The organism is Flectobacillus major DSM 103 (assembly GCF_000427405.1).
GTDB lineage: Bacteria > Bacteroidota > Bacteroidia > Cytophagales > Spirosomataceae > Flectobacillus > Flectobacillus major.
Map to the genome: position 1 here is coordinate 1,393,087 of NZ_KE386491.1, position 230,686 is coordinate 1,623,772.

163 protein-coding genes (1 of these 163 cut by a window edge) are annotated in these 230,686 nt (G+C 38.1%); 91 read left to right on the forward strand and 72 right to left on the reverse strand.

All coding sequences use genetic code 11. From position 1 onward, the window contains the following. The 3 genes from FLEMA_RS67875 to purL form a co-directional block, all read right to left on the reverse strand. Positions 1-298, reverse strand: the beginning of a protein-coding gene (locus FLEMA_RS67875) for a sialate O-acetylesterase (RefSeq protein ID WP_026994953.1). 1,373 nt of this gene lie to the left of the window's left edge; only the first 298 of its 1,671 coding nucleotides appear in the window; it begins with the start codon at positions 296-298; its stop codon lies off the left edge, out of view. 140 nt (positions 299-438) lie between these two features. Then, complete coding sequence (locus tag FLEMA_RS0107655) at positions 439-1,320, reverse strand: bifunctional 5,10-methylenetetrahydrofolate dehydrogenase/5,10-methenyltetrahydrofolate cyclohydrolase (protein ID WP_026994954.1); 882 nt, start codon at positions 1,318-1,320, stop codon at positions 439-441. A 284-nt stretch (positions 1,321-1,604) separates the two neighbouring features. Then, positions 1,605-5,306, reverse strand: a complete 3,702-nt coding sequence (gene purL / locus FLEMA_RS0107660) for a phosphoribosylformylglycinamidine synthase (protein WP_026994955.1) — start codon at positions 5,304-5,306, stop codon at positions 1,605-1,607. Between the two features lie 301 nt (positions 5,307-5,607). Here purL and FLEMA_RS0107665 point away from each other — a divergent pair, with 301 nt between their 5' ends. The 9 genes from FLEMA_RS0107665 (at position 5,608) to FLEMA_RS0107705 (ending at position 15,438) form a co-directional block, all read left to right on the forward strand. Continuing rightward, on the forward strand, positions 5,608-7,020 hold the full coding sequence (locus FLEMA_RS0107665) for a sulfatase family protein (RefSeq protein ID WP_026994956.1): 1,413 nt from the start codon (positions 5,608-5,610) through the stop codon (positions 7,018-7,020). Between the two features lie 307 nt (positions 7,021-7,327). Further along, entirely contained in the window at positions 7,328-8,986 is a 1,659-nt protein-coding gene (locus tag FLEMA_RS0107670; protein WP_026994957.1) for a UxaA family hydrolase, read from the forward strand. Between the two features lie 76 nt (positions 8,987-9,062). Continuing rightward, complete coding sequence (gene bla, locus FLEMA_RS0107675; protein WP_044171073.1) at positions 9,063-9,821, forward strand: subclass B1 metallo-beta-lactamase; 759 nt, start codon at positions 9,063-9,065, stop codon at positions 9,819-9,821. A 71-nt stretch (positions 9,822-9,892) separates the two neighbouring features. Then, complete coding sequence (locus FLEMA_RS0107680) at positions 9,893-10,657, forward strand: SDR family NAD(P)-dependent oxidoreductase (protein WP_026994959.1); 765 nt, start codon at positions 9,893-9,895, stop codon at positions 10,655-10,657. 106 nt (positions 10,658-10,763) lie between these two features. Beyond that, positions 10,764-11,432: an SGNH/GDSL hydrolase family protein gene (locus tag FLEMA_RS0107685; protein WP_026994960.1), complete on the forward strand. Its 669-nt coding sequence runs from the start codon at positions 10,764-10,766 to the stop codon at positions 11,430-11,432. A 148-nt stretch (positions 11,433-11,580) separates the two neighbouring features. After that, positions 11,581-12,438 carry a fumarylacetoacetate hydrolase family protein gene (locus FLEMA_RS0107690; protein ID WP_026994961.1) on the forward strand — a complete coding sequence of 286 codons (858 nt, stop codon included), beginning with the start codon at positions 11,581-11,583 and terminating at the stop codon, positions 12,436-12,438. 185 nt (positions 12,439-12,623) lie between these two features. Further along, positions 12,624-13,454, forward strand: a complete 831-nt coding sequence (locus tag FLEMA_RS0107695) for an amidohydrolase family protein (RefSeq protein ID WP_026994962.1) — start codon at positions 12,624-12,626, stop codon at positions 13,452-13,454. A gap of 13 nt (positions 13,455-13,467) precedes the next feature. Continuing rightward, a complete protein-coding gene (locus tag FLEMA_RS0107700) occupies positions 13,468-14,250 on the forward strand; it encodes an L-fucose dehydrogenase (protein ID WP_026994963.1) in 783 nt (260 codons plus the stop codon). 285 nt (positions 14,251-14,535) lie between these two features. Continuing rightward, positions 14,536-15,438 (forward strand): histone deacetylase family protein, encoded by a 903-nt coding sequence (locus FLEMA_RS0107705; protein WP_026994964.1) that lies wholly within the window; start codon positions 14,536-14,538, stop codon positions 15,436-15,438. A 72-nt stretch (positions 15,439-15,510) separates the two neighbouring features. Here the strand turns inward: FLEMA_RS0107705 and FLEMA_RS0107710 are convergent, their stop codons facing one another. From FLEMA_RS0107710 to FLEMA_RS0107765, 11 genes are all read right to left on the reverse strand, one after another. Then, positions 15,511-17,376: a patatin-like phospholipase family protein gene (locus FLEMA_RS0107710; protein ID WP_026994965.1), complete on the reverse strand. Its 1,866-nt coding sequence runs from the start codon at positions 17,374-17,376 to the stop codon at positions 15,511-15,513. A gap of 100 nt (positions 17,377-17,476) precedes the next feature. After that, complete coding sequence (locus tag FLEMA_RS0107715; RefSeq protein ID WP_026994966.1) at positions 17,477-18,055, reverse strand: HD domain-containing protein; 579 nt, start codon at positions 18,053-18,055, stop codon at positions 17,477-17,479. Positions 18,056-18,199: 144 nt separating this feature from the next. Beyond that, on the reverse strand, positions 18,200-19,645 hold the full coding sequence (locus FLEMA_RS67880) for an adenylate/guanylate cyclase domain-containing protein (RefSeq protein WP_044171076.1): 1,446 nt from the start codon (positions 19,643-19,645) through the stop codon (positions 18,200-18,202). A gap of 347 nt (positions 19,646-19,992) precedes the next feature. After that, positions 19,993-20,397: a hypothetical protein gene (locus FLEMA_RS67885; protein ID WP_174395948.1), complete on the reverse strand. Its 405-nt coding sequence runs from the start codon at positions 20,395-20,397 to the stop codon at positions 19,993-19,995. A gap of 196 nt (positions 20,398-20,593) precedes the next feature. Then, positions 20,594-22,777, reverse strand: coding sequence for a TonB-dependent receptor (locus FLEMA_RS0107730; RefSeq protein ID WP_026994967.1), 2,184 nt, complete (start codon positions 22,775-22,777; stop codon positions 20,594-20,596). Between the two features lie 63 nt (positions 22,778-22,840). Next, a complete protein-coding gene (locus FLEMA_RS0107735; RefSeq protein WP_026994968.1) occupies positions 22,841-24,094 on the reverse strand; it encodes a sensor histidine kinase in 1,254 nt (417 codons plus the stop codon). Then, positions 24,091-24,765 (reverse strand): response regulator transcription factor, encoded by a 675-nt coding sequence (locus FLEMA_RS0107740; protein WP_026994969.1) that lies wholly within the window; start codon positions 24,763-24,765, stop codon positions 24,091-24,093. Before FLEMA_RS0107740 ends, FLEMA_RS0107735 begins: the two co-directional genes overlap by 4 nt. Before the next feature lie 375 nt (positions 24,766-25,140). Beyond that, a complete protein-coding gene (locus tag FLEMA_RS0107745) occupies positions 25,141-26,358 on the reverse strand; it encodes an alpha/beta hydrolase family protein (protein WP_026994970.1) in 1,218 nt (405 codons plus the stop codon). 129 nt (positions 26,359-26,487) lie between these two features. Then, on the reverse strand, positions 26,488-27,255 hold the full coding sequence (locus FLEMA_RS0107750) for an SDR family NAD(P)-dependent oxidoreductase (protein WP_026994971.1): 768 nt from the start codon (positions 27,253-27,255) through the stop codon (positions 26,488-26,490). Between the two features lie 252 nt (positions 27,256-27,507). Continuing rightward, entirely contained in the window at positions 27,508-29,484 is a 1,977-nt protein-coding gene (locus tag FLEMA_RS0107760) for a S9 family peptidase (protein WP_026994972.1), read from the reverse strand. Between the two features lie 265 nt (positions 29,485-29,749). Next, the gene (locus FLEMA_RS0107765; RefSeq protein WP_026994973.1) at positions 29,750-30,514 is read right to left on the reverse strand and encodes an SDR family oxidoreductase; all 765 of its coding nucleotides are present in this window, start codon (positions 30,512-30,514) and stop codon (positions 29,750-29,752) included. Positions 30,515-31,305: 791 nt separating this feature from the next. On the opposite strand from FLEMA_RS0107765, the gene FLEMA_RS0107770 reads away from it, so the two are divergent. Continuing rightward, positions 31,306-32,127: a transglutaminase domain-containing protein gene (locus FLEMA_RS0107770; protein WP_044171077.1), complete on the forward strand. Its 822-nt coding sequence runs from the start codon at positions 31,306-31,308 to the stop codon at positions 32,125-32,127. Positions 32,128-32,184: 57 nt separating this feature from the next. On the opposite strand, the gene FLEMA_RS0107775 is transcribed toward FLEMA_RS0107770, so the two are convergent. Next, positions 32,185-33,594: a glycoside hydrolase family 125 protein gene (locus FLEMA_RS0107775; protein WP_026994975.1), complete on the reverse strand. Its 1,410-nt coding sequence runs from the start codon at positions 33,592-33,594 to the stop codon at positions 32,185-32,187. 261 nt (positions 33,595-33,855) lie between these two features. Between FLEMA_RS0107775 and FLEMA_RS0107780 the strand changes: the two genes are divergently transcribed. Continuing rightward, positions 33,856-34,050: a hypothetical protein gene (locus FLEMA_RS0107780; protein ID WP_026994976.1), complete on the forward strand. Its 195-nt coding sequence runs from the start codon at positions 33,856-33,858 to the stop codon at positions 34,048-34,050. 38 nt (positions 34,051-34,088) lie between these two features. On the opposite strand, the gene FLEMA_RS0107785 is transcribed toward FLEMA_RS0107780, so the two are convergent. The 3 genes from FLEMA_RS0107785 to FLEMA_RS0107795 all read right to left on the reverse strand — a co-directional run bounded on the left by FLEMA_RS0107785 (position 34,089) and on the right by FLEMA_RS0107795 (position 37,088). Further along, positions 34,089-35,804, reverse strand: a complete 1,716-nt coding sequence (locus FLEMA_RS0107785) for an IlvD/Edd family dehydratase (RefSeq protein ID WP_026994977.1) — start codon at positions 35,802-35,804, stop codon at positions 34,089-34,091. Between the two features lie 82 nt (positions 35,805-35,886). Beyond that, complete coding sequence (locus FLEMA_RS0107790; protein ID WP_052354017.1) at positions 35,887-36,414, reverse strand: GNAT family N-acetyltransferase; 528 nt, start codon at positions 36,412-36,414, stop codon at positions 35,887-35,889. Between the two features lie 11 nt (positions 36,415-36,425). Continuing rightward, entirely contained in the window at positions 36,426-37,088 is a 663-nt protein-coding gene (locus tag FLEMA_RS0107795) for a hypothetical protein (protein ID WP_044171081.1), read from the reverse strand. Positions 37,089-37,467: 379 nt separating this feature from the next. Here FLEMA_RS0107795 and FLEMA_RS67890 point away from each other — a divergent pair, with 379 nt between their 5' ends. Both FLEMA_RS67890 and FLEMA_RS0107805 read left to right on the forward strand, forming a co-directional pair. Then, positions 37,468-39,090, forward strand: a complete 1,623-nt coding sequence (locus FLEMA_RS67890) for a sensor histidine kinase (protein WP_044171083.1) — start codon at positions 37,468-37,470, stop codon at positions 39,088-39,090. 159 nt (positions 39,091-39,249) lie between these two features. Then, a complete protein-coding gene (locus tag FLEMA_RS0107805; protein ID WP_026994980.1) occupies positions 39,250-40,311 on the forward strand; it encodes a response regulator in 1,062 nt (353 codons plus the stop codon). A 74-nt stretch (positions 40,312-40,385) separates the two neighbouring features. Here the strand turns inward: FLEMA_RS0107805 and FLEMA_RS0107810 are convergent, their stop codons facing one another. The 3 genes from FLEMA_RS0107810 to FLEMA_RS67895 form a co-directional block, all read right to left on the reverse strand. Then, the gene (locus FLEMA_RS0107810; RefSeq protein WP_026994981.1) at positions 40,386-41,213 is read right to left on the reverse strand and encodes a universal stress protein; all 828 of its coding nucleotides are present in this window, start codon (positions 41,211-41,213) and stop codon (positions 40,386-40,388) included. Positions 41,214-41,729: 516 nt separating this feature from the next. Then, positions 41,730-42,095 carry a cyclic nucleotide-binding domain-containing protein gene (locus tag FLEMA_RS0107815; RefSeq protein ID WP_026994982.1) on the reverse strand — a complete coding sequence of 122 codons (366 nt, stop codon included), beginning with the start codon at positions 42,093-42,095 and terminating at the stop codon, positions 41,730-41,732. Positions 42,096-42,281: 186 nt separating this feature from the next. Beyond that, entirely contained in the window at positions 42,282-42,983 is a 702-nt protein-coding gene (locus FLEMA_RS67895) for a Crp/Fnr family transcriptional regulator (protein WP_044171085.1), read from the reverse strand. Between the two features lie 154 nt (positions 42,984-43,137). Here FLEMA_RS67895 and FLEMA_RS0107825 point away from each other — a divergent pair, with 154 nt between their 5' ends. The 9 genes from FLEMA_RS0107825 (at position 43,138) to ccoG (ending at position 53,582) form a co-directional block, all read left to right on the forward strand. After that, a complete protein-coding gene (locus FLEMA_RS0107825) occupies positions 43,138-45,528 on the forward strand; it encodes a heavy metal translocating P-type ATPase (RefSeq protein WP_044171087.1) in 2,391 nt (796 codons plus the stop codon). A gap of 65 nt (positions 45,529-45,593) precedes the next feature. Continuing rightward, positions 45,594-46,340, forward strand: a complete 747-nt coding sequence (locus tag FLEMA_RS0107830) for an acyl-CoA desaturase (protein ID WP_026994984.1) — start codon at positions 45,594-45,596, stop codon at positions 46,338-46,340. 283 nt (positions 46,341-46,623) lie between these two features. Further along, positions 46,624-47,439: a phytanoyl-CoA dioxygenase family protein gene (locus FLEMA_RS0107835; protein ID WP_374755630.1), complete on the forward strand. Its 816-nt coding sequence runs from the start codon at positions 46,624-46,626 to the stop codon at positions 47,437-47,439. 75 nt (positions 47,440-47,514) lie between these two features. Beyond that, positions 47,515-47,985: a group III truncated hemoglobin gene (locus FLEMA_RS0107840; protein WP_052354018.1), complete on the forward strand. Its 471-nt coding sequence runs from the start codon at positions 47,515-47,517 to the stop codon at positions 47,983-47,985. Between the two features lie 228 nt (positions 47,986-48,213). After that, positions 48,214-48,375, forward strand: coding sequence for a cbb3-type cytochrome oxidase assembly protein CcoS (gene ccoS, locus FLEMA_RS76535; protein WP_081681277.1), 162 nt, complete (start codon positions 48,214-48,216; stop codon positions 48,373-48,375). Positions 48,376-48,504: 129 nt separating this feature from the next. Beyond that, positions 48,505-50,646, forward strand: a complete 2,142-nt coding sequence (gene ccoN, locus FLEMA_RS0107855) for a cytochrome-c oxidase, cbb3-type subunit I (protein WP_026994987.1) — start codon at positions 48,505-48,507, stop codon at positions 50,644-50,646. 107 nt (positions 50,647-50,753) lie between these two features. Beyond that, a complete protein-coding gene (locus tag FLEMA_RS0107860; RefSeq protein WP_026994988.1) occupies positions 50,754-50,945 on the forward strand; it encodes a hypothetical protein in 192 nt (63 codons plus the stop codon). 28 nt (positions 50,946-50,973) lie between these two features. Then, on the forward strand, positions 50,974-51,846 hold the full coding sequence (locus FLEMA_RS0107865) for a cbb3-type cytochrome c oxidase N-terminal domain-containing protein (RefSeq protein WP_229359384.1): 873 nt from the start codon (positions 50,974-50,976) through the stop codon (positions 51,844-51,846). A 287-nt stretch (positions 51,847-52,133) separates the two neighbouring features. Continuing rightward, the gene (gene ccoG, locus FLEMA_RS0107870; protein ID WP_026994990.1) at positions 52,134-53,582 is read left to right on the forward strand and encodes a cytochrome c oxidase accessory protein CcoG; all 1,449 of its coding nucleotides are present in this window, start codon (positions 52,134-52,136) and stop codon (positions 53,580-53,582) included. A 235-nt stretch (positions 53,583-53,817) separates the two neighbouring features. Here ccoG and rpe read toward each other — a convergent pair whose 3' ends face one another. Further along, complete coding sequence (rpe, locus tag FLEMA_RS0107875) at positions 53,818-54,477, reverse strand: ribulose-phosphate 3-epimerase (protein ID WP_026994991.1); 660 nt, start codon at positions 54,475-54,477, stop codon at positions 53,818-53,820. 262 nt (positions 54,478-54,739) lie between these two features. Here rpe and ligA point away from each other — a divergent pair, with 262 nt between their 5' ends. The 4 genes from ligA (at position 54,740) to FLEMA_RS67900 (ending at position 58,590) form a co-directional block, all read left to right on the forward strand. Beyond that, entirely contained in the window at positions 54,740-56,743 is a 2,004-nt protein-coding gene (gene ligA, locus FLEMA_RS0107880) for an NAD-dependent DNA ligase LigA (RefSeq protein ID WP_026994992.1), read from the forward strand. Positions 56,744-56,846: 103 nt separating this feature from the next. After that, on the forward strand, positions 56,847-57,731 hold the full coding sequence (gene dapA, locus FLEMA_RS0107885; RefSeq protein ID WP_026994993.1) for a 4-hydroxy-tetrahydrodipicolinate synthase: 885 nt from the start codon (positions 56,847-56,849) through the stop codon (positions 57,729-57,731). Positions 57,732-57,818: 87 nt separating this feature from the next. Next, a complete protein-coding gene (locus tag FLEMA_RS0107890; protein ID WP_026994994.1) occupies positions 57,819-58,121 on the forward strand; it encodes a Dabb family protein in 303 nt (100 codons plus the stop codon). Beyond that, complete coding sequence (locus FLEMA_RS67900) at positions 58,102-58,590, forward strand: hypothetical protein (protein WP_144080057.1); 489 nt, start codon at positions 58,102-58,104, stop codon at positions 58,588-58,590. The genes FLEMA_RS0107890 and FLEMA_RS67900 overlap by 20 nt, the downstream gene beginning before the upstream one ends. A 106-nt stretch (positions 58,591-58,696) precedes the next feature. Here FLEMA_RS67900 and FLEMA_RS0107900 read toward each other — a convergent pair whose 3' ends face one another. After that, positions 58,697-60,703 (reverse strand): NUMOD1 domain-containing DNA-binding protein, encoded by a 2,007-nt coding sequence (locus tag FLEMA_RS0107900; RefSeq protein ID WP_026994995.1) that lies wholly within the window; start codon positions 60,701-60,703, stop codon positions 58,697-58,699. 619 nt (positions 60,704-61,322) lie between these two features. Next, positions 61,323-62,219 (reverse strand): hypothetical protein, encoded by an 897-nt coding sequence (locus FLEMA_RS76010; protein WP_026994996.1) that lies wholly within the window; start codon positions 62,217-62,219, stop codon positions 61,323-61,325. A 491-nt stretch (positions 62,220-62,710) separates the two neighbouring features. Here FLEMA_RS76010 and FLEMA_RS0107910 point away from each other — a divergent pair, with 491 nt between their 5' ends. The 13 genes from FLEMA_RS0107910 (at position 62,711) to FLEMA_RS0107970 (ending at position 76,940) form a co-directional block, all read left to right on the forward strand. Next, complete coding sequence (locus tag FLEMA_RS0107910; protein ID WP_229359387.1) at positions 62,711-63,634, forward strand: alpha/beta fold hydrolase; 924 nt, start codon at positions 62,711-62,713, stop codon at positions 63,632-63,634. A gap of 616 nt (positions 63,635-64,250) precedes the next feature. Further along, a complete protein-coding gene (locus FLEMA_RS0107915) occupies positions 64,251-64,940 on the forward strand; it encodes a hydrolase (RefSeq protein WP_026994998.1) in 690 nt (229 codons plus the stop codon). Positions 64,941-65,024: 84 nt separating this feature from the next. Continuing rightward, entirely contained in the window at positions 65,025-66,800 is a 1,776-nt protein-coding gene (locus tag FLEMA_RS0107920) for an amidohydrolase (RefSeq protein ID WP_026994999.1), read from the forward strand. Positions 66,801-66,802: 2 nt separating this feature from the next. Continuing rightward, positions 66,803-68,176, forward strand: coding sequence for an alginate export family protein (locus FLEMA_RS0107925; RefSeq protein ID WP_026995000.1), 1,374 nt, complete (start codon positions 66,803-66,805; stop codon positions 68,174-68,176). Positions 68,177-68,216: 40 nt separating this feature from the next. Further along, entirely contained in the window at positions 68,217-68,576 is a 360-nt protein-coding gene (locus FLEMA_RS0107930; protein WP_026995001.1) for a hypothetical protein, read from the forward strand. Positions 68,577-68,649: 73 nt separating this feature from the next. Further along, positions 68,650-69,585 carry a ring-cleaving dioxygenase gene (locus FLEMA_RS0107935; RefSeq protein WP_026995002.1) on the forward strand — a complete coding sequence of 312 codons (936 nt, stop codon included), beginning with the start codon at positions 68,650-68,652 and terminating at the stop codon, positions 69,583-69,585. A 36-nt stretch (positions 69,586-69,621) separates the two neighbouring features. Then, a complete protein-coding gene (locus tag FLEMA_RS0107940; RefSeq protein WP_026995003.1) occupies positions 69,622-70,077 on the forward strand; it encodes a DoxX family protein in 456 nt (151 codons plus the stop codon). Beyond that, positions 70,070-70,513, forward strand: coding sequence for a DMT family transporter (locus tag FLEMA_RS0107945; RefSeq protein ID WP_026995004.1), 444 nt, complete (start codon positions 70,070-70,072; stop codon positions 70,511-70,513). Before FLEMA_RS0107940 ends, FLEMA_RS0107945 begins: the two co-directional genes overlap by 8 nt. A gap of 201 nt (positions 70,514-70,714) precedes the next feature. Further along, a complete protein-coding gene (locus tag FLEMA_RS0107950) occupies positions 70,715-71,536 on the forward strand; it encodes an alpha/beta fold hydrolase (RefSeq protein WP_026995005.1) in 822 nt (273 codons plus the stop codon). Positions 71,537-71,647: 111 nt separating this feature from the next. Next, positions 71,648-72,127 (forward strand): Dps family protein, encoded by a 480-nt coding sequence (locus tag FLEMA_RS0107955; RefSeq protein WP_044171094.1) that lies wholly within the window; start codon positions 71,648-71,650, stop codon positions 72,125-72,127. Between the two features lie 5 nt (positions 72,128-72,132). Further along, positions 72,133-72,822 (forward strand): YoaK family protein, encoded by a 690-nt coding sequence (locus tag FLEMA_RS0107960; RefSeq protein ID WP_026995007.1) that lies wholly within the window; start codon positions 72,133-72,135, stop codon positions 72,820-72,822. 5 nt (positions 72,823-72,827) lie between these two features. Next, entirely contained in the window at positions 72,828-75,113 is a 2,286-nt protein-coding gene (locus FLEMA_RS76015; protein WP_052354020.1) for a histidine kinase dimerization/phosphoacceptor domain -containing protein, read from the forward strand. Between the two features lie 450 nt (positions 75,114-75,563). Next, on the forward strand, positions 75,564-76,940 hold the full coding sequence (locus FLEMA_RS0107970; protein WP_026995008.1) for a sigma-54-dependent transcriptional regulator: 1,377 nt from the start codon (positions 75,564-75,566) through the stop codon (positions 76,938-76,940). Between the two features lie 67 nt (positions 76,941-77,007). On the opposite strand, the gene FLEMA_RS0107975 is transcribed toward FLEMA_RS0107970, so the two are convergent. Then, positions 77,008-78,561: a sigma 54-interacting transcriptional regulator gene (locus FLEMA_RS0107975; protein WP_044171098.1), complete on the reverse strand. Its 1,554-nt coding sequence runs from the start codon at positions 78,559-78,561 to the stop codon at positions 77,008-77,010. A gap of 178 nt (positions 78,562-78,739) precedes the next feature. Further along, complete coding sequence (locus tag FLEMA_RS0107980) at positions 78,740-79,675, reverse strand: AraC family transcriptional regulator (RefSeq protein ID WP_044171100.1); 936 nt, start codon at positions 79,673-79,675, stop codon at positions 78,740-78,742. Between the two features lie 178 nt (positions 79,676-79,853). On the opposite strand from FLEMA_RS0107980, the gene FLEMA_RS0107985 reads away from it, so the two are divergent. Continuing rightward, the gene (locus FLEMA_RS0107985; RefSeq protein ID WP_026995011.1) at positions 79,854-81,374 is read left to right on the forward strand and encodes an aldehyde dehydrogenase family protein; all 1,521 of its coding nucleotides are present in this window, start codon (positions 79,854-79,856) and stop codon (positions 81,372-81,374) included. A 166-nt stretch (positions 81,375-81,540) separates the two neighbouring features. After that, the gene (locus tag FLEMA_RS0107990; protein ID WP_026995012.1) at positions 81,541-81,927 is read left to right on the forward strand and encodes a DUF779 domain-containing protein; all 387 of its coding nucleotides are present in this window, start codon (positions 81,541-81,543) and stop codon (positions 81,925-81,927) included. 154 nt (positions 81,928-82,081) lie between these two features. Here the strand turns inward: FLEMA_RS0107990 and FLEMA_RS0107995 are convergent, their stop codons facing one another. The 17 genes from FLEMA_RS0107995 to FLEMA_RS0108075 all read right to left on the reverse strand — a co-directional run bounded on the left by FLEMA_RS0107995 (position 82,082) and on the right by FLEMA_RS0108075 (position 111,952). Then, complete coding sequence (locus FLEMA_RS0107995) at positions 82,082-83,095, reverse strand: zinc-binding alcohol dehydrogenase family protein (RefSeq protein ID WP_026995013.1); 1,014 nt, start codon at positions 83,093-83,095, stop codon at positions 82,082-82,084. A gap of 382 nt (positions 83,096-83,477) precedes the next feature. After that, positions 83,478-86,444 carry a TonB-dependent receptor domain-containing protein gene (locus tag FLEMA_RS0108000; RefSeq protein ID WP_026995014.1) on the reverse strand — a complete coding sequence of 989 codons (2,967 nt, stop codon included), beginning with the start codon at positions 86,442-86,444 and terminating at the stop codon, positions 83,478-83,480. Positions 86,445-86,793: 349 nt separating this feature from the next. Beyond that, complete coding sequence (locus FLEMA_RS0108005; RefSeq protein ID WP_026995015.1) at positions 86,794-88,437, reverse strand: M1 family metallopeptidase; 1,644 nt, start codon at positions 88,435-88,437, stop codon at positions 86,794-86,796. A gap of 252 nt (positions 88,438-88,689) precedes the next feature. After that, a complete protein-coding gene (locus FLEMA_RS76020) occupies positions 88,690-90,036 on the reverse strand; it encodes an OmpA family protein (RefSeq protein ID WP_052354022.1) in 1,347 nt (448 codons plus the stop codon). 107 nt (positions 90,037-90,143) lie between these two features. Beyond that, complete coding sequence (locus FLEMA_RS0108015) at positions 90,144-93,008, reverse strand: tetratricopeptide repeat protein (protein WP_026995016.1); 2,865 nt, start codon at positions 93,006-93,008, stop codon at positions 90,144-90,146. 50 nt (positions 93,009-93,058) lie between these two features. Continuing rightward, a complete protein-coding gene (locus FLEMA_RS76025; protein WP_026995017.1) occupies positions 93,059-94,165 on the reverse strand; it encodes a hypothetical protein in 1,107 nt (368 codons plus the stop codon). A 91-nt stretch (positions 94,166-94,256) separates the two neighbouring features. Then, complete coding sequence (locus FLEMA_RS0108025) at positions 94,257-94,901, reverse strand: hypothetical protein (RefSeq protein ID WP_026995018.1); 645 nt, start codon at positions 94,899-94,901, stop codon at positions 94,257-94,259. An 11-nt stretch (positions 94,902-94,912) separates the two neighbouring features. Next, on the reverse strand, positions 94,913-96,424 hold the full coding sequence (locus FLEMA_RS0108030; protein ID WP_026995019.1) for an Hsp70 family protein: 1,512 nt from the start codon (positions 96,422-96,424) through the stop codon (positions 94,913-94,915). Then, positions 96,421-98,136: a hypothetical protein gene (locus FLEMA_RS0108035; protein ID WP_026995020.1), complete on the reverse strand. Its 1,716-nt coding sequence runs from the start codon at positions 98,134-98,136 to the stop codon at positions 96,421-96,423. The genes FLEMA_RS0108030 and FLEMA_RS0108035 overlap by 4 nt, the downstream gene beginning before the upstream one ends. Next, complete coding sequence (locus tag FLEMA_RS0108040; RefSeq protein ID WP_026995021.1) at positions 98,133-98,828, reverse strand: FHA domain-containing protein; 696 nt, start codon at positions 98,826-98,828, stop codon at positions 98,133-98,135. The genes FLEMA_RS0108035 and FLEMA_RS0108040 overlap by 4 nt, the downstream gene beginning before the upstream one ends. Before the next feature lie 118 nt (positions 98,829-98,946). After that, on the reverse strand, positions 98,947-101,223 hold the full coding sequence (locus FLEMA_RS0108045) for a hypothetical protein (protein ID WP_026995022.1): 2,277 nt from the start codon (positions 101,221-101,223) through the stop codon (positions 98,947-98,949). Positions 101,224-101,252: 29 nt separating this feature from the next. Next, positions 101,253-103,523 (reverse strand): hypothetical protein, encoded by a 2,271-nt coding sequence (locus tag FLEMA_RS76760; protein ID WP_026995023.1) that lies wholly within the window; start codon positions 103,521-103,523, stop codon positions 101,253-101,255. A 131-nt stretch (positions 103,524-103,654) separates the two neighbouring features. Beyond that, positions 103,655-105,520: an SEL1-like repeat-containing protein kinase family protein gene (locus tag FLEMA_RS0108055; protein ID WP_026995024.1), complete on the reverse strand. Its 1,866-nt coding sequence runs from the start codon at positions 105,518-105,520 to the stop codon at positions 103,655-103,657. Positions 105,521-105,550: 30 nt separating this feature from the next. Beyond that, the gene (locus FLEMA_RS0108060; protein WP_026995025.1) at positions 105,551-106,459 is read right to left on the reverse strand and encodes a PP2C family protein-serine/threonine phosphatase; all 909 of its coding nucleotides are present in this window, start codon (positions 106,457-106,459) and stop codon (positions 105,551-105,553) included. Between the two features lie 554 nt (positions 106,460-107,013). Beyond that, a complete protein-coding gene (locus tag FLEMA_RS0108065) occupies positions 107,014-107,751 on the reverse strand; it encodes a LytR/AlgR family response regulator transcription factor (protein ID WP_026995026.1) in 738 nt (245 codons plus the stop codon). After that, entirely contained in the window at positions 107,748-110,771 is a 3,024-nt protein-coding gene (locus FLEMA_RS0108070) for a sensor histidine kinase (protein ID WP_159102665.1), read from the reverse strand. The genes FLEMA_RS0108065 and FLEMA_RS0108070 overlap by 4 nt, the downstream gene beginning before the upstream one ends. A gap of 242 nt (positions 110,772-111,013) precedes the next feature. Further along, a complete protein-coding gene (locus tag FLEMA_RS0108075; RefSeq protein ID WP_026995028.1) occupies positions 111,014-111,952 on the reverse strand; it encodes a hydrogen peroxide-inducible genes activator in 939 nt (312 codons plus the stop codon). 196 nt (positions 111,953-112,148) lie between these two features. On the opposite strand from FLEMA_RS0108075, the gene FLEMA_RS0108080 reads away from it, so the two are divergent. Then, positions 112,149-112,703, forward strand: coding sequence for a peroxiredoxin (locus FLEMA_RS0108080; RefSeq protein ID WP_026995029.1), 555 nt, complete (start codon positions 112,149-112,151; stop codon positions 112,701-112,703). 99 nt (positions 112,704-112,802) lie between these two features. Next, positions 112,803-113,387: a carboxymuconolactone decarboxylase family protein gene (locus FLEMA_RS0108085; protein ID WP_026995030.1), complete on the forward strand. Its 585-nt coding sequence runs from the start codon at positions 112,803-112,805 to the stop codon at positions 113,385-113,387. Between the two features lie 147 nt (positions 113,388-113,534). Here FLEMA_RS0108085 and FLEMA_RS0108090 read toward each other — a convergent pair whose 3' ends face one another. From FLEMA_RS0108090 to FLEMA_RS0108130, 8 genes are all read right to left on the reverse strand, one after another. Continuing rightward, the gene (locus FLEMA_RS0108090; protein ID WP_044171104.1) at positions 113,535-114,566 is read right to left on the reverse strand and encodes a hypothetical protein; all 1,032 of its coding nucleotides are present in this window, start codon (positions 114,564-114,566) and stop codon (positions 113,535-113,537) included. Beyond that, positions 114,566-115,972 (reverse strand): MBOAT family O-acyltransferase, encoded by a 1,407-nt coding sequence (locus tag FLEMA_RS0108095; RefSeq protein ID WP_026995032.1) that lies wholly within the window; start codon positions 115,970-115,972, stop codon positions 114,566-114,568. Before FLEMA_RS0108095 ends, FLEMA_RS0108090 begins: the two co-directional genes overlap by 1 nt. Positions 115,973-116,023: 51 nt before the next feature. Further along, positions 116,024-118,678 (reverse strand): hypothetical protein, encoded by a 2,655-nt coding sequence (locus FLEMA_RS0108100; protein ID WP_026995033.1) that lies wholly within the window; start codon positions 118,676-118,678, stop codon positions 116,024-116,026. A gap of 141 nt (positions 118,679-118,819) precedes the next feature. Then, positions 118,820-120,211: a protoporphyrinogen/coproporphyrinogen oxidase gene (locus FLEMA_RS0108105; protein ID WP_026995034.1), complete on the reverse strand. Its 1,392-nt coding sequence runs from the start codon at positions 120,209-120,211 to the stop codon at positions 118,820-118,822. A gap of 90 nt (positions 120,212-120,301) precedes the next feature. Continuing rightward, positions 120,302-121,042 carry a glycosyltransferase family 2 protein gene (locus FLEMA_RS0108110; RefSeq protein WP_026995035.1) on the reverse strand — a complete coding sequence of 247 codons (741 nt, stop codon included), beginning with the start codon at positions 121,040-121,042 and terminating at the stop codon, positions 120,302-120,304. Positions 121,043-121,218: 176 nt separating this feature from the next. Next, entirely contained in the window at positions 121,219-122,337 is a 1,119-nt protein-coding gene (locus FLEMA_RS0108120; RefSeq protein WP_026995037.1) for an acyltransferase family protein, read from the reverse strand. Positions 122,338-122,803: 466 nt separating this feature from the next. Continuing rightward, a complete protein-coding gene (locus tag FLEMA_RS67945) occupies positions 122,804-124,804 on the reverse strand; it encodes an OmpA family protein (protein ID WP_044171106.1) in 2,001 nt (666 codons plus the stop codon). A gap of 386 nt (positions 124,805-125,190) precedes the next feature. Beyond that, on the reverse strand, positions 125,191-127,209 hold the full coding sequence (locus FLEMA_RS0108130) for an OmpA family protein (protein ID WP_026995038.1): 2,019 nt from the start codon (positions 127,207-127,209) through the stop codon (positions 125,191-125,193). 609 nt (positions 127,210-127,818) lie between these two features. On the opposite strand from FLEMA_RS0108130, the gene FLEMA_RS0108135 reads away from it, so the two are divergent. The 6 genes from FLEMA_RS0108135 to FLEMA_RS0108160 all read left to right on the forward strand — a co-directional run bounded on the left by FLEMA_RS0108135 (position 127,819) and on the right by FLEMA_RS0108160 (position 137,179). Further along, complete coding sequence (locus FLEMA_RS0108135) at positions 127,819-131,004, forward strand: SusC/RagA family TonB-linked outer membrane protein (RefSeq protein ID WP_052354023.1); 3,186 nt, start codon at positions 127,819-127,821, stop codon at positions 131,002-131,004. Positions 131,005-131,039: 35 nt separating this feature from the next. Further along, positions 131,040-132,677, forward strand: a complete 1,638-nt coding sequence (locus tag FLEMA_RS0108140; RefSeq protein WP_026995040.1) for a RagB/SusD family nutrient uptake outer membrane protein — start codon at positions 131,040-131,042, stop codon at positions 132,675-132,677. Positions 132,678-132,790: 113 nt separating this feature from the next. Continuing rightward, positions 132,791-133,945, forward strand: coding sequence for a hypothetical protein (locus tag FLEMA_RS67950; RefSeq protein ID WP_144080058.1), 1,155 nt, complete (start codon positions 132,791-132,793; stop codon positions 133,943-133,945). A 450-nt stretch (positions 133,946-134,395) separates the two neighbouring features. Further along, positions 134,396-134,845, forward strand: coding sequence for a FixH family protein (locus FLEMA_RS0108150; RefSeq protein WP_026995041.1), 450 nt, complete (start codon positions 134,396-134,398; stop codon positions 134,843-134,845). A gap of 21 nt (positions 134,846-134,866) precedes the next feature. After that, complete coding sequence (locus FLEMA_RS67955; RefSeq protein WP_044171108.1) at positions 134,867-135,589, forward strand: sulfite exporter TauE/SafE family protein; 723 nt, start codon at positions 134,867-134,869, stop codon at positions 135,587-135,589. Positions 135,590-135,703: 114 nt separating this feature from the next. After that, positions 135,704-137,179 carry a hypothetical protein gene (locus FLEMA_RS0108160; protein WP_044171109.1) on the forward strand — a complete coding sequence of 492 codons (1,476 nt, stop codon included), beginning with the start codon at positions 135,704-135,706 and terminating at the stop codon, positions 137,177-137,179. 114 nt (positions 137,180-137,293) lie between these two features. On the opposite strand, the gene FLEMA_RS0108165 is transcribed toward FLEMA_RS0108160, so the two are convergent. Together FLEMA_RS0108165 and FLEMA_RS0108175 are read right to left on the reverse strand one after the other, a co-directional pair. After that, complete coding sequence (locus FLEMA_RS0108165; protein WP_026995043.1) at positions 137,294-138,433, reverse strand: MalY/PatB family protein; 1,140 nt, start codon at positions 138,431-138,433, stop codon at positions 137,294-137,296. A 267-nt stretch (positions 138,434-138,700) separates the two neighbouring features. Continuing rightward, positions 138,701-139,936 (reverse strand): MFS transporter, encoded by a 1,236-nt coding sequence (locus FLEMA_RS0108175; protein WP_026995044.1) that lies wholly within the window; start codon positions 139,934-139,936, stop codon positions 138,701-138,703. Between the two features lie 216 nt (positions 139,937-140,152). Here FLEMA_RS0108175 and FLEMA_RS0108180 point away from each other — a divergent pair, with 216 nt between their 5' ends. Together FLEMA_RS0108180 and FLEMA_RS0108185 are read left to right on the forward strand one after the other, a co-directional pair. Further along, positions 140,153-141,766, forward strand: a complete 1,614-nt coding sequence (locus FLEMA_RS0108180; RefSeq protein WP_052354025.1) for a S8 family peptidase — start codon at positions 140,153-140,155, stop codon at positions 141,764-141,766. 277 nt (positions 141,767-142,043) lie between these two features. Continuing rightward, a complete protein-coding gene (locus FLEMA_RS0108185; protein ID WP_026995046.1) occupies positions 142,044-143,084 on the forward strand; it encodes a helix-turn-helix domain-containing protein in 1,041 nt (346 codons plus the stop codon). A 126-nt stretch (positions 143,085-143,210) separates the two neighbouring features. On the opposite strand, the gene mog is transcribed toward FLEMA_RS0108185, so the two are convergent. Next, complete coding sequence (gene mog, locus FLEMA_RS0108190) at positions 143,211-143,741, reverse strand: molybdopterin adenylyltransferase (RefSeq protein WP_026995047.1); 531 nt, start codon at positions 143,739-143,741, stop codon at positions 143,211-143,213. Between the two features lie 487 nt (positions 143,742-144,228). Further along, positions 144,229-144,810 carry a TetR/AcrR family transcriptional regulator gene (locus FLEMA_RS0108200; RefSeq protein WP_026995048.1) on the reverse strand — a complete coding sequence of 194 codons (582 nt, stop codon included), beginning with the start codon at positions 144,808-144,810 and terminating at the stop codon, positions 144,229-144,231. Positions 144,811-145,161: 351 nt separating this feature from the next. Here FLEMA_RS0108200 and FLEMA_RS0108205 point away from each other — a divergent pair, with 351 nt between their 5' ends. From FLEMA_RS0108205 to FLEMA_RS0108245, 9 genes are all read left to right on the forward strand, one after another. Next, positions 145,162-145,581 (forward strand): carboxypeptidase-like regulatory domain-containing protein, encoded by a 420-nt coding sequence (locus tag FLEMA_RS0108205; RefSeq protein ID WP_026995049.1) that lies wholly within the window; start codon positions 145,162-145,164, stop codon positions 145,579-145,581. A 63-nt stretch (positions 145,582-145,644) separates the two neighbouring features. Further along, complete coding sequence (locus FLEMA_RS0108210; RefSeq protein WP_026995050.1) at positions 145,645-146,871, forward strand: MFS transporter; 1,227 nt, start codon at positions 145,645-145,647, stop codon at positions 146,869-146,871. 44 nt (positions 146,872-146,915) lie between these two features. Further along, the gene (locus FLEMA_RS67960; RefSeq protein ID WP_044171112.1) at positions 146,916-148,319 is read left to right on the forward strand and encodes an aldehyde dehydrogenase family protein; all 1,404 of its coding nucleotides are present in this window, start codon (positions 146,916-146,918) and stop codon (positions 148,317-148,319) included. A gap of 56 nt (positions 148,320-148,375) precedes the next feature. Then, positions 148,376-149,053, forward strand: coding sequence for a response regulator transcription factor (locus FLEMA_RS0108220; RefSeq protein ID WP_026995051.1), 678 nt, complete (start codon positions 148,376-148,378; stop codon positions 149,051-149,053). Beyond that, positions 149,050-150,417, forward strand: coding sequence for a sensor histidine kinase (locus FLEMA_RS0108225; RefSeq protein WP_026995052.1), 1,368 nt, complete (start codon positions 149,050-149,052; stop codon positions 150,415-150,417). The genes FLEMA_RS0108220 and FLEMA_RS0108225 overlap by 4 nt, the downstream gene beginning before the upstream one ends. A gap of 197 nt (positions 150,418-150,614) precedes the next feature. After that, positions 150,615-150,881 (forward strand): hypothetical protein, encoded by a 267-nt coding sequence (locus FLEMA_RS0108230; protein ID WP_026995053.1) that lies wholly within the window; start codon positions 150,615-150,617, stop codon positions 150,879-150,881. A gap of 54 nt (positions 150,882-150,935) precedes the next feature. Then, positions 150,936-152,216 (forward strand): sodium:proton antiporter NhaD, encoded by a 1,281-nt coding sequence (gene nhaD, locus FLEMA_RS0108235; RefSeq protein ID WP_026995054.1) that lies wholly within the window; start codon positions 150,936-150,938, stop codon positions 152,214-152,216. A 460-nt stretch (positions 152,217-152,676) separates the two neighbouring features. Then, entirely contained in the window at positions 152,677-153,105 is a 429-nt protein-coding gene (locus FLEMA_RS0108240; RefSeq protein WP_044171116.1) for a hypothetical protein, read from the forward strand. A gap of 241 nt (positions 153,106-153,346) precedes the next feature. After that, positions 153,347-154,291 carry a universal stress protein gene (locus FLEMA_RS0108245; RefSeq protein ID WP_026995056.1) on the forward strand — a complete coding sequence of 315 codons (945 nt, stop codon included), beginning with the start codon at positions 153,347-153,349 and terminating at the stop codon, positions 154,289-154,291. 58 nt (positions 154,292-154,349) lie between these two features. Here the strand turns inward: FLEMA_RS0108245 and FLEMA_RS67965 are convergent, their stop codons facing one another. From FLEMA_RS67965 to FLEMA_RS0108260, 3 genes are all read right to left on the reverse strand, one after another. Next, positions 154,350-155,132 (reverse strand): N-acetylmuramoyl-L-alanine amidase-like domain-containing protein, encoded by a 783-nt coding sequence (locus FLEMA_RS67965; RefSeq protein WP_144080059.1) that lies wholly within the window; start codon positions 155,130-155,132, stop codon positions 154,350-154,352. A 128-nt stretch (positions 155,133-155,260) separates the two neighbouring features. Then, positions 155,261-156,592 carry an MFS transporter gene (locus tag FLEMA_RS0108255; protein ID WP_026995057.1) on the reverse strand — a complete coding sequence of 444 codons (1,332 nt, stop codon included), beginning with the start codon at positions 156,590-156,592 and terminating at the stop codon, positions 155,261-155,263. A 116-nt stretch (positions 156,593-156,708) separates the two neighbouring features. Beyond that, positions 156,709-158,622, reverse strand: a complete 1,914-nt coding sequence (locus tag FLEMA_RS0108260) for an alpha-amylase family glycosyl hydrolase (protein WP_229359390.1) — start codon at positions 158,620-158,622, stop codon at positions 156,709-156,711. A gap of 240 nt (positions 158,623-158,862) precedes the next feature. On the opposite strand from FLEMA_RS0108260, the gene FLEMA_RS0108265 reads away from it, so the two are divergent. From FLEMA_RS0108265 to FLEMA_RS0108275, 3 genes are all read left to right on the forward strand, one after another. Then, positions 158,863-160,767 carry a glycoside hydrolase family 13 protein gene (locus FLEMA_RS0108265; RefSeq protein ID WP_026995059.1) on the forward strand — a complete coding sequence of 635 codons (1,905 nt, stop codon included), beginning with the start codon at positions 158,863-158,865 and terminating at the stop codon, positions 160,765-160,767. A gap of 105 nt (positions 160,768-160,872) precedes the next feature. Next, positions 160,873-161,520 (forward strand): beta-phosphoglucomutase, encoded by a 648-nt coding sequence (gene pgmB, locus FLEMA_RS0108270; RefSeq protein WP_026995060.1) that lies wholly within the window; start codon positions 160,873-160,875, stop codon positions 161,518-161,520. A 215-nt stretch (positions 161,521-161,735) separates the two neighbouring features. Beyond that, entirely contained in the window at positions 161,736-164,063 is a 2,328-nt protein-coding gene (locus FLEMA_RS0108275; RefSeq protein ID WP_026995061.1) for a glycoside hydrolase family 65 protein, read from the forward strand. 138 nt (positions 164,064-164,201) lie between these two features. On the opposite strand, the gene FLEMA_RS0108280 is transcribed toward FLEMA_RS0108275, so the two are convergent. Beyond that, on the reverse strand, positions 164,202-164,843 hold the full coding sequence (locus FLEMA_RS0108280) for a response regulator (RefSeq protein ID WP_026995062.1): 642 nt from the start codon (positions 164,841-164,843) through the stop codon (positions 164,202-164,204). Between the two features lie 76 nt (positions 164,844-164,919). Continuing rightward, a complete protein-coding gene (locus tag FLEMA_RS0108285; protein WP_081681280.1) occupies positions 164,920-167,880 on the reverse strand; it encodes a ligand-binding sensor domain-containing protein in 2,961 nt (986 codons plus the stop codon). 202 nt (positions 167,881-168,082) lie between these two features. Between FLEMA_RS0108285 and FLEMA_RS0108290 the strand changes: the two genes are divergently transcribed. Continuing rightward, complete coding sequence (locus tag FLEMA_RS0108290) at positions 168,083-168,913, forward strand: sulfite exporter TauE/SafE family protein (RefSeq protein WP_218918521.1); 831 nt, start codon at positions 168,083-168,085, stop codon at positions 168,911-168,913. A gap of 66 nt (positions 168,914-168,979) precedes the next feature. Here FLEMA_RS0108290 and FLEMA_RS0108295 read toward each other — a convergent pair whose 3' ends face one another. The 5 genes from FLEMA_RS0108295 to FLEMA_RS0108315 all read right to left on the reverse strand — a co-directional run bounded on the left by FLEMA_RS0108295 (position 168,980) and on the right by FLEMA_RS0108315 (position 172,180). Beyond that, positions 168,980-170,140 carry an MFS transporter gene (locus tag FLEMA_RS0108295; RefSeq protein ID WP_026995065.1) on the reverse strand — a complete coding sequence of 387 codons (1,161 nt, stop codon included), beginning with the start codon at positions 170,138-170,140 and terminating at the stop codon, positions 168,980-168,982. 32 nt (positions 170,141-170,172) lie between these two features. Beyond that, the gene (locus FLEMA_RS0108300) at positions 170,173-170,838 is read right to left on the reverse strand and encodes a cyclase family protein (protein WP_026995066.1); all 666 of its coding nucleotides are present in this window, start codon (positions 170,836-170,838) and stop codon (positions 170,173-170,175) included. 40 nt (positions 170,839-170,878) lie between these two features. Continuing rightward, positions 170,879-171,133, reverse strand: a complete 255-nt coding sequence (locus tag FLEMA_RS0108305) for a CBU_0592 family membrane protein (protein ID WP_026995067.1) — start codon at positions 171,131-171,133, stop codon at positions 170,879-170,881. A gap of 67 nt (positions 171,134-171,200) precedes the next feature. Continuing rightward, positions 171,201-171,941, reverse strand: a complete 741-nt coding sequence (locus FLEMA_RS0108310; RefSeq protein WP_026995068.1) for a hypothetical protein — start codon at positions 171,939-171,941, stop codon at positions 171,201-171,203. Positions 171,942-171,955: 14 nt separating this feature from the next. Next, positions 171,956-172,180, reverse strand: coding sequence for a hypothetical protein (locus tag FLEMA_RS0108315; RefSeq protein ID WP_218918522.1), 225 nt, complete (start codon positions 172,178-172,180; stop codon positions 171,956-171,958). 555 nt (positions 172,181-172,735) lie between these two features. Between FLEMA_RS0108315 and FLEMA_RS0108320 the strand changes: the two genes are divergently transcribed. The 5 genes from FLEMA_RS0108320 (at position 172,736) to FLEMA_RS0108345 (ending at position 185,684) form a co-directional block, all read left to right on the forward strand. Beyond that, positions 172,736-175,645 (forward strand): DEAD/DEAH box helicase, encoded by a 2,910-nt coding sequence (locus tag FLEMA_RS0108320; RefSeq protein WP_159102666.1) that lies wholly within the window; start codon positions 172,736-172,738, stop codon positions 175,643-175,645. 199 nt (positions 175,646-175,844) lie between these two features. Continuing rightward, positions 175,845-179,423, forward strand: coding sequence for a PAS domain-containing hybrid sensor histidine kinase/response regulator (locus FLEMA_RS67970; RefSeq protein ID WP_052354027.1), 3,579 nt, complete (start codon positions 175,845-175,847; stop codon positions 179,421-179,423). Between the two features lie 304 nt (positions 179,424-179,727). Next, positions 179,728-182,280 (forward strand): family 20 glycosylhydrolase, encoded by a 2,553-nt coding sequence (locus tag FLEMA_RS0108330; protein ID WP_026995071.1) that lies wholly within the window; start codon positions 179,728-179,730, stop codon positions 182,278-182,280. Between the two features lie 926 nt (positions 182,281-183,206). Then, positions 183,207-185,408 carry a heavy metal translocating P-type ATPase gene (locus FLEMA_RS0108340; RefSeq protein WP_229359392.1) on the forward strand — a complete coding sequence of 734 codons (2,202 nt, stop codon included), beginning with the start codon at positions 183,207-183,209 and terminating at the stop codon, positions 185,406-185,408. Positions 185,409-185,474: 66 nt separating this feature from the next. Beyond that, positions 185,475-185,684, forward strand: coding sequence for a heavy-metal-associated domain-containing protein (locus FLEMA_RS0108345; RefSeq protein WP_026995074.1), 210 nt, complete (start codon positions 185,475-185,477; stop codon positions 185,682-185,684). Between the two features lie 10 nt (positions 185,685-185,694). Here the strand turns inward: FLEMA_RS0108345 and FLEMA_RS0108350 are convergent, their stop codons facing one another. Then, positions 185,695-186,285: a helix-turn-helix domain-containing protein gene (locus FLEMA_RS0108350; RefSeq protein WP_026995075.1), complete on the reverse strand. Its 591-nt coding sequence runs from the start codon at positions 186,283-186,285 to the stop codon at positions 185,695-185,697. A 320-nt stretch (positions 186,286-186,605) separates the two neighbouring features. Between FLEMA_RS0108350 and FLEMA_RS0108355 the strand changes: the two genes are divergently transcribed. The 5 genes from FLEMA_RS0108355 to FLEMA_RS0108375 all read left to right on the forward strand — a co-directional run bounded on the left by FLEMA_RS0108355 (position 186,606) and on the right by FLEMA_RS0108375 (position 193,833). Beyond that, positions 186,606-187,247: a hypothetical protein gene (locus FLEMA_RS0108355; RefSeq protein ID WP_144080060.1), complete on the forward strand. Its 642-nt coding sequence runs from the start codon at positions 186,606-186,608 to the stop codon at positions 187,245-187,247. A gap of 31 nt (positions 187,248-187,278) precedes the next feature. Next, entirely contained in the window at positions 187,279-187,917 is a 639-nt protein-coding gene (locus FLEMA_RS0108360) for a class I SAM-dependent methyltransferase (protein WP_026995077.1), read from the forward strand. A 347-nt stretch (positions 187,918-188,264) separates the two neighbouring features. After that, entirely contained in the window at positions 188,265-189,323 is a 1,059-nt protein-coding gene (locus tag FLEMA_RS0108365; RefSeq protein WP_026995078.1) for an efflux RND transporter periplasmic adaptor subunit, read from the forward strand. Positions 189,324-189,378: 55 nt separating this feature from the next. After that, entirely contained in the window at positions 189,379-192,474 is a 3,096-nt protein-coding gene (locus FLEMA_RS0108370) for an efflux RND transporter permease subunit (RefSeq protein ID WP_026995079.1), read from the forward strand. 90 nt (positions 192,475-192,564) lie between these two features. After that, positions 192,565-193,833 (forward strand): TolC family protein, encoded by a 1,269-nt coding sequence (locus FLEMA_RS0108375; protein ID WP_052354028.1) that lies wholly within the window; start codon positions 192,565-192,567, stop codon positions 193,831-193,833. A 278-nt stretch (positions 193,834-194,111) separates the two neighbouring features. Here FLEMA_RS0108375 and FLEMA_RS67975 read toward each other — a convergent pair whose 3' ends face one another. The 3 genes from FLEMA_RS67975 to FLEMA_RS0108390 all read right to left on the reverse strand — a co-directional run bounded on the left by FLEMA_RS67975 (position 194,112) and on the right by FLEMA_RS0108390 (position 197,095). After that, a complete protein-coding gene (locus tag FLEMA_RS67975; protein ID WP_081681414.1) occupies positions 194,112-195,641 on the reverse strand; it encodes a serine hydrolase domain-containing protein in 1,530 nt (509 codons plus the stop codon). Positions 195,642-195,893: 252 nt separating this feature from the next. After that, positions 195,894-196,355 carry a c-type cytochrome gene (locus FLEMA_RS0108385; RefSeq protein WP_026995081.1) on the reverse strand — a complete coding sequence of 154 codons (462 nt, stop codon included), beginning with the start codon at positions 196,353-196,355 and terminating at the stop codon, positions 195,894-195,896. A 305-nt stretch (positions 196,356-196,660) separates the two neighbouring features. Further along, entirely contained in the window at positions 196,661-197,095 is a 435-nt protein-coding gene (locus FLEMA_RS0108390; protein WP_159102667.1) for a MarR family winged helix-turn-helix transcriptional regulator, read from the reverse strand. Positions 197,096-198,006: 911 nt separating this feature from the next. Here FLEMA_RS0108390 and FLEMA_RS0108395 point away from each other — a divergent pair. The 17 genes from FLEMA_RS0108395 (at position 198,007) to FLEMA_RS0108485 (ending at position 226,023) form a co-directional block, all read left to right on the forward strand. Then, the gene (locus tag FLEMA_RS0108395; protein WP_026995083.1) at positions 198,007-199,044 is read left to right on the forward strand and encodes an HlyD family secretion protein; all 1,038 of its coding nucleotides are present in this window, start codon (positions 198,007-198,009) and stop codon (positions 199,042-199,044) included. 267 nt (positions 199,045-199,311) lie between these two features. Then, positions 199,312-200,895: a DHA2 family efflux MFS transporter permease subunit gene (locus tag FLEMA_RS0108400; protein ID WP_026995084.1), complete on the forward strand. Its 1,584-nt coding sequence runs from the start codon at positions 199,312-199,314 to the stop codon at positions 200,893-200,895. Between the two features lie 54 nt (positions 200,896-200,949). After that, positions 200,950-202,275 carry a TolC family protein gene (locus FLEMA_RS0108405; protein ID WP_159102668.1) on the forward strand — a complete coding sequence of 442 codons (1,326 nt, stop codon included), beginning with the start codon at positions 200,950-200,952 and terminating at the stop codon, positions 202,273-202,275. A gap of 102 nt (positions 202,276-202,377) precedes the next feature. Further along, positions 202,378-203,484 carry a BamA/TamA family outer membrane protein gene (locus FLEMA_RS67980; protein ID WP_052354030.1) on the forward strand — a complete coding sequence of 369 codons (1,107 nt, stop codon included), beginning with the start codon at positions 202,378-202,380 and terminating at the stop codon, positions 203,482-203,484. 389 nt (positions 203,485-203,873) lie between these two features. Continuing rightward, positions 203,874-211,133, forward strand: coding sequence for an RHS repeat domain-containing protein (locus FLEMA_RS0108420; RefSeq protein ID WP_159102669.1), 7,260 nt, complete (start codon positions 203,874-203,876; stop codon positions 211,131-211,133). Positions 211,134-211,139: 6 nt separating this feature from the next. Further along, entirely contained in the window at positions 211,140-211,520 is a 381-nt protein-coding gene (locus FLEMA_RS0108425) for a hypothetical protein (protein ID WP_026995087.1), read from the forward strand. A gap of 320 nt (positions 211,521-211,840) precedes the next feature. Then, complete coding sequence (locus FLEMA_RS0108430) at positions 211,841-212,236, forward strand: hypothetical protein (RefSeq protein WP_026995088.1); 396 nt, start codon at positions 211,841-211,843, stop codon at positions 212,234-212,236. Between the two features lie 84 nt (positions 212,237-212,320). Further along, the gene (locus FLEMA_RS0108435; RefSeq protein ID WP_026995089.1) at positions 212,321-212,524 is read left to right on the forward strand and encodes a hypothetical protein; all 204 of its coding nucleotides are present in this window, start codon (positions 212,321-212,323) and stop codon (positions 212,522-212,524) included. 60 nt (positions 212,525-212,584) lie between these two features. Beyond that, entirely contained in the window at positions 212,585-213,136 is a 552-nt protein-coding gene (locus FLEMA_RS76035; RefSeq protein WP_052354031.1) for a type VI secretion system amidase effector protein Tae4, read from the forward strand. A gap of 742 nt (positions 213,137-213,878) precedes the next feature. Continuing rightward, positions 213,879-214,067: a hypothetical protein gene (locus FLEMA_RS0108450; RefSeq protein ID WP_026995091.1), complete on the forward strand. Its 189-nt coding sequence runs from the start codon at positions 213,879-213,881 to the stop codon at positions 214,065-214,067. A gap of 287 nt (positions 214,068-214,354) precedes the next feature. After that, positions 214,355-216,898 carry a T9SS type A sorting domain-containing protein gene (locus FLEMA_RS0108455; RefSeq protein ID WP_026995092.1) on the forward strand — a complete coding sequence of 848 codons (2,544 nt, stop codon included), beginning with the start codon at positions 214,355-214,357 and terminating at the stop codon, positions 216,896-216,898. A gap of 42 nt (positions 216,899-216,940) precedes the next feature. Further along, positions 216,941-218,230 (forward strand): Xaa-Pro dipeptidase, encoded by a 1,290-nt coding sequence (locus FLEMA_RS0108460; RefSeq protein ID WP_026995093.1) that lies wholly within the window; start codon positions 216,941-216,943, stop codon positions 218,228-218,230. A 321-nt stretch (positions 218,231-218,551) separates the two neighbouring features. After that, positions 218,552-220,192, forward strand: a complete 1,641-nt coding sequence (locus FLEMA_RS0108465; protein ID WP_026995094.1) for a sodium/sugar symporter — start codon at positions 218,552-218,554, stop codon at positions 220,190-220,192. An 892-nt stretch (positions 220,193-221,084) separates the two neighbouring features. Next, positions 221,085-221,888: a helix-turn-helix domain-containing protein gene (locus FLEMA_RS0108470; RefSeq protein ID WP_159102670.1), complete on the forward strand. Its 804-nt coding sequence runs from the start codon at positions 221,085-221,087 to the stop codon at positions 221,886-221,888. 25 nt (positions 221,889-221,913) lie between these two features. Beyond that, positions 221,914-223,017, forward strand: coding sequence for a DUF2891 domain-containing protein (locus FLEMA_RS0108475; protein ID WP_026995096.1), 1,104 nt, complete (start codon positions 221,914-221,916; stop codon positions 223,015-223,017). A 365-nt stretch (positions 223,018-223,382) separates the two neighbouring features. Beyond that, positions 223,383-224,531, forward strand: a complete 1,149-nt coding sequence (locus FLEMA_RS0108480) for a plastocyanin/azurin family copper-binding protein (RefSeq protein ID WP_081681281.1) — start codon at positions 223,383-223,385, stop codon at positions 224,529-224,531. Between the two features lie 10 nt (positions 224,532-224,541). After that, positions 224,542-226,023 (forward strand): DUF7133 domain-containing protein, encoded by a 1,482-nt coding sequence (locus FLEMA_RS0108485; RefSeq protein WP_026995098.1) that lies wholly within the window; start codon positions 224,542-224,544, stop codon positions 226,021-226,023. A gap of 219 nt (positions 226,024-226,242) precedes the next feature. Here FLEMA_RS0108485 and FLEMA_RS0108490 read toward each other — a convergent pair whose 3' ends face one another. The 3 genes from FLEMA_RS0108490 to FLEMA_RS0108500 form a co-directional block, all read right to left on the reverse strand. Beyond that, on the reverse strand, positions 226,243-228,663 hold the full coding sequence (locus FLEMA_RS0108490; RefSeq protein ID WP_026995099.1) for an alpha-L-rhamnosidase-related protein: 2,421 nt from the start codon (positions 228,661-228,663) through the stop codon (positions 226,243-226,245). A 249-nt stretch (positions 228,664-228,912) separates the two neighbouring features. After that, positions 228,913-229,368: a pantetheine-phosphate adenylyltransferase gene (gene coaD / locus FLEMA_RS0108495; protein WP_026995100.1), complete on the reverse strand. Its 456-nt coding sequence runs from the start codon at positions 229,366-229,368 to the stop codon at positions 228,913-228,915. 253 nt (positions 229,369-229,621) lie between these two features. Further along, a complete protein-coding gene (locus FLEMA_RS0108500; RefSeq protein WP_081681282.1) occupies positions 229,622-230,518 on the reverse strand; it encodes a DUF3822 family protein in 897 nt (298 codons plus the stop codon). Between the last annotated feature and the right edge of the window lie 168 nt (positions 230,519-230,686).

Genomic DNA, 230,686 nt, shown 5'->3' on the forward strand with positions numbered 1-230,686 from the left:
CTCCACTAAGCATTATCGAGCCTTGAAAAATTCCATTTTGAGGATTCTCTTGCAAAACTTGCCAATCGGTAGACGTTCCCTGTCTGGGTGACATATTTCTGGCGATAGCTCTTGCTTCAATTTTATCTGCAATAAGGCTATAATTACCAGCAATAGGTACCGAGGCTGTATTGTTTATATTTCTTTGGAAAATGTATCTACTTTGTGGGTATGTTATCTCTATTTGGGCTTTGAGCTTGAGGGGTAGTAACATAACCAAAATAGCTAAATAGCCAATATTGGGTAGTGATAATTTCATGTAAATTTCTTAGGCAAAGGTTGAAAAACTAAAGATAGGGGTAATTTTTTAAAATAGGGTATTGATGTCAACTATTTGATTAATAGAATAATATGTCAAGACTTTGGAGTGGGTAAAGTCCTGACATATTATGGATGATACTATTGATAAATAGCGTTTTTGGCAGAAAGAAGTGTGTTTTTCATTAAAGAAACAATGGTCATTGGGCCAACCCCTTTAGGTACTGGCGTAATAAATGAACATTTTGAGGCAACTTCATCAAATTTAACATCACCTTTCAAGGCAAAACCAGACTTTTTCGAGCTATCTTCAACACGTGTTAAGCCTACGTCGATAACCACAGCACCCTCTTTTACATATTCGGCTGTAATAAATTCAGGACGACCTAACGCTGCAATCAGAATATCGGCAGAAGCACATACTTCAGCTAGATTTTTGGTTTTTGAATGTGTCAGTGTTACTGTACAGTTACCGATTTTGTGGTTTCTTTGCATCAAAATAGACATTGGTAAGCCTACAATTTGGCTACGGCCTACTACCACACAATGCTTGCCAGAGGTTTCGATATTGTAACGTTCCAGTAGGTCCAATACACCTTGTGGGGTTGCCGAAATATAGGCAGGCAAACCTTTGGCCATACGCCCAATATTGATAGGGTGGAAGCCATCAACATCTTTTTTAGGGTCGATAGTTTCCATAACTTTATCGGGATTGATATGGTCGGGAAGGGGAAGCTGAACAATCAAACCGTCCATATCATCATTTTGATTGATTTTCTGAACTTCTGCTAATAGCTCTGCTTCTGTGATTGTTGGTTCAAAGCGTAATAAAGTTGACTTGAAGCCCAATTCTTCACAAGACTTCACTTTGTTGGCTACGTAGGTTTCGGAAGCACCATTATTTCCCACTAGAATAGCCACCAAGTGTGGTGTTTTACCACCTGCTGCTTTGATAGCCTCTACTTCTGCTCCAATTTCTTTTTTAATTTCGTCTGCTACGGCTTTACCGTCAATGATTTGCATTTGGACTATTGGTTTAAAATGTCGAGTGTCATTTATGAAGTCTCAAAATTACGGAATAATTTAGATTAGAACAACCTTGTTGACCGATAGCACCCAAGGATTGGTATGGGTAAAGGTGATAAAATGGCTCTGGATGTTCTGCCGTTGTTGGCGAGTACTTCTTCTTTCCTGTAAACATGAGTCATCCTTAATTTTGGAACTAGGATTATTCTCTAAGCTGTATAGGAAAAAAGCGGCCGAAAATTGTTTTTCGGCCGCTTTTTGATATTAATCTACTAGATAACTTATTTTTGAGCGTTAATCCATTTTCTGGCATTAACAAATGCCTCTAACCATGGCGACACTTCATCTTTTTGGGCTTTTTCTGGATAATGAGCCCAGTTCCAAGGGAACGTAGAGCGTTCGATATGTGGCATCATTACTAAGTGTCGTCCTGTGGTATCGCACATCATAGCAGTATTATAATCCGAGCCATTTGGATTGGCAGGATAGCCAGCATAACCATATTTGGCTACAATATTGTATTGCTCTTCGGCGTATGGCAAATGGAATTTTCCTTCACCATGCGATACCCAAACACCCAAGGTAGCACCTTCCAAAGTTGAAAGCATTACCGAGTTGTTTTTCTGGATTTTTACAGAAGTAAAAATACTTTCGTGTTTGTGCGAAATATTGTGGTGCATTTTGCCATGTACTTCGTGTTCTGGATTGATTAATTCAAGCTCCATCAACAACTGGCAACCGTTACAAATACCTACCGAAAGGGTATCTTCACGTTTGAAGAAATTTTTGAGGGCTGTATTGGCTTTTTCGTTGTACAAAAATGCTCCAGCCCAACCTTTGGCAGAACCCAGTACGTCTGAGTTAGAGAAACCACCCACAGCACCAATAAATTGAATATCTTCGAGGGTTTCACGGCCAGCAATCAAATCGGTCATGTGAACGTCTTTTACATCAAAGCCTGCCAAATACATAGCATTGGCCATTTCACGCTCAGAGTTACTTCCTTTTTCACGGATAATAGCGGCCTTAGGTCTTGGCTGAGAAGCGTCGATTACTGGCTTTTTACCATCAAAATGACTTGGGAATACATACTTCAAGGGTTGGCTTTGGAAGTTATTATAACGTTCGGCAGCCATTCCATTTTTCGCTTGTTTAGTATCTAAAAGGAATGATGTTTTGTACCAAGTGTCTCTTAATAGGGTAATATTGAAAGTAAATATATCGTCATGGTTTTTGATACTAATAACATTCTCTTCAACTACTTTACCGATGTTGAAAATCTCGATATTATTAGCAGCAAATACAGCTTCTACGTCTGTGTTGGCTTGGAATACAACCGCAATATTTTCGTTGAAAAGAGTTTTCACGGTATCTTCTTCACCCAATGAAGTTAGGTCGTATTCAGCCCCTAAGTTGACATCAGCAAAACACATTTCTAATAAAGTCGTCACCAAACCACCACTTCCTACGTCGTGGCCTGCTTTAATTTTACCTGCTTTGATAAGGTCTTGTAATATATTGAATGCTGTTTTGAAATAGGCCGCATTGGTAATACTTGGTACTTCTTTACCTACTTTATTAAGGATTTGAGCAAAAGAGCTACCTCCCAATTTAAACGTATCTTGTGATAAGTTGAGGTAATAGATATTTCCTCCTTGGCGTTTCAAAACAGGCTCAACTACTTGTGTAATGTCTGAGCAATGGCCTCCTGCCGAAATAATCACCGTACCAGGGGCAATCACTTCGTCGTTTGGATATTTCTGCTTCATCGAAAGCGAATCTTTTCCTGTTGGGATATTGATGCCTAATTCGATAGCAAAATCAGAACAACCTTTTACCGCTTCGTACAAACGAGCATCTTCTCCTTCATTTTTACAAGCCCACATCCAGTTGGCCGAGAGGGAAACCGATTTCAAACCATCTTTCAAGGGGGCAAATACAATATTGGACAAAGCCTCGCCGATTGCATTGCGTGAACCTGCCACGGGGTCAATCAAGGCCGAAACAGGCGAATGGCCTACCGTTGTAGCAATACCTTCTTTTCCTTTAAAGTCGAGAGCCATTACACCAACGTTGTTTAATGGCAATTGTAATGGACCTGCACATTGTTGCTTAGCTACACGTCCACCCACACAACGGTCAACCTTGTTGGTCAACCAGTCTTTACAAGCAACCGCCTCTAATTGAAGTACTTGGCTAAGATAATCAGGGATGGCCTCGCTAGAATAGCTCAACTCGGAATAATTACGAGTTACGGTTTTGTCCTCCATAATCATTTTTGGAGAGCTACCAAACATATCTTCAATGGCAAAATCCATTGGTTTTAACCCTGTCGATTTTGATTCGAATGTAAAACGATGGCTACCCGTAATATCACCTACAGCGTACATTGGCGAGCGTTCACGTTCGGCAATACGTTGAAGTGTGGCCAAGTCTTTTTCGCCAATCACTAAGCCCATACGTTCTTGCGATTCATTTCCGATAATTTCTTTGGCCGAAAGGGTTGGGTCGCCAACAGGTAATTTATCTAAATCAATCAAACCACCTGTTTCTTCAACCAACTCAGACAGACAGTTGAGGTGTCCACCCGCACCGTGGTCATGAATCGACACAATAGGGTTGTGGTCGCTTTCTACCAAGCCACGAATAGCATTGGCAGCACGTTTTTGCATTTCGGGGTTTGAGCGTTGAATAGCATTGAGCTCGATACCTGAGCCAAAAGCACCTGTGTCGGCCGATGAAACGGCTGCACCACCCATCCCAATACGGTAGTTTTCGCCTCCAAGAATAACAACTTTGTCGCCAACATGAGGTTTTTGTTTGATAGCCTGGCTTTCTTTGCCATAGCCAATACCACCTGCCAACATAATTACTTTGTCAAAGCCTAATTTACGAGCCTCTTCTTCGTGCTCAAATGTTAAGACAGACCCTGTAATTAATGGTTGCCCAAACTTATTACCAAAATCAGAAGCTCCGTTTGAGGCTTTAATCAAAATATCCATTGGGGTTTGATACAACCAATCACGCTCGTTCATGGCATTTTCCCAAGGACGATTTTCTTCTAAACGTGAATACGAAGTCATATAAACGGCTGTTCCTGCCAATGGCAACGAACCTTGTCCACCCGCCAAACGGTCACGGATTTCGCCACCCGACCCAGTCGCTGCTCCGTTGAATGGCTCAACAGTTGTAGGGAAATTATGCGTTTCAGCTTTTACTGAAATAACAGAATCAAATTCTTTTTCGGCATAAAAATCGGGCTTGTCGGCACTAAGAGGGGCAAATTGTGTAACTTTGGGGCCTTTGATAAAGGCTACGTTATCTTTATAAGCAGAAACAATATCGTTTGGATTTGTCTCAGAAGTTTTCTTGATAAGTTTGAAAAGAGAAGTTTCTTTGGCTTCACCGTCGATAACAAATGTTCCGTTGAAAATTTTATGACGACAGTGTTCTGAGTTTACCTGAGAGAAACCAAATACTTCGGAGTCGGTTAATTTTCTGCCTAATTTTTCAGCAAGATTATTCAAATAATCTACTTCTTCGCTACTTAGGGCCAAACCTTCTTTTTTGTTGTAAGCGGCAATATCATCAATTTCCAAAATCGGTTCAGGCTGTACATTGATGGTATAAATGTTCTGATGAAGCTCTGTGTATTTTTGAGAAAGCATCGGGTCAAAATCTGTAAAATCTGCCGATACCGCTGTAAATTCTTCAATTCTAATAATCCCTGATATACCCATATTCTGCGTAATTTCTACGGCATTGGTACTCCAAGGCGTAATCATAGCAGCACGTGGACCAACAAAAAAGGCTTTTAATGATGATTCACTGTTATTGGTGAGAGTAAATGGATGTTCGCTTTGACTGTTAAATAACCAATACAATTTTTTGATGTCGTCACTTGAGAGGATATTTTGCGTTTGGACTGCAAAAACAGTGTTGGATTGGTCGGCAATCCGATGGCTTCCGAAGAAATGAATCATTTTTCTGCTTATTTGAATTATTGGATTGAAAACACAAAATTAAACCAATTAACTGAAGAAAGCGAGATATTTATGTTTGGATTTGGGTAGATGTCTTTTCTTAGGAATACGATTCATCCTAGCCATAAACCGATACATAAGCTTTTGTAATACTAAAAATCAGGTAAATACCGCCTAAAAGTAATTCCCAATTTTTGGGGAGATAGCCTATAAACAGGTTTTAAAACTTTTTGAATATTCCTTATCTTACTACTTTATTTTTGTTTTGATAAAGCCAAACATTATGATAATACAACAAAATATGAAGCGGTTAATGTGTTTTTTAGTAGGAATATCAACCTTATTTTCTTTTCAGACAAGTAAGCCCCATACAACTCGACCCAATATTATTGTGGTGTATTTTGACGACATGGGATATGGCGACCTCGGTAGAACAGGGGCTATGGGGTATACAACGCCTCACCTCGATCAAATGGCCAAAGATGGGCTATTCTTTTCTCATTTTTATTCTCCACAAGCCGTTTGTACTGCTTCGAGGGCTGGTTTACTTACGGGGTGTTATCCCAATCGCCTTGGATTTAGTGGGGCCTTTGATCATACCGCCAAAATGGGTTTGAATCCTGAAGAGGAAACAATTGCTGAAGTTCTCAAAAAACAAGGCTATGCCACTGCGGCTTATGGCAAATGGCACTTGGGGCATTTGCCTCAATTTTTACCTACCAAAAATGGCTTTGACGAATATTATGGTATCCCGTATTCGCACGATATGTGGCCTAATCACCCTGTTACCAAAAACTATTATCCAGCTTTGCCACTTTTTGAAAACGAAAAGGTTATTGCTACTAATCCCGACCCAAGCCAGTTTACGACGCAGTTTACTGAAAAAACAATCAATTTTATTCAAAAAAATAAAGACAAACCCTTTTTTGTATACTTGGCTCATCCAATGCCTCATGTACCGCTTTTTGTTTCAGATAAGTTTAAAGGTAAGTCACAACAAGGACTATTTGGCGATGTTTTGATGGAATTAGACTGGAGTATCGGACAAATTCGCCAAACCTTAGCCAATTTGAAACTTGACGATAATACCCTCGTTATTGTGACATCCGACAATGGCCCTTGGTTCAACTACGGAAATCATGCTGGAAGTACGGGAGGGTTTCGAGAAGGAAAAGGTACAACATGGGAAGGTGGGCAGCGTGTACCGTGCCTGATGACATGGAAAGGCGTGATTCCTGAAGGAGTAGTTTGTAACAATATTTCATCGGCACTTGATATATTACCTACTTTGGCCGAAGTTACGGGGGCTGAGCTTCCCAAACGCAAAATTGATGGCGTAAGTTTGTGGAAATTGCTCAATGGTGATTTTAAGGATAACCCAAGAGATACATTTCTGTACTATTATCGCCGCAACAACCTAGAGGCCGTTCGGCATGGTAAATGGAAATTGGTATTTCCGCATCCTGGGCGTACGTACGAAGGTTTTACTCCAGGCAAAGACGGCCAACCAGGAGGTGTAAATGAAAATTTTAATGTTCAAGGAGGTTTATACGACCTCAGCCGTGACCCCGGCGAACGATATAATGTACAATTTGATTTTCCTGAAGTAACTAAATTGCTGATGAAAATTGCAGAAGATGCTCGTGAGGATTTGGGCGATGAACTAACGGGTAAACAAGGCAAAAACCGAAGAGCAATAGGTAAAGCAGAGTAAACAAAAGAAAAGGTAAGGCTGTTTTTTGCCAAAAATAGTACTCAGAATCAGGCTTTTATGTAAGATAATAAAAATTTTAGGATAGTTTTTGCCTGTAGTTTAATTGGCTCAATGAATTTTACTATTACAAAAATTTGAACAGTTGCTATTGACAGGCCTTAAATCAAGAAAAATAGTATATTCCCGTTGTACAATAGTATTATCGGCGAGGTTTGGAGATAGTACCATAAAAAACTCAATCGTACTAAGAGTATAATTATTGAAAAGCTTACTTCTTTTAGAAAACAATAAAAGTAAATTGAATTCTGTGAAAAGAACATTTCTGCAAATTAACCCTACCGATAATGTATTGGTAGCTCTTACCGACTTAAAAAAGGGAGATAGTGTCGAGTTTAATGGTAAAACTATCGTTTTACAAGATGATATAGCGGCAAAGCATAAGTTTTTGATAGAACCACTCAAGCAAGGCGATGAAGTAACGATGTATGGGGTGTTGGTAGGAAAAGCTCAAATGGATATTCCAGAGGGGGGGCTTATTCATACTTTCAACCTCAAGCACGCTTCCGAACCTTTTCAAGGAAAGCTCAAGGATTATGCTTGGACAGCCCCAGATGTTAGCAAATGGCAAAACCGTACTTTTATGGGCTATCATCGTAGCGATGGCCAAGTGGGTACACAAAACTACTGGTTGGTTATTCCATTGGTTTTTTGCGAAAATCGCAATATCAATATCATGAAGCAGGCTTTTTTGAAAGAATTAGGCTATGCCCAGCCCGATATGTACCAAGACCAAGTTCATTCGCTACTTGATGCTTTTCAAAAGGGAGCTTCTGTCGATGACTTAAAAAATTTCCAATTTGGTCAGAAAAAATCTGATTATACACAAAATCGGATTTTCAAAAATGTAGATGGTATCAAGTTTTTGACCCATGAAAGTGGTTGTGGCGAAAACAAAGATGATTCAGAAAATCTTTGTCGCTTATTGGCGGGCTATTGTATCAATCCCAATGTAGCAGGTATTACGGTATTGAGTTTGGGCTGTCAGCATTCACAAGTAAGTATTTTGAAAGATGCAATTACTCAATTCTCGCCTAATTTTGACAAACCCCTGTATATCTTTGAGCAACAACAAGATTCAGGCTCGGGCGAATCAAAAATGTTGTCGGAGGCTATTCGCCAAACATTTTTAGGATTACTCGAAATCAATCAGATAGAACGTCAGCCTGCTCCACTTAGTCAATTAAAAGTAGGGGTAAAATGTGGTGGCTCTGATGGCTTTTCGGGTATTTCGGCCAACCCTGCGATTGGCCATACCGCCGACCTTGTGGTAGCTTTGGGCGGTCAGGTAATGATTGCCGAATTTCCAGAACTTTGTGGGGTAGAACAAGAGTTACAAAACCGCTCGGTAACTGCCGAAGTAGCCAATAATTTTGGCTATTTAATGAACGAATACGCCCGCCGTGCCGAAGCCGTAGGAGCTGGCTTTGATATGAACCCTTCGCCAGGCAACATCAAAGACGGCTTGATTACCGATGCTATCAAATCGGCAGGAGCAGCCAAAAAAGCAGGGACATCGCCAGTAGTCGATGCTTTGGGTTATGGACAATACGCTACCAAGCAGGGCTTAAATTTGGTTTGTACGCCTGGCAACGACGTTTTGGCTACAACGGGTATGGCTGGTGCAGGTGCTACTATTCAGCTATTTACTACGGGCTTAGGTACACCAACAGGAAACCCTATTTGCCCAATGGTAAAATTGGCAACTAATACAATACTGGCTAAAAAATTACCCGAAATTATAGATATTGACTGCGGACCTATTATTGAGGGCGAAAAATCAGTAGAAGAGATGGGCGAGGAGGTTTTAGAATATATTATTGGGCTGGCTTCGGGCGAATACCAAACCAAAGCAATGGAGCTAGGACAAGATGATTTTATGTTCTGGCGTAGAGGTGTAAGCTTGTAGTGTTAAGGTTTACTCCATAGTCATTTTCCTATTGATAAGCACATTGATTCGCAAAAAGTTAAACTAGAAAAATAAAATGGGAAGTATTACAAAAACACTACTAATCATTGTATGCTCAATCATAAGCTTTGTGGGTATTTCTCAAAAAAGAAATAATTTCAAGGCCAAAGAGGTTTATAAATCAAAGGATTTGATTGTAACCCAGATTGCCCCTAATTCATTTGAACATGTATCTTTTTTACAAACCAATGATTTTGGGTATGTTCCTTGCAATGGCCTTATCGTGAGAAATAGCAATGAGGTAATTGTTTTTGATACGCCAACCAACAACAAAAGTGCAGAAGAGTTGATTAAATGGATACAGGAAACGTTGCACTGCAAAATTGATGCCATTATTCCAACGCATTTTCATGACGATTGTTTGGGAGGATTAAAGGCATTTGATGAAAGTAATATTCCTTCTTATGCTTATGTCAAGACCATTGAGCTAGCCAAAGCAAACAACTATGCTGTTCCTCAAAATAGCTTTAGCGACTCACTGGTTTTAAGAGTAGGTAAAGAATATATTGTTGCTAAGTTTTTTGGAGAAGGGTATACAAAAGATAATGTAGTAGGTTATTTCCCAAGCGAAAAGGTCATGTTTGGTGGTTGTTTAATCAAAGAATTGGATGCCAGCAAAGGCTATTTGGGCGATGCCAATCTTGCTGAATGGTCAAATACAGTAGAAAAAGTTAAACAATCGTACCCCCAAGTAAAGCTTATTATTCCGGGGCATGGAGCATACGGCAACCAAAAACTACTTGATTATACCATTAAGTTATTCAAGGTTCAGTAAAAGGAATTCTGTTATAAAGCGGTTTTTATCAATCATTCAATCAAGTTTATTATTTAGTAAACCATAAAAATATGTTTAGTCTTCAAGGAAAATCGGTAGTAATTACTGGTGGAGGGAGTGGTATAGGACGAGCAATCTCGGTATTGTTTGCTCAACAAGGGGCTTCTGTCAATATTATAGAGTTGAATGCCGACGCTGGAGCCGAAACTGTGGCCGAAATAATACAAGCAGGCGGGCAAGCTCAGGTATTTGCTTGTGATGTGTCTAATCAAGAGCAAGTAGCCTCTATTTTTCAAAGCATCGGACAAGTCCATATTTTGGTTAATAATGCTGGGATAGCTCACGTAGGGAATCTCGAAAAATGCAGTAGTACCGATTTTGAACGTGTTTTCAATGTCAATGTAAAAGGGGTTTATAATTGTTTGTTTGCGGCTATTCCACTCATGAAAAACAACGGTGGAGGGGTAATTCTTAATATGGCATCTATTGCCGCCTCGGTGGGTATTCCCGACAGATTTGCTTACTCTATGTCCAAAGGAGCAGTATTAACAATGACGCTGTCGATTGCCAAAGATTATATCAAAGACAATATCCGTTGTAATTGTATTTCGCCAGCACGAGTACATACGCCGTTTGTCGATGGTTTTATAGCCAAAAATTATCCTGGTCAAGAAGCCGAAATGTTTGAAAAATTATCAGCTACTCAGCCTATCGGGCGTATGGCCAAGCCTAGCGAAGTAGCTTCATTAGCTTTGTATTTGTGTTCGGACGAAGCTGGATTTATTACAGGAACAGATTATCCTATCGATGGTGGTTTTATTCGGTTAAATAACTAAATAATAGCATAAATTGGCGAATTAGCTTTCTTTTAAATGATTAATAGAATACTAAATTGACTAATTTTTGTAATAACAAAAGCAATATCAAACTCAAACAAACACTATGAAAAAGACCATATTTTCTTTATTTATGATTTTAATGACCATGTCATTTGTACAAGACAAACCTAAAAGAGTCATTTTCTTTGGCGATTCTATCACTCAGGCGGGTGTACAGCCCAATGGTTATATTACCAAAATAGGGGAGTTGTTAGAAAAAAACAACCAAAAAGCTGACTACGAATTGATTGGTGCTGGAATCGGGGGAAATAAGGTCTATGATTTGTATTTGCGTTTGGAGTCGGATGTGCTTGACAAAAAACCAGACATTGTGGTAATCTATGTGGGCGTAAATGACGTTTGGCATAAAGCTACTTCGGGTACAGGTACTGACCAAGATAAATTTGAAAAATTCTATCAGGCTATTATCAATAAAATAAAAGCCAACGGAGCTAAAATTATTCTTTGTACACCTGCTGTTATTGGTGAAAAAACCGATTTTAGCAATGCACAAGATGGTGATTTGAACCAATATTCAAATATTATCCGCAAAATCGCTCAAAAAAATGGCGTTCCTTTATGTGATTTAAGAAAAGCATTTTTTGTTTATAACATTGCCAATAACCCAAGCAACAAAGAATCAGGAATTTTAACAACCGACCGTGTGCATCTCAACGACATCGGCAACCAAACCGTAGCCGAATTGATGTTGTCGTTGATTATAAAACTATAAAAATAATCAGTTGGGATAACTAGAAATGTAAAAGAGTTAATTATCAGCCGTTTAGGTGTATTTTCTGTTTAGTAGCCCAATAAAAACAAATTAACGTGTTTATCTAACATGATAGCGGTACTGGCTATCGATTTAAAAGTAAAAACAAATGAAATTAATAAGATTCGGAGAAATAGGTAAAGAAAAACCAGGTGTTATCATCAACGAAAAACGCTACGATGTTTCGGCTTTTGGCGAAGACTACAACGAACAGTTTTTTGAAAACGATGGCCTTACTCGACTAGCTACTTGGCTAGCAAGCAATCAGGCAGCTTTACCAGAAGTTTCAGATGAAATTCGTTTGGGTTCATGCGTTGCTCGCCCTTCTAAAATTGTTTGTATAGGTCTTAATTTTGAAGACCACGCTCGCGAAACAGGAGCTGCTATTCCACAAGAACCCATTATTTTCTTTAAATCTACAACGGCTCTTTCTGGCCCCAACGACGACATTATTATTCCTCGAAATTCGGTAAAAACAGATTGGGAAGTAGAATTAGCTTTTGTAATTGGCAAAAAAGCCCAGTATGTCGACGAAGCCGATGCCCTCAACTACGTAGCAGGTTATTGCTTACACAATGATGTTTCGGAAAGAGAATTTCAAATTGAAAGAGGAGGTAACTGGAGTAAAGGAAAAGGTTGTGATACATTTGCCCCAATAGGCCCATTTTTAGCTACACAAGACGAAATAGAGAATGTGAATGAGTTAAAAATGTGGTTGACCGTCAATGGAAAAACATTTCAAAATAGTAGTACCAATCAGTTGATTTTCAAAATACCTACTTTGGTGTCGTATTTGAGTCAATTTATGACTCTATTACCAGGCGATATTATTTCGACAGGTACACCTCCAGGGGTTGGTTTAGGCTTTAATCCGCCTATTTATTTGAAAGAAGGCGATGTCGTAGAATTAGGAATTGACCAACTAGGTTCTTCTCGTCAGATAGCAAAAAATTGGACGAAAAATTAATCATCTCACCTTGGGTTTATTGAATTATAGGCTTTTAGTTTTATATTAACAAGGCAATTCTTACGTTTTGTAAAAAACTATCTAGTTATTCACTAAAATCAGTTAGTCTTATTAGGTACAAAACCTTGATTTGTCAGGGTCGAGGTTTTGTCGATAAGCCTATTATTCAATAATTACACAACAATATGAAAATAGATTCACATCAGCATTTTTGGAAGTACGACCCTATCAAACACAGTTGGATTAACGACGAAATGAAGGTTATCCAAAAAGACTTCCTGCCAAGTGACCTCGAACCAATTTTACTCAAACACAAATTTGATGGATGTGTGGCTGTTCAAGCCGACCAATCAGAAGCCGAAACGGATTTCTTGATAGATTTGGCTGAAAAAAATGACTTTATCAAAGGTGTTGTAGGCTGGGTCGACCTCATGGCCGACGATGTTTATGACCGCCTCGAACATTATGCTCAGTTCAAAAAAGTAAAAGGATTTCGGCATATTGTGCAGGGCGAAACAGACCCCGATTTTATGCTTAGACCCAAGTTTAAGGCAGGTATTACCGAATTAGGAGCGTATGATTTTACCTACGATATTCTGATTTATCATTACCAACTTGACCAAGCATTGCGGTTTGTGAAATTATTTCCAGAACAAAAATTTATACTCGACCATATTGCCAAACCCGATATTAAAAGCGGAGAATATGCCACATGGCAAACTGAAATTAAGAAATTAGCCTTGAATCAGAATGTTTATTGTAAGGTGTCGGGAATGGTTACAGAAGGCGAGTGGACAGGCTGGAAACCAAGCGATTTTAAAGTATATCTTGATACTGTTTTGAAGGCTTTTGGCCCTGAGCGTTTGATGTTCGGTTCTGACTGGCCTGTGTGCTTGGTGGCAGCCCAATACGACGAAATGTTACAAATTGTAACCGATTATATTGGTTCGCTGACCCACCTCGAACAACGAAAAATTATGGGCGAAACAGCCCAAAAAATTTATAATCTTTCATAACTCGTTATTTAACATGAATTTAGGATTAAAAGAAAAAGTCATTATTGTTACTGGTGGTGCCAAAGGTATTGGCGAAGGCATTTCGAGTGCCCTTGCTAGCGAAGGTGCGTATGTAGCCATTGTGGGCCGCAATGAAGCCGATAACCTCAAGACTATCGAAAGTATTCAGGCGGCTGGTGGCCATGCGTGGTCGTTTGTAGCTGAATTAACCAAGCCAGAAGCTTGTGAACAGGTAGTTGCTGAAGTAGTAAAAACTTTTGGCCGAATAGACGGCCTTGTCAATAATGCAGGTGTCAACGATGGTGTAGGTTTGGAAAGTGGTAATTACGAGCGTTTTGTACAGTCGTTGCACAGTAATTTAATCCATTATTATTTGTTGGCTCATCATGCTTTGCCTTATTTGAAAGAGTCGAAAGGGGCAATTGTCAATATCGGGTCAAAAACAGCCGAAACAGGACAGGGTGGTACTTCGGCTTATGCTGCTGCCAATGGTGGCCGCAACGCCCTTACCCGTGAATGGGCTGTCGAATTATTGCCATTTGGCATACGTGTCAATGCCGTTATTGTGGCCGAATGTTATACGCCATTGTACGACCGCTGGATAAAAACATTGCCAAATCCAGATGAAACGCTGGCTAAAATCAATGATAAAATTCCTTTGGGTAAACGAATGACTACCTCTCAAGAAATCGCTGATATGGTTGCTTTCTTGTTATCCAAACGTTCGAGCCATACTACAGGACAACTGATTCATGTAGATGGTGGATATGTACATTTAGATAGAGCTTTGTTGTAAGTTGGGTATTTTGATAGAAAAAAAGTGCGGAATTCTTGATATTCAGGAGGTTTTGCATTGAAAAGATAGTTGTTTAGATTCATTTTAAATAAAATGTAATTTTGTTTGGAGTCTTAATAGAAATAGCTTTATTTTGTGTTATTATTTTTATTGAGTCTAAATAGTAGACTATAGCATTTTGCAGTGAATCTTACTTCTAAAACTATAATTATTTTATTGCCCAAACTTACCTCTGAATTAGCCTGATGAGTCAAACCTCATCAGGTTTTTTATTGTTATAGTAGTATGTTAAAAATTGCCTATTCGCCCATATATCAACATCCATTGCCCGAAGGGCATCGTTTCCCGATGATTAAGTACGAACTTATTCCCGAGCAATTATTGTATGAAGGTACTTGTAGCCAAGACCAGTTTTTTGAGCCAAAGCCCGTCGACGAGGCATGGATTACCAGAACACACCAGCCTGCTTATTGGCAAGCTTTGAAGTCGCTGAGCCTTGACCCCAAAATGATTCGTCGAATAGGCTTTCCTTTGAATGAACAACTTGTATTACGAGAAACAATTATTACACAAGGTACGATTGACTGTACTCGGTTTGCCTTTGAGTCGGGGGTGTCGATGAATGTAGCAGGAGGAACACATCATGCTTATTCGGATAAAGGTGAAGGGTTTTGTTTGTTGAATGATGTTGCCGTAGCTAGTAATTATCTGATAGACAAAGGTTTGGCTAAAAAAATATTGGTAATAGACTTAGACGTACATCAAGGCAATGGTACTGCCGAAATATTTGCTAACGAACCTCGTGTTTTTACTTTTTCGATACATGGTAAAGAAAATTACCCTTTGCACAAGGAAATATCGGATTGGGATATTGAACTACCAACATACACCCAAGACGACGTTTATTTGAATATCTTGTATGATACTTTGCCTATATTATTCAAAAGAGTGAAGCCTGATTTCCTATTTTTTGTATCAGGAGTGGATATTCTTGCCAGCGACAAATTAGGCAAACTTTCGGTAAGTATGCAGGGCTGTTATAGACGAGACGAACTGGTGTTTGAATATGCCAAATCATACCAGTTACCTATTGTAGTTGCGATGGGAGGAGGGTATTCTCCTCGTATTGCCGACATTGTAGAGGCTCATTGTAATACCTTTCGTTTGGCTCAAAAAATGTATTTTTAGTAAAGTTTTGCTATTAGCAAACGAAGTAATTGGCTTGCTAATAGCCATTCAAAGAAAATAATGCCTTAGCATTTATTCTCTAAAATATTGAAGTTCCTCTTCGGTCATATTGCTAAGGACTTCTTTGGCATGTTGGTAGCCAATATGATATATTTCATCGAAGGCTTTCCAATTAAGAATACTAAATCGTTTGAGGTCGGGGTTAAAATACAAGTCGGTATATTTTTTAGTTTCGTTTTGGCGAGCATTGCTATACAAAACAGTGCTATTAAGAATAATCGACATTAACGATGGCACTCTATATTTTCGGTTTTCTTTACTATTGAGCTTATCTTTTAAAATTTCCCAACCAGAAGGCATTCGGTCGATAGTGAGTTTACGAGGTTTGTCGATATTCAAATCAACGCCAATAATTTTGGCAACCCCCATTTTGTTCATAATATCAGTAGGGAAATTATTAAACGTACCGCCATCTACCAGAAAATGTTCGCCATCGACTACAGGTGGAAATGCTCCAGGAATCGAACTACTAGCACGGAGGTATTTGGCCAAAGGGCCACGTGTATGCAGTTCTTCTCGGGCTTTGCTGTAGTTGCTAGAAACAGCATAAAAAGTAAGCCAAGTATCTTCTATCATCACATCTTTGCCAACACTTTTTCTAATAGACTCTCGTATCATTTTCTCTATTCTATTACCCTGAATCAGCGATACAAAAGGTAGCAGCGTATAGTCTTTAGTAGGATTGTCGATAGCTCCTTGGCGGGCATTATCTTTGGCTTTTTCAGGATTCACGCCTAGTGCAATCAGGGCGGCCATCATTGCTCCAACGCTAGTACCTCCAACAAAGTCAATCGCAATACCATATTCTTTTAGTGCTTGATAAATACCCAAATGAGCAAACCCTTTTGCTCCTCCGCCAGCCAAAACTAGCCCGATAGCTGTGCCGCTAATAATTCGGGCTAACCTTTGGAGTTCGGGAACCGTGTGCAAACGCACATGAAAATGCCTTTTTATGTTGCGAGGTTTTAGCCAAACCTCAGTATTACTCGGAATAATAGTGTTTTCGGGGTGCAATAAAATCAGGTTTGTAAATGCCCCAATACGGTGATTATTATCAAAAAGCTTTTTTTCCAAAATACTCGGTTCAGGCGACTCACTGGCCGATGCCAGTAAATAAATTTCATCGGCATTACGAATACAACGGCTGGTCCATTCGGTATCATTGGGGTCGCAGAGGTACACAAGTAAGTCGTGCTGATATTCTTGTTCGTCGAGCCATCGGCTTAGTTTTCGGTACAAAATAGTATCATTTTTGTTAGCTTGAGCCAAATGCTCGGTTTGGTGAATTTGATTTACAATTTCTGACGAGAGTAATAGGGTATTGCCTTTTTTCTGCAAATAAGGCAACAGTTGTGTTGCAAAATCAGATAAAAGGGTATCTGTCGAAACCCCAAATAAACAAATATTGACAGGCTTTTGGATATTTTTTTTAGGCGATTGCGAAAGCCTTAACCGATTGATAATAATCTTGGTTACGTTCATCGAAATAAGAGGATAGGCCTTAATAACCTCCTCAAAAATAGGCTTACTAAGCTTTACCAGTACGCTATCACGAATAGCCACAATACTTGCACCTCGTGGTTCGCCAGTAAACAACGCCATTTCCCCGACAGTTTCGCCACGTACAATCTCGCCAATGGTAACATATTCGTGGTCGGGTGTGGTAATAAAAGCCCTGAGGCGGCCACTAATAACAAAATAAAGTGAATCGTCGGGGTCATTTTGATGAAACAGAATTTCGCCACCAGATAATTCAATCCATTCTAGTTGGGGTTCTATAAGCGAAAGCATGGTCAAATCAAATTTGCCGAAAACATTGGTAAGGCTATTGATAAGTAACTCATGTTGATAATTTTGGACAAAAAAGGATTGGTGCATGTTTACACAGTTTTAAAGGTATTTCAAATGGTTTGTTGTGGAATGATAAACCAATTATGCAAGAATACCGAGTTTGGGGGTTTAAACCAACTTGGCTCTGTTAGTATTTACTTTTTAATTCTTCAATACGTTTTTGTTTTTCGCTATTTCGTGCAAGTTGGTTGGTTGGTGTAAAATAGCGATGAGATTCTAAAAAATGTACTTGTATTTGGTTCCAGTTGTTGGAGTTATCTATTTTGTCGAGGTTGTAGAGTTCTTGCCATAATGTCTGGGAAATAGCATAAAAATTATGGTCACCAAGATAGTCGAGGTCGGCATCACAAAGAATTTCGGCTAGCTGATTTTTGGGAGATTGTGGTATTTTGGTAGCCATAATAAGGGCTGTTATATGCTCAATTTGAGCGTCTGAAAAAGCAAAACTTGGTAAAATAGCTTGTACAATTTGGCAACTATGGTATTCGTGATTTTCGTGACTAATTAAAAAGCCTGCATCATGAAAATAAGCCGCTATTGATAACAGACTGAGTGTTTCGGCCTGCTCAACTCCTTCTGAATGGGCAATAGCAATGGCCCTATTGGCTACGGCAAGGGTGTGGCCGAAATGATGATAAGTTAACAAAGGAGAAAGCTCTTTTTCAAGCTTTTCCGAAATATACTGTATCGCAGCGTAGGTATTCATACTAATACTATTGAAAAGAGTTTTGGATTACTGGATATTCTGATGATATAGTATTGGTGTGGTTTGTTTAAGCAAATTTGGACTTACAAGGCTATATGAAAACAGCAAAAATGATACTCATAACTATTGGGTACTCCCAATTACCTATTTATCATCAACGAAATACATATCAATTTCGCCTTTATGCTTGGCCGTTATTTTGCCTCGATATTTACAATGGAAGCGGTTTTTGACTAGCTCATAGGTAGCTCCAGAAACATTGATTTTACCTACTTCGCTATTACTTTCCATACGAGATGCCGTATTAACGGTATCGCCCCAAATGTCATAAGCAAATTTTTTGACACCAACCACTCCCGCAATCAAAGGCCCCGAGTGAATTCCAATGCGTATTTCAAAAAAAGGTTTGTTGTTACTTTTGCGTTCATGCTCGCGGGCTTTCATAAAATCTCGAATTTCGACAGCCGCATGTACTACATCAAAGGGATGAGTTTGATTGGGGGCAGGAATCCCTCCAGCACACAAATAGGCATCGCCAATGGTTTTGATTTTTTCGATACCCTCGTATTTTTCGATAATGCGGTCGAAGCCCTTAAAACAAAAATCTATTTCTTCGATAAGCTCCTGTGTACTAAGTTGTTCGCTGATTTGGGTAAATCCCTTAAAATCTGTAAACATCACGGTGGCTTGTTCGTAGTCACGGGCTTGAGCTACGCCTTTTTCTTTGAGTTCTTCTACCAGTTCGTAAGGAAGAATATTGAGTAATAGCTCGTCGGAACGCTGTTTTTCTTGGGCAATAATAGCGTTTTTTTCGGCCAATTTCTGATTGCTTCTTTTCTTGTTAAAATACAAAAGCAATAATACCAGTACAAGCAACAAAATAGCCATTACTACCACTGTCATCAGTTTTTGAACTACCTTTTGCTTTTCCAACGCCAATTCTTGTAAAGCTTTTTCTTGTCGAAGAATCTTGATTTTGTCAGACTGAATGGCTAATTCTTTTTGCTTTTTTAGCAACATCGCTCGTTTTCGTAAAGTATCGTTGCTAAGGGCACTAATGGTTTGTAACGACAAGGCCACAGCCCCTTTCGACTGCTCAACTTCTTCGTTTTTTAAAGCCAATTCTTGTTTGCTTTTTTCTATTTCCTCTTTTTGTTTCTGTAGTTCTTCCTCTTCTTTTTTGATTTGTTCTTCTGCCAAAAGTTGTTGTCGTTGTAAGGCAACAATATCATTACCAATATGTTGGTTAGTTTCATTAAACAAACTGTTGGCTTTATTGCGGAGCTTTCGTTGTTGTGATTTATTGCCTAGCTTACCATTGATATTTGAAAGCTGAGCATAAGCAAAGGCCATTCCCTTTTTGTAATCGATACCTTGGGCAAGGGTAAGGGCTTGTTGAGCATACGTAAGTGCCTCGGGTAGGTTATTTTCTAGTTCAAATTCTTTAGAAATATTCAGCAAAATATCTGATTTAGTAATATCCTTGGTTTCGGTTTGTAGCCTGCTTTTCCAAAGCTCAATGGTTTTGTTTTGGGCATTTGCTGATAGCAATGCCGTACAAAATGTACAGATAAGAAGAATCGTTTTCATAAGTATTTGAAGTGTAAGTTAAATATAACAAAATGAATTTAAAATATAACAAAAGCTTATGGGGTTTTGTAAGGACAAGCTTAGTTTTGCCCAAACTTATTTGTTATAAAAGTGGGTAATAAATAATAGGCAGGTATTACCTTTTGGGCAAAGCAGGCAAATGACAGCATAACACATGCACACGTTGAGGAGTCCTCAATGACGACAACTGTTAAATAATTGACTATAAGCGGGTTTTGTGGTAGTTTTGTGTTGTGCCAGTACTTTACACCTATACTACTCAGTAGCTTTGGGTTGATGCCAGTGGTACAGAAAAATGAGAAGGAAAAATTGACGGTATGCTATTTTTAACAAATTGAAGAATCGGTAGGAGTAGTTTTATGAGATTTTCTTCGTTCAAAAACCACTGTTTTTTTGGGGCGACAGTCGTTTTTGAGGCCACATTGTAGTTGTAAATTGTGCTCAAAAAACTCAATAGCTCTTTGTACTTTTCTGTGATTGAGGGTTAAGAAATAAGGCTGACGGCCATTCTTTTGTATCAAACGAACGTCTAGTTTATAGATTGTCCCTTCTGGAAATTGAGAAAGAATTCGGGTAGCACAGCCAATCGTGAGGTCGGCAGGGATTGTTTGGCCATCAATCGTTTTGAGGCGTGGCCTACGAAGGCGACGGTCAAAGTACACTTTTGCAAAAACATCCAAGAAGACTTTCTTTTCTAGCTCGGGCATCTCAGAAATGAGCGAAAGTTGCATAATTAATGGCAGTTAATGGTGGTTATTGATGAATCAGGTAAAATTATACACAATTTTACAAATTTGAAATGTAAGTGGTATTTTTTATAAAAAATAAAGTCCGTTTTCTTGTCGGAAAAAGGCAAGAAAACGGACGAATCATGATAGGCCTTAGCCTGGGTTTATGTACAATGTTGATGTAAACAGAGCCGTTATCCTAAATTTTGATTTTCATAGCTAGATTAATAACTCGCCCATCGATTGGCCCCCAAAGTGGCTGAAAGGTAGGTTGGGTAATATTTCCTAAAAATAAAGCTTCAGATTTGGACTGTCTAAAATCGAAGATATTTTCGGCATTTAGCACAATGCTGATTTTGCCAAGTTTTCGTTCTATCATACCTGCCCAAAACCAATAGTTGTTGACAGGCTGATTTTCGTTGATATATTGGTTGGCTACAAAACTATTTTCGATACCAAAACGCCATTTGTCTGTAATTTCATAGGCAAGGGTACTCGAAAATTTATCTTGTGGGCTAAAAGGCAAATATACATTCGTACCTGTACCGACACGCTTGGCAATGGTATGATTATAGCCTAGATAAAGTTCAATGGCATCGACTTCAAATCTAATATAGGTGTCTGTTCCAATTGAATTGATGTCGTAGTTTTTATTGATTAAACTAATATGGTTGTTTGGCAAAGTATTGGTCAATATTGGATTGCTGATGCGGGTATAATAAAAAGCTTGATTTAATTGTACATTGATTTTTTCGGCAATTACAAAATGGTAGTTCAAATCAAAATTGATACCTATTGATGATTCGGGTTTGAGCGAGGCATCGATAGGGAGGAGGTAGCGTAAACTTCCCGAGATAGTCTGCTGGGTAAATACATTGGGCGTTTTGTAGCCCAAGCCACCGCTCATTCGTATCGAAAGGTTGTTTTGAGGCTTATAGAAAAATGCTAATCGTGGTAAAAAGAAATTACCGAATTTGTTATGAAAATCGCTTCTAAAGCCTATTTCTACCATCAACTTATCTGTGAAATTATAGCCTTCTTGTACAAAACTACCTGTGGTAATGTACTGGTAGTTTTGTAGGAAAGTGCTATCAGGCTGTTTCTTTTTGAAATCTTCAGCAGTGAAGTTTATGCCATAAACAAAGTTGCTTTTTGCCGTTTTAATAAAATCTGAAGCTTCAAAAAAGCTGGCAATCTGACGACCTTCAAAACCATAAGTACTTTGTTGTAAGCTACGATTAAAGGTACTGACTGTTCCTTTGGCACTAAGCTGATGATTAGCTGAAAAAGCATGAGAAAAGTGCATATCGGTAGTAATACGCTCAGAGATATTCTTTTCGTAATATTGATGGCTATTGTCTGGGCTTTGGTATATTACCTGCATATCGCCTCCCAATCTTTTTTCGGTTAAATAAGCAAAACCTATATTAGCTTTTGTTTTTTCCGAAAAATCGTAGAAAAGTTTGGTATGAAAAGTAAGATTTTTGATGTCGGGTACGTCCGACAGCCCATCTTTATTGACATCTACGGCATTTTGTTGGGTTATACCCGAAAAAATAGTACTACCGAATTTTCCCCATTTTTGAGCGTAATACCCATTAATATTCGATTCTTTGAGCGTAGTGCGGTTCAGGGTAAAAGATAAGTCTTGTTGGTCGGTTGGTTGTTTTGAAATAAGGTTTATCATTCCTGCAATGGCTCCGCCACCATAGAGAGTCGATACCGACCCTTTTACAATCTCCACTTGTTTTAGGTCTAAAGGAGGTATTTGCAAAATACCGAAACTCCCCGAATAGCCTTCGTATAAAGGTAAGCCATCTTTTAGAATTTGGGTGTATTTGCCATCCAAACCTTGCATTCTTACAGTACTGTTGCCATTGGTAGCCGAAGTTTGTTGTATATGAATCACCGATAAATCGCCAAGAATACTACTAATACTGCTTGGTTTTATCGTGTTTTCTTCCATCATATCGTCGATTCCAAGTACTTCTACTTTAAGAGGCAAATCTTCAATTCTAGAATTGGTTCTGGTTGAGCTAATCGTAACCTCCTCCATGGTTTCGATTTCGGTATTGAGCCAAACTACCAAGGGCGATTCGAGTGTGTTGTGTGTTTGTGTTATACTAACGGTTTGGGTTTGATAACCTACCGACGATATAACAAATACAGTATTGGGATTGCCGAGATTCGTAAACTTTACCAATCCTTTTGTGTCTGTTTTTTGCCCAATTTTGGTATCTTTTTTTATAATCGAAACGCCTTCTAATGGCTCATGACTTAGGCTGTCTTTTACTTGAATATAAAAAAAGTTCTGTGCAAAGTTGGTCAAGCTGATAAGGCCCAATGCTACGATTAAGGTAAGTTTCTTGCTGAAATGCTTCATGTTGCTAGCGAATTGAAATGATACACAAAACTAGAAAGCAATACTGGAGCAAATCTGAAGTTCTTAAAAATAGACAGTCATACTATGTTTGTTGTCCTGAAATTGATAGGAAATTTCCCAATGGTTTTGCTCACAAATTTTTTTAGCAATAGCCAATCCCAAGCCAAATGACTTATTAGAGGTATTGCCTTTTTGAAAACGCTCAAAAATCTTATGTTCAGGAATCGATAATACGTGTCCTGTATTGCTTACGCTTAGGTGTTGCTGATTGAGAAAAACGTTGATTGTGCCTGTAGGTTGGTTATGCTTGTAGGCATTAGAAAGAAGGTTGTTGATAAGAATATCTAACAATATGGGGTGGCTATTCACCTCAACAGCAGGCTCTATTTGGGTTTGGACATAGAATTGACTCAAAAAATCATCAAAATCAAAAAGTTTTTGTTCTAGTACCTTTGAAAGATTGACAGGGATACTCCCTTCCTGAAACTGTCCATTTTCTATTTTGGTCAACAACAACAGCGTTGCGTTGAGCTTTGAAAGCCTATTTACAGCTTCCGAAATACTTAAAAGGTTTTTTAGCTGTGATTCTGTCAATGATGATTCTTGCATTAATACCTCAATCTTGGCTTGTATAATAGCCATTGGTGTTTGAATTTCGTGAGAAGCATTTTCTGTAAACTCTTTGAGTTGTAGATAGTCGTTATTGATACGATTGAGCAAACGTGATAGCGTATTGTTGAGTGAATCAAATTCTGCAATATTACTTTTGGGAAAACTCAAAACGTGCTTGTCGGCTAATTGAAACTTTTTTACTAAAGACAAACTATTGTAAAAAGGTTGCCAAAGGTATTGATAATATCGCCTGTTGATAAGCATGATAGCCAAAAAAAGCATAGCCAGAATAGTACTCATAGATATTGCAATGGATGATATAATAGGCTGATTTTCAATGAGAAGTTTGTATAGCGTAACTCGGTATAAAATTTTGTTTTTGGGTATAGTAAAGCTAAGTTGTCGGTAAGGTTCTATTTCTTGTTCGGTATAATTATAAAGGTTGGTATCTTTGAGGATTTCGGGTGTTTTGTATGTGGTGATTTCCCAATGGAGGCTATCACCTAGTAATAAAATGTGCGGAGGAAGGTGTTCGTTTTGGTGAAACCAATGAACAACTTTGGCTTGATTTTGATATAACTCTTCGGTAACTTCCTCGTCAATGATTTGTCGAATAGTTAAGTAAAATAGAGAACAGCCTATAACAAGAACCCCACAGGAAATAGCCAAGTGGAAATTGGAGGTAATATTAAGTAGTTTTTTCATTTCCCAAATTTGTATCCCATTCCATAAACCGACTGAATGTAATCATTGCCACCACTTTCCAGCATTTTTTTTCGCAAGTTTTTGATATGGGTATAAATAAAATCGTGATTGTCGAGCATATCGGCACTATCGCCCCAAAGGTTTTCGGCAATGGCTGTTTTGGTTAATACTTTATTTTTATTGACTATCAGATACATGAGTAAGTCAAATTCTTTTTTGGTTAAGATAAGAGTTTTATCATGAATTGTTACAAGCATTTCGCTAGGCCACACAACGATTTCTTCAAATGTAATGGAAGTATTACCCTGAAAATTTCGTCGGCGAATAATAGATTTGATACGGGCGTTGAGTTCGGCCAAATGAAATGGCTTGGTTAAATAGTCATCGGCCCCAAGCTCAAGACCCACTAGGCGGTCGTTGAGTGCATTTTGAGCAGAAATAATAATAATTCCTACTTCTGAAAGTTCTTTTTTGAGGTGGCGAATAATGGACAAACCATTGCCATCAGGAAGGTTTATGTCAACAACAATACAATCATATTCATAGAGCTGTACTTTTTCCATAGCAGTTTCCCAATTGGGAGCTATTTCGCAAATATGACCTTCTTGCCCAAAATAATGGATAATGGATTCGAGGAGGGGTATTTCATCTTCAATGATTAACAGCTTCATGGATATAATTGGCTAGAAGGGTGTTTAATCGCAAATGTAGAATGAAAATCTGTAGGAATTCTGAACTGTTAAGATTTGTTATTTTGGACAAAGGTGTAAAGTTGCACAAACATGAGTCATCCCAACTTTTTGTTTGTTGGGAGCCATCAGGTCGTTAAGTGAGCCTTGAAGAGGCCTATCAATTGCTCAAATGATGGAAATTTAGGAGCTATTTATAAAAATCGGTCGAAAAACAATTTTCGACCGATTTTTCATGTTAAATGTCATCATTACACATCTTTAGCCGCAAAGCATTGCTTCTTTACTACTGAAAATCATCTTCAAAAATAATTACTCATTCACTAAATTCGAGATGACTTATGTGTATTCAAAATCTTATTTTTTGCCTCCAAAGAAAGTTAACGTACCCAACAAATAATCTTGGATAGCGGTAAAATGGTCTTTGTTGGGTAAGCTAATCAAAGTAACATCGCCACCTTTGGCTTTCATAGCATTAAAGGCTGTTTCTGAATTGAAATAGAAAACGTGTTGGTCGGCTGTTCCATGATATAGTTGGGTAGGAGTTTTGGGTTTCCAGTCGAATATATCATTGTCTTTTACAGCATTAATAAAGGCTGTATCAGTGCCTTCGTTGACCCCTTTTCTGAAAGTATCGCTATAGGCTAAATTAATGCTAACAGGAATATTGGCAAAAGGGCCTTTGGCTTGTACTTCGGCAGCATACGGAGCATTGAAATAGTAGGTCATTGGGCGATTAATACCGTAAATACTATTGTAGGCCGTGGTTACCCAAATATAAAGCGAGTTGTAAGAGGCTACTCCATGCGTAGTTTCGTTAATGATATATTTCATGAAGGCTGTTTTGTTATAAGCCCCTGCACCACACGACGATGCTACCAAATTAAATTCATTAGGAAACTGCTCTTCCATTTTTTTCTGCAAGGCCATAGTGGCATAGCCTCCTTCCGAATAGCCCGTAATCATTACTTTCTTGCTCCAACTTACCTTTTCTTGGTTTAGTAATTCTTTGGCTGCCCTAATCAAATCAAGACTAGACTGAGCTAGGGTTTCACGGTGTTCGTAGGGGTGGTCGAGATTTTGGGTTGTTCCGTAGCCAATATAATCAGGACAAGAAAGAATAAAGCCGTTTGAGGCTACCAACGAGGCCAATAAGTAGGTTTCGGAAGCTCCAGTGCTATAAAGCGATGGGGCATCGGCTTTGTTGCTGAGTGTACCGTGTTGTTGGCTAATCAATGGCAGACTTTCGGTAGTGGTAGGTACTATTACTACGCCCGAAGCCTGAAGTGTTTTACCATCTACACCTTTGGTATTATACACCACTTTGTACACCTTTATAGGGTATTTTACCAAGCCTTTTACAAGGGATGTTATCAGGGCATTACCTTGGCCAAAATCGCTATTGTCAACCCGTTGGGCTACTTGGGTGGTTGAGTACTCGCCAATAACAGAAGTGCTAACTAAATATTGATTTTCGACAACAGGGTCAATGTCATTTTTGCTACAACTCCAAATGATTAGATTTACTAATAGCAAAAGGATGAGCGAACGTGATTTTGTAGGTTTTTGAAACATAGAGATTTAACGGATGTTTAGAATGGAACGAACTGTTCTGCGAAATACGTATGATATTATGGTATGAAGCATCAATAATATCTACAAATATAATAACAAATGAATGGCTAATAGGGTTTTGCCCTAAATCTAATAAGGCGAAACACCAATCGATGTCCAGCCTCCATCTACAACCAAGCTTTGTCCTGTAATATGATTGGCTTGAGGCGACAATAAAAATAGCATAGCCTCGGCAATATCGCTTACTGTAGCAGGCTTACCCAAAGGTGTAATACGTGACCATGTTGTTTGATAGTCTTGGTCGGTGAGGGTTCGCTCGGTAAGGGTTGCTCCAGGAGCAACAGTATTGATATTAATTTGGAAAGGCGAGAGGTCTACCACCAAGTTTTTGGCGAGTTGTTCGAGTGCCGCTTTGGTCATACCATAAGCTGCCAAAAAAGGATGAGCCTGATGACCTGTTACCGACGAAGTAAGTACAATACTGCCTCCGTGTTGGTGTTCGATCATCTTTTTGGCAACAGCTTGTACCAAAAAGAATGTTCCAAATAGATTAATGTCTAATAGCCTCCGTAAAGATTCGGGCTGATAGGAAAGAAAATCGCCAAAAGTAGTAATACCCGAATTGGCGACGAGTAAGTCTATGCTGCCATAAGTATCAATAGCCTTATCGACTAGCTTGTTGATAGTGGTAATGTCGGCACTATCGCCTACCACATACTCGCAAATACCATTGGCAGCTCGGATATTTTGTACTGCAATACTTACAACTTGCTCGTCGATGTCATTCAAAATAACTTTGGCACCTCGTAGTGCCAGTTGTTTACTTACCTCATAGCCAATACCAACACCCGCTCCTGTAACAATCGCTACAAGGTTATCAAAAGGTTTATTATTCATAGTTTTTGGGTTTTGTTTTATATAAATGTAAAGGTATAGTATAAAAAAACACAGAGGTACAAAGTCTTAAAGAGTTTTGTGTTTCTGTTATTAAGAACAGCCCACCGCCCAATTCTTTAATCATTTGCTCCTCTGTGTTGTAATTGATTGGTCAAAAGTATTCACCAGCTAAAAGAAAAACCCTCATAGAGAATGCTAAAACAAATCTTTCAATGCCAGATGTCTGGTTTTTCTAATAAGGCTAAACAGCTTCTATTTTAGGTATTTATCAAACCATTTGATATATCTTTCAAATCTATCTACCTGATAGCTAGGCACTGTAATACCATGAAATTGGTTAGGATAAACAATCAATTCTGTAGGAATACCAATGCTTTTAAAGGCTTGATACATTTGTTCACTACCTACAGCGGGTACGTTGTGGTCGCTTTCACCAACCATAAACTGGGTTGGCGTTTTGATTTTATCGGCTTTTAAGAATGGATACGAAAGCTGAATGTACTTCTGGAAGTTTTTCCAAGGTGCGCCTAATTCGTGTTCGTACTGCAAAATATATTGGTCAACTCCATACATCGACGATACCATAGCAACCCCTGCACCACTTGCTGCCGCCTTAAATCGAGTATCGCTAGCAATAGCATAGTTGGTAAGGATACCACCGTAACTCCAGCCTCCAATACCTAGTTTTTCGGGGTCGGCAATACCATTTTTTACGGTATAGTCTACCGCACTCAAAATATCAATTACCTCTTTATTGCCCCAGTCGGCACTAATCACCTTGCAGTAATCCAAGCCTCGGCCATTGCTACCTCGGTAATTAACAGCTACTACCGCATAGCCTGCAGCAGCTAACATTTGCCTGCTCAAATCAAAACTGTATTCGTCTTGTGCTACTGGCCCACCATGAATAAAGAAAATTGTAGGTAATTTTTTCTTGGTATCGATGCCCGATGGCCTGTAAAGTATATTCGATACCGTTACCCCATCTTTACCTTTCGAGCTGAATCCTTCTACCGAAGCTAGCTCTATATTTTTGAAAAACTCTTCATGATGATTGGTCAAGCGTCGTGGCACGGCATTTTCAAGAGCATAGATTTCGGCAGGACGTTGCGAGTTGGTTACTAACGAAAACAACGAGCCGTTGGGGTGTTGCTCTAAAGACGTATAAATTGCGTTGTCGGTAGTAATGCGTTTAAATTGTCCTGAAAGGCTATATTCGGCCACATAGCGTTGGCGGTCGTCGACTACCAAAACATTGATAGCCTTGCCATCTTTTGTCCAGCGAGGCGAATTGACAGGCCGATCGAGGCTTTTGCTTAATAGGGTAGGCTGGCCACCGTCTTTATTAATTACAGCCAAAATGGCTTGGTCGTACATGATATAATCTTCCGACGAGGTTGTTTGCAAATAAGCAATTTGTTTGCTGTCGGGGCTCCAAGTAGGGGCAAAGTCACGCCCTGTCCAAGTAGTAAGCTGTTTGATTGTACTATTGGGCTTGGCATCTACCACAAACACATCGGTGTTTTCGTTGCGGTCGGGGTCGGCGGTACGATTGCTAATAAAGGCAATCTGTGTACCATCGGGCGACCATGCTATTGATGTTTCGTCATAATTTCCTTTGGTAAGGGTATCTAGTTTTTTGGTAGCTATATCCAACAAGAAAATATGCGTAGGTCTTTTTTCGAGATAGCCTTCTATATCTTTTTTGAAAAGGAAACGGTCGGTAGCAAAAGGCTTAGGTGTTTTGTGTTTTATGGTGTCGGGTTGAGTTTGAATCACCAAGGCAATTTTTTTGCCATCGGGCGACCAAGCGTATTCTTCTAAATCCCCATTTTTAAGATTTGTTAGCTGTTTACCTTCACCACCACGGCGGTCTAGTAGCCATATTTGACTTCCTGTGGTGCTATTTCGTGACGACACAAACGAAATATACTTGTTGTCGGGACTCCATTTGGCCTGCGATTCACCGTCGGGGCTATTGGTTAGCTGTACATTTTGCTGGCCATCCCAACTAATCATCCAAACATCTGACGAGCGTTTGTTTTTACTAGAATCTACCGAAGTGAGGGTGTACGAAATCCAGTTGCCATCGGGCGATACACGAGGGTCAGAAACAGTCTTGATTTTATAAACATCATTGGGCTGAAGTTTTCGTTTTTGGGGTGTTTGTGCCAAAATAAGGCTAGGTACTAAACCAAGACAAAGCAATAAAGCGGAAAGTTTTTTCATAAAATAGTTAGTTGTTGAATAAAAAGCGTTTGGTTTAATGAGCAAATGAGTGACGAGAAAATAAATAATAAAACCAATACATCAGGCTTAGGAGTTTTACCAATTCTGAGGTATTTTGAAGCTGTTCAAACAAATTTGGATTTGAGCCAAGACTGCTAGTAAAAGACAGAGCTTTATTTTACAGAGCTACACAAGCTGTAGGTTTTGTTTTTACAAAATACCATCAAATCCTTGTGTAACTCTGTATCATAATGTTTCTGTAAAACTACAAGGTTTTTATGGTCATACCGCCATCTACCACCAAATTATGACCTGTAATATAGGAAGAAGCCTTCAATGCTAAAAAAGTAATAGCTGTAGCCATTTCTTCGGGTTCGGCCACACGGTTGAGTGGGGTTTTGTCGATAATCTTCTGCAACCTTGCTGGCTGATTTAGTACCGTTTCTGTTAATGGCGTACGGGTGTACCATGGCGAAACGGCATTGACACGAATATTGTATTTGGCCCATTCGACGGCCAAATTACGAGTAAATTGCAATTCGGCTGCCTTGGTCATGCCGTAAGGTGTACCAGAAGCAACATCTACTAAGGCTGCTACCGAGCTTACATTGATAACGCTGGCTTCAGTGCTTTTTTCTAAAAACTCAAAACAGAGTTTTGTCATACTGATAGCACTAAAAATATTGGTTTCAAATATTTGTCTGATTTCTTCTGCTTCGTATTCGATAAATTCTTTGCGGATATTTGTTCCAACATTATTGACCAAAATATCAAGCGATTTCCATTCTTTCAAAATAGGGAATATATAATTTTCTTGGTCATAGGCACTACAAACATCGGCTGCAATACCTTGTGCTGTAAATCCCATTGTTTGCCATTCTTGAAGACAGGCCTTGATTTCTTCACCATTGCGAGCTATAATTAATACTTCTGCCCCTAGTTGCAGAAATTCGGTAGCTGTAGCCTTGCCTATACCTTTTGTACCGCCTGTAATAAGAGCTTTTTTACCCTTTAAATGCCAGTTTGCCATGAGTTAATGAATGTTTTTGGTAACATACCGTATTGAAAATACTGTATGCTGATTTGATAAAACTTTGAGCCAATTACCTACAGTAATACCCCTTTTTTAAATGATAGGTGTAAGTTATGAAAGAACAAAACTAGAAAGCTCAAAAGAGTAATTCATATTATATACAGGTCTAGTTTGTTTACAATTGGGTATTATCACTTATTATATGATGTAAATTACGTTTGAAGTTTAATGACTATTATAACAACGTTTTGATATAAAAGATAACAGGATTGGCTATTTTATTGAAAATTAGCAAATATATAGTTGATTATTGGCCTAAAATCGACATAATTAGACAAAATACATGGTTTCAGCATAAGAAATACATCCTCTTTTCGCTATATTTGTATAGCTATGGATACAGTATCTTTTTCTCAAAAACAAGCCTCACTTAAATATTGAAGTCGTCATTTGTTGCAAAGAATGATTTTGCACTTTCTCACAAGTCGTATCGTATATACGGGTTGTGTTGATAGGTGTGGCTATATGATGAATAGATTTTGGTATAATAGCAACCTATTCAAGAAACACTTTGTTGTTAAGAATAAGGAGGTTCATTGAAAAATATCAAAAGTTTCAGGACAAATGCACAGGGGTAACAAAAGGTAGAGCAACGCTTAGGTACAACATCAAAGCTCTATTCATTTTGTGTCTTTTAAGGGTAAATACCTATTAATTTTTGTACAACAGATTACCAGACTTTTAATCACTAACTCACAACTCACACATTCATCATTTAGACAATACGTATGAAATTAATTGCTGGTGCCGAATTCACTTATCAAATTAAAGAACCTACGCCAGTAGTTACTATGCTTCGGCCTAGAAGTATGGAAGGTCAGTTTATTCAAGAAGACCGTTTAATTATTAGCCCATCTACCCATGTAACCGAATATTTTGATTGTTTTGGCAACTTGTGTCAACGAATGTTGTTGCCTGTTGGCGAGGTACATATCAAAACTGAGGTAGTAGCGGAAGTAGAGCATAGTATTGATTCAAACATTTCGGCAGAATATGTGCTAATCGAAAACCTGCCAAGCGATACCCTACAATACCTTTTTCCAAGCCGTTATTGTCAGTCCGATAGCTATGAAATAGGGCAATTGGCTATTTCTATCACAAAGAATATCTGGTCGGGTTATCAGCAAATTATGGCTATTCGTGAGTGGATTCACCAAAACATTGAATACCAATATGGAGTAACGTATTCAACTACAACGGCTTTGGATATTCTTCAGACCAAAGTGGGGGTTTGTCGTGATTTTACCCATTTGGCTATTTCGCTTTGTCGGAGTATTAATATTCCTTCAAGAATGGTTGTAGGATATGTCAAAGACCTGAAATTCATGGATTTGCACGCATGGTTTGAGGTGTTTTTGGGGGGTAAATGGTACACCTTCGATGCCGTTCAGGAGCGAACTACAGGAGGGCGTATTGTGATTGCCTACGGGCGAGATGCCACCGACGTAGCGTTGATTACTCAATTTGGGGCATCACAGTTGGTTGATATGCGAGTTTGGGTTGAGGAGGTAGAGGGTACAGCTAGCGAAATCCCATCAGCCAAAGTATAAAATTAGGCTCAATCAGGAACAATAAAAGGAGTTCTTGATTGAGCCTACAAAAGCCTTCTACAATAAATGAGGTCTTTCTTTTTCTATCTTCAAAATTAATTCGCCAAAAAGGGTATTGGCCCAAGCAAACCATTTTCTGGTAAATTTCGATGAATCATCTTTGTCGAACGACTCGTGCATAAAGCCCGTTCCTGCGTGTGTATTTTTCAAAAACTTCAATTGAGCCAAAATTTCTTGGTCATTGTTAGAGGTCATAGCACGCATAATCAAGCTCATTGGCCAGATATTATTGACCAAAGTGTGCGGGCTGCCAATGCCTTCGGCAGCTTTTCCGACAAAATAATAAGGGTTGTCGGTACTCAAAATAAACTGGCGGGTATTTTGATAAATAGGGTCTTGGCTACTCACAGCTTGCAAATAAGGCAAACCTAGCAAATTGGGTACGTTGGCATCGTCCTGTAATAAATGATTGCCAAAGCCATCAACCTCCAACGCATAGATTTTTCCATATTTGGGATGGTTATAAACTGCATACTTTTTGATAGCCGTGTCAACCTCGGTCGACAATGCTTTGCATTCATTGGCAAAGGTGGTATCTTTCAAAATGACACTAGCCATTTCCGACAACTGCTTGAAGGATACAACAGCAAAAAGATTGGCAGGTACATAAAAAGGAAAAATCGTGGCATCGTCCGATGGGCGGAAAGTGCTGTTTATCATACCAATAGGCTTTGTAGGGTTGCCATATCCATTGCCTGGAACAGTATCGGTAGACCAGAAGGTATTTCTACCAAAATGATAACTTCCTCTTCCATTTTTGCGTTGTTGTTCTTTACAAACAGCCAATACCGACTTCATAGCTTTGCTCCAATCGGTATCGAATGGGCTTGTATCGCCCGTTGTTTTCCAGTAGTTGTAAGCCAAACGGATAGTATAACAAACCGAGTCTAGTTCCCATTTGCGTTCGTGCAATTCAGGCTTCATATCGGTTAGGTCTTTTGACCACTCGCTATTTCCTTTTCCTTCATAAAAAGCATTGGCATAAGGGTCGATAAGCAAACAAATTGCTTGGCGACGAATAACCCCTTCAATCAGGCTTTTGATTTGGGCATCCTTGGCGGCCAAGGGCAAATAAGGCCATACCTGTGCAGTGCTGTCACGCAGCCACATGGCATCTATATCGCCAGTAATTACAAATGTATCGGGCTTTTCGTCTTTGACATGATACTTCACCGTTGTATCCAAAGTATTGGGGAAGCAGTTTTCAAACAACCATGCCAATTCGGGGTCTTTAATTTTTTTCTTGAGCCTATCTATGGTTTGTTCGACAGCCTCACTGGTAAAATTTCTTTTATTGGCCTCAACCCGAACTGTCGGGAAGGCATTGTTTGCCCAAATATTGGGTTGAGACAAGGCAATGCCAAGCGTTGTTAAAGATGTGTTTTTGAGAAAGTTACGTCTGTTCATCTATTTCAATAGTTTTTATAAAAAGGTAATGAAAGGGGATTGGGTATTAATATGAACGAATATTTTACAAGAAAGTGCCTACAAAATTCGGTTTTTTTCAATGATTCTTGGCCTTTTCTATCCATATTATAGAATAGGGATTGAGGGTAGAAAGGTATAACATAATCTAACCGTTTACTCAATTCTAATGACCAAATGTGAAATAAAATGATAGATGAACGTTTTTAAGGTCAAAGAAACACATACTTAACACAGCATATTATGAATCCTTACTTAAAATATTTGGCCATAGTTTTTTCTTTGTTTTTCCTAGAAAATTGTGCTCCACAAAGAACCGTTGTAGTTGAGCGTCGTCGTCCTGTAAGAACTGTTGTAGTACAACAGCCTCAAAAAGTAATAGTAGTGAAAGAAAAGCACCGAGGAAAAGGATGGGGTAGAAGGCATGGTAAACACTAAGCAATAGCCCATAAAGTTTTTATGGGCTATTGTGTTTTTTAATGCGAATCGCGGGTAACAGTGCTACCTGATTTTCCTTTCAAAAAATCCATGTCAGCTCCGAGATGAGCCTGTTCAACGTGCTTGATATACAAGTTTACATACCCCCGATTAATACCCAAATCTAAGGGTTGCCAATTGAGTTTTCTTTGTTCAAGTTCTTCGGGCGATACTTCTAGCTCTAAGCTTCTATTTTCGACATCCAAGCTGATCCAATCGCCATTTTGGACAAATGCCAAAGTGCCACCCGCCGCCGCTTCGGGCGAAACGTGTAAAACCACCGTTCCGAATCCTGTGCCACTCATTCGTCCATCCGAAATACGCACCATATCTTTTACGCCTTTTAGTAATAGCTTTTTAGGGATTCCCATATTGCCCACTTCGGCCATGCCGGGGTATCCTTTGGGGCCTACATTTTTTAGTACCATGATCGAATTTTCATCTATTTCCAGAGCAGGGTCGTCGATACGAGCGTGATAGTCTTCAATGGTTTCAAATACAACGGCTTGTCCACGGTGTTTCATGAGTTTTGGCGTTGCAGCCGAAGGTTTAATAACCGCCCCGTTGGGCGCTAGGTTGCCTTTTACTACAACAATCCCCGATTCGGGTTTGAAAGGATTTTCTAGCGAAGAAATAATATTGAGGTCAAATTTTTCGGCATCTTCACAATTTTCGCCCATCGTTTTTCCATTTACGGTAAGGGCATCTTGATGGATAATACTTGCCAGTTCCTTGATAACCGCAGGCAAGCCCCCTGCATAGTATAAATCCTCCATAAAAAACTCGCCAGAAGGCTGAATATTGGCCAAAAGTGGTACATTATGCGAGTATTTGTCAAAATCTTCTATATTTAATTCAACCCCAATACGACCAGCAATAGCCAATAAGTGAATCACAAAATTGGTAGAGCCACCAATTGCGGCATTAATCATAATGGCATTTTCAAAGGCTTTTCGGGTAAGTACCTTCGAGAGGGTAAGGTCTTCTTTTACCATGTCTACGATACGTCGGCCCGATAGCTGTGAAATTACCTTACGGCGTGCATCGGCCGCAGGAATTGCCGCATTATTGGGCAACGACAGCCCTAGGGCTTCTACCATCGTGGCCATTGTCGAGGCTGTACCCATAACGGCACAATGCCCTTGTGTACGAGCCATGCAAGCCTCGGCTTCAACAAATTCTTTTTGAGAAATTTCGCCTAATTTATAAGCTTCTGCAAAACGCCAAACATCGGATGTACCAATGTCTTTGCCTCGCCAATGTCCTTTGAGCATTGGCCCTCCCGAAATAACTAAAGTAGGAATATCGACACTACATGCTCCCATAATAAGCGAAGGGGTAGTTTTGTCGCAACCACACAGTAGCACTACTCCGTCGACAGGATTGGCTCGGATAGACTCTTCTACGTCCATACTAGCCAGATTTCGATACAACATGGCTGTAGGCTTAATGAGCGTTTCGCCCAAAGACATTACTGGAAACTCTACAGGAAAACCACCTGCCTCTAAAACTCCTTTTTTGACAGATTCGGCCAAATCTCGGAAATGAGCATTGCAGGGTGTTAGCTCCGACCAAGTATTGCAAATACCAATAACAGGTTTTCCTTCAAAAAAATCGGCTGGAATGCCTTGGTTTTTCATCCATGCTCGGTAGATAAAGCCATCTTTCCCTTCTTTACCAAACCAATCTTGCGAGCGTAGTCTTTTATTTTTCATGTTAAATATTATGGTTTATTTGTGAGGGATAATTATGAGTTAGTGAATTATGATTTTGTTGTTGCATTTTTCTATTTGCTAGTTAAACTACGTCATTGATTTTTTTTTCTAATACTACCATCCCTCTGTATTCGGGTTTCATAAGGGTAAAGTCGGCAAGAAAATAAGTGCCAATCTGGGCAAATCCCATTTTATGATAAAATGCAATAGAATCGATGCTACTGTCCATGGCCTTTAGTATAACGCTTTGCTTGTGTAACTGCCTTGCTAAATCAAAAGCAAAATTCATCAGTTTTTTACCCAATCCTTTTCCTGCAAATGCTTTATGAAAGTAGATTCGTTCTACTTCGAGTATATCGGGCTGCTGATTGTAGACATAATTTACTTTGAGATACCCTACCGATTGTTGTTCTATTTGTAACAGAAAATAATCGCTATTAGTATCTTGGATTTCAGATAGGATTATATCTGGGCGGTATACTTTGTTGAAATACCAATCTTTACCTCCTTCGAGCCAGAGATACAAAAAATGTTCGACATAAATCGTTTGGCATAGTTGCGAAATATGCTGATAATCTGAAGGTTGTGCTTTGATAATTTGAAATGACATGTCCATAAATTTTATTCAGTATCTAGTGATTTACTCATGCTAAATTTGAGGTCGAACCCCAAGTTGTATTCGCAGGTACGTGTACCTGATGGAAATGGGGCAAATTGGGCGTTTTTAAAACGAAATTGCCTTATTACTTTTCCGTCGGCAATAAATAGGGTGTCGTGTCCTGCATATCCAAAAGCTTGACGACCGTATAATGGAGGTAGTGAGAAGCCGATGAGGGTATTTTTCCCTAATTCGTAGGCCAAGAGCTTTGTCTCGTTAGATGTTTTATAAAACAAATATACTTCAGGAATATCGTTGTAGTTGAGGTCGGCTACTTCATAGCTTAGCTGGTTTAGGGTAAATAGTTGCGGTAGTTTTTTCTGGGCATATACACGATTATGACGCATTACATAAAGCCGTTTTGTGGTATCCTTCTCAGTGATAACAAACTCATAATCAAACTGTGGTACTTGCCATTTTACCAAGATGGTATCTTGATGGGCTTTAGTATGACCCAAAAATAGAGAGTCTTCATGCGAAAGGGCTTGTTGAAAAACTTCGTCGGGTAGCGTAGGTAGTATAGCTGTATTTTCTTGGTTTTCTAAACGCTCGTAAACAAATACCCCTACAATAAGGCCAATGAGCATAAAACAACCAATAAGAAATCTGATTTTTGATTTTTGCATTTTTAGAAAATAATCTGATTTACAAAGATGTTAATTTACCGTGTATCATACAAATTACGTATCTTTACCATGATATTAATATGAAAACTAAATAATTGAAAAGTACAATTGTATTCTCTATTTTGGAAGAATATGCTTGGATTTAGTATAAGAGGGCATCTTGCAAAAATATTATTAAGAGCAACAAAATAAACAGGAATAAAGGCAACTACTATTTGCCAAATATATCAATACTTTTCCTGAGAGTTTAACTGCCAAAACTTTAAATCATATTGTGTCTATTAAATGGATAGGCGATTTGTGTATTTTGTTGATTGATAGCATGTTAACCCTTTGGTAGCTAACACAAGTATTTAGTTCAAAATAAAGCCTTTTTTCTATGACACTAAATGAACTAGGTTTAGGGCAAAACTTTTGCCAAATAGCCCTTGAAAATAGCCCCTTATTTATAGGCATTTACGAACCTACCCAACAACAGTTTGATTACGTGAATCAAAAGGGGTTGCTGATGTTTGAGACCGAAAAATTAGCAGACTTTAATTTGTTATACAGCAGAGGTATTCGGCTAAATCAGCTCAAAGAAAGCTTAGATGAAGAAATCGCTCGGTCGATTAACGACGAAAAAAGCTGGATAGAAGAAAATAGTTTTGTACGAAAATCGGGTAAAAAGTTTTGGGGACGTTTGCAGGTAACTCCCCTCGAAGATAAAGGCCAAACCAAGTGGCTGATTAATATTAGCGATATTCAACAAGAAAAATATTCACAGCTGAGGTTTTCGGAGGGTGAAGCCCGATTCGAGGCGTTGTTTATGCACGCCGCCATTGGTATTGTCATGATTGATAGAGCTAGTAAAATTGTACTAACCAATCGCTTTGCCAATAGCCTGTTTGGCTATGACCCCGACGAACTGCTGGGTATGCCAATCGAAACATTGCTACCGACTACCCTTGCCGACACTCACCGCCATCATACAGCTAAGTATTTGGACAAACCCCAAATTAGACCTATGGGGATTGGCCTCGACCTCAAAGCAAGAAAAAAAGATGGAACGCTGTTTTCGGTAGAAATTAGTTTGAGCTATTTTGAACAAAATGGCAATAGCTACTTCATATCGTTTATCAATGATATTACTTACAAGAAAAAAATTGAGATGGAAATGATTTTAAAAAATCAGGAAATCAAAAAACTCAATGAAAGTCTTGAACAAGAAGTAATGAATAGAACCAATGCTTTGGTCGAAACCCTCAAAGACCTAGAGGAGTCGAAGCACGAACTAGAATTGGCCTTGAGCAAAGAAAAAGAACTAGGCGAATTGAAATCTAGGTTTGTGGCTATGGCATCGCACGAATTTAGAACGCCACTTACGGCGATTCTTTCGTCGGCTTCCTTAATAGCCAAATACCCACTTACCGACGACCAAGAAAAACGAGAGAAACACTTGTTACGAATCAAGTCGGCAGTGAGTAATCTAACCGATATTTTGGAAGAATTTTTGTCGGTAGGAAAGCTCGAAGAAGGCAAAGTTGAAGCTACTTATGCTTGGCTTAATCTCGACGAGCTAGTTAATGATACTATTTCTGATTTGAGAAATCTCTTGAAGCCTGGACAAATGATTAAGTACCACAACGAGGTTGGTACTGCTATTCATTCAGATAAATCGCTTTTGCGTAAGATATTGATTAATTTATGTTCTAATGCCAGCAAATTCTCCAATGTCAATACCACGATTCATATCTTTATTACTCGTAAAGGTTCAAAGTTTACCCTTGCCGTCAAAGACGAAGGGATTGGTATTTCGGAGGAAGACCAAAAGCATTTATTCGACCGCTTTTTTAGGGGCCTCAATGTCACCAATATTCAGGGTACAGGCTTGGGCTTGCATATTGTGGCCAAGTATACCGAGTTGCTCAACGGAAAGGTGAGTATTCAGAGCAAGCTGGGTGTTGGCACTACTGTTTCTGCCGAATTTGACTATATAGAAGAATCCAAACAAGCTGACTAATTATGGTTATACTACTGATTATCAGATATATTGAATAGACTAGACTACCATGGTAAAAGAAAACAAATACAAGAAAATCTTACCTAAAACCGCATACTTATCATTGTAAAACCTGATGCTTTTGTCGTCAGAATAACTAAAAATAGCTCCGTCAATTGTATGAAAACGATATTATTAATAGAAGATAGCGACGATATCCGAGAAACTACTGCCGAAATCTTGGAATTGGCTAATTATGAGGTAGTCACAGCATCGAATGGCAAAGAAGGTGTTGAAAAAGCCATGACACAAAGACCCGATATTGTGGTTTGCGATATAATGATGCCTATACTGGATGGCTATGGCGTATTACATATTTTTAATCAAAATCCTGATTTACAAGGAATTCCATTTATCTTTTTGACTGCCAAAACAGAACGTAATGACTTTAGAAAAGGAATGGAAATGGGGGCTGATGATTACTTAACCAAGCCTTTTCATGAAATAGAATTGCTAAATGCTATTGAAAGCCGCTTGAAAAAGGTAGAACAATTGATTCAGGGATCGGGCAAAGTTACTACCGAACATATCGATGAATTGTACTCGGAGGCAAGTAAATACAAAGATTTGTCGGAGCTTTCGACCGACAGGAAGGTTACAACCCTTAAAAAGAAGCAAATTATTTATTCGGAAGGCGACGAGCCTATTAAATTTTACTTCTTGAAGGCCGGGAAAATCAAAACCTATAATACCAACCGTGACGGCAAAGAGTTTGTAACAGGCTTATACAACGAAGGTGATTTTTTTGGACATATCGCTATCATTGAAAATACCGATTATCAAGAAACTGCCGAAGCCCTAGAAGAGTGTCAAATCGTAGGTATTCCCAAGCATGATTTTATGGAGTTGATTTCAAAAAATCAACAAGTAGCCAATAAGTTTATCAAAATGCTAGCCAATAGCATTGCCGACAAAGAAAGATACCTATTAGGAATGGCGTATAATTCGTTGAGAAAAAGAGTGGCCGATGGCCTTTTGTTGTTGCAGAAAAAATACAAAAATAGCGAAAACGAACGGTTTACCATGAAAATCTCGCGCGATGACCTAGCGTCGATTGTAGGTACTGCTACCGAGTCGTTAATACGTACTTTGAGCGAATTTAAGTCTGATAAATTAATAGAAATCAGCGGCAGCGAAATTACTATTATTGATGAAAAAAAGCTGGCTAATTTAAGAAATTAACACAAAACGGCGGTTGGAAACAACCGCCGTTTATTATTAAGGTATGTTTGCTCACGACATACTGTTCACAATAATTAATGATGTGCAATAGTTGCTAGTATCGGAATATCAGAATGATTCAGGACGGTTTCTGTAACACTTCCAAAAAGGAAATGGCTAATTCCTGATCTAGCTTTGGTTGACATAACAATCAAATCAACTTGTAAGTCTTCGGCACAGTGAATAATACCATTGCTTACACTGAAGTCATTGTAGATGACAAACTCATGGTCAGTTATATTATGTTCTTGCTCAAATGCACGCATTTTTTTCTTGATGCTGCGGGTATCTTCAAAATCGTCAGACGCATTTACATAAACAATGTATTTTTGCTCTACCTCTTTGTTGAGTAATGACAATACTTTGTCATCGAAAGGTGTTTCAAAATCAACAGCAATAAGTACTTTTCTAGGATAAAAACTGCTAATGGGTGATTTGATTACCAAAACAGGGCAGTGTGCATGGCGAACAACACTCTCTGAATTAGAACCATCTAAAAACTCTTTCCATCCACTTGCCCCTTCCGAACCCATCACAATAAGGTCGATGTCGGTACGTTCGGCTATAGATGCTCCAAGCTCTTCAAAATCATCTGTATTATAGGTTACAATCGTAAGTCCTTCATACTTTGGCGAGTTAATGATTTGTCCTAGCCTTTTTTGTGTTTGATTGTGTTGCTCTTCAATAGCTTCCACATCGAATGTTGTAATTGGGGTCTCTACATAGTCGATATAAGGCAAACTAATGTAGTCCTTGTGGTACAAAACAATCTCGGCGGCGGTAGCTCTGGCAAACATTGCAGCAATATCTAACGCTGCCAATGATAGTTCAGAGAAATCGGTGGGGACTAGTATCTTTTTCATGGCACAATTGTTATATTTTGTAATATGATAAACTACAAAATAACGATAAAGGTGCTACTAATACTCATTATTTTGAGCTTTATTTTTGTAAAGTTTACGCTTTCTGAGTACTCAAAATATGACAAAAATCATATTTTGGGGTGAAAGCTATCAATTCATGTTTCAAGAAAAATTGTTATGTATGTAAAAAAGACGCTCTCTTTCAAAATGACGCTAAACAAAAAGAAAAATGTATAAGTAAAAATACTGTTATTCTGTAGGTAGAGCGTCTCTTTTGAAGGTTATTGTTTAATCGTTATTTATACAATAATTAGGGAATGATTTTTTATAATATTGATTATCAAATGGTTAATGGTTTTGCTAGTTGGCACACTAGCGAATGCACTTACAGTTTTTGTTTTTTCTGTATAACAAACGGATACAAGGTGGTTTTGTACCCGTTTGTTATATACCTAATAATTGTGCCATTATTGAGCAAAGGTTTTTGAAGTATTTTGATTGTTAGCCCATTGGGTATTATTCATATACGCTTTCATGAAACGCCATATAATCGCACATTTTCAACATAAAATAGCGTTGTGCTAATTCATATTCGTAAATAAGAGTATTGAGTAAAGATTTTTCAAAAACGAGTACCTGAGCATTAGATAATGCCTTCACACTGTAGCGATGCTGCTTGTCGGAAAGGAGTTCTTCCAACCCCAAAAAACATCGGAATCCCTCTATTCTAATAGGGTCATTATGGCCATCGATGAGCTCAAATTTTCCATCTTTTAAGTAAAAAACAAACTCAGCTTCCTGCCCTTTCCTGTACAAAAATTCGCCACCTTTGAAACTTAATTCAATACCACTTGCCAAAATTTTTCTTTCAGTTTCTCTCATTTTTTCGTGTCTTGCTTGAAGATGCTAAATTATGCCAGATAGCTAGTCGTTGAAATGATATTAATCATCCAAAAAGTTGACATATAAAGTATTCACGATGAAAAGATAAGTGGCGTTAAATAGGCAAAATAGCTTGCCTCGGCTTGTTTTTCATCTTGCACAAAACTATCCTTGTAGCAATATATGCTAGTCGTACATACTACTGATTTTTACGAGTTTGTCGGGATTGAGTATCGTTATTTCGCTTCCATGAGTTGTAATAATACCATCTTCCTTAAACTCTGATAAAAACCTGATAACAGTTTCTTTGGCTGTTCCTACAATCGACGATAAGTCCTCTCGCGAAATAGCAATCGAGAAAGGCGTTTTCCCTTCTTCTTGATAAGTAGCTTTGAGTAGCAAAAGGGCTTCTGCCAAGCGTTCTCTTACGGGCTTCATGGCCAAGTGAATCAGTTTGTCTTGGGTATCGCCCAATGCACGAGCCAGCATTCGCATAAGGTCGGTAGACACCTTCACGTTTTCGTCAATAAGTTTATTAAATTCGCTTGCAGGTACAAAACACACCTCTGTTTCGTCCAAGGCAATTGCCGAAGCCGTATATTTGGTATTGTCTATCAACGACCTGTAGCCTAATGTATCTCCTTTTTTGGCTAAACGGATAATCTGCTCTTTGCCATCCGACCCCATTCTGCTAACCTTTACTTTACCGCTGAACACACAAAAAATCCCTAAAGGGCGATTGCCTTCATGAAAAATTACTTGTCCTTTCTTGTACGAGTTAAAACATTTACTTTCTGCTAGTTCGTCTAACTCATGTGTATGGCAGTGTTTGAAAAGCGAACTTTCCTTAAACTGACAACTATTGCAGTCGGGGGCTTGTGACTTCATATAAATAATAACTGATTAGGAGTGATAAAAATCATTATGCGAAGTTGCAAAAGGTCAGTATTTGAAAATATGACTTTTATCAGGTTTGTGTATCACCTTCCTCATATTTCATTTAGAGCTTATCGGCAAATTTTGGAAAAAAATTGATGATAATATGGAAGCCCTCACCGATACCCAACTGGTTTGTTACCACTGTGGCAATGACTGCCCCGACAACCATATTCATATAGAAGAAAAGAATTTTTGTTGTGAAGGCTGTAAAACAGTTTACGAAATTCTTGACCAAAATAATCTTTGCAATTATTACGATATTGAGCAGATGTCGGGCAATAGCCCTCAGTTAGCACATTTTGAGTTTTTGGACAATACAGATATTGTAGCTCAACTAACTGATTTTAAGAACGATACTATTTGTAAGATAACCTTTTATATTCCGAGTATCCACTGTAGTTCGTGTTTGTATTTATTAGAAAACCTCTACAAACTTCATGAAGGAATTACTACCTCGAAGGTCGATTTTCTGAAAAAACAAGTAGCTGTTACTTTTAATTACCACCAAATAAGCCTCCGCCAACTAGCCGAGCTACTGAGTTCGATAGGCTACGAGCCACTGATTAGCCTCAACGATGTTGTAAAAGAAAAAAATAAGCCTTCTTACAAAAAGCTTTTGACCCAAATAGGGGTTGCAGGGTTTTGTTCGGGCAATATCATGCTGTTTAGTTTTCCCGAATATTTGGGGCTAGACGATACCATGTACAAACACCTTTTTGGGTATCTCAACCTTGTTATGGCCATTCCTGTGGTATTTTATTCGGGTTCGGGCTATTTTGAATCTGTCTGGAAAAGCCTCAAAAAAGGTATTATCAATATCGACTTCCCTATTTTGCTAGGTATTTTGGTGGCATTCTTTAGAGGTACTTACGAGGTGATTTTCTTGGATGGAGCGGGCTATTTTGATTCGCTAACTGGGTTGATTTTCTTTTTGTTAGCAGGGAAATGGTTTCAGCAAAAAACCTATCATTTTTTGTCCTTCGAGCGTGACTATAAGTCGTATTTCCCTTTGGCGGTTACCAAGCTCAATGCTGGCAAAGAAGAAGCAATATCGCTTAATGCCTTGAAAAAAGGCGATAAAATTTTGGTAAGAAACGGCGAGCTTATTCCTGCCGATGCGTTGTTGTACAAAGGTAATGCCCAAATCGACTACAGCTTTGTTACGGGCGAGTCGGCCTTAGAAAGCAAAAAAGTAGGTGATTTCTTGTTTGCTGGTGGCCGTCAGGTTGGCGAAACCGTAGAAATGGAAGTGCTGAAAGAGGTTTCGCAGAGTTATTTGACACAACTTTGGAATAACGATACTTTTCAGAAACAACAAAATAGCCGTATCAAAACCTTTGCCGATTTGGTGGGTAAATATTTTACCATTACAGTACTAACTTTGGCAACGATAGTAGCCACCTATTGGTATTTTCATGATACCACCAAGGTAATGAATGCCTTTACGGCTATTTTGATTATTGCTTGCCCCTGTGCTTTGTCTTTGAGCTACCCTTTTGCTTTGGGCAATGGAATGCGAATTTTGGGCAAACAAAAGATGTATCTTAAAAATGCCGAAGTAATAGAAACAATGGCACAATGCGACACCATTGTGTTTGATAAAACGGGTACTTTAACTACTTCTGAGGGGAGTTTGCCAACATTTCATGGACGTAGACCGTTGAGCCAGTTTGAAGAAATGATGGTATCGTCTTTGGTAAGAAACTCGACCCACCCAGTTTCTCAAAAAATAAAATACCTATTCAATGAACCGATGTATTTGGAGGTAGAAAACTTTACCGAAATTACAGGGCAAGGCGTAAAAGGTATTTATCATGGGCATCAAATCAAGCTAGGTTCGCATGACTTCGTAGTACCCGAATCGCTACCACTCGAAAAGAGTTATCAGGCAAGTGTGGCTCATTTACAAATTGACCACGAATATTTAGGGTATTTTTCATTGCCGAATCATTACCGAGAAAATATTCAAGAAGCTATTAAGTCATTGAGTACCCGATATGATACCTATTTGCTTTCGGGCGACAACGAGGCTGAAAAAGCTCAGCTTAGTTCGTGGTTTGTGAATGAAAAGCACTTGAAGTTTAATTGTACACCACAACAGAAACTAGATTTTATCAAAAAATTACAAGACCAAGGTCGCAAAGTAATGATGATTGGCGATGGCCTCAACGATGCAGGAGCGTTGAAGCAATCAGACGTTGGAATAGCAATTACCGACGACACCCTCAACTTTACGCCATCGAGCGATGCCATTTTGGAGGCTAATTCTTTGCAAAAACTCAGTTCATTTTTTCAATACAGTAAATATTCACTCAAAATCATACAATTTAGTTTTGTGGTATCGTTGGTCTATAATTTCATTGGTTTGAGCTTTGCCATTACTGGCTCGTTATCGCCAGTTGTAGCCGCAATTTTGATGCCCCTTAGCTCGGCAACGATGGTATTGATTGCCTCTGTAGGCATGATTTGGCGTGGCAAATATCAATTTGACTAATGATTTTTGTCAACAAAACCTTATAGATACTCGACTAACTTTGTAGGAAATTAAAATCTCTTTTTATGGCAATTTTATTATTTTTTGTAGCACACTGGTATTTATCCCTTTTTTCACAAACATTTTTCTTGCATAGATACGCTGCACACCAGATGTTTACCATGTCGAAAGGTTGGGAGAAATTCTTTTATGTATTTACGTTTATTACACAGGGTTCATCTTTTTTAAGTCCAAAAGCTTATGGTATTATGCACCGTTTGCATCATGCCTATGCCGATACCGAAAACGACCCACATTCGCCAAGTTATTCAAACAATTTGTTTGATATGATGTGGAAAACCAAAAAGATTTATAACGATGTTTTGTACGATAGAGCCAATATTGAACCAAAATTTAAAAAGAATGTTCCCAACTGGATGTTCATGGAAAAGCTTGGTGATTTATGGATTTCTCGTTTGGCTTGGGGTACATTGTACACTTTGTTTTATATGAAATTTGCTACGCATACATGGGAGTACGCTTTGTTACCAATTCATTATTTGATGGGGCCTGTACACGGTGTTGTTATCAACTGGTTTGCTCACAAATATGGTTATATCAATTTTGTGGTAAATGATACTGCCAAAAACCTATTACCATTTGATTTCTTGATGATGGGCGAGTCGTATCACAACAATCACCACAAATTGGGCGGTAGAGCCAACTTTGGTGTAAAATGGCATGAGTTTGACCCAACGTATCCAGTAATATTATTGCTTAATTCATTAAGAATCATAAAGTTGAAGAAAAACAATGACCTCAACTACATGTAGTTAGGGCTATACAAAAGATTTTGGAAAATCAAATGTCGGATGGATTGTACCTATTGCTTTTTATGAAATTGAGGGGTATTTTATTCAAATTCCGAAATAGTTTTTAACCTTTTGTATTGTACTAAACTACGTAGTAGAGGAAGTAGGGGCCTTTGAAAACACTCGAATTAGTGATTGGATGATTATCAGGTATTGAATCGTTCAATCGCTAATTTGAGCATATAGCAATAAGTCTCTTTTTAAATAAAGGTGTTACAGATATTCAAAATGTTTTAAAGATATGGTGAAAAATTTTGAAGCCAAAACTTTTACGCTTGGCGAAAAATTGACAGACGAGCAAAGAGCGTATTTTAACCAATATGGATTTCTCCATTTTAAAAACTTTCTTAGTAAAGAAACCGTTCAGTTATTTTTACAAGAAGCCCATCGAGTAGAAAAAGAGTGGCTCGACCAAGGCTTAGAGAAAATGAATGGTACACCACTCAAGTTTGGTAAAGATGTAGCTGGCAAGCCCATGATTCAACGAATGTGCTTTTTGTCGTTGCATAGCCAAATTTTGCACGAATACCTCCAAGACCCACGCTTACAAGCTTTGTTGACACTTCTAGAGCCTAACAACAACCGTATTGCCGAAATCGAAAAGGATGGCTTGGTATTCAACCACTATATCAACGAAGACAATAGTAAGTTTTCGCAAATGGGCTGGCATACCGATAGCCCACGAGATTTATTTTTGGGGCAAAAAATCTTGAAAATGCTTAATATCGGTACACACCTCGACGATTGCCCTTTTGAAAACGGAGGCCTTAGGGTATTGCCAGGTACGCATAATTTGAGCAAAATGAAGGTGTTATTTTTGAAAAAACAATTTATCGATCATAACCCCGACCCCAACGAAGTGGGGCTTAATATAGAGGCAGGCGATTTGACAGTACACGATGGCGATTTGTGGCATAGGGTAGAGGTTTGTCCGTTTACTGGCGAAAAATCACGCAGAAGAGTCATGTATTTTCCGATTATTCAGGGCAAATATTCCCCTAAAAACGAGAATAGTAAAACGCCTTTTTATCATAAATTGGCAAAAATTGTTCAGAAATAATGTAGTTTTGAACAATTTTAGTGAAAACACATGAGCATATAAATACAGCTCAGCAGATTTTAGATAAGCAACAAGATGACTCAGGAAGAGAACCCAGAACAGAACCCATTGGCCAATCAGCAAGGTACGGGCGGAAAACGAATATTGGCAACACGAGAGGATGTTGAGCTGTTGGTCAACTTATTTTATAATAAAGTACGAGACAACGCCATGCTAGGGCATGTATTCGATACTGTTGCTAGGGTGAATTGGGAAAAGCACCTCCCCAAAATGTACAATTTTTGGGAAATGATATTGTTTGGTACAGAAGGCTACGATGGGCATCCATTACGTCCACATTTGATTATTAATAGTGTTCATCCAATTACAATTCCTCATTTTGAACAGTGGCTTGTATTATTTTTTCAAACATTGGACGAGAATTTTGAGGGTGAAAAAGCCGAAGAAGCCAAAACCAGAGCCTATAATATTGCTAACGCTTGGGCTCATAAAATAGACTATATGAATAAGCTTAATAATACATCAACAATAGAAGTGAATAGCTGACAGCCTGAAAACGAGTTACTTATTGTGGTGAAAAGCCTCCTCAGAATACTGAGGAGGCTTTTTTGGTATCTATACGTGCCAATCTTGCTTTAAATACAAACCCCATTAGCTGACTTTTATCATATAAAAGGCTAATATATGCAAGTATAGCTACTAACATTCCTCATAGCTGAACCCGACATATTGTACCAATTTTGGGGTATAGATAATGATAAAAACCTCAAAAAAATGCAAATAATCTTCGTAATGATAGGCGTAAGTCTCCTGATGGCACTGGTCTTTTTAGGAGCCTTCTTTTGGTCGATGAAAGATGGGCAAAATGATGATTTACATACACCAGCCATGCGTATTTTGTTTGATGAAACGCATCCGAGCAGTACCAAAAAATGATAAGTAATCGAGCAATCGACCAATTATCAGGGCAATAACCTAGGCAAAACACGTGGCAATAGTAAGCATAGCCAGTTTTGTACTACAACAGAGTAACCTAAACACATAACCAATTTCTAATCTAAAAATATGTCAGCTATCAGTACACACATCGAACGCTTTGAGTACGACAACCGAATTGTCCGAAACTTTGCCGTTGCTACGATTATCTGGGGGATTGTGGGTATGTTGGTAGGCGTAATAGTCGCTTCTCAACTTTTCAAACCTGAGTTAAACGTAACACAATATGGCACATTTGGTCGTCTTCGTCCATTGCACACCAATGCCGTAATTTTTGCATTTGTCGGAAATGCCATTTTTATGGGCGTATATTATTCATTACAACGCCTTTGTAAAGCCCGAATGTTCAGTGATTTATTATCAAAAATTCACTTTTGGGGCTGGCAATTGATTATAGTTGCGGCAGCAATAACTTTACCATTGGGCTTAACAAGTAGTAAAGAATATGCCGAACTAGAATGGCCAATAGATATAGCAATCACGTTGATTTGGGTAGTATTTGGTATCAATATGTTTGGTACAATTTTCAAACGTCGTGAACGCCACTTGTATGTTGCTATTTGGTTTTATATTGCCACATTTGTTACAGTAGCGGTATTGCACATTACCAACTCAATGGCACTACCTGTAAGTTTCCTCAAAAGTTATTCGTTATATGCAGGTGTACAAGATGCCTTGGTACAATGGTGGTATGGACACAATGCCGTAGCATTTTTCTTGACAACACCATTTTTGGGATTGATGTACTATTACTTACCCAAAATGGCTAATCGCCCTGTGTATTCTTATAAATTATCTATTCTACACTTCTGGGCATTGATTTTTATCTATATCTGGGCTGGGCCTCACCACTTACTTTATACAAGTTTGCCAGACTGGGCACAATCGTTAGGTACAGTATTCTCGATTATGTTGATTGCTCCGTCGTGGGGTGGTATGATTAACGGTTTGTTGACCCTAAGAGGTGCTTGGGACAAAGTGCGTGAAGATGCTATCCTGAAATTTATGGTAGTAGGGGTTACTAGCTACGGTATGGCAACTTTTGAAGGGCCAATGCTTTCTTTGAAAAACGTGAACGCGATTGCTCACTTTACCGACTGGATTGTAGCACACGTACACGTAGGAGCTTTGGGCTGGAATGGATTTTTGAGTTTTGCTATTTTGTATTGGCTGATTCCACGCATTTATCATACTAATATTTTCTCTAAAAAATTAATCAACGTACACTTCTGGATTGGTACTTTGGGTATTTTGTTCTATGCTGTACCCATGTATATCTCGGGTTTTACACAGGGTATGATGTGGAAAGAGTTTGCTCCAGAAGGAACTTTGAAATACGGTAACTTCTTAGAAACTACTTTGCAGGTATTACCAATGCACGCAATGAGGGCATTTGGTGGATTGTTATACTTGTCAGGTGCTATTTTGATGGCCTACAACTTGTTCAAAACAATGGCACAAGGTACATTGGAAGCCAACGAACCAGCAGAAGCTCCAGCTCTTACAGCCGAATTTGTACCACAAGGTAGCGACAAATACTGGCACCGTTGGTTTGAGCGTAAGCCACTGCCATTATTGGTAGGCTCGTTAGTAGTGATTTTGATAGGTTCATTTATCGAATTGATACCAACCTTTATGGTAAAATCGAATGTAGAAAGTATAGCGGCGGTACAGCCTTATACACCATTAGAACTGGAAGGACGTGATTTGTATATCAGAGAAGGTTGTGTAAGTTGTCATAGCCAAATGGTAAGACCATTCAGAAGTGAAACCGAACGTTATGGCCAATATTCAAAAGGCGGAGAGTTTGTATACGACCATCCGTTCTTGTGGGGGTCAAAAAGAACAGGGCCAGATTTGCACCGTGAAGGTGGTAAATACCCCGATTCGTGGCACTATCACCACATGCGTGAGCCTTCATCAATGTCGCCAGGATCTATTATGCCAAACTACGCTTGGTTGCTTGAACAAAAATTGGACGTGTCCAACTTACAGGATAAGCTAAAAGCTATGAAGAAATTGGGTGTGCCCTACGACGACTACCAATTGCTAAAAGCTCAAGAGGATCTGGAAACACAAGCAAAAGGTATTGCTGACAACCTAGCCAAAGAAGGCGTGAAGGTGTCGGCCGACAAAGAGATTATTGCCTTGATTGCCTATTTGCAAAGAATAGGAACTGATATTAAAAAATCAGAAGCCGCAGCAAATTAAGAAAAGGCCATAACAGACAAAGCGTTATGAGTGCCAATAAAAATTAATTCGCACTCATAACCAATCTGTTGGCTTGTATTTCCTCAAAGCTTTAAATCCTAACAACCATGTTTAAGCAATTTATTGATAAAGTTGAAGGAGCTGATACCTTTATGATTACTTCTTTTATCATATTTATGGCGTTTTTTGTGGTAGTGAGTTTGTATTTGTTTGTCATGGACAAAAACTACCTTACCAAAATGCAAAACCTACCTCTTGAGGATAATCAAGATGACTATAAAGACGTAATTTCTATCTGATAACCTTCCTTAATTGACGATATATCCAATGAAGCGAATATCTATTTTACTCACGCTATGTCTGGCATCGTTCTCGATGTTGGCCGCAGAAACAACAAACAATTCCTTTTTGCCAAGTATTAAATCTGGCCAAGAGCTATTTTTGATTAGCCTTTTAGGAATTATGACCATGATTTGTTTGGTAATTGTAGTGGTAACACTCAATTTGAATGGACAGATTCGTAACTTAATCAAACCTAAAGTAGAGGTAAGCGACGAGTACGAAAAAGCCATGCAAAACCGTACTTTTTGGCAAAAGCTTTGGAGTCTTAAACCTATTGCTTTTGAAAAAGACCAAATGCTTGAACACCAATACGATGGCATCGCCGAACTCGACAACCCTACACCCCCTTGGTTTATGTATTTGTTTTATATTACCATTGTAGTAGCGGTAGTGTATATGTTTGGCTATCATATTGTTGGAAATGGACAAATCATGAACAACGAGTATTCGGAAGAGGTAGCTATTGCCGAAAAAGCAAGAGAAGAATACATGAAAAAATTTGCCAACTCGGTAAATGAAGATAACGTAAAAGCTCTTACAGAAGTAAAAGCACTAGAAGATGGTAAAAAGATTTATACCCAAAACTGTGTGGCTTGTCATGGTGCCAACGGCGAGGGGGTGGTTGGGCCAAACCTTACCGATGAATATTGGTTGCATGGTGGTACTATCAAAAATCTTTTCCATACTATTACTGAAGGTGTACCCGAAAAAGGGATGATTTCATGGAAAAAATCGTTGAATCCTATTCAAATTCAACAAGTTTCAAGCTACATTCTTTCTATTCAAGGGTCTAAGCCAGCAAATGCCAAAGAACCTCAGGGCGAAAAAATGGTAGCCGAAACTGCTAGTACAAAGTAACAAAGTACGTAAAAAATAATAGGGTTGTAGCTAATTACAGGCCAAATGGCTAGTTTGCAACGACTCAGTGACAACTAGCTTGCAAAAGAAAATAGACAGTCTACATAAGGTTTAACCTTATAGCTCATTCATTGTGAATAAAGGCAAATTTGCCTATTGCTAACCCTTATTATGGTGTTCGTGTTTCAGATAATCTTGGGTAGTGCTGGATTATACTGACCACGAACACTTTTTTTATGAAAAACGCTAAATAGACTTAGCATTGGGGTATTTAATTCATTAAAATTATGAAATCAGCTAATATCAATACCGACGAATTTCGGGACCACTTGTCAAATGTAACAGATACTGGGAAAAGAATCTGGATTTATCCACGAATAGTAAAAGGGCAACTCTACAAGCTAAGAACCTATTTTTCTTGGTTGTTATTAGGATTGCTTTTTGGTATTCCTTTTATAGAAGTAGATGGCAATCCGTTGTTCTTATTCAATGTCCTCGAACGTAAGTTTATCTTTTTTGGGGTTACATTTTTTCCACAAGACTTCCATTTGGTAGCTTTTGGCTTACTAACGTTTATCGTTTTTATCATACTTTTTACCGTGATATTTGGGCGTGTATGGTGTGGTTGGGCTTGCCCGCAAACGATTTTTATGGAAATGCTTTTCCGAAAAATCGAAGTTTGGATAGAAGGAGACTACAAAGCCCAAAAACGCCTCGACGAAGCTCCGTGGACAACCGAGAAAATCTTGAAGAAAACCGCCAAGCATATTATATTCTTTATTATCTCGTTTTTGATTGCCAATACCTTTTTGGCCTATATTATAGGTAAGCACGACCTATTGGCTATCATGACCGACAACCCCCTCAATCATATTACGGGCTTGGTATCTATCGTGATTTTTACGTTTGTATTTTATTTTGTTTTTGCCAAATTCCGTGAATTAGTTTGTATTGTTGTTTGTCCTTATGGCCGTTTGCAAGGGGTTTTGTTAGATAAAAAGTCTATTATTGTGGCCTATGATTTTATTCGTGGCGAACCTCGTGGAAAACTTAAAAAAGAAACAAAAGACGACCGCAACCCCTTAGCCGAATTGCAAGCCCTCACCAAACCCGTTGAAAACAAAGGGCATTGTATAGATTGTAGTATTTGTGTGCAAGTATGCCCAACGGGTATAGATATTCGTAATGGTACACAACTCGAATGTATTGGCTGTACTGCATGTATAGATGCCTGCGACGAAGTGATGGAAAAGGTAAAACAACCAAAAGGGTTGATTCGTTATGCGTCGTTGGATGGTATCGAAAAAAGCGAAAAACTGAGCTTTAATTTGCGTATTGGAGCATATACTGCTGTATTGACGCTATTGCTAGGAATATTGGGCTATTTGTTGCTTACCCGAAACGAGGTAGAAACAACCCTACTGAGAACCCCAGGCTTGACTTACCAAGAAGAAAAAGGAGGTGGGGTGTCTAACTTGTATAATATCGAAATTCTGAATAAGTCAAGAGAGTCCATGCCTGTGTCCATCAGAGTAGTAGACTATCCGAGTGCCGTGGTAAAACTTATCGGTAAACCTTTGCAGCTTACCAAAGGTGAAATTACCAAAGGCTCATTTTTTATTGTGATTCCTAAAAAAGATATGGAAAACCCCAACCTGAAGCTAAAAGTAGAGCTAATCAGTGGCAATGAGGTAATAGACCAAGTGAAAACTTCATTTTTAGGGCCAATGGAGTAGATAAAGCCTGAATAAAAAAGGTGTACGAGCCATTGGCTTATACACCTTTTTGTTGTAAAATTCTGATAATTAGTTAATTATAAAGGTGTAGGGGCTAAAAGTGAGTTTGACTTTTGGCACGTAATTGGTACAAAATACTTTACAGAGAAAAATAGAAAAGATATTTTGTAATCAATTTAGTGTAATACCCTCATCAAAATATATTCAACTTATTTTTGGGTAAAATCGTACCTTATTATTCGCCAACTTTTTTCAAGTGAGCAATCGTTGCGGTAGGATTTAGAGCGTTGAATACAAAACTACCTGCTACCAAAGCATCGGCACCAGCTTCTACTAGTTTTTTGCCAGTTTCTTGGTTTACACCTCCGTCTATTTCAATAATCGTTTTCAAACCCCTTGAGTCAATCATCTGACGCAATTTACGTACCTTATCGTAGGTAGATTCAATAAATTTTTGTCCTCCAAAACCAGGATTTACCGACATCAAAAGCACCATGTCGCAGTCAGGCAAAATTTCGTCCAATACCGACAACGATGTTCCCGGATTCAAAACCACACCAGCCACACAGCCTAAGGCTTTGATTTGCTGCAAAGTACGATGAATATGTGGGCAAGCTTCGTAATGAACAGTAATATTAGTAGCACCAATACGTTTGAATTCTTCTAAATAACGCTCTGGTTTTTCAATCATCAAATGAACATCCAAAGGCTTTTTGGCGTGACGGTTGATCGCCTCAATAACAGGCATCCCAAATGAAATGTTAGGTACAAATGCCCCATCCATTACATCAATATGAAACCAATCGGCTTCAGAATTATTAATCATTTCAACATCACGTTGAAGGTTGGCAAAATCCGCCGCAAGCACCGACGGAGCAATAATTACATTTTTCATACCACAAAATTAGTAGTTTGTACCTTATGAAAAAAAGAAATTACCCCTACAAATATGCTTAATGAAAGGTAGCTGAACGATTGGCAGATGATTTTTTTAGTAAAAAATCAAAACTCTTTTGAGGTATTTTACTCAACAACTTTAATTTTTGAACTAACTTAGGCGAAAATTAGACCTAATTTTTACAATTATATCTTTCCAGCTAGCAATTGCGTTCAAAAATTAGGTATCAATGACAATTTGGCGTGAAAACAGTACAGCAATGAATCCACAAGAGCAAATTCAAATTCTTACAGATAAAATCAACTATTATAATCATCAGTATTATATGAACTCGGAATCTGAGATTTCGGATTATGAGTTTGACAATCTTTTAGAACAACTTCAAGCTTTAGAAGCTCAGTATCCCGACTTGGTTCGGCCTGATTCGCCTTCGCATCGGGTAGGAGGGGCTATTGCCAAAGAATTTGAGTCGGTAACTCACCGTTTCCCGATGTTATCGTTGGGCAATACTTATAATGCTCAAGAGCTAATTGATTTTGACGAAAGAGTACAGAAAGGCTTGGAAGGACAACAATATGAATATATCTGTGAACTAAAATTTGATGGTGTAGCCTTGTCGGTATGGTACGAAAATGGCGTTATTGTAAAGGGTGTAACCCGTGGCGATGGCGTTCGGGGCGACGACATTACGGCCAATGTCAAAACCATCAAAACTTTACCTCTTAAAGTGCAAGCTACGGGTTTGCCAGTACAATTTGAAGTAAGAGGTGAGGGCTTTTTGCCATTGTCGTCTTTTGAAGCTATCAACAAAGAGCGTGAAGATATTGGTGAAGCCCTTTTGGCCAACCCACGAAATGCCGCATCTGGTACTTTCAAAATGCAAGATTCGTCGGTGGTAGCCAAACGAAAGCTAGATTTTTATGTATATCAATTCCTTTCCGAAACCGATACCTTTGCCACACACGAAGAAAGCTTACACTGGCTCAAATCGGCAGGATTTAATATTTCGGATACATGGGAAAAATGCCGTAATATTCAAGACGTACTGGCTTTTATTGAAAAATGGGAAGACAAACGCCATAGCCTGCCACTCAATACCGATGGTATTGTTGTGAAAATCAACTCGTTTACACAACGTGAACAATTAGGCTTTACGGCAAAGTCGCCTCGTTGGGCTATTGCTTACAAATACAAGGCCGAGTCGGCTAGTACTACATTGGAGTCGATAAGCTATCAGGTAGGTCGTACAGGCAATATTACGCCCGTAGCCAATTTAAAACCCGTACATTTGGCAGGTACGGTTGTAAAGCGTGCTAGCGTACACAATGCCAATGAAATAGAACGATTGGATTTACATATTGGCGACACCGTATTTGTAGAAAAAGGAGGCGAAATTATTCCTAAAATCACTGGCGTAGACCTTAGCAAGCGAAAAGATAGTTTTGAAGAAATCCATTTTCCAGAAGTTTGCCCTGAATGTAGCACTCCATTAATCAGGAAAGAAGGAGAAGCCAACCATTATTGTCCCAACGAAAAAGGATGTCCGCCCCAAATCAAGGGTAAAATCGAGCATTTTATTCAGCGAAAAGCCATGAATATCGAAAATATTGGGACCGAAACAATAGAATCTTTTTACCAAAAAGGCTTATTGAATAGCCCAGCCGATTTGTACACTTTGAAAAAGGAAGATATGGAAGGCATGGAAGGGTTTAAAGCAAAGTCGATTAATAATATTTTATCGGGTATCGAAAAATCAAAGGAAATTCCATTCAAACAAGTACTTTTTGCTATCGGAATTCGGTATGTGGGGGCTACAGTAGCCGAAAAACTTACCAACCATTTTCTAACAATCGATTCCCTTGAAAAAGCCACTTACGAAGAGCTGATTCAAGTACCCGAAATTGGCGACCGTATTGCCCAAAGTATCGTTGCGTATTTTCAAGACAACGAAAATGTACAATTTATCGACAGCCTAAAAAAGGCAGGATTACAGTTTGTGCATATTCCTACCGAAATTGTTGTAGAAGGAAATGCTTTGGAAGGAAAAACTTTTGTAATTTCGGGTGTTTTTCAAAACTTTGGCCGAGACGAACTCAAAACGAAAATTGAAGCAAACGGAGGGAAAGTCCTCAGTGGTGTATCAAAAAAGCTGAACTATTTGTTGGCAGGAGCAGAAGCAGGCCCTTCAAAAATCGAAAAAGCTGAAAAAATGGGTGTAAGTATTATTTCGGAAGAAGATTTTTTGGCCATGTTAGTAGCATAAGTTATAGGAAATAGGTTTTCCTAATAGGATAAAATCGAGTAACCATTATCTAATTAATTACTGAAACATTGAAAAGTAATGTTTCAACCAAACACAAATTATAATGAGACCAAAATTTCATGGTGTAGCTCCCGCATTAGTAACCCCAATGTTTGAGGATGGGAGTATCGACTACGATGGATTAAAAGCTTTAATTCATCATGTAAGCGACGGAGGAGTCGATTATTTAGTTGTTCAAGGTACTACTGGCGAATCAGCTACAACATCTAAGGAAGAAAAGAAGCGTATTCTGGACTTCATCAAAGAAAACAACTACAAGAATCTTCCAATCGTTTACGGAGTAGGTGGTAACAATACGCCAGAAGTGGTTAAATATTTACAAGAAGTAGATTTGTCGGGTGTCGATGCTATTCTTTCGGTATGCCCTTACTACAACAAGCCAGGGGCAAGAGGCGTAATTGCACATTATACTGCTATTGCCGATGCTTCGCCTGTGCCTGTAATTATGTATAATATTCCGGGGCGTACGGGTATCAATATGTCGGCTGCTACTACATTGACATTGGCACAGCACCCCAATATTATTGGCATCAAAGAAGCCTCATGTATTATTGAACAATGCATGGAAATTAATAAAGATAAGCCAGAGGATTTCTTGTTGATTTCGGGCGACGACGTGCAGGGTGTACCTATTATTGCTTGTGGAGGCGTAGGCGTAATGTCGGTAATTGCCAATGCTGTTCCGGCTAAATTTACACAAATGATTCATGCTGCCTTAGACGGTGACTTCAAAACAGCACGAACAACCCTCGGCGACTTCTTGGCAATAGACCCGCTTTTGTATGAAGAAGGAAACCCTGTAGGCGTGAAAAAAATCCTTGAAATTAAAGGGATTTCAGGCTCGGATGTTCGTTTACCATTGGTAAAAGCTTCTGAAGAACTTGGCCAAAGAATGCAAGTTATACTAGCAAAAGACCATTTATTATAAAACTCAACACAAAAGGCAATGCAAGCATTTTATTGATTTCATTGCCTTTTTCTTTTCCTTTTTACCAATTTTAAACTCATTATAATCATGTTTGTTCATATTGTAAATTTCTGGTTAAAACCAGATTTGTCTACCGAAGACCGTCAAAAATTTATTGAGGGTGTAAGTTCTTTGGGTACTATCAACGGTTTAGTAACGTTTAATATAGGAACACCCGCAGCAACCGACCGCCCTGTGATTGATAAAAGCTATGATTTTAACCTTTTAACAGTTTTTAACAACATAGAAGGACACGATGCGTACCAAATTGACCCAATCCACCTTAAATTTGTGGAAGAATGTAACCACCTCTGGGACAGAGTGCTAATTTATGATGCAGAAAGTATTTAAAAATATTACCCCAAAGTGCTATTTAGTAGGTTTGATAAGTGTCATTACGATGTCATGTGCCAAACCGCCTCAAACAAGCTCTTATTATCGCCCCAACTATCAAACAGGTGGGTACGACTCTGGCTTAGGACTAGGTTTTGGCGTAGCCGACAAATATCCTATTGAGATATTTCAGGGTACAGAACGACCAGAAAATGCCATTGAAGAAATCGAAAAGCTGACTATTTCGGCCGAATACCCTCTAACTCAAGACCAAGAATACAAAGGTAGAATGTTGAAACGAGGAAACGACGAACAACAGAAACGTGATTTGATGAATCAATTGGTAGAAAAAGCTCAGGATTTAGGAGCAAGTGGATTAGTAAATGTAAATTATAAAGTATTTTCGACGGCAAAAACTTCGGGTTATATACTTACTGGTACAGCTTATAGATACGTTTTAAAACCTCAGGTTAAATCAAATTATTAGGGTGTTGAGGGCTTAAAACAAAAGAGTGCATACAACAAACAAAAATCTCCTATTATTTTGCGGTACGTAAAATAATAGGAGATTTTGTTTTGAAGCTGTTTTATTCTTAAATGGCTCTTATTTCACCATTTAAAAAATAAACCTCTGTATCGATCTTATCGGGGCCATCACCGTATATCCAAATTAGCTCTTGGGTAGATTTAGTTCTGCCATTTACAACTGCTCCTACCTTGTTTAAGGTTGTTAACTTTTCTTGGCTGGCTTTGGTGATACTATTGTAACTGGTAATTTTGTTACCCGATAAGTCATAACAGCTCACCGTTTTACGGGTTTTATCTATATGCAAATTCGTGTCTGCCCTATAGGCTTCTATATCTATTTCTTCAGGGCCATCGCCATATTGCCAAATATAACCGTGTGCCACCTTTAATTTACCACTTGCTACTTGGCTTATCCATGAAGAGGAGTATTTCATCGCCTTTGAGGCAACATAGACACTGGCAAACACTTTTATTTTTTTTCCGTTTAAATCATACTGAGTTACGATTTTAGCATCATTCTCTCGAATAACATTTTCTAATTCTCCTTTGTATTCATCCCCTTTCCTTCTCCAGATGAAAGACCCATAGGTATGTGTGGGGTTATCAATAAAGTTTCGAATAGTTGGCATACCGATTCCTGTTTTTTCGGAGGCTTCTGTGATAGAATCGTAAGAGGCTACCTTTGTTCCATCTTTCGTATATTGTACTACAGCTATAGCCGTAATACTTACTTTGGTAGGTTTCGGAGCAATATATTCGGGCTGGGCTGTACTTTCTTCTGCCGTAGCATACCGCCAAACGAAACCTCCTGCGGTATAATTTTTGCCAGTTACATTTTTTTGAATAGCATCGGGGGTTAGGCCTATCGTTTCGGCCGCTGCTACTATGCTAGGAAAAATATCCAAAATATTTCCTGAGCGGTCTAATTTTACAACGGCTTTTGTTTTGCTGAAATCTTTATGCTCGCCTTCGTAGGGTTGATTTTCTCTTCGCCATACATAACCACCACAAGTTTTACTTTGTCCTTTTAGGCAATCTCGTATAGAAGAGTCATTTAATCCAAGGGATTTGGCGGCCAAGGTTATAGAGGGAAATTTACCTATAAACTCCCCTGATTTGGTATATTGACAAACCGAAACCTTTAAGGCTCTACGGGTAAAATTGCCTTCGTAAATATCGCCTTCGTATCGCCATACAAAACCACTTGCAAATTTACTCTTGAGTAAAGCACATTTAGAAATACTATCTGCGGTAATGCCTGTTGCATAAGATGCCCCTGATACTGAATTATAGGTTTTGAGTAGTGTTCCTTCTATTGTATATTGATTTACTTTTTTGGTCTTTGAAAAACTGGCATTTTCTCCTTGATACGGGTCTGTTTCATAACGAAATACAAAACCCTTCAACTGAATATGTTTCTTCTTTAAAACATCTTTAATATTACTTCGTAAAAGTTGGGTAGCCTCTGCGGCAGCACAGATACTCGGAAAATGATTAAGTACCTCTCCTTGTAAATTATACTGTATCACAGCTTTACTATGCTTCTGTACGATTACTGACTTACTTTTCAGAGATCTTCTTTCCTTTTTAACTTGATCATAAAAAATATACGTACTATTGCTGGCTTCCAAATTTGCTATTTTGTTGTTAAGGTTATCTCCATCTTTATGAATAATTTTTAGTTTATCGGTATCATAGTTTAGCTTTTTTACAAAACAGTCATATACTAATCTGTTTACTTGAAGTATACAACTTAAACCTTCATAACGTATGTGAACACTTAATTGAAAAGTATAATCGTTGGTATGATTATTAAGCGTGCCTGTTATATATTGAGAGAATATACGTTCTTTGGTATAGTATGGTTTGTGTCCATCAACTGAAATAATGAGACGTGGCAATGCTTTGACACGTCCCATATTAGATACCATAAAACATTCATCAAATTGAGGAATACCTATCCATTCTTCGCCTTCAAGATTCACTAGAGAGGTATTCATGAAAGGATAACCTGAGAAATCGCCCAATTGAAGGGCTTTGCTTTTTGAAATGATTCTTGGCTTTTTTTCCATCGTGGCAAGAAAGGGTTTTAGGTTTTAATAGAACGTTTTTTTGTTCGATTTATAAGAACTATTTAAACTCTTTTGTAAATATTTGGATGAGTAAACTTAATAAAATTATCAGAATTTATAAGTTTTCATTCAAAAAATAACAGCCAAATTCTATAAATCGTTGTTCTGTTTGTCCCCTCATTCTGTGAATTTCATTATTCTTGGAAGCCAATAAGAGGTTGCTTCCTTTTTCTATATAAGTCTATTTTATGGCTCTATTATATAAATATTGAAGTAAAATGCAAAAAAATACCCCAACAAAACCATTGAGGCAATCCTAGTAAATTATAGAGGTTGTTTTGGAACTTTTATATTCGGTAGCAAGTAGGATAGGGCATTTGAGATATAGAAATTTAGAGCTAGGGCAAAGGCATGATAGACATTATATCTGTTTTTAGGGAAACTTTACCAATATTATTGAATTGTTGGCAAAATTAAAAAGGGGCAAATTTCTGCTTTTTGAGGGCTTTTGACTTAGCTGTTTTTTCAAACCCAATAAAAATAATCTTACCCCTACTTTTATTTTTCTCAAGAAATATAGATGATAGAACTTTTAAAAGTGGTTAGGTAATGCCTAACGTTATACAAATACGTTGTTGGCCGCTTGGTAGGTTTGGTTAAATTGCCCCGAAGTCAAAAGACTACTGATGGTATTTCGGACGGTATTAATTCTTCCCTGATAATTGCTTGCTCCTATACTGCACAAATTACGAAATGCTTTTTCATAATCTCCTCCTGTATTCAAGGCATTGGCAATTCTGTCGTTTGTACCTCGTCCCTGATGCCTAATATCGCAAACCATTGCACACACTTTGGCAGGGGCACCATCTAAGCCAAATCTTTGATGATAACTTTTCATGTTTTCCTGAAAAAATTGAATCGCTAATTCTACTTGAACAGCCTTATGCTTAGGGTCGTTGATAGCCCAGTGTATCATTCTGGCCGAACAAATCAACTCTTGGTTTTCTACCTCGTCGAGGCTTGGGTTAAAGTAATCCATAAGCCCTTGTGTCGAGCTATTACTTTCGAGTTGTGTAATGGTATTACCATTTTGATAATGAATCCTATTGTTTACTAAAATCAATCGAGGAAAATAAAGATTGGCATTAGGTAAAGTTAATAGTTTTCGCAGAAATCGCACAAAGTCGCCTTCGGGTACGTGTACGGCGTATTGCATAAAACCAAAAGTGAATTTGGCTCGGTCGTAGGTATTTAAGCAACTGTACGAGTTATTGCTTTCGGCTCGTGCTGTTGGAGCAATAAAATACGCCCAAAAGTCGTGCTGTTGAGCAAATGATGCAGGGTTATAACTTCCTTGATTTACAACCAAAGTGTTATAAAGCCCGAATTTGTTGCCATCGTACAAGGTTTTATAACCAACCAAAAACCTTGCTTGGTCCGAATTGTTGAGTTTGGCATAATAGGCAGTTCTACCATTGGGCAAAACCGACTGAGATATAGAAAAGTCGTACGGCATAGTGTGGAAAGAATTATTGTTTGAAAAGAAGTATAAATACAATAGGTAATATACTGAACAGCGTATTTATAATACTAGTGGTAGTGGAGGGGCATACTTGTTGTTGTGTAAGATTAAGGATATTTTTGAATATATCAAAAAAGCTTAGTGAATACTTATTATTCGGTTGATAATCAGTGATATATAGTGTTTTTTGAGGTTGTTGAAAAAAATAATAGGGCTGTTTATGCCAGAGGGTTGACTTTTTATTATTAGTATATTTCTCAATGAATTAGCTAAGTGAAAAATTATAAAAGTTTAGATAACACAACGATTCATTAGCTATTTTTTATAAAAATTAAGATGGTAAAATATAAAATTACGAAATATCGTAGTTGAAATATTTACAAAAAATATCTAATGGTCTGATTATTAGTTATTTGTGATTTTGGAGTGATATTTGGCTTTAGAATAGGTAGTTAATTTCTAAACAATATATAACCCCCAAAATTATGAAAGCAAATTTTAACCTCAGCAACAACCGTAAATTAGGCTTTAGAGCTAGCCTTTTCGTTTCAGCTCTTTTTTCGATGTTAGTATTATCGGTTGCTATCAATGCACAAACCAAGCGTGTGCCTGGCGGTTTAGGACGAGAAGAATACATTGAGGTAGAAAAGAATGTAAAGCTCCATGTTACCGACTTGGGTGAAGGCCCCGTTGTGGTATTAATTCATGGATGGCCACTTGGCGATGCCATGTACGAGTATCAATATCAATATTTAGTTCAAAGAAATTACCGAGTAATCGGCATTACACTCAGAGGGTTCGGTAAGTCGGATAAACCCTATGGAAAGTATAATTATGATGTATACGCCGACGATATTAAGGTGATTTTGGACAAACTCAATATCCAAAATGCTACTTTAGGTGGTTTTTCGATGGGTGGAGCTATATCTATTCATTATACAGCCAAGTACAAGGCCGCTCATATCAATAAACTGGTTTTGTTTGGAGCAGCAGCACCTATCTGGACCAAAAAAGAGAATGTAGATGGACTAATAGAGTTAAGCAGAGAAAATAGACCACAATTATTAGAAAACTTTGGTAAAATATTTGGTGCTACCGAAACCGCCGTTTCGCCTGCATTGGGTGCTTGGTTGGGGGCTATCAATATGGAAGCTTCGCCTTATGCTACCACTCAAAGCCTAATTGCGTTAAGAGATGCAGACCTACGAGAGGACTTAGATAAAATTAAAGTTCCTACTGCTATTTTTCATGGTACAAAAGACAAAATTTGTGACTTTAGTTTGGCTGAACAAATGCACGCAGGCATCAAAAATTCGTATATCGTAAAATTTGAAAACAGTGGTCACGCTTTGTTCATTGAAGAATTACCAAAGTTCAATACCGAACTTTTGGCTTTCTTAAAGAAATAGATGGATGAGTGATACCCATTTTATTACTTAACATACATCAATGCAGAAGTGATTGGAAAGAGCTAATTTTGAAACAAGAAAGCAGTCAGACAGAAGTTTTTAGTATCACCAAAAGCCCATTTTATTACTTAACATACATCAATGCAGAAGTGAATGGAAAGAGCTAATTTTGAAACAAGAAAGCAGTCAGACAGAAGTTTTTAGTATCACCAAAAGCCCATTTTATTACTTAACATACATCAATGCAGAAGTGAATGGAAAGAGCTAATTTTGAAACAAGAAAGCAGTCAGACAGAAGTTTTTAGTATCACCAAAAGCCCATTTTATTACTTAACATACATCAATGCAGAAGTGAATGGAAAGAGCTAATTTTGAAACAAGAAAGCAGTCAAATAGAAGTTTTTAGTATCACCAAAAGCCCATTTTATTACTTAACATACATCAATGTAGAAGTGAATGGAAGGAGCTAATTTTGAAACAAGAAAACAAAAATCAATTACACTTACGCTTAGTCAAACAATAACTTCTTCTAGCAAGAGGCTTGCTGATTACGGCCAAATTTTTCTAAAAATCCATTTAACAATAAAAAAACGAATAATTTAAACAGACAAAAAACATGAAAAAGTCAATTCTTTCTCTCGCATTCGTAGTAGCATCATTTGTAGGATTTGCTCAAAAACCGTCTCCGATGTTGCTCAACCCAACCAACCACGCTTTAGTACTTATCGACCATGAATCACAAATGGGATTTGCTACAAAAAGTATCGAAATGACTGATTTACGCAACAATACAGCCATTGTAGCAGGTGCTTCAAAAATCTTCAAAATCCCGACAGTAGTAACTACGGTAGCTGAAAAATCATTCAGTGGGCCAGTTTTTCCTGAAGTTTCAGAGTTTTATCCACAAGCTACTTCAAATTATATCGACCGTACAACCATGAATACTTGGGAAGATGTAAATGCACACAAAGCAATTGTAGATAAAGGCAAGAAAAAAATCGTTTTAGCAGGTTTGTGGACTAGCGTTTGTATTGTAGGGCCAGCGTTGTCTGCCATCAGCGAAGGATATGACGTATATGTAATAACGGACGCAAGTGGAGACGTTTCAAAAGAAGCCCATGAACAAGCCGTAACTCGTATGGTTCAAGCTGGAGCACACCCCATTACAGCTATCCAGTACTTATTAGAATTACAACGTGACTGGGCTCGTAGCGAAACGTATGTACCTGTAACTAACCTTGTGAAAAAATACGGTGGTTCTTACGGTATTGGTATCCAATATGCACACGAAATGTTGAAACACTAAGATTAGTGAAATGCTTTAGGTTATCGAATAGCCTAAAGCATTTCTTCCAAAATTCTTTCCTCAATACCCTTTCTTCTTACGAATATGAAAACTTTATCCACACTCGCAATCATACTTTTTGTGTTGGCTGGCAATACTTTTGCCCAACAAAAAGCTGATATGATTCTTTTCAACGGAAAAGTAAATACGCTCGACGATACGCATCAAAAAGCCGAAGCGGTGGCGATACTTGGTAATAAAATCTTGGCGGTGGGTACAAACAAAGAGATTTTAAAACTGAAAAATGCCAAAACAAAATTGGTAGATGCTCAACAAAAAACCATTGTGCCGGGTTTGTTCGATAGCCATTTGCACGTGATTCGTGGGGGACGCTTTTACAATACAGAATTACGTTGGGACGGTGTAAAAAGCCTAAAACGTGCTTTGGAGATGTTAAAAGAACAAGCCCAAAGAACACCAGAAGGACAATGGGTAAGAGTAGTTGGTGGTTGGAACGAATACCAATTTGAAGAAAAACGCCTTCCTACTATCCAAGAAATCAACGATGCCACTGGTAATACGCCTACTTTTATTTTGTACTTATATGGCAAAGCATGGCTGAATCAGGCAGGTATCAAAAAATTGAATATCACTGGCGAAACGCCGAATCCTATTGCAGGATTAATCGAAAAAGATAGCAACGGAAACCCAACAGGCTTGTTGGTAGCTGAACCGAATGCCTTTATTTTATACTCTACTTTGGCAAAACTTCCTGAATTGAATACCGAAGAAAAAATCAATTCTACGCTACAATACATGAGCGAACTTAATCGCTTGGGCGTAACGGCTGTGATGGATGCAGGAGGGGGCTTTCAGAATTTTCCCGATGATTATAACATTACTGACTCGCTCAACAAAGCAGGCAAAATTACAGTCAGACTTCCCTATTATCTTTTTGCACAGAAAAAAGGTACAGAGCTAAAAGATTATACTCGCTGGACTGGAATGGTTGACCTTGAGCATCAGCACGGAAATGGCATCAACGAAATAGATTATCATGTAGAAGGTGGTGGCGAAAACTTGGTTGCCGATGCCGCAGATTTTGAAAATTTCCTTTTCCCTCGTCCAGAATTGCCTAATTCGATGGAAAGTTCTTTGAAACCCGTTTTACAATTATTGGTTAAAAATCGCTGGCCCTTCCGTTTGCACGCCACTTACAACGAAAGTATTTCAAGGGATTTGGCTGTGATTGAAGAAGTAAACAAAGAAACGCCTCTGAACGGTTTAGTTTGGTTTTTTGACCATGCCGAAACCATCAGCGAAGAAAATATGCAGCGTATCAAGGCATTAGGTGGCGGTATTGCTATTCAGCACAGAATGGCTTTTCAAGGCGAAAGTTTTATTCATCGTTATGGAAAAAATGCTGCTTTGGCGAGCCCGCCAGTAAAAAGAATGCTTGAATTGGGCATTCCAGTAGGTTTGGGTACAGACGGTACTCGTGTGGCTTCGTACAACCCTTGGGTTTCGTTGTATTGGATTATTTCTGGAAAAACAGTCGGCGGCACACAAGTAATGGCAAAAGAAAATACAGTGGACAGAAATACAGCCTTGAAATTGATTACGGCAGGTGGTTATAGCCTTATCAAAGAACAAAATAAAGGTAAAATTCAAGCAGGATATTTGGCAGATTTGATTGTTTTGAGCGACGATTATTTTGAAGTAGCCGAAGAGAAAATCAAAGATATTACTTCCGAATTGACCATTGTTGACGGTAAAGTAGTGTTTGGTACAAGTACTTTCCAAAGCGTAGCACCGCAAGCTTTACCTGTTATTCCAAGTTGGAGTCCAGTGAAATATTATGGTGGTTATCAAACCAAATAGTTATGAAAAAACTGTTGTGGCTAATGGGGATTTTAAGTTGGAATACCTTAGCATTTGCCCAAAATAGTCCAGTTTTTAAAATGTTGAGATACGATGAAAATTGGACTTTTCTTAAAAAAGACACAAGTAATCATTGGTATAATCGTTTGAAATATAATCAAGTAGGTACTTCTGGTAAAAGTTATATTTCGGTTGGTGGCGAAGTGAGGTATCAGTACTTCGCCATCAAAAACGAAGATTGGGGCGATATATCAACCGATAAAGACGGTTATGTATTGACTCGCTATTTGGCTCATATCGACTATCACATTAATCCTACTTTCAGAGCATTTTTTCAGTTGCAAAGTAGCCTTGCCAATAGCCGAATTAATCCGAGTCCAGTAGAAGAAAATACTTTAGATATTCACCAAGCTTTTGCAGATGCTTTTTTATGGCAACAAAAAGATAAATCAGTTCTGTTGAGAGTAGGTCGCCAAGAAATGACTTATGGTTCACAAAGATTGATTGCTGTGCGTGAAGCCCCCAACAATCGTTTGGCTTTTGATGGAATAAAATTTATTTTTCAACAAAAAAATCTGAAATCTGATGTCTTTTATACGCATCCAATCGCCAACAAAGCAGGCATTTTTGACGACGCTTTTAATAAAAATACTCAACTTTGGGGCTTTTATTCGGTCATTAATCATGCTTCTTTTTTAAATAATATCGACTTGTATTATTTGGGCATTCGCAAAAAACAAGCCACTTACGACGCTGGCAAAGGTGAAGAAATAAGACATTCGATAGGCACAAGAATCTGGAAAAACAAAGGCGATTGGCAGTATGATTTTGAAGGGGTTTTTCAGTTTGGCACATTTGCACAGCAACAAATTTCAGCTTGGACACTCTCGTCAAACACTACTTATCAGTTTAGTCAAGTGGCATTAAAACCTAAATTAGGCTTGAAAACAGAAGCCATTTCGGGCGATAGAAATTTGAGTGATAATCGTTTACAAACTTTCAATCCACTGTATCCCAAAGGAGCGTACTTTGGCTTGGCAGCACTAATTGGCCCATCCAATTTATTCGATTTTCACCCCTCGCTTGATTTGGAGTTGAATGAACGATTAGAATTTGGCATCGATTACGATATTTTCTGGCGACTCAGCCGAAAAGATGGCATTTATGCCCCCAATATGTCGCTGATTTATTCAGGAAAAAATACCAACGACCAGTTTATCGGTACACAATTGTCGGCAGAATTTAATTATCAACTCAATCCATTTTTATTCTTTCGGCTCGAAGGCACTTGGTTTGAAACAGGGCCTTATTTGAAGGAAGTAAGTACTGGTAAAGATATATTATTCACAGCGGTTACTACACAGTTCAAATTTTAAGTAAAATCAGGAATGTCTTAGAAATTTACTCAATAACGCCATGAATACATCTCTTCCTCTTACATATCAGATAGTTATTTCTACCGTAATGATGTACCATAAAAGGCTACAGGTGGGTGTTGAGCAAATTCAGTTGGGGCTCTCGTTTTTGAACCAATATTATTGGGAAGTAACCGATAGCGTTATTGTAAAAGAGGTACAAAAAATAGAACAGGAGTTACTACACTTACATGAAATATACCATCAAAATATCTGTATTTGCGAAAAAATATACCAAATTTTTGAGACTGAAGATTTCCTACATACTCAGCAAATAGCCCGTGAGATAGCCCTAATAGAGCAAAGCTTTATATGTGCCGAATACCAATATCAACGCCTGACCGAATACCTTAACAACTAAGTATTGTTTGATTATCAATATATCATTTCTATGAAACTCATATAAAGTCAATCCTCTTAAATAAACTATAACCATGGAAGAAACAATTTTGGGCATTCATCATATTACAGCCATTGCTGGCGATGCCAAACGCAATTTTGATTTTTATACTCAAGTACTAGGGCTTCGGTTTATCAAAAGAACTGTCAATTTTGACGACCCTTATACCTATCACTTTTATTATGGTGATGAATATGGTAGTGCAGGTACGATTTTGACATTTTTCCCTTGGGGCGATATAGAACAAGGTGAAATAGGAGCAGGAACCGCCTCAGAAATAGGTTATTCGGTACCCAAAGGAAGTTTAGATTTTTGGATAGATAGATTTGAAAAAAATGCTATAGTATACCACAAGCCAGCCACAAAGTTTGGAGAAAAGTTCTTGACTTTTTTTGACCCAGATGGACTAAAATTAGCATTGATTGAAGCCGAAACGCCCGATAATAGAGTAGCTTGGGAAACCGACGCAGTAAAAGCTGAAGTGGCTACCAAGGGTTTTCATAGTATTACGCTTACCCTCAACGAAGTAGCCCCTACAGCGAGGATTTTGACCGAAATATTTGGATATCAACTTATCCAGCAAGAGGGTGTAAATTATCGTTATGCAACGAAGGCTATTGATACTGCCAACGTCATTGATTTGATAGAATTACCCGAAGAACCTTTGGGCGAGGTAGCTGGTGGAAGTGTACATCATGTGGCATTTCGGGTAAAAAATGACGAGATTTTAATGCAATTCCGTGCCAAAATCAAGGCACTTGGCTTGGATATTACTCCCCAGATAGACCGCAATTATTTCCATTCTTTATACTTCAGAGAGCCAGGTGGTGTTTTGTTTGAAATAGCTACCGAAAATCCAGGATTTACAGTAGACGAACCATTAGCTGAATTGGGGAAAAACCTAAAACTACCAGCTCAGTACGAGCCATATCGTTCTGATATAGAACAACATCTTGTTGTAATTGATTAGTTATTATTGAGTTGTGCATTTATCCCTATCAATTTTATGAAAAATGTAAAAATAAGTACTCGACTAAATAGTTTGTTATTCGCTGAGTCTACCAATACACAACAAGCTATTGTATTGCTGTGTTTCAGGGTGTTATTGAGCCTCGAACTGATTGTGGTTCATGGTTTGAAAAAGCTGGGTATTCCCAACGGCGTTGCCGAGGTTATTCCAAATCCCTATAATATGCCCCTTTGGATTAACGAGAATATCGCCTTAGCAGCCAATTTGATTTGCCCTATTTTGGTGATATTGGGGCTATTTACTCGCTTGGCAACACTACCTATTTTGGCCGTAACACTTTCTGGATACTTTATTGTACATGGTCACGACAGCTTATTGGTCAGAGACATTCCTTTTATGTATAGCCTTTGTTTTTTGTTTCTAACCTTCACTGGTGCAGGAAAATACAGTTTAGATACTATCATCGCCAAAAATACAATTAATCATGACTAAGGTTTTATGGATTCTTTTGGTAGTCTTAGCAGGGGCTTTACTACCCATTCAAGCGGGCTTGAATACTAAAATGGGCAAAGTTATCGAAAGTCCTGTTTGGGCTTCTCTTATATCATTTGCTGTGGGTACGCTAGCCATGCTAACCTACGCTGGAATTACTAAACAAGGCTTTAATCTTGCCGAGTTTCGAAATATCCCAGCCCATACTTGGGTAGCAGGTGTGTTAGGAGCTTTTTATGTAACCACTATCGTATTGGCTTTTCCTCGACTAGGGCCTGCTCTTACGTTTGGTCTTGTAGTGGCGGGCCAACTATTTATTTCGCTTGTACTCGACCATTTCAATATTCTCGTACAGGTACAACATAGCATCAATATCTACCGAGTCGTAGGTGTGTTACTCATCATTGCGGGCGTAGTGATTATTCGCTCGTTTTAAAGGTATTGAGTGAGTTAGTGATTGAGTGGATTAGTGATTTGTTAAAACGATTTTTTATCGGAAAAATCAAATTTTATTGTAATAGATTGATTTTTAGTTATTTAATTCGGTTTATCACTCAATCACCTAGTCACTCAATCATTTAGTAGAATCAATTTTAATCAACCATAATTTATTATTTACAATTAAACCTTTAATAACATGAGCAAGATTACAGTAAAAGACGGAACAGAAATTTATTACAAAGATTGGGGAACAGGACAACCTCTCTTTTTTCACCACGGGTGGCCACTATCGAGCGATGACTGGGATGCACAAATGATGTTTTTTGTGAATCAAGGTTTTAGAGTAATTGCTCATGATCGTCGTGGACATGGCAGGTCAACACAAACAGCCAATGGCCACGATATGGATACTTATGCAGCCGATGTAGCCGAACTCACTGAAGTCCTCGACTTACGTGATGCCGTACACATTGGGCATTCTACTGGTGGTGGCGAGGTGATTCGTTATGTGGCGAAACACGGTCAAGGAAGAGTAGCAAAAGCGATTTTGATTAGTGCCGTAACACCTATTATGGTTCAAACAGAGAGTAATCCAGAAGGTATTCCGATGTCGGTATTTGAAGAAATTCGTGAAGGAACAGCTACCAAACGCCCACAATATTTTCAGGATTTTACGATTCCATTTTTTGGGTATAACCGTGAAGGTGCTGTTATTTCGCAGGGGGTTCGTGATAACTGGTGGAGGCAAGGAATGATGGGTGGTATTGTTGCACATTATAACTGTGTGAAGGTATTTTCTGAAACAGATTTTACCGAAGACCTCAAAGCTGTGGATATTCCAGTACTTGTACTGCATGGCGAAGATGACCAAATTGTTCCCTTTGAACTTACCGCAGTAAAAGCTGTGAAGCTTTTGAAAAACGGTACGCTTATTTCTTACCCAGGTTTTCCTCACGGAATGCCAACGACAGAAGCAGCCACCATCAATGCCGATATTTTAGCATTTGTTAAATCATAAACAAAGATAACTGCTTTGGGGAATGGGCACTATTTCTATTCCCCAAGGTACTTATCTATTTTTTGTAAAAAAAGACTCATTTCTAACACATCCCACAAAACAAATCAGACCATGAATAAAGGAGCAGAAATAGGAATCACCGAAACATATAGAGCAAATGTTGCCCTAGAACTTTCCAAAATTTTAGCCGACGAATTTGTACTTTATACCAAAACCAGAAATGCCCACTGGAATGTAGAAGGAGCAGATTTTTATGCGATTCATAAGTTTTTTGAAAACCAATACGAGCAATTAGACGAAGCGATGGATGATGTTGCCGAAAGAATCCGTGCGATCGGGCATTATGCACCTGCAACCCTAAAAATCTACTTGCAACTTACGCATCTCAGTGAAGAGTCTCGTGAGGACAACGACAGTACGGGCTATATCAAAGAGCTTTTGGCCGACCATCAAACAGTGATAATTCATCTGCGAGAAAATATCAACAAGTTTGCTACTGAATACCACGATTTAGGAACAAGCGATTTTATTACAGGCTTGATGGAAACTCACGAAAAAATGGCTTGGATGTTAAGAGCCCATTTAAAATAAATGTGATGAAAGAGCCAAAACCCTATATTGGTTTATTAACCTTTCTATTGGCAAGTGTGGCAGGATGTTGCGACACAGTAACGTTTGTGTCGGGAAAGTCCATTTTTTCGGCACACGTTACAGGTAATTTTATTGTTTTTGCAGCACAAGCAATTGCCAATAACCATACTTCTTCGTGGCTTCAGCTTACTACTTTTCCTGTATTTGTAATCGCTGTGATGGTAGGTGGTTGGCTAAGTGGTCAATTCCTTAATCGGTATGTATTGTTGCTTGTCGAGAGTGTATTACTGCTACTGGCTGCTTTGGCTACGTGTATTGTACCAACGTGGTATAATCTAAACAATGGTCATGGTATTTATCTTATTGTAATGATGGTGGTATTTGCTTTGGGATTACAAAATGCTTTTGGTAAATTGTATAGCCAAGACACGCATGGCCCAACAACCATGATGACAGGAAATGTAACACAGTTGGCCCTAGATTTTGGTAATCTATTTCGCAGCAGATTTACCACTTGGCCAAGCTTAAAAGAAAGTATTCAAAAACAATTATTTACCATTGGAGGTTTTTTGTTTGGATGCCTTCTTGGAGCTCTTTTAGCCAACCTTATGGCCTTAAAAGCCCTTTTTCTACCCAGTTTAGCTTTATTGATATGTAGTGCTTTTTTACTCCGTACCACCAAAAACAATATGTAAGAAATATGGAAAAAAATGTACCCTTGCTAAATAGGCAAACTTCGTTGGTAGCTTTTGTATGCTATGTTGTATTGTGTATTTGTAGTCCACAAAATAGTTTTGGTAAAGAGAAAAAACAAATTCAGACTATTCGAGAAGGGCTAAAGAATTTACCAGAGAATAGTCCTCAGAGAGTTGATTTTTTGATTGAATATGGACGTTACTGTTTAGAGAAAACAGGCGAGCTCAAAGTGGATTTAGACAGTGCCTTTGTTTTTCAGCAACAAGCTTTGGCATTGGCTAAGCAGCTTTCGTACATCAGTGGTATTGCCGATGCCATGATTCTTGAAGGAAGAATCTATCATGAAATGCAGCTTCGTAATAAAGCTATTATTCAGCTTAAACGGGCATTTCTTTATGCTAAAAAACACAAGTTATATGCCCAGCAAGGTGACTTTTTTACCAATTTTACCCAGTTTCACAACAACGAACTCACAGGAATAGACACTAAAATTGGCTATTATATCAAAGCTATTCAATTATATCATAAAGCTAATGCCCAAGAAGACGAAGCTACTTCTCGGAAAATGCTGGGCGACTATTACAGTATTTTGGGTAAATCAAACGAAGCCATTGAACAGCTAGATTTGGCCTTGAAAATTTATCAAGACATTCATTTCAAAGATTTGCAAGGCGTATATAATATAATGTCGGGCGTGTACTCGCAGATGGGTAATTACGAACTGGCTATAAAATATGGTCTGTTGGCTGTAAAAACAGCCGAATCGCTCGGCGATGAAAGCTTGCAGCTGAGTTCTATTTATAACAAATTAGGGATCAGTTATCTTTATTTAGGTCAATATCAAAGAGCTTTGGAAAGCTGGCAAAAAGCAGCAACGATTGCCGAAAAATACCAAGATGCCGATTATCTCAGAATTATTTATGACAATATTGTTAATGCTTATTCAGGATTAAAAAAATTCAAGCTTGCCCTAAATCAACTCGTATATATTGAGAAAAATTATCCGCCCAATGATTATCATACTCGACTTATGCTTCAGTACCGCTACACAATGCTATACTTAGACTTGAAGCAGCATGATAAGGCAAAGCCACATTTTGCAAAGCTATTGGAATTGAACAAGGATACATCTAAAGATATTATGAACCAAATGTATATTAATCATGCAGCGATTCGGTATTATATAGAAACCAAGCAGTCGGATAAAGCATATTCTTTTTTGATTGACCAAGATAAAATTTCTCGTAGTGTTTCCAATAAAAAAATGCTTTATGAAAACTATTTGACATGGTTTAAGGCCGACTCTGCCATAGGCAACCTTTCTGAAGCAATCAAGCATTACAAATTATACAAGGTATATTCCGATTCGGTAATGAATGCCCAAAAAGCCAAACAGATTTCTAACTTACAAATTCAATTCGATACAGAACAGAAAGACAAGAATATCCTATTTTTAACCCAAAAAAATGAACTACAAAACGCTACTATTCGCAACGATAGAATCATAAAGACTATCTCGATAAGCGGTACAATTGTATTGATATTACTGTTGTTGTTAGGTTATAACCGTTATCAACTCAAACAAAAAAACAATCTGCAATTAGAGCAAAAACAGAAGGAAATCAACCAACAAAACGACTTACTCAAGCGGTTGCTGAACGAAAAAGAATGGCTTATCCGAGAAATACATCATCGAGTAAAGAATAATTTGCAGATAGTGATTAGCCTATTGAATACGCAGTCGGCACATTTACAAAATTTGGATGCCCTCGAAGCCATTCAGAATAGTCAGCATCGAATGCACGCTATATCATTGATACATCAAAAACTGTATCAAACCGAAAATCTGGCAACAATAGATATGGAGTGGTATATTTGGGAATTGGTTTCGTACACCAAAGAGAGTTTTATGCTCGACAAAAAGCTAAGTTTTGATTTAGTAACCGAGCCAATAACGCTCGATGTTGGTCAAGCAGTACCCATTGGTCTTATTCTAAACGAAGCCATTAGCAATGCTGTCAAATATGCTTTTCCAACCAAAGAAGGTCAGATAAAAATTATTTTGAAAGCCGTTTCTGAAAAATGTTGCAAGCTCTCTATCTCCGACAATGGGGTTGGTTTACCAGAAGGTTTTGATATTACAGAAAGCGATTCATTGGGTATGAGTTTGATGCGAGGACTAAGCGAACAAATAGAAGGAATTTTTGATATTCAAAACCAACAAGGCTTGACCATTACCGTTATTTTTCCAATCAAAACCGAATTGGAACACTCTATTGTACATAGTTAAGTTAGTGCTGTACGCAATGTCGTTCAAATAAAATTGATGTAGGGGCAACCCTTGCGGTTGCCCCATTCAAAATAGCATAGTAGGGCTTTGTTATGTTCAGAATGGCAATCGTAAGGTTTTGTTGTGTTCAGGCAACCGCAAGGGTTGCCTCTACAAAAATGTTAATTGTAAGAGTTCCTTGTTATAAAATAGGATTCAAGACATATTCTATAAATTCTAAATTAGTAGTGTACGCAAGTTTTAATTGTCTATAAATATAAAATTGATGTAGTGGCAACCCTTGCGGTTGCCCCATTCAAAATAGTATGGCAGGGCTTTGTTATGTTCAGAATGGCAATAGTAGAGTTTTGTTTTGTAGAGGCAACCGCAAGGGTTGCCCATTCATCAAAAATGCTAACTAGGAGAACTCTTTTGAACAAAATAAAATCCTTCATACAGCACTAATAGTTAATGATAAAAAAAGATAAAATACTGATTGTTGAAGACGAGTTTATTGTGGCTTATGATTTAAAAATAATGCTCACAAAAGCAGGCTATTTGGTAGCAGGAATTGCCACTTCGGTAGAACGTGCCAGACAGCTCATAGAACAAAAAAAACCTGACTGGGTATTATTGGATATTATCTTGAAAGGTGATGAAACTGGCATTGATTTGGCCCGTGAGCTTTTACAAAAAAGAATTCCCTTTTTATTTATTTCGGCCAATACCGACCAAACTACCCTAGAGGCTGCCAAAGCAACACAACCTTATGGTTTTTTGGTAAAGCCCTTTCGAGAACGAGACTTATTTGTGATGCTTGATATAGCCCGATACCGCTATGGCGTTGAAATGGGTACTATCTATGACACCCCTAGCGAAAATCAAAAAACTGTTGTTGAGATAGAAGGGATTATTGGTAATAGTAAGGTTTTGTTGGACTCTTTAGAGAAAATTAAAATTGTAGCACCGACCAATACATCAGTTATTATCTTGGGCGAAAGTGGTACAGGCAAAGAACGAGTAGCACAGGCTATTCACCAACAATCTGCTCGTAAAAATCAGTCATTAGTAACAATTAATTGTGCTGCCTTACCTTTTAATCTCATAGAATCAGAACTTTTTGGTCATGAAAAAGGAGCTTTTACTGGGGCTAATCAAAAACGTATAGGGAAATTTGAACAAGCTCATGGAGGAACTATTTTTTTGGACGAAATAGGAGAATTACCCTTAGATGCCCAAGTAAAATTGCTACGAGTATTACAAGAAAAAGAAATAGAACGAATCGGAAGTGACGCAACTATCAAAGTGGACGTTCGTATTATTGCAGCTACCAATCGAAACCTTGAACAAGAGGTATCGGAAGGGCGTTTTCGTTTGGATTTATACTATCGTTTAAATGTATTTCCGATAGCGTTACCTGCTCTTCGTGAACGCAAAGAAGATATTCCATTATTGACGCACTATTTCCTAAAAAAAATCAATGCTTGTACAGGACGAAAAATCACTCGAATTAGTGATTCGGCCATGCAAAAGCTTCAAGCTTACGATTGGCCTGGTAATATTCGCGAACTCGAACACCTGATTGAACGGAGTGTGCTATTGGCACAAAATCAGGAAATTGTAGATATTCACTTACCTAATACACCCAAGTTTCAAGCTAAAAGACTGCCTGCCGAGGAGGTAATTGATACGATGGATGATATGGAGCGAGAACATATTTTAAAAGCACTAAGGAACTGTCAGGGAAAAGTGTCGGGTATAGGAGGGGCTGCCGAAGCATTGGGAATGTCGCCCCAAACATTGTATGCAAGAATCAAAAAATTAGGTATCAAAATGGGCTATACCTAACAAAATTACAAAGGTATTTGGAATTAATATTTTATTTAAGTAAGTGTACTTTTCAATACTGTGTTATTTATGGAGTATCGAGAAAATGTTCTTTCTTAATACCCAATTTTTTCATTTTTGAAATCAGCGTAGTAGCAGGTAAATCAAGCCTAATGGCTGCACCATTGGCCCCAAAAATTCTGCCATTACACCATTGAAGTACTTGCACGATATGCTCACGCTCTATAGTAGCTAATGTTTTTATTTCAAATGCTCTGTTTTGAGGTATAGTAGGCAAGTCTACTTTATTGATAATGGGGCTATTGCTTAGTAAAACACTACGTTCTATTAGGTGTTCTAGTTCACGGATATTACCAAGCCAAGGGTGTACCAAAAGTTCTTCTAGGGCTTTAGCAGAAATACCCGTAATATTTTTATGACTTATTTGAGCGTATTTTTCTATAAAATAATTGACCAATAACGGAATATCTTCTTTGCGTTTACGCAGAGGAGGTATCATAATCGGAAAAATATTTAAGCGATAATACAAATCTGCACGGAATCGCCCTGCTCCAATTTCTTCTTCTAGGTGGCGGCTTGTGGCTGCAATAATACGAACATCCAGTTTGATGGTTTGCCGTCCACCAATCCGTTCCATTTCTTTTTCCTGTAAAACTCGCAAAAGTTTTAGCTGTAATTCAAGTGGTAACTCGCCGATTTCATCCAAAAATAGCGTACTATTTTGGGCTAATTCAAACTTCCCGATTCTTTGGTCGGTAGCTCCTGTAAAACTCCCTTTTTCATGGCCAAACAGTTCGCTTTCAAGCAAGTGAGCTGGGATAGCCGCACAATTAAGCTTTACCATGTTTCTACTTTTTCGAGGTGAAGCTTCATGAATGGCCTTGGCTATCAGCTCTTTACCTGTACCTGTTTCGCCCAAAAGTAATACCGTCGAAACTGAACTAGCCACTTGGGTTACCAATTGCAAAACCTCTTGGAGAGCCAATGATTTTCCAATAATATGGTTCGCCATAGGGGTAGCTATAGGTTTGGGAGCAGGGGCTATCGTTGGCGTTTTTATTTCGCCCTGAAGTTCCTGAACCTGTTTTTGGGCAAGAAGTTTTTGAATTCCCAAGCCTACCAAACGAGCTACTCCCGATAGTATGTCAATAAGATATGCTGAAAATTGGCCTTGTTGTTGCGAATGAACAAACACCACCCCGTTTGTCTTGCGTCCATCATAAAGCGGAATTGCCAAGGTTTCGATAAGCCCCAGCCGTAGCCATTGTTGAGCGTACCAAGGTGTTTGCTCTTTTTTTACCAAGAGTTTTGTATTGAAAACCTCAACTTGTTGAGAGAAAAAAACAGAGTCTTGCGATGCTATTATGACTGTTGGGTTATCAGAACTGTTGGAGGTAGTATTACTCAGCAAAATACGATAAGTATTTCTTTCTTGATTGAGCAAGCATAAAGTATAAAAAGCATCTTCACACAATTGAGGCAGTAGTTTTTGGAGAATGCTATCAATTTCATCCAGATGCTCGGCTAGTACCATTCTATTACCGAGAGAAAGCAATATCAGTGATACTTTTTGGCTACTGTCATGATAGTTCAGAGGAGGAGATTGGGGCTTTTTGGGCATTTTGAAGAGCTAAAAACGTTATTTTATGGTCAAAAATAATGAATACAGCCAATAAAATAGGAGGGTAGAGCTGTTTAATTTAAGCCCAACACCCTATTCCAATAAGGTATAGAAAGAGAAAGCTGACTTTTTTAGCCAGAAAATGTTGATATTTACCAATTTGGTATGTCAATTGTTCTTATGAAGCTTTTAGCATCGAAATACTCTTTTTGAAGTAAGTAGGCGTTGTGCCTTCGTATTTTTTGAAAATAGTACAGAAATAATTGACATTCTGAAAACCTACCCTAAAGCTAGCATCAGTAATACTCATCATAGGGTCGGCAAGGATTTTTTTAGCCAATTTTACCCTTTCTTGAATAATATATTCTACAGGACTTAGCCCAAACTCACGCTTGAAACTCCTGAAGAAATGAGCTTTACTCATACAGGCCATATCGCTAAGTTTTTCAATGGTCAGGTTTTCGGCAAGGTTTTCTTTGATATACCTAACCACATGAGCAAAGCGGTTGGTATTGATATACTGCATATAGTTATCAAAAATCAAAACACGAGCCTGAGTTTGCATCAAACGTAGTAATAACTCTTGCAGAGCAAAATTGGCAAAAATATCTTTTGAAACATTATTTTCTTTCGATACATATACCAGCCTATCAATAGTATTGGCCATTTCAAGGCTATTTTTGATATGAAACTTATTCAAATCTATATTCCAAGATTCGTGGGTTTCTACTTTTGCATATTTTTCATTAAGCAAATCTATGGTTTCCTTGATTTTCTCTTTGTCGATAGCCAAGGCAATACATTGTGTAGGCGACTGCAAACTAGCCTCAGGAAAATCAATAATCATTTCTTCATGGGAAGGTACTACTACCGATTCGCCAGGGAGGTATTCAAAAGGCTTATTGCCAAACAAGTTCATTACTTTTTTGCCTCGTAGCATAGCTGTAAATACAAGGTTATCGAACTTGAGGCTTACACGTTCGCTTTTTTGATGGGTTTCAAATATGTTAAGCTCACAGTGATTCAAACTAAAGGTAGAGCGATGCTCTACCAAGGTTTGAAGCTGACGCATATTGGTCAGTGCTTGTGTTTGGGGGGCATATTTTTTATCCATAAATGCTTTGGGGAATAGCGTTTTTACTTTTGCTATTGCAATTTAATAAATATAAGCAAAACAAGATTAAATATGAGATTTTTTTGTAGAAACATGATAGAATAGTGAAGATATATTAGCGATAAAAGGATGAACTTTGAATTACAAATCAAATATTTATCCTTTAACTCATATTAACATGGAAACCGTTGTAGAAACCAGTAATTTAGTCGCTCGTCCTCAGTTCAAAGAAAGATATGAAAACTTTATTGGTGGGGAATGGGTATCGCCTATTAAAGGGGAATATTTTCAGAATATTTCACCTGTAGACGGCAATGCTTTTACAGAAGTAGCACGCTCAACCAAAGAAGATGTTGAATTGGCGTTGGATGCTGCTCATAAAGCTTTTGAAACGTGGTCGCGCAGTTCGGCTACTTATAGAAGTAATATATTATTGAAAATTGCCGACGTTATGGAGGCTAATTTAGCATATTTGGCAGCAGTAGAAACCGTAGATAACGGCAAGCCTGTTCGTGAAACTATGGCGGCAGATATTCCTTTGGCTATCGACCATTTCAGGTATTTTGCAGGTTGCTTGCGTGCCGATGAAGGTAGTATTTCTGAATTAGACTCAGATACGCTTTCTATCCAAATTCATGAGCCTATTGGGGTGGTTGCTCAAATCATTCCTTGGAACTTCCCTTTATTGATGGCCGCCTGGAAACTCTGCCCAGCATTGGCAGCAGGATGTACAGTAGTAATGAAACCTGCCGAGCAAACGCCAGTAGGTATCTTGGTACTAATGGAACTCCTCAAAGATGTGCTTCCTGCGGGGGTTGTTAATATTATTACTGGATTTGGCCCAGAAGCAGGCAAGCCATTGGCTCAGTCGCCACGGGTATCGAAAGTAGCCTTTACAGGTGAAACTTCTACGGGGCGTTTGATTTTACAATATGCTTCCGAAAATATTGTTCCTGTAACGATGGAATTGGGCGGTAAATCTGCTAATATTTTCTTCCCAAGTATTATGGATGCCGACGACGAGTTCTTCGATAAGTGCTTGGAAGGTGCTAGTATGTTTGCCTTAAATCAGGGCGAAGTGTGTACTTGCCCTTCAAGAATCTTGGTACACGAAAGTATCTACGAGAAGTTTATTGAAAGGGTGATTGAACGTGTTGAAAAAATTCAAATGGGGCATCCTCTCGACAAATCTACAATGATGGGAGCTCAGGCATCAAAAGAGCAATTCCAGAAAATTTTAGGATATATCGAAGTTGGACAAGACGAAGGCGCTGAATTGCTTACGGGTGGTACTGCCCAATATGTAGATGGCTTGCCTGATGGCTATTATATCAAGCCAACGTTGTTTAAGGGACATAACAAAATGCGTATTTTCCAGGAAGAAATTTTTGGCCCTGTAGCATCTGTTGCCACCTTCAAAACTACCGAAGAGGCCATAGCTATTGCCAATGATAGTCTTTATGGCTTGGGTGCTGGTGTATGGACACGCGACGCTCATGAGCTATTTACTGTACCTCGTGAATTGCAAGCAGGTAGGGTTTGGGTAAACTGCTATCATGCTTATCCTGCTCATGCTTCGTTTGGTGGATACAAAAAATCTGGTTTTGGCCGTGAAACCCACAAAATGTCGTTGAATCAATATCGACAAACTAAAAATATCTTGTTGTCAAATAACAAAAACAAGCTTGGGTTCTTCTAAGCAATGGTTTGGAAATCACCTAATCAATGAATAGCTAACTTACTAATTGGTATGAATTTACCAATTAGTAAGTTGATTTTGAGTTAAGTACAGTACAAAAGGGGTAATAGATTTTTAAAAACCAGCGTTTGTGAATGTGTTGCTATCAACTTCAACTAAAAATATCATGGAAGAAAGAATCAAAAGGGTATTGGTTACACAATCTGCCAAAGATGTGATTAAGCATCTGAAAAACAAACACGGAGGGTTGTTGTTTCATGTAAGTGGGGGCTGTTGCGACGGTTCACAACCAATGTGCTTTGAAATAGACGACTTTAAGCTCGGTAGTGTCGACCTCAAAGTGGGCGAAGCAGCAGGTTGTGGTATTTATATGAGTGCCGATCAATTTGAGTATTGGAAGTATGCTCAATTAACTTTAGATATTTTGCCAGGAAGAGGCTCTGGATTTTCGTTGGAAATTCCCCTAGGTTTGCGATTTACCCTAAAGTCGAGGGTGCTTACTATGGAAGAGCTAGCACATATCGAGCAACCTCAAGAAGTCCTAAATGTATAAATGCAACTTAGTAGTAAGTAGGCCGTAGCTCTTCTATTAAGTTGCATTTATGGCATTTTAGCCAAAATCAAATATTTATACAAACTAATTTTGGCCTTGTTTTTTGTGATTAACTGAAAGTTGATTTTCAACTTCAGAAAGTTAGTGCTTTCATTTATAGCGATATAACTGCTTTGACCAATGTAGTGTCAGTCAGAAGGTTGGTAAATACCGAGGCTACTTCATCAAAGGCTACATGGTGAGTAATCCATGTATTTACGTCGATTTGTTTATTTTCTAAAGCCTTAATAATATAGGTAAAGTCACTGGCCTTGCTATTGCGGCTAGCAAAAATACTTAATTCTCTTTTATGAAAATTAGGGTCGAAAAAAGTAAAGTCTCCTTGATACAAACCTACAAAAACCAAGCGTCCACCTGCAGCTGGATAATTAAAGGCATTGTGCATAGATTGCTTATTACCTGTGGCATCCAACACTACCGTTGGTAAATTTCCACCAAAAGCCGCTTTAATATTTTCTTCGGCCTGCTCGTTGGCCAATATTGCAAAATCTGCTTTCTGATGTTGAATACAAAAATCTAACCGATGGGTATTGATATCTAGTACCGCAACTTTGGCTTTTTTGAGCTTGGCAAATTCCATGACCGAAAGCCCAATTGGCCCAGCCCCAATAACCAAAACCGTATCTTTATCGGTCACAGAAGCTCGTTCTACAGCATGAGCTCCAATGCCAAGGGTTTCTACCAAGGCCAACTCTTCATAATTAAGAATTGCCGAAACGTGTAATTTATGAGCTGGTATTTTGATATATTCAGTCATACCGCCGTTGGTATGTACACCCAATACTTGGATATTTTCACAGCAGTTGGTCAAATCTCGTTGACAAGCCCAGCATTTACCACAATTCAAATACGGCTCTACGGCACATTTATCTCCAACCTTTATATTGTCGACTTCCGAACCTATTTTTACTACCTCTATACCCAACTCATGTCCTAAAATACGAGGATAGCTAAAGAAGGGTTGTTTTCCCTGAAAAGCGTGATAATCAGTTCCACAGATACCTATTTTATGAATTTTGACCAATGCTTCGTTGGGCGAAATTTCTATCGTATTATCCAGTTGTAGATATTGAAATTCGTGTGGTGTGGTTAATGAAAGAGCTTTCATGCGTTACAAATTGAATGTTAAGATTACGAGTGTTTAGTATATAAAGTAGAAAATATCAATAAATACCCTAATAAGGCTGTTTGTTTTCGTAGAAATAAGCTTTTGATAGTACAAAGAAAATGCTTACAAAGACTAACTAAATACTAGACTATAAAATATCAAAGCCTTTTGATCAGTTAAGGTTGGTCAAAAGGCTTTGCAAAGTATCTATAATGTATGATTGTATTGATTATGACTTTCTTAACTAAGAGTTTTCCTATTTGCAAGCAGATTTATTGGCTAGCTGCTAATAGGAAAATGATAGAAAGTTGAAGTATGATTGCTTAAAATACATTGCTGTCAAGCTACAACTGATAAGGCCAATACAATGCTTTGGCTTTTATTAATTCAAAAATTCATCGAAAGTTAGCGATACAAAGTAGGTAGAGCCAATATTAGGATTACCAAATGCTGTATAGTATGATTTTCCGAAAAGATTAGTACCACCAATTTTGATGATTGATTTTAAAGGAGCAACCTTTTTAGAAACCTGAACATCAATAGTCGAAATAGCAGGAACATTGGTAATCGTTTGTGCATAACCCACAGTAAAGCCCGAATCCCAAACAAAAGCTTCTTGATAACGCCAGATTAGGTTAAAGCTAATACCTGTTTCGCCAATACCTCTATTGCCAAACGATATATTGTATTTGTAGCGAGGAGTATTGAAAGATGTACGTCCGCCTTGTGCAATAATATTGGCATCAAATTCTTTCAAAACATTGTAGGAAACATTCCCCCCAAGTAAAAATCCTGCAGGCAAACGGTAGTCAAGGCCAATAGCATAGCCTTCGGTAACAGCTTTTCCTTGTGAAGAAGCAGGCATTTGATAAATCTGGCGATTAGATTCGTCTAATAAACCAAGTGGCGAACCTGTTTTTGACTGAATTAAGGTTTCGGTATAAGCAAAATTACTGAACCGGTTGTAGTAATAGCTGCCATCAATATATAGTTTTTCGGCAATAAGGCCACGGTATCCTATTTCGTACGATTTTACTACTTCGGGTTTGTATGGCTTAAACTGGTATGCTTTCAATACCCCGCTATTCAAGGCATATTGCAACCCTTGTTGAGTAGCCAATTTAGACGTTAGGTCGGCTATATTGGTGGCTGTTGGTGTAACGCCATATTTTCCAGTAAAAGCCTGAGGATTGCTTTGAGCTTCAGCTTGTAGGGCCGTTGCAATGCTTGGAGCAAGGCTTGTAGCACGAGTAGTAATAGCCTCGCCAAAAGCTCGGAGTGTTGCAGGCGTATAAGCAGGGTTGTTGACAGATGCTAGGTTATACTGTTCAATAAACTTAGGCAAACCTCCAATCAAAATGGCCTGTGGAGATTTTACATCTACATACTGGCTTTGGATAGTTGGAATACGGAAACCCGATTGATACGACACCCTAAAGCTATGTGACTCCCACGGTGAAACAACTGCGGCAATTCTAGGCGAAAACTGGCCTTCAAAGTTTTGGTTTTTGTCATAGCGTCCAGATGCCACCACTTTTAGTTTGTTGTCTAAAAACGTTTTGGTAGCTTGTAAGTAAGCACCCCATTCGTTTACCGAAATACTGTTGCCATCGCTATCTGGATAAAATGTTCCTCCCGAATTAAGGCTATATTTTCGGTAATTACTACCTACTAAGATTTCTGCAAATTTGATTTGATTCTTGAGGTTATACATTCCCTCTACTTGGTACAAGTTGGTTTTGTCGTACAAATGAGCCCCTCCATAAGGATAAAGAGCATTGTTTTTCTCGGCAATATTGATACTTTTAATATCGTTGACCAAGGAATTAAATGGCATAGTTCCAGGTATAGGACGAGCCGTATCGGCAAATCCACGGGCGATATTATGAGCGTTGAGGGTGTTATTGTCGGTTTGTAATGCCTTCAAATATGCCGAAACATAAGTTGGATACCACATTTGGCTACCACCACCCCAGCTTTCATTGAGGAGTTGTCCTAGTACACCCGTAGCATAAGAGTCGCCAGAGCGTTCTTGGGTAGTGTAACCACGCAAGAAAAAGTTAGATCCTTTTAGCTCTAGCTTGCCTTGCATTCCAGCAAAGTTGTTGAACGAATAGCGGTCATTACCCAAATACACCGTAGTTCCGCTTCCATACATAAACATACCAATGGCTTCGATAGATTCAGTGAGGCGGTAATGTAAAGCAATATTACTACGGATAGTTTTGGCTTCGGGGCTTATCAAATCTCTTTCGTTGTAACCCGTGCGGCTTACCAATGTGCCATAAGGAATAAGTGCAGCTGCCGAGGCGGGTAATATATTGCTTTGTACCATTTTGTCGGCAACACTGCGTAAATCTTGGCTGATTTCGTCGCCATATACATTTACACCATTATAAGCAGGGTCATTTTGGCGGTTGCTACCCAAGGCTAGGTTTTTGTTGATATTGAGGGTATTATTGGCTGCCCAATCGTTTTCGGCTTTTAGGTAAGAAAAGTTTACTTTCATCGCAAAACGGTCGTTGAACGACGTTGCCCATCTGATACTCATATCATAAAAAGGACTTACTGGACGAGTACGGCTACTTTCCGACATGACTCCTGTTTTTACATTTGCACTTAATCCTTTATAAAGGAAAGGGCTTTTTGAGTTCATCAACAAAATACCATTAAGGGCATTGGGGCCATACAAAGCTGACGATGCTCCTGGTAAAAACTCGGCATTGGCCAAATCAATATCGGAGGTAACACCGATTGTACCAATAGAAAAGTTTAAGCCTGGGGCTTGGTTGTCCATACCATCTACCAATTGTACGAGGCGGTTGTTGCCATTGGCATTAAAGCCACGAGCATTAATAGAGCCAAAGGTCATCGATTGGGTAGTAAAATCTACTCCTTTGAGGTATTTGAGGCTTTCGAGAAAATTGAAAGAGGGGTTGGCTTGAATGCTTCGAATGTCGATTTTTTCTACCGAAACAGGCGACTTCATTACATTTTCTTCGAGCCTAGCGGCTGCTACAACTACTTCCTGACTTTGTGTAATTTGTTCTTGCAAAACAATATTGACTACTTTGGTATTTTCGTCGATTGTAATTTCTTGGGTTTGATACCCTATGTACGAAACTACGATTTTGTAAGGAAGTGGTACTTGCGTGTACAGGGTAAAAGTACCATCAAGGTTAGAGGTTGTTCCTGTTACTTTGCCTTTGATAGCAATGTTGACTCCAGCCATAACATCGCCAACAAGGGCTTCAGTGATTTTACCTGTAATTTTGGTTTGGGCAAATGAATACATGCCAAGACATAGTAGTCCCAGCGTAAGGATGAATTTGGTAATTGTTGGTTTCATGATAGAAATTAGTAGTATGGATAGAAAATAGCTGCCAATGCAACCCCGTAAGGAATAGGTTACAGACGACTAAAACAGCAAAACTCAGTAGTATCCCTAAGCGGAAGGATATAAACTAAATAATGGAAAACTGAATTTTATAAAGATTGGCTGGTGTGTTGTTATAGCAATCAAGCGGTTTGCTCGTAAATATACAGCCGTAGTATTGCCACAACCAAGAAGAAATGTAGTGTTAGTAGAAATGTCTTTTTGACCGTTATCTATCAAGGATGAATGAAGAATATAGATATTAAGGCTTATTTCAATAAAAAAAATAGGGAAACACGAGTGGTTTCCCTGATGGTAAAAATTAGTTATTTAGTTTTTTGGATAAAATATAAAAATTCTCATCTAATTGAATCTCGTTAGCTTTTGCAATATTCAAAGATTGCCACGAAGTAGTTGGTAATATTTTTTTGTATGTTCCATCGGCCAATTTAATTCTCATAGGCATATCAAAACCATCAATACAGGTTGTCCAGCGGTATTGCAAAACATTATCGGTAGTTTTATATTCAAGCGTTGGTATTTGGGTATTTCGGAGGTATTGGTCAAATACTTTGCTCAAATCAACGTCGCCGTGTCTTGATATAAAGTTTTCTATTTGTTGGGTAGTTACGGTTTGGTGATAAAAGGTAGTGTTTAGTCCACGCAAAATAAATTTCCATTTAGCTTCATCATTAATGATATAGCGTATTGTATGGAGCATATTTGCTCCTTTGTAATACATATCGCCAGAGCCCTCATGATTGACATTGTATGTTCCAATAATAGGGCGGTCGTTTTTGATTAGCTTTCTACAGCCCAAAATATAGGCATGGCCTGCTTCTTTGCCATAATAGTATTCGGTAAAGAGATTTTCGGAATAGTTGGTAAAACTTTCGTGAATCCACATATCGGCAATATCTTTGTAAGTAATATTGTTGGCAAACCACTCGTGCCCCGACTCATGAATAATAATGAAGTCCCATTTTTTGCCCCATCCAGTACCCGATAGGTCGTTGCCACGGTAGCCATTTTGGTAGCCATTACCATAAGTTACCGAGCTTTGGTGTTCCATACCCAAGTAAGGTACTTCAACGAGTTTGTAACTATCTTCGTAAAAAGGATATGGGCCAAACCAGTGTTCAAAAGCTTTCAACATTTGTGGTACTTGTTTGAAATGCTCCATAGCTTTTGTATAATTTTCGGGCAAAACAAAAAAAACAAGGTCGAGTTTACCTTTTTCGCCATAATAAACATCCGAAAAGCGATAATAATTGGCAATATTGATATTGACACCGTAGTTGTTAATTGGGTTTCTAACAGCCCAGTCGAAGGTAGTGGTATTGTCGGTATTTTCTTTGATATTTACCAGTCGGCCATTCGATACATCCATCAATCCTTTAGGAACAGTCACCGAAATAAGCATACTGTCGGGTTCGTCATACATGTGGTCTTTGCAAGGCCACCACACCGAAGCCCCAAGCCCTTGGCACGAGGTAGCAATAAACCACTTGCCATCTTTATCTTTTTTCCAAGAAACGCCACCGTCCCAGGGTGGTCGTACTGCTACTTTAGGTTTTCCTGTATAAAAAACGGTCACTAGCTCATTTTTGCCCACTTTCTGGGCTTTCTGAAGCTCGATAAAATAGGCATTGCCATCACGCTTGAATTTTAAAGAGACACCATCTTGTACCACTTTGGTAATAATAAGAGGCTGTTGTAAATCAATTTGCATAACCTGATAAGGTTGCAAAACTTGGTATGAAACAGCAGTACTACCTGTGAAGGTGCTGTCTTTGGGTTCAACTTTTACACTTAATTTATAATATTTTAAGTCCCACCAAGCTCTTTCTTTGGTGATAGACCCCCTTAAAGTATCATCGTGAGTAAAAGTTTGTTTGTTGCTAAGTAATTGAGCATAAGAGCTATAGCAGCTTAGGAGTAAGCAGAAGAAAAAGAGTTTTTTCATTAAATATTGATGATTTAGCTAGTAATATAAATCCGACATACGGGCGGTTGGTCGTTTGAACGTTGAAGTTCGGGATTTTTTTAGAGAAACTGAAAAAACTTTTCTTTAGTATATAAATTTATTACTGGGGTTGTTTAAATTTCTGTCACTAGCGAATTTACTAATCCGTAAATAGAGAATGAAGACATTAGCGTATGTTCAAAACAATTCTGAAGTACGTTTACGTAGCCTCATTAGGCAAGATAACCTAACCTATTTTTTAGTAGTTGGATAAAGATATACTTCTACTCTTCGATTTAAGCCTTTTTCTGTTTCGTTGTTATTGTTGGCTATAGGCTTTTTGCTTCCCATTGCTATTTTTTTGATTCGAGTTTCTGTAATTCCTTTAGCAAAAAAGGCATTTTGAACATACATCGCCCTTACTTCAGACAAATAGAGATTGGAATTATAATTACCTACATTATCGGTGTGTCCAAAAATTTCGATATTAAGATTTGGCTGAGCTGCAGCTTGTTGAATAATTTGATGTAAAATTATCTGAGATTCGGGTTTGAGCAAAAAGTTGCTTTGCTCAAAATAGAGGATAAACTTTTGGGGTTCTGTGATAGTAGGAAGTGTGTCGAGGCTAGGTACTGATTCTACTACATATTGATTCATTCCTGCCGTAGCTTGAAATGTATGATAAACGGTATCTTGCCCAGTACATACTTTAACTTTATACCACTCATTGAGTTCTAATAGGCCATAATGTATTGGATGCTGCGATGGTATTTTGGTTGTTAAATCATTGCCAGAAGGAGAGAGTTTGGAAAGATATACTTCTGCTTTCGGCTGATTAGTACTGGTAATAGCATTAAAAAACACAGGTGTTTTTATCAATGAAATAGTGTCATGATGCGTCAGGTTGTCGAGTTTATCAATAATGAGATTACCATAAAAAGGTTGATAATTGGGCGAAGCCACTTCGACGGCCAAAATATCATGTTCAGTAAATTGAATAGAGACCTCTTTTCTTTGTAAAGAAGTTTGGTATTCATATACTTTTCCAGTGTTGGTTTGAATCAGCCTAAAAGCCGCTTCAATAGGTTTATGCGTAATTCCGTCTACTGCGGTAAGGATATGCCTAATTGATTTACCTTTGGAAGTAATAGGTGTCTGTTCAACTTTCCCCGACTTGGTGGTAGATTGAGCAAACACCTTGTTACTTTGGTGCTCGATAAGCTTTACTAAAGGTATTATATAAAGGAGTTCGGAATACTTGAGGTTGTTAAGAGCTAAATTGATGCTAATGGTATGATAACCAGTAGCTTGTACTTTGAGGGTGATGCTCTGTGGTTTAGTTGCTATCAAAAACCAGCCATTTACCCCATTGTTGATAGCTCGGCTCCACGTAGGACTTTCTGATGAAAGATATGCCCATTGGAGCGTAGCTACGATGGGCTGTTGGGTAGAGGCATCTATCACCAAGCCTTTTATTTGTATGTTGGTTGTATAATTTTGTCCTATAGCCAGTTTACTAATCAAAGAAAATATCAAGAAAAGAGGTATTTTCCTTAAATCAGCTTTCAACAACAGTAAGTGAGCAAAATACAATATCATATAAATGTTTTTCTGATTAAAAGCCTTAATGTACTGAATATCAAAAAAATAGTATTTGAATATTCAGGCACAATGTCTAATAATCAGATAATTTTTGATTAGAACCTCTATTTAGAGGTTCTTTTGATTAATTCTTTAAACTCTTTGGTACTTCTAAGTTTATTATCAATAACATTAATGAGTTTATCTTTCTTGATAAAACTAGGGTCGATGGCTTTACTGGTTAGTAATTTTTCTAAAACCTTTAAGCCTTCAGGAATATTTGTACTTTGTATATAATAACAAGCCAGTAAGTAATTCAATTCGGTGTTGTCGGGGTTGGTCTTTAGCGATGCGTTAATAATTTCGAGTGCTTTACCACTTTGACCATCAAATAGATAGCAGGTGGCTAGGTCTCGGTAGATAGATACATCCAAATCTCCTGTTTTGTTGTCAATCGTACTAATAAAGGCATTGATGGCCTCATTGTATTTTTCGGATTTAAACAAACTATAAGCTTTCATCCGATAAGCCTCGCTTATATTTTTTTTGAGCGTATCCAAATCTACTGAGTTTTGGAAAGCTTCGGCAGCCTGTACAAATTGGTTTAAGTAAAATAAAGCAATCCCCTTGGCCATTTGTTTTTGGTAGGTATCGGGCCCTAGCAAAATGGTTTGGTTGAGGTCGGATAAGGCAAGGTCGCTTTTGCCAAGTTCATTGAATGTTAAGCCCCTATAGAAATATGCCTCCGAAAATTCATTATTTAGTTTGATAGCTGTAGTAAGTTCGAGGTTGGCTTCAGCAAAATATTTTTCTTGTACCATCGAAACCCCCAGATAGTGGTGCATATTGGCAAAAAACTCTTTTGAATAGCTTTTTTCGATACTTGATTTTGAGATTTTGATTCTTTGAAAAATAACTATGGCATTTTTGAAATCCTGTAATTGCATTAAGGCTCGCCCTTCATACAATAAGGCATCAAAATAGTTTGATACAATGGTATTGGTTTTGTGGAAATCTTCGATACTCTCTTTGTAGTGTCCTAAGTTGTATTTAGATACGCCTCTTTTGTAGAAAGCATCATCATAGGCTTCGTTATGAACAATTGCCGTGGTATAATTTTCGATGGCTTTGGTAAAGTTTTTCTCTACAAAATAACATTCACCGATTTTGTACCATGCCCTAGAGTTGGCAGGTAATGTCAAAACACTATTGGTAAAATTGGTACGAGCCTCGTTGATGTCGCCATTGATTAAGGCTTTGTCGCCTGTAAGAAAAAATGTTTCAGAGCGGTCTCTGATAATTTTGTATAAATCATCTTGGAGTTGTAGCTCTATTGCTTTGCCAAAGTCGAGTCCTGCTTCTTTATAATGTTGAAGATTGAATTGGGCATTTCCTCTATAATAATAAGCCAAAACAGCATTGGGATTGAGGGTAATATTTGCCGAATAATCAGAAATGGCTTTTTGCCATGCACTATTTTGGGTATGTAACGAAGCCCGTTCAAAGTAGTACTGAGGGTTTTTGGGGTCTAGCTCGACAGCCTTGTCGTAGTCATCAAAAGCCCCTTGGAGGTTATTGGTACGAATTTTCAAAGCAGCCCTTGTATTATAAATGGCAGCATTGTCTGGCTCGATACTCAGTACGCTTGTATAATCGGCAATGGCTTTGGGTATATTGTTTTGAGAAACATAGTATTCTGCTCTTGTCGATAAAGCACCAACATTTTGAAAATCAAGGTTGATGGATTCATTGAGGTCTTCAAGAATACTTTTAGGGGAATCGCCCAACTGGATAGCACATTTGGCACGACCTAAAAAGTAATCGGAATTTGACTTGTCTTTTTTGATATAGTTATCGTATTTTTTTTTGAGTTCTTTGAAATTACCTGCCAGAAACATTTCGTCAGTTTCTGTTTTGATATTCAATTCTTTGTTGAGTTCTCGGATAGTTTCTTGGTACAAATAAGCCGAATCAGGTTTAATCCTAAAGGCTGATTGATATTGCTGAATAGACTTGTTATAGTCTCGTTTGCGTTGCCATAGTTTAGCTTCAGCAATGAACCGTAGATAGTTTTGTTCTTTTTGCTTCTGAGCTAATCTTTCTTCTTCTTGCTTTTTTAGTTCTTGTTCTTTCAATATCTCACGTTTGGCAAGCGAAATTTGTTTTTTGATATAGAATGTTTTACCGTAATCGTCTTTATCTTTTTTGAGGGCTTCGAGATACGCCTGAATCGACAATTCAAATTCTTTGGATTTGAAGGCATCGTCGGCATCGGACAAATGACGTTGGAAGTCGGATTGTTCTTTTTTTTGGTCGTCGTTCTGGGTAGTTTCGGCTTCGGTATTGCTGGCAATAGGCTCGTTAGATGTTTCAGTTTTGATAACAATATCATCTTTGCCATTTTCTTCCGAAGTATTTCCAAAGGCAACTCGGGTAATATTGGCTACCCATTTTTTGCCATTTTTGGTGATACGAAGCTCGGCCACACGCTGAGTTTTGCGATAAGGTATATTAATAGTTTTGTGTTTATTATTAAACAAACTTTCAAAATATACTTTGATATACATATAATTGCTTCCTTGTTTTACATTGGAAGTACTAATAATATTTAGGTCGATACTGTTTTCGGTACCTTTTGTGTACAGAATATCAAGGTTATTGAGGTATTTCTCAACGGTTAAATCATGGATATTGGCGTTGTTATAGTAATTAGGGTTGATGTCGTCCTCAAGAATAGTTTGATTATTGTAAAAAACCTGGATATTACTATTACCGTAACTATCCTTGATAGTGGCGAGCTTTTCGGCATCACCGATAGACTCATCGGTGATAAAGTTGAGCAAATCTTTATAGCCATTTTGTATTTTTCGTTGAGCTACAAGCTTGATTTCTTCACTTTCTTTGAGGCTTAGCGTTTGGGCGTTTGCATTGTTCCATTGCAATAGCGAAAAAAGCCCCAAAATAGTAATAATATTGTATAGATATTTCATGATAATGTCTTTATTGTTCACAAAAAGAGACTAGTGAATTGGAGAAAAAATTACTTTTGTTCAACAATCCCGATGTTGCCAAGAAAAACCTCCCATTGACTGTTTTCGTTGGCATCAATAATTTTTTTGTATGATTTTACCATAACTTTAACATCCTTTTTTACAATGTCGCTGTATTTGACATTTCCTTTTTTGTCATATCCCGAGAACCGTTGTTCTCCAGTGATTACCCCATAATAATTGCCATCTTTTTCTTGTTGTAGATTGCCAACATATTGAATGTCAGTCCAGTCTATTTTTACAGAACTATAGGGCGAAAGTTTTAGTCTTTTCAGGTATTCCTCTATTTTTCGGGTTACTACCACTATATTGCCGTCGGGTTTTCGTAGTGAAACCTGTATTGTAGCATTGGGCGTAAATAGCTTGATAGCCTGTTCAATAGCCTTATCTTTTTCTTCCGAGCTAAGTTCTTTGTTGGCTATTAAGTTGAGAAACTCACTAAAGCCATCTACTTTTAATTCAGCTTTTTTACGATAAGACTGGATTTCGGAAGGCGAAAGCGTAATTGTGCTAGGCAAAGCAGGCTCTGCTGTAGCTACTATATCAGCTTTTTCAATGATTTTCTTTTTGAGTATCTTGAGGTTATCAGCTAGTTCGTTGGGCGAAGCCAAAAACTTATGATTACCATTGACATACAAAATCAGTAGTAAATCCTTTTTATTTTCGGTTTGGCTATCATTGGTTTTGATTGTTTTGAAGTTGACGATGTCATTTGATTCGTAGGTAATATTGCAGCGTACTACATCAATAGCCTGCTTGTATACCAGAAGGTCGTATTTGCTGGTTAATTTGGGACTGTTTTTGAAATCATTGATAGCATTAGCTCTTTCTTCGGGTTCTTGGGCGAGTTCTTCGCCGAGAAGAATATTTCCTTTTCGGTTGATAATCAGTAGTATATTGCTTATTTTTTGAGTAAGAATATCAGATTCTTTCTCTTGGGTAAACTCAACTTCGCCATTATTGAAGTTGATAATATTACCTTTCAGTACCTGATTGTCTTTGGTATAGATATGGTCTTGGGCAAAAGTACTTGAGATACTCACCCCCCAACAACTTGTGAGCAACAATAGGATAATAATTAATGGATGCGTTTTCATATTTTGTAACTGGTATTGTACGAAATAGCCGTTAAGTATTTGACTAGTATAGTGTTGAAAAACTAATCACTTTTACATTACTTTCGAGGTATTAGCGTTTTGTTTTACATTTTTTAATTTTGTTCTGGATACTGCTGTCGTCGATAAGGGCTTGTGCAACCAAGTACCAATCCAGAGCAGTTTGGTATTCGTCAAAGCCAAGGAATTTATCGCCTCTTTGTTTGGCCATATTGGCTATTTTGATGAATTTAGGGTTAAGGTTGGAGGTACTTCCTAGCGATATTCGAGCCTTTCTAAAAAACTCAATGGCCACATCTATTCGGTTGTTATTGAGGGCTATCTCGCCCTGTTCTAAGTAAAACGAAAACCCCTTATTAAGCTCCTGTTTAGGTTTTTGAATAATATTTTCGAGGTTATAATTTCCATCTTTTAGTTCTCCTTCATATAGCAGTGAGGTGTCAATTCTGGAATAGATAAAGGCATATCCTGAGGGTTGCCCGTTTTTCATCAAACCCGAATAAAGATACAACCTACTAATAGGGTAATACTCGTAATAGCCATCGATACTTCTTGTGCTAGTGCTACTTTGAGGCGTGTTACTAGCAGTCGAAGGAGTTGCTTTGGGTGTTTTTGGGCTAGCCTTCTGAACCTTAATCTTATTAAATACGGGTACTTTTTGGCCAATTACCGCTAGGTAACAAAATAGTTGGATACTAATGAGTATAAGTTTTTTCATACGATTTGGTTCTAATCAACGACATTATTGATAAATAGAGAATCTAACAAAGTTTTTTGATGGGAGAAATCGTATTTTGCTTCAGAAGTACTATTGACAAAGCTAAATTTTAGCGGAGCTCCTGTATGGGTATTCAATACCTTGATACCGATAGTACCGTCTACTTTATTTTCGATTACTAATTCTATATGGCTTGCGTGCATCGCCAGATTGTTGTCGATAGTAATTATGCCTAATTTTTGTGTAAAATCCTTTCTGTCAAGGTATTGGCATAGTTCTAGTTCGGTGTTTTTTTGGCGTTTATCAAGTTGAATAATACTTCGCCCAACTATAGGAAGCGGAATGTTTTTATGGACAACCAACTCTAGATCAGTTGAGTTTTTGGGGCGAATGGCTATGTTATAAGAACTTACATTTTTGAGGTCGAGGTTCGATTGCAACTTTCCTTTCCCACTGGTAAAGCTATTGGCATAAATAGCAGCCCCTTTAGATACACTCGTGAGGGGTTGATGATAAATGATTTTTTGATAGCTAGGATTAATAATATTACTCCAGTATTGGTATAGCAATTTGCTATTACTAGCCCCACCAATAAGAATTATCTGGCTAATATTAGCGATATGTAAGCCTAGTACTTTAAGGGTATCTTTAACGCAATCTTCAGTTTTTTTAATAATTTCAAGGGCAAACAGGTTGTATTCGGTAATATCAAAAAATACCCTAAAGAATCGGTTGTCGAAGTAAAACCACCGTTCTAGCCCTTTTCCTGTTTGATTCAAGATAATTTTGCTTTCTTCGGCCAAAGTTTTGAGTAAGTTATTGTTATAATAGGTGTCTTTTATGGCTATGCCAAAAGCCTGCTGATAAACACTTTTGATTTTGTTAATAATAATTTGGTCAAACTCTTCGCCACCAATATCATTGATTCCTCCTTTGGCCACCACATGAATTTGTTCGTGGTTTTTGGTTAGTACCGATAAATCGAAAGTGCCGCCTCCGAGGTCATAAATCAAGATTAGCTCTTCACTAGAGGTTGTGTGTTCGTCCAAATAGTATAAAGCTGCAGCAATGGGTTCATCAAGCAGAGACGTTAGCTTTAGATTAGCAAGTTTGGCCGCTTCCATTACTGAGCGTCGTTGTAAGTCATTGTAATGCGATGGCACAGTTACTACGACTTTGTCGATGTCTTCATTGATAAAAAGTTTGGCATCATACATAACCTTTTTGAGCATAATTGCTGCCAGTGTTTCGCTAAATACTGGAATATTGCTTGCGGTGTACCCCAAAGGTACGTACGACCCAAAGTGTCGTTTAAAGAAAATATATAGGTTTTTATCAGGGTATGCCTGATAAATATTTTTGGCCAAGCTGCCAACAATAGCCTTTTCGTTATCTATGATAATTGCACTTGGTGTTGTTTCGGCATGTTTATCAAGATTATCGGGAATGATAATGGGAGTATTATCTTTTGTGAGTGTTGCTACTAATGTATTGCTTGAACCCAAATCTATGCCCAAATTCATATTAATATTCGTTCTTTTTGTTCAGAAATTGTTTTTTGTAATCCTTCACACGTTCGTTCGGCCAGTTGTAGGTTTTTTAATTTGTTGTCTATAATTGACTGGCTAGTAGCTAGTTGTGATTTTTTGTTATTGTTTAGGTCTTGTGCGTTTTTGGTAGCACTTTTCAAAATAGCGTCTATTTCAAAGGTGATATTTTGGGTTACTTCTCGAATATACCCCGAGAGGCTATTTACCCAGTCTTTGTAGCTATCATTATAAATTCGTCGAGCTTCTGCCTGTAAGTGGTCTTTGGCTTTTTGGGTTTCACGCTCACGTTCTTCTATTCTTTTGCGGGGTATTCTTACCCTTAGGTCTACAACGCCATACCAAATCAAAATACCTGATAAAATTGACGTTGCTAAAAGAATAGCGAGTTTGGTTTTTTTGGCAAAAAAGGCTAAATATTCATAACCGTTATTGACTTCGGCGAAGGTTTTGGGTACTTGTTCGCCGTCCGAGAAAAAGTCAACCCCTTGTATAAGTAAATTGAGGGGCATTAATAAACCCACAATTACCATGATAATACCCGTGTAGTCTCGAAGGGCAATGAGGTATTCGTTACGTCCTTCTTTAGTAATTTCGCCTCTAAAGTTTTTCTGGATATAATTGTTGCCCTGAACAATCAACGTAGGGTTGAGGTCGGGAAGAACAAACCGCTCAATTGTTACTTTGGGCAATTTATATCTTGCTAACAGTTGGTTGAGTTCCTCAAATGTTGATTGTGAGAGTGTTTCTAAAAGGCTTAAATCTTTCGAAAACTCGTGGAGTAATTCTTTTTCGTTGTGTTTGAAAAACTGCTCGGTAGTAGATAGATTGATACCTAGCTCAATTTTTTCATATTTGTCGGCAACTTCTATTTTCGAGAGGTCGCTGTATTGTATTTTATGGCAAAAATCGGCAATTCGTTCGCTAAAGAACCCATAGTTTGGTTTACTAAATTCTTCGTATTTAGCTTTAATACCTTTTTCTACTTCTTGGAGATTTTTGAGAACAGTATATCGAACAATATTATTGATTTCTGTAAAATTGCCTGAGTCTGATTTTTTCAGAAATTGAGCATCTTGAACCAAAAGATTCTTTTGGCTGGTAAGTATTTTATGCTCTGTTTTGACAATCTGATTGATATAATCAACTACTGGTTTTAGGGTTGACAACTTGGACAAATGCAGGAGTTTTTGAACATCTATAACTTTGATGATTGTTGCTATATCGTCGTTTGTTAGTAACTGAAATGTTTGGGTTGTAACACCCTGTGCCTTACAATAGGCTATAAGCTCGGCGGCGGTATCTGACTGAGGGTTGTTGTGTGTTGTAATTAAATATACTTTTTTATAATTTTCGATACGGCTATTTAATGCCAAAAGTATGTTGCTGAGAGGCAACTCCTCATAAAATACTATGGCAATATTGGCGATTAATGTAGGGTAGGATATAGGCAAAAAAGAACCAGTACAATACACCAGCGATGTATGTAACGATGCTAGTTGAGTACTGAGTTCTTGTTTTAGAGTGCCTTCGTGGCTACCAATGGCATCAATAGATAATTCATTTTGATTTTCGATACTATCAAAGTGTTTTTTGATTAATTCAAAAAAACCATACTGATTTGTATAACCAATATCTTTTTGAATTGAACTAATTTTTTCAAAAATAGCGTCTAAGTTATTGCTCATAGTATATTGATTACGACTGTACGCATATAGTCTGTGTTACTTACTTCATTTACGACATCAGCTACAGTACGCTGAGTATTTATTTTGAAAACCAGTTTGGTTTTACCAAATTGAAGGGTATCTCCTTCGTTAAGGGAATATTTACCTTGAAGCCTTTTATCGTTGCCATTTACAAATACGCCGTTTTTTGAGGGTTTTTCTCCTATTTCACTTACATCATATAAAAAGTAAGCATTATCAATAATCTCAATAATAGCATGTTTTCGACTCACAAACATATCGTGTTCGATACTTACGTCGAGTTTTTTGCCTTCGGTAGCCCGCCCAATAGTATTGAGCCCTTGCTTGAGGGTAAAGGCAATAGACGTACTGTTTTCTGTATGCCTAATCAGCCAAGCTGGCTCTTGAATTACCGACTGGGTTTCGTTTGACGAATTATTACTTACCTCGGGCCAATCTAATTCGGGCTTAATGACAGGTGTGTCAAAATTTTGGCTAGGACGGAGCAAGAAAGTCTTAAATTCCGCGAGTTTTTCTATATTTTTTTCATATACCTTTTTTAATAGGCTGGTTGGTGCGTTATTGACTAAGCTTTTGAAGTATTTTTCTTTTTCAGCAACAGCTTTTACCAGTTCGTCATCAGGAGTACCCGATGATAGCGACAAAAATTCTATTATTTCATTTCGGTTCATAAGACTTTTATATAAATAGGTAGTTAAAAATCTGCTAAACAGTAGTCTGTGTTACGAATTTGAAATTTAGCTCCTCTTTTGAAAATCAATTATTGGATGATTGAACGCCTTTTGTGTTTTAAAATAAGCTATCTCTAGCGGCTCTTTTTTGGGCATTGCAGCGATGAGCACGCTCCTTCGAGTCTTCTGCAGCATTGGCAAAAGCTTCAGCATTAGAAAGTCTGATACTAGCCTCATATTCAAGGTCGTTTGCTTTATGAAGTTTATGGAGAGCCTTATCAGCCAATTCCGACGACCTTTTATAATATTTTTCTGTTTCGTCTTTGAATTGTTCGGCTCGGGTCATTTGAGGTAAGGCTTCATCGGCATATTCACGAGCTAAATTTTCATCAGCCTTGGCGTTATTTTTGGCTGTTTGAGTTTCTTTGGCTGCTGTTTGAGCTTTATTTTTGATACCTTCAGTTTCGACAGCTTCGGCTTCAGCTTTATTTTTGGCTCGTTCAGATTGTTGTCGTTCAGCTTCGGCAATAAATCTATTTTTATCGGCCTGCATAGCAAAACTTTGAGCGGCAATGCGGTATTGGTCGGCCTCCAGAGCATCGTTTACGGCATCTTGCCTAGCTTTATCAGCTTCTTTGGCAGCAATAATGGTAGTGTTTTTGAGCTGCTCGGTTGTTGAGGCATCCGCTTTAACATCATTTTTCAGATTCTCGGTTTCGTTGGCTTGTTCCTTTGTTCTGTTTTTGTACTGTTCTATTTCTTTTTGGTCTTTCAATACCTCATTTTTTATTTTTTCAGCCTCATTGGCAAAAGCTTTAACTTGATTTTTTATTTGTTCAACTTCAGTAGCATCTTTTTTAATTTCAGCCTTTATCTGTTCGGTTTCGTTGGCATCTGCACGAGCCTCATTTTTGTGAATATCAGCTTCTTTGGCATCGTCTTTGGCTTGATTTTTGGCTTGTTCGGCCTCGTTGGCATCAGCCTTAGCGTCATTTTTAGCTTGTTCGGCCTCATTGGCATCGGTTTTTGCCTCATTTTTAAGCTGTTCAGCCTCTTGGGCATCAGCCAAAGCCTGATTTTTGACTAGTTCAATTTCAGCAGCATCCGCTTTTGTCTCATTTTTGGCTTGTTCGGTTTCGATGGCATCAGCCTTAGCCTGATTTTTAGCTTGCTCAGTTTCAATAGCATCAGCCTTGGCCTCGTTTTTGGCTTGTTCGGTTTCAGTTGCCTCTGCTTTCGCCTGATTTTTCGCCTGTTCGATTTCGTTAGCGTCAGTTTTTGCTTGATTTTTGGCTTGTTCGGTTTCTAGAGCGTCGGCTTTAGCGTCATTTTTGCTTTGTTCGGTTTCGTTAGCGTTAGTTTTCGCCTGATTTTTGGCTTGTTCAATTTCTAGGGCATCGGCCTTTGCATCACTTTTAGCTTGCTTGGTATCTTGAGCATCGGTTTTTGCCTGATTTTTGGCCTGTTCTGTTTCAGTAGCCAAACTTTTTGTTTGAGTTTTCGTTTGCTCTATTTCATTGGCATCGGTTTTCGCACCATTTTTTATTTGTTCAGTTTCCTGAGCATCGGCTTTCGCTTGATTTTTAATCTGTTCAGCCTCTTGAGCATCACTTTGAGCTTGTGATTTAGCTTGTTTAGTTTCTAGAGCGTCGGCTTTTGTTTGATTTTTAGCTTGTTCAGCTTCCAAAGCATCGGCCTTGGTTTGATTTTTGACTTGTTCAGTCTCCAAGGCATCGGCCTTGGTTTGCTCCTTCATCATTTCTATCTCAGAAGCATCCGATTTGGTTTGGTTTTTTACTTGTTCGGTCTCTTGAGCGTCGGTTTTCGCCTGATTCTTGGCCTGTTCAGCTTCCTGAGCATCAGTCTTTGCCTGATTTTTGGTTTGTTCAGTTTCCTGAGCATCTGTTTTCGCCTGATTTTTGATTTGCTCGGCTTCGTTGGCATCAGCCACCGAGCCACTTTTGGCTAATTCAGCTTCTTGAGCGTCGGCTTTAGACGTATTTTTAAGCATCTCACTTTCGTTGGCCAGTGTTAAAGCCGTATTGAGTGAGGCTTCTGTTTCGGTGGTATAAGCTTTGATACTATTTTTCAGTTCTTCGGCCTCGATACTATCAGAACGGACTTGATTTTTGAAACTCTCGACTTCTTGCCTAGCTGCAACACCCATTTGTTTAGCTGTAGCTATCTGTTGGCGGTCGGCGATAGATTCCTGTTTGGCCATTTCAGTGTTTTGTGCAAAGTCCTTCGCTATAAGGCTTGACTGTTTTATTTGGCCAAGAATACTATTAATATCGGTAGGCGTATAGTCTATGGCATTTTGGGAAATATCATTTTCTATATCTATCAATTGCTGATAGATAGCCTTGGCTTCGATTAATATGGTTGCTAGATTCATTTTTAAATCTAAAATGTTAAGTACATTGATTAGAAACCGCTACAAGCATGAAGAGCACAATTGTCAGCTTTGTGCATGTAGTCTTCGGCTTGTTGAGCCATCTGCCTCACTTTATCTTCTAGGCCATCTATAACTTTGAGATGAGTACTAATTTTGTCAGAATCAGCCTCAATATTTCTCAATGTGCTGTAAGCTGTATTTTTGTGCATCAAAGTAGCATCTGCAAAACTGAAGGCCTGTTGAGCATAAGACCTAGCCTGTTCTTTAGACATTTCGGCTTCTGAGGCATCTTGTTGAGCTTGAGCTTTGGCATTTTCGGTTTCGTTAGCATCGGCTTCAGTTTGTTTTTTAGCAGCTTCAGCAGCATTTGCATCTGAATCGGCATCTTGCCTAGCTTTTTCAGCAGCTTTAGCGTCAGCCTCGGCATCCTGTCGAGCTATATCGGCAGCCTTGGCATCATCTACAGCCGCATTTTTGGCATTTTCGGCATCAATAGCATCGGCTTTAGCAGCGTTTTTAGCAACCTCAGTTTCTTCAGCATCGGCTTTGGCTTGATTTTTGATTTGTTCGGCTTCATTAGCATCAGCTTTCGCCTGATTTTTGATTTGTTCAGCCTCAGCAGCATCAGCTTTTGCCTCATTTTTAGCCTGTTCTGTTTCATTGGCATCAGCCTTGGCTTCATTCTTGGCATTTTCGGCCTCGGTAGCATCGGCTTTTACCTCATTTTTGGCTTGTTCAGCCTCGGCGGCATCAGCTTTAGCCTCATTTTTGGCCTGTTCAGCTTCTTGGGCATCAGCTTTAGCGTCATTTTTGGCCTGTTCGGCTTCAATAGCATCGGCCTTAGCATCATTTTTGGCTTGTTCAGCCTCAGCGGCATCAGCCTTGGCCTGATTTTTGGCCTGTTCAGTTTCGTTGGCATCGGCTTTGGCCTGATTTTTGGCCTGTTCAGCTTCCTGAGCATCAGCTTTGGCCTGATTTTTAGCCTGTTCAGCTTCCGAGGCATCGGCTTTAGCCTCATTTTTGGCCTGCTCGGTTTCATTAGCATCGGCTTTAGCGTCATTTTTAGCTTGCTCAGCCTCCTGAGCATCAGCCTTCGCCTGATTTTTGGCTTGTTCGGCCTCATTGGCATCAGCCTTAGCGTCATTTTTGGCTTGTTCAGCCTCTTGAGCATCAGCTTTAGCGTCGTTTTTAGCTTGTTCAGCTTCTTGGGCATCAGCTTTAGCGTCATTTTTGGCCTGTTCAGCCTCTTGGGCATCGGTTTTTGCCTGGTTTTTAGCTTGTTCAGCTTCTTGGGCATCAGCTTTAGCGTCATTTTTGGCTTGTTCAGCTTCTTGGGCATCAGCTTTAGCGTCATTTTTGGCTTGTTCGGCCTCTTGGGCATCAGCTTTGGCCTGCCCTTTAATATTTTCTACCTCGTTAGCATCGGTTTTAGCGTCATTTTTGGCTTGTTCGGCCTCCTGAGCATCGGCTTTAGCTTGCGTTTTGGCTTGTTCAGCTTCTTGGGCATCAGCTTTAGCCTCATTTTTAGCCTGTTCAGCTTCTTGGGCATCAGTTTTCGCCTGATTTTTGGCTTGTTCAGCTTCCTGAGCATCAGCCTTAGTTTGATTTTTGGCTTGTTCGGCTTCGGCGGCATCAGCTTTGGCCTGATTTTTGGCTTGTTCAGCCTCGTTAGCATCAGCTTTAGCTTGCGTTTTGGCTTGTTCAGCTTCTTGGGCATCAGTCTTAGTCTGATTTTTGGCCTGTTCGGCTTCCTGAGCATCGGCTTTAGCTTGGTTTTTAGCATTTTCAGCTTCCGAGGCATCAGCTTTAGCATTATTTTTAGCCTGTTCGGCCTCTTGGGCATCGGCTTTAGCCTGAACTTTAGCCTGTTCAGCTTCGGCGGCATCAGCTTTGGCCTGATTTTTGGCTTGTTCGGCCTCCTGAGCATCGGCTTTCGCTTGATTTTTGGCTTGTTCGGCCTCTGTGGCATCCGTTTTCACCTGATTTTTTAGCTGCTCTACTTCCATAGTGTCAGCTTTGACATCATTCTTAGTTTGTTCAATTTGCTGAGAATCGGCAATAGCTTCTTGCTTCATTTGCTCAATCATCTGACCGTCGCTTTTAGCATCGAGGGCCGATTGACGAGCTATATCAGAACTACTTTTTGCTTCTATTAAATAGCCATTCAATGTGCTTTCTTGAATGGTAATGGTATCAATCAATTGGTTTTGTTGTGCCAATAAGGTATTGATTCTATCACGTACACTAACTGAATGATGAAGAATTAACTGTAATTCTTCTAACATTTGCGTTTCTGTCATGCTCATGTTTGTAAAATTTGGAGGTAGTAAAGAATCTTGTCAATAAATTAGATTAAGTTGTTGTAAATCAAAGGTTTGTTTTGTGGTTTTTATGGTCTCTATTTTTTATTGAATATCAAGTAGAGCTGGTTTTAATTGTGCATACTTTCTACTTGACTTTTGGCAGCATTTGAAGCATCGACGTTATCGTTTTTTTGAATTACCTTATAAAACCAATCGAGTGCTTTTTGTTTATCTTGTTTGATACCAGCCCCATTGAGATATGCCAGCCCAAGTGAATACATGGCTACTGAATTACCCTGAGCGGCGGCTTTTTGGTAAAATCCTAAAGCTTTTGTGAAGTTTTGAGAAACCCCAAGTCCCATGAAGTGAATATTGCCAAGCATGGTTACTGCCCGATTATCGGTCGGGATTTTTTCAAAGATGTGTTTGGCTTTTTGATAGTCTTGTTCTACAAATTTGCCCGTATAGTACAGTTGTCCCAATAGATACGCATTGCCGATTGAACCCCACTCAAGCTCTTGCTTTAAAAAAGGAATTGCAGCCGAGGTATCACCTTTGCTAATAAGTGTTTGTACTAGGTATTGTGTATCAAGTGAATCCTTTCTTTGGCTGGGTGCTTGAGTTTTGTCGTTGAGCAAGGTCAACGCTTGGTCGTATTGATGTTGCTCAAGGAGTGAATCTATTTTGGCATAGAAGTTTTGTGTAAGCATATTCCAAACGTAATACCCACCACCTAAAGCAACAATAAGGCTGATAAATGCGATGTTTCGGATTTTTGTATTGGCACTTTTCTTCTGGTTTGTTGAGTGGTTGGGCTTTTCGGCTTCTTGCAACAACGGCTTTTCTCTTGGTGGTATTATAGGTGTTTCTTTAGCTACAGGAGAAGAGCTTATGGCTTGATTTTCAAGGGTTTTGTCGGATACAATGCTATCATTACCAACAGGCGGGCTATCGGAGGGTAGTACTTCTGTATGGGGTGTTTTTGCCAAATGAAATGTATGAGTATTGGCGTTATCCATATTATGGAGTTGATTGGTACTATCAGTTTTGTCAGATATAAGAGTAGGAGGCAGTGTTGTTGTTGGGTTATTTTTTTCTTCAAAATTAATAAACTGTGTTTCAAAGGCATCGACAGCAGGAATACTTGTATAGCTAGCATCTAGGAAAGGTATCAAATCTTTGGCACTTTGGACACGTAATTTAGCATCGGACACAAGGCATTTTTTGATAACTGTTTTGAACGGTTCTTCTATTGAGTTTAGCTTCTGTGGAAGTTCGGCTGATAAAATCGAGTTCATAATTTGTTCGGCCGTAGTATTCCCACTTCGTTGCCCAAAAGGAGGCTCTGTTGCTAGTAATTCATAAAGCATAATACCAAAGCTCCACAAATCTACATTTGTCGATATTTTGCCATTGATACCATATTTGGCAGGGCTAAATTGCTCGGGAGCCATGTATTCGATTGTACCGATAGTCATGGAGGCACTATTGGTATTGGCCTCCATATTGCGACTAATACCAAAGTCCGAAATTTTAGCAATTAGCTTTGAGCCATCGTTAACGAGTAAAATATTTTGAGGTTTTAGGTCACGATGAACAATACTTTTTTGATGAAGAAAATCAAGACCATAAAGCACCTGTTTGAGCAAGTCGATAATTACAGAAGGCTTAGGATCGCCTTGTACAAATGTTTTTAGGTCGCCTGCATTGGCAAGTTCCATAATACCAATCTGGAGTTCCTCTTTTTCACCAAAAGCATTGATATTTTGAAGCAAGGCTACATCATAATAACGTAACAAATTAGGATGCTCAAATCTAATAACCTTTTTGATTTCTTCTAATACTGTATAATGTCCATTGTCTACTTTGTTGAAAACCTTGATGGCCACGGTTCTATCTAAGAGGATATCCTGTGCTTTGTAAACACGGGCAAATCCACCTCTGCCTATCAAATCCTCACGAGGATTATATATGTATCTACTTTTAAAATCCATTGGAACTAAATAATTATGAATCGTTGTATGTTAGTGGTTTTTGGTAGAATCTACTGCTGGGGGGATAATGGTAGGGATATCTACCGATATACGTTTATTTTGAGGCGTAGGTGGTATTTTAGGGTTTTGTGTTTTGGTAAACTGCCATATTCCCAATCCAACCAGTATTATTAAACCCATGATAATTTTGGGCAAAAAATTTGATTTAGTAGCCTCAAACTGCAACAAGTGCATAGAATAATTATCACGTGTGTAGTTTTGGCAGTACTCGTTGATTAAATAACCTTTATTAGGTTCTGGATTTTGGGCTATTTGAGGTAGTAAGGATGTACTTACTTTTTCAAAAATACCATCCGATGCCAATAGTAAATAATCATTTGGCTCTATTGAATCAATCACATGAAAGTCAAAATCGTTGGTGGTTGTTTGTAGGTTGATACACCTCGTAATTAGGTTTCGTTGAGGATGTGTACTGGCTTCTTCTAAGCTTATTTGATTGATATTGACTAAATGCTGGACAAAACTGTGGTCGAGGCTTTTCCATTTTATACCTTTTTCATTGAAGTGTACAATTTTACTATCACCACACCATGCTACTATAATTTCACGTTTATTGATACACGCTAGTGTTAGGGTTGTACTCATATTTTCAGCCTCAGGAAAATCTTCAATAAATAGCTTGAATCTGAGAAGGCTAGCGTCTAAAGCTGCCAAAATATCTTCTTTTGTGATATTTGTTAAATGAGAGAGCATCTTGCCAAATGTTTCTGCTACAATTTTGCTAGCTTCTTCACCTTTGGCTTCTCCTCCAACGCCATCACATACTACAAATACTTTTGTTTTTGTATTTACATCGTTCAAATTAGGGTAAATATAGTCTTCGATACTTGACCTTTTACCAGCATCTAACAAGCTGAAAACTTTAGAAATTTGAAACATAAGTACAAAGATTGGATTCTTGAAAACTGAATACAGACATTTTCTCGTGATACTACTCTGTCTGTAGATTACGTTTGGTTTAACTAATGAATAGGATTTTTATAAAGCAAAAAGGGCTATGGCAAAAGCTGTTGTTATCTAATGTTGATACAAGTATTTGTAACACAATAGTTTAGTGTGTATTGTTTCATCGTTTTCAAGTGGAAAGATTGATTGTTAGATAATAAATTTTGTTGAGCTACAACTACTGTAGATATGCAATCTAATCGAAAGAAGTAGTATGAAGAAGAGTAAACCTATATGTGGTATTGAATAGGGTATAAGTGGACAATAAAAATAGATATATGGTTGTGAAGGGGTAAATGATTACGAGTGTCGTCTTTTCAGATTCAATGATTTATCGTTATGTAGAAAGGTCTAAGAGACTTTGTATTAATACTTAAAAAATATTATAACTGGCAAAATAAACTTAGAGGGTTGCCAATTGCTAACCCTCTAAAAAATAAATAGAAAGAATAGATACCAATTATATGTTAGAATATAAATATTGTCTACTAACTCACTTTTTGTAACCAATTAATAAACTCGCTTCTTCGTCTTCTCGACAGTGGGATAGTGGTTTGATTGCTTAGTTGTACAAAGTTGTCACTCAAAATACTTGTAATATGTGTGTAATTGACAAGGTAAGAGTCATGAATACGGAAAAAAGCAAAATCCTGTAAGATTCCTTGGTAGGTTTTGAGGTCTTTCGACGAAAGAATAATCTTATTGGTATTCATATAAATAGAAGTATAACCTCCTTCGGCTTTACAGAATAAAATAGTATCGACATCAACGAGTAATAGCTCTTTTTGTGTAGGTACAATAATTTTACCCTTTTTAGCTACACCAGCTATTTTGTCTTGTACATAGGTATGGGCTGGCTGTGTCGTATAATGCTTGAGTACTTTCAGCAAAGCACTATGAAGTTCGTCGGCATCTAAGGGCTTGAGAAGGTAATCCAATGCTTCTACTTTCATCGCTCCAATAGCATATTTGTCGTGTGCCGTCAGGAAGATAACTTTGAAACTAGGATTGTCAAATCGCTTGATTAAATCAAACCCTGTATGACTAGATAGCTCTACATCGAGTAATACTAATTCGGGTTCGTGCTGAACAATTTTTTGGTAGGCATCATCAATAGTCGATGCCGTAAAAATTTGTTCAACAAGGTTGCTAAACTGACCAAGAATCATCTTTGTTACTGCCAAAGATTTCAGTTCATCGTCAACAATTAATACATTTATCTTCATAATTTGTCTGTTATAATTTGGACTATTGTCCCTGTTGAGTATGGGTTCGCTGTATTATTTTTGTCGGTATATATAATGTCAATCTGGATATTATCAGATTGCCGTAAAGATTTGATTCTTTCAAAGGTTATTTCAGTACCTCTCGATATAATATTGGTGGTTTGTTGCTCTTTGATAATTCTAGCCTGTTCTCGTCCAATACCATCGTCGTCTACTGTACAAATAATTTTTTGTTGAGCTACCTCAAATCTAATATGAATTGTATTCTGTGGCTTGGTTGAGTGTAAAATACCATGATTGATAGCATTTTCAACGAATGGCTGTATCAACATAGTGGGTATTTTGTAGCTGGGTAGAATGTCGGGGGATACCTCAACACTAAAGGTAAATTTATTACTTAGTCTTAGTTGTTCTAATGCTAAGTAGTTTGACAGTAAGGTAACTTCGTCGGGAATATAAATAAATTTATTTCTGAGCGACTCCAAAAAAAGCCTCATGAGTCGTGAAAACTTACTAAGATAAGAAGATGCCGAAATAGGGTCGTTTTGTAAAATAAAATATTGAATAGAACTAAGCACATTAAAAACAAAATGTGGGTTCATTTGTCCTTGTAATGCTTCAAGCTGTAGGTCGGCCATACGTTTCTCAATAAGGTGTTCGTTGGCTACTTTGATTTTTACATGCTTGATTCTCTGGACAATAACCCAATAAGTAATGCCAAACATCAATAACAAAAAGGTAATAGCAAACCAAGGAGTTTGCCAAAAGGGCGGCTTGATAATAAAGCGAATCTTTTGGGTTTTGGAAATACGCTGAAAGAGGTCTACACATTTGAGGATGAACTCATAATTGCCAGGTGGTAACGACACAAACTCTAGTGACACAGCCGAGGTACTTTCCCATTCTTTTGTTTTGGAAGGCTCACCAAACTGATAGTAATAGGTGTTTTTTTTGTCGCTTGGAAAAGAAATTCCTGCGTATTGTATTTTTATATTGTTGTGGTCATAAGCCAATTCATAGACATCTTGTAGTGCTTGCTTTTGTTGATTCACCCAAACGTTTCGAACGCTCAGTGGAAGTTTATATAGATTTTTTGGGTGTTTTGGTGATAAATCTAATGTGTATTTGACCAATCCTGCCGACGTTCCAACAAACGCATTTCGCTCATTGATGGCTATTTGGTTGACTTCTAGCGAAGGTAGTCCATTGTTGAGCAAAAGCCTACTTATGGTATAATGCTGTGGTTGTTTGGCTTTATGCTGCAAGATATACACCCCATGATTGGTGGCTACCCAAGTATGATTTGTTTTTTCATCGAAATACAAATGATTGATAATTTCTCCCATCAGCTCTTTGAATATTCCGATTTTACCATTTGTTCTAAAATATAAGCCATATCCATTTGTTCCAATCAGTAGCGTTTTGAGCTTGTCGGCATAAACAAGGCTTTTTACAGGAACAGAAAGAAGAGGTGTAAACCGTTGTTGTTTGATATTTTTTACTTGAAAAACCCCTTGTGAGTTACCTACCCAAATCGTGCTATCAGGGGAGGTTTTTACTACCAAAGCTTTAGCAATGAGGTCTTTAGGGATAAATGGTTCAGAATAGAAAATGTCTTTGTAGATTTTTAACTTAGCTATATTTAGGGCATTAGAAGCCACAAATTCGTATGGTGAAATTCTATCTAGGCTTTTTATATCATGCCATTGAATAACATGGAGCTTGGTTTTGTCTGCTACTGATATTTTGAAATTGGCTGAGTGCTGATTTTTGGGATGAAAAATAGATGAAATAGCCTTTCCTTGTTTAGCTAATTGATAAGGCAGAACCCCAAAAATAAGCCCTTGCCACGTAAAAATAAGATATTCGGGCGTAACAACAAGGTTGTTGATAGGGAGGTTGATAGGGTTTTGAAAATGTAATTTAATAAACTTTCCATTGGTATCGGTATAGTAAATTTGCCCAGAATTAGTCCCAATCCACGTTTCAGCTCCTAACCTTGCACTACTAATTACAGCACCTTCAATGGCTGTGAGGGTATGCGACTTAACGGCATCCTTGCTTAGAAAAAAGACTCCATGATTTTTGGTACATATCCAAAGGTTTTCGTCTTGGTCGAATGTTACACTATTGAGTATATATTTTCTCAGAAAATCAAATGAATGAATTCGATTGAGTTGATTATCAATGATAAAGGCGTCTTTTTCGGTTTTGCAAAACTTATATTTAGGATTGCCAACATTCATGATTAATACAATTTTGTCATCGGGAAATTGGCTTAATTCATCGACATTGGCATGTATAACCGAACTACCAGAGTCTTGAATAATTTCATGTTCGGAAGCACAAATAGTAGTATTATCATCAAAAATAATGGCCAAAAGTCCTTGAAAAAGAGAATTATATTGTTGAAGAACAAATTTGTTTGGAATAGGATGTGGCCTTTTGTTGAGGTTGTGCGAAAAACCTTCTGAATAAGCCCGAAGCTCGAAAGGAAAACCTCCGGCTTTGTAATGATTAAAATAAGCCACCGTAGTGTCGAAAGGGTATTCGTAAATACCCCGTCTTGTTGGCGAAAATCTCCGTACCTTCTGTGTACGGGTGTCAATCGATAATACCTCTTGATTTTCGCTTAATACGGCCGTATATAAATTCTTGTCTTGCTGGATAAAGCCCCATATGTGTCCATCCTTCAATTCGGAATAAGGGTTTTTAATAACAACAAATCGGTTTTGCTGGAGGTCGTAGTAAAAGAAGTGTGAGCTGTAGCTCAAAAACCAGACCCTTTTTTGGGTATCTTCAGCAATTTGCCAAACATCGTTGTGAGGGATACCATCGTTGATAGTGAAGGTCTCGAAATTGTATCCATCAAACCGCGAAATACCTTTGGTAGTACAAAACCACATCAAGCCCTGACTGTCTTGAAAAGCTCGGTATACCATTGAGCTTGCTAGTCCGTCGTTTACCCCATAATTTCTTGTAGTAGGGTTTTGCCCAAAGAAATTAGAGAAAGTATTCAAAAAGATTACTATTAAAACAAAGGAGGATTTCATTTAAGATTGTTCAATCGTGTTGTACAAAAATACAAAGCTATATAACAGTAGAACAATTGTACTTTGAAAGGAGGGCATCAATTAGACCAGACAAACTATGTTAAGATTCTGATTAATAGAATATTAACCGTATAATAAAAAAAAGTTGGAAAGTGTTATTTCTCTTCAGAAGCTATTTTGAATAACTTCTGAAGAGAATATTTTCCTCATTATTTAATCTGGACTACAGTTTTGGGGCGAGTATTTTTGATGCTTTCGGGCAATGAATCTAAGATACTCTGTTTTAACGCTTTTAAAACAGCACTTTTGGCAAAATTGCGATGTGCTACCAAGCTTACTTCACGCACAGGTGCGGGCGAAGCAAATTTCCTTATCAATACTTTCTGTTTTTCCTCAAAATCGAGGGTGGCTAGTTCGGGCAAAATCGTAATACCTTGGTTGCGTTCTACCATTTTGCGGAGGGTTTCTAGACTACCAGCTTGATACTCAAACTGCCCATATCCGATAGATTTGCGTTTGAGTTCACAAAGGTTTTCTATTTGTGACCTCAAGCAATGGCCTTCTTCCAATAACCATAATTCACGAGGGTCAATGTCTTCGGAAAGAGCATATTCTTTTTGGTACAAAGCATTTTCTTTTGAAACATACAAAACCAATTCTTCATGAAAAATATGATGTTCGATAATATTGGGCTGTTGGAGTGGGGTAGCCAATAGGCCAATATCCAAATCATCATTTTTTAGGTGCTGGATAATTCTTTCGGTTGTTAACTCCTTGATTTTTAGCTCTATATTAGGGAATTTTTCTAGGAAATTGGTTAGGAATAAAGGTAGCAAATATGGGGCAATAGTGGGAATAATACCCAAACGTACCTCGCCCGAAACTTCATTTTTACCAGAGTTGACTACTTCCTTGATTTTGGCATATTCGGCTAAAGTAATGCGTGCTTGGTGGATAATCTCAGAACCGATTTGTGTTGTTACTACAGGTTGGCGGCTTCTATCAAAAATTTTAATGCCCAATTCATCTTCTAACTTTTGAATCTGCATACTCAGTGTTGGCTGGGTTACACAGCAGCTTTCGGCCGCTTGTACAAAGTTTCGGAGGTTTTCGACCGCAATAATATATTCTAATTGAGTGATTGTCATTGGATTATGTTTTGTTATTGGTGTTCTCTATACAAATATAAATAATATCAATTTGCATGATAAACCTTTTGTGTTGACCTTTGTTATATAAAAAAAGAAATAAGACTTTTCAAATACAATAGTACGCTCAGTGAGTTATAATTAATATTTGAATTGTACAATTTTAATTTTCAATCAATCATAAATTTACAAAAAAATGTCGAACAGAATGCTAGGTTTGGGTGCTCAATTCCCAACTTTCAAAAAAACTGCCGTTGTTTCATTAGAAAAAGGAAACGAATTTTATGACATTACTTCTGAAGATCACAAAAACGCTGGTAAGTGGATGGTGATGTTCTGGTGGCCAAAAGATTTTACTTTTGTTTGCCCTACAGAAATTGCTGCTTTCAATACTAAAGTTGATGACTTCAGCGACCGTGATACTATTTTGATTGGTGCTTCTACTGACTCTGAATTTGTACACTTGGCTTGGAGAAACAATCATGATGACCTTCGTGGTTTGAGATTCCCGATGTTGGCTGATACTTCAAAATCTTTGGCTGAGGAGTTAGGAATTTTGGAAGCTAACGAAAAAATTGCTTACCGTGTTACTTATATTGTTGACCCTCAAGGTATTGTACGTTGGGTTTCTGCCAATGACTTGTCTGTTGGTCGTAATGTAGACGAAGTAATCCGTGTATTGGATGCTCTTCAAACAGACGAACTTTGCCCATGTAACTGGAAAGCTGGCGAAGAAACGCTTAGCGTATAGTATTGATAATATTGGCACTAGGCTTTGGGCAATGCCAAGCCTAGTGTTTTTGCAATATCCCTACTTTTTTTCACCTAATCATTTTTCCCTTTCATTATCATGTTTGGAACTACCAGTGAAACCAAAAAGAATTTGTTGGCTGAAGTAAATCTTCCTACCGACTTACAATCTTTGTTTTTGGATAGACTTAACGCTGTTGACCACCGTTATATCAAAGATTTAAAAATAAATGTTGCTAATGCCCTTAAAGCACAGACTTTGACAGAAAAAGACGCTGTTTTGTTGGCTTTGGGTGTTGCTATCAACGAAAAATCAACTGCCCTAATAGCTGCTTTGGAAGACTTGGCCAAAGCTAGAGGTGTTGAAGAAAAAGAATTATTGGAGGTGGCTAGTTGTGTATCACTGATGAACGCCAACAACGTTTTTTATCGTTTTCGCCACTTCATGAACAAGGATTCTTATAACAATATTCCTGCTGGAATCAGAATGTCTATTATGATGAATCCAGTACTTGGAAAAGAATTTTTTGAGTTATTAAGTTTAGTGATTTCGGCTATCAATGGTTGCGAAATGTGTGTTACTTCGCACGAAGCATCTGTAAAAAGCCATGGTGCTAGCGAACAACGTATATTTGAGGCGGTTCGTTTGGGTGCTGTCCTAAAAAGCTTTATTGTACTTTTATAATAGGCTATCTCGACCACTTTTTTCGTAAATACTTTGCCACCATAAGTGAGTGTTTCAATAAACTTTTGTTGATCAGCTCTCTATTCATTATACCTGTTACGGCTGGTATAAAACAAAAGCTCTCAATAAATTGGGAGCTTTTTTGTTTTACTGCAAAATATGTTGGTTTACTTGATCGAGCCAAAATGTTTGACCTGTACAGTTCCAGTGAGTATCGCTTTTGAGATAATAAGCCTCGGGGTTTTTCTTAAAAACATTGTAGGTATCGATAAATGGAGTTTTTAAGGCCGAATGTGTTTGAATACGCTCTATTAGGTGGTTGTATCGACCCAGCGTAGGGTCTAAAATACTTACTTTGTTGGGAATAAGCGACACATAAACGGCATCGAAGCCTAAGTTTTTATAATTTTCTTCAGTTTGATTAATTGATGCCACAAACGTGTCTATTTCTTGGTTTGTCACTGGGTAAAATGCTGAAGTTATTTTACTAGCATCGGCTTCTTCAAAATAAAAAAGGGCTTTTTTGTTTTGTGATATTACCACTTTAGGCTCGGTTCTATCAAAATAGCAGAGGTTAAAATCAGCCTTTAATTCTCTAAACCAAAGGAAAAAATCATAGTTGAATAAGGTATGTTCTAGCCTTTCTTCGGTCATTTTGGGAAAAACAAAAGCCAATATTTCTTCTGTTTTGTGATAAATAAGTCGTTTCCAAGAAGGATGAGAAAATGAACTTGCCTGCTTATTTTGGGAGTCAAGAATAAGATTACTGGCTGGTTTGGCAAAATGATCCTTTAGGGTTCTTTCTACCGTTTCTACTACCAAAATATTGGTTTTGGTGGTATCTAGCTGTATTTGCTCTGTGCGAGTCCAATGAACATAAGTGTATTTTTCGGCTTTCAAATCGTGTGCTTTTACACGCTCTGGTTCGGTAAAGCTATCACCAATGATATACAAATGTATGGGTTTTTTGCGACTAGAATCGGGTAGGGCAGTGGCACAAGGTTGGCGGTTTTCTTTGAACGCCGACAAATACGACAAGCGGTACAAGTCGCCATGACGATAATCGTCGGGTACAATGCCAGCTTTTGTTACTTCTCGGTATACAATCGGAGAATAGGCTTCTAACCATAAAAATATGGATAGGACAAGGGCGATATATTTGAGAATACGAGTAATCATTAGAACTGAAAATAGATAAATTGATTGGTATTGAAAACCCCTAAAAAGTAAATGAAGAAGGCCAAAATACTCATTAAACATACAAATTTGAGAGTACTACGAGTATTTACATAAAAGAACTTCAAATCTTTTATTAACAACAACGCAATAAGCACTACCGAAAACAGTAATTCTGTGCCATTGAGAGGACTTTGTAGGGTGTCTGAAAGTGAGAAATAGCTAATTTTTTGAAGAATCAAAAAGGCATCGTGTGTATTTTGAGCCCTAAAAAATACCCATGCTAGCATAACTAATATAAAAGTACTAATAAGGTTGAGGCCTTTGCCAAGGTTATTGTCGGGCAAACGCCACTGAGGGAAATATTTATTGCGAAGCATGGCTATAATCAAATAACAGCCGTGTAGGCATCCCCAAATAACAAAAGTCCATTTGGCCCCATGCCACAAACCACTAACCATAAAAACCGTAAACTGATTGAAATACTTACGCCATTCGGCTACTCTGTTGCCTCCCAATGAAATATACAGATAATCTCTAAACCACGTTGAAAGGGAAATATGCCAGCGTCGCCAAAATTCGGAAATAGATTTTGAAAAATAGGGACTTCTGAAGTTTTCCATTAGCTCAAACCCCATGACCCGTGCCGACCCCAAAGCCATTTCGGAATAACCCGAAAAGTCGCAATAAATCTGGAAAGTATAAAAGAATGTTGCCAACAACAACGAAAGCCCGTTGCGTTCGGCGGGGCTATTATAGCAATAGTCTACTAAGATGGCAAGGCGGTCGGCTATTACTACTTTTTTGAATAACCCCCAAGCCATTAAAAACAAGCCACTTTTTACCTTTTCCCAATCAAATCGGTGAAACTGATGGAATTGGTGCAAGACATTCTGAGGGCGTTCGATTGGCCCTGCTACAAGCTGCGGGTAAAACATCACATAAAGCGCATAGATACCAAAATGTCGTTCTGCTTTTTCGTTGCCACGATATACCTCAATGGTATAGCTCATGGCCTGAAAGGTATGAAACGAAAGTCCAACGGGTAACAAAATATCTAAGGCTCGAATAGGATTTTTGAGGTCGACAAGCCCAAGAATAGCACTCAGGTTGTCGTTGAGGAAGTTATAATATTTGAAAAAAGCCAAAATACCGATATTTGAAATAAGGCTTATGACCAATAATAACTTGCGCTTATGAATATTCTGCTCATTTTCAAGCCAAATACCTGCAAAGTAGTCGATAACAATTGTTGAAAATAGGATAAGAATATAGATAGGCTGAAAAATCATGTAGAAATAACAGCTCGACAAAAGCAGGAGTCGCCATCTACCAGACCAGCCCAAGCTAAAATAGCCTAGTGTAACAATAATAAAGAATAAAAGAAAATGTATCGTATTGAATAACATAATATTAAAAAGGCATTTCAATGACAGAAAATTACCAATGAAATCAAGTTTTTATTTGAGTTTAACAGACCAAGTGTCGATACTCGTGCCTGTATGAGTCGTAATAATGAGTTTGTTATATGATTCAGCGTAGGTTATTGATGGGGCCGATTGCGACAAAATAGGTTTGTCAGACACCAATTCGCCTTTTTCATCATAAAGAGTATAGCTTGTCCATCCGTTAAACAATGCAAAGAACTTTTTGCCAGCACCAAGGTTGTAATACTTGAGGTATTTTCTGCCAAAAGTAAGGTTTTTCAAGGTAAAAATCTCTTTATCATTTTTATCTAAAACTGTAACAGTTTTGTTGTTGCTACGCACAACAACCCAGTCGTTGGGCTTTTCGGAGGCACAAATGGCAAATTTATATTCGTTATCAGGTCTAAAAAACTGGTTTTTTTGAAGTATTTTTCCCGAAAAATCAATTTTCAATAATTCCCCTTTTTGCCCCATCAGCAAGATATTGGCATTGCCGTCATTGATGTCTAACACAGGGCTAGACAAAGGCTGAATGTTGGTTTGTATAGGAAAACCAGATGCTATGCTGCCATTGGTATTGATAAGCGAAAGTTTACCATTTTCATCAAGACATACCACAAACAAGTTACCTTTGACCATTAGGGTAGGTAAAGGACAAAATACGTTATTGATTGGGGCTATTTTCTGTGAAAAAATCAGGTTGAGGGTTAGTTTATCGAAAGTAAACTGATAGCCATTGGCATTAAGCATGGTTAGTTCGTTGCTACCATTTGTTTCAAAAATTGCCAATCCTTTTGCATTGAGTCCTTTTACATTTGGGCTTGTTAGTACATCAAAGCCATCGTCTGTTCGAGTAAGAATATAGGCTTTTTGGGTGGTTACAATGAACAAACGTTGAAGTTTATCACCTCGCACTTTCATAAATTTGGGTTCATCTACCATTTTTCCTGCTAAGGCATAATGCCACACCTTTTTGCCATTTACTAATAAATACAGTTGATTATCAGTGTTTTGCACTAAAATTTCCTGTTTTTTAGTTTGTGGGTTTGTCAAGAAAAAGGGTTTGAATACAATACCTTGGGCAATACTATTGAGTTTTACCAAAACATTACTGTATTTGCTAAGCCCCAAGGCCGCTCCAAGATGATTTTGTAGTAGCGTTAATATTCCTTTTTCTTCGTTGCTCTGGAATAATATGTAATCAAATGCTCCTAGATTTTCTTGGAAGGTTTTGGCTTGTGCTAACCAATGAGTATTGAGAATTCCGCCTAGCATAGGAATGGCTTTGGCATGGTCAATCACAAGCGTTAGGTTGGCGGGTTGGCAGTTTTTTAGTAGCTGTTGTTGCCGACTACTGCTTGCCCAAACTTCGTTTTTGCTGATACTCAGGAGGTAGTCTTGCAAGGTGGCAAGGTTGCTACCAAGTACAATATAGTCTTTATATTCTGTAAAAATACAGTCGTTGAAACCATAAAAAATAGGCCCCAAAACAAGAGCTGGAAACTCCTTCACTCCTAAAGCAATAAGGCCAAAGCTACCAAATTGCATATTGAACGGCTTTTGCTCTTTTTTTTGAGCTACCTGCAACGCAATCGCTCTGAAATCTTGGACAAGATCTTTGTTTTTGATTAATACTATCTTATTATTTTTTGCAATATCACCCGTTTCGATATTCAATAGGCTTACCTCGTTGTTGATTTTTTTTGAAACACTTTTAAAATCAATATCAAATTCGTCTTTTGCTTTATCTTTTAGCTTACTCAAAAAAGCATCATGTTGGATTTGTTTGGCACAGGCATCGTTGAGGCTGGTTACATCTTCAACAGGAAAAGACAACAACATCGAGCAATTAATAGGAATCATATTGCCCGCCGAGAAGGCTTTTGAGGGTTGTTCGCCAAATAACTCTTGATTACCACTTACCGAATAAGCGGTGATTTTCTTAGCCTTAAATTCGGCAATATGCCATGACAATGACGTATTGATAATTTTGCTAAGAAATGGAGCTGTAGTATGCTTTTTTTCACAGATTTGAGTCCCAAATTTTTCGATAGCATTGGCATTGATATGACTTACCAATACCGTCGAATCGGTAAAATTGCTATAATCTTTTAGTAATAAATTGTTGGCCCAACTATGTTTTTTGTGAAGAAGGATTTCTTCTAAAGTTAGGCTTGATTGACTGTATATAAGGAAGTTATCTTTAATGATATAAGCAAGTAATGGCTTGGCCGACTGCGTAAAAATCTCATGGATTTTTTGTCCTTCAGTGGTATGAGTAATAGAACGAATACCCTCGGTATTTTTACCAAGGTTGAGTAATTTATCTAAAAAGAGTTCATCTTCAGTAACCAATGGAATATAATTAACCAACGATATGTGGTCTTTTGACTGAGGAATAAAAGCAAAATAGAGCAATTTTTTGTTAAGAAACTGATGAATTTCGGTTGAAGAAAAGCCTATTTCTTTAAAAAAAGCCAATTGTTTGGGTAGTACATTGGCAACAGGCACTTGCTGAATAAGCGGGGCTTTGTTGGTATTGAGCCACTGGGTTGTTTCAAGAAGTAATAGGGTATTATCGGGAATAAAATCAGTAATGACACTACTGGCTGAGGTGATTTTCTTGTAATAGAATATTCCCCCAACTCCTAACAGACAGACAAGTAGGATGAGCCATTTTTTTTTCATACTGAGATAATTTATGAAGCAGTAGTGCCAAATATGTTGCCAAAGATAAACATTAAGCCTCTGCTTACAAATATTGAACGGGAATAGCTTCGGAGTTTTCTCGTCAAACTATTCCCGTTGTATACAAACGAAGTTAATATATTATTTTCCCCACATGGCATTAGCCGTATCTGGGAAGAAAAGCGTCAACTCTGGAACACCTAATACTACTCTGTTAGCCCATTCTACACCTTGCATCAACGAGTGGTCTTGGTTAGATACTTCGTATTTCCAAGCTCCAAAGCGGCCACGAGAATAAATATCAAATTTTTCTAATTGAGGAAGTACTTCTTTCAGAATACCGTCTCTCTCTACTGATGGCGTTGGATAGCCATAATTAGTAGAAAACAAAAACTCAGACACAATATCATCTTCCGACTCTATAAGCTTATCTTCAATCATAGCCCTAACGGTGTCTTTGATTAAAGAAGCTCGGTCTACAGGCTTACATTCTGATTCACTAACCTCTGCCATCAACGACCACTGGGTGTTGATATCAGGTACGTTGAATGGGCTATAATTAGAGAATACCGTAATTCTGTAGTATGGACTATTCTTTTCGGGGAAATACATCCAACATTTTGTTGCTAATTCAGGATTAGGTTTACCTTTCAAACCAATACCGATTACATTGGTAGATGAGTGTTTTAAGCCCTGAGCGATGGTTGAATATTTTGTGTCTAACCCTTCAACTTTAGTCGAGAAAATGTCTAATGGCATGGTATTCATCAAATAATCATATTCGATTTCACGACCATCGGCCAAGATGATTTTTTTGTTGGCTGCAATTACTTGCTCGACAGAAGCGTTGAACAAAACGTTTTCTTCGCCTACCAAGTCACCAACGGCTTTCCAAATAGCACCAGTACCGCCATGTTTAGGAAACTGGAACGTATTGTTTGGCCCCCAAGATAGGTCGTCTCTATCGAACAAAATATTTTGAGTTACTCTTTGCAAATCGGTTACAGCAACACGTTCGCCTACCCAGCTTGCATTCATTTGAGCAGGATGGAAAGCCCATACCTTAAAATTATAAGGCAACATAAATACCTCAGCCAAGCCTTCGCCAAAAGTAGAAAGAATCCACTCGTGGAAGTTGGCAGGCTTTTTAGTAGCAGGGTTTTTGTACAATTTAATCAAACCCTCCAAGCATTTCCACATAGTTTCTTTACTGAGGTATTTGATATTGTTTTGGAAAGGATACGGTACAAAACGGTCTTCAATCCAAACCCAAGATTCTCGTTGGTGAGTCAGCCATCCATCTTCACCAAGAGCTTTCATCATAAGGTCATCAAAATACTTGTAGTGTGAGAACTGAACGTGGCCACCGATGTCCCAAGTAAAGCCTTTATCATCTACAAAACTTGTTGCCAAACCACCAATATAGTTTTCTTTTTCAAGAATAATGAAGTCAGTAATTCCAAGTTCTTTTAAACGATAGGCCGCTCCAAGACCCGTTGGCCCAGAGCCAATAATGACATATTTATATTTCATAAAGAAAAAATTATTTGTCTGCCAGAAAGGCGTTTTATCTATGTTGAGGTAGTTTGTTTTATATGCAAGTACAGTACTTCAAATATCTACCTATTTCAAATTTTTAATTTTGGTATTAAGCTCCAAGCGGAAGTTGAGCAACTCCTTAAAGCTTTGCCAGCATACCTTCAACAGTTTCATTTTTTGGATAGAAACTTCGCCAGTTGCTCTTTCTTTATGAACAATCGGGATATTGAATAGTTCTTGTCCTGATTTTTTGGCCATAATAGCGATAAAAATGTTAGGAGCAAAAGGTACAGGATTTGGAAGTTGAGCCAAGAGTTTTTTCAAGAAAGAACCTTTAATCAAACGGAATGGAATATTAGAGTCCATGATAAAAGTACCATACACAAAAAACATACTCCAACGTAAAATTCTTGTAATAAATAGCCTGAAAATTGCATCGTGACGAACCTGACGGTAGCCCAAAATAAAGTCTGATTGGGTTCTTTTCTCCCATAGTTTTTTTACATCTTCTGGGATAAACTGGTCATCAGAGTCGGTTTGGAACACATATTCAGCTCCTAATTCAACGGCTTTACGATAAGCATGAACAACAGCATTGCCATGTCCTCCGTTGGGTTGATGCACTACAACAAGTTTAGGGTATTGAGGTTGGATTTGGTCTAGGATTTTACCAGTTTTATCTTTAGAACCATCGTTTACCACGATTAATCGGGTATTTTCTCCTGCGAATTCTGTATCTAAAAGGTCACTCCAGATTTTTACTACGTCTGCCATGCACTCTTCTTCGTTGTAAGCAGGCATGACGATGGCTAATTTAATACTCATTAAAGAATTTGTTTGTCAGAACAGTTTTGTGCAATCATTTGCATTGCAAAAATACCTAATAAAGTCTGATTTTTGTAATGCAATTATTAAAAATGAAGAAATCTTAACTTTGTTTTTATCAAACGGTCTTTTGATTTCATCTAATCACTTTACTATTCTGTGGGTTAGCACAAGAATTAATAGTTAAAATGTTTTTTCAAATCGTTGACAGGCTTTTCGATAAGATACCACGACAAAGTAGCCACTACAACAGTAATACATAGGTAAAGCCATAATTCAAAGGCGAAATGGTGGGTAATACTAGGCACAAATTGTTGGAGCTTGTGCAAGATTCGCATGGTTGGGTGGCTTGGGTATTGGGTATGATAATAATTGTAAACAAAGTTGTGGTACAAGTATATCCCATAACTAATACGTCCTAAATATACCGAAACGGGATTTTCTAAGAGCCAACGCATAGCTCCCTTAAAGCCTGATATGGCTCGAAGTATTAGGAAAAAGCTAAATAATGAACCCAAAAACCTTTCTAATACAAGATTGCCAAAATTATGAATCGCTTCAAAAGCTACTTTCGTATAAATTACTACCCCTATATACAATAGTAAACTGATGATTAAATACAGGTTTTTGTTGAGCTGCTCATAAATAGTATCTTTTTTGAAGGTATAAATATAGGCCAAAAAACCTCCTAGTCCAAAGGCATCTAGGCAAGTTGGCATAAATACATATTGCACAACCCAATCGGTACCTCTAAACCACAAATACAGCCTTAAAGCCAATGAAACTAAAATCATTAGTGAAAATAGCTTCAGAAAATACTTTTTGGGTAAAAATAAAATAAGATAAGGGAAGATAAGATAGAACTGTTCTTCAACCGCCAATGACCACAAATGGTCCAATACGCCCAACCAATGTTTGTGAAAGGCAATATAGAGGTTGGTAGCATACAAAACCGTCCACGCTATGGTTTCTCGTACCATCGGAACGTTGAAATAATAACACGCAAAAATGGTAAGGAAGTAAACAGGAAATATACGCAGGCTTCTTCTAACAATAAATTGCTTGATAGTAAACCAGTGGCTTCTTCCTATTTTTTCATCTTTGATTTTGCCAAGTATCAATATTCTGATAATTAAAAAGCCACTTAATACAAAAAACATCGTTACGCCCAAAGCTCCGAGCGGTAAAACATTTCGCTCTGAAAGCCAGTGGTCTACCAAAACCAACCCCACTGCTATTGTTCTGATACCATCTAATTGTGAAAAATAATTATGTTCTGCTTTTTCTTTCGTCATTTCTAAGGTTTTTACTATAATTCAGTTTATGGGTAATGGCTATCTAGGTAATTGAGCAAGCTTTATTGGTAATTGAGTTTGTGCGTTTTTGGCTTATAGGCTAAAGTACGTGATAATAAAAACGATAAAAGTCTAGTATGGTCACTCAATAAATTATTTATCAGCTTGTATGGTTACTCAATTGCTCAACCAAGGAAAATAGGGCTTTTAATAGGGCTAAAGGCTATTTTGTTTGGTACACAGGTTTGGGTATCTTTCAAAATTTCAGCAAAATCTTATTCTTTTGAGAAAGCCAACACAAGATATGTTTGCTAAAGCACAAAAATAGGGTGTTTTTTTACCTTAGGCAAACTTGATTACATAAGCCTGTAGAGATAGTAAAACATTGCCTTAGTGTTATATTGCTGATTGTCAATTGTTTGTAGGTAAAAAAGGTAGGTGTTGTAGCTTACAACCGTTTAATAATTTAGCGTTTTATTACGGTAAACTCTACTCTGCGGTTGAGTTTGCGTCTTTCTTCGGTGGCATTACTAGCAATAGGGCGGGTTTGTCCCCAACCTTTAGTTTGGATTCTTTCGGGGGCAATTCCTTTGCCAACAAGGTAGTTTTTGGCATTCTTAACCCTTGTTTCCGAAAGCTGTAGATTGAGCTGAAAATCGCCTTGGTTGTCGGTATGTCCTTCAAAAAGGATTTCTAAACTGGGTATTTCTTGCATCGCTTGGGCAATTCTGTCCAAATCTTTGTATGCTGCTTCTTGCAAATCCGACAAGCTACGCTCAAAAGTAAGGCTGTTGAGTATGCCCTTGTTGCCTACCTCAAGCGGAAGTAGGTAAAAATTCTTTTTAATTTCCTTAAAGGTCGATTCTTTGCTTAGGTCAATATAGTCGGTAATGGCCAAATACCCTTTTTTGACAGGTACAAATTCGTATTGTTGTTTGAGAGGTAAAATAAACTTAAAAAGCCCAGCTGTAGGGTCAAAATGAGAGCTTTCTCGTTTTTTGTAATTGTTGTCGGTTATCATTTCAATATCACATTCAACGGCCTTTTGGTCGGTAGTACTAAGGACTTCGCCTGTTATCACAAATACAGGGTCGGGTTGTACTGACTGAGGAAGTAATAACCGAAAAATATCTTCTTTCTGCGACGAGGTATTGTACGAGCACATATAGGCATAGTCGCTAGAGGCTGGTAGCGTAAAATAACCGTCCCAAAAGGGTGTATTAATAGCTGGGCCAAGGTTTTCGGGGGTAGTCCATTTGAGCCATGTATTATCTAAACGAGTAGTTTTGAAAATATCATTATCGCCAAAACCGGGAAAACCTCTCGTCGAAAAATACAGGGTTTTGCCGTCGGCTGCCAGAAAAGGCGTAACATCGTGTTCATGAGTATTGATGGTATTACCCATGTGTTTAGGTTCTGTCCATTCGTTAGTACTTTTTTTGAAAGAAACATACAAATCTCTTTTTCCAACGGTTTGCATACGCTGAATAGACATGACCATTACATTACCGTCGGCAGAAATAGAAAACTCAGCATTGGGGCTGTAGTTATAGAAGTTTTCAATTTTTACTTCTTCAGGGAATGACCAGTTAGAGCCTGTTTTGCGAGAGCGAGAAATCCCTGGAGCTAGTTTGCCATTTTGAAGGTAGCGGTTCATTAAAAGAATTTCTCGCCCGTCGGACGATAAGGCAAAAACGGCATTGTTATCATCGGTGTTGAGCGGAATCCCCAAACTTTTGGCTTTGTTCCAGTTGCCGTCGGTGTCTTTGGTACTGTACCAAATATCTTGGTCTTTTTCCTTGCCAAACATGCTTATATAATTGCGTGTGTAATAGAGCGTGTTACCGTCGCTTGATATAACAGGAGCAAACTCTTGGTGCTTGGAGTTGATGGTTTTTCCTAGATTTTCCCGAATGACTTTTTGTGGTGCGTCGGCGGCTACTCTGATATAGCTTTGGATAATTTGGGGGCTATTAGAAATTCCGATGGCTTCGATTGGGTATGTATTTGAAATTTTTTCGGCATTGAGGAACAGTTTGATAGACTGCACATTGTAAGGCGTAAGTTTGGGCAAAATAATATTAAAAAGTTTGCCTTTTCCCGGAATAATAGACTCGTCGGGCGAAACTTCAAATAGTACATGCTCTTGTTTTTGATAATCAATAGCTATGACTTTTTTGATAGAGCCTTGTGGCTGATTTTCGAGAATAGCTACTTGACGAATAGGCATAATTGTGTCGAACATCATCACAAGATATTCTTCTTGTAAGGCATTATTATTGGCTGGAATTGGAGGTATACCTTGTGCTTGGGTAGGCTGAGATACAATAGCAGAAGGAGGTAGAATTTTGTTGGAAGAAAATTCTATAATTTGTGTTGTCCAATGGGTATTTTGAGAAAACACAGGTGTACTAATTAGTATTAAAACTACTAAAGCAAGACGATTAATAAAATACGTATGAATCATATTTAGCGTTGGGTAATTGACTGTAGGCTAACAGCGAATCAACCAATGAGTTTTTTGATAAATAGGAAAAACTAATAAATTATTGAGGTAAAGAAGCTATTGGTTTTTTGCTTGCTACAAGCAAAAAGTATATTTTCAAAAGCCCCTTTGGATAAATAGCATGAATAAAAGCTGTTGAAGCCGTATTTCTAAGCTAAAATGGCTTTAGAATCATAGAGATTTTTGATTGACTAAACTATTGGGAGTATAGTCTAAAAAACGAAATACCCCTAGTAGTTGAGATTCTTTGGCCCAACAAACGGCTGTAAATTAGCTAATCATTACTTTACAAAAATAATACCAGAAAATACAACGATGGCTTTTGCTATAAAAGTAGGTGTGATGATTTAGTTTTTGATGATAATAAATTCTACCCTACGGTTGAGCTTCCGTTTTTCTTCAGAATTATTACTAGCCACTGGACGAGTAGAACCATAGCCTTGTATTTGAATACGTTTTTCGGCAATGCCATTGGATACCAAGTATTTACGCACTTCGTTGACTCTCTGTTTTGACAGTTGCAAATTGGCATTCCAGTCGCCCTGATTATCGGTATGGCCTTCTAGCATTACTTCCATATTGGGGTTGTCTTTCATGGTTTCCACAATATGATTGAGTTCGGAATAAGATGCAGGTAGGAGGTCGTATTTACTTTGTTCAAAAAACACGCTATTAAGAACCATTTTTTGCCCTGCCTGAATAGGCAACAAATACAAGTTTTTTTTCAATTCTTTGTAGCTTTTTTCTTCCAAAAAATCGAGGGTTTCGCTCATAGGAAGGTATCCTTTTTGAGTAGCCGAAATGGTATATTTTTTCTTGGAAGGAAGCATCAGTTTATAATCGCCCGTAATGGGGTCAAAGGTAACGCATACGGTGTCGCCATCGGCCGTAGATTGTACTTTGATACGAGCCCCAACGGGTTTTTTGTCGGTAAGGTTATACACGCCTCCCGTAAGTTGAATAACCGCTTCTGGCTTGATAGATTCGGGTATTTTGAGCTTGAAAATATCTTCTTCACCCAAAGATTTTTCTTGAGAAGAAAAATAGCCAAAATCTCCAATGGCCGAAATTGAAAAATAGCCATCCCATTCGGGCGTGTTAATCATAGGGCCAAGGTTTTCGGGTTCAGACCAACGCTGCCAAGTATCGTCAAGGCGGCGAGTTACAAATAGGTCGTTGTTGCCGTAACCTGCAATTCCTTTGGTCGAGAAATACAGCGTTTTTGAATCTGCTGCAATAAAAGGAGTGCTTTCATCTTCGGCGGTATTTACCTGCTTGCCTATATTGATGGGTTCAGACCAATTGTTGGCATCCTCCAAAAACGAAACATAAATATCTTTGCCACCTTCGGTATCATTGAGGTATGCTGTTAGAACGAGCACTCGTCCATTGGGCGAAAACGAATATTCGGCATAATCTGATTTATTGACAAAGTTCTTGATATTTAATTGAGTAGGAAACGACCAGCCAGTGGCAGTTTTTTGAGAGATAGAAACCCCTTTGGTCATTTTGCCATTTTTTAGATATACATTATTGAGCAACAATGTTTTACCATCGGGCGAAATAGCACAAACGGCATTGTGTTCGGCGTTGTTGATAGGTTCAGGGAATTGTTTGGCGGGCCCCCAAGTTTTATCGTTTTGTAGTTCAGAATACCAAATATCCTGATTTTTATCAATGCCAATATTATCTGGGTGTTTCCAGCGGGTATAATACAGGGTTTTACCGTCGGGCGAAATCACGGGAGCAATTTCTCTAAATTCTGAATTAACACCTTTTCCCAAATTTTCCTTCACAATTTGGTTGGGAAGGTTGGTTGCGAGGTTGATTGTAGCCATAATCGGCTGTTCTGACTGCGAAATACCAATGGCATCAATTTGATTCCAGCCTTTCACTCGGGAGGTATTGAGGCTTATCCGAATACCCTTTACCTTAAAATTAGTAGGTTGGTTTAGAATCAAATTAAGCATCTTGCCTATTTCATTGCTTGGGGCACTTTGGTTTATCCAAATAGGCCTGATATTGTCGTATTCATCAAAAGCATCGATATGTGTAATACAGCCCTGACCATAGTTTTCGGCGATGGCAATTTGACGAATAGGCATAATGGTATCGAATTGTACCAAAATGTATTCTTCGTTGAGGGTGTTATTTTGGGTGAGAGGTTGCCAAGCACAAGCACTGTAACCAATCTGAGGTAGCTTGTTGGGTTTGCCCAAAACCTGAATCGCTCGATTTTCTTTGGTAGTTTTGGTATCATAATATTCACTCGAAAAAGCTACAACTTTGGATGCCCAATAGGTTTTTTGAGCCCATCCAGTAAGGGCTATAACGCAAAATAGTATCGTGAGGCAGACTTGTTTCATAAGCGATGATGAAGTCTAAAGAAGGTCTAATATATGATTAAAACATCACAGATGTTTGTACGAACACGGATAAAGCAATGTGTTATTTTGTTGGTAAAGTTAAGGTAAAAATGTGTTATTTTGCCTATTTTACCTCAATTCTCTTTCAGTTAGTGTTGAAAATGAATCATTTTATTCGTTAATTAAAATACGCCTATTGGATTTGGCTACTACCTTAACGATTACAAAGACTGTATCGTATTTCCTAAAGCTACTCTTCAATTGCCTTTCAATATAGCACGAACACAAACAAGGTCTATGCCTCAATCACTCAGCTATTTTACTAAGTAGTGCCAAAGGCTTTGCCTAATATACCCTTGGCAGAGCCTGCATAATGCCTGTTTATCCTTATTGCTGATAACTAAAACGTGTTTTTCTACTAATATCAAAACTCAGGGTAAACCCTTGATTTTTAAATCAGGGGAAAGCCCTGAATTATATAGTACAAAAAAAAACCAATTTTGTGCTATTGTTAATTATACTATTCGGGTATAAAATTTAATTTTTTGTGGTGAGTTTTTAACCTCATATCAAGCATTACGTAAACAATATTCCAATAAATTCATTGCAATGAAAACAACTTTACAAAACAGTAGCCCACCATTTGCGGGCAAAATCAAAATACTTCAATGGTGTTTTATGGTATTATTATCGGTGACTACAACCCTCGATATAATTGCACAGAAAGCTACAGGAGCAACGCAAAAAATAACGGGAAAGGTTGTGTCTGGACAAGACAACCAGCCTGTGCCTGGAGCTAGCATTATGGTAAAAGGTACTACAACAGGTAGTACGGCTGGTGCTACAGGCGAATTTGCGATAGAAGCAGGCAGTAACGCCACTTTGGTGATTAGTTCGATTGGCTATGCTTCGCAAGAGGTGAAGGTAGCAGGACGAATGAAAATCAATATTACATTAGTTGAAAGTATTTCTTCATTAGATGAGGTAGTAGTAGTAGGGTATGGGTCACAAAAAACACGTTATTTGTCAGGCTCACAGACAAATATTGGTGAAACTGAAATCAAGAAAACCGTAAATACCACCCTCGACCAAGCCCTTCAAGGACGAGCCGCCAACGTATACGTAGCCAGTAACTCAGGAAAACCTGGAGGAGCTTCGTCGGTGTATATTCGTGGGGTGTCGTCTATCAATGGAAATACTCAGCCAATGTATGTGATTGATGGTGTTCAGATTATGCCTCCCAATAATACTGATTCTGATGGGCAATCAAATATCTTGGCAAGTCTAAACCCCGACGATATTGAGTCGATGAACGTACTAACGGGCCCTTCGGCACAATCTATCTATGGTTCAAGGGCATCCAATGGGGTAATTGTTGTGACTACCAAGAAAGGGAAATCTGGTGATGCAAAAATTAATTTCACTACAATGTATAATTTCCAGACCCTTCCAAAACAACTGCCTGTTATGAATTTGCGTGAATACGCTACATATAGCAACGCTTGGGCAGATGTAGCAGGATATGGCCGTCAGGGGGAGTTTTCAGACCCTTCTATTCTTGGTGAAGGAACAAACTGGCAAACCGCTTTATTCAAAACTGCTGCCATGAAAAAACAACAGCTTTCTTTTAGTGGTGGCAACGACAAAACGACGTATTACCTTTCGGCCGAGCTGATGAATCAAGATGGCCTTGCTCCAAATTCTGGTTTCGATAGAAAATCACTTCGCTTGAACCTTGAAAACAAACTCAGAAATAATTTAAAAGTAGGAACAAATTTGTCGATTTCGGGAACAACCGAAAATCTATCTATTGGCGACGACCAAATCATTAGCACTGCTATTCAGCAATCGCCCGCTACACCACTTTACAATGGTGATGGATCATGGGGTGGGCCACAAAATATCACACCGACCACACCTTCTTATGTTTTTGTGACCAACCCCGTAGCCCTAGCTTATACCAACAGCAATGTGTATAAGCGTATAAGTACTTTTGGGGCTATTTATGCCGACTTTACACCCCTCAAAGACTTTGTATTTCATGTAGAGTTTAATGGTACTTTTGGCAACGACACAAGGGCTATTTTCAATCCTTCATATCAGTTTGGTACTAACAATACTACTTTGGGGGCTACTAACCCTGTTACGTCATCGAGAAGATACGCTAGTAATACCTATTATTGGAGTACCAACCAACGGGTCAATTATACCAAAAAAATCCAAAAACATGATATAAATGTAACCGTAGGGCATGAGTCGCAGTACAATTTTTATGAAACGCTTTCTGGACAAGTTACAGGGTTTACTAGCAACAATATTCCTGAATTATCGGCTGGCGACCTCAAAACGTCGATTAGTGGTAGTGGCCGAGATGCTAGCTCTCAAGAATCGTATTTTACTCGTTTGGGATATATTTTCGATGATAAATATATTGTTCAAGCAACATTCCGTGCCGATGCTTCGTCTAACTTTGGCCCCAACAACCGCTGGGGATATTTTCCATCTGTTTCGGCAGCATGGCTGGTATCGCGCGAGGCTTTTATGAAAAATGTAAGCTTTGTTGATGATTTAAAATTGAGAGTAGAAATGGGTACTACAGGTAACCAGTATTATGGAAAGCCGATTTATGCAGCGTTAAATACGATTCCTACCCAATCGGGACAAGGTTTTTTGGCGGGTAATTTTGCCAACCCCGATTTGAAATGGGAAAGTACACAATCATATAATATTGGGTTTGATTTGCACGCACTGAAAAACAGGGTACAAATTGTATTTGATGCCTATTTAAGAAAAACAAGTAACCTCATTACAGAGCTGCCTTTGCCAGCCTATGCAGGTACTACAGGTACAGGTGCTATTAGCTCGCCTGTAGTAAACCTTGGAGATTTAGAAAACAAAGGTTTGGGTATTTCAATCAATACCGTGCCAATTGAAGGAAAAACGGCTCATTCATTGACATGGAAAAGTGGTTTTAATATTTCATTTGATAGAAATAAATTGTTGAAACTGAATACTGAACGTGCTTTTGCTAGCCGTAAGCCTTGGTTTACCGATGTGATTTCTCGTTCTGATATTGGTCAGCCGCTTTGGCAGTTTTATTCATACAAATACGACGGTATTTTCCAAAACTATCAGCAGTTAGTAAATAGTGCTGTTCCTGCCAATGTACCTATTAGTCGCGATGGCGTTTGGGTTGGCGATGTAAAATTTGTGGATGTCAATGGCGACAAGGTTATCGACGACCAAGACCGCACTATTATTGGAAATCCTTGGCCAAAATTCACTTTTGGTATCAATAACAGCTTTACGTATGGCAACTTCGACTTGTCTATTTTTATGCAAGGAACTTACGGAAATCAAATCTTTAATCAGTTGAAACTGAATAACTCGGGTTTTACCAACCTTATTAGAGGAGCCTATAAAGAGGTAATTAATTTTGCCCGACCTAGTAGCTACGACGAGTCGGCTACCTTGCTCAACCCTGGCACACAAGTACCACGTGTAGGTAATACGCCCAACGGAAACGGCCGTGCTACCGACAAGTTTATTGAAGATGGCTCATATTTGCGTGTAAAAAATATTACACTGAGTTATTCTTTACCAAAAGCGATTCTTAAAAAATACTTGCCAATCAATGGTCTTCGGCTAACAGCTGGCGTACAAAATGCGTTCACTTTTACCAAATATTCAGGTTATGACCCAGAAGTAGGCAATGCCGCCAATGTTCCTGGTTTTGATAATGGACGTTATCCTTCCTCAAGAATGTACACATTCAGTTTGTCAGCAGACTTTTAATAGCGGTATATTTTACCATAATCAATAGCAATACCATGAAAAAATATACGATTTTAAAGCCTTTATTTATATTCTTCACTATTTGTGGTTTGGCAAGTAGTTGTACCAAAGATTTTCTTGAACGCCCACCATTGAGTAACCTTACGGCAGGTACATTTTTCAATACCGATGCCGAGCTTTTGGCTTCAACTGGGGCATTATATAACCAAGTTTGGGCAGGAGCAAACGGCCAATCGCTTTTGGCTTTTGGCGATGGGCGTGGAGGTAACTTTTTTACGCCTTATGTAGCCGACTGGCTTCAGTTTTGCTCATTTGCCGTATCCAATACCAACGGAGCTCTCAAAGACTCGTGGTCGTCTTTTTATAATATCATTGCTCAGTCCAATGTTTTGATAAGCAATGTAAATACTTATTCAAAACCAGCGGTTTCGCAGGCTGCCAAAAAAACGGCCATTGGCGAAGCTCGTTATATGCGTGGTTTGGCTTATTCTTTTTTGGTACAAAATTGGGGGCCAGTACCTATTATTACGGATAATATCAAGCAGGGTGGCGATACCACTTTGTCGAGAAATACCGTAGAAAGTGTTTGGGAGTTTGCCATTCGTGATATGCAATATGCTGTGGCAAATTTGCCCGTTAGTACTACTGGAGGGCGATTGAGCAAATACTCGGCCGAAGGAATGTTGGCAAGGTTCTATTTGACACGTGCAGGGTTGGGCTCTACCAATGGGCAACGCAACCAAATGTATTTGGATAGTGCCAAGTATTATGCCAGAGACGTAATCCAGAATAGTCCTTACAAACTGATGGAAAATTACGCCGATTTGTTTTTTACTAAAAATAACAACAATTCCGAGCAATTATTTGGTTTGCAGTGGGTGCCTCTCCGCGACCCTTGGGGTGTGGGTAATACTTTTCAATCGCAGTTTGCTGCCAATAGTACTATTACTGGAGGAGCTGACGGATGGGGGGGCGGTCATGGTGCTTCGGCCGACTATATTTTGAACCTAGACCCGCTAGATTCTTTACGAAGAAAAGCAACTTTTATGTTTCCAGGCGACCACTATCCTGAGCTAAACAAAAAAGGAGGAGGCTGGACACAGGGTATTCCCGATGCTGGTACATACAGTAACCTTGCTCACTTCAAGAAATACATAGTGGGTAGTCCCGACGACAACGATGGCAAAGGACAAATGCAAGCCACTGGCAACAATACTTATATGCAACGCTTGGCCGATGTGTATTTGATTTATGCAGAAGCTATATTGGGCAATAATACTTCTACTGCCGACCCCGAAGCTCTCAAATATTTCAATGCTGTACGGAATAGAGCAGGACTGCCTTCGGTAACGTCTTTCAATATTGATAAACTTTTGCATGAAAGAAGATATGAGTTTGCAGTAGAAGGCGATGCTTGGTACGACATCATTCGGCTATACTATTATAACCCTACCAAGGCAAAAGCAATGATTAATGCTCAACAAAAAGGCGATTATAAGCTTGAGATCAAACCCGGAACTTATGCCTTTAATCGTATCCGTGAATTTACTATTACAATTGTAAATCCACGTACTTATACAGTTAGCGATGCTACGATGTTTTTGCCATACCCTGATACCGAAATGGCAATGGCTCCAAACCTCCGAAAACCACCTGTACCATACAAGTTTTAGGACGGCTAGTTTATTGGCCAAGAGGCGTATTGAATGCCAAGTTACTCTTGGTGTTATTTTAAAAGAGAAGGTATAAGCTCCTTTAGAAAAATCTTAGAAAAATGAAAAAAATAATGAATCATATATTATGTAAGCTGGGCTTGATGGTTGTCTCCATTGTTGCTATCATGTCTTCTTGTAAAGAATCCGATTTAGATGGCGTTTCGTCTTCGGGGCAGCCTGTTATCAATAGAGTATATGTACTAGATACCGTAGCTCGCCACAAAGACAGTACAATTGTTGGAGCAGAGCCTAATACCTTGCTAGTAATTAATGGACAAAACTTAGGAGGTGTAATTAGAGCCTATTTTAATGAGTACGAAACCTCATTCAATACCAACTATAATACCAATACCGACTTGATTATCAGACTGCCTGCCGATGCCCCAACCGACTCGACGGCTACCAATAAAATCCGTTTGGTGACTGCCCGTGGGGAGGCTATTTTTGCCTTTAAGGTTATTGCCAAACCCAATGTTGCATCTTATGATATTGTTAATTTTGGAAAAGGTAGAGGTAATATTACTTTCAAAGGGAAGAACTTTGCCGATGTTACCAAGGTGGTTGCTTATGCAGTGCCTGCAAGCCCAACTACACCAGTCAAAGACAGCCTTATATGTACGATTGTATCAAAAGCTACCGACAAATTGGTGGTGAATGTGCCAACTACCACTTTGAGCCGTATTACGTTTCATATTACCAATTCGAGTGGTACAACCCGATACGCCGATGAGTTTGTGAATGCCGATGTAGCGTTACCTGTTTTTACAGAAGACTTTGGCCCTATTTCTAGTGCCGATGGACAAGGCGTTTGGACGGGCGATTCATGGGGAAATCCTGTGACGGTTAATTCAGACCAAGCCTTTGCAGGCAAAAAATCTGTTTCGGTAGCATTTAATGTGGGTGGGTGGTCGTGGTTTGGCTTTACTAGCTGGTGGCCACGTTTTTATTATACTTCCGAATATAAGTATTTTACTTTTGCAATTAAAGGTGGTGCTTACGACTTACCATTGTGGATTACCTCTGATGCCTCTAAGGCGGGTTTTGCAGAATTTACTGACAAAAACCAAATTTTGGTAAGAGCCAAAGTATGGAATTATTATAAAATTGCTATTGCCGACCTCGATTTTATGTATTCGGGAAGTATTGTGCCACGTTTGGGCTTCCGACCAAAAGGACCAGACAAAGCTGATTTGATTTACCTTGATGATATTATGTTTGTCAAATAAATAAAAGTACTGTAAAGAGAGTTGTTTTTGGATTAAATAATTCATTATTAGGTATTTGATTCATGGCTTTGTTTTATAATATCACTGATAAATACAGCTCAAAAGTACAAACAAAATAATAGCAGATAGCCTCATAAACCTGAATGGTAGATGAGGCTATTTTTTTGTAAGAAAACTCATTTTTAAGGCTAACATTGGTCATTATTTAGTTGGAGTTCCTACGCTAATTTTGAGCTATCTATTTAGAGCTGTATAAAGAATTGTAAGAATCTTAGGTTGAGTTTTTTGATACTGGAGGGAGTGCTCATTGAACGCTTTGCCAGATATATTTCATGAACAAACAGCCTTTTTTCTAAATACCAAAACCTGCAATAGCACGTAAACTTTCGTACAGTACTAGCTATCCATAAAGCTCATAAAAGAGGATAGAGCTACTAAAATACATTTGTTATGACACGTTCAAATACATTTAATTGGGGAGGAGGCATTGTGCTAACTTTTATCCTATTTGCTGGATTTATTGGTACTATGGTATATCGGATGGTATCGCAGAGGGTTGATTTAGTGGCCGATAATTATTATCAGCAAGAGGTAGTTTATCAACAACAGATAGAAAGAATAAAGAATACCTCACGTTTAAATCAAAAAAATATAATGACCTATTCAGAAACAAATAACACTGTGAGAATTGCCCTTCCTACTTATATCCAAAAAGGAGAGGTAACATTTTTTCGTCCTTCCGACAAAAATCTTGATTTTTCGGTACCTGTTACAAGCCAAAGTAACTCATTACTGACTATTCCGACCAATAACTTGAAAAAGGGCTTGTGGAAAGTACAGGCTACCTGGACAGACGGCCGAGAAGAGTATTATTTGGAAGACGAAATTATGGTGAAGTAATTGACCACTAACACAAACATCATGGAAGTAACCCTACTTTTTGTAGCATTTGCGACAGGGCTGGTTGGTAGTCTACATTGTATTGGTATGTGTGGCCCCATCGCTTTGGCTTTGCCTGTGGGTGGTTTTTCGGCAAGAAAGGCATTTGTAGCAAGGCTTACCTATAATATAGGTCGTATTTTGGCGTATGCAAGCTTAGGGTATATTTTTGGCTATTTTGGGCTAGGTTTACAATGGGCGGGTTTACAACAATGGCTTTCTATTTCGATTGGGGTGATAATGTTTGCCTTGTTGTTTTTTCATCATCTTATATCATTATCAAGGTTTCAGAAAATACTAGCCAGTACCAAGCAGCAAGTAGGACGTGTTATTCAACAAAAATCGTTTTTGGGGTTTTTTGTTTTGGGTGTTTTTAATGGCTATTTACCTTGCGGAATATTGTATATTGCCTTGGCTGGAGCTACGGCTACATCTACGCCTTTGTATGGTGCATTGTATATGATAGCTTATGGGCTGGGTACTTCGCCAGCACTTTTGGCTCTTGGCGTTTTGCCTCAAATCTTCAAAAGTACTTTTCGGATACGATTTCAGAAGGTCGTACCTGTATATTCTTTTTTACTAGCTTTATTTTTTGTGATAAGAGGGCTCAACCTCGGGATTCCTTATGTAAGCCCCAAATTTGATACAGCACCACAATCTAACCAGATACCTATTTGCCACGGAACAGGCACCGCCACAAGGTAGTGTTACCGTATAATCTTTCCTTTTTTTTCAATATTGTTTTCCGTTCAAACGTTTATACATTTGTCAGAGAGAGTATTTTATACCGACTTTGAATTAAAGATTGTCTTACACAAAATGTATAAAATTTTGAAAATAACAGCCCTTTTTTTGGCCCTTTTGGGCGGTGGATTCTGGTATATGAAAGAATATCCCAAAATAGCTCTACAACACGCCACAATAGAAATTGATACTACTAAGCTCAAAAATCGTTTGAAGCTAACGCCCGCTTTTCCTTATAAAGTACTTCAAGAAAAGAATAGTATTCAGTGGGAATCGTTGCCCAAATTTAGTCTGCCCGAAAAATTTACATTGGTATTTCAAGGAGCTAGAATGGCCAACGAAACAGTGCCAGAGGCTTTGTTGCATGGATTTACGCATTTAGATGCTTCTCGAATGCGTGATAATGATTTTAGCACTTTGCCTATTAAAAAGCGAGCATGGTTGATGGGGGCTAATTATTTTAACCAGTTTGGCTCACGATTTGCCGACCACGGTGCGGGCGGAGCAGACCCTTTTTGGGATACTGACGAAAAATTTAAGTTTTATCTAAGCAATTTAGGAGGGTTGTGCGAAAGTCATTTTCATGATTGTCCACCACAGGGATATTTAGCTACTGTAGATATATTTTGCTGGGATGTCGAAAATGTATGGTACACCCCCTCAAGGCAAGTTTTAGCTCCTAATTCGCCAGGTTTTGCGATTCCTGATGCACAGTTTGAGCAAGCCTACAAAACCGCAATGGCCAAGAAATACCGAATGATGTTGCAGGATGCTAGAAATAGCTTTATAAAAACTACCAGACTCGGAAGTTATAATCCTGGTTGCCCAACCGAAATCGGTAATTTGAACCCCGAAAATTATACCAATATTCATAATGTAACGTGGCTTTGGCGAGAGCCCGCTGGAGCAGACGGCAAAAATTTTACAGATTATATGGATTTCCAAACACCAGGGGGGTATTTTACACCAGATAATGTAAAATACAATGATGGAATGTATATGATTGTAGCCGACCAAGAAGTAAATGCCAAATGGTCAAAAATTCCACGTATTCCTTTGCAGTGGGTTTTTACTACCCCTCCCAACTCGTTTGAAGTACCATTGGCTTGGGCAGAAGCAATGCCTATTTTTACCTTTTTGTCGGGAGCTAAAGGAGCTTGGTTTTGGGACGATATGGACAAAATGGTGTCCAATCAACCAACAGAGTATAATCTATTTCGTAATTTTTCGGGCTATCATGCTTATATATCGGGTTTGTATCGTTTGAGTAAACACAATGCTCTGCTTTCGCAGAATTTCGAGCCTATTATTCCAGAAGTATCTTTTGATGGAGGAAAAACCTTTCAAATCCTCAATGCAGCCGAACTTAGTAAAAAATCACTGCCTATTGTAAGGGCTGTTGTAACTAACAACAAAATTTTATTAGCAGCATTTAACCCTGCTGCCAAATCAGCACAAGACAAAGTGTCGCTGGTAGTACGAAGAGGTAAATGGATGGACGTAATTACGTTAAGAGGACAACAAGTATTATTAGGTGAAGCGACATTGTAAGTATTTGGATTTGCAAGATTTGAGGATTTAAAAATTCTGATGATAATATTTATAGGTAGCAAATAGACTATTAATTCATTTGCTACCTATAAGTAATAAGGGTGCTATTAAATTTTACGAAGCAAAAGCTTTTTCTATCCTAGCTATACCGTCGAGTAGAGTAGCACGTGGACAGCCAAAGTTTACACGGAAAAAGCCTTCTCCTTTGAATATTTTTCCATCTACCACACGCAAGCCATTTTCAAGAAGAACTTCGTTGATATTACTAATTCCTGTACCTCGTGCATCTATCCAAGCCAAATAAGTAGCTTCTAACTTATTCATTTTTAGGCCATCAATCGCATTAATTGCCTTGTGTAAAATATCATGGTTTTCTTTAAGATACGCTACCAATGCTTGTCGCCAAGGCTCACAATCTTTGTAAGCCGCATAAGCTGCCTGAATCCCAAAGCGATTGAGTTCTGGAAATACGCCTGATTTAGCCCAAACAAACTTTTCTCTCAAATCTGGATTAGCAATAATGGCTACCGAACAGCCCAAACCCGCAATATTAAAGGTTTTGCTAGGAGCCATAAGGGTAATAGTATTGTTTTCGGCTGCGGTATTTAAGCTTGCCGTTGGAATATGACGTAGATTTTCTTCCAGAATTAAATCACAGTGTATTTCGTCTGAACAAATAACAATATCATGTTTTTGGCAAATAGCCACCAATTGCTCCAATTCTTCGCGGGTAAATACTGTTCCTCCGGGGTTATAAGGATTACATAGCATAAATACCTTCGTTTTGGGTGTAATAGCTTTTTCTAATGCCTCAAAATCAAAAGTCCAGCGGTCGTTTACCAGTATCATATCGGTAGTAATAAGCTTTTTGCCAGCCCAAGCAGGACTCTGATGGAAAGGCCCATATACAGGAATACTAGTAAGTACTTCGTCGCCCATGTCGCCAACAGCCTTATAGCTTGTTGTAATACCAGGTACCAATCCTGGAATCCAGACTTGCCATTCGTTTTGTATTTCCCAGCCATACAAATCCTTCATTCGTTGCGTAAAAAGGTTTTTGAGGGTATCGGGTACAAACGAATAACCCATAACGCCATGTTGTGCTACTTCTATGAGCGAATCCAAAATGGGTTGAGGGCATTTAAAGTCCATATCTGCCACAGGCATAGGCAATACGTTTTCGGGGTCACGATTAAAATCCCACTTAAATGAATCAGTATTTCTTCTATTGATGATTTCGTCAAAATTGAACATAAGAGAATGCAAATAATAAAGAGTTTTTGGGTGTTGGTTCTGCCTGCTAAATTGAGCGGGCTTATTTGATATTATGATACTTTGTTCTGTAAATAAAAAAAATGACAATTAGAACATCTTGCTGAGGAGTCTATTTCATATTTTTTAGATAAAAAGTAAATAATGGTATTTGGTATATACCCCAAAGTATGTTTTTGGTATGTGCCTTATTATCAAACAGCTGATAGTTGGTTGGCCAATTAGTTTGTTTACTTGGCTTCAATTATACTACTTATTTTTGGAAAATAATAATGAAAGTAAGGAAGCAAAAGCCATAATACCTGCAATAATCAGAAAGGCATTTTGATAAGAATGGGTTTTGTCAAAGATATATCCTGTAACTATTGGCCCCAAAAATGCCCCTGCCGATTCAAACATATTGATAGTTCCACTGATTTTTCCTGCCGACTTTAGTCCAAACGTTTTGATAGTAAGTACATTATATAAAGAATAAATACCACCCCAACTCAGGGCCATTCCTGCTGTAGACCAATAAACTAGCTGGGGATTGAGCGAAGCAAAGCCAAACACCGAAATTGTCATTAAAATACAACAAGAAGTAAAAACATGATAGGTATTAAAATAGTCAGAAGTAGACGTAATAAGTAATTTGCCTGCAAAGGCTACGCCAAAATAAAGGGTTAAGGCAAAAGTGGCATCTTGCTTTGAATAGCCAAGGTCGGTAATATGCAAAAACAAATTGGATACCACACCCAAAAGCCCATAAAAAGTAAGAAATCCACAGATACAAATAAGCCAGAATGTTGCTGTTCGAGAAGCCTCCTGAAAGCTCATGCCTTGTAAAAGTGGCTCGGCAGAAACAGTATTTTTCGATTGTGTACGTCCTTCAAATGCACTAATTTGCATTTCTTGTGGGGAACTTTTTACGACCAATAAAATATAAATAAACAACAAAGCCGGGAAAATAGCTAAATGCAGGAAGGTTTCACGCCAGCCATAGCAAGCCAACCACGATTGAATAATATTGGGAAAAACAAAACTGCCCAAACTTGTACCTGCCAATGTAATACCTAATGCCAAACCTTTATATTGTTTAAACCAGCTAGATACCAAAATAATAGCCGAAACCGAGCCAGACAACGTATAGGCTAATCCAAACAAAAAATGCAAAAAGTAGGCTTCGGCTTTGCTATGAATCATGCTGTATAGGCTCAATGCCACGGTAAGAATCAGGCTACCCGCCAATAAAAGCCTTTTTACCCTAAATTGATCAATCAACATACCCGAAAAGAATATCAAAAGAAAGGCCGTTGCATTAGGAATAGAGTCGCGTAGCTTGAGCTCGGAACGAGTCCATTTAAACTCATCAAGCAATACTCTGTCAAATACCGAAATCGTTGTAGATGTTAAACCATTGATGACAACTAAAATGATTAACCCCGAAAAACAGATGATAAATGGATAATATTTTTGTTTCCAAGCATTGGATAAAAGTGGCTTCATCTTGATGTATTTTGAATTGACTGTGGATATACAGTCTTTGAAATATCTAGTTTTAATACAAAAAAGGGTAGAACTCAGTTCCGCAAGTACTCAGATGGCTAATTATTTAGTTTGAGCATAGTAAAATCTTGAGATTAGTTTATAATTTGTTTAGTTTTGTAAGAATAACCAGACTGAATTTGTCCACATTGCTCAGTCATAATGTCAAAATACTACATGATAAGATTTCAAAAGATAGCCCTTATTGGTTTTTTCTGCCTACTAACGGGTCAGCTCGATGCCCAGTATTTGGAAGTTTCACCTTCAAAAGCACCTGATAATTGGTTTAATTTAGACTTTCGTCAGGATGGTGTTATGGGAATTAGCACCGAAAAGGCCTATAAAGAAATTTTGAATAAGAAAAAATCACATACCGTAATCGTCGCCATTATTGATTCGGGTGTCGATATTGCTCATGAGGATTTGACTGATAATATCTGGAATAACTCTAAAGAAATACCTAACAATGGTATCGACGACGACCACAATGGGTTTGTTGACGATATACACGGCTGGGATTTTTTGGGGAATCGCAATGGCGAAGATTTAGCTCGTGAAAATATGGAGCTTACACGTGAATATGCAAGGCTGAAAAATAAATTTTTGGGCTTGAAGGACGACGTATCCCTTACACCAAAGCTTAAAACTGAATTTGAACAATACAAAAAGTATAAAGTCAAATACGAAGCAAAACTAAAAGAGCTAGACGAACAAGGAAGTTTTGTGATTAAACTTTATCATAAATTTACTGAGTCGAAAATTATTTTGATGGACTACCTACAAGCCAAAGAGATAACCGCTGTAGAGCTAGCCAAAGTAGATGCCGATGCCCCCGAAGAGGTAAAATCAGCCAAAAGAATGTTTGACGTGTTAGCCAAGGTAGGGCAAGACGAGGCCTCACTAAAAGAGGCATATACTTACTACGATGCACAGTTTAAATACGGCGTAAATCTTACTTATAACCCAAGAAGCCTGATTGGCGATGATGTTGAGAATGTCAATGATAGAAACTATGGCAACAACGAAGTAAAAGGCCCCGATGCTCGTCATGGTACACATGTGGCTGGTATTGTTGCCGCCAACCGAAACAACTCATTAGGTATTCAAGGTGTGGCCACCGATGTAAAATTGATGATATTGAGGGCTATTCCCGAAGGCGACGAGCGTGACAAAGATGTTGCCAATGCCATTCGTTATGCGGTAGACAACGGAGCGAAAATTATTAATATGAGTTTTGGGAAGTCTATTTCACCACAAAAATATGCAGTCGACGAAGCCGTAAAATACGCCGAGTCGAAAGACGTACTATTGGTACATGCAGCAGGAAATGAAAATGAAAATATAGATATTAATGATAATTTTCCTTCAAAAAAATACCTTGATGGTAAAATAGCCGAAAACTGGATTGAAGTAGGTGCTACAAGCTGGATGCAGCCTCCCAGTGCTGTTGCTGAGTTTTCTAATTATGGCTCAAAAACGGTAGATGTTTTTGCTCCAGGGGTAGATTTGAAATCTACCGTAGTGGGTTCTAAATACGAAGATTTGAGCGGTACAAGTATGGCAGCACCTGTGGTAACAGGCTTGGCGGCTTTGCTAAAAAGCTATTATCCTGAGCTAACGGCCAAGCAACTCAAAAAAATTATTTTGAATTCGGCTATCAAGCTTCCTCATACCAAAGTCAATCAGCCCGGTACAGGCGATTTGGTAGAGTTTAGCAAACTTAGTATTACGGGGGCGGTAGTTAATGCCTACAATGCCGTAAAATTGGCCGAAGAATCTAGCCTAAAATAAGTACGCTTCTTTTGTGTATGAATAGAAAAAAAACATTTGATAGGCAAGAAGCGAATAAAGGTTTGTCAAAAAGTATTTTCATAAAATGAATGAACAGCCAAATCGCTAATTGATGGGGAGAGTACCAGATTTTTAATCATTCAATTAGCTATTTACTCACTTACTTATATTTTTGAGGGGAATTGTCATTTTCCAGTTTATCTTGTAATTTTCGGAAAAGCGTGGCCAAGTCAGACACATCAAGGCTACAACAAACTAGTGCAGAAAGGAAAAAATCATGTCGATTGTTAGCAATAATATCAAATATCTTCGTCGTCTCAATGGCTTAACCCAAGAGCAATTTGCTCGCCGTATCGGAATAAAGCGTTCGTTATTAGGAGCTTATGAAGAGGCCAGGGCAAATCCCAACCTTGAGAACCTAAAAATGATAGCACAGGTATTTGGTACGTCGGTTGATGCTTTGATTAAAACAGATATTCGTAAAATACGAGAAACACCGGGTTTGGCAGGTAGTAATACCGCTACCAATCCTTACAAGCAAGTGGTAGTAGAAACGCAACCAATATCGGTAGGAAATTTGATTTCAACTATTGTTCCTAATACCAATCAAGGCTTGTCTTATTCGGCACCACCACCACCTGCCACACCTCGTCCCGAACCTCAAGCTGTTATTGCGACGGTTGTAGATAAATATTTTAGAACCGAGAACCAAATCAATTTGGTATCACAACGGATTGTCCCTAAAAAATACAATTTTACTGAAGGCAACCGTGATATTCCTAAGCCAGCCGCAGTGGGGGCTAGCAAGCCTATTACGCCTACCAATACTTCCGTAATAGCTACTACAACGCAAGGGAATATTCCTATGGTAAATCAAAATCGTATCAATGACTATCTTGTTAATTGCCAAAAGGCTGATTTTGTCAACAACCTACCAAAGATTGCTATGCCCAACCTTAGGGGCGACAAACACCGAGCTTTTGAAACAGGCAATGATTTTCCACTCAAAAAAGCAGTGGTAATAGGTAGTCAAATCACAGATTGGTCGGTTATTAAAGATGGAAGTTATTATATTTTGGTATCGGCTCAGCATGGCATTATTTACCGCCGTGTTTATAGCCAAGCCAAAATCAAAGGCACATTATTGTTAAGTTCCGACAATCCTAGTATTACTAGCTTTGAGATAGCCCTAAAAGAAATACTCGAAATATGGGACTGTCAGGCATATTTGAGCTATGAAATGCCCGAACCGCAGGTTTCGTTAGAGCGTATCAAAACCATGGTAAATGAACTGAAAATAGAATTAGATAGAATATAGTCCTCCAAAGAACAGCAGTTAAAAATTGGGTATTTTCCTCTTAGCTGGTGAATATATTGGCCAACTAAGAGGAAAAACAACTCACCCATTATACCAGATTTACTATTAGTTTGCATGAAAAATACCTTATTGTTTTGGTCGAAACTCCTTCATAATAGCTTGGTTACAAACTAAATAAGGGCCTTCGATAAGGTCGATACAGTATGGTACAGCAGGAAATACTGCATCCAAGCACTGACGAATCGCCTTGGGTTTTCCGGGTAAGTTAATGATTAAAGATTGCCCACGAATACCTGCTGTCTGGCGAGATAAAATAGCTGTAGGCACATATTTCAAGCTTTCTGTACGCATTAGTTCTCCAAATCCAGGCATCATTTTTTCACAAACGGCCTCGGTAGCTTCTGGCGTAACATCTCGTTTGGCGGGCCCTGTACCACCAGTGGTTACAATCAAACAACATTTTTCAATATCAGCCATATACTTGAGGGTATCGGCAATAAGGCCTTGCTCGTCGGGAATAACTTTATAAACGGTTTCAAAAGAAGATTCTAAGTACTCTTTTAACGTTTCGACAACCGCTTTACCCGGAATATCTTCGTAAATACCTGCACTAGCACGGTCAGAAACATTGATTACGCCAATTTTTATTTGTTCCATTTCTTAGTATGATATGTTTTTGGAAGAAAAAGGATTCGTTTGAGTTGTATGCTGATGGTGAAATGTACCTATTTGTTAATCAGTATTTTAGCAAATAGTTAAAGCTGCTTTTTTAAGATTCTGAACAAGTACATAGCAAAATATATATTGCCCAATACGTATCTATCATAACTTATTTTGCCCTATTCTTTAACTTTGCTTGTCAAATCAACTAATTTTACGCAAACGAGTAACATACCACCATAACATTATTCAAAATGCTATACTTACAGTCAAAGTTACCAGATGGTTTGGAAAAAATAATGTCTTTTGCTTTTTTTGGCTTAATACTTTTGGGTTTATTTATAGCCTTTAAGGTTTTTAACAAGAAGAATAAATAAGGTAGGACATACCACCGAGGCACAAAACGAATACAGAAATTTAGCCTATTTTGTATTCATTTTGTGCGTTGTTATTACTATTGTGTTTTATCATATTATTGGGTTTACTATCCTTGTTTTTTGATACCGTCCCAACAAGCAAAAAACGCTAGTTCAAGGTCTGAGCTTGTCAATAAAAATTCTCCAGAAAGTTGAAGTTTTATTAACGAATGTACGCTTCCCAATACCATCGAAATCATAATTTTGGGAGGAATATCCCTTACAGCTTGCGTAAATACAGCTTTACGTAGAAAGTCATAGATTGGCTGCTCAAGTTTTTGAAGGTCTTGTTTGGGAATATTTTGTAAAAAAGGAGAGTTGGTAAATTGTTCTAAGAAATAAAACTCTTTTGAGTTTTTGGTAAAATAATGGAAGCTTTGTAGATAAAAACTTCTTATTCTATCACGGTAATTCTTAGAGCTGTCGTCGTTTTTGAGAAGCTGCTCGGTTGTTTTTTCTTTCAGACTCACATAAAGGGCACAAATTAGCTCATCTTTGCTTTTGAAATAATGATAAATAGTACCCGCTGCAACGTTGGCTTGCTTGGCCACTTCCGACATCGGTGAGCTATGAAAACCGTGTTTAGAAATTAATTCAAGGGTTGCGGCTAGGATTGCGTCTTTCTTATCAAAGTCTTTATTATTTGCCATTGTTAATGTATGTTCTATCAGGTAGAACGATATTTATATATTTGTGGTCAATATCCGATACGAGGTAATGTACTGCTTTTAAACTGCCTTTGTGGGTTTAAGGTGCTAATAATATGAACATTGTTAATGTTGTGTTTAAATCGAACATTTACTTATTTTCATTTGAGTTTAGGTGGTTTGATAAATATTTGTTGATATTTTTTGAATAAGTATTTTTAAAAAAATTATGTTATGATAATCTCATCCAAATCGATACAATGCTATAAATCCTATTTTATTTCATTCCTTGCTGAAAATGCTTTATTTTAGGCATTAAATTTACAAAAAAAAGCTACCAAAATACTTATTTCAATGAAGAAAACGCTTCTTTTATACTGTTTGCTACTATTAATAAATACAGCATTCAGTCAAAGCATTATTACTGGTCGAGTTCTCGATTCTGAAACCCAGCAAGCTATTCAAGGTGTGAATATTACAGTAAAAGGCAGTATCGACAGAGCCACCGTAACCGATTTGAAAGGACGCTTTGGCTTACGCTTGGAAGAAAATGCTTCGGTATTATTGGTGGAGGTAGACGAATACGAACCACTAAAAATTAAGCTTAATGCGAATTCTCAAAACCTAAATATCTTGCTCACTTCGTCCCAAGAGGATGCCAATGAGGCTCGCTCGGTTGGGTATACAAAATCAAAAATACTGCCAAAAGAGTTGGACAATAAAGATTTTTATGTGGTGCGGATTGTACCAAAAGCGGTATGTCCAAAACTTTGAGTAAGTAAGTTGTTGTAAGTCAGATATTTGTTTGTTACAATTATTTAGATATTTTTCCTAAAAATGCGTAAAATTTATACAGGTTGGTGGATTCTTCTGGCTTTATCTTTGATATATGTAGCATCGAATGGCTTTGGTATCAATACCATTCCAGTGTTTTATCCGGGTATTTCTAAAGATTTTGGTCTTACCAAGGGCGATATTACCCAAGCTCCAAGCTTGATGTACTTGGGCATAGCCATTCTTTCACCCATCTTTGGCTATCTTTTCGACCGCTTTAGTGCCAAAAATTTGTTGCTATTGGCAGGGATTTGGATGGCTCTATTGTTTTGGTTTTTTGCTTCAATACAAAACCTTCAACACCTACTAGGCTATTATGGTGCTTATGCCTTGGGCTTGAGTATGGGTGGGGTTATTCCTAGTATATTTTTGATTAGTCGCTGGTTCAAAAAACGCCGAGGCTTGGCAGTGGGGATATTTTTGAATGCCTCTAGTATTGGGGCTAGTATTTTGAGTCCTATAGCTGGCCAACTGAGTCAGGCTCGTGGCTGGCGTGAGGCTGCTGCTACACTGGCATGGCCAGCGATTGCCCTACTATTGTTGCCGCAGTTATTAATCAAAAATACACCTTCCGAAACAGAACGTATCTACGAATTTGATATACCCAATACTCCTGAAATACTTGAAGGTATTACTATTGGTCGGGCTATCAAGCAACGAGACTTTTATGTGTTACTTATCACAACGGCTTCGTTATGGTTTTGTATCAATGGTATTTTGTTCAACAAAGATTTGTATCTGAACGATTTACAGCTGGATACTGCACAAGCGGGCAGATTTGGGGGGCTTTTCTTTTTTTGTAGTATTATTGGCAAATTGTTTTTTGGTTGGCTGAGCGATATATTAGACAAGAAAAAAGTAATGTTCTTTTCTGTTGCTTGCCTGACTTTGGGAGCTATTTTGCTTAGACTTTCTTTACAAAATACCCAATTATTAATAGCAGTGGCTATTGCCTTTGGGGCAGGGTATTCTGGTGCTTTTACAATGATTCAGTTGCTGATTGCCGATTATTATGCAGGGAAATCGTATGGTACGATTTTAGGTGTTTTTACCATGATAGACACCCTTGCAGGTAGTTTGGGGATTGGTCTGATTGGTAAATTTAGGGCTATGTATGGCACTTACGAAATTCCATTTACAATTATGGTAGTACTATGTGTTTCGGCTTTGCTAACACTATTGTTGGTGCGAAAACCCCGTGTAAAAGGAACACTAACAACAACATCATAAACCTCGATAGGCTCACAACTAACTATAAATTAAGATTTAATATTATGGAAATTAGAAACCCCCGAACAGGGAAAAATGATTATATGATTCTACCGACCGATGCCAATGGTGTGAGGTCAAAAACTATATCGTTGCGAGCCGCCCAACCCAATTGGTTGGTCAAGGGAATTGAACCAAGAATAAAAGTACTTCAACATTGGCGCGATTTGATAGAGGATTATTATACCGACTTGTTGGAGGCATTGATAGAAGATACTGGTCGTAAAACCGAGTCGGAGAAGGAAATAGGCTATGTATTGAGGGCTATTAATAGTTGGTGCGAAATAGCAAAACAGGTGTTGAGAGAACCCGAAATTTTGTCGACCTCGATACCCGTTCTAAAGCTCGAAAATCACTACGAACCTTTTCCTTTAGTAGGTGTTATTAGTGGCTGGTGTTTTCCACTGGCTCATTTGATGAAGGAAATTATCCCCGCTTTGTTGGCAGGAAGTGCCGTAATTGCCAAGCCAAGCTGTATTACTCCTCGCTTTTTGAAAGTAATCAATCATACGATTCACCGCACTCGTGGGCTTAAAGAAGTATTGTCTATTGTAGAAGGGAATGATGATATTTTAGAGCCTATTTGTGCTTATGTCGACTTTGTATGTTATAATGGTACATCTACCGAGGCTTTGTTGGTTTCTGATATTTCACACCGTCTTTTCAAGAAAACCAGTATTCAACATGGTCGGAAAAATACCGTTATTGTGTCTGAATCGGCCGATTTGGAAAAAGCTTCTTCGGCAATTTTGCTAGGTGGTTTCTGGAATGCAGGACAATCATCGTCGTCGATTGAAAGGGTATATGTACATCGTAATGTATATCATTTGTTTCTTTCTCGATTGGTGGGTAAAGCCAACCTCATAAAACTGGCATACCCAACTACCGAATCGGGGCAGATTGGCCCAATTATTGCCGAATCGCAAATCAATATTATCAATGGTCAGCTTTGGGAAGCCCTCGAAAAAGGAGCAAAGTTGTTGGCTGGTATTGGGCAATGCGAAAAATGGGAAGGAGGCTACTACTGTCGCCCAACAATTATAACCAATGTAACGCCCGATATGAAAATTATGACCGAAGAAACCCTAGCTCCGATATTACCTGTGATGGCTTATCACGATGTCGACGAGGTAAGTACTTGGGTCAATGCTATCACACAAAGTCATTCTGGAGCTATTTTCTCGCAATCTGTTTCTGAGGCAATCGCTATTGGTAATCGCTTGTTGATTCCTAATCTGTCAATCAATGATATTGCTTTGGAAGAGGTTTTACAGGTAGGACAACACCCACAAATGACTCCTGAATCGTTGGCTTTTGAGAGCTATTTCTCTAATTATAAGAAGTTTTTTAGAAAGAAAACCTTTATTATCAATACCTCACAACCTTTTGGTGTGGGCTGGGTAAAATAAAAGGGGGCTTTGAAGGGGAAAAAGAAGAAATCACTCATTAATTTGCTCAATTACTCATGAAAGTTCTGATTGTAGAAGACGATACTACTTTGGCTCAGTGGCTCAAACAGGGCCTTGAGGAAAATGGCTATGAAGCCCAATGTTGTTTTGATGGACTAATGGGCAAGCATTTGGCCAAACGTGAAAGTATTGACTTGATTATTAGTGATGTAATATTGCCTGGACTCAATGGCATAGAGCTTTGTCGAGAGCTTCGAAATGAAGGTGTTCAAACGCCTTTGTTGTTGTTAACGGCTTTGGGCGAAATGGAAGACAAGTTGTTGGGCTTTGAAGTAGGCGCCGACGAGTACATGGTAAAGCCTTTTGAATTTAAAGAATTACTGGCTCGATTGAAGGTGATGTCGAAAAGGATCAATGCTGTACCTGTTCAACAAAATCTATTGCGGTTTCAGGATTTGGAAATGAATCTTGATACTAAAACTGTGATACGTGGAAAAACTAAAATCGACCTAACAGCCAAAGAATTTGGTTTGCTAGAAGTATTTATGCGTAACCAGGGGCGAGTACTCTCCAAAATGGATATTATTGAAAAAGTGTGGGATTTTAATGCAACACTCAATGTCGTAGAGGTGTATTTGACTTTATTACGCAAAAAAATAGACAAAGATTTTGCCCAAAAACTGATTCATAATGTTTATGGAATGGGCTATGTCCTAAAATCCGATGCCCCATGAATATTCGTGTAAAACTTACTTTGCAGTTTATTGTGTTGGTATCGACCATGCTGGCTATTTGTTTTTCGAGTATTTATTTTTTTACGAGTTCTTATCTCGACAACCGTTTTTATGTTCGGCTAAAATCAAAAGCAGTAACCGCCGCCGAGTTGCTAATTAATGTACAAGAGGTAGATGCCAAACTCTTGAAGGTAATCGATAAGGCCAACAAGGATATTCTTTCGCAGGAAAATATTGCTATTTTTAATTACAAAAACCAAAAACTTTACCGAAGCAACGATTCCATTAATTTTAATATTACTCCTCAGTTACTCAACAAAGCCCGACTCGACAAAGAGGTTATTATTGAAGAAAATGGGCTGAAAATCATAGGTTTGCCTTTCAATAGCCCCTATAATCGTGTTGTAGTTTTTGCAGGAGCAAAAGATGTGTACACCGAAGCTACCCTAGAAGCACTATGCTATATTTTGGTATTCTTATTTATATTGATGGTAGTGGTGGTGGGTATTGCAGGATGGTTTTTTGCAGGTCGGGCTTTATCACCTATTTCGCTGGTTGTTAGTCAGGTAAATGAGATTTATCCGTATGCTTTATCTAGTAATCGGGTAAAGGTTGAAAATTCAAAAGATGAAATAGGGATTTTGGCACAAACATTCAACGAGCTTTTGGAGCGAACCTATTCGGCCTTTAAGCAACAACGTTTTTTTATATCAAATATCAGCCACGAACTCCGCAACCCTTTAGCCAGAATGTATTCGCAGCTGGAGGTTACACGTTTTAAAGAACGTAGCCAGCAAGAGTACAAAGAAGTAATAGATGCCGTAATGGTAGATTTAAAAGACCTTACAACGCTTTCAAATACGCTTCTGGAATTGTCAAAAATAGAAAATGGCTATGACGATTTTTTATTTGAACCCCACCGAATCGATGAACTCATTTGGGATGCAAAACAACAGTTAGAAAAAACATACCCCGAATATATTATAGAAGTAGATTTTTTGACAGAATTAGACCACGAAGGACAATTGATTGTATTGCTAAATCCTTACTTATTGAAAGTGGCTATTCTTAATTTGATGGAAAATGCCTGTAAGTTTTCTACCGATAGCCGTGTTGAAGTCGGTATATCATGGAACAACGAAGCCATTCAAATAGACTTCTCGAATATTGGCTCAGGTTTGGCTCAAGACGAGCTAGAGCGAATATTTCATACTTTTTACCGCTCCGACAAAACCGCCCAAAAGCGTGGCTATGGTATTGGATTGGCTCTAGTAAAACAAATTATTAAACTTCACAAAGGACAAATCACCGTTCCGTTTCATTCCTTAGAAAAAACTACTTTTCGGATTCAGCTTTTGTATTAGAATAATATGACAACAGCTAAGTTTTGTTTTTGGGGATTGTATTCAAAGCCCTCAAATGCTATGAAAGAACCATTAAATTATCTCAGAATAGAGTTATTTTTCTCATTAAGTACTTTTTAAGTACTTCTTCAGTACTCCTTCAAGCTTCTGGTATTTCTTTGTAGCTGTTACATCGTCAATCATTTAATAGCATGAACATGGAAGCGAAATTAATTACAAAATCTCGACCTGCTCAGGCAAGAATGCCTTTTGGGATTGCAGTTTTGAGTGCATTTCTTATACTTTCTGCTTTGGGAAATATATTTCTTGGTATTTCTAGAAGTTATTATAAAACCAATTATGAGCAGGCAGTAATGCAACAAGACTCTTTGTTTTCAAAGAAAGTAGCCAGCGAACAAGAGCTTCAACATATTAGGCGGCAGCTATTTGACTTAAAACGGCAAATAAGGCATACTTCTCAATAGTAGCGTGCTATTGTTCAACAAAAAATTGTATTTTAAATATTCAATAAATATCTCATGACTTTACTACTTGTATCCGTTTTTGTAATTGGCTATTTGGCTATTACGCTCGAACACTCTATTCATATCAATAAAACGGCTTCGGCTTTGTTGACTGGCGTACTTTGTTGGAGTATTTATGCTTTGATGGGCACCGACACCGCTCATCAGGTTTCCGAGCATCTGTCACATCACCTTGGCGATATTGCCGAGATTGTATTTTTCTTACTTGGGGCTATGACTATCGTCGAGCTGATAGATGCCCATGACGGATTTAGTGTGATTACTAATCGTATCAAAACCCAGAATATCAAGCAATTGATGTGGATAATTGCTATTTTGACATTTTTTATGTCGGCCATTTTAGATAATTTAACAACGGCTATCGTGATGGCTTCGTTGCTTCGTAAAATTATGCACGCTAGCGATACCCGCAAAATTATGGTTGGCTTGGTAGTAATAGCTGCCAATGCAGGTGGAGCATGGTCTCCTTTGGGCGATGTTACTACGACAATGCTTTGGATTGGTACGCAGGTTTCGGCTACAGGGGTTATGTCCCAATTGATATTACCAAGTTTGGTTTCGATGATAGTACCATTGATATACCTGACATTTACGTTAAAAACTAAATCTAATCTTTTTCTGAATAAGTCTGGGGTGAGTAGCAGTGTGAGTGTGTCGTCCAGAAATACGATGTTTGTTGTAGGCTTAGGAGTATTACTTTTTGTACCTGTATTCAAAACCGTCACACATTTACCTCCTTATATGGGTATGTTGTTGGGCTTGGGTATTGTCTGGTTGGTTTCCGAAATTATTCATAAAGATAAAGATGAAGAAACTAAGTCGAAATATTCGGCAGTACATGCTCTTCGCAAAATAGATACCTCTAGTATTTTATTCTTTTTGGGAATTTTGGTAGCTATTGCGGCTCTGGAAAGCACCGAGTTATTACATCATTTTGCCGAAGGTATGAACAAAACGTTGGGCAATCAAGACTTAATTGTTTTTGTAATAGGTGTAGCCTCATCGATTATTGATAATGTACCTTTGGTAGCGGCATCGATGGGTATGTACGACTTGGCCACTTATCCGACCGACTCAAAACTCTGGGAATTTATGGCTTATTGTGCAGGTACAGGCGGGAGTTTATTGATTATTGGTTCGGCTGCTGGTGTGGCTGTTATGGGAATGGAGAAGATAGATTTTGTGTGGTATTTCAAAAAAATCACCTTTGTCGCCTTGATAGGCTACGTAGCTGGTGCCGCTACCTATTTGGCTCTGTATAATTTTATGCACTAGAGATTTTGTTCAATTAGTGAATGAGTGAATGAGTGATTTAGTGAATGAGTGATTTAGTGAGTTGTGAATGAGTGAATTAGTGAATTTTTGAAAAAAAAGTTAGTATTTGTGGAACTCAAAATATTGAGATGCAATTCTCCTTCATTCCTTCATTCCTTCATTCCTTCATTCCTTCATTCCTTCATTCCTTCATTCCTTCATTCCTTCATTCATTAAATTTGTGAGTTATTTTACAAATTCAAAAGATTTTATGTACCTTAAAGCTGTTTTTGTAGTATGAGAGATGATTTCTAGGAAAAAGTAAGTATTTTCATGCTGCAAATAGCTATTTTTGTACTTTCAATAATAAAATTAGAATTTTTCCTTTGCTTGAAGTGCTATTTACAATCTCAAATTAAGGATACTTGTTATTAATATATTTCATAAAAAAACTTTTATATTAGTTTAAGACTAAGTAATTATGAATAAATCTATAAAATTCCTTTCGTTAGCCGCCTTGCCGTTAATGTTTACGCAGTGTACTGAACCCAAGCAAATATCAGCTTTGCAAAACCAAGTAGCACAGTTGGAAAATACTTTGAAGAAGGAACGAGAAGAGAATGTAGAGCTTAGTAGTTTCCGTTTTAGCCTTGAAAGCCAGTTCAAGAAAAAAACTGAAGATTATACCAAATGCCAAGAAGATGGTAAGGAAACTATGGAAAGCTTGACCGAGCGTTATAACCGTTTGTTGACAGACTACAACCAGTTGACAGCAAGTTATGAAACGATTGAAAAAGCTAACTTGGAAAATATCGAAATTACCAAAAGTAGAATATCGGCTTTGGAGCAACAATACAAAACTGCTTCTAGCAAAAGGATTGTTACTAAGACTAAAAAAAGAAGAAGATAGTTTGACCGACTAAGCGAACGCTTCCTTGCTTTTATCGGATATTTATAATAAAACCCCAAAATCATGATAAAATTCATGGTTTTGGGGTTTTCTAATTTATTTCTAATTTGGCTCTAACCTACTTCCAAGACAGCCCCAATACATTTGTATCGTATTAGAAATGTTAACAACCGCTGAGTGTTGTTCAAATCTATTTGATTATTATTTGCCGAGTAACCTCAGCCATAACACTGACAAGACTATGGAAAATTTGGTGATTAGTAAAATATTAATACCTGTAGATTTTAGTACAACTTCTACAAATGCTTTGGAGGTAGCTATCGACTTGGCTCAAAAACACAAAGCTAGTGTTAGTTTACTTCATGTGGTGGATTCTAGCTTTATGATGATTGCACCCGACGGTAGTATGGTCGTGGATATTTCTTCCGATATCATTATCAAAGAAAATGAGCGTAAGCTTGATGAACTTTTTGATAAATATAAACAACGAGGTTTCTGGGATATTCAACGTATTGTAAAAGTAGGGCAGGTAAGTCAGGAAATTGTGGATTGTGCCAAAGAATTGGACATCGACCTCATTGTAATGGGTACACACGGTACATCGGGGATTCAAGAGTTTTTGATTGGTTCAGATGCTTTTCGGGTAGTAAAAAATGCTGCTTGCCCTGTACTTACCGTACCGACATATCATCAGTGGAAGGGGATTTCAAAGGTATTGTTCCCGATTAGACCTGTAGAAGGGGCTTTGGACAAGCTGGATTTTACCAAGGCAATACTGTCGGCTTACAAGAGCGAATGGACTGTGGTGGGGATGTCGGAAGATAATCCTGTGTATATCGAAAAAGTAACAGATTTGTTAGATACACTTGTCGGGCATTTGAACAAAGAGGGTATTTCCAATAAGTCGCTATTTTATCATGGTGGTGATATAGCCGAAAGGGTAAATGAAATAGCATCATTATTAATGGTCGATTTGGTGGTAATTACGGCTACTACAGATTATACTTTTAAGGAATACTTTGCAGGAAATTATTCTCAACAGGTGGTCAATCATGCCCAAGTACCTGTTTTGTCGGTGCGTCCAAGTAAGCTTACGATAGAAAAAGAGAAAACGTATCACTTAACCACCGAAGATAATATGTTGATTAATCTGAGCTATGGAGCTCAGTTTCACGGAGTAATTTGATTTATAGATTATGTTGGTTTTATTCAGGATAAGCAAATTTTGCTTATCCTGATTTATTTTATTGGATTCTCGAAACCATAATACCTGTCTGCGTTTTGTGCTTACTAAGATAGTCGGCTAAGGGTTCTTCCGAAATAATCACTTTTTTGGCATCTAACGAAGCATGAAGCAAATGCACTCTGCCATTTTTCCGAATGGCCAGCCCTTCGTGAGAAACATCTAAGCCAGCAATAGAAGTAGTAATGGCAATAATATCGCCGTCTTGAATAGCTATCTCTTTGGCTGCAACCTCTGCCTTAGGAATATAGTAGAACGTTTGTCTTTGTAAATTAACTTCGGCCATTCTGATCGCCTCACTGGTGCGATAATCTTCCATTTGAGGGTATTTTTGCTGATGAGCCGACATAAAATAAGGGGCTTTTTTATAAAGTTTACCGCCAGCTTGTTGAGTAATATTCATTAAAACTTTTTTTCGCTCATTCTCAGTTAGCCAATCGGTAAAATAATGCAGACGAGATGCGTATCCATTAATTTTTCCATGTCGGTATCTTAAAGCTTGTAATTGTTGTTTGAAACTAGCAAACGATTGGTCACGTGTTAAAGCTATAGCAAGTGCATTTTCGACCAAGGTAGCACAATCAAATTCATGAAGATTGATTACCAAACTTTCGGGGTTACTTTCCAAAGAATGAGCCGTATAGGGTTTTTCAAGCCACTGTTGGGCAATAAACAAGGCTCGTTCTGCTGTTTTGCTAGGTAAAGGTTGGCTCATGATACCCTTAAAAATAGCTTCGTCGGTAGTTTGGCTCAAGGCAGTATTGAGTCCACAGAATAAAAGCACGAGGTTTAAGACATAAGCCTTAAACCTCGTGCTGTAATATGATGCTTGATAAATAATCACAATAGAATAAGGGTTTGTTGATGTCCTGAAAAAAAGAATAGACAAATATACAAGACAAACCAATAGGGTTACGCTTTTTCGTCACGAACAAAAAGCACTGAAATAGCCCCTAAAATCATAAATACGCCTGCCGTTAAGATAGCATAAATGGAGTTTGAGCCATAGATATTTTTGACAATCATACCACCAAAAATTCCATTAACGATTTGGGGAAACGTGATAAAAAAGTTGAAAATACCCATATAAACACCCATTTTGTTGATAGGAATAGTGTTGGCCAAAATGGCATAAGGCATAGCTAAGATACTTGCCCAAGCAATTCCTACACCAATCATACTTAGCAATAGCATGTCGGGATTAGTGATAAAAAATATTGAGGTCAGACCTAAACCACCACAAATCAGTGAAAAAGCATGAGTTGTTTTTTTGCCAAATTGAGCAGCAATTTTAGGCAAAGCCAAGGCATATAATGCCGATACACCGTTATAAATCCCAAATAACGAGCTTACCCAGTCGCCAGCATCGTTATAAGCCTTTGAGCTGTGGTCGCTCAATGGCAAGCCATATACCTGATGAGCAATCGCAGGAGTAGCATATACCCACATAGAAAATAAGGCAATCCACGAGAAAAACTGTACCAAGCCCAATTGCTTCATAGTGATAGGCATAGCTGCAAAATCCTTGAAGATGTCTTTAAGGCTATTTTGGTCATGATTTTCTTCTTCAAAACCAAAAGAAGTTCTTTCGGCAGGCGAATATTCTTTGGTTGTAAATACTGTCCATAAAATAGCCGAAAGAATAACCGCCGAACCAATATAAAATGAATAAAGCACATTTTCTTGTACATTACCATTGGCCGACTCGTTGGAAATATTAAAGACTTTGTTCAAAATTTGAGGCAAAAATCCCCCTGCAATTGCACCAATCCCAATCAATGTAGTTTGTACCGAAAAGCCCGTAGTATTTTGTTCGTCGGGAAGGTTGTCGGCTACTAATGCCCTGAATGGCTCCATGGCAATATTGAACGAGGCATCCATAAACATCAAAAATCCTGCTCCAAGTACAACCGCTGGTAATACTCCTGCCAGAAAAGAAGCATTAGGCATAAAAGCCAAAGCTACAGCCGCTAAAATAGCACCTGCCAAGAAATAGGGTTTGCGACGACCATACCGCCCCCATGTTTTATCAGAATAATGCCCAATAATAGGCTGCACAATCATACCTGTAAGGGGTGCTGCTAGCCAAAACCATGAAAGGTGTTCTACATCGGCACCGTAGGTTTGAAGAATACGTGATGCGTTGCCGTTTTGAAGGGCAAAGCCGAACTGGATACCCAAAAAGCCAACACTCATATTAATAATTTGTGTTAAGCTTAGAAAGGGCTTATTAATTTTTTTCATAAAGATGGTTAATGGATGATAGGGATTTTATTGAGCAAAGCAATCATACAACTACCAACAAAAGCTTTTCTGTGAATACTTGTAGCATTGATTTGCTCAATTACTATTGCAAAATACTATTTTTTAGAAGAAATATCATAAATAGCAACAGAATTTGGTAATAATCTTACGGGTACACCTTCGTTGCCTAGTATGTTTTTGCTTTCATTGAGGTTAAAAACCCCTTTTAGGGCAAATTTGCCTGTTGGGTGTAGCCCCATGGCCTGCCAAGCTCCTTCTGGAATATTTACGGTAATATTTTGCTCTTTGTGGTGGTCAAAATTGCAAACTATTAATAGTTTTTGTTTGTCGGTGTGTCGCAAATAGCTATACACTTTGCGACGGTCGTAGCCTTGGCCTTGAACATATTGGAGGTCGAAAAATGCCCCATGCTGAACGGCATCTGAACTGTTAACAAACTTGAGAAGGTCTTTATAAAAGCCTTGAAGCTGTTTTTGTTCTTCAGAAAGCAACCCTCCATCAAATTTGCCATTGTTCATCCATGCCTGATGAGAAGGTACTCCCCAAAAATCAAACATAGTAGTACGGTCGTCGGCTTGGTTAAAGCCTTCTTTTCCGTCGGCCTTTTCGCCAAGTTCTTGTCCGAAATAAATCATTACAGGGCCAGTATGTAGCGTTGCCGTAACCACCATAGCAGGAATAGCCGCAAAAGGATTGCCATTGGCAAATGCAGGCGTATTGATGCGTTGCTCGTCGTGGTTTTCCAGAAAACGCAACATGTGTTCCGAAATATCGCCCGATTCGTGTTGCCAAACACGCGTAATATCTTCGACGGTAGCCTCATGTTTTTGTTCTACCAATCTTCGCAAACCATCGTACAACCCTACTTTGTCGTAGAGGTAGTCAAATCCACCTACTTTAATATAGTTGTGGTATTCACGAGGGTTGTAGATTTCGGCAATAAAAATCATTTCGGGATATTCCTTTTTAATTTCGCTAGTAGCATATTGCCAAAACTCTACAGGAACCATCTCTGCCATATCGCAACGAAAGCCGTCAACTCCCTTGGCCGACCAATATTTCAGAATCTGAACCATTTTGAGCCATGTAGAAGGAATAGGATCGAAATGCCGAGAACGGCCATTTAGAATATCTACTCCGTAGTTTAATTTTACTGTTTCAAACCAATCATCAATGGTTGGCTTGGCCGAAAAAACGTCATTTCCCGAAGCCTTCGCTGGTGATTCTACATAAGGGCCATCGGCTTTTACGGGAGCATTTACGCCGTCGGGAATCTGAAAGGAAGTATTGGGCAAATAATAGAAATTGTTGTGTGGGTCAAAAGCTTTATGCTGGTCGTCGTCGGCACCAAAATCACGAATACCCTCTGGTTTCATGTCTGAATGATACACCCTTGCCACATGGTTTGGTACAAAATCCATGACAACTTTAAGGCCATTTTTGTGTACACGAGCTACCATTGCCTCAAATTCCTCCATTCTTTTGGCTGGATTTGTTGCAAAAAAAGGATTCACATCAAAATAATCTTTGATAGCAAATGGCGAGCCACAACGTCCTTTCACCACATCGGGGTGGTCTTTTGGAATACCCAAAGCTGTAAGGTCTTCCATGGTGGCATGCTCAATTAAACCAGTCATATAAAGATGCGAATAGCCAAACTTTTTAAGCTCTTTCAAGGCTTTGTCATTAATATCTTTAAATTTGGTAACACCGTTTTCGGCTGCCGACCCATTCATTTTGTTGGTTGTGTTGGTATTGCCCCAAAGGTGAAACATCATTTGTAGGACTACTAGCTTGTCGTTTTTGGTCGTCATAATCTTTTTGTACTCGCTGGGTTTGTGTTTTTTAAGGTTACTATCTTTATTATTGAATTTACTATAATTCTTTGTTTTGGCAATACGGCCTTTATTCTCTGGTATATTTGCTTTTTTTACGACCTGAGCCTTGGCCATAAAAATGAAAATTAAACAACCTAAGAATGTTGTGATTTTGAAGAGTTTTTGAGACATTTTTAGAATAAAATTTGGTTGTTAGCACAGTTTAGCACAGATTCGTGCTATTTTGCTTTCTTTTACCTTTACATAAATTTTGTCCCAATTTAAGATTTTATTATTAGGAAATTCCTGAATTTATTTGAAAAATTGCAAATCCAAATTGTACAAGTAAGTACAAGTAGCTCGAATATTGCATCTCAATTGCATAAAATCACAGACATTCGTTGTATTTCCATTGACCATTTCAAACAAATTATGAAAAAAACAATCTTATCATTGCTCTTATGCTGCTTGGTAGCCACTGTTATGGCTCAATCTCCAAGTATTCAGCGTGTCAACCCGTCTAACTGGTGGGTAGGTATGAAAAATCCCTCTTTACAGTTGCTTGTGTATGGCAAAAATATCAAAGGGGCAGATGTAAAAATTGATTACGCTGGTGTAAGCCTCGAAAAAGTACATACAGTAGAGAATCCTAATTATCTTTTTTTAGACCTAAAAATCGCCCCTACTACTCAGGCAGGTAAATTTAATATTGAACTTACCAAAACAATTCAAATACAAAAAGGTAAGAAAAAGGTAGTAGACCAAATCGTAAAACTGTCGCAACCATTTGAATTGAAAATTCGTGACAAAAAACCTCAGGAAATCAATGCTAAAGACTTTATCTATTTGATTTTACCCGACCGCTTTGCCAATGGCGACCCTAGCAACGACAAATTTGCTGATATGGCCGACCCCGAATCAGACCGAAAAAATCCCTTTTTACGCCATGGTGGCGACCTCAAAGGTATTACCAATCACCTCGATTATTTCAAAGAATTGGGCGCAACAGCTTTGTGGCTCAATCCTGTAATTGAAAACAATCAACCTCAAACCAACGAAGGTGGGGCTATGCGTTCGGCCTATCATGGTTATGGTTTTACCGACCAATACAATGTTGATAGACGTTTGGGAGGCAATGCCGCCTATTTGGAGCTAGTAACCGAAGCTCATAAAAAAGGCTTGAAAATAATTCAGGATGCGGTTTATAACCATGTGGGTATCAATCACTGGATTTTGAAAGATATGCCTTCAAAAGATTGGCTCAATCAATGGGATACTTATACCAATACATCGTATCGTGACGAACCTGTTGTCGATATTACTCATGGCAATCAGGCCGACTTCAAGGTTCAACAAAACGGTTGGTTTGTGCCATTTTTACCCGACCTCAACCATAAAAATGAATTTGTTGCCAACTATTTGATTCAACATGCCTTGTGGACGGTCGAGTATTTTGGTATTGATGGATGGCGAGTAGATACTTATCAGTACAACGATTTGGCGTTTATGAATCGTTGTAACTCGGCTTTGTTAGACGAATATCCCAATATGTTTATCACAGGTGAAAACTCGGTTCAAAGCATCGTAAGTCAGGCGTATTTTACACGCAACAACCTCAATGTTCCATTTAAAAGTAATCTACCATCACCCAACGACTTTGTGTTGTATTATGCTATTAATGACGCACTGAATCAAAATTTTGATTGGGGAAGAGGCTTTAATCGAATTTATTCGGTATTGGCCTCGGATGCTCTTTACGAAAATCCTGATTTGAATATGACTTTTGTGGATAATCATGACCAAGACCGCTATTTTTCGGTTATTGGTGAAGATATGAACAAATACAAACTAGGCTTGGGCTTTTTGCTCACTACACGAGGTACTCCTCATTTATATTATGGCACAGAGATTTTGATGAAAAACTTTAAGAATCCGTCCGATGCAGAAGTACGTCAAGATTTTCCTGGTGGCTGGCCTGATGATAAAGAAAATAAGTTTTTAGCAACACAAAGAACACCAAAAGAGAATGAAGCTTTTAACTTTGTGAAAAATTTGGCTCATTATCGTCAAGGTTCATCGGCTTTACAAACAGGAAAATTAACCCAGTTTTTACCACAAGATGGTATCTATGTGTATTTTCGTCATGATACCAATCAGTCGATTATGGTGATTATGAGTCAAAATAAAGATGAGAAAACCTTGAATACAGCTCGTTTTGAAGAAAGACTCAAGGGCTTCTCAACAGGAAAAGATATCATATCGGGTACTACTGTATCGAATTTAAAAGAGGTAAAAGTGAGCCCTATGTCGATTCAGGTAATTGAATTGGGGCATTAAGAAGAAAAAAGGAGGCTATCCAAGGCAGATAAAATTTTTGTTGAAAGCTTCTGGATAGCAACACTCCACAATCGCAATAGTATCCATTAACCAAATACAATAAATATGACAACTGTAAAAGCCTGCCTTTTTGACCTCGACGGTGTGATTGTAGATACGGCAGTGTATCATTTTCAAGCATGGAGAAGGCTTGCCAATGAATTAGGTTTTGATTTTACCGAACACCAAAATGAGCAACTCAAAGGAGTTAGTAGAATGGAGTCGCTCGATTTGATATTACAATGGGGGGGCGTTACCCTAACTGATGCCGAAAAATTGGACTGGGCCAATAAAAAGAACCAATGGTACTTAGACTTGGTGATGCAGATGACTCCCAACGAAGTATTGCCAGGAGTAACTGCTTTTTTAATTTTATTGCGTGAAAATGGTATCAAAATAGCATTGGGTTCGGCTAGCAAAAATTCAAAATTGATACTCGAAAGAATCCAAATGTTATCGTATTTCGATGCCATTATAGACGGTAATAATATCAACAAAAGTAAGCCCGACCCACAGGTTTTTTTGCTAGGGGCAGAAGCCACAGGATGTCAACCTGCTGAATGTGTGGTTTTTGAAGATGCCGTAGCAGGTATTCAAGCCGCCAAAGCAGGAGGAATGAGGGCTATTGGAGTAGGCTCGGCCGAGGTACTCACCCAAGCAGATTTTGTGATTAGTACTTTTGAAGAAATGACTTTAGGTAGATTAAACTTCTAAGACAAAACCAATCCGAAAGGGTTGGTTTTTTTTGAAAAAAACAGCTTAGCACAGCAAATATAATTTTTATTATTTCTACTAATTTAGCAGGCTAATAAAATAATTGAACCAATGAATTGCACATTTCCAAGAACTTACGTGAAAAAGATAGGCGTTAGTATTGAAAGAATGGAAATAGTTGAATACATTGCCATTAACCATCCAAATATAAAACAATGAAAGACTATTTGAAACATGACGAATGGTGTATAATTGAAGAGGGATTTCACCGTGAATATAACGAAATTACCGAATCGGTTTGCTCATTAGGAAATGGACGCATGGGCCAGCGTGGCAACTTTGAAGAAACCTTTACAGGCAAAACACTTCAGGGGAATTATGTAGCAGGCGTTTATTATCCAGACAAAACCCGTGTGGGTTGGTGGAAGAATGGTTATCCTGAATATTTTGCAAAAGTATTGAATGCTGCCAATTGGATTGGTATCAAAGTTGAAATCGACCATGAGGAACTCGATTTGAATCATTGCGAAGTATCGGATTTCCGTCGTGTGCTTAACATGAAAGACGGCTATTTAGAGCGTTCTTTTGTGGCAACACTAGCAAGTGGAAAACAAGTAAAAGTACATGCCAAACGAATTAACTCGATTGTTGATGATGAATCGGGGGCTATTCGGTATGCGGTAACTCCTATAAATTTTGACGGAAAATTAACCCTAACTCCATTCATTGATGGCGATATCAAAAACAAAGATGCCAACTATGACGAGAAGTTTTGGGACGAAATCCACCGTGAAACTGCTTTTGCCGAAGGCTATATCGAGCTTCGTACCAAAAAAACAGGTTTTCATGTGGTAACAGGACAAAAGTTTGAGATTTTCCAAGACGAAAAAGCGATTGATTTTCAGAGCTTTCCTCTCAAAGCCGAAAAGTATGTGGCTAGCCAGGTGAGTTTAGATGTTATTGCGGGTCAAGAAACCGTTTTGGTGAAATATGCGTGTAATTTATCTTCCGAAAATTATGCTGTTGAAGATTTATTAACAGAAGCAAAAGCCTATCTGAAACGTATTGCAGCCAAAGGTTTTGAGAAAATGGTAGCCGAACAAGCCGATAAGTGGGAATCGAAGTGGAAAACCAACGATATTGTGATTGAGGGTGATGTAGCTGCTCAACAAGGTATTCGTTTCAATATTTTTCAATTGAACCAAACTTATACTGGCGAAGATGCTCGTTTGAATATTGGACCAAAAGGTTTTACTGGTGAAAAATACGGTGGCTCAACTTACTGGGATACCGAAGCATATTGTATTCCTTTTTACCTAGCTACTGCCGACCAGCAGGTAGCTCGCAATTTATTGGTATATCGCTGGAAACAGTTGGGGCGTGCTATCGAAAATGCAGGTAAATTAGGCTTCAAAGATGGTGCTGCTTTGTACCCAATGGTAACCATGAATGGCGAAGAGTGTCATAACGAATGGGAAATTACTTTCGAGGAAATCCACCGCAATGGGGCTATTGCTTATGCTATTTATGATTATATCAATTATACCAACGACGAAGCGTATTTGGCTGAATATGGCTTAGAGGTATTAATGGGTATTGCTCGTTTTTGGGCTCAGCGTGTCAATTGGTCTTCGCACAAGCAACAATATGTAATGCTAGGGGTAACAGGGCCAAATGAATACGAAAATAACGTTAATAATAACTGGTATACCAACTATATTGCTACGTGGTGTTTGAAATATGCCAAAGAATCTGCCGAAAAAGTGAAGGCTATGGATGCTGCTCGCTATGCCGAGTTAGTTCAAATCTTGAACTTGAACGAGGAGGAAGAGTTTGGTAAATTCCAACATATTATCGACAATATCTATTTGCCAGAAGACAAGCAACTAGGGGTATTCTTACAGCAGGATGGTTTCTTGGACAAAGAACTTACTTTGGTAAAAGATTTACCTGCTAGCGACCGCCCAATCAATCAAAAATGGTCGTGGGATAGAATCCTTCGTTCTTGCTTTATCAAACAAGCCGATGTTCTTCAAGGTATCTATTTCTTTGAAGATGATTTCGATATTGATATTTTACGCCGCAATTATGACTTCTATGAGCCAATGACAGTTCATGAGTCGTCGTTGAGTCCTTGTGTTCACTCGATTTTAGCAGCCAAATTGGGCGACAAAGCTCGTAGTTATGAGTTTTACCAACGTTCGGCTCGCTTAGACTTGGATGATTACAACAACGATACCGAAGATGGTTGTCATATTACCTCAATGGCAGGAACTTGGATGTCGGTTGTAAAAGGTTTTGGAGGAATGCGTGTAAAAGAAGGACAGGTGTATTTAAGCCCGTTTGTTCCTGAAAACTGGAAATCGTTCGCTTTCAAAATTAGATTTAGAAGTAATTTGTTGAATATAATTACAACATCTGAGCAAGTTACCATTGAAAACTTGGAAGGTACTGATATTCAGATTTTTGTACATGGTGAAGCCTTCGATGTAAAAGCTGCCAGCTCGGTAGTAGTAGCTCTAGGCGAAACGCAATTGGTATAATATTGAGGAATTCTTGAATATCCTTTTTCTATTAGCTGTCGAGATACCTACGGCAGCTAATGGAAAAAAGAAATAGTAGAATTGTCTAGTATGTTTTATTCGTATCATTTTGGGTCAAAAAAATAGTGTCAGGAAGTGCTACATACCATTATCCTTAATAAACTTCAACAATTCTCGTTCGTTGTTGATGCTCAATTTGAGGTAAATATTGCGTTTGTGCGTATTGACGGTATGATTACTCAAAAAAAGGTCATTGGCAATATCGGCTGATGATTTTCCATGTTTAATAAGTTGAATAATTTTCATTTCTCGATTCGTCAACTTAAACATTTTCATAAAAGAATCTTCTTCGACACCCTCTACTTTGATGCTTTTTTGGACAATCCACGTTTCTCCACGATAAATTCGCTTGATAGCCTCGATAAGTTCGGCCGACTCCACGGTTTTATGAAAATACCCCTTTGCCCCAAACTGCCTAAACTTATCAATTTGTTGTTCATCGGCATAAGAGCTCAGTACTAAAACATTGACTAAAATAGTATTTTCGCTTAGCAACTTCATAATTTCAAGTCCACTGAAATGAGGCATATTGAAGTCTAAAATGACTAAGTGAGGTATGTACTGCTGAATAGCTGACAGAATATCTTTGCTGTGGTGAATTTGAGCTACTATTTCAATAGAATGGTCAGCAGATAAAATCATTTTTAGCCCATCGCTAAATAGTTTATGGTCATCAGCAATCATTACTTTAATGGGCTTATAGAATTCATCGTTTATCATAAATTGAATTTCATAATGTTCTAAAAAGTAGGGGCAATACCGCAAAGTAAATTTATAGAAATAAAAATACTGCGTTTTATTTATTTAATGGTATATCTACAATGATAATTGTTCCATTTCCATCATCATCAATCACCAAAGTTCCATTCAGAAAACGCACCCTCGATTCGATATTATTCATACCTATACCTTTCTGATTAGTTAGGCTTTTATTAATGCCAACGCCATCGTCTTCTACTACAATTGTCAATAAAGTATCGGTAAATGAAAACTGTACAATGGCATTGTGGGCTTGCGAATGCTTTTCGATATTGTTGAGCAACTCACAGACAATTCGGTAGGCAATAAGCTCATTGTCGTACTGTAGCCTTTTTTCGTTGCCATTTACCATAAACTGATACTTGATTTTGTGTTTACTCGACTCGTTGTGTCTCAAAATCAAGATTTCGGTAGCCTTAATTAAAGACGTTTGCTGGAAGTTGATAGAGGCCAAATTATGGGAAATATTACGCATATCTTCCGACACTTGATTGAGCATCTGTTCTATATCGGGAAGGTTGTATTGATGCGAAACAATATTCTTGATAGCTGCCAGAGAGTTTCCTATATCATCGTGTAAGTCTTGGGCAATTCGTTGTCGTTCAGACTCTTGTGTATTGATTATTGTTCGGTATCTTCGTCGTTGTTCTAATAGCTTGCTCCGAAAATAATATTTTGAGAGTAGATAAATGAAAAGGATTAGTACTAACAATACGCTTATTTTGAATAAATACGTTTGCCAAAAAGGAGGTGTTATCGTAATAGCCAATACCTTGGGCGGGGCATCGATACCTGCATAGTTGGTTGCATAAATTTTTAATTGATAATTGCCTGGTGGAAGTTGTGTATATCGAATACTATGTTGTGTTCCTAACTGTATTCGTTTTCTATCAAAACCTTCAAGCTGAACACTATACGAAATATCTCCTTCACTAAAATAGTCAATTGCTACAAAATCAAAAGCTAAAGTATTTTCACTGTATTTCAAATCTAGTTGGGTTAATTCGCCAATAAAGGGTATAGATTGAGCGGGCTTGTTATTAATAGAAAGTTGTGTGATATAGGTATTAACGATGGTTGATACCGTTTGTTTAGGAAACAGAGGCTTAAAATAACTAAGGCCAGTTGTACTGCCAAAAAATAGCGTTCCATCTTGTGTTTTTAGGTAAGCATTGCTATTATATTCTTTAAGCAAATCTTGTTTTATTTTTGAAAAAACTTCTCGTTTTGGGTCAAACCGTACAATGCCTCGATTGGTACTGAGCCACAGATAACCATTTTCTTCCAAGATTCCATATACTACATTGCTTGATAAGCCTTGTTCTGTTCCCAAAGTAGTGATGATTTTTTTCTGCCCAATATCATATTTGAGAAGCCCCTGATTGGTACAAATCCAAAGAGAATTGCTGTTTGGCATACGATAAAAACTAAAGACATAACTTCCTTTTACAAGGTTGCTAACAACACTTGGTTTAGATAGCTTCATATCATAAATCACGATACCTTTTTCTTTCCAAGCGGTGTATAATAGCTGTTCTTTTTCATCCAAATACAAAGCCCCTGTTTGTGGTTGATTGTCGTCTGAAAAGGGCTTGAACGATTGGCCTTTAAAAACAAAAAGCCCAGATAAGGTGCTTAATATAAATGCGTTGTCTTTTAGTGGTAAAATCCCATTAATATAGTTGGCATCTTGGTATTTCTGTTTGTCTAAAGGATTAGAATATGATTGGAAGCGGTCGGTGATAGCGTTAAACATACAAAAGCCATACGCTGTAGCTACCCAGATAGCCCCCTTTTTGTCAACGATGATTTGACGAATACTGTTGTCGGGGAGGCCGTTGGCAATGGTATATTTTTTAAACTGACCTGTAGCACGATTATATCTCCGAACCCCATCGCTGATTGTTCCTATCCACAAATACCCTTGGTTATCTTCGGCAAGCCCTCTGATAGCGTTTTGGTTGAGGTCGAGCATATCATTGGGGTTATCAATAAACGAGTGTACTTTGTAGGTTTGGGGCAAAATCACGTCGTTGCTAATAGGGTCTGAATTGACCCAAATAATTTGCTGATTATCTATCATGGCAAAAGCCGTTTCATTATTGGCTAGTGAGTTGGGGTCGTTAGGGATATGAGTATAGCTTTTTTCAAAACGATTATTTGTTTGATTAAAAATCAAAAGCCCAAAATTACCCGCAATGGCAAGCTGTTGGTGGTTGGCACTTTCTTTGATATTATAAATACTATAAGGTGTTTTTTGTGGAGGGAAATTGAATTTTGTGAGCCGCAAGGGAGACAATTGCATTTTGTACAAGGATGTATTTGTACCCAGCCAGATATTCCCTGTACTGTCGAGCTCAAAAGCCGTAATAGTTTGATGACTAATGAGGTTGTTATACAAAATAGACTTGTATTTGGGAGCGTATTGATAAAAAAGGAGTTGTCCATTAGAGAGCAACCAAATACCTTTTCTACGGGTATCATGGGCAATAAAGCTTAAAGAAAAGTGTTCTTGATTTTTGACATGAGGAAAAATATGTCTGAAGTATTTTTTCTGAAAATTATAGGCCATAATGCCTTGTAGGTCGTTGATATACCATACTTCATGGTCGTTGGCATAAAAGGCATTGGTAATACTCGATGTTGTAGCATAATAGCGTTCAAAACTATTTTTTTGGCGTACATATCGGTTGAGGCATTGACTTGTACCAATCCATAAATCCCCCTGAGAGTCTTCTACGATACCCCTAATAGCCCCCGAACCAATGGTTGTAGTATCGTTATTGGAATGTGTATAGCTAACAATCTGTGTACCATCGTAGCGATTAATACCTTCTTCTGAGCTCATCCATACAAACCCTCGACTGTCTTTGAGCATATAATAGGCCGAGCCTTGGGTAAGGCCATCTTTGATGGTCAAATGCCGGATGTCTATCTGCCCTAAAAGTTGGAAGGAATATATGAGGAATATACTTATACCAATAAAAACTCGCATCATGGCAGATAAAAGGTTTTATACTTTTATTTTGTAATGTTGTGGTGAATAATTACCGATAAGTTACTCAAAACAGCGAGCTATTTCAAGAATAAGGCTTTATTTTGAGTTTTGCTCAGTAATTAGCCTTAATATTATTCATCTTTAGTCATTTTTTTTCGACTCAGGTGGTTTATTTATACAGGATTGAACCATAAAATAAGAAATGAGTAAAGGCCCTATTTTCTTTTATCAACGCTTTTATTTTGATATAATGCTACCAGACGACATTACCCTACAAACCATCTTGTTACTTTCATGTTTTGCTTTTTGTGCAGGCTTTATCGACGCTATTGTTGGTGGTGGGGGCTTGATTCAACTACCTGCTTTGCTAATTTTTTTGCCACAATTTACAATTCCTACAATTATAGGAACACATAAACTGGCTTCGGTGTCGGGAACACTCGTGGCGGCATCGCAGTATATGCAAAAAGTAAAAATAGATTGGAAGGTGATATTGCCTGCTATATTGGTTACGGGTGTTTTTGCTTTGCTGGGTGCTAGGTTGGTTACTTCATTAGACAAGAATACCCTAAAGCCTATTATTTTGGTATTGTTGGTATTAGTATTTATTTATACCCTTATAAAAAAAGACATGGGTACCCACCATCAACCCAAATATGTCGGTAATATATTTCTGCTTGGCGTTCTTGCCACAGGAGCTGTCTTAGGATTTTATGATGGTTTTTTTGGGCCTGGTATGGGTAGTTTTTTGATTTTTGCTTTTGTGTCTATTTTTAGTTTAGATTTTTTGCATGCTTCTGCCTATGCCAAAATCCTTAATTGTGCGTCTAATGTGCCAGCTATTATCTTTTTTATGTCGTCGGGCGATGTGCTTTTTCAGGTAGCTATTCCTTTGGGAATTGCCAATATTTTAGGTTCAATTATTGGTACTCGTTTGGCTTTATTCAAAGGAAGTGCTTTTGTAAGGGTATTTTTTTTGATAGTTGTAATAGGTGTAATTATTCGTTTTGGTTATGATATTATAAAACTATAAATACGATCTATTATAGGCAATTTGTTGTTGCTTATAATAGATTGTCCTCAAAACCACATAGCTGAATTAGTTACGCATGGCAGTTAGGCCAGCAATAGGGCCAATGGCCAGCGGTAGGTATACCCAAGGGCTATGCCATTCTTTTAGGAGATATTGCGTAAAAAGGATACTCAAAATAGTTATACCAAAGCCAATACTATTGACAATAGTAAGTGCCGATGCCCGAGTTTCGGGAAGTGTATTTTGTGAAATTAATGTTGAGAACTGTGGCGAGTCGGCAACAACACTGATGCCCCAAATAAGCATAAATATCAGAAAAATACTACTTGGCAAAGCAAAAGCCCAAGGCGATACTACACAACAAATACCCGAAATCAAGAGACTGTAAAAAGCCAAGTGTTGACTTTTTATCCATTTTGATAATTCTGCTGTAACAATACAGCCCACTACGCCAGCCGCTATAATCATAAATGACCAAAACGGAATATTTAGCTTGCTATGATGGGTATCTTGAAATGTCTGTAATATTACTGGGACAAAAGCCCAAAATGTATATAACTCAAACATGTGCCCAAAATAGCCCCAAGCGTATTTTCGGAAATAGAGATTGGCAAAAGCACTTTGAATAGCCCTAGGTCTAAATCCACCAGATTTTTTACGATATGGGCCATCATTGATAAACATTCCTACAATAATGGCCCCAACACTTGCTAATACCGATGAGGCAATAATGCTATTTTGCCATGCCAAATGAAAAGATAAGGCCGTGAGTAAATGCCCAAACGACGTACCCAATACCAATGCTCCAACCAAATAGCCCAATGCTCGGCCTAAGCCCTGATTGTACCAGTCGCTCATGATTTTCATGCCAACAGGATACACACCAGCCAAAAAAAATCCTACCCCAAACCGAATTAATAATAAGGCTTCGTAAGAATGAGCCAGCAATAAAGTAAGCAAGTTTAATAAAGCCGCAATAAGGCCCGAAATCATAAATACTTTTACTGGCGAAAAACGGTCGCTTATCGTAAATAACGCATACAATAAAGTACCTATAACAAAGCCCAACTGAACAGCCGAGGTCATATTGCCAAGAAAATTATCGACAACAGGGAGTTCTTGCTGAAGGTCTTTTAAAATAGCATTTACCGCAAACCAAAGCGATGTACCAGCAAACTGGGCAAACACTACAATGGGCATAACTCTGCCCGATTTTTTTAAAGTCATTTAATCAATAGCTAGTTGTGAGGGTTTATGTTTTACTCCGATTCGAGCAAAGCATAAGCCCTCACAGGAAATGTACCCATCCCTTTTACTTTTGGAGGAGTGGCACAAAATTTAAAGGGAACTCCCTTAGGAATACCTCCTAGGTTACAAAGATGTTCTACAATTAAGATTTCATTTTTGAGCAAAATACTATGTACAGGCCGTGATTTGCCCGAAATATCATCAATATTATGTGAGTCGATACCTACTAATTTTATGCCTTGTGTTACCAGATACTCGGCTGCATCGGCTGTCAAAAAGGGATTACCGCTATAGTAGTTATCGGTTTTCCAGTGGGTGTCCCAGCCTGTATATACCAACAAAGCCTTACCCTCAAGAGCTAACCCTTTAAAATACGAGGCATCAATACTGAGTTGCTGTTCAAAAGGAATATGTACTAGTACAGCCTCTATCATAGCGGTTTGTTCTACCAATATTTCCGACAAATCTTTACCCTCTTCATATCTATGAAAAGGTGTATCCAGATACGTTCCTGTATTAGAAACCATCTCTATTTTGCCCATTTGAAAAGACGTACCTTCTTCGTACCATTGTTGAGACTCTTCACGAGTCCAGAAATCGCAAATAACAGGGGCGGGGAGTCCTTTATAAGTAACTACACCTTCTTCGATAACATGACTTAAATCAATGAATTTCATAAGCTATGAGGTTAATTGCTAAGTGAAATATATACACATTTTATTTGATAGAAGACTTTGCTTTTCGGGCTTTGATAATTGAATAAATAGCAATAAAAACCCAAACGACATTGACCATTGCCGAAGGGTAGGCTTTATGGGCAAGGGTATTTACCACAAAGAAAATACCTCCCAATAAATTGCTCCAGATATAAAGTGGGCTATCAGCTTTTAATTTTCCTTGCATATTAAAGGCATACGCTCCTACAATCAATACAGAGCCAATCCAGCCCAATATTTCTATCAAAATTTCCATATAGTTAAGTAATTGTACAAAATAAAAAATACCAAATTGTAATTGTTTGAATATTAGCTACAACAAATTATACTTCCCGAATCTTATAATAAGTTATACCAAAGTTGAGAATTTGGTTGTAAGGAATAAATAACTTGTCACAATGGATATTGTATTCATGGTGATGGTTCTTTTTTAGCATATTCGACAAAGCATCATTTTCTTTATTAATTACTTTGCGTTTTACTTTACCTAGTTCGATCAGTTCGCAATGTCCGTCTTTATTGAGCTGATAGTCAAGTAAAATGCCCGAATAAATAAAAAAATCATTATCAATTTTTACACAGACATTCATATACGACAAAATTTCGTCTGAATGTCGCCACGCATATTGTTTTCCCGAAAATACATAATGGAATGAATTATCATATTTCAAGGCCCGAAAGCGTTCGTCTAGTCCAAATCGCAATACAATTCTTTGCAAACCCTTTCCCAACACAAAGCTAAGGGTAAGCAAGACCATATTATAAAGAAAAATATGCCATAGCTTGCCCTGAATTTGGCCTAAAACAGAAGGACTTGGAGCACTCAATAAGCTAGCAATAAGCTTGAAATCAACCATTAAAGTTGGGTGAAAGTGATTGACGAGCAGAATAGCGATACACTGCATGGTCATGCCTACCCCCAAAGTGGTAGCAATTTCTGAAAAACTACTAGCTCTTAAATGATAATTGGAAAGGTGAAGGGGAAAATAGGCTCGTCGAAATAGCCCGCCAGGAAGAATAAAGAATAAAATAATGAGGGCTACTCCGTAGGTAATTCCAGACATACAATAGGAATAAATTAACTGGCCATATACATTTCAGAAACACGTTCTATCTTGAAAGAACCTTTTTTGCCAGTAATAGTAGTGGTACTTTCTCCGTGTTTTTCTTTGTCGATTGCCACTAACAGTTGTTCGGTCATGTTGGCATCCGAAAGAATCATTTTCGATTTTTTGCCATAAACAGGAAAATCAGATTCTGTCGAGCCTAAAAGGAAAACCAAAATATTTTTAAGAATAGCCATATCGTATTTATAATTTGATAATCTTAAAACCGAATGAATGATATACTCGTTAAGCAAATTTACATACTGAGTACCGAATAAACTACTTTTTCGGAAAAATATTGTCATCGACTCATCCAGCTCTAAGAATCATGTTTTTGTTAGATTACCATCAGTTTAAAACTATTATTGTTTAATTTTACTATGTATGTGCCTACAATAAAAGTGACGAATATAGCAATACTCCTGTTTTTTGAATAGCTAATAGTATAAATGCCTTTTGAGTGATACAATCACTTTATTGTTGCCAAATTGCTTTTGTATCAAACATACCAAAAGCTCAAAATCAGCTACTATATTTTGCTAGATTCGATATAGTTATAACGTTGATTTTGATAAAAAAGTTTTGTAAGTGGAAGATTATCAGGTGTTTGGTAAAGAAAAAAGAACAATTGTACTTATGAGGTTGGGGTTCGGTATATTCAAACTAGGATAAACCCTTGTGGGGGCCATAAGCAAATTGTACATAATAGATTATAAAAAATTACTTATTATAGCTACTCTATGTTGGGAAATATGCGTAAAAAATTGTTGGAATATTGGAAAGAGAGTCTATTGTATGCGATGCGTGCCAATATTGATGTAGAAAGTGCTAACCCTGTGGTGCTGGCCGACGATATTCTGTCGGAGGGTCGCCTTCCTTCAGAACAGGCTGAAGCAATATTTGAGAAAGAGGAGAAAAAAATTAACCGAGAAAAAGGAATAAAAAAAGAAAGTGACCCCAAATGGGAGCGACTCGACAAGGTAACTATTTTGCTTTCACCTTTTAAAGTACTGCCCCAAACCGAGTATAGCACTTATTTTACAGCCAATAAACCTTTGTATCCGTTTTGGATACCCGTTTTTCTGGACAGATTAGGCGAGTTACGGCCCATCGACGAATATTATCCTGTTGTGCCTCGCGAGCTGATGAGTCCAGTAGGAAATGAAGAAAATGATTATATATTTTGTTCGATAGATACCCTAGAGGAAATTTATGCTGCCGAGAAAAAAAGTATTTTACACTGGCATGAATACCTTACATACCTGCATGATGTTTTTGAACAACTGACAGGCCAGCCACTCTCTGGCTTTTCAGAAGAGCTTTATACCGTTGTTAATGAAACAACCATAGTTTTACCCGAAAAAGATATTCAAGCAGGAGCGGCTATTGTAGCCCTGTACGAGGCTCTTTTACAAGAAAAAACACTACCTCCACTTCTCAACGAATTTATTACTATCGACTCGGTGCTTACACCCAAAGCCCCAGTTCAAGCCAAGGATTTTTTGACTGCCCACATTGGGCATCTTGGACAAATGGGGCAGGCGTTTCCCCTGAGTATTTCACAAAGAAAAAGCTTATATACCCTCAATCAAGCCGAAAAATCATCGAGAGTTTTTGCCGTAAATGGCCCGCCAGGCACAGGTAAAACTACACTTTTACAAAGCATAGTGGCCAACGAAGTGGTATTGTCGGCTTTGCGAGGGCAAGACCCTACGATTATGTTGGCATGCTCGGCCAACAACCAAGCCGTGTTGAATATTCAGGAAAGTTTTATGCAGACCGACCAAGCCAGCGATGAACTCCGTGAGCGATGGCTACCCGATGTGTCGGGATATGCCACCTATTTGCCCGCACGAAGTAAGACCGAAAAAGAACTTGCACAGATTAATTTTTTGAAAATAGATGAATCAGGATTATTTGCTCGCCTAGAGGAAGAGTCGTATCATGAAAAAGCCACACGCTATTACCTCAATATGGTAAAACGCCATACCCGAAAATCAGTCGAAGATGTATCGGAAGCCTATTTTTTGATACAAAAAGAAATCAGAAATATACAACTCGACTTGCAAGAAGGACAGGTGTTGTGGAAAGTTGTTCGTGAAAAAATGGCGGAATTTACCCAAAAGGCTATAGCTCAGCAGTATTGGGCCTTGGTAGAAGAAACAAAACTGTTTTGGCTAGATTTTGAAACTGCTATAGAAGAACAGATTTTTATGATAAACTCGTCGGCTCGGCCAATGGTTCGGCAAACGATTTTAAGTTTGGATGCCCTAAAAGACACTTCTCGTATGCGTTTGTTGGCTTTTTTTCAAAGTAAACTACGGCAGATAAAAGAAGTAACTCAGGCTTGGAGAGACTGGGAGCGGTGGAAAAAAAAGCACAAAATTAAAGGAAATCCCGCCAGTGATGAAACTGCAATGTGGCAAATAGAACTCGAAAAGCTACAAAATCCACAGGCAAAAGGCTATTTTTTTGATGAAATAGACACCACAATCCGAAACAAAGCATTTCATTTGGCCGTTCATTATTGGGAAGGTCGATGGCTCGAAGCCATGCAAGAGCAGCTCGATGGCAATACCCCCAACAAAGGACTACAAGGTAAAAAACAGGTGTGGCGAACCAGAGCCATGCTTACGCCGTGTTTTGTAAGTACCTTTTTTATGGCACCCAAGTTTTTTTCGTACCTAAAATATGCAGGAGAAAAAGAAGATGGTGCTAAAAAATGGGAAAATCCACCCTTACTCGATTTTGTAGATTGGTTGATTGTCGACGAGGCGGGGCAGGTAAGCCCCGAAGTAGGTGTGGCGGTTTTTGCCTTAGCCCAAAAAGCTATTATTGTGGGCGATACCATGCAAATAGAACCAGTTTGGAATACGATTCCTAAAGTAGATATAGGGCATTTGCTCAAGTACCAAATCATAGCAGATGAGCGAGATTCTTTGAGGCAAGCACTAGCTCAAAAGGGGTTTTTATGTTCGAGTGGCTCGTTGATGAAAATGGCACAAAATGCAACAGCGATTGTCGACGAAAGCAACTTGTCGGGGCAAAAAGGTATGATGTTGCTCGAACACCGCCGTTGTCATACCCAGATTATTAGTTATTGTAATGATTTGGCCTATTCTGGAATGTTAAAGCCCATGAAGGTGTTATCTGAGCATGAGCAGTTATTTCCTCCGATGTTGTTGTTGCATCAAGAAAGCCATTCATCTGTAGTCAACAGAGACCGATTTAATGAAGTAGAAGCCCAAGAAATAAAACGCTGGCTACTCCAAAACCGCAGTATAATAGAAAAACATTTTAGCCAATTATCAAACAACTACCGTCGAATCGAAGATTTGGTGGGTATTATTACGCCGTTTAAAGGCCAACGCCGATTACTGTATAGTTTGCTACGACAAGTAGGCTTAGATGTAGGCCAAATGAAAATTGGTACGGTTCATGCACTACAAGGTGCAGAACGCGAAATAATCCTTTTTTCGCCAGTATATGGAGAAGGTGATGCCGAAACCCTATTTTTTGACCGAAACAACCAGCCTAATATGTTAAATGTAGCCGTTTCGAGGGCAAAACAAAGTTTTATTGTTATTGGTAATGCTAGTATTTTTAACCCATCTCGAACAAGCCCTTCAGGCAAATTGAGAAATTACCTGAAAGAAATATAGATAGGATGATTTTTGGATTTTTAAGTATTTTTATCTTTTTGGTTATCAATTAAAGCCAAAATATAAGAATATTTGCAATCGGTAATAAATAGCAGACTAGAACTGGATTTGAGCAAAATGTCTAATAGAACACTAAATAATACTGGCAAAGAATACGTAATGATTTTATATTAATACCAATTCTTACGCTAATTGATTTATGAGTCACGTAGAACGAAATGTTGTTGATTTACATAATCCACAAACTCTTGATTTTATTAATCAAGTAGCTTTGCGAGGCTTATGGACGTGGGATATTGATAATCCAGCACAATACTGGAATGCACCTCGAATCTGGGAGTTATTGGGCTATAACAATTCTTCTGACAATATCAACAATAGCCTAGGTTCATGGCAATCTCATATTCATCCGCACGACCTAGCTATAATTATCGAGGCTTTTCAATTATTGATAGAAACCAAACAAACAACTTATGAGGTGGTTTTTAGGGTTCGTCATAAAAAAGGAAGTTTTTTATGGATTAAATCCAGTGGTATATTGGTTGAAGAAGCCGATGGCCAACAAAAAGTGGTGTCATATTTTGAAGATATTACCTCACAAAAAGAACCAATCAAAAATCAAACTTTTGTAGTAAAAAATGCTGAATGGGACGAGAAAGAGGAAGAACTGATTAGAACACAAGAAATTTCAGAACAAATTAACCAAATAGCTCTGGTAGGTGGATGGGAGGTTGATTGGAATACCAAACAGATTAAATGGAGTAATATAGCCAAAGAGATATTTGAAGTATCGCAAGATTTTCAACCTGATGTTCTAACAGGAATGGAGTTTTATCCAGACCAAAACAGCAAAGATTTACTCATAAATGCTATATCACTTGCTGTAAAAGAGGGTATTCCGTTCGATATAGAGGTAACGATAGAAACTGCCCTGAAAAATAAAAAATGGATACAAATCAAAGGGCAAGGCGAATACCTCGACGGTAGGTGTATTCGCCTGTATGGTACTTTCAAAGATATTGACCAAGTCAAAAAAACAGAAATAGAAATACAACGTACCAATCGCCTTTTCAAAAAGTTATCAGACCAAGTGCCTGGTGGCTTGTATCAGCTCAAGCGGTTTGATGACGGCCGAATTACTATTCCTTTTGCCTCTGATGGCCTTTTTGAGTTGTTTGAAATTAAGTACGAAAAAGGCAAAACTACTGTAGAGACAATGCTTGAACGGATTCATAGAAGCGACTTGCCCATATTTTTTGGTGCTATCGAAGAATCTTTCAAAAATCTTACCGTAAAAGTGGTAGATTTTAGAATCGTTGTTCCCAACAAAGGCAAGCGTTGGGTGCGTGGCGAGTCTACCCCCGAAAGGCTCGAAAATAGCGTAATTTGGCATGGCTATTTACACGATATTACTAGGTACAAAGAAGTAGAAAACGAAATCGTTCGCTCTGAAGCCAAGTTTAGGGCTTTGTATAACTCTACCAGCGATGCCGTATTGGTATTGAACCAACAACGGTGTATCGATTGCAATCCTGCGGCTATTGCTCTTTTTGGAGCTTCTACCAAGGAGGCAATATGTAAAATGTCAGCTTTTGCCCTTTCGGCCGACAAACAGAAAGAGGGCGACATGCAGGTTGTTTTGCAGGAACATATTATGGAATGCCTTCGTGAAAGTCGCCATAGTTTTGAGTGGATTTGTAAAAGAATGGACAATGCTGAGACTTTCCCTGCAGAAATACTGCTGTCTAAACTTAATATTGAAGGCGAACAATTGATTCAAGCCGTTGTACGAGACATCACTACTCGCAAACGTATAGAACATGAGTTTTTGACCGCTCGTGAACATGCCGAGGCAGCTAGCTTAGCCAAATCCGAATTTTTGGCCAATATGAGCCACGAAATCAGAACACCACTTAATGGCGTTATTGGTTTTACCGATCTGCTGATGCGAACAGAGTTGGCCGAAACGCAGAAACAATATGTGTCAACAATTTTTCATTCAGCTCATTCGCTGCTCGATATTATTAATGATATTTTGGATTTCTCTAAAATTGAAGCAGGTAAACTAGAATTATCGATAGAACAATCTGATATTATCGAGCTTAGTAGCCAAGTAATCGACCTAATTAAATACCAAGCTCATGAAAAAAACTTGGAGGTATTGCTCAATATAGCCTCGAATGTACCAAGGTTTATTTGGGCGGATGCCGTTCGGTTACGTCAAATATTGGTGAATTTGTTGAGCAATGCTGTCAAATTTACCAACAATGGCGAAATCGAACTAAAAGTGGAGGTGCTGGAAGCTACTTTAAACGATACTTGTAGGTTTAGGTTTACCGTGCGAGACACAGGCGTGGGTATTGCCCCCAAAAACTCACAGAAGATATTTGAAGCATTTGCCCAAGAAGATGCTTCTGTAACTCGTAAATTTGGCGGTACTGGGCTAGGACTCACTATCTCTAATCAATTGTTGTCGCTGATGGATAGTTCGCTGAAGTTAGAAAGCGAATTAGGTAAGGGAAGTTCTTTTTGTTTTGAACTTTCTTTCAAAACAAAGCATGATAAACCTATTGTTTGGGACAACCTAACCAATATTCACGATGTAATGATTGTTGACGATAACCTCAATAATCGCTTGATTTTGGAAGATATGTTAGCACTCAAAAATATTCAGGCTCAACTATCAAGAAGTGGTATCGAAGCATTGGATCTACTTACCGAAAATACCAAGATTCCTGATGTTGTTATTGTGGATTATCACATGCCGTATATGAATGGTATCGAAACTATCTGGAATATTCGTAAAAATCTAGGCTTGAATATCCCCATCATACTCTTGCATAGCTCGTCCGACGACGAATATATCAATACTGCTTGTGCCGAATTAGAAGTACATAAAAAATTAGTAAAACCAATTACCAGTTTCCAGCTTTACGATGCCCTGTCGCATTTGGCCAAACAAGGTGAAGGCCGAATTTATCAAGGAACTCAAGAAAAAGGAAATGCCCCATACTTTGATAAGCAGAAATACAAAATTCTAATTGCCGAAGACAACAATGTAAATATGTTGTTGGCCACCACCGTATTAACTACAATTCTACCAAACGTAGAGCTCATTAAAGCCGAGAATGGTTTAGAAGCCGTAATTTTGTACGAAAAACACCATCCCGACCTTATTCTTATGGATGTTCAGATGCCCGAATTGAACGGTTATGAAGCTACCAGAGTTATACGAATGGAAGAGTCGGGTCGTCATACGCCAATTATTGCTCTTACAGCAGGTACAGTAAAAGGCGAAAACGAACGCTGCCTAGAGGCAGGTATGGATGATTACGTGACCAAACCTTTTGTAAGGGCAACTATTGCACATATATTAGAAAAGTGGTTGGATGATAAAAGTATTATGATAGAAGAAGAAGGAAAAAATGTAATTACAAGTTACAATGAGCACTTGGATTGGGAGGATTTATGTGCGAGAATGGGCGATGACCCTGCATTGGCTAAAGAAATACTAGAAATGGTATTAGAACAAATTGATGAGATTATGGTACAGTTTAAAACATTGATAGAACAAGGAAATTTAGAAGCCCTCAATAGATTTGGACACAAAATAAAAGGCACAGCGTTGTCTGCTGGAATGACTGTACTAGCCAAAAGAATTGAAAAAATAGAAAAAGTGAAAGTTTGGGATAAAGACAAAATCAATGCCTTGCTCGATGCCGTAGAAGAAGAAGTGATTTACCTAAAGCCTCTGATTAAGCAATATCTTGATGCATAAAGAATGCTAGAATTTGTCTTTTTTTTGGCATTTTGCTTGTCTACCCATCTTCAGCAACAAAACCCTCTTGTGCTACAGGCACAAGAGGGTTTTGTAATTTAATAAGCTTTTATACCAACAATATTGTAGCATGCAGTATTATGAATACGAAGCTTAAAGTTACTTACTAAATAGTGGTTAAAATAAAAAGCCCCCCCAAAAACGACATAATTACTTATAGCTATTCAACCCAATAGGTATTTCATGTTTTATGATTAAATTGTACCAGTAATTTCTTAAAAACAACCCAATTTTATTGAAAAACATGATAAAACTTAGTAAAAAACTATTCCTTTTTCTTGCTCTTTTTGGTAGTATTCATACGCTATTGGGCCAGAAAAACACCAAGCTGTTTGACCCCAAAGGCTTGAAAGTTCAGTGGGAACTCACAGAGAATGAATATCTTGGTAAAAGACAATATTTGTCGGCATTTACCTTGACCAACACAGGCAAAACTGTATTGCCTTCTGCAAACTGGACTTTGTATTTTAATTATATTCGGGATATAGACCCAAGTTCGGTAACAGGCGGTGTACATATCGAAGCGGTTAATGGCGATATTTTTCGTTTATATCCTTCTAATTCCTTCAAAGCCCTTAAACCCAACGAATCCCTAACGATTTCGTTTGTTTCGTCCGAGCTTTTCGTTAATGTTTCTGATGTGCCATTTGGTATGTACTTTGTCGATAATGCCAATCCAGCAGCGGCACAAAGTATTACCAATTATAGCATAAAACCACCCAAAGAAGATAAAGTAGGCTATACAACGGCCGATAAAGTATTTGCCAAAAATGAGCTTATCAAAGATATTCCCCTAGGCCAATTGCCACCAATTTTTCCGACTCCACAAAGCTACCAGTGGCAAGCGGGGCAATTTGTGCTTAGTCAAAATACCCAGATTTTAGCACAAAAGGAATTCCTGAATGAAGCTACTTTGTTGGGGGCTGATATAGAAAAAATAGTAGGTAAAAAGCCCGAAATTGTTTCAGAAGTAAATGGCTCGGCCATTGTTTTTCGAAAAGATAATTCTCCAGAAGGAGCTTATGCCTTACATATTAGTAACGAAGGTATAGAAATCGTGGCCTCGTCGGGTGTTGGTGCTTTTTATGCTGTTCAATCGCTCAAATGCCTATTTCCGTGGCAAGCCACCGACAAAGCCACAACAACAATTACTATTCCAGCCATAAAAGTCAAAGATGCCCCAAGATTTGGTTTTAGAAGCTTGATGTTGGATGTAGCCAGAAATTTTCAAACACCCCAAGAGGTTAAAAAAATACTCAGTTTGATGGCTACCTATAAGCTAAATGTTTTGCATTTACACTTTATTGACGATGAAGGCTGGCGTTTAGAAATCCCCGATTTGCCAGAACTAACTGCAATAGGTGCTATGCGTGGGCATACCCTCGATAGCAAAAAGTATTTGCCTGCTTCATTTGGTGCTGGCCCTGTAGCTGGTGTTACTTCTGCCAGTGGTTTTTATACCCGCCAAGAGTTTATAGACTTGCTCCGTTATGCTGCCGAACGCCATATCCAAATTATTCCAGAGGTAGAATCGCCGGGTCATGCTCGGGCTTCTATTAAGGCAATGGATGCTCGTTACGAAAAATATATGGCATTGGGCAATCCTACCGAAGCCGAACGCTATTTATTGAAAGACCCCAACGACCAGTCAGAATACCGTACAGCACAACTTTGGCGCGACAACGTCATGTGTGTAGGTCGCCCGTCGGTGTATGAGTTTGCCGAAAAAATTGTCAATGAAATTGTATTGATGTACCAAGAAGCTCAAGCTCCACTCACAACGATTCATTTTGGTGGCGACGAAGTACCTGCGGGTGTTTGGGAAAAATCACCTATTTGTCAGGAATTAATCAAAAATACGCCCTCGCTCAAAAATACAGACGATTTATGGTATTACTATTTTGGAAAAGTGAACGCTATTTTAAAGGCAAAAGGTTTGTTTTTGTCAGGATGGGAAGAAATTGCTATGCGTAAAACAGTATTAGATGGCAACAAAACCATGATTCCAAACCCTGTTTTAGCCAATGAAAACTTTCAAGTAAATGTTTGGAATAATATGATTGGGTGGGGTGCCGAAGACCTCCCGTACCGATTGGCCAATGCAGGCTATCGAGTAATCTTGTCGTGTGTAAGCAATATGTATTTTGATTTGTCATATCAAAAAACTTTTGAAGAGCCTGGTTATTATTGGGGTGGTTTTGTGGATATGGACAAACCGTTCTATTTTATTCCTTATGATTATTACAAAAACTCTACCGAAGACCGCCGTGGCAATCCTATTGCACCGTCGTATTTCTTGGGTAAAGACCGCCTTACCGATTACGGAAAGTCAAATATTGTAGGTATTCAAGGTTTGTTATGGAGCGAAAGTATCAAAACTCCCGAACGATTAGAATATATGTTGTTGCCAAAACTTTTTGGTTTGGCCGAAAGAGCATGGGCTGCCGACCCCGATTGGGCCAATGCCTCTGATGCTACCAAATACAAAGAGCTTTACGACCAAGCATGGTCAACCTTTGTGAATGTAGTAAGTAAAAAAGAACTCCCACGCTTAGATACTTTTGAAGGAGGCTATTTGTACCGAATCCCAACGGCTGGGGCAACAATACAAAACGGGCAAGTGCTAGCCAATGTTCAGTTCAAAGGCTTTACCATTCGCTATACTACTGATGGCTCAGAACCAACAGCCCAGAGCAAAATATACCAAAATCCAATTACCGAAAAAGGAGTTATCACCTTAAAAGTATTTAATAGCAAAGGAAGAGCTGGCAGAAGTATTCAGGTACAAAACAAATAGAGATATAGGTTGCTATTTAAAGCTATTTCAAATTGATACAAACATGGGTGATTATTCTTGATGTCTACCTTGCCAGCAATAGAGACGTAATGTTTTGTGTCTACAAATGAGTCATCTCGAATTTTAGGTAATATTAAAAACTTCTTATTTGTGTTTGTTGAGATTCATAAGGTCGTCAATAAAAATTAGGGGCTATTCATTCAAAAGGCGGTCGAAAAACAATTTTCGACCGCCTTTTGAATGTTAAATATCAGCATGACATATCTTTAGCCGCAAAGTATCTTCAAAAATAATCACCATTCACTAAATTCGGATGCCTCGTGTTTTGATTCTTCAGTATACATTCTTCTTCGTAATTTTTTCATGACAACTAACAGGAAAAATAAGATTTTTAATACCTGTTTGAGCCAGCAACCAGCGTATTTGTATAGGTTCAGCAGGATTTATATAAATTCAATTTTTTATGAAAATATTACAAAAAACATCACTGTAAAAAAATAGAAGTTTTTATAGAAGTAATAATCAATCTTTGTAATAACAAATCAATTAGAGACAACTTAATTAAATAAAGACAAAGTAAAGCATTATCTGTCTTGGGATAAAGGCACAAAGTATTTTTGGGATAGTCGACCCTAAAACCTTCAATCACTCTGTGTCCTTTTGCCCTAATAAATAGTGTTTTATTTTATCCAACACCAATAATCATTTTTATTACCCTTCAGTTGAAATTATTATCCAAATTAATACAGTTGCTGTTAATAGCACATAAAATTAGGGTGTTCATACAAGAACATCCTTTTTTTTTGCCCTGCAACAAACCTGCTCGCAATGATAATTTTATACATCTTTCTCCTAATTGTGTAACACTTTCTTGTGCCAACCAGCCTAATTTTGTTGCATAAATCAACAACATTATGGAAGAGGTTATGAATCATTCCCAATCTTTGCAGTTGCCTGTTACAGGTATGACTTGTGCGGCCTGTGCAAGCAGTGTCGAGAGTGTATTGAAAAAACAAGAAGGGGTATTGGCTTGCTCGGTGAATTTTGCTAACGAATCAGTTCAATTGACTATAGATGAGGCTATTACCTCAAAAGAGTTGCTTCAAGAAAAGGTACAGGCAATAGGCTATGATTTGATTATTGCTACCGACAATATTCAGGAAAAAGTAGAAGCTTATAAAGAAAATAAACTTAAATCACTGCAAACCAATACAATATGGGCAGGCGTATTTTCTTTGCCAGTTGCGGTGATAGGAATGTTTATGATGGATTATGAGTGGGCTAATGGGGTAGCATGGGTGTTGAGTACTCCCGTAGTTTTTTATTTTGGGCGTAGTTTTTTTATCAATGCTTGGAAGCAATTGGGCAATGGTACGGCCAATATGGATACCCTTGTGGCCTTGAGTACAGGTATTGCATATATTTTTAGTGTATTCAATACGCTCAATCCTGCGTATTGGCATGCTAGAGGCTTGCACCCACATGTTTATTTCGAGGCTTCTGCTGTGGTGATTGTGTTTGTTTTATTGGGCAAATTGCTAGAAGAAAAAGCCAAATCCAATACTTCGTCGGCTATTAAAAAACTAATGGGTATCCAACCCAAAACGGTTTGGATTATTGAAAATGGTGAAGAAAAAGAAGTAGATGTAGCCAGTGTAAGAATAGGAGATAGGATTGTTGTAAAACCTGGCGAACGTATTGCTGTAGATGGCAAAGTGTTGTCGGGGCATTCTTTTGTAGATGAAAGTATGATTTCGGGCGAACCTATACCTGTTGAAAAACTCAAAGGTACTAAGGTATTTGCAGGCACTGTAAACCAACAAGGTAACATTAAGTTTTTGGCTGAAAAAGTTGGAGCAAGCACTTTACTGGCTCAAATTATTCAGAAAGTACAAGAGGCTCAAGGTAGTAAAGCTCCGATTCAGCATTTGGTCGATAAAATTGCGGCTATTTTTGTGCCTATTGTTTTGGGGTTAGCTGTTTTGACATGTACGCTTTGGATGATTTTGGGAGGTGACAATGCCTTGACTTATGCCTTATTAACTTCGGTGTCGGTTTTGGTAATTGCTTGTCCTTGTGCTTTGGGGCTTGCTACGCCAACAGCTATTATGGTAGGTATAGGCAAAGGTGCAGAGAAAGGAATACTTATCAAAGATGCTGAAAGTTTGGAGTTGTCTCATCGGGTCAATGCTATTGTATTGGACAAAACGGGTACTATTACTGAAGGAAAACCCGCCATTGTAGATACTTTTTGGCAAAGTGATGATGATTTTTTGAAAGCCACTTTTTTGTCGCTCGAAACAGCATCGGCTCATCCTTTGGCGGCTTCTATTACACAATTTCTACAAGATTATAAAAAGCAAATGCCTGTGGTAACACAGTTTGAAAATGTTGCAGGAAAAGGAATTAAAGGAGTTGTTCAAGAGCAGATGTATTGGGTTGGTAGCCCCAAATGGATGAAGGAGCTTGGCTATAGCATACAAGGGTTGCCTATCGAGCAGTGGCAATCGGAGGCTAAAACTTTGGTAGTAATGGCCAATACTACCCAAATTCTGGCTATTGTTGCTTTGGAAGATACCGTGAAGGCACATTCAAAAGAAGCCATAAAAGCCCTTACCCAGCAAGGAATAGAAGTATATATGCTTACGGGCGATAATAGCCAAACTGCCCAAAAAGTAGCGAAGGATATGGCTATTAAGCATTATAAAGCAGAAATGCTACCCAACGATAAGGCTATTTTTATTAAACAACTTCAACAAGAAGGAAAAGTAGTGGCTATGGTTGGCGATGGTATCAACGACTCGCAGGCATTGGCTCAGGCCGATGTAAGTATTGCCATGGGAAAAGGCTCGGATATTGCGATGAATGTGGCTAAAATGACCCTTATTTCATCAGATTTGATGACTATTCCTTCGGCAATTGCGTTATCAAAGAAAACACACTTAACAATTCAGCAAAACTTGTTTTGGGCTTTTATTTATAATATTATAGGTATCCCGATTGCCGCAGGGTTGTTGTATCCTATCAATGGTTTTTTGATGAACCCCATGTTGGCAGGTGCGGCTATGGCCCTAAGTTCGGTATCGGTAGTAAGCAATAGTTTGAGGATTCGCTTGTATAAACTTTAGGGTTGTAACCAAGTTGATTTACCTACAATAACTACGCAAATTAATTACATTTAACACTTAATTATCATGGAAAAAATTCAATTCAAAACCAATATCAACTGTGGAGGTTGTGTTGGTAAGGTTACGCCATTTTTAAACCAAATAGAAGAAATAGAAAACTGGAAAGTGGCTACTGACAATCCAGATAAACTATTGACCGTTGAAGGCGAAGACCTATCGGCAGAGTTGATTATCGAAACTATTGCCAAAGCAGGATTCGAGGCCAAAAAGGTATAAGAATCATCAGCTACTTGGCAAGGGGTATTTCACCAACCTTGTCCAAAGGCTTTCGAATAGCGTAAGCTTGTTTGGTATTTTTGAACTGACTGGGCGTAAGTCCAGTTATTTTTTTGAACTGATTAGAAAGGTATTGTACACTGCTATAAGCCAGCAAATCAGCAATTTGACTAATATTAAGTTCATTATAAACCAATAACTCTTTTACTCGTTCTATTTTTTGAATAATTAAGTATTGTTCTAATGTAATACCTTCACTATCAGAAAACTGTGTACTTATTTGTTTAAAATCTTTGCCGATTTTATCAGATAACCAAACAGAAAATTTCTGATTTTGTAAATAATCGGGATAAGTATGAAGTAGCTCGATAATAGCTGTTTTTACCTTTTCTACCAATTGTTCTTGCTTGTCGTTGAGCAATTCAAATCCAAATGCTTGTAAGCGTTCATTAAGTTTATTTTGTTGAGGTGTATCCAAGGTATTACGGGTATTTACCTCTCCCAAATGAATTTGCGAATAAGGAATATTTTGTTCTTGAAGAATTTGGCCAACAACCAGTTTGCAGCGGTTACAAACCATATTTTTTATATAAAGTATCATCTCGGTAAGTTCTTTTGTTATTTGGCAGTACACGCAATTTACTAAATGCTTGTTCAAGAGTACAGCAATTTTATTGCATATAGTATGAACAAATTGTTTTGTGAAAGGCTATGCCGTAAAATATCAAGTAATCAAAAAGATATATAATAATCTGATAACAAGTCAATTGTCGATAAGCTCAAGTTGCGTAATTTTTTAACCAGAAAAAACAACAAGAAAGTTCCTTGAATAGATACAAACGTATTTACGAGCAATATGGCAGATTTATGGAACAAACTGCTTACTTTTGGAGGCTCAAGTTATTATTGAAAGTAAAAAAAATGATGAATTCAACCTATTTTATAAGAAAAACCCTACAGGTACTCTGCCTGTGCTGTATTATACTAATGGCAACACCTGCCAAGGCACAAGAAATAGAAGAGAATCTAGTGGGCAATTTTGCAATAGTGCTAAACGCAGGTATACCTTTTAGTTCCAATTCGCTCGAAAAAGGAAAAGTGTCTGAAGGAGCAACTTTTGCTTATTTCCCCAACCCTAAAAGTGCTTTATCCATCTCTTATCGTGCGGCACGTTTTCAGCAAACTACATCTGTAGGAGAAAACTCTACCAGCAATGTAGCCATTAGTATGGGAGGTGCAAGGTATTTTCCAATTGGAAAACGTATTGCTCCCTTTGTAGGTTTTGAGGCAGGACTCAATTTTATGAAAGTTACCTCTCCTTTATTGGCTTTTCCCGAAAACAGTGAATTTATGAACGACCTTGCGAGTTATTTGTTTTTGCCCAAAATAGGCTGTTTGATAAAAGTAAATAAGGTTTTGCAAGTTAATATAGAAGGCAATTATTTCTTGCTGTATACCCCCAACCAAGAGGCCAACCTTACTCTGATAGACAAAACAGGGCTGGTGATTATTCCTTCCAAAAAAATCATGACGGCCTCGATAGGTCTTGCTTATAGTTTTTAGTGACCACACATTAGGTAAACCAACAAAACCAATGATTCGACTAGGGCATAATTTCAATTTGGTAGCACCTATTTACGATAAACTTAGTCGGATGGTTTTTGGACAAAAATTGCAGGAAGCACAGCAGTATTGGCTTAGTGTTTTGCCCAAAAACAAACATATTCTAATAGTAGGAGGAGGCACAGGCTGGATTTTGGAAGCTGTTATTCAAGCATGCAGCCCTGCCCATATTGTGTACTTAGAAGTATCATCGTCGATGATAGCGATGAGCCAGAAAAGGCTTCAAAATACATTTTATGAGTGTACAATTCAGTATATTGAAGGCGATGAAACAGCCCTTTCGGCCGATATGCTGTTCGATATTGTCATTACACCCTTTGTGCTTGATTTATTTTCAGATAGTGTATTACAACAACATTTTATTCCTACCCTCAAAAAACACCTATATCCCGATAGCTACTGGTTACACACCGATTTTTTTGCTACAGTTCATCCTTTTCAGCAAATTTTAGCTAAAATAATGTATGGATTTTTTAGCGTAGTAAGTGGGGTAAAAAATACTCAATTGCCAGACTATCAGTATGCCCTAAGCAAGGAATCGCTGATATTGCTGCATGATATTACCTTTTTGAATGGCTTTGTAAGGTCACAGCTTTGGCAATTGAAATGATACGTTATTGACTTATAATCAGGTGTTTATGGGTAGTAAAGGGTATCGGCAAAGAAATAGGTCAATATCTATTAGGTAGCAAAATTTTGCCAGTCAAGTATATCTCCAAAACAGAATCTGTAATATTTAACGTAATTTTTGAAAAAGACCTGTCCCAATCTGATGTCTGAAGTTATGGGGTGTTGGGCGAAATAAATGACACTTTCGTATAAAAGCGGTGAGTAAGTTGCACGAAATTTATTAAGTTCGGTCGATTTTAAATAAACAAACCAGTATTCAAGCCAGCATTAGCTCAATAATAATTACATTCAAATCAACTTGGCAAATTAATATAGTTAATAATACTTATGAAAACAGCTTACTCTCCACTAACGCCTAAGATTGCCGTTGCAATTTGTTTGCTTATGGCAAGTTGTCACAGCAAAAAGAAGGAAGAATCAGGTCAAAAAGAAGATAAACCTGCAATCGTTGACGTAGTGGTAGCCTATCCCGAATCAATTAGCAATATCTTAGAGGCCAATGGTTCTATTGTAGCCAACGAATACGTCGAGCTTCACCCAGAAGTGAGCGGTCGTCTAACCTATTTGAATGTACCCGAAGGGGCTACTATTGCACAAGGTACAGTGATTGCTAAAATATTTGATGGCGATTTACAAGCACAGCTCAATAAGTCGAAAGTATTATTAGAATTGGCCCAAAAAACAGAACAACGTTTGGGTAAATTATTGGCTATCAATGGGGTAAATCAAGCCGACTATGATTTGGCCTTGAATCAGGTAAATAGCCTAAAAGCCGATATTGCCTATACTCAAACATTGATTGACAAAACTGTATTAAAAGCCCCTTTTACGGGCGTTATGGGTTTGAGAAAAGTAAGCCCTGGAGCTTATATTACTCCTCTTACCTTAATTGCATCTATTCAACAAGTGAGTGTTTTGAAAGTAGACTTTACTTTGCCCGAAGAATACTCGGGTTCTATTCGCAAAGGAAGCGTAGTAGAAGTAGAGGTTGATGGTGCCGTAAAAACACGCTGTAAAGCTACCGTGGTGGCTGTCGAGCCTCAAATCAACCTTACTACTCGTAATTTGCAGGTAAGAGCCTTGTTATCAAAATGTAACGCCAATCCGGGTACATTCGTAAAAGTGTATGTCAATAATGGAAGTGGCAAAAATAGCATCATGATTCCGACCAACGCAATTATTCCAGATGATAAAAATAAGAAATTGGTAGTAATCAAAAATGGTCAGGCAACTTTCAAAGATGTAGAAACGGGTATTCGTAATGAAGAGTACGTAGAAATAAAAAGTGGTATTAGCACTGGTGATACCGTGGTTGTAGGCGGTGTGTTATTTGCAAGACCGGGAAAACCCGTTAAAATTAGAAAGGTAGAGCGTTCAGATAAGTAACCTATCTTTACCCATTACCAAGCATAATTTATCAACAAAGAACGCTCGTATCAGTATGAATATTTCAGAATTATCGTTAAAAAGACCTATTTTTGCCACTGTCATGAACATCATGATTGTGCTATTTGGAGCAGTAGGTTTTTCATTTTTGTCGGTGCGTGATTACCCCGCTATTGACCCTCCAATTGTTACGGTTTCAACTTCCTATACGGGTGCCAACCCCGATATTATTGAAAATCAGATTACCGAACCATTAGAAAAAGAAATCAATGGTATTCCGGGTATCAAAGCCATTACATCGTCGAGTACTTTGGGTAGAAGTGCTATTACAGTAGAGTTTAACCTTGGTGTTGACCTTGAAGCCGCCGCCAGCGATGTGCGTGACAAAGTATCGCAAGCGGTACGAAACTTACCCCAAGATATTGATGCCCCTCCTGTAGTTTCTAAAGCCGATGCCAATAGTGATTTTATTTTGCTTTTGGCTATTCAAAGTAAAAGTAAAGGCTTACTTGAACTAAGCGATTATGCCGAAAATGTTTTGCAACAACGCTTTCAGACTATTGCCGATGTAAGTGGTGTAAATATTTTAGGACAGAAGCGTTATGCTATGCGTATCTGGCTAAAGCCCGATATGATGAACTCGCACAATGTGTCGTTTACTAATATCCAAACGGCTTTATCGCGTGAAAACGTAGAGTTGCCAGCAGGTAAAATTTATGGCGACAACACCGAAATGACTATCCGTGCTATGGGTCGCCTTACTTCCGAACAACAATTTCGTGATTTGATTATTCAGCAGGATGTTAATGGAATTGTGCGTTTGGGCGATGTAGCGTCGATAGAACTAGGCCCCGAAAACCTTGAAGCTGCTTGGAAATACAATGGCGTATATTCGGTAGGATTGGCCATTATTCCACAGCCTGGAGCAAATTATATCAATATTGCCGATGAGTTTTATAAAAGATTAGAAGAAATCAAAAAAGAAAACAAATCGGATATTGAGTTTAAGTTATTGATTGACAATACCAAAAATGTAAGAAACTCGCTGAAAGAAGTAGAAGAAACCTTATTAATTTCGGTGGGCTTGGTAATCATTGTAATTTTCTTGTTTTTCCGTGACTGGCTTATTGCGATTCGTCCTTTGATAGATATTCCTATTTCATTGATTGCTACGTTTTTTGTAATGTATTGGGCAGGTTTCTCTATCAATGTACTTACTTTGTTGGGTATTGTATTGGCCACAGGGCTTGTAGTAGATGATGGTATTGTAGTTACAGAAAATATTTTCCGTAAAATGGAAGAAGGGATGCCTGTACGTAAGGCAGCCTTGGAAGGAAGTAAAGAGATTTTCTTTGCAGTAATATCTACCTCGCTAACGCTAGCAGTGGTGTTTTTACCTGTAATATTCTTAGAAGGTTTTGTCGGGCGTTTGTTCCGTGAATTTGGTATTGTGGTAGCAGGGGCTGTACTTATTTCGGCTTTTGTATCCTTGACGATTACGCCAGTACTCAATGTGTATATGAGCCGCAAAGGTGATTCGCATGGGTGGTTTTATAACAAAACAGAACCATTTTTTACAGGTATGGAAAATGGCTACAAACGACTCCTCCAAGCTTTTATGAAAGTACGCTGGGTAGCGTGGGTGGTTGTAGCAATTTGTGGTGGTATTATTTGGTTTACGGGCAAAAACCTCCAAAGTGAAATTGCCCCAATGGAAGATAAAAGTAGTGTGCGTTTTACGGTGTCTACGCCCGAAGGTTCGAGCTTTGCTTTTACCCAACAGGTATCTGACGAACTTACCACGTTCCTCAACGATTCTATTCCAGAAAAAGACTTTGTATTTAATGCCGTACCAGGTTTTGGTGGTAGTGGCGGTACAAACTCATCGATTGCACGTATTGGTTTAACTGACCCACAAAACAGAAAACGTAGTCAGGCCGAGATAGCCAAGTACATGAACAAAAAGACAGAACAGTTCAATAATGCAAGAATTTTTGCTGTACAAGAACAAACGATTTCTGTAGGTTTGGGGTCGAGAGGGTCGTTGCCAGTACAATTTGTACTTCAAAATGTAGACTTGAATAAAATCAAGGAGGTGATACCTAAGTTTATGGAAGAAGCCCGAAATGATAAAACTTTCCAAAACGTTGACGTTAACCTCAAGTTTAACAAGCCCGAATTATTGATGACATTCGACCGCATCAAAATCAAAGACCTTGGACTAAGTACACAAGATGTAGTAGGAGCAGTACAAGGGGCATTCTCGGGAAGACGTTTGGCTTATTTTACAATGAACGGCCGTCAGTACCAAGTAGTAGCACAGGTAGAACGCAAAGACCGTAAACAGCCTGTTGATATCAAAAACTTGTACGTAACCAATATTCGTAACGAAAGAATTCCATTGAGTGCTGTTGTAAATTTGGAAGAAAGCAGTAATCCTCCAACGATTTTTCACTTTAACCGTTTGAAATCTGCGATTATTTCGGCATCGTTGGCCGAAGGAAAAACCATTGGCGATGGCGTAAAGGCTATGCAGGCAATTGCCAACAAAACACTGGACAATACATTCCAAACTGCACTGAATGGCCCTTCAAGAGACTACGCCGAAAGTTCTTCTAATACAAGCTTTGCTTTTATTTTGGCATTGGTATTGATTTACTTATTGTTGGCGGCTCAATTTGAAAGTTTCAAAGACCCTCTTACCATTATGATAACAGTGCCACTGGCTTTGGCTGGTGCATTATTGAGCCTTTGGGTATTTAACCAAACGATCAATATATTCTCGCAAATTGGGATGATTATGTTGATTGGCTTAGTAACCAAAAACGGTATCTTGATTGTTGAATTTGCCAACCACAAAAGAGCCGAAGGTTTACCAATTCGACAAGCGGTAGTTGAAGCGTCTGTTCAGCGTTTACGCCCAATTTTGATGACAAGTTTAGCTACCTCGCTAGGGGCATTGCCTATTGCCTTGAGTTTGGGTGCAGCCGCCACAAGCCGTATCCCATTAGGAACTGTAATTGTGGGAGGTATCTTGTTTTCGTTGATCCTTACGTTGTTGGTTATCCCAGCGGTTTATACCTTCGTTTCAGGTAAAAAAGACCATCAGCCCGAAGATTCAGAAGATACTTTGGTTGAAGCTCATCAGTAGCCTCAATCAACATACCAATTATCAGTAAGCAATTACTTACATCATAATTAAAAGCAAATGAAAAGTCTTTTTCAATATAGTTTCATAGCAATGCTACTGCCCTGTGGTGTTATGGCTCAGCAACGCCTTACACTAAATGAAGCAGTGAATACGGCACTCAAAAATAGTTTAGAAATACAGGTGTCAAAAAATGTCTTGGCAGTTAGTTCTATCAATAATCATATAGGGGTAGCTGGTGGCTTGCCAACAGTAACGGCTACAGCAGCCAATACCGAGCAGCTGACCAACCTAAACCAAGACCTTACCAACGGTACATCTATCAATAGAAATGGCGTGTCTTCCAACAATACATCCATGAATATTACGGGTACAATACTTTTGTATAATGGATATAGGGTAGTAACAACCAAAAAGCGATTGGAGGAATTGCAGAAACAAAGCCAAACACAATTGAATGCTACCATTCAGGATATTATGGCCAATGTAATGACGAAATATTATGTGGTGGTTCAGCAACAAAATTTCTCAAAAACATTGCAAAAATCCCTAGAGGTTTCAAAAGAACGCTTGGCTATTATTGAAGCTCGCCGCAGTGTGGGGTTGTCTAACGATGCCGATTTTATCCAAGCCAAATTAGATGTTAACACTCAAATTCAGGCAATTCAAGCTCAACAATTATTGACCGACCAAGCCAAAACAGATTTATTGCGAGCAATGACCCTAAAAGCTGAAAGCGAGGTCGAAATTGAAGATACAATTGCGGTAGACAGAAAGATAGATTGGGAAGCCCTGAAAGCCAATATTGTCAATAATCCTGATATTGTAGCCGCCGATCAGCAAATTACAATTAATCAATTTTTGGAGAAAGAAGCAAAAGCTCGCCTAAAACCAAGTGTCAACCTTAACTCGGGTGTAACTTATGGACGAAACCAAAGTGGAGCAGGCTTTACGTTGCTCAACCAAAATTATGGGCCTTTTATAGGTATCAACTTCTCCATGCCAATTTATACGGGTACTGTAAATCAAAAACAAATACAGATTGCGGGTATCAATACCCAAACCGCCCGATTACAAAAAGAAACCCTGATACAAGATTATCAGGCCAATGCCCTAAAAGCTTGGCAGGCTTATTCTATAGCCCTAAAGCAATTAGAAACAGAGCAACAAAACTATGATTTGGCCAATAAATTACTAAAATTGGTGATGCAGCGTTTTGAATTAGGACAGGCTACTATTGTAGATGTGAAGTTAGCTCAACAAAGTTTTGAAAATACTGGGTACCGTTTAAATAATCTAAGTTATTCAGCCAAATTAGCCGAAATCAATTTGAAGCAATTGGCCTATAAATTAGATATGTAATTCTGATAAATTACGTGAATGGCGTTATTTCGAGGTACTTTTATGCCTGAAATAACGCCATATTTTTTGTAAAATATCAACTTAATCTACCGTAATGTGCAGATTTTCAACAACTAGTCGACAAGCTCAGGGGTAGGGGTATTTATTTAGAAAAACATCAATTGAAATTTAGCAATAAGAAAAATTTTACATAGATAGTTTTCAACTATATTCAAACATAATTCTCAAAAGCCTAATACCAAGCAGTATTTTAGGTTGAATTTGGGGTTTTCAATCAGTTATTTAATATGGTACTCCTGAATCAAAGCTGGGTTTTCGGGTGTTAGGGTAAAGTTTACTTCAATATTTCCTTTTTCACCCTCAATAATAAAAGAGCCTCTTAAATTATTTTCGGGCTTAATTTCATGTACTCTGATAACCCTACCAGCTTTATTAAAAGCCTCTGTAGCTTCTTTTTTCAAGGTATTAGTAAAATAATCAAGGAAAAAATTATCAGCAAAAATGCCAGACTGCTCGGCCTTCTCCCAATTTGGCAACAATTTCACCAATTCAGCTTGGCGTTGTTTCAAAATAGCCGATGGCTTAATGGCATGAGGTTTAAGCTGTGCTACTGATACCAAAGTGTCCAAAATTTGAAGATTAAGATAACTAGCATACGCATAAGTTTGATTAGCAAACGACATTATTCCTACCCCATAATCCTGTAAAATATTCCAGTTGCTACCAAAACCAGGCAAGCCTCCGCTATGTCCAACCATTCGCCTACCATCACAATCTGTTGACTGCCGCAGGCCATATCCGTAGGCACTCACCATTGCACATTTGCGGTTGGTTTGGTATTTATGATTCACATTCAAACCGCTAAATTGCCAAGGTTGTTGCATTTCTCGTACCGAACTTCTTTTTATTGGCCCTTTCTCTGGCTCGTCGCTAGCTGGCCAAACCGACTGATGGAAGGCCATATACTTACTAAAATCTTCGATAGTTGTAATAAGACCACCCATAGCACCATACGCCCCATCGTGCAACAAGGGCTGCTCAATCCACTGGTTGTCGATCCAGCGATAGCCATGAGCTAAATCTTGGGCAGGTACATCGGCGTATTCCCAGTAGGTGTGGGTCATACCCAAAGGAAGCAAAATCTGCTCTTTGATATACTGCTGATAGGTTTTGCCAGAAACTTTCTTGATAATATAGCCTAGCATTGTAAAGCCCAGATTGCTGTATTCGTATTGGGTACTAGGGTTATTAGAAAACGAAATGCCTTTTTCTATAAGGGTTAAAAGTGCTTGGTCAGAAACAGCCAGTTGTCTATCGCCCCAAGGGTTGTCTTCAGGAAAACCCGCCGAGTGAGTCAATAAATTCCTGATCGTAATTGTTGGGGCATCTTTGGTTAAATACTTTTGGTTTTTCATAGCTGGAATATATTTCCAAACAGGGTCGTCTAGTTGCAATTTGCCTTCATCTCTAAGTTTGAGAATGGCCATAGACGTAAAGCTTTTACTCATACTAGCAATACGGAAGTCGGAACGGCTAGTAGCCTGAATTTTTTGTTCCAGATTGCTATAGCCAATATTGCCTGTATGAATCAATTGACCATCGACTACCAAGCCATAAACAAAACCTGGGAAATGGTTTTTTTCGGCATATTCCTTACACATCTGGTCGATGAGGGGTAAAGCTTTTTTGATTTTTTGCAGACGCTCGGCATCTTCTTGGGCATGAGCAGGCAACCCCAAACTACAAATACCCAAACAGCCAATAGTAAGTAACTTTTTAATCAAGTGCATGTTTGTTGAATTTATCATTGATTTTGAAAATGGACTATTACAAAATACTGAATTTGTTTGATAATGTAGTAAATTATCCATCAAAATTAATCAGAAAATAGGGCGTTCTGCTGAAAAAAGCAAAGGTGAACGGGCATCAAAAAGGCCAACTCTTATGGAGTCAGCCTTTTGATTTTATGCTTTCCTATTATGAAGCGAATGAATTTAGCACCATAACAATAGAGATTTTAATGCCTTTACAAAGAGTCACCAAATCATGTGGTTTATGGATTAATTCGATGCCTTAATAAAAGCCAAAACACCTTTAATATCTTCTTCTCCTAAATTAGGAAAAGCCGTCATTTGAGTTCCGTTGAATTTTTTGAAAATATCGTTGGCATATTTATCGCCACTAGCAATTACTTTCTGAGGATTTTGTACCCACTTTGTGATCCAAGCTAGGTCACGGCGGCTATCGATACCTTTTAAGCCTGGGCCTACTACTACTTCGTCGCTAACGGCATGGCAAGCCGAACAGTTATTGGTAAAAACTTCTTTTCCTTTAGCTATTTCAGGATTAGAGAGGTCTGGCCCAGCAGGAGCGGCTGCAATAGGGGCTCCACCAGTAGCGGTTGTTGCGGTTTCCTGTTTGGGAAGCATCACAAATGCCAACAAGGTGAAAATAAAGCATACCACTACTACAATCAATAGGGTGTTAATAAAGCGAAGGGTTTTAAAAATTTTGTTTTCCATTTTGATAAAATTATTGTGCTAAAGGGGCAATCTTAATGACAAAAGTACACAATTCGTTGCATAAGACGTATAGTCAAATCTATACTTTATCAAGTTTTTCTGCAAAATTACATGGTATAGATAGGCACAAAATGGTTTTACGAGCTGTATTAAAGTATTTTATAGATTATGTTGAAACTAAACCCCGATATACCAAAAATACTTTGTGCCTTTATACCCACCTCAAATGGTATCTTACTTGTTGGTGCAATTTCTTAGAATTTTCTGGCTGATAAAATGATAATTATAACTTTGCCCAGTGACTTTTAATGTTTAAAAATCTTTTTCTGAAGCGATTTATAATCATACTCTATTGGGCCACATTCCCTTCCAGCATGCAACAATAGCTCTGATAATATATCTTTGAGGGTATCGAGTTTTTCTAAACCGATAATTTCTTGAAAGCTAGAATCTACGTATTCGGTGCATTCTTTCCAGTCCAAAATACATTTTATGCCTAAATCTGTGAGTTTAACAATAATGGCTCTGGCATCGTTGGGGTCTTTTTCGGTAAATACATAGCCTTCATCCATGAGTTCTTTTACCAATTTACTCATGCCTTGTTTGGTCATACCTGCTTTTTGAGCCATCGAATTGATATTGACTCCTTCGATATCTATATGAATCAAAGCGACAATATGCCCTAGACGAAAATGTCCATATCCTTTTTGGGTCAAAAATTTGATGGATAATTCTGACATAAAACGGTATGTTTTATTCAATAATCGTCCCAATAACCTATTTTTTCTTGCTCGAAATTCTGCTAGGCTAATTAAATCTTCTTCTGTCATAATCATTCTTATTTAGTGGTACACTCAAAGCTAAGTAATTAAATATATGAGTGATAAAAAGTTGATTTGTTGATAATCAGTGTTGTAATACCTTGTTTGTGATTTGTACTTTTATCTTAATAAGTAGACAAAACTACAGCTCCTAAACCGTTGGTGTATTGGTTTGATTATCTAATGTTCAATTCCCGTCATTACTCAATAACCTAATTCTGACAAGCACCCATTTCTTCGTCTGCCCTAAAAGTGTTGAAACAATAGACTCTTAACTGAAAGTGTAGAGATTTTATTGGCTCAACTTCTTTTTATCTTATTTTTTGCAGGAAGAGATTTTATTTTATGGTTTTTATATGTGGTATTTACTACTGGATAAAACGTAAATTATGGCTTTTTAGCTTATCGAAATGATATGCTTTTGAGCTTTTATCATTTTTGAATTGTAATTAAATTATTGTTTTGGCTTTTGTACATTGAAATAAAACTACAAAAAAAATATTCGTTTTTCTGCGTTTTGAGCTAGCTAAGCCTATTTTTAGTACTTCTATATGTTGATTTTGCCTTTTTACTGCAATAAAATTGACTCATTTGTTGAATTATCTGTACAAAGGTAATACATAAAAAAATATTTGTCAACTTACTTGACTAATTTAGTAAACTTAGTTTACCTTTGTGTCGTCAAAGCAATACTTGATAAAGTATTATTCATCAAAAAGTACAAAAACTTTGGCACTACGAGAGTTCATGTTCCACAAATAGTAACTGTCTTGGATTTGGCTAGTAGAGTCTATTTATCCAAACTAAACTTTTTTAAAACGATAACCGAAATGGAAAATCAAAATCCAATCAAAAAGCAATTACCCAAAATTATCTTATTAACAGTTTTAGTAGTAGGAGGATATTTGGGTTACAAAGAATATCATTATTCGCAGACACACGAAGATACCGACAATGCTCAGATAGAAACATATTTTGTTCCAGTATTGCCACGTACGGCTGGTTATGTAAAAGCTGTAACAGTAAAAGATTATGATTTGGTAAAGAAAAACCAATTATTGGTCGAGATTGATGCAGAAGAAGGAACTTTGGCCTTGGACGAACTAAAAGCCGATTTGTTACAAGCCGAAACCGATGTAGAAAATGCAAAAGCGAATATCCAAAATTTGTCGATGACCATCAAAGCATCGGAAGCAAATTTGAAAGCTGTAGCCTTGCGTAGGGACAAAAGTAGAAAAGATGCCGACCGTGATAACGCTTTGGTAGCCGACAATGCTATTACTCGCAAGCAAGCCGAAGATAGTCGCTCAAATTATGATGTATTGGTAGCTCAGTACGACGCTGGTTTGCAGGAAATTGCCTCAGCCAAATCTCGTTTACCAATTTTACAAGCCGCTTTACACAAAGCCGAAGCCACGTTGTCGGTAAAGAAAGTGAAAATAGCACAGCAGGCCTTAAAACTTACTTATACCAAAGTGTACGCTCCATCCGACGGCCGTATTGGCAAGAAAAACATAGAAGCTGGACAATTTATTCAGGCAGGTCAGCCGTTGATGACCATCGTTCAGGATTCATTGTTTTGGGTAGTAGCTAATTTTAAAGAAAAACAAATTGCCAGATTGAAAGTTGGCGATGAAGCTGAGTTAAAAATTGATGCCTATCCCGACAGAGTATTGAAAGGTAAAATTGTGGCTATTTCAGAATCGACAGGGGCAAAAACTTCGTTGCTTCCTCCAGACAATGCTTCGGGCAACTTTGTGAAAGTGACACAGCGTGTACCAGTAAAAATCGAGATTGAAGATATTCAGAAAAATAAAGATATTTTGCGTGCAGGGCTTTCATTAGAGGTTTCTGTACCTATAAAATAGTTCATGTTCTTGGTATAACTCCAGCATTTACAGTACCAAAATGGTTAGAAAAACACCTGTAAATGAATGATATAATGCAATTAGCACTTTGATTTAGGGTTATAAAAAATAGTTTTACATAATAGGCTATTGCATTAGAATAGATACCCACCGATACAAAAGTCTTGATGATAAAGCACTGATTAAGACTTATATATGGATTTGTATAGAGGGGTGTTGGCTCGAATGGAGTTGCCAAGAACACAGAACCTAAAACATTTTTAAGATATGGCTGCTGCAAAAGGTATAGCAAAAGTTTTAATAGTAGTTACGACGATTTCGGCGGCTGTCATGGAGTTGCTCGATACCACAATCGTTAACGTAGCACTCAATCAAATGGCAGGGTCTTTAGGTGCAACTATTGAAGACGTAGCGTGGGTAGTAACATCCTATGCTATTGCCAATGTGATTATTATTCCCATGACGGGCTTCTTGGGAGAGTATTTTGGTCGGAAAACCTATTATTTGGGGTCTATTATTTTGTTTGGGGTGTCATCGTATTTTTGTGGGGCATCGCATGGCTTGTGGGAATTAGTATTTTGGCGTTTTATCCAAGGTGTAGGTGGAGGAGCTTTGCTATCAACATCGCAGGCTATCTTGTTTGATGCCTTTGAACCCGAAGACCGACCAATTGCCTCGGGTATCTTTGGGATGGGTATTATTATGGGGCCTACCTTAGGGCCTGCTTTAGGAGGGTATATTGTCGAGCATTTTACATGGCAAGATATTTTCTTTGTTAATATTCCTATTTGTATTGCTGCTACTATTCTAACCATTTTGTTTATCGACAGAAAAGAAGGCGAAGGTCAGAAAAAGCACTTAATCAAAATAGATTATTTGGGTATTGGTCTCCTTACAATGGGGGTGGGTTCATTACAATACGTCTTAGAAAAAGGTGAATCGGAAGACTGGTTTGAAGCTCGCTCTATTGTAATTATTTCGTTGATGGCAGTGGTAGGGTTGGTAGGATTTGTTTGGCGAGAACTCACCACCGAAAGCCCAGTTGTAAATCTTCATATTTTCAAATATCGGGTTTTTGGGGTTTCTACAATCTTTACTTTTGTGGCAGGTTTGGGTTTGTTTACCTCTGTATTTGTGTATCCTGTAATGGTACAACGAATCAATGGCTTTACACCACTCGAAACGGGTCTTTCGCTAATTGCTCCTACGCTGTTTGGGGTAGTGCTGTTTCCTATCATTGGTAAACGAATGGCCGCTGGCGACTCGCCATTGCCTTATATGATAATAGGAATGCTCATCTTTATATTCTTTGGTTTTTACAGTGGTACAGCTACTACCGACATGGGCAAATGGGATTTCTTCCCAATGCAACTTGCTAGGGTTTTTGGCGTAGCCATGCTACAAATGCCATTGATTAACCAAGCTGTGGCAGGCCTAAAACCTAAAGAGTTTCCTGCGGGAATTGCCCTTACCAACATGATCAGACAGCTAGGAGGTGCATTTGGGATTGCCTTGGCCAACAATTATGTAACCAGTCGTGCGGCTCAACATCGCTCTGATTTAATGGCCAATATGACCCCCGACAACCCATTGTTCAACGAACGTCTCAATGGTATTGTCAATTCAATGGTAGCAAAAACGGGTGATCTATTTACCTCGACCCAAATGGCTTACAAACAACTAGAGTTAATTGTATCTAAACAAGCGTATTATTTGGCCTATTTAGATACCTACCGAGTTATTTCTATCTTCTTTATGTTGATTTTACCGTTGATTTTTCTATTGAAAACTAAAAAGCCAACCAAAGAAGAAATTGCAGAGGCTGCAAAAGCAGCTGCTGAAAGCCATTAATGCTACCTTCCAACTAAATTTCTTTTCAAACATTTGATTTTAATACTCATGAAAATGAATAAAATATCGATACTTTTCCTGATGCTTTTGGCTAGTGCTACGTATGCACAGGAAAAAAACAACGATGCCCTGAATCAGTTGGTAAAAGCCGCCATTGATTATTCGCCTCGTATCAAAGAGCAACAGCAATTAGTGAATATTGGGGATTATAAAACAAAGATTCAGGAATCAGCACTAAAACCGCAAATCCAAACGGAAGTAAGTGTTACCCGAATCGACCCCGTAGCAAAAGCAAGCTTTGCTTTTGGTTCAAGTACTACCGAGTTGCGTTTTCAGCCCAATATGAACTACAATGCCAATATTGGAGGTAATTATACGATTGCCGACTGGGGAAAGCAGGCTTTGGTAATAGAAAAATCAAAATTGGAAACGAATCTTTCTAAAAATAATGTAGAAGGGCTAAAAACCAACTATGCTTATCAGGTTGCCAATTTGTATTATGGAATCGTGTATTTGCAAAAAGCTATTGAGGTTCAGAAAGAACAACTAAAATTAGTAGCTGATAACGAAAAAGTAATAGCCGACCGCCTAAAACAAGGCGATGCCTTGGACTACGATCGGGTGTCGATTCAGGTAAGATACAAAAATGCTGAAACTCGTTTGACAGATTTGCAAAGCCAGCTCGAAAAACAAATCATTTATTTGGGGTCGTTGATTGGAAAAGATGCTCACGGTGCAATCCCTGCAAATGCCGATTTTGTAACAGGTATGGCCGACCTAACAGCCGATGCCGCATACGACCAAGCTCAAACCGCCAATATTGACCTCAAAACGTTGAAGGAAAAAGATTTGATTGCCGAGCGTGAAGTAAAAATTGCTCAGTTGAGTACCGCTCCAACGTTGTCGGCTATAGGCCAGTTTGGTATTAAAAATGGTTATTTGCCAAGAATCAACGGCGAAATACCGCCAGTCAATGAAGACTTCAAGTTTAATACCGTTTTAGGATTGAAATTGGTAGTACCTGTGTATAGTGGCAACAGAGGTGCATATAGTACAGAAGTAGCCAAACTCAATAAAGAAATGTTGAAATACAGTGTAGATGCAACCAATCAGGCTTTGAAAAGAGATATGGATGCTGCACAAAATGATTATTTAACAGCCAAAAGTAAATTAGACCTTTCTGAAAAAAATGTATTTCAGGCTCAGTATGCCTTAAAATTAGCCGAAAGTCGCTATAAAAATGGTGTAATTACTAATGTAGAAATCGAAGCAGCTCAGACAGCTTTAAGGGAAGCACAATTAACACAATTGCAATATCAATATATGATGACATTGGCCAAACTCGAAATCAATCGCCTTACAGGGCTGAAATTTTGGTAGTCGGACAGCATTTTTGTCAAATCAAAAAGGAGCGAAAAGGGAAGAATTATCTCATTTCGCTCCTTTTTTTGTACCTTGTAAGTATAAAAAACTCTTTCCCACTTGAAAACAATTTTAGCATTTTTCTTGGCTGTGTCAGCTTGCTTGGCACAGGATTCTACCGTACATACGCCCAAAATCCAGAAACTAGTAAAGGTTTTTACGGGCAATAAGTACTTGATTTCGCCTTTTGTTTTTTATATGCCCGAAACCAATTGGGTAATTGGAGGAGGCATAAAACGATTTTTTAATGCAGGAGGTGAAGGTGATTCACTCACGAGAATCTCGAATACATCGGTTTTTGTACAATATTCTTTAAATCATCAGTTGATGTTTGAACACAATTACCAAGTATTTACCAACAACGAAAAATACTATATTTTGGGCTATTATGGTTTTAATCGCTTTCCTATCAACTATTATGGCGTTGGGAAAAATGCCAAACTAGAAAATAAAGAGTTGGTATCCTTCGACCACATTCGCTTTGATAACCTTACCTTACGGAAAATCGCCAATGGCCTTTTTGCTGGAATAGGTTGGCGGTATTTCAAAACATTTCATGTAACAGGCGAGAATGGTGTATTAGAACAATCAAAAGTGTCTGGTTATCAGGGTTCTATTGCCTCTGGGCCAAAGTTGGCTCTACTTTTCGACAATCGTGATAATGTGCTGACACCTTCCGCAGGATTTTATGCTCAGGTAGAATGGACAGGACATCGGTCGTATTGGGGTAGTACTCATACCTTTAACCGTACCATGCTTGATTTGCGAATGTATTGGAAACCCATCACCCACCGAGACGATGTAATAGGCTTACAAAGCTTTGTTCAGCTTATGACGGGCAATATCCCATTTAATGAGCTATCACAGCTTGGTGGCGACATGATTATGCGGGGGTACTATCAAGGAAGTTTTCGGGATAATAACTTATTTGCCACCCAAGCCGAATACCGATATCAGGTGTTGAAACGATGGGGATTAGTAGGTTTTATTGGGTTAGGAGGAGTAAACAATACCTTGTCAGACATGAATAGCCTTGAATGGAAACCTAGCTATGGGGGAGGGCTAAGGTTCAAAATCAATCGAAAAGAAAACGTAAATGTTAGGGTAGATTATGGCTTTGGCAATGGACAGCAAAATCTCTATTTTTTTATAGCAGAATCGTTTTAAAAAGTAAAAAAATAGCAACTGAGTGATACCAAAGAGGAGAGGTTTATTGTGTTTTTACTTAATAATAATGTTTGGGTTTTTGTATATATCTGATTAATAATGTTTTGTGTAAGGTAGTTGTGTAGAAAACCTATCCCAAAAGTAAAGTTTATATTGTTCTTTAGTTGTACTGACGCAATGTATTATAAGTAACATTTAGAAATAGTACTGTACTAAGGTCCAGCTTTGTCATTAAAATAAAAATTAGAGTATTGGTAACTCTTGTAGTTGCCGTATTTAACATGGCAACCGCAAGGGGTGCCACTACACCAAAAAATACTAATAACATGAAGATGTGTGTAATATATATTGATTCAACTCCTGTTTTAAAAGCTATAGATACAGCCTACATGATAAAACTTTACACTACAATCCTATTTGTTTGCTTAGTCAGTATTCGTTTTACCCTTTTTTCGCAAGAAACTAAAACGCAGGCATCCACACCTGAAAAAGCAAAAACTACAGTACCTATTACAAATAGTGTACAAGAGAACGGTACACCAGTAGGAACAGGGGATAAAGACCCCGAAAAACCCCAAGAGGGAGAGGTAAGCACTTCTTTGGCTGGACAAGCCTCAGGTTCTGTTCCAACGGCTTCTCCAGAGATGGCATTTCAAAATCGATTCTTGGACATACCAGTAAATGCTTTTACTGGTACTGCACAAGTTCCTATTCATTTATATACTTTAACTGAGGGTAATATCAGTGTGCCAATAGCAATTACTTATAATGCCTCAGGAGTTAAAGCTCACGAAGTTGCCGCCTGGACTGGTATGAATTGGGTTTTATCGGCTGGCTCAAGCATTTTTCGCGTTGTAAGGGGTATCCCCGATGAAGGGAAATTGGAATACGCTACTTTTGGTAGTAATCGTAGCGATACACGAAAAGGATTTTACCAACATGGTATTAAGGCTAATAATGATGTAAATAATGATTCTGAATCAGATTTGTATTTGCTCAATATAAACGGAGGTACTTATAAGTTTACCTTTGAATCTGTTGTTAGTATAGACCCCAACACAGGTCAAACCTACCGAAAAGCTATTTTCTTTCCTGATGCAGATATTGATGTTCGTGTTAACTATCGACATTTTAAGCCCTATGGCGAAACTTCGATTAATTATAACATTGGGCAATTTACAGATTGGCAAATAACAATGCCCGATGGTATTATGTATACGTTTGCTGGTACATCCGAAACGACTGAATCTTCTTTTGAAATAGAAGCCAAAATAGCCATTAGCCAAGGAGTTTATGAAGGAGGGAACGAGCTATACCGCTATGCTAAAAACAATAAAATTACATCAGCTTGGAATGTTACGAAAATAAGTTCTCCTTTCGGGAATCATATCGACTTTACCTATGCACCATCAAAATATGCTTATTTTAAATTAGCAGAACAAGAAAGACAAACTAATAACTGTAGCTTTGGCGCTATCTCAAACGCTATAAATAAAGTTTATGTACAAGGATCTGCTTTGGTCGGAATCAGTAGCCAAACAATTAAAGTAACAGTGAATGATGCCCTTTGGGAATGTCGTTTAAATCCCAACTATAATAATGGAGATTCAGGCGAAGATGAGTTTATTTGTGGCTTTAGTAGTAATGCTTCTTCTAGAATTGATGTAGATACTTGGGGGCGGCTTCCCCTTGGTACTAGCACCAATCCATCAATACCCAATCCAGACGCTAAACTATTTGCCAAGCTTTCGGTACAAGATAGAAATAATACTTCTGGCAAAATCCTAGAGTGGAGTTTTGAATACCAAAATCTTAATAGCAACTATTACGATTTAGACCCAGCTTTGTATAATTATACTTTTTCAGAGGTTGGCTATACTCATCAAAGAAGGTTATTTCTCCAAAAAATCAATTTTCCTGATGGAAACAACTATCGTTTTACTTATGGAGCAAACAATTATTTGATTCCAAGTCGTTTGACCAGAAGAATTGACCATTGGGGTTTTCTTAATTATGAATCTAATAGTAATTTGATAGGAAAGGATTACACTCGCCCTTGTTCTCCGAGCGATGGCAGTGTGGTTGCTAATCGAGAAACAAGTACGATATATAATTATGCTCAAACCTATACCATTGATAGTGTTATTAGCAATACTGGTTCTATCATCACGTTTGGATACGATAATCATCAAGCCCGTAATTTTGTTGGAGCTATTGGTGGTAGTCGTATTCGTAAGATAGAAACCAAGGACCTTATTTCGGGTATCAAAACCATCAAAACTTACGATTATCTTCAAACAGACGGTACTTCTTCTTCTGGATTTATGGCACTAAAGCCTGTATATCATTTCACCGATTTGAATAATAATGAACACTGGAATTCGGGCATTTATTCACAACTATTGGGGCTTCTGGGAAAACCTGTAGTAGGGTACAGTCGAGTTGTTGAAAAGATAGTTTCTCCTTTTCAGAATACCTCTTTAGGATATACGGTGCTTGAGTTTAATCAAAGTCTTACAGAAACCAATTTGGTAATTAATGGCTCATCTATTCCATATACTGTTAGGCCATGGAAAAACCACTTTAACCACGACTACGCCAATGGAGTACCCACGAAGGTGTCTACCTATAGTTCAGACAATCAGGTGATTACTGAAAAAATAACTAATTATACGTTTGCCAATTCTGATCACTTAGCGATTAGTGGATATAAAAGTTTTCGGCTCAATGGTTTGAATTATAATTTTGAAGAAGCATATTCTGAGCCACTTGCAAAATTTCGGATTAAGTCTGAAACCACCAAAGTCTACAATCAGGATGGCACAAATCCCCTTGTCAATACAAACACATATACCTATAAAGACGAAATGAATAATGCGTATCGTCTGGCATATCAAGGCAAACACAATCAAGTAGTAAAAACCGAAAGTTATGACAGTTATGGATATTTGAATCAGACTCTCAACAAATATGCCATTGATTTTACTTTTGGTCAGGACTCAATCAGTCACCAAGTTTGTTATGACAATTCGGGCAATATCGTTGATTGTAATGACCCAACTGTAAATCCAAACTTTACACAAACCTACTATGAAAAATACGACCATATCCCAACAAATATAGAAGCAAAAGGTATTTGGCAACTACAACAAAAGAAAATGTGGGCAACTGTGATTGAAACCATTGCCATGAAAAACAACAAAGTGGTTTCGGCTACTTATCAGAATTTTTATCCCGACTCTACCCAGTATCATCAAGCAGGCTTAGGAAAAGAAAGCTTTATCGCTCAGAATTTACCATTAACAACTTTTAGCGAAGTCAAATACAATCGTTTTGCTACAGGCGAAAATTTTGATAAAGATGAACATTATGATTTAAGAAGAACTATTGAAAAATATAACTCTTTGGGTATGCCAGTTGTTGTTCAAAACAGATTTGGAGCAAGAGACTCAACAGTATACGATGCCACTAATACACTTGTTTTGGAACAACACAATAATATTCAAGCATACGACAAAAACCGCACAAAACAAGAGTACAATACTATAATTTTTGGCGTAAGCAAGGAAATCGCTACCAATGATTTAGAGATTCAAAAAGAGTATTATGATAACGGTAAAATTAAACAGATTAAAGATAAAGACGGCAATGTTATTCAACATTATCAATATTATTATCGTGGACAAGCAGACAACGACCCTTATGTAAATACAGATAATGATAAAAATCGTATTATTACTCGAACACCACGGATAGCGACGTCTAATGCTACAAATTTAGATTTTGACCAGTGTGTGATTTTGGTAACATACATGGATGGAACAGGTAAAACACTACAGTCGGTAGCATACAAATCATCTCCCAACCAAAAGGATATAATTTCTGATATAACTCTTTTTGATGAATTTGGAAGACCCAACAAAAATATTTTGCCTATTGAAAGTAATTACAATGATGGACGCTATACCCATGTTGGTATTTTAGATTTTAATGGTTTTACGTCTCGCTATCCATTCGACTACGTATCGAATGTACAAAGTGTGATAAACAAAGCTCGACTTTTTTATAATGACAATGCTCCTTATTCAGAAATCAGTATTTATGAGTCCTCGCCACTCAGTAGAACATTCAAGTCTTTTGGAACAGGGCAGGCTTGGCGAGATAACGATAAATCAACGCAGATAAAATATGAAACAGCAACGGGAATTAAGAAATTTACGGTACTACATGATAACACCACCGTAACCGTTGGCACGTACTCAGGCTATGAATTAACGAAAAAAACTTTGATTGATGAGCGTGGAAGTTTGGTAGTAGAATACACCGACAAATCGGGAAACCTCATTCAAAAAGATGTCCAAGTGGATGGTACAGCAAGCAGTCCAGTATTTTTAACAACGGCTCATATTTTTGATGATATTGGAAGGCTTCGCTACACGCTTAACCCGAAGGCTTATAATGCCTTATCGGTGCTTACATCTTTTAATGAAAACAATACTATTTTTTGGTCTAATGCCTATGTGTACCGTTATGATGGTCGCAATCGTATCATAGAAAAACACAGCCCTAGCCTAGGATGGAGTAAGCTCGTCTATAACCGTCTAAATCAGGTAGTATTAATGCAAGACTCACAGGAAACCCTTGATAACACCTGGAATTATATTAAGTATGATGGACATGGCAGAACCATCCAGACAGGGCAAATCGTTACTCCTTTAACGGCTAGTGCTATACAACAAGGCTTTGATGCCTTGTCGAGTGAAAAACAATATGAAGAACGAAGTACCCTAATAGGCAATATTCAGCAATATACCAATCGATCGTATTATAGTGTATTAGGTAACTTGATTACCGATGCCAGCCTCAAAACGGTGTTGTATTACGATGATTATCATTGGCGATATAATAACAATTATTCTGGTAATATTGCCGAATATGCTTTTCAGACAAACCCTTTTAATGCCTCTGCTTATTCTACTAGTAATGCCAAGGGGATGGCAACAGGAGCATTAACAAAAATTGAAATGTATGGAGATTTCCTTTTTCCAAGTGTCAATTATTTTGATAACAAAAATCGCAATATTCAGTCTATCGGCTATCATAACTTATTAGCTCGTAACCAAAGCGATATACAGTATAATTTTGTAGGAGATGTTTTACAAAACCGAATGATTTATCGCAAAAATGGCGATGCCGACCGTGTGCGTACTTATGAATACGGATTGGATCATATCGGTAGAAAAAAAGAATTATTCTATACCTTCAAAGAAGGAACAACCACTAAAGTGGCCCGTATAAAAATGGCAAATTATGCTTATGATGCCATTGGTAGATTAAAAACAAAAGGTATTCAACCCACAAACGATTATAGTACCAAGCAAACAGGCTTATGGACAGACCCCAATACTTGGCTCAAAGGAATTATCCCTACTATAAATGATGCTGTGGTGATTAATCAAGGTCATACCGTTACTATTCCAACAAATCAAACTGTTACCGCAGGGAGTTTATACGATAAAGGAACGCTCATTTTTCAGCAAAATAGTATTTTATCAATGGGTACATTACCTGCCAATCAAAGTAACGCTGCCTTACAGCTTATAGAGTATAGCTATAATATCAGAGGAGGATTACGAGGTTTGAATTTGGAGGGTTCAGGTAACTTAGCCACTTCGCAAGAAAAGCTATTTAGTTATAAATTAGATTACCACGAAACAGGGAAATATTTTGATGGTAGCATCTCTGCCCAAAGTTGGAAAAATCATAATAGTGCACAATCACGGAGTTATTCATTTAGTTATGATAGAGCCAATCGTTTAAAAAATTCCATTTATTCGGGAGGGCAAACGGGTGAGAATTTTTCTATTCCAACCGTCAATTATGATGTAAATGGCAATATTACGTTCTTATCTCGTATGGGAAAATCAGGAACGAGTACCGTAAAAATTGACTCTCTTGATTATCAATATTTCAACAATGGCGACCAATTAAAAACCGTGAACGATTATGCTTCAAATGCACAAGCGGAAGGTTTTAAAAATGGCTCAAATACTGGCGATGATTACGAGTATTACGCTGATGGTAAACTCAAAAAAGATTTAAACCGCAATATTTCACTCATTGAATACAATTTCTTAGATTTAGTTTCAAAGATTACTCGTGGGAACGGTGATTATATTGAATACAAATACACCTCAACGGGTACGAAGCGACAAACCAAAAGAGTGATAGGCGGAGTCGAAAGTTATACATTATATGATGGTGAAATACTCTATACTTATACAGGTACAACCCCAGCCTTGGGTAACTTCACCGTTTCGGAAGTACAAAATGCAGAAGGACGTTTTGTTAATAACCGTTTAGAATATGGCTATACCGACCATTTGGGCAATTTACGTTTGAGTTACTATGATAGTTTGGGTACTCCTGCCATCGTTCAAATCAATGCGTATGATGCTTGGGGAATGGAAATTAGACCTTTGCGATATTTGGTTGCAGGAGCAAGCCAAGATAAATACACTTGGCAAGGTAAGGAAGATTTAAGCGGTGATGGTTTAGAAAATTGGTCTGATTTTGGGTGGAGAGTTGAGGATAGAACGCTTGGACGATGGTTCACGCCAGACCCTGAAGACCAATTTGAAAGCATAAGTACATACGCTTATTGTGCCAATAATCCAGTAAGCCATATCGACCCCGATGGACGAGCCTTACCAGTGGTAGCCGTAGGAGCTTTAATTGGTGCGGGTATTAGTGCCTTAACTTACACAGCAAGCGTTGCCTTTAGTGAAGGCGGTTTCAACAACTGGAGTTGGGGTTCTTTTGCTAAATCGATGGGCGTTGGGGCTGTTTCGGGGGCGTTGAGTTCGGGCATTGGTCAGGCTTATGGAGGTATTGGCGACTTTAGCAAGGAACTATCCAGAGCCTTTACACATGGAATAGTCCAAGCCAATGTATCAGCCTTTACGGGTGGCGATGTCGGAAGTGCATTTTTGAGTAGCGTTATTTCTTCGGGCGTTGGTTCGGGAACAAGCGGAGCAAGTGATGGCGTACAATTAGGCGTTTCGGCTTTATCAGGTGCAGGTTTATCAACAGCTATGAACGGAGGTAATTTTTGGGAGAATTTGGCGTATAGTTCGGCGGTAGTTGGGTTGAATCATATTCCGCATAAACCAACACCTGCTGAAATAAGAAAAAATGCAATGAGAAAATTTAGAAGAGATGTTTTAGAAAGTTTATCATTAGGAATAAGTAGATTAAATCCTGCTGAAATTACTATATTATTAGACTTTACGGACGTACCGATTACAAGATATTTATTGAATATTAATTATGCTTATGATGTACGAAATGGACTATTTGGAGAGAATACTCCACCAGACAACAATCACTCTAATGCTTTTCTTCATGCTTATATTGCTGCTATACATACTGATTCATTTGGGTATGATATTGCCAGAAAATTAGTTGATGCACATGAAATGACTCAAGGGCAAGGGGTTGGCACACAGATGGATAAAAGAAATAACATGATTGGATTAAGTTTAGGTTCTCGTGGTATTACGAATGCACAAACTATTTATCAAATGGTTAAAAAGGGGTCGTTTTGGATAATTGAAAATAATAACTTAGTACAAAAACCAATGAAATAGGATATTATGAAATTAATAAACCTTATATTTTTATTTATACTAATTTCTTTACTTAGTTGCAATAAAGGAGAGCAAAAGAAAAACGTATTTACGATAAATACTTCACGAGATACCACTTTCTTTCTTTCTAGGAAAGAAGGGAAAAATGAAAATATGCTTGGGGGACAATTAATTTGTAAATACTTGAATAAATCAGCAAAAAATGATACACTTTTTTTAAAGGTAATAAATGTTAATGGTAGTGTTGATATTTACCCTATTGTTCTGGAGTCTTATCTTTTAGGTGGGAAAAAAGAAATTTGGCAGGATTGGTACACAAATTTTGCTATAATTGAACATAAAAAACGTAATGAAAGCATTAATATAAATGTAGAAATTAGATATTGATGATTTTTGAGCTTCGATGCAGAACTAACTTTGAAGTTATCTTCAATGTACTCAAATAAAATTTTGTGTACTTCTTCCATACTTTCAAGCCTTAGGGACATTATTCCCAAGAGATTCTGCGGTTGCATAGGGGGCATCGGCTCGGAGCATACTCTGTCTGAGTTCAAAAGTCTTTACCACTTCTTAAAGATTGTCCGACAAATACTGACCACCCCTGTCCGAGTGAGTTATCATTCCTTGGGGAACATTCTTCTTGAGTAATGCCTTCTCTAATGGTTCACGACTAGTGAGCCATCTCATACCATATAAAAATAAATAAAATGAAAAAAAGTGTAAGACAACTAATAAATATTTCACTCCTCTCATTACCAATATCATGTACTCAAAAGCCACATGAGCTAAAAATTGATGCCAGTAAAGATACAATCATAGAACTAATGAAATACAAGTATAATAAAGACAAAGATTATTCTGGCAACACTATTAGTATAAAGAAAATAAGTGGAGAACTTAACAGTGAAGCTGAATATTTTCTTATTCCAAGCTATAAAGATTCATTTCTTATGAACTATATGAATAATTCATACAAATTAGATTCTGGCAAAATTGAACAAATTAGTGATAGTTTTTCAGATATGTATTCTGGGAAAATAAAATTTATTTACAAACACAAAAAAGTTACAAAAGGTAATCTGATTTTTAAAATAGAATTCTAAAGAAATGGTCAGAAAGCAAACTCTGATCATTTTTAATACGGCAAGTGTTGCCTTAACTGGAATTGGGGTTTTTTTGCTAAATCGATGGGCGTTGGGGCTGTTTCGGGGGCATTGAGTTCGGGCATTGGTCAGGCTTATGGAGGTATTGGCGATTTTAGCAAAGAACTATCCAGAGCCTTTACACATGGAATAGTCCAAGCCAATGTATCAGCCTTTACAGGTGGCGATGTCGGCAGTGCCTTTTTGAGTAGCGTTATTTCTTCGGGCGTTGGTTCGGGAACAAGCTGAGCAAGTGATGCCGTACAGTTAGGCGTTTCAGCTTTATCAGGGGCAGGATTATCAACGGCTATGAACGGAGGGAATTTTTGGGAGAATTTGGCTTATAGTAGTGTGGTGGTTGGATTGAATCATTTGATGCAACATATTACGAGACCACGAATGATAGATATGCAAAAAAACTATCCTGTAAACCCTGATGGTAGTGAAATGTCAGCAAAAGATGTATTTAAAAAGGTTGGTGGAGAGGTCTATGAAGCAACAGGTGGCGAGGGAAATGCTTGTGCTACGAGAGTTTCTTACGCACTTAATAGATCAGGGGTTAAAATTCCTAAAATGTCATTTACTTTAAAAGGGAAAGATGGGAATAACTATATTGTTAATGCAGCTAAGTTGAATGGATGGCTCATAAAAGTATTTGGAAATCCTGATATGTCACTCACTGACCCTACATTTCCAATGATGGGTAATGGTTTAAATCAGGGACTATATGTGATGCTCCCTCAAAGTTATGATAGTTTTGGTGCTAGTGGCCATGCTACTTTATTTTTAGGAGGTGGTTGTATTTCTAATCATTGTTATTTCGAAAATGCTAAAACAATAAACTTATGGCGACTCAAATAAATAAATATTCTATAATATTTATTATTATCCTGAATACTACAATGTATTGTAAAGGGCAAAAAAGCAAAGTCAATTAAGAACGTACCAGATAGAACAAGAAACTGTTTTAAAGGATTATTTTTTATGTAATTGTATAAAATCAGGATTTAAAGAAGTTGGTGTAGATTTAGGAAACTATGATCATACTATTCAAGTATTGGATGAGCAAATGTGGACTTCTATAAAAAAAGTAGACAGACTTCAAATTGAGAAACTTGCTTTCAAAATAGGAACATCAATAAAGGTCTCTTCATTAACGCAAAAAGTAGGGGTAATGGGAGTATGTCTAAGATATTATAAAAGTGATACGCTTGGTATGACTATCCATAAAATTATTAAAAAGAATATTAAGGAGGTTCCCGAATTTTAGTTTTTATATGTGAAGAGGTATTGTCGGATACATTGAGTCAACAGATTATCCTAGTTATTAGTATTTTCCCAATTCTAACTTACTGCTCATTTCAATAGTTTTGAACTTGATAAAGATGTTTTACGCCTTATTCGGAAAAACCCTTTTGAAGAAGATACTTTATTTGATATGAGTAAATTACAGTTGATAGAACGCCCTAAAGATGTACCAACTAAATCACAAGTATTTGAAGAGTTTTTAGATACGATAAGAGTTGATAAATGAGTCATTAAAATTGTAGAAATCTTAGTTAAGCTTGCCTCAATAGTTTCTGTTGGGGCTACTTTTTTTAGGATGCAAGCCAATGTCGGCAGTGCTTTTTTGAGTAGCGTTATTTCTTCGGGTATTGGTTCGGGAACGAATGGTTTATCAAAAGCAGGGCAATTAGGAGTTTCGGCTTTGACAGGGGCAGGATTGTCAACGGCTATGAGTGGTGGGATCTTTAGGTGCAATTTGATGGAGGTGTTACAGGAAAAAAGCTAGAGAAAATGAAAAGTTATCTCTCGAAAAACTCTCAAGTTAAATTAGCCTATCAAAAATGAGTATGTTAGGTTTTATTAATTTGGCAAGTCTGAGCATTATCTGGTGCATTGAGTTCAGGTATTGATTTCTACTATTCAAAGGCTCTTGAAAGGTCTTTACAAAAGTTAAACCACTAAATTTTTACCAAAAAAGGCATATTCAAATTTGTATAGACAACCAATCATTGCAATTTTTGGTCATTAGGGAAAAGATATTGTCTGAACTCTATTTATCAAACCGTCAATTGCATGAAAAAGATTTACCTTTTCGCCATTTTTCTCCTTGTATGTCATTCTACCTTTTCGCAACGATTCTATTCTGTTGTATTTGATCAGTTGCCTCGTGATATGCAGTTGTATCCTCGTGAGGCCAATAATTTGGCTAAAGTTCCTATTTCGGGTATGATAGAAGTAGCTGGCTGGTCGTATATGTCGGTACAGGTGTTTAGGAAAAATGTTCCCATTGGATATTACCGTGCCAATCTGAATTATGGTAATGCCCATGCTACTAAATTTGTATTTCCCGATATTTATATTAAAGCCGAGCCTGCCGACTACGAGTTTAGGGTGTATGCCTGTAAAACGCAAGATTCTATTTTGATGGTGACTCGCCAAAAGGTAGTGGCAGGCGACTTTTATGTCATCAATGGGCAGTCGAACGGGACGGCTTTTAATGTAGGAAATGTGCCTTACACTTATTTTAATGAGTACCTTCGCACTTTTGGTATTTCTAATGATGGCCAAACTTTTAGTACTGCCGACACCCTGTGGAATTATCCCGATAGGTCTTTTCCGTATGTAGGGGCTTGGGGTTTACATTTACAGCGACTTATTCTCGAAAAATACGGTATTCCTACTTGTATTATCAATGCCTCTATTCCTGGTACGTTTATTAGCGAACACCTTCAACGTGTAGCCGAACAGCACGATAATTTTGGCACTATTTATGGGTCGCTTTTATATCGGGTTACAAAAGCTCAGGCACTTAATCATATCAAATGTTTTTTTTGGTGGCAGGGCGAGCAAGACATTATTTATAGCAAAACTAGCTATCCTGAAGATTTTCAGAAATTATATAATTACTGGCGTGAGGACTATCCTGCTATTCGTGATTTTATGATTTTTCAAATGAATATTCTTCCTGCTCAAACTGCTACAGGAGCTTCTATTAGAGATTTTCAGCGAAAAATTCCCTCATTATTTCCCTATACAAGTGTCCACGCCACTGCTGGTGCTTATGGGTATGATGGAGGGCATTACTCACGAGAGGGTTATCAGCAAATAGCTTTACAGGTATTTAATCGACTTCAACCCTTGTATTACGATTCTTCTGTTCAAGGAACATTTACTTCGCCCAATATAAAAGCTGCGTATTTCTCGTCCAAGGCTCAAAATCAAGTTGTATTAGAATTTGATACCAATCAAAAAATGGTTGCCGTTTCTGATACCACTGTAGTAGGGGCTTCGTCACATACCAATATTTTGCTAAGTGTAAAAGATTATTTCTATTTTGATGAAAATGAAGCAAATACTCCAGCTATTGAAGCTATTCAATACCAAAACAACAAGGTAATACTTAGCTATAAGTCAAAGTTAAACTACAAAACTATCTCGTATTTGCCCAATACTTATCGTACAAGCGATGTGCCTGTGTTTATAGGCCCCTGTTTACGAAATAGTGCAGGAAATACCGCTTGTGCGTTTTCGTCGGTAGCTATTGAGGACGCTCCTATATTGGCAAGCCCAACCTTGACAGCCGAGGTGATGTATTATAATAAAGTACAGCTAAAATGGACTAAAGCAGCGATTGCTACTCAGTATCAAATTGAGAAAAAGCGGCTAGATGAACCTATTTCGGCTTTTACGATTCAGGCCCGTATTGATAGTAGCATTAGAAGTTTTGTAGATACCACAGTGATAGCCAATACCTCAATAGTATATTGTATCAAAGCTATTTCAAGTGTTGCCGAATCGGCTTATAGTTACGATACCGTTGTTACGCCAGCACTTTTGGCACAGCCCATTCTTTCGGCTACTATTTTGTACAATAACCTTGTGAAATTATCTTGGCCAGCGGTATCAGAAGCAACAAAGTATCTTTTGCGGAGAATAGAAGGAAATACAGTAGCAACACTTCTCAACGCATCGTCTTTGACGTTTACCGATACTACCCAAGCAGGCAAAGTGTATAGGTATGAAATTCAAGCTTTTGGCAATAAAACCGAGTCGGGTGTTGCTAGTATTCAGGTGAGTATGCCAGCGATTTTGCCGACACCTATAGTGTCGGTTCAGAATATTACGTATGAAAGTGTACAACTGAATTGGAATGCTGTAGAAACAGCCAGTTTGTACAGAATAGAACGCCAACAGGCAGATATGCCCCAAACGGCCTTTGAGCTAGTTGCAGAACTACAGGCATTGACCTTTACTGATAAAGCCCTAAAAGCTAATCAAGAATACCTGTATCGTGTGCAGGCATTAAGTACTATTTCGGCATCGAATTATGGAACTGTTACTGCCAAAACGGTGCAGGTGTTGGCTACCGAAGAAGAACTCTTGGGAGATATGTCGGTGTATCCAAATCCTGCTAGTGATTATTTAATGTTTCATTTTTATCAGCCCTTTTCTGGAAAAATAGTACTTTTGACATTGACAGGCCAGTTGGTTTTGGAGGGAAATGTATCTACTAGTAAATTGTACAAACTGGCACTACCAGCTCTTCCCAAAGGTGTTTACTTGGTTAACCTTGAATCCAACAGCCGTATAATTTCTAAAAAAGTATTAGTTGAATAATCATTTAATTGGTGGTATCAACAGCTAAAAAACTAAAAATCAATGAGAAAACTATTTTTTACGGTGGCAAGTTTCCTGTTTTCGGCTTTGTGGTTACAAGCACAGCAAACCGAAAACCTAACTGCCATAAAGGCAGGACGACTATTTGACAGCGAAAAAGGGGTATTTATTACAAATCAAGTTATTTTGATTAAAGACAATGTTATTACAGAAGTAGGCTCGGGTGTAAAAATACCCACTTCGGCCAAAGTAATTGATTTGAGTAATGCTACTGTTATGCCTGGTTTTATGGATTGCCATACGCATATAACTTCGCAGCCCGACAACTACATGGAAGACCTATTCCGTAAATCGCCCATTGATTATGCTGTAGAAGCCCATATCTATGCTAAAAGAACCCTCGAAGCAGGCTTTACTGCCTGTCGTGATGTGGGTGCTCCTGAACTAATAGATGTAGCATTAAAACGTTCTATCAATGCAGGCCATGTGGTAGGGCCTCGTTTGTATGTTTCAGGGCCAATTATCGGGGCTACTGGTGGACATGCCGATATTAGCGGTTTTTCGCCCTATCTTTCTTTCAAAGCTATCAATAGTATTGCCGATGGTATTGACGAAATCCGCAAACAAGTACGCTATAATATTAAGTATGGTGCCGATTTAATCAAATTTACGGCTACAGCAGGAGTTTTGTCGGAAGAGGAATCGGTAGGTGCTCCACAGTATTCACAAGAAGAAATGAATGCTTTGGTGGCAGAGGCTGCAATGTGGGACAAAAAAGTGGCGGCTCATGCACACGGTACTCAAGGAATCAAAATGGCGGTAAAAGCAGGCGTAGCCTCTATAGAACACGGTAGCTTTTTGGATGATGAATGTATCGAGCTGATGAAACAAAAAGGAACTTACCTTGTAGCTGATATTTATAATGATGATTATATTTTGTCGGAGTTTGCTAAGTTGGGTTATCCTGAAAAACTCATCGAAAAAGAACGTCAAGTAGGTAAAACCCAAAGAGAGAGTTTTCAGAAAGCGGCCAAAGCTGGTGTAAAAATAGCTTTTGGTACTGATGCAGGCGTATATCCACATGGTAACAATGGCAAACAGTTTTATTATATGGTCAAATTTGGCCTCACACCCGCTCAAGCCATTCAGGCTGCAACTATCAATGCCGCTGATTTGATTGGGGTAAAAAACAAGCTAGGTTCTATTTCGATGGGTAAATACGCCGATATTGTGGCCGTAAATGGTAATCCAGAACAAGATATTACCGTTTTGGAAAAGAAAATTACTTTTGTGATGAAAGATGGTAAAGTAATCGTTGCTAGTAATCATTAAAAGTAGCGTTTAAGGTCAATAATTAATTTTCATGCAATTGTTGACCTTAAAAATGAAACTAAATTTACTATTTTATATTACTTGTTTAGGTATTTTTTGTATTTTAATATACTGATTTATAGTGTATAATGATGTATTTGCTCTAGTAAATATTGAGGTTAAAGAAGCTTCTTTGGGCTGTTGTTATAGGTAAAAATGTGAAGATAAGCTCGCATTTTTGATTAGAGATAGTCGGGATTTGTCTTTAGGAATTAAACTATAATAAAAGTACAGTTTTGTCATAAAATAATTCTATCTTAAACCCAATAATCCCTAATAACTATGAATCAACTGCAAACCGCAGATTATCTTGTCTTTTTCATCTATTTTTTTGTGGTAGTCGGCTACGGATGGTGGGTTTTTCAACGCAAAAAGCAATCAGAATCTAAAACAAAGGACTTTTTCCTGGCAGAGGGCTCGCTTACATGGTGGGCTATAGGGGCATCATTGATTGCCTCCAATATCTCGGCTGAGCATTTTATTGGTATGTCGGGTTCTGGCTTTGCTATAGGTTTGGCTATTTCATCTTACGAATGGATGTCGGCCGCAACGCTTATTCTTGTAGCGGTGTTTTTTATACCAGTATATCTCAAAAACAAGATATACACCATGCCTCAGTTTTTATCGGTACGATACAACGACACAGTGGCTACCATTATGGCTGTATTTTGGTTGTTGTTGTATGTTTTTGTGAACCTAACTTCTATTCTATATTTGGGAGCTTTGGCTGTCGAAACCATTTCGGGAATATCCTTTTTTTACTGTATGATTGGCCTTGCTATTTTTGCCGTTTTTATTACATTAGGAGGCATGAAGGTTATTGGCTATACCGATGTTATTCAGGTAGTTGTATTGGTATTGGGCGGGTTAGCTACTACCTATTTGGCACTCAATATGGTATCGGATAAGTTTGGTGGCGATGGTGTTATTGATGGGCTAGGTTTGTTAAAAGAAAAAGCAGACTCTCATTTTCACATGATATTTTCTAAAGGCGACCCACATTATTACGAATTACCGGGTTTGTCTATTCTGATAGGAGGAATGTGGATTAATAACTTCAACTATTGGGGCTGTAACCAGTATATTATTCAACGAACACTTGGTGCCGACCTCAAAACGGCTCGTGGAGGGATTCTTTTTGCAGCTTGTCTAAAACTCCTTATGCCACTTATTGTGGTAATTCCGGGTATTGCGGCGTATGTATTGTACCAAAATGGCTTATTTCAACAAGAAATGGTAGATGCTGCTGGCGTTGTAAAGCCCGATCATGCTTATCCAACACTCATGAATTTATTGCCACAAGGAATGAAAGGTTTGGCCTTTGCTGCCCTTACGGCTGCCATTGTTGCGTCGTTGGCAGGGAAATGTAATAGTATTGCCACTATTTTTAGCTTAGATATTTACAAAAAATTCTACAACAAAGAAGCCTCAGAAGATAAAGTCGTAAAAGTAGGACGCTATGCGGTGCTTGCGTCGTTTATGATTGCCTTGGTTATTACGCCTCAACTCAGAAAACTAGAACAGGCTTATCAATTTATTCAGGAATATTCCAATTATATTACACCTGGTGCATTTGCGTTGTTCTTCTTAGGGTTATTCTGGAAACGAACCACCTCGCAGGCGGCTATTGTGGCGGCATCGTTGGCACTGCCATTGTCGATTTTATTCAAATCTTTACCAGCTATTGGCTCTACGTTTTTAAGTACAACAATAGACCCTATTCCTTTTTTGGATAGAACACTGTGGGTATTTGGTATTTTGGTAGTATTGATGATTGTAATTTCATTAAGCGATAAATCAAGTAAAAATAACCCTAAAGGCTTGGCTATTGATGCCGAAATGTTTAGGGTTACTCCTCCATTTGTGGTATCTTCTATTTTAATTTGTGGAGTATTGGCAGCACTTTATACTGTATTTTGGTAAACAAAAAAATAAAGATTTGGGCAAAAAAACGGCGTTTATCTGTCCAAAACAGTACAAAAAGGTTCAGAATATTGAATTCTGAACCTTTTTGTACTATCAAGTTTACCTTAGTATTGTATTATACTGTAGTTTTGTTGTACTCAAATGGTTCAACAAATAATATGTAAGTAATAACTACTCATTAGCAGAGAGTTTGTTGAAAATAGTTTTTTAAAATAAGACAAAACAAATTAGTTCATCATACCGTCATAGAGTATATATGGACTCTTTTTAGAGATAAAATATAAAGTAAGGATGTAGAATTGAAAGCTTGAAGAGCACGTACTCTTTAAGCTTTTTTGTTTTTATACTTTTTTAACAACCCAATTTGTGTAAATACCTATAATATTATTTTGAACATCTGTTAATATTTTGAACATTTGTAGTAATATTATTTAAGTTTGCCATTGCAAGCAAAAGCTCATGAATGCTTGTAATACCTTGCTTTTAAACTTTGTTTAAAAATATGAACACGCCCTTTGAAAACATTTTATTTATTGTTGGTCTGGTCACATCTTTATTAACGGCTATTGTTGGGTTTTGGATTATCGTTCAATTTAAGCACCCTGGAAAGAATCTACTAGGTGCTATATTTCTGATTTGGTCTTTTAACTGTTTAGCCAATACCTTACTTTTTGGACCCATTCCAGCGTATTATCAGGCCTTATTTTTTAGGAATGCCATGCCGATTTACTTTTTTTTACCATCCTTTACTTACTTTTATGTAAAAAAAATAAATCAACCATCTTTCCTAGTCCGACCGATCGATTATGTCCATTTTGTGCCAGTAGCCATAATATTTATTGACTTACTGCCATATTATATTTTACCTTTCGACCAAAAGGTGCAGTATATGGAAGGCATTAAGCATAATGTAAAATTGCTGTTTACGGGTAGTGAGGGCCTTATTCGCAACGATGTTCGTGATATGATGCTGGGTTTTACCTTTTTATTTTATGTCACTAAAATCTGGAAAATTATTGCAGAAAAGTATCGCCAGCAGCCCAGTACTTCTTTTTCATTGATAAAATGGAGTATTTTTTTGGCTATTATGCTTACAGTATTATTTATACTGAAGCTGTCTTTTTTTAGTGTATTGGTGTCAGATATTGGGGTGTCAGAATTGCGGGTAATGTTTTCTCAAATTGTAGTGATTTATATTTCACTCTTTTCTACTATTTGTTTCTATGTTTGGTATAATTACCGAGAATTGAATACCGTTTGGGGAAGTAACGAAGAAGTATATCTGATTGATGAAGCAGATTCTATTAATTCTGTCGAGCCAATTGAGCTAGACCCCGAGGTGGTGAATCAGTTTGATAAATACGTTAATGCCGAAAAACCTTATTTGAAGGTAAAATATTCTCTTAATGATTTGGCTCATGAAACCAACTTGCCAACCTACCAAATTTCACATATTATTAAGGGGCAATATGGTGTTAATTTTAATGATTATATCAATTCTTTGAGAGTCGAGGAGGTGAAAAAACGCCTAGAAGACGACGAATACCAAAATTATAGTATAGAAGGTATTTCGAAAGACTGTGGTTTTAATGCCAAAAGTACCTTTTTTACGGTTTTTAAGAAACATACTGGCGTAACGCCTATGGAATACCAAAAAAATGCCAGACAGAATACCAAAAAAACACTGGCTTAATTACTTCTATCAACCCACTGTTATAATGAAAAAAATTGTATTAGGTGTATTTGCCATGTTATGTTTTGAGACGATGGCTCAAAATACGTATTTAAAAACTTCGTCCAATGCCGAAAGTATTAGCCTTACCCCAGAAGGAGCTGCTTTTTTAGCTAAAATGCCTTTGCATTGTATCAATAATGAATACCCCAACAAACCTAATCATACCTTAGAAAAACCTGAAGAGGTAGTATTGTCTCCCAAACAATTACATCCTTCTTTTTATGGTTGTTTAGACTGGCATTCGTCGGTACATGGCCATTGGATGTTGGTGCGTTTGTTGAAATTATATCCCAATATGCCCGATACCGAGCAAATCAAGAAAGTATTAGACGAAAGTTTTAAGTCGGAAAATCTACAGGCTGAGGCTGATTATTTTACAAATTACAAACTAGCAAAGGGTTTTGAACGAACTTATGGCTGGGCTTGGCTACTCAAACTCGACGAAGAGCTACAAACATGGGATAACCCTTTGGCCAAACGTTGGCATGCCCAACTACAACCTCTTACAAAGGTAATTGTACAACGTTGGAAGGACTATTTACCCAAGCAAACCTATCCAAATAGAACAGGGGTACATCCTAATACAGCATTTGGGATGGTTTTTGCACTTGACTGGGCAAGAGCTACAGGCAATAAAGAGTTTGAGGCTTTGTTGGTTCAAAGAAGCAAAGATTATTATCTCAAAAATACCAATACCCCAGCCAATTTAGAACCAGATGGTACAGATTTTTTATCTCCAAGTTTAGAAATAGCCGACCTTATGCGTCGAATCTTGCCTAAGGCCACATTTGTACAATGGTTTAATCAATTTATTACACCCGAAGGCTTAAAAAATCTGATGCAACCGCCATTTGTGAGCGATAGAAATGACTATTCTATTGTACATCTTGATGGGCTTTCACTAAGTCGTGCATGGTGTATGAAAGGTATTGCTAAGGAGTTTCCTAATACCGACCCACGAAAAAAGATGTTACAAAAGCAAGCTGTTTCGCTTTTGAATAAAACTTTGCCGCAGATTGCCAGTGGTAATTATGGGGGCGAACATTGGTTGGCATCTTTTGCTGTATATGCGTTAAGCGTAGATTAGTACAATACCCAAAGCTATATTGTGAGTCATTTGAGTACGATAGCTCGTATTCAAGTGACTTTTTTATTTGGAGGTTGTTACTTTTTCTATTGACCAGCTAATCCCCAAAACAGCAATTGTATCAGTTCTAATTATTTCGACTCCAGTATTCTTGTTTTGATAAGGCAGTACAGTTAAACATTTAACAGGACTTATATTTGTCAAAGTACGTGATGATTATATGATTGGCTGTTTTTACGATTATAGAATAGATTCTTAAATGATTTTATCAATAAAGATCGGTAAAAAATAAGGCGGTCTGTCTTATACTTATATCATATTGAGTCATCTAAAAACTAGAAAGTTTAAATAATCCTATTGTAAATATGTTTTTAAGAACCAAGCAGCGAGTATTTTATTCAAATCGTCATAAGATTGTCAATTGGTTACGTCTTGGTAGTCAATGTTGTATTGTTTTTTTAATGCTATTTTCTTCAATAGTATACGCCCAAAGCGACACCACAATTACCATAAAAGTACTAGGTGGATTGCAGTATAATTTGCCAAGATTTGCTGTAAAGCCCAATACTCGTGTCACGATTGTTTTAGATAATCACGATGATATGGCTCATAATATGGTCATAACCAAGCCCAATGCTCGCTTAAAAGTAGTAGATGAAGCCCTGAAATTAGCAGAAAAAGGGGCAAAAATGAACTACGTACCTAATTCACCATTAGTAATTGCTAGTACCAAAATTGTAGAACCTGGACAGCTCGAAAGCTTTACATTTCTGGTAGAAAAGGCTGGCATTTATCCTTATGTTTGTACCTATCCGGGACATGGCTTTGTTATGTATGGGGCTATGTATGTTGGGCAGCCAAGTTGGCCACCTTTAGAAAAAGACCTTAATATTCCTGAAGGACAACGACAAGGGACTTCATCACAGCATCATCATACTGGGCATGCCATGGGTACGCCATCGCCACATCCTTATCCTCTGGAATACCCTGCCCTTTACCGAACTTTTATGCCCGAAGCAAGCCCTGCGGCTATTGTAGTGGCACTTACAGCCACCGAATCGTATTGTTTTGATGCTGGCAAATGCTATTTGCGTTATGCTTGGACAGGAGGTTTTGTCGATAATGCAGAACAATGGAAAGGCAATGGAAGTAAACTTTCTAAAATTGTAGGGGATGTGTACTGGAAACAAACCGATGGCTTTCCTTTTAGAATAGGAACGGCTCAAAAAGTACCAGCAGTAGATTTTAAGGGGTATCGCCTCAAAAAGCGTTTACCGAGCTTTCAATATAGTATCGACCAAATCAATGTAACCGAAACCTTACATTGGAGCGAAAGTAGCTTACAACTGAAAAGGCAGTTTGTTTTTAGTCCTCATCAGCACGATTTATATTTGTTATTACCTACACAAAAAGGTATTCGCTATAAGGTTGCAGTAGGCAAAATAACAAATAATGTATGGAAAATTCCTGCAAAACAGAATGCTGCTCAATTGGTTATACAACGAGAAAACTAATCCCAAAAAGATGAAAAGGTTATTACTTTCTTATATATTATTATTGAATTTTTGTGGTTATCGGGCTCAGGCTTTTATCCAAAAAGACTCTGCAGCGATGTATTATGATGTCGAAAATATAGAGCTTCCCGAAGGACTAGTTGCCGAAACTGGAGCTATTGGTTTTTTACCTGATGGTCGCTTTGTAGCTTGTTTTCACCGAGGCGAAATCATGATTTATCATCCCAAAACCAAAGTATGGAAGCGTTTTGCCGAAGGCTTGCACGACCCACTGGGTGTTTTGGTAGTAAGCAACAACGAACTATTGGTGATGCAAAGACCCGAGCTAACTCGTGTAAAAGATACTGATGGCGATGGTGAGGCCGACTTATATCAAAAAGTAACCGATGATTTTGGCCTTTCGGGCAATTATCATGAATTTGCTTTTGGCCCTGTGGCCGACAAACAAGGAAATTTATATATCGCACTGAATTTGGCTTCTAATGGAGCAGGTATTCGTAACGAAATTCGAGGTACTTACGATTCTTTATCACGGCCAGGGCGTATGTACGCTTGTGTGCCATATCGTGGCTGGATTATGCGATTAGACAAAAAAGGTAAGCTACATCCTTATGCTGTGGGTTTTCGGTCGCCCAATGGCCTAGGTTTTGACCAGCAAGGCCATTTATTGGTTTCTGACAACCAAGGGGATTGGCTTGGTACTAGCAAGTTGTATCATGTAGAGGAAGGTAAATTTTATGGACACCCTGCGGGGCTTATTTGGAAAAAAGATTTTCCGAGGGTAGTGCCAATCAAATTGCCTGTCGCAGAACTAGATAGTATGCGAACTAAAGAAATTATGCAGTTTCCACATGGCTATTTTGCCAATTCGCCAACTCAACCATTGTTGGATAATACAGGTGGAAAGTTTGGAATGTTCAATGGCCAAATGCTAATTGGTGACATGGACCATAAATACATTATTCGACTTATGATGGAAGAAGTCGGCGGAGCATTGCAAGGGGCGTGTATACCTTTAGCAGTGGGTTCAAAATTACGAATAGGCAACAACCGCCTTGCTTTTGCACCAGATGGAAGCCTTTGGGTAGGACAAAATGACCACGGATGGGTAGGGGCAAGGGGTATTCAACGAATTACTTGGAAAGGCAAACAGCATTTGGATATTATGGCAATGAATTTGACCAAAACAGGGTTTGACCTAACTTTTTCAATGCCAATCAATAAACAAATGGCCGAAGACCTTAAAAATTATGTATTTAGAAGATACTATTATGAGTATCACCAAGCTTACGGTTCTAAGCAATTTGGTATAAAAGATATACCCGTGACCAACATTCGGGTTTCGGAAGATGGCAAAAAAGTATCACTAGAATTAGCGGAATTAAAAGCAGGATACGTATATGAATTGAGGTTAGGGGATATTGCCAATCAGCAAGGTGATAAGTCTTTGATTAATAAGCTGGTATGTTATACATTGAATCATTTGAAATAATTCTGGGAAGTGTAAAAATAGTATAAAAAAAAGATGAGTCATCCCTAAATGAGTGATTATTTTTTAGGTATACCTTCCAGCAATAGAGCCGTAAAATTTTGTATCTAAAAATAATATCAAAAAAGCGGTCGAAAAACGTTTTTCGACCGCTTTTTTGATACACAGTTGGAGAATAACCCTAGTTCTAAAATTCGGGATGACTCACGTTTGTTTTTATAACTACCAGAGTTTTAACGTAATATTTTCTCCAGTAACTTCCACTATATCCATGTCTCCTTGATGGATAGGCACAACCAATGTATTGTTGACTTCCCAGTGTTGAAATTTGCCAACAGGAAACGCAATACGAATCTTCCAATCGGCTTTTATTTGTGATAGTTTCAATGTGGTAGCTTGTGTTGTTTTGACAAAATCTATACTAATCTCATTATCACCAATTGGTACATGGTTTAATTGTGCTGTATTCCATTCGTCGGGCATTTGGGGTTTGATAAATAGTTGTTGCTGTGCAGCATTTGGACGAATTCCAAAAAACTGTTTTACAATAGGCGTTGCATAACTATACAAATTCCACGCCTGTGTAACCATCCCGTAGTCGGGTGAAACCTCGTAAATAGAGCCAGGAAGGGCATAACTAAAGGTTTTGGTCATGCGTTTAAGGTAATTCAAGGCTTCATTGGCATTCCCATAATTGTTTTCGCCGATTGCAGCAACTCCAGTAGGAAGCGTCATAACGGCCCCTGTATAAGTAAATATTTTTCGATTAGGAGCAAAAGAACTTTCATCTTTTCCTGCCGACTCGTCACGGTCGATACCTGTTACAAATACCCCAAATGGATTGGTGAATTTATGGGCCGTACGAAGAGCAATTTGGGCTTTTTCGGGGTCAGCAACGCCTGTTTCCATGGGGGTATTCACTACCCAATTATGGTGTAAAACAAAACCTTGCTTGGTATTTTCGGGCAACGCCATTACCTTATTTTTGGTAGCTTTTAGTTCTTCTACTGCCCAAGGTTTTTGTAAAGTATCTGCCCGAATGATAGCATCGTCGATTAAATGTAAGGCTTGTGTTTTTGTACCAATAAAATCAGCAAAAGATTGGCTTTCGGCAACCCAAAAATCGGTATTGATTTTTTGTTTTAGTTTTTCTGCATACGATTTGTAGGTATTGGCTAGTGCTGTATTGCCCAATACTTGTGCCATTAAACTAGCATCGGCAAAGGCTTTTTGCGAGTACACTGCCACGTCAATCATTTCGCTATTCATACCATGAATTTCCATCATGCCAAAGCCATCGGGCAATAGATTTTTATCTTTGTCATTTTCGTCTAGAAGCCATTGAAGCCCTTTTTGAATACTAGGAAAGTATTTTTGTAGAAAAGCTTTGTCGCCTGTCCATTGATATACTTCCCATATCATACTGACAAATTGAGGTGTTTCGTTAACATTTCCAGCATTAAATACCGCTCCATTGCTCGACACCTCATGTACAATTCTGCCATTGCCATTTTCTTTTTCCGATATTTTATGGATTAATGCTATTGCATCGTATACCAGTGGCTTATTGCCAGTGGCAACCAAGCCCTGTAGTGTATATTCGCTGTCGACACCAAACCACCAAGGGTAGTCGGGCAAACCAGCACATAAACCACGACCAGTTTCAGGAACGTTTCTTACCAGCCAATCGGTATTGTATTTTACCCAGCGAAAGGCTTGTTCTAATGATTTGTCAGGGATATTTAAGGAAGTAGTTTGTGCAATTTGCTCGTATCGTGCTTTTTTATTCGACAAATAGGCAAAGCTATTTTGTTGGACATCTCGAAAAGTACCTTGTACCTGTTCTTTCGACTGGTACGAGCCAGCAATTGTAAACGGCAAACTCATGCTGCTATGGGCTGGTATAGTAATTTGATAAACCAACGACGCTCGACAACCTTTGCCCAAGGACTGAAATTGACAAGTGGCATTATTTTGGTGGTGTTGGCTAGGGCTTTGAGCTGACCCAAACATCACAAACCAGTTGTTCAGGCTATCTTTGGCTATCCACGATTTGTGAGGGTTGTCCCAAGTGGCTATATCGGCACCATCGATCATATTGGTGCGTTCGCCAAGCCAAACAGGGCGTAAGTCGGAATGCCCCGTAAATTCAAATTGCACGGTTTGAGGACTAGCTAACTGATTGGTAAAAGTGTATTCGACTACCAGAGCCTCTTTGTTGTCGGGGACAAACTGAAACCGCTCGATGGTTAGCCCTTCCGAAATGTTTTGGTAAAGATGCTTATTGGCGAATGGGTAATTGGTAAATCCTTGTGCTTCTGAAAGACAAATAGATTTTTGATTCACAACAATATTAGCCGTAAAACCATCCATAAGCTTGATGGGGTGGTCCCAAATACCGCCCATTTCGCCTGTAACATGCCAGCCCAAATCGGGAAATTGCCCGTTTTGGTGACCAACCATATAAAGCCTATCGCCTGCCGTTACAAAGGGCGAGTTTAGATATTTGGCTTTTCCTTCAATCTTTTCGGAATTGTGCGTTAGCTGTTGAAAGGATGGCTGAACAGTCGTTTTGTGGGTACAATTGCTCAAAAGAATACAAGCACTACTTGTAGCAAGGAGTTTTTGAAGAGTTGCTTTCATGTATTAAATAGTTTACAAAAATGGTGAACAAATGTAGGCAAAAGAAATGGAAGTTTTGATAGGGTTAAGTAGGGATTATATAGCAATATACCTATAGGTTAGTAAGAAATTGGGGAGTATTTTGATAAAAAAAGGAGGATACTGGTAAATATTTGAGGAAAATAATAGAGAAAATCATGGCTAATATCCTCTTAGTAAACCAACTCGCCGACTAAGAGGATAGAAAATATAGAAGCCCTTATCTGCTTATTAATCAAGTTGATAAGGCAAGAATTCATCAACATTGGTACCATAGCGATGCAAATCTCGGATAATCGTTGAGCTAATAGGAGCTAAGTGTGGCGAAGTAATCAAAAAAACGGTTTCCAAACCTTTTACCAAATGCCTATTTACTTGCGAGATAGAGTTTTCGTATTCAAAATCTGTTGTATTTCTTAAACCCCTCAACAAGAAATTTGCATTCATTTCCTGTGCCACATTGGCTGTTAGGTCGTTATAGGCTACCACCCTAACGGGCATTCCCTCAAAAGTTTGTTCTATCCATTGAGTCATTTTTTCGATAGTAAAATACCTATTTTTATTGGAATTATGTCCTATCCCGATGATAATTTCATCAAATAACGACAAAGCTCGCAATACAATGTCTTCATGTCCTTTGGTAAATGGGTCAAAAGAACCTGGGAAAAAGGCAATTTTTTTATCCACGGTTAAGTTATTTTGAGGGTTTGGTATAAGTGAGTGAGAATATTAGTGGTTAAGTGGCTAATGTTTTGATAATCAGTTGAGTATTTGTTTTTGAGGTAAAAAATATAAGAAATAAGGCAGATTATCGAATTTTTAATTATTAGCTTCAAGCTTTTCTTACTTGGCCAATTACTAGCAAATTAAAAAAGGAGGGTTCAAAATACCTGTCAAAACCAATCCTAAAGCGTTTATTATCTAAAGCTTATTATTATAGCTATAGATTTAGCATACCAATGTATTTATTAGGAGAAAGTCCTTCAAACACCACCGTAGTATTTTGTTGGTCGCCAATATGAACGTTTTTGATGTATTCTTCCAATAGTTGTTGAAGTTCGCCTTTTTCCTCCACTTGTCCATACAAACGCAACATAATTTCGTCAGCTTTCAGGTTCAATTCATGACAAACCACCATTACATAAAACAAAATATCCTGATAGGTTTTGTAAGTAAACCTATTACAAAGCTTGAGTTTGCCAGCCGAAGTTACCACCAACAAAAAGCTATCTTCCTGAATACACAACAAACCGCTATTAGCTTTTGTCGATCTGGTAGCATAATCTACCAAAATATCGGTAAGATGAGCAAATTGTAGCTCTACCAAGGGGTATGTTTCAGAAAACCAGTTGACCAACTCACTTTCTACGCTATAAATATGCACCAAGTCGAGGTTGTCGTCGACAGTACAAAGGATTTCTTCTTGGTTGGTCAGAGCCGAACCTTTGGCCAATTGCAAATACCTATGCTGATAATCTTTTCGGAAAAAAGCTAATGGAACTTGCGTAAAATACTGGCTATCAATAATAATCCGAATAGAATGCCATTTAATAGACTTCAAAAACTCGTGCGAGCCATAAATTAAGCTGATATTATCGACAATACTGGCTTCGTCGTCCAGAATTGGTAGGGCGTATTCTTCTACCCAAATAATTTGTTGGCATGTGGTATCTTTTACCCAAAAGCAAAAATGCTTTGGCGATAGCTCAAAACAGAGCTGGTAAAAAGCCAATTTTTCAACATCAAAACTGGGTGAAAAATACTTTCCTTTGGGTTGAATATTTGATATAATTGCCTCCAATTGACGTATCGGGTTGAAGAGGGTAAAATCCATCATTAGTATAAAATTGTCATTGCATTACCTAAACCTCTAGCTCTTTGTTGCCCATTTGATTAATTGAATATTAAATTTCAATAAAATGGGATGCAAAAATACAATTCTCTTCCAAATTATGTGAAGAATTCTATGAATTGCAAACTAATATTATTAATTTTTGCTGATAAT

Excerpts from the sequence above, each read along its gene's own strand:
- FLEMA_RS0107655 (WP_026994954.1), bottom strand. The coding sequence starts at position 1,320 with ATGCAAATCATTGACGGTAAAGCCGTAGCAGACGAAATTAAAAAAGAA.
- purL (WP_026994955.1), bottom strand. The coding sequence starts at position 5,306 with ATGATTCATTTCTTCGGAAGCCATCGGATTGCCGACCAATCCAACACT.
- FLEMA_RS0107665 (WP_026994956.1), top strand. The coding sequence starts at position 5,608 with ATGAAGCGGTTAATGTGTTTTTTAGTAGGAATATCAACCTTATTTTCT.
- bla (WP_044171073.1), top strand. The coding sequence starts at position 9,063 with ATGGGAAGTATTACAAAAACACTACTAATCATTGTATGCTCAATCATA.
- FLEMA_RS0107680 (WP_026994959.1), top strand. The coding sequence starts at position 9,893 with ATGTTTAGTCTTCAAGGAAAATCGGTAGTAATTACTGGTGGAGGGAGT.
- FLEMA_RS0107685 (WP_026994960.1), top strand. The coding sequence starts at position 10,764 with ATGAAAAAGACCATATTTTCTTTATTTATGATTTTAATGACCATGTCA.
- FLEMA_RS0107690 (WP_026994961.1), top strand. The coding sequence starts at position 11,581 with ATGAAATTAATAAGATTCGGAGAAATAGGTAAAGAAAAACCAGGTGTT.
- FLEMA_RS0107695 (WP_026994962.1), top strand. The coding sequence starts at position 12,624 with ATGAAAATAGATTCACATCAGCATTTTTGGAAGTACGACCCTATCAAA.
- FLEMA_RS0107700 (WP_026994963.1), top strand. The coding sequence starts at position 13,468 with ATGAATTTAGGATTAAAAGAAAAAGTCATTATTGTTACTGGTGGTGCC.
- FLEMA_RS0107705 (WP_026994964.1), top strand. The coding sequence starts at position 14,536 with ATGTTAAAAATTGCCTATTCGCCCATATATCAACATCCATTGCCCGAA.
- FLEMA_RS0107710 (WP_026994965.1), bottom strand. The coding sequence starts at position 17,376 with ATGCACCAATCCTTTTTTGTCCAAAATTATCAACATGAGTTACTTATC.
- FLEMA_RS0107715 (WP_026994966.1), bottom strand. The coding sequence starts at position 18,055 with ATGAATACCTACGCTGCGATACAGTATATTTCGGAAAAGCTTGAAAAA.
- FLEMA_RS67880 (WP_044171076.1), bottom strand. The coding sequence starts at position 19,645 with ATGAAAACGATTCTTCTTATCTGTACATTTTGTACGGCATTGCTATCA.
- FLEMA_RS67885 (WP_174395948.1), bottom strand. The coding sequence starts at position 20,397 with ATGCAACTTTCGCTCATTTCTGAGATGCCCGAGCTAGAAAAGAAAGTC.
- FLEMA_RS0107730 (WP_026994967.1), bottom strand. The coding sequence starts at position 22,777 with ATGAAGCATTTCAGCAAGAAACTTACCTTAATCGTAGCATTGGGCCTT.
- FLEMA_RS0107735 (WP_026994968.1), bottom strand. The coding sequence starts at position 24,094 with ATGAAAAAACTACTTAATATTACCTCCAATTTCCACTTGGCTATTTCC.
- FLEMA_RS0107740 (WP_026994969.1), bottom strand. The coding sequence starts at position 24,765 with ATGAAGCTGTTAATCATTGAAGATGAAATACCCCTCCTCGAATCCATT.
- FLEMA_RS0107745 (WP_026994970.1), bottom strand. The coding sequence starts at position 26,358 with ATGTTTCAAAAACCTACAAAATCACGTTCGCTCATCCTTTTGCTATTA.
- FLEMA_RS0107750 (WP_026994971.1), bottom strand. The coding sequence starts at position 27,255 with ATGAATAATAAACCTTTTGATAACCTTGTAGCGATTGTTACAGGAGCG.
- FLEMA_RS0107760 (WP_026994972.1), bottom strand. The coding sequence starts at position 29,484 with ATGAAAAAACTTTCCGCTTTATTGCTTTGTCTTGGTTTAGTACCTAGC.
- FLEMA_RS0107765 (WP_026994973.1), bottom strand. The coding sequence starts at position 30,514 with ATGGCAAACTGGCATTTAAAGGGTAAAAAAGCTCTTATTACAGGCGGT.
- FLEMA_RS0107770 (WP_044171077.1), top strand. The coding sequence starts at position 31,306 with ATGAAATTAATTGCTGGTGCCGAATTCACTTATCAAATTAAAGAACCT.
- FLEMA_RS0107775 (WP_026994975.1), bottom strand. The coding sequence starts at position 33,594 with ATGAACAGACGTAACTTTCTCAAAAACACATCTTTAACAACGCTTGGC.
- FLEMA_RS0107780 (WP_026994976.1), top strand. The coding sequence starts at position 33,856 with ATGAATCCTTACTTAAAATATTTGGCCATAGTTTTTTCTTTGTTTTTC.
- FLEMA_RS0107785 (WP_026994977.1), bottom strand. The coding sequence starts at position 35,804 with ATGAAAAATAAAAGACTACGCTCGCAAGATTGGTTTGGTAAAGAAGGG.
- FLEMA_RS0107790 (WP_052354017.1), bottom strand. The coding sequence starts at position 36,414 with ATGTCATTTCAAATTATCAAAGCACAACCTTCAGATTATCAGCATATT.
- FLEMA_RS0107795 (WP_044171081.1), bottom strand. The coding sequence starts at position 37,088 with ATGCAAAAATCAAAAATCAGATTTCTTATTGGTTGTTTTATGCTCATT.
- FLEMA_RS67890 (WP_044171083.1), top strand. The coding sequence starts at position 37,468 with ATGACACTAAATGAACTAGGTTTAGGGCAAAACTTTTGCCAAATAGCC.
- FLEMA_RS0107805 (WP_026994980.1), top strand. The coding sequence starts at position 39,250 with ATGAAAACGATATTATTAATAGAAGATAGCGACGATATCCGAGAAACT.
- FLEMA_RS0107810 (WP_026994981.1), bottom strand. The coding sequence starts at position 41,213 with ATGAAAAAGATACTAGTCCCCACCGATTTCTCTGAACTATCATTGGCA.
- FLEMA_RS0107815 (WP_026994982.1), bottom strand. The coding sequence starts at position 42,095 with ATGAGAGAAACTGAAAGAAAAATTTTGGCAAGTGGTATTGAATTAAGT.
- FLEMA_RS67895 (WP_044171085.1), bottom strand. The coding sequence starts at position 42,983 with ATGAAGTCACAAGCCCCCGACTGCAATAGTTGTCAGTTTAAGGAAAGT.
- FLEMA_RS0107825 (WP_044171087.1), top strand. The coding sequence starts at position 43,138 with ATGGAAGCCCTCACCGATACCCAACTGGTTTGTTACCACTGTGGCAAT.
- FLEMA_RS0107830 (WP_026994984.1), top strand. The coding sequence starts at position 45,594 with ATGGCAATTTTATTATTTTTTGTAGCACACTGGTATTTATCCCTTTTT.
- FLEMA_RS0107840 (WP_052354018.1), top strand. The coding sequence starts at position 47,515 with ATGACTCAGGAAGAGAACCCAGAACAGAACCCATTGGCCAATCAGCAA.
- ccoS (WP_081681277.1), top strand. The coding sequence starts at position 48,214 with ATGCAAATAATCTTCGTAATGATAGGCGTAAGTCTCCTGATGGCACTG.
- ccoN (WP_026994987.1), top strand. The coding sequence starts at position 48,505 with ATGTCAGCTATCAGTACACACATCGAACGCTTTGAGTACGACAACCGA.
- FLEMA_RS0107860 (WP_026994988.1), top strand. The coding sequence starts at position 50,754 with ATGTTTAAGCAATTTATTGATAAAGTTGAAGGAGCTGATACCTTTATG.
- FLEMA_RS0107865 (WP_229359384.1), top strand. The coding sequence starts at position 50,974 with ATGAAGCGAATATCTATTTTACTCACGCTATGTCTGGCATCGTTCTCG.
- ccoG (WP_026994990.1), top strand. The coding sequence starts at position 52,134 with ATGAAATCAGCTAATATCAATACCGACGAATTTCGGGACCACTTGTCA.
- rpe (WP_026994991.1), bottom strand. The coding sequence starts at position 54,477 with ATGAAAAATGTAATTATTGCTCCGTCGGTGCTTGCGGCGGATTTTGCC.
- ligA (WP_026994992.1), top strand. The coding sequence starts at position 54,740 with ATGAATCCACAAGAGCAAATTCAAATTCTTACAGATAAAATCAACTAT.
- dapA (WP_026994993.1), top strand. The coding sequence starts at position 56,847 with ATGAGACCAAAATTTCATGGTGTAGCTCCCGCATTAGTAACCCCAATG.
- FLEMA_RS0107890 (WP_026994994.1), top strand. The coding sequence starts at position 57,819 with ATGTTTGTTCATATTGTAAATTTCTGGTTAAAACCAGATTTGTCTACC.
- FLEMA_RS67900 (WP_144080057.1), top strand. The coding sequence starts at position 58,102 with ATGATGCAGAAAGTATTTAAAAATATTACCCCAAAGTGCTATTTAGTA.
- FLEMA_RS0107900 (WP_026994995.1), bottom strand. The coding sequence starts at position 60,703 with ATGGAAAAAAAGCCAAGAATCATTTCAAAAAGCAAAGCCCTTCAATTG.
- FLEMA_RS76010 (WP_026994996.1), bottom strand. The coding sequence starts at position 62,219 with ATGCCGTACGACTTTTCTATATCTCAGTCGGTTTTGCCCAATGGTAGA.
- FLEMA_RS0107910 (WP_229359387.1), top strand. The coding sequence starts at position 62,711 with ATGAAAGCAAATTTTAACCTCAGCAACAACCGTAAATTAGGCTTTAGA.
- FLEMA_RS0107915 (WP_026994998.1), top strand. The coding sequence starts at position 64,251 with ATGAAAAAGTCAATTCTTTCTCTCGCATTCGTAGTAGCATCATTTGTA.
- FLEMA_RS0107920 (WP_026994999.1), top strand. The coding sequence starts at position 65,025 with ATGAAAACTTTATCCACACTCGCAATCATACTTTTTGTGTTGGCTGGC.
- FLEMA_RS0107925 (WP_026995000.1), top strand. The coding sequence starts at position 66,803 with ATGAAAAAACTGTTGTGGCTAATGGGGATTTTAAGTTGGAATACCTTA.
- FLEMA_RS0107930 (WP_026995001.1), top strand. The coding sequence starts at position 68,217 with ATGAATACATCTCTTCCTCTTACATATCAGATAGTTATTTCTACCGTA.
- FLEMA_RS0107935 (WP_026995002.1), top strand. The coding sequence starts at position 68,650 with ATGGAAGAAACAATTTTGGGCATTCATCATATTACAGCCATTGCTGGC.
- FLEMA_RS0107940 (WP_026995003.1), top strand. The coding sequence starts at position 69,622 with ATGAAAAATGTAAAAATAAGTACTCGACTAAATAGTTTGTTATTCGCT.
- FLEMA_RS0107945 (WP_026995004.1), top strand. The coding sequence starts at position 70,070 with ATGACTAAGGTTTTATGGATTCTTTTGGTAGTCTTAGCAGGGGCTTTA.
- FLEMA_RS0107950 (WP_026995005.1), top strand. The coding sequence starts at position 70,715 with ATGAGCAAGATTACAGTAAAAGACGGAACAGAAATTTATTACAAAGAT.
- FLEMA_RS0107955 (WP_044171094.1), top strand. The coding sequence starts at position 71,648 with ATGAATAAAGGAGCAGAAATAGGAATCACCGAAACATATAGAGCAAAT.
- FLEMA_RS0107960 (WP_026995007.1), top strand. The coding sequence starts at position 72,133 with ATGAAAGAGCCAAAACCCTATATTGGTTTATTAACCTTTCTATTGGCA.
- FLEMA_RS76015 (WP_052354020.1), top strand. The coding sequence starts at position 72,828 with ATGGAAAAAAATGTACCCTTGCTAAATAGGCAAACTTCGTTGGTAGCT.
- FLEMA_RS0107970 (WP_026995008.1), top strand. The coding sequence starts at position 75,564 with ATGATAAAAAAAGATAAAATACTGATTGTTGAAGACGAGTTTATTGTG.
- FLEMA_RS0107975 (WP_044171098.1), bottom strand. The coding sequence starts at position 78,561 with ATGCCCAAAAAGCCCCAATCTCCTCCTCTGAACTATCATGACAGTAGC.
- FLEMA_RS0107980 (WP_044171100.1), bottom strand. The coding sequence starts at position 79,675 with ATGGATAAAAAATATGCCCCCCAAACACAAGCACTGACCAATATGCGT.
- FLEMA_RS0107985 (WP_026995011.1), top strand. The coding sequence starts at position 79,854 with ATGGAAACCGTTGTAGAAACCAGTAATTTAGTCGCTCGTCCTCAGTTC.
- FLEMA_RS0107990 (WP_026995012.1), top strand. The coding sequence starts at position 81,541 with ATGGAAGAAAGAATCAAAAGGGTATTGGTTACACAATCTGCCAAAGAT.
- FLEMA_RS0107995 (WP_026995013.1), bottom strand. The coding sequence starts at position 83,095 with ATGAAAGCTCTTTCATTAACCACACCACACGAATTTCAATATCTACAA.
- FLEMA_RS0108000 (WP_026995014.1), bottom strand. The coding sequence starts at position 86,444 with ATGAAACCAACAATTACCAAATTCATCCTTACGCTGGGACTACTATGT.
- FLEMA_RS0108005 (WP_026995015.1), bottom strand. The coding sequence starts at position 88,437 with ATGAAAAAACTCTTTTTCTTCTGCTTACTCCTAAGCTGCTATAGCTCT.
- FLEMA_RS76020 (WP_052354022.1), bottom strand. The coding sequence starts at position 90,036 with ATGATATTGTATTTTGCTCACTTACTGTTGTTGAAAGCTGATTTAAGG.
- FLEMA_RS0108015 (WP_026995016.1), bottom strand. The coding sequence starts at position 93,008 with ATGAAATATCTATACAATATTATTACTATTTTGGGGCTTTTTTCGCTA.
- FLEMA_RS76025 (WP_026995017.1), bottom strand. The coding sequence starts at position 94,165 with ATGAAAACGCATCCATTAATTATTATCCTATTGTTGCTCACAAGTTGT.
- FLEMA_RS0108025 (WP_026995018.1), bottom strand. The coding sequence starts at position 94,901 with ATGAAAAAACTTATACTCATTAGTATCCAACTATTTTGTTACCTAGCG.
- FLEMA_RS0108030 (WP_026995019.1), bottom strand. The coding sequence starts at position 96,424 with ATGAATTTGGGCATAGATTTGGGTTCAAGCAATACATTAGTAGCAACA.
- FLEMA_RS0108035 (WP_026995020.1), bottom strand. The coding sequence starts at position 98,136 with ATGAGCAATAACTTAGACGCTATTTTTGAAAAAATTAGTTCAATTCAA.
- FLEMA_RS0108040 (WP_026995021.1), bottom strand. The coding sequence starts at position 98,828 with ATGAACCGAAATGAAATAATAGAATTTTTGTCGCTATCATCGGGTACT.
- FLEMA_RS0108045 (WP_026995022.1), bottom strand. The coding sequence starts at position 101,223 with ATGAATCTAGCAACCATATTAATCGAAGCCAAGGCTATCTATCAGCAA.
- FLEMA_RS76760 (WP_026995023.1), bottom strand. The coding sequence starts at position 103,523 with ATGACAGAAACGCAAATGTTAGAAGAATTACAGTTAATTCTTCATCAT.
- FLEMA_RS0108055 (WP_026995024.1), bottom strand. The coding sequence starts at position 105,520 with ATGGATTTTAAAAGTAGATACATATATAATCCTCGTGAGGATTTGATA.
- FLEMA_RS0108060 (WP_026995025.1), bottom strand. The coding sequence starts at position 106,459 with ATGTTTCAAATTTCTAAAGTTTTCAGCTTGTTAGATGCTGGTAAAAGG.
- FLEMA_RS0108065 (WP_026995026.1), bottom strand. The coding sequence starts at position 107,751 with ATGAAGATAAATGTATTAATTGTTGACGATGAACTGAAATCTTTGGCA.
- FLEMA_RS0108075 (WP_026995028.1), bottom strand. The coding sequence starts at position 111,952 with ATGACAATCACTCAATTAGAATATATTATTGCGGTCGAAAACCTCCGA.
- FLEMA_RS0108080 (WP_026995029.1), top strand. The coding sequence starts at position 112,149 with ATGTCGAACAGAATGCTAGGTTTGGGTGCTCAATTCCCAACTTTCAAA.
- FLEMA_RS0108085 (WP_026995030.1), top strand. The coding sequence starts at position 112,803 with ATGTTTGGAACTACCAGTGAAACCAAAAAGAATTTGTTGGCTGAAGTA.
- FLEMA_RS0108090 (WP_044171104.1), bottom strand. The coding sequence starts at position 114,566 with ATGATTACTCGTATTCTCAAATATATCGCCCTTGTCCTATCCATATTT.
- FLEMA_RS0108095 (WP_026995032.1), bottom strand. The coding sequence starts at position 115,972 with ATGTTATTCAATACGATACATTTTCTTTTATTCTTTATTATTGTTACA.
- FLEMA_RS0108100 (WP_026995033.1), bottom strand. The coding sequence starts at position 118,678 with ATGAAAAAAAAATGGCTCATCCTACTTGTCTGTCTGTTAGGAGTTGGG.
- FLEMA_RS0108105 (WP_026995034.1), bottom strand. The coding sequence starts at position 120,211 with ATGAAATATAAATATGTCATTATTGGCTCTGGGCCAACGGGTCTTGGA.
- FLEMA_RS0108110 (WP_026995035.1), bottom strand. The coding sequence starts at position 121,042 with ATGAGTATTAAATTAGCCATCGTCATGCCTGCTTACAACGAAGAAGAG.
- FLEMA_RS0108120 (WP_026995037.1), bottom strand. The coding sequence starts at position 122,337 with ATGACGAAAGAAAAAGCAGAACATAATTATTTTTCACAATTAGATGGT.
- FLEMA_RS67945 (WP_044171106.1), bottom strand. The coding sequence starts at position 124,804 with ATGATTCATACGTATTTTATTAATCGTCTTGCTTTAGTAGTTTTAATA.
- FLEMA_RS0108130 (WP_026995038.1), bottom strand. The coding sequence starts at position 127,209 with ATGAAACAAGTCTGCCTCACGATACTATTTTGCGTTATAGCCCTTACT.
- FLEMA_RS0108135 (WP_052354023.1), top strand. The coding sequence starts at position 127,819 with ATGAAAACAACTTTACAAAACAGTAGCCCACCATTTGCGGGCAAAATC.
- FLEMA_RS0108140 (WP_026995040.1), top strand. The coding sequence starts at position 131,040 with ATGAAAAAATATACGATTTTAAAGCCTTTATTTATATTCTTCACTATT.
- FLEMA_RS67950 (WP_144080058.1), top strand. The coding sequence starts at position 132,791 with ATGAATCATATATTATGTAAGCTGGGCTTGATGGTTGTCTCCATTGTT.
- FLEMA_RS0108150 (WP_026995041.1), top strand. The coding sequence starts at position 134,396 with ATGACACGTTCAAATACATTTAATTGGGGAGGAGGCATTGTGCTAACT.
- FLEMA_RS67955 (WP_044171108.1), top strand. The coding sequence starts at position 134,867 with ATGGAAGTAACCCTACTTTTTGTAGCATTTGCGACAGGGCTGGTTGGT.
- FLEMA_RS0108160 (WP_044171109.1), top strand. The coding sequence starts at position 135,704 with ATGTATAAAATTTTGAAAATAACAGCCCTTTTTTTGGCCCTTTTGGGC.
- FLEMA_RS0108165 (WP_026995043.1), bottom strand. The coding sequence starts at position 138,433 with ATGTTCAATTTTGACGAAATCATCAATAGAAGAAATACTGATTCATTT.
- FLEMA_RS0108175 (WP_026995044.1), bottom strand. The coding sequence starts at position 139,936 with ATGAAGCCACTTTTATCCAATGCTTGGAAACAAAAATATTATCCATTT.
- FLEMA_RS0108180 (WP_052354025.1), top strand. The coding sequence starts at position 140,153 with ATGATAAGATTTCAAAAGATAGCCCTTATTGGTTTTTTCTGCCTACTA.
- FLEMA_RS0108185 (WP_026995046.1), top strand. The coding sequence starts at position 142,044 with ATGTCGATTGTTAGCAATAATATCAAATATCTTCGTCGTCTCAATGGC.
- mog (WP_026995047.1), bottom strand. The coding sequence starts at position 143,741 with ATGGAACAAATAAAAATTGGCGTAATCAATGTTTCTGACCGTGCTAGT.
- FLEMA_RS0108200 (WP_026995048.1), bottom strand. The coding sequence starts at position 144,810 with ATGGCAAATAATAAAGACTTTGATAAGAAAGACGCAATCCTAGCCGCA.
- FLEMA_RS0108205 (WP_026995049.1), top strand. The coding sequence starts at position 145,162 with ATGAAGAAAACGCTTCTTTTATACTGTTTGCTACTATTAATAAATACA.
- FLEMA_RS0108210 (WP_026995050.1), top strand. The coding sequence starts at position 145,645 with ATGCGTAAAATTTATACAGGTTGGTGGATTCTTCTGGCTTTATCTTTG.
- FLEMA_RS67960 (WP_044171112.1), top strand. The coding sequence starts at position 146,916 with ATGGAAATTAGAAACCCCCGAACAGGGAAAAATGATTATATGATTCTA.
- FLEMA_RS0108220 (WP_026995051.1), top strand. The coding sequence starts at position 148,376 with ATGAAAGTTCTGATTGTAGAAGACGATACTACTTTGGCTCAGTGGCTC.
- FLEMA_RS0108225 (WP_026995052.1), top strand. The coding sequence starts at position 149,050 with ATGAATATTCGTGTAAAACTTACTTTGCAGTTTATTGTGTTGGTATCG.
- FLEMA_RS0108230 (WP_026995053.1), top strand. The coding sequence starts at position 150,615 with ATGGAAGCGAAATTAATTACAAAATCTCGACCTGCTCAGGCAAGAATG.
- nhaD (WP_026995054.1), top strand. The coding sequence starts at position 150,936 with ATGACTTTACTACTTGTATCCGTTTTTGTAATTGGCTATTTGGCTATT.
- FLEMA_RS0108240 (WP_044171116.1), top strand. The coding sequence starts at position 152,677 with ATGAATAAATCTATAAAATTCCTTTCGTTAGCCGCCTTGCCGTTAATG.
- FLEMA_RS0108245 (WP_026995056.1), top strand. The coding sequence starts at position 153,347 with ATGGAAAATTTGGTGATTAGTAAAATATTAATACCTGTAGATTTTAGT.
- FLEMA_RS0108255 (WP_026995057.1), bottom strand. The coding sequence starts at position 156,592 with ATGAAAAAAATTAATAAGCCCTTTCTAAGCTTAACACAAATTATTAAT.
- FLEMA_RS0108260 (WP_229359390.1), bottom strand. The coding sequence starts at position 158,622 with ATGTCTCAAAAACTCTTCAAAATCACAACATTCTTAGGTTGTTTAATT.
- FLEMA_RS0108265 (WP_026995059.1), top strand. The coding sequence starts at position 158,863 with ATGAAAAAAACAATCTTATCATTGCTCTTATGCTGCTTGGTAGCCACT.
- pgmB (WP_026995060.1), top strand. The coding sequence starts at position 160,873 with ATGACAACTGTAAAAGCCTGCCTTTTTGACCTCGACGGTGTGATTGTA.
- FLEMA_RS0108275 (WP_026995061.1), top strand. The coding sequence starts at position 161,736 with ATGAAAGACTATTTGAAACATGACGAATGGTGTATAATTGAAGAGGGA.
- FLEMA_RS0108280 (WP_026995062.1), bottom strand. The coding sequence starts at position 164,843 with ATGATAAACGATGAATTCTATAAGCCCATTAAAGTAATGATTGCTGAT.
- FLEMA_RS0108285 (WP_081681280.1), bottom strand. The coding sequence starts at position 167,880 with ATGATGCGAGTTTTTATTGGTATAAGTATATTCCTCATATATTCCTTC.
- FLEMA_RS0108290 (WP_218918521.1), top strand. The coding sequence starts at position 168,083 with ATGAGTAAAGGCCCTATTTTCTTTTATCAACGCTTTTATTTTGATATA.
- FLEMA_RS0108295 (WP_026995065.1), bottom strand. The coding sequence starts at position 170,140 with ATGACTTTAAAAAAATCGGGCAGAGTTATGCCCATTGTAGTGTTTGCC.
- FLEMA_RS0108300 (WP_026995066.1), bottom strand. The coding sequence starts at position 170,838 with ATGAAATTCATTGATTTAAGTCATGTTATCGAAGAAGGTGTAGTTACT.
- FLEMA_RS0108305 (WP_026995067.1), bottom strand. The coding sequence starts at position 171,133 with ATGGAAATTTTGATAGAAATATTGGGCTGGATTGGCTCTGTATTGATT.
- FLEMA_RS0108310 (WP_026995068.1), bottom strand. The coding sequence starts at position 171,941 with ATGTCTGGAATTACCTACGGAGTAGCCCTCATTATTTTATTCTTTATT.
- FLEMA_RS0108315 (WP_218918522.1), bottom strand. The coding sequence starts at position 172,180 with ATGGCTATTCTTAAAAATATTTTGGTTTTCCTTTTAGGCTCGACAGAA.
- FLEMA_RS0108320 (WP_159102666.1), top strand. The coding sequence starts at position 172,736 with ATGCGTAAAAAATTGTTGGAATATTGGAAAGAGAGTCTATTGTATGCG.
- FLEMA_RS67970 (WP_052354027.1), top strand. The coding sequence starts at position 175,845 with ATGAGTCACGTAGAACGAAATGTTGTTGATTTACATAATCCACAAACT.
- FLEMA_RS0108330 (WP_026995071.1), top strand. The coding sequence starts at position 179,728 with ATGATAAAACTTAGTAAAAAACTATTCCTTTTTCTTGCTCTTTTTGGT.
- FLEMA_RS0108340 (WP_229359392.1), top strand. The coding sequence starts at position 183,207 with ATGAATCATTCCCAATCTTTGCAGTTGCCTGTTACAGGTATGACTTGT.
- FLEMA_RS0108345 (WP_026995074.1), top strand. The coding sequence starts at position 185,475 with ATGGAAAAAATTCAATTCAAAACCAATATCAACTGTGGAGGTTGTGTT.
- FLEMA_RS0108350 (WP_026995075.1), bottom strand. The coding sequence starts at position 186,285 with ATGATACTTTATATAAAAAATATGGTTTGTAACCGCTGCAAACTGGTT.
- FLEMA_RS0108355 (WP_144080060.1), top strand. The coding sequence starts at position 186,606 with ATGATGAATTCAACCTATTTTATAAGAAAAACCCTACAGGTACTCTGC.
- FLEMA_RS0108360 (WP_026995077.1), top strand. The coding sequence starts at position 187,279 with ATGATTCGACTAGGGCATAATTTCAATTTGGTAGCACCTATTTACGAT.
- FLEMA_RS0108365 (WP_026995078.1), top strand. The coding sequence starts at position 188,265 with ATGAAAACAGCTTACTCTCCACTAACGCCTAAGATTGCCGTTGCAATT.
- FLEMA_RS0108370 (WP_026995079.1), top strand. The coding sequence starts at position 189,379 with ATGAATATTTCAGAATTATCGTTAAAAAGACCTATTTTTGCCACTGTC.
- FLEMA_RS0108375 (WP_052354028.1), top strand. The coding sequence starts at position 192,565 with ATGCTACTGCCCTGTGGTGTTATGGCTCAGCAACGCCTTACACTAAAT.
- FLEMA_RS67975 (WP_081681414.1), bottom strand. The coding sequence starts at position 195,641 with ATGATAAATTCAACAAACATGCACTTGATTAAAAAGTTACTTACTATT.
- FLEMA_RS0108385 (WP_026995081.1), bottom strand. The coding sequence starts at position 196,355 with ATGGAAAACAAAATTTTTAAAACCCTTCGCTTTATTAACACCCTATTG.
- FLEMA_RS0108390 (WP_159102667.1), bottom strand. The coding sequence starts at position 197,095 with ATGTCAGAATTATCCATCAAATTTTTGACCCAAAAAGGATATGGACAT.
- FLEMA_RS0108395 (WP_026995083.1), top strand. The coding sequence starts at position 198,007 with ATGGAAAATCAAAATCCAATCAAAAAGCAATTACCCAAAATTATCTTA.
- FLEMA_RS0108400 (WP_026995084.1), top strand. The coding sequence starts at position 199,312 with ATGGCTGCTGCAAAAGGTATAGCAAAAGTTTTAATAGTAGTTACGACG.
- FLEMA_RS0108405 (WP_159102668.1), top strand. The coding sequence starts at position 200,950 with ATGAATAAAATATCGATACTTTTCCTGATGCTTTTGGCTAGTGCTACG.
- FLEMA_RS0108420 (WP_159102669.1), top strand. The coding sequence starts at position 203,874 with ATGATAAAACTTTACACTACAATCCTATTTGTTTGCTTAGTCAGTATT.
- FLEMA_RS0108425 (WP_026995087.1), top strand. The coding sequence starts at position 211,140 with ATGAAATTAATAAACCTTATATTTTTATTTATACTAATTTCTTTACTT.
- FLEMA_RS0108430 (WP_026995088.1), top strand. The coding sequence starts at position 211,841 with ATGAAAAAAAGTGTAAGACAACTAATAAATATTTCACTCCTCTCATTA.
- FLEMA_RS0108435 (WP_026995089.1), top strand. The coding sequence starts at position 212,321 with ATGGGCGTTGGGGCTGTTTCGGGGGCATTGAGTTCGGGCATTGGTCAG.
- FLEMA_RS76035 (WP_052354031.1), top strand. The coding sequence starts at position 212,585 with ATGAACGGAGGGAATTTTTGGGAGAATTTGGCTTATAGTAGTGTGGTG.
- FLEMA_RS0108450 (WP_026995091.1), top strand. The coding sequence starts at position 213,879 with ATGCAAGCCAATGTCGGCAGTGCTTTTTTGAGTAGCGTTATTTCTTCG.
- FLEMA_RS0108455 (WP_026995092.1), top strand. The coding sequence starts at position 214,355 with ATGAAAAAGATTTACCTTTTCGCCATTTTTCTCCTTGTATGTCATTCT.
- FLEMA_RS0108460 (WP_026995093.1), top strand. The coding sequence starts at position 216,941 with ATGAGAAAACTATTTTTTACGGTGGCAAGTTTCCTGTTTTCGGCTTTG.
- FLEMA_RS0108465 (WP_026995094.1), top strand. The coding sequence starts at position 218,552 with ATGAATCAACTGCAAACCGCAGATTATCTTGTCTTTTTCATCTATTTT.
- FLEMA_RS0108470 (WP_159102670.1), top strand. The coding sequence starts at position 221,085 with ATGGAAGGCATTAAGCATAATGTAAAATTGCTGTTTACGGGTAGTGAG.
- FLEMA_RS0108475 (WP_026995096.1), top strand. The coding sequence starts at position 221,914 with ATGAAAAAAATTGTATTAGGTGTATTTGCCATGTTATGTTTTGAGACG.
- FLEMA_RS0108480 (WP_081681281.1), top strand. The coding sequence starts at position 223,383 with ATGTTTTTAAGAACCAAGCAGCGAGTATTTTATTCAAATCGTCATAAG.
- FLEMA_RS0108485 (WP_026995098.1), top strand. The coding sequence starts at position 224,542 with ATGAAAAGGTTATTACTTTCTTATATATTATTATTGAATTTTTGTGGT.
- FLEMA_RS0108490 (WP_026995099.1), bottom strand. The coding sequence starts at position 228,663 with ATGAAAGCAACTCTTCAAAAACTCCTTGCTACAAGTAGTGCTTGTATT.
- FLEMA_RS0108500 (WP_081681282.1), bottom strand. The coding sequence starts at position 230,518 with ATGATGGATTTTACCCTCTTCAACCCGATACGTCAATTGGAGGCAATT.